The organism is Tamlana flava (assembly GCF_041287255.1).
In the GTDB taxonomy this organism is placed as follows: domain Bacteria; phylum Bacteroidota; class Bacteroidia; order Flavobacteriales; family Flavobacteriaceae; genus Tamlana; species Tamlana flava.
On sequence record NZ_JBGGTX010000003.1, the window covers coordinates 173,015 to 403,700 of the forward strand.

A 230,686-nucleotide genomic window follows, 5' to 3' on the forward strand; every position below is an offset into this window, starting at 1 on the left:
TCCAAGCCATAATCAATTTAATTCAAGGGGCACAAATTTCAACCTCTTGGATTATCTTGGTCATCATAGTTACTGTGGGCGTTGCTTTTTCAGGCTCTCTACAATTGATGCAATTAAGAATCATTGAAACCATCCAGCAACGTATTTTTACACGCTCGTCTTTCGAATTGGCTTACCGTTTCCCGAAAATAAAAATGTCGGAGCTTCGAAATTACTATCCACCAGAATTGGCAAACCGCTTTTTTGATACTTTGACCATTCAAAAAAGTTTGTCCAAAATTTTAATCGATGTTCCAACAGCAGTATTGCAAATTTTGTTTGCCCTTACATTACTTTCATTTTACCATCCTTTTTTTATTGTATTTGGTATATTGTTACTAGGTCTCATTTTCGTGGTATTCAAATTCACTGCCCAAAGAGGACTGGAAACCAGCTTAAAAGAATCTAAAAACAAATACAAGGTAGCCCACTGGATTCAAGAAATAGCAAGGTCCGTTATTAGTTTTAAGCTCTCCGGAAGCACTCAATTAGGCATGAATAAAAATGATGCTTTGGTGGATGAGTATTTAAAATCCAGAGAAAGTCACTTTAAGGTACTGATGCAGCAATTCATTCAAATGATAAGCTTTAAAGTTATTGTTACGGCCAGCTTATTATTGATTGGTGGTGCTTTGGTGCTGAACCAAGAAATGAACATTGGACAATTTGTTGCAGCTGAAATTATTATTCTTTTGGTTATTGCTTCAGTTGAAAAATTAATATTAGGATTGGAATCGTTCTATGACACATTGACTTCACTTGAAAAAATCGGACAGATTGTTGATATGGAAATGGAAATGCAAAACGGAGATAGCTCTTCATTTTCAAAGGGCATGAACATAGAATTAGACCATGTTTGTTACGAGGTATCCAATAGGGAAAAGCCTATTTTAAAGGATATTTCATTCACCATAAATGCTAAAAGCAGAATTTTAATTCAAGGTGAAAGCGGGGCAGGAAAATCCACATTGCTTCAATTAATTGCGGGAGTGATGAAATCAACATCCGGCCATATTTACATTAATGACATGTCTATTGACAGCCTGCAACTCAACTTTTACAGATCCCAACTAGGCCTTTCCTTATCCGACGAAACTCCTTTTGAAGGTACGATAAGGGAAAACTTAACCTTCGGAAACCCTCAAATTTCTGATGAAAAAATCTATGAAATCCTCGATATTGTTGGATTAAAACCATTCATAAAAGACCAAGCAAAAGGTCTAAATACGGTTCTTTATCCTGATGGTAAACAAATGTCTTTTACCATATCCAAAAAACTGGTGTTGGCACGAGCCATTTTGAAATCCCCAAAACTTCTCATTCTCGAGGATGCTTTGGACAGATTCAACCAAGCCGAAACAAACACTATAATAGACTACTTAACCCACAAGGATAGACCATGGGGGCTTATTGTAGTGAGCAGTAGCAGTGCATGGATTGACAAATGCAGCGAACTTATCAATTTAGATAGAGGTGTAATAAAATTTAAACGAGGTTAGTCATGCTGAATATATCCCACAATCAACTAAATAAAAAAATTGACTTAACTACGTTTAAGTCTGGAAAAAGTATAATTGATAAAAAATACTATAAACACTTCAATAGATTTTTATTGGCAGCTGCCATTATTGGAGTGATTGTGCTTTTTCTTCCTTGGACCCAAAACATTACCGGACAAGGTCTGGTTACCACCTTAAAACCGAATCAGCGTCCGCAAACCATCCAATCGCAAATACCTGGGCGTATTGAAGAATGGTTTGTACAGGAAGGTGATTTTGTAAAAAAAGGCGATACCATTTTAAGGATTTCAGAAGTGAAAAGCGACTATTTTGACGACCAGCTTGTTGAACGTACAAATGAACAGATTCAAGCCAAATCATCCTCAGTTATGGCCTATGAAGGAAAAGTTGAAGCATTGAACAGACAGATTTTGGCTTTAAAAACAGAGCAAAAGCTTAAACTAGAACAAGCCAAAAATAAATTGATGCAAGCACAGCTCAAAGTAAAAAGTGACAGCATAGACCTGGAAGCGGCAAAAACCAATATAGCCATTGCGGAACGTCAGTTTAACAGAACACAAACATTACAAACCGAAGGCTTGATGGCCGTAAAGGATGTTGAAGAAAAACGCCTTAAGCTTCAAGAAACTCAGGCCAAATTAATTTCTCAAGAAAATAAATATTTGACTAGCCAAAATGAAGCCATAAATGCCAAATTGGAACTATCAAGGACAAACGCTGAATTTGCTGATAAAATATCCAAGGCAGAAAGTGATATGTTTACGGCAAAATCCAGCCAGTTCGACACGAAAGCCCAAGTAACAAAACTTGAAAACGCTTTTAGCAATTACAAAAAAAGAAATAGTTTGCTGTATGTAACCGCCCCCCAAGATGGTTATATCAACAGAGCAGTAACCGGTGGTGTTGGCGTGACCTTTAAAGAAGGTACAGACCTTGTTGGCATTATGCCCGCCCAATACGATTTGGCTGTTGAAACTTTTGTAAGACCCATAGATTTGCCCTTGCTACATATTGGCGAAAAAGTAAGAGTGCAATTTGATGGATGGCCCGCCATAGTATTTAGCGGTTGGCCAAATGCGTCCTATGGAACGTACGGTGCAAAAATTGTAGCCATTGAGCGTTTTATAAGTGATAATGGAAAATACAGAGTACTATTAGCCCCAGATGAGGCAGACTATAAATGGCCAGAAGACATTAGGGTTGGCTCCGGAGCAAGAACCATTGCACTTCTTGAAGATGTGCCTATATGGTTTGAATTGTGGAGGCAAATAAACAGCTTCCCTCCTAACTACTACCAACCAAAAACGAATAAAACAGCTTCAAAAGAAGATAAAAAATGAAACATCCATGGTAAAGAACATAATCAAACATAGAAATTATTACATGGATGTTACATGTGACATATGAAAAACAATAATTATAAGCACATGAAACATTTAATTTTGGGCATCATATTATTCGTTAGTGGCTTTGCTAAGGCACAAGAAAACACTTCAGTTATTACCTTGGAAGAATATTTAGGGTACGTAAAGGCCTATCATCCCATTGTGAAACAGGCCAATTTGGTTATTTCTGAAAGTGAAGCCAAATTGTTAAAAGCCCGAGGTGCCTTCGACCCAAAAATTGAAGTTGACTATAACCAAAAGACTTTTAAAAACACGGACTATTACGACAAACTCAATGCCACGTTTAAAATCCCAACATGGTTCGGCATAGAGTTTAAGGGCAGTTTCGAGGACAATTCAGGTGCATACCTAAACCCCGAAGCAACTGTTCCAACTGATGGGCTTTACAGCGCCGGTGTTTCCATTCCCGTAGCTCGGGGTTTACTGACCAACAAACGCATGGCCATGCTTCGTCAATCTAAACTGTATGTAAACCAAGCAAGGGCAGACCGACAGTTGCTAGTCAACCAGATTTTATATGATGCCACCTTAGTTTACTTCAATTGGTTAAAAGCTTATAATGAAAAACTGGTATATGAAGCCTTTTTAAACAATGCCGAAATAAGATTTAACGGGATTAAACAGAGTTATGAAATGGGAGACAAACCTGCCATTGACACTATAGAAGCAAGAATCACCTTGAACACCCGAAAGTTGAATCTGGAGAAATCGCGGATTAAGTTTATTAAATCATCCTTGGAACTATCAAACTATTTATGGTTAAACAACAATACACCTGTTGAAATTAAGGAAGGCATTGTACCAGACACAAATACATACATTACCATTGACACCACCCTTAATACATCTGATCTGGACATTGAAACTTTTGACATTGAAAATCACCCCAAGTTGAAATCCTTGGACTATAAATTCAAAAGTTTAACCATTGAAAAACGTTTGCAGCGCAATAATCTACTGCCACAAATCGATTTACAGTACAATTTTTTGTCCCAAACCCCAGATATAGCTAGGTCTTTCAATACATCTACATACAAAAGTGGTGTAAACATTAACATTCCTCTATTTTTAAGAAAAGAGCGGGGCGATTTGAAATTGGCCAATATAAAACTTCAGAATACAGAATTTGAAATTCAAAACACCAAAATTAGTCTGGAAAATAAAATTGATGCCATAAACCAGGAATTGAATTCTTATGCTTTGCAAAACGACTATACAAACACCATAATTGAAGACTACGGTAAAATGCTTACTGCCGAAGAACGGAAATTCTTTTTGGGCGAAAGCTCATTGTTTTTGGTGAATTCGAGAGAATCAAAACTCATTGACGCCAAACTTAAGGCCATAGAATTGGAAAACAGCTTTTTCAACACAAAAGCCTCCTTATTTAATGTATTGGCGAGTTTTGACATAGAAGCTGCTGAATAAAAAAGTAGCTTAAAAGCCCATAAATTCATTGGACATTTTAAACTACTTTTTCCAAAGTTTGGCTAACCAATTAAACCAACAAAACATTTTACATTTTAAAGGTGATGACAGGCAGACTTGCGTGGTTGGCAATGTCTTCACCAACACTACCTTCAAAGAAATGTGCCAATCCTTTCTTGCCATGGGTTGGTACGGCAATAATATCTGCCCCAATTTTATTGGCAAAGTTTAAAACGCCATCTTCAATGGTATAGTCTGAAACATAATGCACATCTTCCATTTTATCTAAATTTCGTTCAGCCTTAGTGAAGAAGTTCACCACACTTTTTTCAATTTCAATTGAGCTTTTAAAACGTTCATTGGGCAAATTCACATAAACCAAATAAACTTTAGATTTCATTTTTTTGAACAAACTGGTCGCCTTTAAATAAGATTCAATGGCTTCCTCAGAAAAATCACAGGCAAAAGCTACCACATCAAAATTAATATCTGTCAAGCTATTTTTCACAACAAGCACTGGAATATCAGAAGAACGTACCACACGCTCGGTATTGGAACCTACAAAGAATTCTTTAAGCCCCGTAGCCCCATGTGAGCCCATGACAATTAAATCGGCATGATTTTTCATGGCCACATCGTTAACCTCACTAAACACTTTAAAATGCTTGATAATGGGTTTTACTTTTACATCTTTTAGATAATCTCTCTTCAAAAATTCTTCAAATTTTTGCTCTGCAAGTTGAAGAAAATACATGGCCTTTTCGTTTTGCAATCCGTCTGAAGCAGAAAGCATAATATCAGACATTTCAAGCATATGTAGGGCCAACACCTCAGCATCATTTCTTCTAGCTAGATTGGCGGCTGTTCTTAATGCATATTCTGAATGTTCAGAAAAATCTATAGGTACAATAATGGTTTTCATTTTTTTTGGGTTTTTAAGTGAGACAAATGTTATACAGTCATTGAAAACAACTGTGTATCTGGCTGTTTTCGTTGCAACAACAAATCAAAAGCCATACAAATGTTTCGAACATAGGGCTGGCCTTGTTTGGTAACCTCAATGGCACTGGCGTTAATATTGAGCAATCCGTCTTTTTCCATTTCCTTTAACTTGATGAGCGCATCTGGAATTTCTTTGAACCACAAATGTTCGTCACCCCAAGAGGTTTTAAATTGACACATCAAGTTAAGAATATGTTTTCGAATAATTAAATCTTCTTCGTTTAAAATATGCCCCCTATATACTGGCAAAGTATTTTTATCCAACAATTGGTAATAATCTTCAATGGTTTTTACATTTTGGGCAAAACCATACCAACTGTCACTAATGGCCGAAACGCCAAGCCCAATCATGGCTTGTGTTTTTGATGCCGTATACCCCATAAAATTCCTATGCAATTTGCCATTGACCATAGACTGATATAGACTATCCTTTTTAAGGGCAAAATGGTCCATACCAACTTCGGTGTAGCCAACTTCGGCCAGAAGTTCTTTACCCGTTTCATATTGCTCGCGTTTTAATTTCGCTGAAGGTAAATCATCATCATTAAAACCACGTTGACCATTTCCTTTTATCCAAGGCACATGGGCGTAACTGTAAAAAGCCAATCGGTCTGGCAACAGTTCCTTTGTTTTTAAAATAGTCTCCCGAACATGCACTAAAGTTTGAAATGGAAGCCCGAAAATAATATCATGACCAACTGAGGTGTACCCAATCTCCCGTGAAGTTTCGGTTGCTTTCTTTACATTTTCAAATGGTTGAATTCTGTGTATGGCCTTTTGCACAGTTTCGTTATAATCCTGCACGCCATAGCTTACTCGCCTAAAGCCAACGTCATACAAAGCCTGAAGATGTTCGCGGGTAGTATTGTTTGGGTGACCTTCAAAACTAAATTCATAATTCTCAGCAAGTACGGCATGATTTAATATGCCGGATATTAATTGCTTTAAGTTTTGCGGACTGAAAAAAGTAGGTGTACCGCCTCCAAGATGGAGTTCTTTAATAATTGGTTTTTCATCAAATAAGCTCAAGTACAGCTTCCATTCCTTTATAACAGCATTGATGTATGGCGATTCTACACTGTGTTGTTTTGTAATGCGCTTATTGCATCCACAAAAGGTACACAGGCTCTCGCAAAAGGGTAAATGAATATAAAGACTGATGCCCTCCTCGGCATTACTTTCACCAAATGATTTTATCAAAGAATTTTTCCAATTCTCCAGAGAAAAGGTAGTTTGATCCCAATAGGGCACAGTTGGGTAACTCGTATAGCGAGGCCCAGCAATATTATATTTATTGACCAAAGATTTTAACATACCTAACATTTATAATTCAAAAGTAAACGAACACACAATTTAAAAATATGACATATGTCAGTTAAGATATTTGCAATTGTTTCATTATTGTTTTAACTTTCCAAGAATCAAAAAAACCTGAATAAAATGAAGAATTTAAGCTATTTAATATTGATATTGGCCCTTAGTTTGACCGCTTGTAAAAAAGTTAAAAAAGAAGTCGAAACCACTACAGAGGATATGGAAGCTGTTAAAGCTGTCGTATCTGAAGCAAAAAAATTAAAAATAGAGTTAGCACCAAAAAGCGAGAGTGATGTAACTGGCACTGTTTTCTTTAAAGAAGAAGACGGCACGGTAAGTATGACGGTCATGCTAAGTGGTTTGGAACCTGGCGAACATGCTATTCATATTCACGCATCGTCCGATTGCTCTTCACCCGATGGAACGTCCGCTGGTGGACATTGGAACCCAACGGCACAACCTCATGGAAAATGGGGCATGGCAGAAGGCTATCATAAAGGTGATATTGGCAATTTTACTGCCGATGAAAATGGCAATGCCACCGTTTCTTTTTCTACTGACGAATGGTGCATTGGCTGTGACGACGAAACCAAAAACATTATTGGAAAAGGCGTTATTGTGCATGCTGGTGCCGATGATTTTACATCTCAACCTTCAGGAGCCGCCGGTGCTCGGGTAAGCTGCGCAGGCATTATTGAATAAATATTTTTCAATCAGCCTACCTGTTCGATACTTTTCTTTAAGACCTAACTTATGCCCAAAACCCAGTATGGTGTTTATGTGGTAGAATTGTCAAAACGTGTTTTTACCGAACACGCCAAATTCCGAAACGCAAACCCCCAATTTAATGGTGTGCTGCAATGCCTTTATGTGGGTATGACAAGCATAACCCCAAAGGAACGTTTTATTCAGCATAAAACAGGTTATACAAACAAGAAAGGCCATAAAATATCATCCAATATCGTTCAAAAGTATGGCATGTATTTGCGCCCTTGCTTATACAACCACCTTAACCCCATTGAAACAAGGGAAGAAGCTATGGATATTGAAGAAAAACTGGTGTTGTATTTAAGACGACAACGCTACGCCGTCTGGTATAATTAAAACCAAAACCCTTTTGACGTTGGAATGAAATTAGCTAATTGGCGCGTTAGGGATTGGAATGGTTAGCTTTTGGCGAGGCGCGCATGAAGCCAAAACTATGAGTGCAAAGCCCGACCTTGGGGAATGCCCCAAATATTTAAACCTCCAATCTTTTTAACTCCGCGTAATTTTTATTAAGTCGTTTCAGCAAAAAACCATAAATAAGCTTGTAGAACAACCATATGATGAGAATAAACAAACCTATGGCCAAAACAACTATAATGGTAAATATAATATACTGCTTATCACTAAAATGCGAAATTTGATCGGCTAATTCTGGGTCGTGATTAAAGGCAAAATAAAAACCAATAACGACAGAAACCCCAGCCATAATTAGATTATATAGGACATAATACTTGACTATTTTTCGAGTCCGTAAAATGCTTTCCATTAATTTTTTTGAACTATCGGTTACCGAAATAGATTTATAGGACTTATAAAGTAGGTAGATAAACAAAATAATGACGACATAACTAAAAATGGTAAGCCAATTAAACAGCAAATCATTGCCATAAACTTCATCAAGCTTTTTTCTATAGGAATCTGAAGTGAGATATGGGATGGAATTGACTAAAATCCAAAAAACAAGTTCGGCCACGCTTATATAAAACAAGGTCTTTACAATGGAAGATGATTTTTTGCGCAGCATTGGGTAAATATCGGCAACAGAAAGTTTATTGCGCTCTCCTTGTTTATTCCAATCTCTTTTTAATATCTCTAGTTCATCCATAGTTCTACGGATTTAAAATGGTTTTTAGCTTTGTTTTAATTCTGTTCATTTTCACTCGGGCATTCACTTCACTAATACCTAAAGTTTCACTAATTTCTCGGTAATCCTTATCTTCAAGATAAAGAAAAACCAACGCCTTTTCAATATCATTTAGTTGGTGCACGGCTTGATAAAGCACTTTTAACTGCTGCTCTTCGGTGTCGTCATACGCCTCAGTTTTTATTTTGAATTCCACACCGTCAAAATCCTGTGTTTTAATACTGCGTTTTGATTTTCTATAAAGCGTAATAGCGGTATTCAACGCCACACGATACATCCATGTACTGAACTTAGAATCGCCACGAAACTTGGGATAGGCTTTCCAAAGTTGAATGGTAATCTCCTGAAATAAATCATTGTGGGCATCATAATTATTGGTATACAAACGGCAAACTTTGTGTGCAATATTCTGGTGCTTTTCTAGCAATTCAACAAAACTATGTTCTAGTTCTTTATTCAATGATGATGGATTAGTTATTCTGTAAGTAGCTCTTTTTTTTGAAATGTTACAATGGTTTTTAAATAATGTTTTCTAAGACGCATTGTAAGTTTAAAATCTGGTAAAATATCCATACTTAATTTTAGATTTTTTTAGAATTGAAACCAAGATGAAAGAAAAAAAGCAGGATTCACGAAAGTTCTGAACAAAAAGTTTAAATAATATTTATAACATTCTGGTTATTAGATTTTAAACTTCACACCATAGGCAAAATCTATCAATAGTATTTTGATTAAAAATCAAGGTTCTTAAACTTTTGCTTGGCTAATATATAAAAAATAAATGGCTAATGATTTGTTATTAACTTTATTAAAAATGGATACTTTTTGCTGGATATTATAGGATGATTCTTAGAGCGAAGAACGGCAAACCCAAACTTCCCAAGCAACAAAATCATCCCCTGTTTTTGTAAGGATTAATTATTTAAAAACACAAAGAATAACAAAACTGAAATGCTTATCTTTGCAAATTAAAATTCGGCTTTTAGCCATCGCATCTTATGAACATTAAACCATTGAAAACAAAGGCTTAACCAAAAAGAAAAAAGTGGCAGGTTGAACACAATAAATTGAACACATGAAATTCAATAATAACTTAGACGATTTTGATGCTTTAGGTAACGAGCACATAGGAACTTCTGAAAATACCCCAATGCGCCGTGATGCCTTTAAACTTTCCAATGAAGAAAAAATAGACATCATCAAGGACGATGTTCGCCACATTATGGAAACACTTGGCTTGGATTTAACCGACGACAGTTTAAAAGGCACACCAAACCGCGTGGCCAAAATGTTTGTTAAAGAAATTTTTGGTGGGTTAGATCCCGATAAAAAACCAAGTGCTTCAACGTTTGAAAATAAATACAAATACGGTGAAATGCTGGTTGAAAAAAACATCACGGTTTACTCAACTTGCGAACACCATTTATTGCCCATAGTTGGTAAGGCACATATTGCCTACATTTCAAATGGCACTGTAGTGGGGCTTTCAAAAATGAACCGTGTGGTTGATTATTTTGCCAAACGTCCACAAGTACAAGAACGTTTGACCATTCAAATTGTAAGGGAACTTCAAGAAGTATTGAGGACCAAAGACGTGGCTTGTGTTATTGACGCCAAACACTTATGTGTAAATTCACGAGGCATTCGAGATATTGAAAGCAGTACGGTGACTTCAGAATTTGGTGGTAAATTTAAGGATATGGCCACACGTCGCGAATTTCTTGATTACATAAAATTAGACACACAATTTTAGTTTACCAAACCCCAACAGCCAAGCATAAACTAACCAAAAAATGCAATTATACCAGAATCAAACCTTAAAAATATACAACTCACTAAGCGGACAAAAAGAAACCTTCAAACCCATTAACGAGGGCTATGTGGGCATGTATGTTTGTGGCCCAACGGTTTACAGCAATGTTCATTTAGGTAATGTTAGAACCTTTATGTCGTTCGATATGATTTTTAGGTATTTGAGGCATTTGGGGTATAAAGTACGCTACGTTAGAAATATTACCGATGCGGGACATTTGGAAAATGATGCAGATTTAGGCGAGGATAAAATCACCAAAAAAGCACGGTTGGAACAAATTGAACCTATGGAAGTTGTGCAACGCTACACCGTTGATTTCCATAATATTTTAAATACGTTCAACTTTTTACCACCCAGTATCGAACCAACGGCTACAGGGCATATTATTGAGCAAATTGAACTGATAAACACCATTATTGAAAATGGTTTTGCATATGTGGTTAATGGCTCGGTTTATTTTGATGTCCACAAATTCAACGAAACCAACGAATACGGAAAATTAAGCAAGCGTAAACTTGAAGATTTAACACACAACACTAGAGAGTTGGATGGACAAAGCGACAAAAAGAACCCACAGGATTTTGCGCTTTGGAAAAAGGCCGAACCTCAGCACATCATGCGTTGGTCTTCACCATGGAGTGATGGTTTCCCTGGTTGGCATTTGGAGTGTACGGCTATGAGCACGAAATATTTGGGTGACCAATTTGATATTCACGGGGGTGGCATGGATTTAAAATTTCCACATCACGAATGTGAAATAGCCCAAAATGAAGCGGCAAAAGGAAAGTCGCCTGTTAACTATTGGATGCACGCCAATATGTTGCAATTAAACGGGCAACGTATGTCTAAATCTACGGGGAACACGGTAAACCCTGATGAACTTTTATCGGGCAACAACTCGTTTTTCAGCAAAGCTTATTCACCAAGCGTTATTCGCTTTTTCAATGCCCAATCCTCATACAGAAGTGTTTTGGATTTAACGGATAACGGCCTATTGGCAAGCGAAAAAGGGTTTTATAGATTAATGGATGCCATCAACTTAATGGCTTCACTAAAGCCTTCTAAAACGTCTTCTATTGATATGAAGGCGTGGAAACAGAAATGTTACGATGCCATGAATGACGATTTTAATTCACCTATCTTAATTGCGCATTTATTTGAGGCCTGCAAATACATCAATCAAATTAAAGAAGGTTCTGAAACCATTTCTGAAGACGATTTAAACATTCTAAAAGAAACCATGAACAGTTTTGTTTTTGATGTTTTGGGACTTGTAAATAGCGCTAAAAACGAAACTGGCACCGATAAATTGGCCGGTGCCGTTGATGTTTTGATAAAATTAAGACAGGAAGCTCGAGCCAATAAAGATTTTGTCTTATCTGATAAAATTAGGGATGAACTTGCTGAAGTTGGCATTCAACTTAAAGATGGCAAGGACGGAACGACGTTTTCCATAAATTAGTTTGTCGTTAAGTTGTTGGTTGTTTATTCGGATTTGCAGCTTAACAACTGAACAACAAACAACGAAACATCTAAATGAAAAAACTCCTCATTGCACCGTTTCTTTTTTTAATAAAGTTGTATCAAGTTTTGATATCACCTTTATTGCCCGCAACGTGTAGATATACCCCAACCTGTTCACACTACAGTAAAGAAGCCCTACAAAAATATGGGTTGTTCAAAGGTGGTTGGTTAGCTATAAAACGTATTTTTAGTTGTCACCCCTGGGGCGGAAGCGGTTACGACCCTGTACCGTAGAATATCATAAAGGCCAATAGATTTGGCTTCCAGTTAACCAAAAAAGCAATAAACAAGTAAAAAGCATCAATTAAGTGTTTCTTTTTAGAGGCAAATTTGGGTGCTTACTTTTTGTTTCACTTAAAAAATGCTTTTAACAAGTTTTATTTGATTGAACCAAATATATAAATTTTATCGATAAAATGCAAATAATGTCGATAAAAAGCATTAATCTTTATCAACCTCTGGAATATTCTTCAAAATCTCCAAGACAAATTTCCAATATTTTTGAACCGATGAAATTTGCGCGCGCTCGTCAGGTGAATGTGCCCCTTTAATGTTTGGGCCAAAACTAATCATATCCATATCGGGGTAATTTTGTCCCAGAATACCACATTCCAAACCGGCATGACAGGCTGCCACATGTGGTTTTTTACCATTTAAATCTAGGTATATTTTTTCCATGACCTTTAATATGGCCGAATTCATGTTTGGTTCCCAACCTGGATAGTCTCCAGAAAATTCTATATCACAACCTATCAATTCAAAAGTAGCCAATATCGAATTCGACAAATCTATTTTAGAGCTTTCAATCGACGAACGCGTAAGGCACTCCACTCCTAGATTTCCGTCTTTAACAAGAACCTTAGCAATGTTATTTGACGTTTCAACCAAATCTGGTATATCAGCACTCATTCGGTACACACCATTGTGAGCGGCGTACATAGCTCGTGTAAATGCTTCCTGAACATCTAAATCCATAACCATTTTTGGCCTTCTGGTTTTAGAAAGCAAGATTTCTAATTTAGGTTCAGTAGTTTTTAATTCAGATTTAATGGTTTGTATATGCAAACTCATTTCCAACAAAAAGGTTTCTTCCTGAGCCGCATCAATAGCAACTATAGCATTGCTCTCTCGCGGTATGGCATTGCGTAAACCGCCACCTTCAATTTCAGAAATTCGTAAACCAAAAAACTCATAGCTATCAAACAATAAACGGTTCATTATTTTATTGGCATTGCCCAATCCTTCATGAATCTGCATACCAGAATGCCCACCTTGAAGTCCTTTTACACCTATTTTAAAGCCAATTTTACCTTCTGGTGTTTCTTCTTGATTATATTCTCTAGTGGCCAAAACATCAATACCACCAGCACAGCCCACGCCAATTTCATCGTCTTCCTCAGTATCTAAATTCAAAAGTATTTTACCTGTAAGCAACCCAGCTTCCAAACCCATAGCCCCCGTCATGCCCGTTTCCTCATCAACAGTAAATAAGGCCTCAATTGCTGGGTGCGAAATATCGGTGCTTTCAAGAATGGCCATAATGGTTGCCACACCTAACCCATTGTCTGCCCCCAAGGTTGTTCCTTTGGCTCGAACCCAATCGCCATCAACATACATTTCAATACCTTGGGAATCAAAATCAAACTTGGTATCGCTATTTTTTTGGTGCACCATATCGAGATGCGATTGCAAAACAATGGTAGCGCGATTTTCCATGCCAGCAGTGGCCGGCTTTTTAATAATAACATTTCCCACTTCGTCCACAATAGTCACCAATCCTAAGTTTTCAGCAAAGTTTTCCATAAATTCGATAACGCGCTCCTCCTTTTTTGAAGGTCGTGGCACGGCATTTAAATCGGCAAATTTATTCCAGAGTCGTTGCGGTTCAAGTTGTCTTATTTCTGAGCTCATAGTGTTTAAAATAGTGTTTCACAAAGGTACAAAGTGAGATTATAAATATTTAATTTATTATGATTTCTTTAATAGAAATGGATTTGAATGAGACACAGAATAACAGGTTTTTTACTTATTTTTGAACATGCTGAAAAAGAAAAAAACCATACTTGCCCTGTCGTTAATTCCGCAGTATTTATTGATAAAATTACTACAGAATTCCCCTGAATTTGTAGAGCGTTTTTACAGCAATGGCATTTATTCTTTTATATCGAAAATTTCTAGATACGTTTTGGGATGGTTGCCATTTTCATTTGGTGATTTGGTTTATACCTTTGGTTCTATTTACATCATACGATGGTTTTATAAAAACAGAAAACGACTTCGAACAGATACCAGAAATTGGCTAGCTGACGTGGGAGCTGCCGTGGCTGTGATTTATTTTGCCTTTCATTTATTTTGGGGTTATAATTACTATCGGCCACCCCTACACAAAAACCTAAATTTAAATTCAGTTTATACCACCGAAGAACTTATTGAGATTACCGAAAAATTAATAGACAAGTCGAACGAACTACATTTGGAAATCACCAAAAACGACACGCTAAAAATTGACATTCCATATAGCAAAACGGATATTTTAAGTATGGCAACTATGGGTTATGACAACCTAAAAACCATTTTTCCCGATTTGGAATACCACCCAAAAAGCATAAAAAAATCCATTTATAGTTACCCATTAACCTACATGGGTTTTAGTGGGTATCTAAACCCATTAACAAACGAAGCTCAAGTTGATGGCATTATTCCAATATTTAAATTCCCTACCACAGCATCACACGAAATTGCGCACCAATTGGGTTATGCGGCAGAAAATGAGGCTAACTTTATTGGCTGTTTGGCATCCATAAAACATGATGATATTTACTTTAAATACTCTGGATACACTTTTGCACTTCGCTTTTGTTTGAATGAAATATACAACCGCGATGAATGTCTTTTTGAGGATTTAAAAGCCGACATCAACCAAGGCATTTTAAAAAATTACCAAGAAACCCGAGAGTTTTGGGAAGCTCATGAAAATCCTTTGGAACCCTTTTTTAAGCTATTTTATGGCAACTTTTTAAAGGTCAACAATCAAAGCAAAGGCATGGAAAGCTACAGTTACGTTGTGGCACTTTTGGTCAATTATTTTGGAAAAAACGCACTGTAAATAAAGTATATTTGCAAATCATGATAAAACAAATTTCCAGCGCACAAAACCCTTTTATTAAAGAACTTGTTCAATTAAAGGACAAATCCAGGGAGCGTAAAAAATCGGGCACATTTTTAATTGAGGGCGTTCGAGAAATTGAACTTGCCATAAAAGGTGGTTTTCAATTGGAAACAGTCTTATTTTTCCCTGAATTATTTACAGAAGAACAACTCAACAGCTTAACAACTAATGTCAGGTTGAGCGGAGTCGAAACCCAAATTAACAAAATAGAAGTTTCAAAAGAGGTTTACGAAAAACTGGCTTATCGCTCCACAACCGAAGGCGTTTTAGCTCTTACAAAAAGCAAAAGCCATTTGGTTGAAAATTTAGTATTTAACACAAAAAGCCCTTTAATTTTGGTGGCCGAGGAACCAGAAAAACCAGGTAACATTGGTGCATTATTACGCACCGCCGATGCCGCGCATGTTGATGCGGTAATTATTGCCAACCCCAAAACTGATTTATACAATCCTAATATCATCCGCTCCAGTGTAGGCTGCCTTTTTACCAATCAAATCGCCACGGGAACGACCGAAGAAATCATCACTTTTTTAAAGGCAAAGAACATAAATATTTTTTGTGCCGCTTTGCAGGCTTCGGTAGGTTATCACACGCAAGATTTCACAAACCCCACCGCAATAGTTGTGGGCACGGAAGCTACAGGGTTAAGTGATGTTTGGATAGAAAACGCAACCCAAAATATCATTATTCCCATGCAGGGTGAAATTGATTCTATGAATGTTTCGGTTGCTGCAGGAATTCTTATTTTTGAGGCGAAAAGACAGAGAAACTTCAAATAAACAATGACAGCCAACACCCTTTTTTACATCATCATTGCCATAATTGCTTTAAACTTTATTATCGATAAAATTTTGGACGCGTTAAACGCCAAACATTTTAAGGATGACCTTCCAAAAGAGCTGAAAGATGTTTATGACCATGATGAATACAAAAAATCACAGGAGTACAAAACAATCAAATATAAATTTGGCATTTTAACCTCAACGTTTTCAATAGTATTAACCCTTGCGTTTCTCATCCTTGATGGGTTTGAATTCGTTGATAACATGGCTAGAAGTTATAGCAATAACCCAATAATTGTTGCTTTAATGTTTTTCGGAATTATCATGATTGGGAGCGATATTCTAACCACCCCTTTTTCATATTATAGCACTTTTGTGATTGAAGAAAAATTTGGCTTTAACAAAACCACTTTAAACACTTTTATACTCGACAAAATAAAAGGTTGGTTGATGATGATCATAATTGGCGGTGGCATTTTAGCACTCATCATTTGGTTTTACCAAGTTACGGGCACCAGTTTTTGGCTTTATGCATGGGGCTTGGTTGCTGTATTTACGTTATTTATGAACATGTTTTATTCTAAACTAGTTGTGCCATTGTTCAACAAACAAACGCCTTTGGAAGAAGGAACTTTGCGCGATAAAATTTCGGCCTATGCCAAAACGGTTGGGTTTAAACTCGATAAAATTTTTGTGATTGATGGCTCTAAAAGAAGCACCAAGGCCAATGCCTATTTTTCGGGATTTGGCAGTGAAAAACGGGTAACCCTTTATGATACATTAATAAATGATTTAGACGATGAAGAAATTGTTGCGGTATTGGCGCATGAAGTTGGACATTATAAAAAGAAACACATTATTTTTAACCTAATCGTCTCAATTTTGATGACAGGGTTTATGCTTTATGTGTTGTCACTTTTTATTTCCAACCCTATGTTATCTAATGCCTTGGGCGTTGATCAACCAAGTTTCCATATTGGGTTGGTTGCTTTTGCTTTGCTGTACGCACCAATTTCTGAAATTACCGGGTTAATTATGAATCTATTTTCCAGAAAATTTGAATACCAAGCAGACGATTATGCCAAAAACACTTATAAAGGCGAGCCACTTATCACCTCATTAAAAAAGCTGTCCAAAAATAGTTTGAGCAATTTAACGCCACATCCTGCTTATGTTTTTATGCATTATTCGCACCCTACTTTATTGCAGCGAATCAAGAATTTACGGAAGTAATTCTTTTAAAACGAATATCCATTCCAACTTGTAGAGAAATAACTACTCGTTATTTAATTGATACTTATAGGTTTCAATATTAGCCTTTGTTTCGTCATCCAATTCAGGCTCTTTTATATCAGCATAGGCCATTAAGGCATCATGCATGATTTTCGCCACCAAGTAACGGGCCGTGGGTTTATCGTCAGCCGGAATGACGTACCAGGGAGCATGCGGTTTGGATGTTCTATTAATGGCATCTTCGTAACAGTCTTGATACTTGCTCCAAAGTTTACGCTCCTTTAAATCACCCGCCGAAAACTTCCAGTTCTTTTCCTGTTTTCTTAAACGACGTAGCAATCGGTTTTTTTGCTCTTCTTTTGAAAGGTTTAAAAAGAACTTAAAGATAACAGTGCCATTTTCGGCCAAATGTTTCTCAAAGCTATTGATTTGCTCAAAACGTTTATCCCAAAATGCGTCATCAATATCCTCCACTGAATTGACCGTAGGAATGCCTTCACCCAAAATATAATTAGGATGCACCCGCGTTACCAACACATTTTCGTAATGCGTTCGGTTAAATACACCAAACTTACCCCGTTCGGGCAGGGCAAGGTAATGTCGCCACAAATAATCATGCCCAAGTTCTTGCTCAGTGGGCACTTTAAAACTATGTACTTGAACGCCTCTAACGTTAAAATCCTTAAAAACCTCACGTATTAAGCTATCCTTTCCTGCGGTGTCCATACCTTGTAAACAAACCAAAACCGAATATTTATCATGCGCATACATGATATTTTGCCAATCTCCCAACTTTTTTCTGATGGACTTTAATTCCTTCTTAGCATCATCAATGACCTCGTTGGTTTCCGTGTTTTTTAGCTTAATTGGAGAGGTGACTTTATACGTGTTCATGTTTAAAATTTTATATGGATTTAAAGATAAAAAATGCTATTGATTATAAAATGAAAATTCTTGTTTTCATCGATAAACGGTTGGGCATTAACCAGATTTCGATGAACAGCACACTATTTTCTTCTGTTTTTTATACATTCGCCATACCTATTTATGTAATCAACCCTAAAACCATGAAACATTTTAGCCTTATTTTATGCTTAATTACGTCTTTATTCATTAATGCACAAAACAGTTGTGACCAAGCCAGCGCCTATTTGGTGAATGCTTATTCGCACGTTAAAGATGCCTACGATTCAAACAACATTAGCCACTTGCAATATTATACAAACCGCTCAATGGAGTCTTTTAAACTTTCCAAAGAAAACCTTGTGAACTGTGGCTGCCTGAAGTCATTAGACTTAGCTAATAAAGGCATAGATCTATTGGCGAAAGTTGAACACGTTAAAACTTATGAAGATGGGCGTTTTTACGTGAAGCGTGCCAAAGAAATTGCAAAAGAAAGTATTATTGAACTCGATAAGTTCACAGCTTCTTCATATAAAAACGAACCACTTACTTCATTGGAACTTGAACAAGAACAGTTAAGACAACAACAATTGGCTTTGAAACAAAAAGAAGAAGAAATAAAGCGAAAACTTGCAGACCAAGAATTAAAATCTGCTCAGTTAAAAAGGGTAAAGCTTATTAATGACTATAAAACGGCTTTAGCTTCCAACATTAAGTCTTACAACGATGTTTTGGATATTTGCAACTGTAGCCATAACCAATTAAGCTACAGTGAAGCTGAAAATGAAATATCATCCAAAAGCATTGAGGAAATTAAAACCCACTACATAGCCAATATAAGGGAAATTACGGCTACATATTTAAGCACATTAAGTTCCTGCACAAGCAATTAAAAGGCTAAGATTTAATTCGAATAACGGAAAAAGAATAAGCTGGCATTTTATATTCAAAAGTATCAGATATACTTATTTTTGAAACTTTTGGCTTTTGGTTTTCGTCATTGGGTTCTCCTCTTAGAACACTCAAAACGGCATCCTGATTATCAAGGCCCAAATCTTTTAAATTTATGGTTGAGTTCACTTCAACAGGAAGCACATTCACCAATTTTATAATCAAATCGCCACTTGCCGCATCTATTACAACCGAAGATGCTACACGTTGCTTCACTTTTTTATCTTGGTTAGATATTTTTATTTTACTTGGAATATAGGTTTCGCCCGAGTTATTTCCGTAAAGCTGTTGCACATAATAATCAACCGTAAGATTAACATCGGTGTTAGTAAAATAAATCAAATCTGGAGTCCATTGAGTATACCCTTTTTTTGCCAATAGCGGTGCAAACGATGTCATACTAACCACATCGGCATTTCGCTCAATAGATGTTAAATATAGGGCTTCACAAAGTGCTGTTTGTATATTCATTCTTCTGTTTGGAACATGAGTAGCGTATTCCCCTAAATAAACTTTGGATTTGCTTCTATCGTACAAATCATAAAAATCCTGATTATTGATAAACCATCCCGGTGTTTGGTAATAATGCTCATCTACCATTGGAATTTGCAATCTTTCAGCCAAATCCCAACCTTCTTCGTAATCGGTTCCCATGTAAAACGGGCCAACCGTTCCAATTACCGTTATTTCTGGGTGCTTTTCCTTAACGGCATTAAAAATCATCGTAAAGCGTTCTTCAAAAACATCGGTAATCAAATCTTCGTTACCAATGCCCACATATTTTAAATTGAAGGGTTCTGGGTGCCCAGCTTTAGCACGAACTTTTCCCCATTTGGTGTTTTTATCACCATTTGCCCATTCAATTAAATCCAAAACATCTTGCACATAATCGTCCATATCTTCCATAGGAATACCGCATTGTTGACCATGGCCTCCCGTTGATGAATTTTGACAAGGCACACCTGCTGCCAGAACGGGGACAGGTTCTGCATTGATGTCTTCACAAAACTGAAAATACTCGAAATACCCCAAGCCAACGGTTTGATGGTATCACCAAATATTGGGCTGCGGTACACGTTCTTCCAAATCGCCAATGGTATTTTTCCATTTGTATATATTGTCAATCCCGTCGCCATGGGCCACACAACCACCCGGAAAACGCACAAATTTCGGGTTTAAATCGGCAATGGTTTGCGCCAAATCTGCACGCAAGCCATTCTTTCTTTTTTTAAATGTGCTTTGAGGAAAAAGAGAAATCATATCCAAGGCCAGCTTTCCTCTAGCACTAGGAACAACTTCCAATTGAGCATTTATTGCTGTTGATTTAACTTTGATAACAGATTGGTATTTTTTCCAATCTTTGTCAATATTTTTAATTGAAGTTTCGCCGATAACTTTTCCGCTTTCATCTTTTATTTTAACTAACAAATTTTGTTTTGAATCGCCGAAGTTTTTGGCAAAAAGTGAAACATCATATTTCTCACCTTGTTTAACAGGAATACCTTCATATCCTTCGTTTATCAACCCACTTCCCGTTTTTTTGACATCGAGTATAGCGTAGTGTGGATTATTTTTATGAATTGGCGATGTCGTTTCAATGGATAATTCTACAGCTTCCGAATTTACCGACCATGCTTTAGTGCTCGTCCAAGTAGAATCCCTAAATTTTGTATCGGAAACATGATACTCAAAATCACGATTTTGGATTAATTCGGCATATAGACCTCCATCTGCAGCATAGTTAATGTCTTCAAAGAAAACACCAATCAAAAGATTGCTTATTTCTTTACCATTTTCTGGCCGTAAAGTTATGTCGGCATCTAAAGGTTTTAAATCCTTAAAACGTTGAGGGTCGTCGTTTAAACTTTCGTTCCTTTCATTGTTATGGAATTGTACCCATTCTTCATGTTTTATAAGCTGGGCAACCAAATTCCATGCAACTTTGTAAACAACCCCTTTTTCCTCTTTTCCGTTTAAAATGATTTCAACTCGTTCATTTTTTCTATCTGATAATGCAATTTTTTTGGTTTCTGAGTAATTCTTAAAATCGGTAGTGGTGGTTTGATATGCTTCTTGGGTTGAATTTTCAACTGTGTTGCTCAACCATGAAATCACAAAATTTTCTTCTGAAGCATCGTAATAAACTTCAGGCTCCTTAAAGTTTCCAAAATCCATAACTTGCGGATAAGATTGTCGTTCCCACTCATATAAATTCTTCGATGCCGCATGTGCAAAAACATTAACCTCATCATTTAAACTCCATATGCAGTGCCATGCGTCTTCATTGTCCTGAAACAAATATGGGTCGTACATCCTCTTTTGTGAGCCCCAACTTCCAAAATCCGAAAATAAAAAGGTATGGTTTGTTCCAATTTCATGCCAGTTCTCCTTATCTACGCTCCAAGCTAGGTTTAATCCACTTCTACCATCATTGGTTGAATAAGCAAAAAGATACACTCCGCCCGGGTCTTCATTTAAATTATTAGCTGAAGCGAAGGTTGCTTGAATCAGAAAAAGCAATAGGTAAATATGACTTTTAATTTTCATAATGTTATGGATTATAAGGTTTGACGAGAACCAATTTGTCGCCAGATAAATCAACTTCAAAGAAATGCGGAATTCTAATGGTTCTGCCATCAACTTTTTTATGGCTATGAACACCCATTAACTGCTTACCGTCAAAGGTTTTAAACAACATACCATGACCGAAATTCGGAGGTGTTATGGGTTCTTTTTCCTGAATCCATGGACCATCTAAAGTACCACTTTCAGAATACGCTACGCCCTGGGTGTAAACATCATAAACCCAACTTGTCCATAACATCCCTAGTCGGCCCGTTCCTGTTTTAAACAAAAATGGGCCATCGGTAACCTTATTGGGTTTAACATTTCCATCGGCATCCTTTTCTTTGCTCCAAGGCGAATCGCTAGCTTTAAAAAGTAATTCTCCTTTACCAAAGGAGCCACTTAAATCAGGTTTCAGCTCAATTTTTTCGATGGTACCGTTTCCATTTTGCAACCACTCATAACAGTAAACCATGTAAGGTTTTCCGTTGGTGTCTATCCAAAATGTGCCATCAAGTGTTGGCATATCAGCAGGCAAATAAGTTTTATCCTCCATAGGTACATAAGGGCCATAAGGGTTTTTAGAAACCAAGACATGGCTTGCCCGTCGCTCTATAATATTCCCAGCTACGGTATCAATTTTCACTTTTCTGTTCGTGAATGTGGCAAAATAGTAGTATTTGCTTTTGAAATGATGAAGTTCGGCAGCCCAAATCATTGGCTTTGGTCCCATCCAAGAATTTGGGTCGGTTTCCGCAACTGTGTAAGGACCCTCCCAAAGTTTTAAATCTTTACTTTTCCAAAGTTTTCCGCCTGTACCCGTCATGTAGTACGTTTGTGTTGCTTTGTCTGCTAAAATATAGGGATCGCTAAGGCGAATGGAATCTAGTGCAATGTTCTTTTTAACTTGGCCTTCACCTTGTGATTTACAAGACATGAAACAAAACACAGAAACAAGCATCAATAAGGTTCTCATAGCTTTTAGTTTAATTTGACAGAAGGAAAGGAATTTCCACTACTTATTCTAAATTAGTTAGTTTGTTGATATTTTTAATACTTAAAACCCTCACTTTCGAGGATTCATTTTCTGCCAATCCTTCTCCATCAACTTGGGTGACGTTTTGAAGAAAGATGTTTAATTCCTTTTTGGAATTCCAAAGTAAAATATCATAATTTGGTTCCCATTGACCAACGGAATCGTCAGTTAAATCTATTACGTTCCACAGTTCATTTTTTAATGATGCATATGCCAAAGACACCCTGTTTTGGCGCTCTTCATCTCTAAATACTATTGAAACTAATTTATCATCTTTAACATCACTAACCAAAATGGAAGGACGTGAAATAGGGATTCTTTTAGTCCCTCCACCGCCCAAAACAAAGGAGGTTTTTCTGAAAGCGGTGTTTAATCTTTTCCAAACACCTTGCCCTAAATAGACTATTTGAAATTGTGGAATTTTGTTTTCATCATTCCAGTAATTCACAATATACGGTTTTCCAAAATCATCAGCAGTGATCGAGGTTTGATTGATAAGATTTGTATTTTGAGGAATTTTCCATGCATATTCGGCAGAAGCCAAAGTTATTGGCAAATTATATTTTTCACCAGTAGATTTTTCCCAGGTTACACCAGCATCTTTAGACCGTGCATAGGCCAAATCATGGTTCGTTTCCACACCCCAAGTTTCTCGCCAAACCCACGACAAATGAATTACACCCGTTCTATCTATGCAAGCCTGCCAATAGGCACTTCGCTTATCTTCACCATCAATTAAATTATTTTGAAGCTGTGTCCACTTTTTTGATGAAATATCATACGAATTAATGACCAAATTACCCCTGCCAGATTCACCAGAGCGATAAAAAAACAACAGATTGCCATTGGGCAAATTATAAAATTCTGGATAAGTTACCCTATCTTCCTGTTCACCTGTCATGATCAATTCTTCACCCAGGCCCAAGCTCAAAGGCTTCTTGCTTTTGGCATAACGTAATTTGGTGTTGTGATGGTCCCAACTTACATGTAAAAATCCGTCGCCATCAACGGCAATGCTGACGCTGTTGTGGGCATCTTTCGTGTTACCTTTATATTGTGTTTTATAAGTTTCCCAGATGTTTGAATCAAGCTTACGCTTTCCCAAAACCACATAACCATGAGCATCATAATACGCAATGAACTGATGCTTATTAAAGGTGGTAATAGCGTTTTTTCGAAACTTAACCGTATTTATAGAATTACTGCTCCAACCGTCACCAACTTCTGAAATAATTACATTGCTTCTACACGAGCTCAGGCTCATGCAAACAAAAACAAACATTAAAACGTTTTTGAGAAAGCTTATGGGTTGAAGTTTTGAATGGATTTTTAATTTCACAGAGAACTTTAGATTTACCTTATTTTGAAGCAAAAAGTTTAACATCTTGCTCACTTACTTCTGCACCACCCAAAATAATTAAGCGTTCAACCACGTTTCGGAGTTCTCTAATATTTCCCGTCCAGTCGTACTCCTGAAGCAATTTTATGGCCTTCTCGGAAAATACTTTTTTGGAATTTCCTTGTTCTGAAGCTATTTTTTCAGCAAAATGGTCGACCAACAACGGAATATCATCACGTCTTTCATTCAATGAAGGCACCTGCACCAAAATAACCGCAAGCCTATGGTACAAATCTTCACGGAATTTACCGTCTTCTATTTCCTTTTTTAAATTTTTGTTGGTGGCGGCAATAATCCGTACATCAACCTTAATATCTTTATCGCTCCCAACACGTTGAATTTTGTTTTCCTGTAACGCACGGAGCACTTTAGCTTGTGCCGAAAGACTCATATCACCAATTTCATCCAGAAAAATAGTGCCGCCATTGGCTGCTTCAAATTTTCCTGCTCTATCTTTTGCCGCACTGGTAAACGCCCCTTTTACATGACCAAACAATTCACTTTCAATCAATTCTGATGGGATGGCTGCACAGTTCACCTCAATTAAATTGGCTTTGGCACGCTCGCTCTTTTCGTGCAACCAATGCGCTACCAATTCTTTTCCTGTTCCGTTTGGTCCTGTAATCAAAACTCGGGCATCGGTTGGCGCCACTTTATCAATAATATCCTTGATTTGTGAAATGGCATCGCTTTCACCAATCATCTCATATTTCTTACTGACCTTTTTTTTGAGAATCTTGTTTTCAACAACCAATTCCTTTCTGTCCAAAGCATTGCGAACAGTGTTTAAAAGTCGGTTTAAATCTGGTGGTTTTGAAATGTAGTCAAAAGCCCCAATACGCATAGTATTAACAGCGGTATCCAAATCGCCATGACCAGAAATCATAACAATTGGGATTTCGGGTTTCAGTTTTTTAACGGCTTCCAATACCTCAACGCCATCCATTTTTGGCATTTTTATATCGCAGAGTACCAAGTCATAGTCTTCATTTTTAATTTTTTCTAAACCTTGCAAGCCATCTTCAGCTTCTTCAACTTGGTAGGCATCATTTTCTTCTGAAAGGATTTTTAAAAGTACTCTTCTAATGGCTGCCTCGTCTTCTATTACTAGTATTTTTGACATAGTTATATTTTAAATTTAAGTCCCGTTCTTAAATAAAACGCATTCACGTCGTCTAATTTAAAAATTTCATTACGATCTTTATTTCTTAACACGTTGTTTAGCCTAAACGTATAACCAGAATATAAATAGGCTACTAAATGTTTGGTAAAGCAATATTCATACCCAAATCCTGCGACCGCTACAGAAAGTGAAATATGGTCTACATTTTGACCGTTTATTATTATAGGTTCTTGCAGATGGGCCAAATAACCATCTAACGCTATAAAGGTCTGAACATTATTTTTTTCATTAAACGTATATTTTAAATTCGATTTGGGTACACCGGCGTTAAAACTCCAGTTTTCATTTATCTTTCTAAAATAGCTCACAAAAGGCAATGGGAACGGCACACCTGTTGTGGCATTATATGTTAGACCCAATACTAAACGATATGGCTTATTTATATTTTCATCTTTAGTTCCGTCTGTAATAAAGAACATTCCACCATTCATAAAATAATCATCGGAATTTAACTGAGACGTGAGCGTGGATGCTATTCTTGGATTAAATTTTACACCAAATCTCCATCTTTCATTCCATTTAAACGTATAACCCAAACTTAAATCTATAACATGAATCTTATCCAAACTGGAAGTATTAAAAGGATATTGGTCTTCTAAATTCAACAAAATACGGTTGTACTCCCCGCCAACAACAAGGTAAGCATCATTTTTAACCTTAATGGGATAATTTAAAATAGCTCGAAGTCGCGTGTATTGGTCTTCGGAGTTGCTTTTTGGAATAAAGGAATACTCGAATCGGGCTAAATCGGTGAGTTGCGCTTGAGCAAATTGGCACATTAAAACAATGCATACCGATAGGCCAAAAAACCTCTTTTTCTTTATGACACGACGTTCTTTGATAAGCCTTTTAAAGTTTATTTTTGAATAATATGAATATCTCTCTGTGGGAATGGAATGGTTACATTGTTCTCCCTGAATAAACGGTCAATTTCAAACCTAATATCACTTTTAGGAAATTGAGCTTTAAAACTATCATTTAAGGTAAAGGCAATTTTAAAATTTAGCGAACTATCACCAAAATCCATAAAAACCACTGTTGGTTCCGGCTCACTAAGCACATTAGGATGGGTGCTCGCCGCTTGAATCAATAATCTCTTAACCAATTGAACGTCGCTTCCGTAGGCAACACCAACCTCAACGCTTTCTCGTGTTGTTGTGCCATTTTGTGTCCAGTTGTACAAACTATTTTCCAAATATAAATGATTTGGTATAACGAGCACTTTATTATCAATGGTCACTGCTCTTGTGGTTCTCAGCTTAATTTCCTCAACTCGTCCAACCTTACCATCTATTTCAATAATATCGCCCACATGAACCGTTTGGTCTATCAATATAAAAATACCGGATATTATATCTTGAAACAAGGTTTGAAGTGCCAAACCAATACCAATCAATAAGGCCGCAGATGCTGCAAAAATAGCCGTAACATTAAACCCAATGGCATCGAGAACGATGAGCATGACGACTAGGTAAATTATCCACCGCGCAAATGAAAAAACGGTATTGAATTTTACCTTATCGTCTTTGGGCATATTTTTGGTGATCAGCTTCTTTATCCACCGCAACAAATAGGTAGTGACAATCATCACCATGGCTACTAGTAAAATATATTTTACCTTGAGCACAATATGGTGCGCATCATCAATTGTTCCGTATGTAAAGTCAATAATTTTGAATTCTAAAAATTCACCCAATTTTTCCCAGATCGAACTTTCTTTAATGGTGTCTTCTATTTTTTCCAAATCCTGAATCATATTAATACTTTATCCATTTAATAATTTCTTTATAGCTCGGCTTTTTGCCATACATTAAAATACCTACTCTATAAATTTTTGCGGCAAACCAAACCGTAAACATAAACGAACCAATCAAAATCAACAATGATAAGAATTGCTGCCACAACGGCACGCCAAAAGGAATACGCATTAACATAACCACTGGCGATGTTAATGGTATAAACGAAAAAATGGTTGATATCGTACCATGGGGATCTTCAATAACTGTAAAGATACCAATATAAACGGCCAAAATTAAAGGCATTATTATGGGCATCATAAATTGTTGCGTATCGGTTTCGCTATCTACTGCGGCTCCAATGGCTACATAAAGTGAACTGTAAAGCAGATAACCGCTAACAAAAAATAATATAAACGCAAAAATAATATTCATCAATGGTAAATTGGTAAGTGCCGTTTTAAACGATTCAAAATAAAAAGTAAAATCTGGTTTTTGAGCAGCCATTTCCATAATCTCTTGTTGTGGCATTGGAGATTCGGAAAAACTTATTCCCAACACCAGGGATACTATGGTCATTAATAAACCACCGAAAACCAACCAAATGGCAAATTGGGTAATACCCGCCAAAGAGGTTCCAATTATTTTGCCAAGCATTAATTGTACTGGTTTTACAGATGAAATTATAACTTCTATAATTCGGCTTGTTTTTTCCTCAATAACGCTACGCATAATCATATTGCCATAAATTATAATGAACATGAAAAGCAAATAACCAACGGCTATGCCGAAAATGAGCTTGACCAAACTATCTGTCTTTGATGTTTTTTCACCCTCAAAACTCTCCTGAAAAACTTCTACGTATGCTCTAGAGGCTTCAATCATATCAATATTAACCCCATTGTTTTGCATGTTTACATGGGTGAGTTCATTTTCTATTTTACGCTCTATATCTGATATTACGGTTAATGAAGGCACATCTTCTGAATAGAACATGATATGTTTTGAAACGTCTTCAACCGAATCAAAATCTTCAACATACAATAAGCCATATGCTTCTGACTCTTTTGATAAGGCCTTAGCGTCTTGCAAATCCATACTTGGCAGCATATTATAGGTTGTATGGTCGGTGCTTTTAAAAATTTCACCGACCAACCCAGACTCATCCAATATATTGATTGTACGAACTTTTTCGTTATTCAGCTGCGACAAATAAGCAACAACAGAGATTAGGGCTATCATTATAATCGGACTCAAAATAGTCATGACTATAAAAGATTTATTTCTAACCTTGGTTAAATATTCCCTTTTTATGATAAGTGGTAAGTGGTTCATAAAAATTAATTATTCTTTACTGTTTGAATAAAAATATCGTTTACACTTGGGATAAGTTCAATAAAATGGGAAACCTCTCCTTTTGAAGTCAGGTAGCTCAACAAATCATTTGGTGTTTCGTTTTCCTTAAGCTTAATATTTAGTTTCAGTTCATCCTCTAAAGTTTTGAATTTTGCCTCTGAAACCGCAAACTTTTGTTCCAATTCCTTTCTCAATATATCTTTATCACTAGCTCTAATACCCACCTCAAAAGTATTTATTTTGTATTGCCTTTTTACATCGGCCAATTTACCATCCAATATTTTATTAGATTTATTGATAAGGGCAATATCATCACACAATTCTTCAACCGATTCCATTCTGTGTGTCGAAAAAATAACTGTTGCACCTTCATCGCGTAATCGTAAAATTTCATCTTTAATTAGATTGGCATTTATGGGGTCAAACCCAGAAAAAGGTTCGTCAAAAATCAATAATTTGGGTTGGTGCAATACAGTAACCACAAATTGTATTTTTTGTGCCATACCTTTTGAAAGCTCTTGGATTTTCTTGTTCCACCAATCGCCAATCTCCAATCGTTCAAACCAATATTTGAGCCTTGTTTTGGCTTCAGTTTTGCTCAATCCTTTTAATTGTGCCAAATATAAAGCCTGCTCCCCTACCTTCATGGATTTGTACAAACCGCGTTCTTCTGGCAAGTAACCAATATCTTTAATATGGTGTTCCTTTAACGGTTCACCATCTAAATGTACATATCCAGAATCTGGAATTGTAATTTGATTAATAATACGTATCAGTGTTGTTTTTCCAGCCCCATTGGGCCCTAATAAACCAAAAATGCTTCCTTTAGGAACTGAAATTGAAACGTTGTTTAGCGCCTTAAAATCTCCAAATTTCTTTGAAACTTTATTAACTTCCAATAAGTTACTCATTTATAATTTTTTATTGACAAGTGGCTGGTAAAGATATTAAATGTAAGATGAGAAGTTCAAAGGAATTTAGCTAAATAACCCATAAAATTTAAAAATAGACTTCCTTAAAAACAAAACCCACCCTTAATAAAATTAAGGATGGGAAAAAAATTGCTATGAAAAAGAAAAATTACCACTAAAGTTAATTAGTGATAGTCAAATATAGTTTTTTTTTCAATACCAAGAGCAAAACTATTGGATATCTTGCAATTTTAAACAAAAAAAAATCGCAATTATAGCAGATTTTTCTTGTTAATTAACATATGTTATGTAAACATATCTTTCACCTTTTCGAAGAAAGATTTGTCTGTACTTTCGGGTTTTGGCGAGAAATGGTCATCTTCTTGCATCGCTTCAAAAAACTCTCTTTGTTGCTTACTCAATGTTTTTGGGGTCCATACATTTACGTGTACCAAAAGATCTCCTTTTCCGTAACCATTTATGCTTGGTATGCCCTTTCCGCGCAAGCGTAAAATTTTTCCCGATTGTACACCAGCTTCAACTTTTATGCGCACTTTGCCCGAAACGGTATCTATTTCCTTTGAGGTTCCTAAAACAGCTTCTGGAAAACTTACGTACAAATCGTAGTGCAAATTATCTCCTTCGCGTTGCAATTTTTCGTGTTGCTCTTCTTCAATAAGCACGATTAAATCCCCCGAAGTACCATTACCTGGAGCTTCATTTCCTTTACCGGAAACTTTTAGTTGCATACCGTCAACAACCCCAGCAGGTATTTTTATGGAAACTGTTTCTTCAGAAACTTTAAGCCCTTGGGCATCTGCACCGCTACCAACCTTATCGATGGTTTCTCCTGCCCCACCACAAACATTACATGGCGCTGAAGTTTGCATTCTTCCTAAAATTGTATTAGCAATGCGGGTAACCTGACCTGTACCGTTACACGTAGAACAGGTTTTATATGTTGTGCCTGGCGCTTGAACTTTGCGCTTTACTTTTATCTTTTTCTCAACGCCATTGGCTATTTCCTCTAAGGTGAGTTTTACACGGATTCGTAAATTACTTCCTTTAACACGACGCTGGCCTCCACCTCCGCCAAAACCAGAGAAACCTCCTCCACCAAATGCACCACCAAAAATATCACCGAACTGACTGAATATATCATCCATATTCATGCCGCCACCGCCAAAACCACCGCCATTTTCAAAGGCTTGGTGACCAAACTGATCGTAACGGGCTTTTTTATCTGCATTGCTGAGTACCTCGTAGGCCTCAGCTGCTTCCTTAAATTTTGTTTCGGCTTCTTTATCATCTGGGTTTTTATCGGGATGAAATTCTATAGCTTTTTTGCGGTAAGCTTTTTTAATTTCCGCAGCACTCGCGCCTTTGCTAATACCCAATACTTCGTAATAATCTCTTTTAGCCATATTCCTTTATTAACTTCTTCTCTTGTTAAAGAATTCTTCCACTATTCTTATTGCCCAATAACCACCTTAGGGAAACGAATAATCTTTTCGCCAAGCGTATATCCTTTTTCAACGATGTCAATGATTTTACCTTTAAGGTCATTGCTAGGAGCAGGTATTTGTGTAATGGCCTCGTGGTTATCGGCATTAAAAGCATCGCCCTTTTCAACCTTCATAGCTTTGAGCCCTTTTTGCTCTAAAGTATTTACCAGTTTTTGATAAATTAAAAGCACCCCTTTGCGCAATTCTTCGGCTTCTTTGTCTTCCTCGATGTGCGTTAATGCACGTTCAAAATCATCCAAAACCGGCAATAAGGTTTTCATCACATCTTCGCTGGCGGTTGAAAATAATTCAATACGCTCTTTTGCCGTACGTCTTTTGTAGTTTTCAAATTCGGCAAACAAGCGTAAAAACTTATCTTTTTCTTGTTTTAATTCACCTTGGAGTTTTTCCTCAACAGTTTGTTCTTCAACAACTTGTTCTTCTACGCCAACAGCTTCGTTTTGCACATCGGCATTAGCTTGGCTATTTTCTATATCGTTAGCTTTATCTTTTTTGCTCATTGCTTATCTTATTTAAACAAATTCTAAAATGAGTTGGCAAAAGTACTGCCATTATTGTAAAAATGCCATAATGTCACTAAAATAATTTTAGTTTTTTCTTAACATATGTTTATGTAGTTTTATGAAAATAACATAAAAACCATTTACTATGAAAACGAAATTTGCAACACTATTATTTATTACCGCCCTTGCAACGGTATTTATTAGCTGTAAGGACAAGGCTAAGGAGGCCAAAACCACGTCAGCTGAAACACCTGAAACTACAGAAGAAATTACCGAAAACTATAAAGCCAAGCTAGAGGCTTCATATATTGACTGGAAAGGCTTTAAGCCAACCGGAGAGCATTTTGGGACCATTGAATTGGAGCGTGGTTCATTTGAAGTAGCTGATGGTAAAATTGTTGGAGGTTCTTTTGTTATCGACATGCATTCTATTACCGTGAAGGATTTGCCAGCAGATGATAAAAAAAATGCAAGACTTGCCGGACATTTAAAAAGTCCAGACTTTTTTGATGTTGACACCCACCCAAGTGCTGGTTTTACCATAACTGGTTTAGAAGAAGTTGATGGTAAAATGATGCTTTCTGGAAATTTATCATTAAAAGATACCAAAAACAACGTAACATTCCCCGTTTCAATTTCACATGAAGGTGAACAGTTGGTCCTTGAAAGTGAAACGTTCACCATTGACCGTTCTAAATGGAATGTAAAACATGGTTCTAAGTCGTTTTTTGACAATCTCGGTGACAAATTCATTAATGATGATATTGAGTTGAAAATTATGGTTAAAGCTGCAAAGTCTTAATTGATAAACTTCAAAAATCAAAAAAACCACCTTGATTATTCAGGGTGGGTTTTTTATTTCTTATTGTTACAATTAATTCCGTTTGCAATTGAAAAAGTTCTCTTAACCCAAAAATTATTTCAACATTAAGAAACAATGCTACCTTTACCTTGACAACAACTAAAAAAGACGATGAAAAAAATAAGTTTAGTGATTATATTTTCAATACTTACCGTTAACCTCTTTGGACAAAACTAAAGAATGATTCTCTTCCTGCTACGAAAACCAACAAGTTTAATTATAAAGCTCTAATCATTCCATCTGCATTAATTAGCTATGGATTAATTGGAATAGAAAGTGACGGCTTAAAATTATTTAACGCTGAAATCAAAGAAGAAATTAATGAGCACATTGATGAAAAATTCACCATAGATGATATTTCTCAATACACTCCATTTCTGTCCGTTTATGCCCTAAATGCATTAGGCGTTAAAGGCAAACACAATTTTAAAGACCGAACTATTATTTTAGGAACAGCCTATTTAATTATGGCAACCTCAGTTCATTTTGCCAAGAGCTCAGGCAACGTGCTTAGGCCAGATGCATCTACCAATAATTCATTCCCCTCTGGCCACACGGCTACAGCATTTATGGGCGCTGAATTTTTACTACAGGAATATAAGGACATCTCAGTTTGGTAAGGCATTTCTGGGTATTTGGTTGCCACGGGAACTGGCTTTTTTAGAATGTATAATAACAGGCATTGGCTTACCGATATTGCAGCAGGCGCCGGTATTGGCATATTAAGCACCAAAATTGCTTATTGGACCTACCCATTTTTGAAGCGAACCATTTTTAAAGACAGAAAAAACACAAACGGAATGGTTATGCCCTTTTATGACGGAAAAGACTATGGTCTGGGTATATCTATGAGCTTTTAAAAAATATTTTCTTTAGTCAATTTCTACTCAGTTTTGTCTCTGAAAATTATACTTCAAAAGCATTTAACTCTAATGCCTATAGACCTTCGTAAATCTTAAATTTAACAAATCCCTTAAAGCTGGTTCCAAATAATTAAACTTAAAGTCAAAACCTTTGTCCTGTATTTTTTTGGAGCTTACTCGTTGACTTTCAAACAACAAAATATGCATCTCTCCCAAAATAAGCTTCATAAATAACTTAGGGATGTTGGGCAAAACCAATGGTTTTTTTAAAACTCCCGCAACTGTTTTGGTCAACTCTGTATTGCTCACTGGGTTTGGTGCCACACCATTATAAACACCGGTTAATTGATGCTGTAAAACATACAAAAAGATATTGGACAAATCAGTTATGTGTATCCATGATTGCCACTGTTTGCCACTACCAAAAGCCGCCCCAAGACCATATTTAATTGGTTTTACCAACTCCACCAAAGCACCTCCTTTATTTGAAAGCACCAAACCAATTCTAATTTTGGCAACACTAACGCCAACTTCGGCAAACCCGTCAACAACGGCTTCCCATACCTTAACAACCTGTCCCAAAAAGGAATCACTAGTTTGGTTGAACGATTGGTCGTAATAATTGGTCAAGGAATCAGGATAAATACCAATGGCACTTGCAGAAACCACTTGCTTTATTTGGTGGGTTTCCCCTTTTAAATTGTCAATTAAAAGTTGTGTGGATTCTGTTCTACTATTTAAAATTTCCTTTTTGTATGCTGGCGTCCATCGTTTTGAAACGGAAGCTCCTACCAAATGAATTATGGCATCTACGCCTTTAAAACAGGCCGTGTCAATTTCCTTTTTATCAGGATTCCAGTAAAAGCCTTGGTAGTTTTCGGTGTTTTCAATTTTGGGTTTGCTTGTGGTGAGATAGTTTACCTTAATCTCATTTTCGTGGCAAAGCTTTACAATTTCCTTTCCAATCAATCCCGTAGCCCCTGTAATTAAAACGCGCATGCTCTTTTTTTATAAAGTTACAAAACACAAAGGCTCGCTTTTAAGATTTATGCTAGGTTTAACAATTCTGTCGCACGTAACATTTAACTCATTACTTTCGTTGAATGCTTTGTTGCCCTCAGCATTTCCCTTTTTCCAGGTGGGCCAGGTAGTTTTTCAACTAAAAAGCCAACGCTTTGCATGGCACGTCGCACACTGCCTTTAGCCGAATAGGTTACCAAAATGCCATTTGGTTTTAATGCCTTAATCATTATTTGAAAAATATCCTCCGTCCATAATTCGGGTTGAACACGAGCACCAAAAGCATCAAAATAGATTAAATTAAAAGCTTGCTCGTCTTTTATTTCAGAAAAAAGCTGTTTCCGCTTTGTCAACTTAAAATTATCAGTAATGGCATAGCTTTCTTCCCAACTTACATTATGAAGTTTTTTAAAAAAAGAATCCTTGTTAGTCACATTCAAAGTTGTAGCATAATTTAATTGTTTAATTTCTTCTAGAGAGACCGGGTACGCTTCAACGCCAACATAATTGACTTTTTGATTTATTTTTTCAGCTTCCAAAAGGGTGATAAAAGCATTTAAACCTGTGCCAAAACCTATTTCTAGGATTGATATTTTTGAGCCATCTGTGTTTCGAATGTCTTCAACATGACACGATTGATGTAAACCATGCTTAATGAACACATGGTAAGCCTCTTGAATGGCACCATGTTTTGAGTGGTATTGTTCGTTCCATTCTGGAATGTGAATTGTACTTGAACCATCGGCCGTAATTATGATTTCTCTTTTCAATTCAATTTATCCTGTTAATATTTGAATTTTAAACGATTTAATGTAAATATACCGCTTTTTTAAAAACGTTTTTCTGTAAATTTGTTGCTTAAAATATCCGGACTATGAATACGATAATCAATGATATAGAAGTCATAAAAGCCAAAACTTCTAAAATCAACGAGGTAGATTTTGACAATTTAAAATTTGGAAGCGTTTTTTCCGACCACATGTTGGTTTGCGATTATAAAGATGGCAAATGGCAGGCACCAAAAGTTGAGCCTTACCAACCCATTACTTTAGACCCGTCGGCCAAAATTTTCCACTACGGGCAATCTGTATTTGAAGGAATGAAAGCTTATAAGGATACTGATGAAAACGTCTGGTTATTTCGTCCATTGGAAAACTTTAAACGTTTGAATATTTCATCTAAACGATTGGCTATTCCAGAATTGCCTGAAAGCTATTTTATGGATGGGCTAAAAACCCTTTTGGAAGTTGACAAAGATTGGATTCCGAAAAAAGAAGGTAGCTCACTGTATATCCGTCCGTTTGTATTCGCCTCTGGAAAAGGATTTCATGCCTCACCGGCCGATGAATATAAATTCATTATTTGTACAGCACCGTCTGGAGCTTATTTTGCGGGTGAAGTTCGCGTTTTAATTGAAGAAAAATATTCCCGTTCTGCCAATGGTGGCGTAGGTTTCGCTAAAGCTGGAGGTAATTACGCTGGGCAGTTTTACCCAACGCAATTGGCTGTTGATAAAGGCTACCAACAAGTTATTTGGACCGACGATACCAATCATGAATTTATTGAAGAAGCAGGTGCCATGAACATTTTTGTTCGTATTAACGACACGTTAATTACAGCACCTACAAGTGATAGAATCCTTGATGGTATTACCAGAAAAAGTATTATTGAGCTGGCAACAACAGAGAACATTCCTGTTGAAGTTAGAAAGATTTCTGTTAGCGAAGTTGTTGAAGCTGCTGAAAATGGTACGCTTAAAGAAATGTTTGGGGCAGGCACTGCTGCGGTCATTTCACCAATTTCTGGTTTTGGGTACAAAGACAAGGACTACGAGTTACCAAAACTTGACGACACCTATGCGAGTTATTTAAAAAAGCGCATAACAGACATACAGACCAATAAAGTTGAAGATCCATTTGGTTGGCGAATGGAGGTGAAATAGAAAGCCCATCCTAACCTTCCCAAAGTAAAAGAAAATTAATATACAGAAAAAGCAACCTAGCTTAGGTTGTTTTTTTATTTTTTAAGCTTTAAAATATCACACAGGGTAGAGTTGGAATGCAGGCCAGTTATTAGTACCAAATAAGATGTGATGCTGAAGGGAGTTCCGACTAACGTCATTACGAGGGAAGAATGACCGAAGTAATCTCATGATTAAAGCTAAAATTAAACAGATTGCCACGTCATTCGTACCTCATTCCTCGCAATGACAACTTCTTATTTTTCCAAAACAGATTGAATATTCGGTTTAAAATAGTTTGGCCCTTTTAACACTTTACCATCTTCACGGTAAATGGGCTGGCCATTCTCTCCTAATTTGCTCATGTTACTGCGTTGAATTTCTTCAAACACTTCTTCAATTTTGTGCTGTAAACCATGTTCAATGATCGTACCACATAATATGTAAAGCATATCGCCAAGTGCATCGGCCACTTCAACCAAATCGTTATTATTGGCCGCTTCAAGATATTCTTCATTTTCCTCGCGCATAAGTTTGTAACGCAATAAATTTTTGGCCAAACCAAGATCAGCGTGTGGTGTTTCCTTATGCCCTAATTTAAATGCTTTATGAAATGCCTTAACGGCCTTTATTTTATTTTGCATAAATAATCTATATTTGTTTGCGCATAAAATTAACCATATGTTCAGTAAAGGTCAAATCATTTTTGGGGTTTTATTTTTTATAGTGTTCACTATTATTATTGCTTATACGTACCGCAAGGATTTAAAACTTCACAAACGATTTTATGCCGGAAGCATATGGATACTTATAGCCTTTATAGCTTTCATACTTTTTATTTCTGCGATTAAATTCTTCTTTAAATAAGCTTAGTTAAAATATTGATTAATTTTTTTATCTTTCCACGCAACCTTTTCAAAAAGTTTGCATCTATTGAGTACTAAACCAACTAAAGATGAAAATACTATTAATTCTCAGCGTTCTTATTGTTATTAATATTATACTTTTAGTTTTTAGCGTAAACAAAAAAACAGAACCTTAATCAAGATTCTGTCTTCTCAAATTTCATTTATTTGAATTTTTAATTCACATCGGGCAAAAAGTTATATTGATCACTATAATTTAGCATTTGTTCTGCAAACGTTTTTGGCTGTGTTATTTTAATTGAAACAATCTCGCCAGAGTCATCTTTCTCAGCCACTAAAATAGGATTAACATAACCAGTATAAGGTGCCGATTTGTATTGTTTGTTACGTTCCAAAACCTCGGTATGAATAGCCTGATCTACTTTAACACCATAACCCTCTACCAAGGCTTCAACAGCCGCATAATCACCTTCAGATTTTATGCGTTGGGCTTCTCGTAAAAGCTGTCCAAATAAATCTCTTAGCTTGGCGTAGTCATTAATATTGTAATAGGTTTTGCCTTCTTTGGTCACTTTTTCGATTATATTCTCCTTTTGTCCTTTTTCAAAAACCCAAGCCGAAATCCATTGCCTATTGCGCATATGTGCTTCTTCAACATCATCGCCTAAATTCAATCTGACCAATTGAACCAAAAGTCCGTTACGGATATAAGCATCATACGAAGCTCGCCCAACGGCCTCCCAATCATCAACCAAACCTAATTCTTGTAACTTAGGATGGTACATATAATAAAGCGCCACCAAATCCGCACGACCTTCTTCTAAAGTTGAAGCATAGTTTTTAAGTGTTTCTTTGGTTTCTGGTACACCAGGATTTAATTGACCCGAAGCATGCCCTATTACTTCATGCAAGGCGGTTTCCAATTTATCGGCCAACTCGCCATATTGCTCATGGTTTTTAAATTCTTCCTCATCGTGAACAAATTCTTTTGTGCGTCCAGCGCTACTGGCTTTATTTGATGCATTTATAATATTTCCGAGTGACACAGATTTGCTACCCACAGCAGCACGAATCCAACTAGAGTTTGGCAAATTCACCCCAATTGGCGTGCTTGGTGAAGCATCGCCAGCTTCGCCTGCAACATTTACCACTTTATAAGTAACTCCGACTACATTTTCCTTTTTATGTGCTTCAATGAGGGTAGAATTATCTTCAAACCATTGGGCGTTATCTGACAGTACCTTCATTTTTTGCGACATATCAAAATCATTGATTTGTACAATCATTTCATAAGACCCTGTATAACCGAGAGGGTCGTTGTACACTTCAACAAATCCATTTATATAATCTACATTTCCTTCCGTTGCGTTTGTCCAAGCTACATTATAATCATCCCAAGTTTGCAAATCACCAGTTTTATAATAGTCAATCAGCAAGCCTAATGCATTCGCTTGTGCTTCATTTTCTGCAACACCTTTGGCTAGTTCCAACCACTTTATTATCTCATCAATAGCTTCTCCATAAAGGCCGCCAGATTTATAAATACGCTCTTTTACTTCGCCATTCTCCTTAACCAATTGGGAGTTTATTCCGAACGCCAAAGGCTTTTCTGGGTTAGGCGATGTTTTGGTTTTATAATAATTTGCCACATCTTCATTGGTAACATCTGGACCATAAAAATTCACGGCTGAAAGTGATGCGTTGTCAACCCCTTTACCTTGATTTACTTTTTTGGTATCAACCTCATTGAAAAGGATTTCAAGAATATCTGAATCCAAATCCGTATTGGTTTCGGTGAGCAACATTTTTAAATAATCGGCAGAAAACTCAGGTTTTAACTTATCATTGGAGTAATGATGATGAATACCATTGCTAAACCATACACGTTTCAAATAGATTTCAAAAGCCTTCCAATCTTCTGAAGATTTATCGCCAGAATAATTAGTGTAAACATGCTCAAGCTCCTTTCTTATTTTGAGATTGTGCTTGTAGTTTTGGTCCCACATAATATCCCTTCCGGCTAAACCAGCTTGAGTTAAATAGTACACCAATTTTTGTTCATTTAAAGTTAGCACATCCCATCCCGGAACTTCGTACCTCAACACTTTAACATCTGCAAATTGCTCTACAAAAAAATCAAATTCTGCAGTTTCGTTGTAGGCCATGGCGCCCTCAATTTTTTTGGAATTTTCATTGCCACACGAAAATAAAATAGTGAAAACCAGTGCTAAATTTAAGATTGATTTAAGGTTCATTTTTTGAAATTTTTTATTTTAATATTGTTAAAAAAGTCAACTGAATTTCTATTTTAATTATTGATAAACTTAAAAATCATCCTTTTGACTAAAAAATATTTATTTTTAAGACAACAAATGTAATAATTTATTAAACAAAAATTAAAATTGTCTATCTTTGATTTGTCTAATTTTTCAAAACTTTAACAATGAAGACACTCAAATACATTCTTTTCCTCTTACTCATTGTTATTATTGGTTTTTCCATTTATGTAGCCGTTCAACCGAACGAATTTAATTTTTCAAGAAGCAAGGTTATTCAAGCGCCAGCTTCGGTGGTCTTTAACAAAGTAAACGACTTTAAAAATTGGCCTAGTTTTTCACCATGGTTGGAGCAAGAACCAAATGCTAAATTAACCTATGGCGAAAAAACTGCTGGGGTTGATGGTTCTTATGCTTGGAGCGGTGAAGTTTTAGGCGAAGGCAGTATGAAAACTTTAGATGTGATAGAAAATGAATTGATTGCCCAGCACATTAACTTTATAAAACCTTTTGAATCGGAATCGGATATCAATTGGATATTCGAACCAACAGATGAAGGCACAAGGGTAACCTGGCAAATGTCAGGCAAGCAAGATTTTATGACCAAAATGTTCACCACATTTGCAGGATCTATTGAACAGATGACAGGCCCTGATTTTGAACGTGGCCTGTTTAAATTAGACAGCATAATTACAACGGACATACAAAAATATAGCGTAACTGTTGATGGCATTACTGAGCACGGTGGCGGGTTTTACGTATATAATACCGCATCATGTAAGATAACCGACATTGAAAGCAAAATGCAGGAAATGATGCCCAAAGTAATCAACTACGCCATGAGCAACAATATTAAAATGGCTGGAGCACCTTTTACTTATTACCATAAATGGGACCTTGAAAATAACGCTACCATGTTTTCGTCCTGTGTTCCCACTACGGCAAAAGTTATTTCTTCAGTAAGCGATATTTTAACTGGCCAATTAGCACCTTTTAAAGCTCTTAAAACCACATTAAGAGGAGATTACTCTAATTTAGAGGAAGCTTGGGAAACCGCCATGAAATATGTAACAGACAATAGCTTGGAGTTTGTTGATGACGGCCCCATGTTGGAAGTTTATGTTAACGACCCCATGACCAGCCCAAACCCAGCAGATTGGATTACCGAAATTTACATTGCCATTAAATAAAATGAAGCAGGTTTTATTAGTTTTTATTGGTGGTGGATTTGGCAGTGCGTTGCGTTTTTTAATTGGAAAATATTTAAACAAACCCGAAACCTTCATGCCTTACGGCACATTTACAGCCAATGTATTAGGCTGTTTGCTTATAGGTATCGTTTTAGGCCTGGCCGGAAAAAACACGTCACTTTCGCAAAACCATATTTTACTCTTGGCTTCGGGATTTTGTGGTGGATTTACCACCTTTTCAACTTTTGCTTACGAAAACCATGTCCTCTTAAAATCGGGTGATTTTATGGGCTTTGTGGTTTATACCATTGCCAGCTTTATTGCCGGGTTTTTAGCGGTGTTTTTTGGAATGTTTTTGGTGAAATAAACTTGACTTAACAAAATATTATAGTCCAAAATCTCCAAATTAGTCATAATTAGGTAAATGAAAATATTAAAAGGTCTTTTAAAAATTGTAAGTATTCTTTTAGGACTGCTAGTATTAACTGCTCTAATCTCACTTTGGATTGATTTAGAAAAAACCAGCTACCTAAACATCAAAGAAAACGAATTGGCAAACAAAGATTCTTTTCTTATAAAAGATGCCAATGTCATACCAATGAACCGAGATACTGTTTTGGTTAACCAAATGGTATACATAAAAGAGGGCGTAATTCAGAAGATTGCCGACACTATTGAAGTCAATGGCATTGAAATTATTGACGCTAAAAATAAATTTTTAACACCTGGCCTTATTGATATGCATGTTCATGTTTGGGACAGATATGAACTCGGTTTATACCTATCAAATGGCATTACAACGGTTAGAAATTTATGGGGCATGCCCATGCATTTAAGAATTAAAGAAGATGTTAAAAATGACAAAATTTTTTCGCCCACGTTTATTACAACAGGACCAAAGCTCACAGGCTTGAAATTTATTGGTGACGATAATTTAAATCTGACTAGTCCCAATGAAGGTAGAAATAAAGTGATTTCATACAAGGAAAGAGGTTACGACTTGATTAAAACTTATTACGGGCTGGATAAAGAAATATTTGATGCCATCATTGAGCAAGCCGAAATTTCAGAAATTGATATTGTTGCCCATCCCTCTCAAAAAGTGCCTTTTTCATATCATTTAAATCCAAAAATCAAATCCATTGAACATGCCGAAGAAATTGTTCAGCAACCTTTGCAGTTCGATTTAGATACCATTAAACTAGAACCTATTATTGATTCCATATCGCGCTCCAACCATACAAGTTATTGCCCAACAATAACGGTATTCAACAATATCTACCAAATGATGATTAATGATTCCATTTTAGATTCTGAGCCTTTAGCGTATATGAATCCGCTAATCAAAAAAACAGACAGTAAAAATCAATTTGAGCGCTGGTTTTATACAGAGCAAGATGACCCTTCCGCAACAGACCATATAAAAAAACAACATGATTTTCATATTACAATAGTTAATAAACTTCACGAAGCAGGCGTAAATATAATTTGTGGCACCGACGCTGGCATTGGAGTTACCCTTCCTGGTTTTTCAATTCACCAAGAACTGGCATTCTATAAAGAAGCTGGCCTTTCTAATTACGAGGCCTTGAAAACAGCTACGGCAAACCCTTCCAAAACACATAATTTCATGAACTCGTTGGGAACCATTGAAGAAGGCAAAATAGCCAATTTATTAATTGTTGACAAAAATCCCCTTTTGGAATTATCTTCACTTGAAAAACCTTCATTTGTTTTTATTAAGGGAAGAAAATTAAATAGGGAGACACTGGATTATTTTGACGAAAAAGCTAAAAACAGAAACAATTTAATCGCTACGGCGCTTAGGTATTTGGAAAACTTAATAATTGAAAAGTAAGCTACTTTAATAAGAATTACTTGAAGCAATTATACCTAGAAAGTTAACCAAATTCAATATTAATGCTTCCCAAAAGCCTTTACCCCAGCTTCAATTCTGGTTTTTAAATAATTTTTTCGGGGTACGATTGGGCAAGAATATCTGTCGTTATAAGCGCAATAAGGGTTATACGCCGTATTAAAATCAATTATAATGGTTTCACTTTCAGGTATTTGAACGTCGATATAACGACCACCACCGTAGCTTTCTAGACCGTTAGTTTCATCCAAAAAAGGTAAAAACAAGTGGTTTTCGTAACCTTCCTTCTCCATCATATCTTGGTTTTGGTAAATATCCAAAGTAAAAGTTTCACCTTTTAAAGTAAATGATAACTCAGCGTATTTTATATAAACTGGCAGCCTGTCTGTTGTAGTTTTCATTTTGAACGCTTTTTCATTTGGCGTTCTTGTAAACTTTGCCTTTACCACATAGGTAGAATCGAACTCGAAAAAATCCAAACCTTCAAAATGCTTTCTATCCTCATCCTTGAGAGGTGACCTAGAAGCATCCTTAAATTGTGCATTAATTTCTTTTTGAAACTCAGTTTCACCCAACACAGGTCGCTTTTTCTGTTCACAACTTTTTAAATACAAAACACATACAAAAAGGAAAACAAATTTCTTCATCTGATTAAAATTTCATTTCAAAAATACAATTTCAAAATATTTTATATAAGTTTGTAGCTCAATAATAAAAATCAAAATGCGTAATAACGTCACAATTTGTAGAAAGCAATGGACCTCTTCTTATACCGGAAGACGTTGGGCTTGTTATATATTGTGGTGATATAAATATAAAATATTGCAATATTTAAAAGTCCGACTTCACCGTCGGACTTTTTGTTTTTTAGTAAAACCATTAATTTAATTAAGTCCCTATTTAAAAGGGATAAAAGAGGAATGAAAACTTTATTCAACAATTATTTAAACACCTTTAAAGGCTTATCTGTAGAGGTGTGGTGGTTGGCGTTAATATCACTTATTAACAGGGCGGGCACGATGGTTATTCCATTTTTGTCACTTTACTTAACCGAAAGTCTTAGTTTTTCGTTAAGTGAAGTGGGCTGGATAATGAGTGCCTTTGGGCTGGGTTCTGTGGTCGGCTCATGGGTTGGTGGAAAGTTAACCGATAAAATTGGCTATTATAAAGTTATGACCATAAGTCTATTGGCAACTGGATTTCTATTTATTGCTCTACAGTTTTTAAAAACATTTGAAACACTTTGTATCGGTATCCTGATTGTTATGTTAGTAGCCGATATGTTTCGACCAGCCATGTTTGTAGCCTTGAGCGCACATAGCATACCTGAAAACAAAACACGGTCTGTCACGCTGATACGCCTCGCCATAAATTTGGGGTTTTCGGCAGGGCCAGCAATTGGTGGGCTTATTATTACAACATTAAGTTATGGCGGCCTGTTTTGGGTCGATGGCATAACGTGCATTCTAGCTACTTTGGTATTGATTACAGTTCTAGATCCGAAAAAATCCAAAGTATTGGATGATGTTACCGTTGAAAACCCTAAATCGGCTTATCAAGACAGAGCATTTTTGATTTTTCTTGTAGCCATGATGCTTTTCGGTATTGTGTTTTTACAGTATTTTTCAACCATGCCTTTGTATTATAGAGAAGGACATTTTTTAACGGAGTTTGAGATAGGCATCTTGTTAGGAGCAAATGGTTTTTTAATCTTTGTTTTTGAAATGCCTTTAATAAAATGGCTGGAAAATACTAGTTTTTCCAAAATAGGTTTAATGCTTTTTGGTGGCATTTTAACCGGGGGAAGCTTTATTATTCTAAACTTAACCTCTTGGTCTGGAATATTGATTTTGGGCATGTTGCTCATGACCTTTGGTGAAATGATTGCATTCCCGTTCTCCAACGCATTTGCTTTGGAAAGAGCCAAAAAAGGCAATCAAGGTGAATACATGGCTCTCTATTCCATAGCATTTTCATTTGCCCATATTTTTGGCCACAATGCTGGCATGCGCTTGGTTGACCAACTGGGGTTTGACAACACTTGGTATATCATTACCCTACTGGCTGCGATTTGTGTATTTTTGTTATTTGGTTTGAGGCAGTATTTAAATGCAACGAAAGCAAATAGAGAAAAAGCCAACCTGACCCCTTGGATTTAAAAATTATCTAGTTCAATAAAAATAGATGAAAGAAAAAACAAAAAAAGAAGTCATAATCATTGGAGGAGGTCCCATTGGTATTGCCTGTGCCTTAGAATGTAAAAAAAGAAATTGGGATTATTTAGTCATTGAAAAGGGAGCACTTACGAACTCACTTTTCAATTACCCAAAAAACATGACTTTTTTCTCAACTTCAGAAAAGTTGGAAATAGACGAAATTCCGTTTATTAGTAACAATCCCAAACCTAACAGGGATGAAGCATTGGAGTATTACAGACGTGTTACCAACTCGAACCAGTTGAATATTAAATTATACGAAACTGTGGTTTCTATTAAAAAGGAAACAGACCATTTTAAAATTGCTACTAGCAAATCGAGTTACACGTCAAAATATGTCATCATCTGTACCGGGTTTTACGACATACCAAAACTATTGAACGTGCCCGGTGAAAACCTCCCAAAAGTTACCCACTATTATAAAGAAGCCCATAGCTACAGCATGCAAGAAATTGTTGTTGTTGGCGCCAGCAATTCTGCCGTTGATGCCGCTTTGGAAATATGGCGTAAGGGCGGACGGGTTACGATGGTGGTTCGAGGTGAAACCATAGGCGAACGCGTCAAATATTGGGTACGGCCAGATATCATAAATCGTATTGAGGAAGGTAGTATAAAAGCCTACTACAATTCCGAAATAACGGAAATAAAAGAAGAAGAAGTAACAATTAAAACGCCAGATGGGATGATAAATATTCCTAATGACTATATAGTGGCCCTTACTGGTTATTTACCTAATTTCGAATTATTGATTGGTAGCGGAATTTTGTTGTCGGATGACGAAAAACATATTCCCCAGTACAACAAAGAAACCATGGAAACCAATGTTGAAGGACTTTATTTAGCTGGGGTAATTTGTGGCGGTAAAGAAACCCATAAGTGGTTTATTGAAAATTCAAGAATTCATGCAAAACTAATTGCCGAACATTTAGAGATTAAAATAAAAGAATGAATTTAAACCAAATAACCATACCGTCATTAAATGTTGAACACGCCACTGAATTTTACAAAACTTTAGGGTTAAAACTTATTGTTGATGCCATTCCGAAATACGTGAGGTTTGTATGTCCTGATGGCGATTCCACGTTTTCAATCCATCATGTGAATGAATTACCAAAAGGCGACGGTATTACCATTTATTTTGAAGATGAACATTTAGACGAATGTGTTGCTAAACTTCAGCAAAAGGAAGTGATTTTCAACCAATTGCCGGAAGACAAGCCTTGGCTTTGGCGAGAAGCTCATTTGCAAGATCCCGATGGCAACAAAATCATTCTTTACTATGCAGGCAAAAACAGAAAAAATCCACCTTGGCGCATTGATTTGAAAGAATAATTACTTTATAGGAATTACCTCTTTTTGTTTCACCACTCGCGATAAAACAATTTGTGTTTTAGACTCTCCGTAGGTAATGAGCTGGTCAATAAACGACTCCAAATGTTTATTGTTTTTTAAGACCACTTCCATCACAATATTTTCATCACCCGTAATCCGGTAACAGTTAATTACCTCCTCATAGGTTTTTACTTTTTCCAAAAAGGGCTTTAATTTTCCCATAAAGGCCCTTAAGGTGATAATTGCTTTTAATTGATAACCAATTTCAAAAGGCGAAACAATCGTCTTATAACCTTCAATAATTCCCAAATCTTCCATCTTTTTAATGCGTTCTGAAACTGCAGGAGAACTTATGCCAACTTGGCGTCCAATTTCAGCATTGGAAAGCCTAGCATTTTGCTGTAAACATCTTAAAATCTTACTGTTAATCGAATCAATGCTCATTCAAAAGAAAACTAAACCTAAATAATTAAAATCTAAAGCAAATATACAATTTTACTTTAAAAACTAAAGTTGAATCTCACTTCTTGTGACTAATTTTGATAAAATTGCTTGAAAGTTTAGAATATGTTACATAATACCCCATCAAACCTATCGGAATTACCGATTTACCAAAAAGCCCTAGAGATTTTTGCTCTGTCGCAAAATATATCGACCTACTTAAATCACGACTTATCTAGCTTGCAACCAGATGGTTCAGAGGACAATAATATTTATTTCTCTGGTGATATTGTGCAACAATCTGTTTCGTTGGCTCCTGAAATTTTAAATGTGGAGTTACAACGCCATTCCGACCAAAAGCATAAACATTTGGCAGCGTTAAGACGCCTTACCAATAAACTCTACAAAAATTCTTATAGACTAGAGCGCTCTAACAGTAATGGGAAAGATTTCCTGCCAATTTTGAGAAGTGAACTTAAAAAGTTCAAAAAACTTCAGCGCTCTTGGATGCTTAGCTTATAAGAACATTTAGACTCTCCTTTAAGACTCTTAAAATATTCTTTGATTACGTTTCTATTAAACAAAAAGCCTCAAGATTTACATCTCAAGGCCTTTATATCATTATTATTTTCTTAAACATTATCTAGTTAGCATCGAATTTTTTAAATCTACTATACTGGCTTCCAATAGATAGTACTTTTCAGATTTAACGATGTTTATCAACCAATCTAAATGGTTTTTTGACCGTCTTTTAAATTTGTATTTCAGTGTTGTTTCCATAGGTAAAAATTTTTAATTCTTGGGTTAATCAATAATTTTTAATAGCATCTGTAATACCAAGTTACACCTCGGGTTTGCAATCCAGAAAAAACAGAAAACAAATTAGTTAAACGGCTATTATTGAACCATAACGGGATTTTATTTGTAAAAAAAAACGATGAAATAAGGGTTTAAGCAGTATAGAATTGCTCATATTTACCTAAAAGCATTAATCAATAAAAAACACCTCAAAAACTTGATTATAAACAAATTAAAGCGAAATCCTGCAATTCATTGTAAGAACAGAAACCCTACTTACATGTTTCGGCGATACTGTCCTCCCACTTCAAAAAGCGCCTGGGTTATCTGCCCTAAAGAACACACTTTACAAACTTCCATTAAGGCTTCAAAAGTATTTTCATTTTTAATGGCCGTTTCCCGAAGGTCGTTTAACACTGATTCTGTATCGTTATTTTCGTGAAGATTTTGTAGCGTTTGTATTTGAAATTGCTTTTCTTCCTCGGTAGCCCTAATAACTTCCGCTGGCAAAATGGTTGGTGACCCTTTACTGCTTAAAAATGTATTCACGCCTATAATCGGGAATTTCCCACTATGCTTCAATGTTTCATAATACAAACTTTCTTCTTGTATTTTACTGCGTTGGTACATGGTTTCCATGGCGCCCAAAACGCCTCCCCGTTCGGTAATTCGATCAAACTCTAAAAGCACCGCTTCCTCTACCAAATCGGTCAATTCTTCAATAATGAACGACCCTTGAATGGGGTTTTCATTTTTGGCAAGTCCCAATTCCTTATTAATGATTAGCTGAATAGCCATGGCTCTTCGAACGGACTCCTCGGTTGGTGTTGTTATAGCCTCGTCGTAGGCGTTGGTGTGCAACGAATTGCAATTATCATAAATGGCATACAAGGCTTGAAGCGTTGTGCGGATGTCATTAAAATCGATTTCTTGGGCATGCAAACTTCTTCCCGAAGTTTGGATATGATATTTAAGCATTTGGGCCCTCGGGTTTGCACCGTACTTGTGCTTCATGGCTTTTGCCCATATTTTTCGAGCCACACGACCAATAACCGCATATTCGGGATCTATTCCATTGGAGAAAAAGAACGAAAGATTAGGACCGAACTTGTTGATGTCCATACCACGACTCAAATAATACTCCACGTATGTAAATCCATTGGAAAGCGTTAATGCCAATTGCGTAATTGGGTTTGCCCCAGCCTCGGCAATATGATAACCAGAAATGGAAACCGAATAGAAATTCCTAACATTGTTTTCGATAAAATACTCTTGGATGTCTCCCATCAACCTGAGTGCAAATTCCGTTGAAAAAATACATGTATTTTGCGCTTGGTCTTCTTTTAAAATATCGGCCTGAACTGTACCCCGCACTTGGGCAATGGTTTTTTTCTTTATTTCAGCATAAACTGCCTTTGGCAGCACTTGGTCACCGGTAACCCCTAAAAGCATTAACCCTAAGCCATTGTTTCCTTCGGGCAATTGCCCGTTATATTTGGGGCGTTCTTTGCCTTTGTAAAGTTTGGATATTTTTGATTCAACTTCTTTTTCCAGTCCCTTTTCCTTAATGTAAATTTCACATTGTTGGTCAATGGCCGCATTCATAAAAAAGCCCAAAAGCATGGGCGCTGGCCCATTAATGGTCATGCTTACCGAGGTCAATTCATTTGCCAAATTAAATCCTGAATATAATTTTTTGGCATCATCCAAACAACATATTGAAACGCCAGCATTACCAATTTTTCCGTAAATATCGGGGCGATATCCCGGGTCGTTTCCATAAAGGGTAACGCTATCAAAAGCCGTAGACAAACGTTTGGCCGGTAAACCTGAACTCACATAATGAAAACGTTTATTTGTGCGCTCTGGGCCGCCCTCTCCAGCAAACATTCTTGCGGGGTCTTCGCCCATTCTTTTAAATGGGTACAACCCAGCAGTATAAGGAAATGCACCGGGTACATTTTCTTGTAGACACCACCTTAAAACATCACCCCAAGCTTGATATTTGGGCAACGCCACTTTTGGAATTTGGAGGTGTGAAAGTGACTCCGTATGCGTTTCAACTTTTATTTCTTTGTCGCGAACCTTAAATGTATAAATTGGTTCTTTATACATATTAACTTGTTCATCCCAACCCAAAATTAGTTCCCAATTTCTAAGGTCAAGGTTTAATTTTACGCGATCGAACTCTTTAAAAAGCAAACTCAAAAACTCTTTGGAACTGTCATTCTGAACTTGATTCAGAATCTCATTTTGATTTATTCCTTTTTTGGTTAAAAAAGACATCTCTACTGCGCTCGATGTAACATCACCCACTGAACAAATGGTTTTGTAAATACCATAAAGCTTTTGGGCGACTTCAACTTGTTCTAAAACCTTTTTATTGTAATTGCGATTGTTTCCCGCTATTTCAGATAAATACCGTGTTCTTGATGGTGGAATGACATAAATCTTTTCACTCATTTCATTTGAAATGGCAGAAGTTGATTTTATATTAGATTTTGTTTTTTCATTTAATTTTGAAATGACTGCCTGGTAAAGCGCATTCATTCCCGGGTCGTTAAATTGGGAGGCTATGGTTCCAAAAACAGGTAAATCATCTTGCGAAACATCCCAAAGGTTATGGTTCCGCATGTACTGCTTTTTCACATCGCGTAAAGCATCCTGTGCACCCCGTTTATCAAATTTGTTGATGGCCACCAAATCGGCAAAATCTAGCATATCAATCTTTTCCAATTGTGTTGCTGCCCCAAATTCTGGGGTCATGACATAAAGTGAAACATTTGAATGTTCTATGATTTCGGTATCAGATTGACCAATACCGGAAGTTTCCAAAATTATAAAATCAAATTCGGCAGCTTTTAAAACCTGAATAGCCTCACTAACATATTTTGACAATGCCAAATTAGACTGGCGTGTAGCCAAACTGCGCATATAAACCCGTGGATTGTTAATGGCATTCATCCGGATTCTATCCCCCAAAAGGGCTCCTCCTGTTTTACGCTTTGAGGGGTCAACGGAAATAATACCAACCGTTTTTTCAGGGAAATCATTTAAAAAACGTCTTACCAATTCATCAACCAAACTCGACTTACCAGCACCACCAGTGCCCGTTATACCAAGAACCAAAGCCCCTCCCAAACTACCCGATGGGAAGGAATCCTTACTTAAGCTTGAAAATATATCCTTAAATTCTTCGGGTCTGTTTTCTGCCAGGGAAATTAATCTAGCTATGGTATTTACGTCTTTATCTCTTAAAGATTCTCCAATTCCCTTACCTTCGGGAAGTGTCAGGGATGGGCTTTGGTTATCCGACTGCTCCACCAAATCATTAATCATGCCTTGCAAACCCATTTCTCGACCATCGTCAGGCGAATAAATTCGGGAAATACCATAATCCATCAAATCCTTAATTTCAGATGGCAAAATAACACCGCCACCACCACCAAAAATTTTAATATGCCCTGCTCCTTTTTCCTGCAAAAGGTCGAACATATACTTAAAATATTCGTTATGCCCTCCTTGATAACTGGTCAAACAAATGGCATTAACATCTTCCTGTATAGCCGTATTTACAACTTCCTCCACACTTCTGTCATGCCCTAAATGGATTACCTCAACGCCAGTAGCCTGAATAATGCGTCGCATAATGTTAATGGAGGCATCATGCCCATCAAAAAGTGAAGCCGCAGTAACTATTCGGATATGGTTTTTTGGTTTATAAGGCGAAGGTTGGTTCATTCTTAAAAAAAATTGATTTTCTCTTATGCAATTTAATAAATATTCAAAAAAATAAGGCGTTTACGTGAAATTATCTAAAATCTTTCCTCCAATTCCATGGTAAATTATTTTTATGCTATTTTTAGCCTCTAAATATGAGGAGTTTCATGAATAAAATCACCATTTTAATACATTGTAAAGACCGACCAAACATCATTGCTTCCGTTACTAATTTTATCGCCCATAATGGTGGCAATATTGTTTATATAGATCAGCATGTAGACCGAGAGCAAAATATCTTCTTTATGAGGTTGGAAAGCGAATTTGGATCAAATTCTTTTGATACGGTTGAATTTAAATCTGCTTTCAAAAATGATATAGCTGAAAAGTTTAAAATGAAATGGCGTATTTATTCGTCTGAAAAAAAGCCAAAAATGGCTCTATTTATTTCAAAATACGACCATTGCCTTTACGATTTATTAGGGCGTTATAATTCGGGCGAACTTAATTTAGAAATCCCTTTTATAATTAGCAACCATATGGATTTGAAGCCAATTGCCGATAGCTTCAAAATTCCTTTTTACCATATTCCCGTGACCAAGGACACCAAGGAAAAAGCTGAAAACTCCCAATTAGAACTTTTGGACAAATACAATATCGACTTTATCGTGCTTGCAAGATATATGCAAATCGTTTCTGAAAAGTTAATTAGTAAATACCCCAATAAAATCATCAATATTCACCATTCCTTTTTACCTGCCTTTGTTGGCGCCAAGCCTTACCACTCTGCCTATAAACGAGGTGTTAAGATTATAGGTGCGACCAGCCATTACGTAACCGAAGAATTGGATGCAGGCCCTATTATTGAGCAAGATGTTACGCGTGTTACACATGCGCATTCCATTTCAGATTTAATTACCAAGGGGCGCGATTTAGAGAAAATAGTACTGGCAAATGCCGTTAAACTGCATGCTAACAGAAAAGTTATGGTATACAATAACAAGACGGTTATTTTTTCATAAAATTCTGCCTATTTTTACACAAATAAAAGCCCAAAATCATGATCCGTAAATTCTTAGCCGTATTTTTTATACTCAACCTAACTGCCTGTGCGGAACTTCAGCAAGTTGTTAATCAATTGCCTCAGGGAGAAACTATTGGAAACGACCAAATAGCATCTGGTTTGCGTCAAGCTTTAGATTTTGGCATTGACAAACAAGTTACCAAACTCACACAGCAGGATGGGTTTTACAAAAATGAATTGGTAAAAATCCTTCTTCCCGAGGAACTTCAAAAAGTTGACAAAGGACTAAGAGACATTGGTTTAAGCAATTTAGCTGACGAAGGACTAAAATTACTGAATAGAGCAGCTGAAGATGCCGTTAAGGAAGCCACCCCTATTTTTGTTGATGCCGTAAAGGGCATAACCTTTGCAGATGCAAAAAACATTCTTTTAGGAAACGATGATGCTGCAACACAATACTTAACTTCCAAAACCCAAACGGCATTGTACAACAAGTTTAACCCTGTGATTAAAAACTCATTTAGTAAGGTTGGTGCGGACGAAATTTGGAACAACCTAATTAATAAATACAACAGCATCCCATTTACAAATGATGTAAATCCAGACCTGACAGACTATGTTACAGGTGAAGCATTAAAAGGTGTTTATACCATGATTGCCGTTGAAGAAAAGGAAATACGGACAAAGCTATCTTCGCGAACCACAGATTTGCTTAGGAAAGTTTTTGCTCTTCAAGATTAAATTCTGAAAAAATCAATTTGAAAAAATCGAATAGAAATTATTCGGTTTTTTTATTCATCTCATCAATAGCTATTGCAATGTCATTTTCATTTTCAATAGTTTTCCCGTCAACAGCAACCCTCATACTTGGTTTTTTTGAAGAAAAATAAGCTATCCAACCATTTATTTTTAAGAAAAAAAATGTATCTTTAAATACTTGCTATTCAACCACTAATGAAAAGATTGGACCAAATAAAATCTCATCAGGCCAAATTGTACGCGCAGTACCGGTCGTTGGTTGAACAGGCTTATAATTTTAGGCAAACAGATTCAGCCTTAAGTGACATTTCTGAATATAAGGCCATAAAATTGCTCAACAAGCTAAACAGGTTAAAATATCTGTACAGAGACCAGCAGGAGCCCGTAATTTAATTTTTCACAATTACTTAACATTGCAATAACGTCTAAACCAAGAGTTTAAACGTATTTTATTTATATAAAAAAGAACGTTATGAATACACATTTTTGCAAAGTGGGCAGAATTAAGCCCAATCACAACAAGTTGACTAGTTTAAGAGATTTTGAAAAAAGAATTGCAAACTTTGTAGACGATACTACAAAAGTTGATTATTCAAAAGATTTGCACGGAAGGCTTAAAATTGTTTAGGTGTGAACAAATCATTGATTACATCACATTCGAAAAAAACACAAATAAAATCTAAATCTTCATTTGGACAAATGGGTTGTGCCCTATTTTAACACGCCAACTCTAAAGCCATTTCTTTTTGAAGTTCTTCAGCTTTTTTTGCTGCTGCCTCAGCGAAATCCAAACCATCGGATGCGTAAATTATACCTCTCGATGAGTTTATAAGTAACCCAATATTGCTACTCATTCCATATTTGCAAACATCATGTAAATTACCACCTTGGGCACCGACACCCGGCACCAATAGAAAACTTTCAGGAATAATTCTCCGAATTTCAGCCAAGTATTCTGCTTTTGTTGCTCCCACAACATACATCAAATTTTCGGCATTTTTCCATGATTTTGACGTTTCCAAAACATGCTTGTAAAGTTCTTTTCCCTCTATTGTTTTAGTCTGAAAATCAAAAGCCCCTTGATTGGATGTCAAGGCCAAAAGTATGGTATGCTTGTTTTTGAAATCTAAAAATGGTTCCACTGAATCCTTGCCCATATAAGGTGCCACGGTAACTGAATCGAAAGCCAAATCTTCAAAAAAAGCTTTGGCGTACATACTGCTTGTATTACCAATATCACCTCTTTTAGCATCTGCTATAGTAAATATTTCGGGATGATTTTCGTTTAAATAATTAATGGTTTTTTCAAGTGACTTCCAGCCTTTTAAACCATAAGCTTCATAAAATGCGGTATTGGGCTTATAAGCTACGCACAGATGATGCGTGGTATCAATAATGGCTTTGTTGAACGCAAAAATGGGGTCTTCTTCTTTTAAAAGATGCTTTGGGATTTTGGTCAAATCTACATCCAATCCGATACAAAGAAAAGATTTCTTTTTTTTGATTTGATCAATTAATTGGCTTTTGGTCATTTATAAAGATTAAATCAAATCACCGTCAGCCTTCAACTTCTCAGTATTTTCAGCTAGTTGCAATTCGTCAATTATTTTTTGGATATCACCGTTTACAATGTTTTGCAAATCATAAAGCGTTAGACCAATTCTATGATCAGTGACCCTTCCTTGCGGATAATTGTAGGTTCTAATTTTTGCACTTCTATCACCCGTAGACACCATGCTTTTACGCTTTGCTGAATCTGCTGCTTCCTTTTTTGCCAACTCCATTTCATATAATCGAGATCGCAATACCTTTAACGCTTTTTCAAGATTTTTGTGCGACGATTTTTGGTCTTGGCAGCTTACAATCATTCCTGTTGGTTCATGGTGCAGCTTAATGGCCGAATAGGTTGTATTTACCGACTGCCCTCCTGGACCTGTAGAAGTTGTTCTTTCAATCCTAACTTCACTCATGTCCAGTTCCACATCAAATTCTTCGGCTTCTGGAAGCACAATTACCGATGCGGCACTAGTATGCACACGGCCTTGTGTTTCTGTTTGTGGCACACGTTGTACACGATGCACACCCGCTTCAAATTTCAGGGTTCCATAAACATCTTCACCGGAGACTTCAAAAATAATTTCCTTAAAACCGCCTGATGTACCTTCATTAAAGTCCATTAATTCCACTTTCCAACCTCTACCTTCACAATATTTGGTGTACATTCTATATAAATCACCCGCAAAAATACTGGCTTCATCACCACCGGTTCCAGCTCGTACTTCTACAACCGCATTTTTGGAATCTTCAGGATCTTTGGGAATCAAAAGAAAACGGATTTCCTCTTCTAACAACGGAATTTTTTCTTTGACTTCCTCATACTGCATTTTAGCCATTTCAACCATTTCCCCATCACTGCCTTCTTCAATAATTTCCTCCGCCTCAGCCAAATTATTGCTAAGCTCAATATATTGGTCACGCTTGTCCATCAACACGCGCAAGTCTTTGTATTCTTTATTTAATGCAATATATCGTTGCTGATCTGAAATAATAGCAGGCTGAATGATTAAATCGCTAACCTCATCAAACCGCTGTTTTACTATTTGTAATTTCTCTAACATCTGCCTTTTTATTGGGATTCAAAAATACGATAATTTATGAATTTTCAATGCTTGAATAAAGGGTTATAAAGCATTGATTAAAAATATTCTGGATTGCGCAACGTTATTATAATTAGCTATGCAACAACTGTTTTACATATTCGGTTTTTAGAGGCCGCTTATCATTTGGTCGTTTGTACTTAATATGCTCTTATGTTTTTTAAACTTGAATGCCATCAATATTCTGTTTATAAAATTTCTTTGGCTGATTACGTTATGGCACTTATTGGATGAAACACCTGTAAAAAGAAATTTGAATTCCTTTCAAAATCAGAAATCCCGTCTTTAAAACTATTTGGCTTGATGTTTATTATAGATACTTGTTTAAGCTTACCTTTTGTTCTATTGCTTTTAGAGTTTGTATAAAAAAGGGAAGCATGTAGCTTCCCTTTTTTATTTTATGTTAGTATTTCTAACCACATTTAGAAGACCCACAATCTTTACAGGTTAAACAACCTTCTTGATAAATTAAATTTTGGGATTTACAGTTATCACACTTCTGGCCTTTTGCTTGCGTGCCATCGGCCACATAACGTTTTAATGCCCGCACCACACCATTTTTCCAAGTGTTTATTGACTCGCTATCCAACTGCAAACTGTTAATCAAATCTACAATTTTATCAATTGGCATACCATGTCGCAATGTACTGGAAATCAGCTTAGCATAATTCCAAAACTCCGGATTGAACTTATGTGAAAGCCCCTCTATCGTGGTTTTATAACCTCTTTTATTTTTATACTGAAAATCGTAACGTGAGATTCCGTCTTCGTTTCTGTTTTTAATGATCAACCCCGTATTTGCCCATCTCGGAATGAGGATACCATCCTCATCATCGGCAAGCCCTGTAAAAACTTCGTATGGTTTTCCATCAATTAACCCTATAAATGCAATCCATTTTTCCTTGTTGTTTTGAAAACGAACCACGTCGGCCTCCAAAACCTGTGGACGTTTAATCGGGAATGTAGTCAATTTATCATCACCAGCCTCTTCCTTTTTTTCATCATTAGAAATAAGCACGCCCGAACGGGACCCATCTCTATAAACCGTAACTCCTTTGCAGCCAACTTCCCAAGCTTTTAAGTACAAATCACCAACCAATTCTTCAGAAACATCGTTGGGCAAATTAATGGTTACGCTTATGGAATGATCCACCCATTTTTGAATAGCTCCTTGCATGCTTACTTTGCTCAACCAATCCACATCATTGGATGTGGCTTTGTAATATGGTGACTTTTTGATGAGTTTATCAATTTCCTCTTGCGAATAGTTGATTGAAGTATCTATATTATTCACCTCCATCCATTGTTTAAAACGATGGTGGAACACAACATATTCCTCCCAAGAATCGCCAACTTCATCAACAAAATCTATTCGAACATCTTTGTCGTTTGGGTTTACCTTTCTTCTTCGTTTGTAGACAGGCATAAACACGGGTTCAATACCCGATGTGGTTTGTGTCATTAAACTAGTGGTGCCTGTTGGGGCAATAGTCAATAGTGCAATATTACGTCTGCCATATTCCAACATTTCATAGTACAACTTGCTATCGGCTTCTTTTAATCTAATGATAAACGGATTATTTTTTTCGCGCTCAGCTTCATAAATTGAAAATGAGCCCCGTTCCTTGGCCAAATGAACCGAAGAACGGTAGGCTTCAATGGCGATGGTTTTATGAACTTCCAACGAAAATTCATTTCCTTTTTTACTGCCATATTGAATACCCAAAGCTGCCAACATATCGCCTTCTCCTGTAATACCAACACCTGTTCTGCGCCCTTCTTGGGCTTTTCTTTGGATATTGAGCCATAAATTTTTCTCAGTTGATTTAACCTCATCCAACTCAGGGTCTTCATCAATCTTTTTTAGGATTTTATCAATTTTTTCTAATTCCAAATCAATAATATCATCCATGAAACGCTGTGCAGCAGCCACATGTTTTTTGAACAAATCAAAATTGAAAGAAGCCTTTTTTGCAAACGGGTTTTCTACATAGGAAAATAAATTAATGGCCAACAACCTGCAGGAATCGTAAGGACATAAAGGAATCTCACCACATGGGTTTGTAGACACGGTTTTGTACCCCAAATTGGCATAGCAATCTGGAATAGATTCATTTATAATAGTATCCCAAAATAAAATCCCAGGTTCGGCGGATTTCCATGCGTTGTGCACAATTTTTTTCCATAGTGCCGTAGCTTCAATAGATTTTGAAACCTTCGGGTTATCACTAAAAATGGGATATTTTTGAACATACTTGCCGCCATTTTTAACGGCCTTCATAAATTCATCATCAATACGAACCGAAACATTTGCACCAGTAACCTTCCCCTGTTCTAGCTTGGCATTAATAAAATCCTCTGAATCGGGATGATTTATGGAAACCGACAACATTAAAGCTCCACGACGCCCGTCTTGAGCCACCTCTCTGGTTGAATTGGAATAGCGCTCCATAAAAGGCACAATACCCGTTGACGTTAATGCTGAATTTTTAACCGGAGAACCTTTGGGGCGTATATGCGACAAATCATGTCCAACACCACCACGACGTTTCATAAGTTGTACTTGTTCTTGGTCAATTTTCATGATGCCACCATAAGAATCCGATTCACCAGAATTACCAATAACAAAACAGTTTGAGAGCGATGCAATTTGAAAAGGATTGCCAATTCCAGCCATGGGGCTACCTTGTGGAACGATGTATTTGAAATCTTTAATCAAATCAAAAATTTCATCCTCAGTAAACGGATTTGCATATTTAGTTTCTATTCGAGCAATTTCCTTTGCGATACGCCTATGCATATCGTTTGGGGTAAGTTCATAAATATTTCCGTGGGAATCTTTTAGGGCATATTTATTTAACCATACACGAGCGGCTAAATCGTCATTCTTAAAATATTTCAGGGTAGCTTCAAAAGCTTGTTCTTGAGTGAAGGTTTTGAGGGAAGTTTGGGCTAGTTCTGCATTCATGAGTCAGTTAGTATATTTTTAGTTAATTATGGATATAAATAAACCATAAATATACAATTTAAAATATGACAAAAATCATAAAGTTTGCAGCTTAAATAGTTTATATATTTGATTTACAGTTATTTAAAAATTTATCAACATCAAAAAGTTAACAAATTTTTCTAACAGAAGTAATCTTCTAAAAATCTACGGCAACACCAACACCAAGCATTTGTTTCCACTGCAATTTGGCTCCAGCTTCATCAAACTCCCCTTCAATTTCAGATGGCTTTTTGGTCTTGATATCGTCATCATATCTTATGTGGGAACCAAAACTAGCTCTTACAAATTGATTCACTTTAAAATCGAAATCCAATCGCCAATCCACATCAACATTTCCAAAATTATTTATATAATCCGAATACAGGCTTAATTGATTTTTTACATTGATATTTTCAGCTACCTCCATTTCATAACTATTGGTAAGCAAAATACCTACTTCCCTCCTAACACGCTCGCCCGGTATTATTATATTTCCGTACAAATCCAAAACTGCAGGTTTAACACCAAACGCACCTGCATTCGCCAAATCTTTGTCTAAAACAAAAGTGGCCTTTAAAGTCAAAGGTGAAAAATACAAGGATACGCGCTCGATATCCTTACCATATTCCATTCCACCACCAAAAAACAAATAACCGGGAGCCATTAATCGCGAAATTGGCTCATCAGTATTTGGATACTTATAACCATTTGTTAATTGCGTTCTAAAATTAAGCCGGGCAGAATAAAACCAATTGGACTTGGCTTCAGGTTTATATCCGAGGTTTGAATTTACTTCCAGTAAATCATCAGTCTTTCGAATTTCCTTGTCTTGTTGCTTGTTAACGCCATACTGAATAGTTGCATTGTTTCTCCAAGCAAAAAATTTATCCGAGTAATTTGCAGAAGTCTCAAAACCTAAAAGTCCAGAAATCGAATTTGTACCACCTGAATTCCAATTAACAAAGGCAACTTCACTTAAATCCAGAGAGACCTTGTTTTTTTGGATCCATTGAGGCCCTTCATATTTTTCCTGAACCTTTTTAATGAAGAGCGAGTCGGGCTGCGCAAAAGCGACATTACAAATAAAGTAAGCAAAGAACAAAATAGGATATCTCATAACATGTTGGTTTGTATAAAAAATTACGTTTTTATCAATAATCGTTCCACTTTATCGAAAAACACAAATAATTAGTAACTAAACTCACCAAACTCCGATTTTATTGTAAGCTTTTTGATTTTTGATGCTTCAACCCTACCAATAATTTTTGCACCTACGTTAAAGGACTTAGATATTTCGATTATTTTCTCAGCAATTTCTGGTTTCACATAAAGCTCCATTCTGTGCCCGCAATTAAACACTTGGTACATTTCTTTCCAATCGGTTTTGCTTTGTTTTTGTATTAGTTTGAACAGCGGGGGAATTGGAAGCATATTGTCCTTTATAATGTGAAATTCATCTACAAAGTGAAGAATTTTAGTTTGCGCTCCACCTGAACAATGCACCATACCATGAATGGTTTCACTATCAAATTCTGACAAGATTTTCTTGATAATGGGCGCATAAGTTCTAGTTGGTGACAGCACCAATTTCCCAGCGTCTATTGGCGAGCCATCAACAGCATCAGTCAATTTTACACCTCCTGAATACACCAATTCCTCTGGTACAGAAGCATCAAAACTTTCTGGATATTTTTCGGCCAAATATTTACTGAACACATCGTGCCGGGCGGAAGTCAATCCATTACTGCCCATACCACCGTTGTATTCCTTTTCATAAGAAGCTTGCCCAAAACTTTCAAGTCCAACTATAACATCGCCTGCTTGAATATTGGCATTGTCAATTACATCGCTGCGTTTCATTCTGGCCGTTACAGTGGAATCAACAATAATGGTTCTTACCAAATCGCCAACATCAGCTGTTTCGCCACCGGTGGAATGAATGGTTACACCATAATTTTTTAACTCTGAAATCAACTCTTCCGTTCCGTTGATAATCGCCGAAATAACTTCACCAGGAATTAAATTTTTGTTTCTACCAATTGTTGATGACAGCATAATATTATCGGTTGCACCAACACAAAGCAAATCATCTATATTCATTATCAAAGCATCCTGTGCAATGCCTTTCCATACCGAAACATCTCCGGTTTCTTTCCAATACATGTAGGCCAAAGAAGACTTTGTTCCAGCACCGTCGGCATGCATCACCAAACAATAATCCTCGTTATTTGTTAAATAATCCGGAACAATTTTGCAGAATGCATTTGGAAACAATCCTTTATCAATGTTCTTAATGGCATTGTGAACATCCTCTTTTGATGCCGAAACCCCACGTTGGGCATATCGTTTTGAAACTTCTTGACTCATAATATTTTATTCTGCCGCAAATTTACTCCTTTGAAACAAAAAATCCCGCATTTTTTAAAGCAGGATTTTTAGAAGTTTTAAACACTATCGTGTAAATAACAGTTCTCTGTATTTTGTTAATGGCCAAAGTTCATCGTCTACCAAAAGCTCAAGCTTGTCGCAATGATAACGGATATCACCAAACAAGGTTTTCACTTTATTGCAATAAGCAACCGCCCTTTTCTCTAAATCTTCAATAGTATTTGCTTTTCGTCTTTCGTCAATCATTTTGGTAACATTGGCATTGATGCCCTCTATGTGGTTTGAAATTTCCTCAATCAATTTTACCTGTTCTTTAGAAACAGCATCGAATTTTTTATCGAATATTTCCTTTAACCCTCTAACGTTTTCAATTAACACATTTTGATATTTAACGGCCGTTGGCACAATGTGATTTCTTGCAATATCGCCCAACACCCTACTTTCTATTTGAATATGCATGCTATAGGCTTCAATCTCAATTTCGTAACGCGCCTTGGTTTCAATTTTGCTCATAACGTTCATTTCCTCGAACAGCTTTATGGTTTGCTCTGAAACCCTAGCTTTTAGTGCTTCGGGCGTTGTTTTATTATTACTCAAACCTCTTTTTTTTGCTTCATCCTCCCATTCTTTTCCATAACCATTGCCCTCAAACAAAATATCTTTGGTAGATTTAATGTATTCGCGCAAAACATTAAACACGGCTTCATCTTTCTTAAGACCTTTTTTATCTATTAAGACATCAACTTCAACCTTAAAATCTTTTAATTGTTTGGCCACGATGGTGTTTAAAACCGTCATAGGATTTCCACAATTAGCCATGGAGCCCACTGCCCTAAATTCAAATTTATTACCTGTAAATGCAAATGGAGAAGTTCGGTTTCTATCTGTATTATCCAACAACACGTCTGGAATTTTACCAACAACATTAAGCTTTAATTCTGTCTTTTCTTGAGGTGATAATTTACCTTTTGTAACACCTTCCAACTCCTCTAAAACCTTGGTAAGTTGCTCACCTATAAAAACCGAAATTATTCCTGGAGGCGCTTCATTGGCGCCCAACCTGTGGTCGTTACTCGCAGATGCAATGGCCGCCCTTAAAAGCGCTTCATGCTGATGAACCGCCTTAATGGTATTTATAAAAAAAGTCAAAAACTGAAGGTTGCTCATTGGTGTTTTTCCTGGCGCCAAAAGGTTGACACCAGTGTCTGTTGAAAGCGACCAGTTGTTGTGTTTACCAGAACCATTTATACCGGCAAAAGGTTTTTCGTGAAGCAGCACCTTAAAATTATGCCGTGATGCCACACGTCCCATAATGTCCATCAGTAAAGAGTTATGGTCTACAGCCAAATTGGCCTCTTCAAAAATTGGAGCCACTTCAAACTGGTTTGGAGCCACCTCATTATGCCTAGTCTTAACAGGAATACCTAAGAGCATACATTCAGTTTCCAAATCACGCATAAAATTTAATGCCCTACTCGGAATTGAACCAAAATAATGATCGTCCAATTGTTGTCCCTTGGCTGCAGAATGGCCCAACAACGTTCTACCTGTTAACGTAATATCTGGACGACTGGCCGCCAACAATTTGTCAACCAAAAAATATTCCTGCTCCCAGCCCAAAGATGAAGTTACTTTTTTTACATTTTTATCAAAATACCTACAAACCTCGGTTGCCGCATCGTCAACGGCATGCAATGCTCTTAACAATGGTGTTTTATAATCTAAAGCTTCCCCTGTATATGCAACGAAAATAGTTGGAATACAAAGCGTAGTACCATAAATAAATGCTGGAGATGTTGGGTCCCAAGCCGTGTAACCTCTGGCTTCAAAGGTATTACGAATACCTCCACTAGGGAAACTTGATGCATCGGGTTCTTGCTGCACCAATTGACCCCCTCCAAATTTCTCAATAGCCATGCCCTCCGATAAGGTCTCAAAAAAGGCATCATGCTTTTCTGCCGTTGCTCCTGTAAGAGGCTGAAACCAATGTGTATAATGGGTCACACCCTTTGAAAGCGCCCAGTCTTTCATTGACGATGCCACTTGGTCAGCAATGGTCCTATCAATCTTCTTCCCATATTGAACAGCACTCATCACGCCTACAAAAGCATCTTTAGTCAAATATTGGCGCATAGCGTTTTCATTGAAAACATTTTTTCCAAATAAATCGGAGCGTCTTTCCTTTTCCTCAATAAAACCGGGCTTGTAAGCAAGTGATTCTTTTATGGCATGAAATCTTAATGTGGACATTCTTAAAATCTTATTAAAACGTTTGAAAATGAATTACTAGGCAAAAATAATTAGCAAAATCAAAAAAACCATTATTCGGTAAAATTTGTTGTTAACATTTTTTCAGTTTTTATATAAAATAATCATCTTTTTTTAAAATAATCCTTAAAAAAATAGGGTATAAATAAAAATAACTTAGACATTTATCAAAACACCCCCATAAAATTCATAGTACATCTGAGAAATTATATATTTGTTACGCAAAAATTATTATTCAATTAAAATTAAATATTCATTATGGCAAAAATTAAATTAGAATATCTTTGGTTAGATGGTTATTACCCAACGCAAAACCTTAGAAGTAAAACTAAAGTTGAGGAGCATGAAAACTTTAAAGGCACTTTAGAAGAAATTGGAAACTGGTCTTTTGATGGATCTTCAACAAGACAAGCTGAAGGTGGTTCTTCTGACTGCTTATTAGTTCCTGTTGCTATTTATCCTGATCCAGAGCGTATCAATGGATACTTGGTAATGACTGAAGTTATGAATGCAGATGGAACTCCGCACGTTTCTAACGGAAGAGCAACTATTGATGATGAGGATGATGATTTCTGGTTTGGTTTTGAGCAAGAATATTTCATCATGGATACTGCTACTCAATTACCTTTAGGTTTCCCAGTTGGCGGATATCCTGCTCCACAAGGTATGTACTACTGCTCTGTTGGTGGAAAAAATACTCACGGTCGTGATTTAGTTGAGGAGCATGCTGATTTATGTATACAAGCTGGTTTAAACTTTGAAGGTATTAACCAAGAGGTTGCTTGTGGACAGTGGGAATTCCAATTATTCGCAAAAGGTGCAAAATTAGCCGGTGACGAATTATGGGTTGCTAGATATTTATTGGATAGATTAACCGAAAAATATGGATACTATATTGAGTATCACCCAAAACCGCTTGGTAAAGATATGGACTGGAATGGTTCTGGTATGCACGCTAACTTCTCCAACACAACTTTGAGAACTTGTGGTTCAAAAGAGGTTTACGAGAAAATATGTGAAGCTTTCCGTCCAGTTGTAGATGAACACATTGCAGTATACGGCGAGTTTAACGATCAACGTTTAACTGGATTACACGAAACTGCAGCTATCACTGATTTCTCATACGGAGTTTCAGACCGTGGAGCTTCTATTCGTATTCCACTAATCACTGTTAAGAAAGGATGGAAAGGCTGGTTAGAAGACAGACGCCCTGCTTCAAATGGTGACCCATACAAAATTGCTGCGGTGATTGTAAAAACGGTTAAATCTGCTAAGATTTAATTATTAAAAAATAAAGTTTTGTTCATACAAAAGGCTAACATTTAAAAGTGTTGGCCTTTTGTTCTTTTGGAATACCTAACTAAAAGCTTACTTATAAACTTGAAAGAACATTTTTTTGGAAGTGGAACAACGTAAATCATTTAGCCGTAAAAACAATAAACATAAAAACAGCATAGCCCAAAACCAAAAAGAACCCTTTTAGCCTACTAATCTGTAATCTGTTCGGCAAAAATATTAACGGAATTAAAACGGCCGCAAAACCAAGCATCCAGAATATATCATTAGAAAGTATTTGGGGCTCTGTTACCGGAATCGGTTTTATAATGGCAGTCAAGCCCAAAACCGAGCCTATATTAAAAATATTGGAACCTATTAAGTTACCCAAAGAAATGGCCTTTTCCTGCTTCGCTGCCGCAATTACCGAAGCCGCCAATTCTGGAACACTGGTGCCAACAGCTATTAAGGATACCCCTATCACAGCCTCACTCACCCCAATTGTCCTGGCGATGTCCTTGGAACCTTCAACTAACCATTCACTCCCAAAATAAAGGGCAGAAGCACCTATTAGTAACCATAAAATGATTTTAAAATTTGAAACTATGGCAAGGGCTTCGTTTACTACTTCCGAAATAGTATCTTTTTTTGCACTTTTTATAAGCAAAAACAAAAATGCCAAAAGCCCTAGAAACAAAATCCCACCTTCAATAGCTGAAAGCACATTATTATTCTCCAAAAAATAATATAACGCCATTGAAAACAGCATCATTACCGGCCAATTCAGTCTGTAAAACGATCTATCCACACTAATGGAACCGACAATTGCGGTGAGCCCCAAAACCAAGCCAATATTGGCAATGTTTGACCCTACAACATTATTTATAGCAATGGCTGGTGAACCCGATAGCGCGGCCTGTAAACTAACCAACAATTCTGGAGCAGAGGTGGCAAAAGAGACAACCGTCATACCTATTACCATCTTGGATATTTTAAATTTAAATGACAATGCAACGGAAGACCTAACCAAAAACTCACCGCCAACAACCAACAAAATAAATCCCAGAATAACCCAAAGTATGCTCATGCTAATAAATATTTTATGCGAAGATAAACGAAAGTTGAAAGTAAAAAATTGAAAGTTGAAAGTTTTTGAGTAACACATTAATCGCTGCAACTTACTCCTGTCAAAGAGACAAATTTCTAAAAATCCACCTTTTCAAGAATGAAAGTCCCCTTGGTTTTCAAAATAGAATACAAAAAGAGCCTTTAATTATTTAAATTTTAAACAAAAAAGAGCTTTTTAAATTTCAATTTATTATTTAATTGAAGTTACTCACATAATTTCAGAAATAAATTATATTTTTTTACTTACAATTTAGTATTCAAATTCATCAATTTTCACAAAATTCCTTGGCGGTCATATTAGTAAATATATATCTTGAAAAAACATTAGCACAACTAGGCCATTACTAACCTTTAAAACCTTGAAATTATGATCACGCTTGTAAAACTTATAATTGGTGTAATTCTCTTTATTATTTCAATTATTTAAGCCTACAAAATGTAAAACTTAGTCTAGAATAAGTTTTACTATTTTTGTATTATGAAAAAGCAAGCTTTCAAATTTATTGCTAAGGTTAATAAAATCATCTTCCCAAGCTTATCGAAACAGAAAGTTGATTTATCAAAAGCCAACAAATTACAGATGGCCATAATTGCCTGGCGATGGTATGTTACCAAAAATGCATTAGATTGATTAAATTTCCATACTTAAAAAGCATTAACTGTTAAAAAGTAACGCAAACTAGACCGCCCTAACCCTACTATATTGCTTGTTTATGAACAAAGTTTTTCTCCTTTTCATATCCACTTTAATTTTGGTGTCTACGTTGCATGCCAAGAAATCCCCAATACGCACAACGGTTTTCTAAAATGGTGTTTTGCACAAAGACCAGAATATCTTCTCTGAATCCATTGGAGAATTTAAAGAAAATGACCAATGCACAGTACTTGAATATGACAGCAAGGATGTTTATAGGATTAAATATAAAAGTATCATAGGCTTTGCGGCCTGTGACGACTAGGAAGTTACCTAAGAAATGATGGATTGTATTATGACTTTCAAGAGAGAGAACGAATTAAGGCCATTGAAAATCGGAAAAAAAGGGAAAAGGAACTTGAGGAAGCATCAAAGGGGCAGGAATATTTAGAAACAAAAAGAAAAGACTCAAAATTGTTGAGCAAAAATGTTGGGATTTCATCGCAAAAGTCGATAATGAACTGAGACTGGCACTTTTGGAAAAACAACGAAAAGACTCTATCGCCAAAATCCAGAAAGAAAAGCGTTTGTCACTCATTGCTCAACTGAAAATGGATTCCATTGCTAAAATTAGAGAACTGGAAAGACTAAAATTGTCGAGAAAAAAAGACTGGATTCCATTACTAAAGCCTTGGAGCAGCATAAGAAATTGCAAGAATTAAAAAGCAACAATACCTTGTCAAAGTAAAAGCTGAACGAGAAAAACAATCAGGAGAAGAACAAAATAATAATTCTCAAAACCAAACCTCAGTATCTGAGAGCAAAAAAGAGACAAAACCAGAAAAAATCACTTCTGATAATTCCTGCAAATATCTAATTAATGAATATGATGATTTTTATAAAATAAAAACCTTACAAACAAACCTGTATGTTTTAAGCGAAAAGCTCACTATTGAGCTATATAGGCATGGAAAAAACTAAATGTATTCTTTAATTTATCTGAAAATTTGGGTTGTGCCAGTTACATGACGCACAATCGTTTAAGCGTAAAAGTACAGCTTGAAAACAATCAAATGGTAACTCTTATCATTCATGGGGTATTGAGTGCGGCGATTTTTATTTTAAAGAGAGGTATCAGGTTTTCAAATTAAACAATTGCACAGCTCTCCCATTGAGTCCATGCTTCTTCAAGGAACAAAATCCTCTTTAGAAATCACCACTATTGTCTACAAATGCTTTTTTATAGATAAGCAACAGTGCTTGGAATTGGATGATTAAACACCTTCTATTCTAAAACAAAAAAGACCTTCAATATCTTGAAAGTCTTTTAAATTAAGTGACCACGGCAGGATTCAAACCTGCAACCTCTTGAGCCGTAATCAAGTGCGCTATTCAGTTGCGCCACGTGGCCTTTTAAAGTGGGTGCAAATATACATTTTTTATTAAAATACAACCAAATTATTTATTTCAAAATTCTAATTCATTATTTTTGGATATGGAAAAACTATTACTGCAACAAAAGTTTAGCGGTGCCTTTGATGAAGACCTTATAAAAGAAATTGAAAAAATTGGCATTGTACGCACTTATCAGAAGGACGATATCATAATTGACATCAACCAAACCCTAAAATACATCCCGCTTTTACTAACTGGGAACATAAAAATACTTCGTGAAGATGCCGATGGAAACGAATTGCTGATATATTTTCTTGAAGCCGGAGAAACTTGCACTATGTCGCTTACTTGTTGCCTAGGAACATCAAAAAGTAAAATCAGGGCTGTTGCCGAAATGGATTCAGAACTTGTTATGATTCCTGTTGAGTACATGCAAAAATGGTTTCAGACCAATGCCAGTTGGCGCAATTTTATTCTTGAAAGCTACCAAATCCGTTTTGATGAAATGCTTGAGGCTATTGATAATTTGGCCTTTATGAAAATGGATGAACGGCTGTATAAGTACCTTTTGAACAAAACGGAACTGCACGAATCAAAAACCATTAATGTAAAGCATCAAGATATTGCGGAAGACCTTCATACCTCACGAGTTGTAATTTCTAGACTTTTGAAACAGTTGGAGAACGAAAACAAAATAAAACTTAGCCGTAATAAAATTGATGTATTATAGCGCCATAACTTTTTGGGCGCTACCACAAGGGTCGGGCTTTACGTTGCAAGTCCTCGCTCGTTCCTCGCTATAGGCTTTCCAATGCAATCCTTAGCGCAGAAATACATCACTTTATTTGGAGCTTTTACGTAACAATTGTTACATAACGCAAAAACTAACCATATAATTTTACACTAACCAATTAATCTCATGGAATATATTTTAAACCCTTGGCCTTGGTACGTTTCGGGCCCTTTAATCGCCATCGTCATGGCCATACTACTTTATTTCGGAAAAACTTTTGGCATGTCCTCTAATTTAAAAACGCTATGTGCCATTGGGGGTGCAGGGAAATTTTCTGAATTCTTCAAATTCGATTGGAAAGAACAGGTATGGAATTTAATCGTAGTGTTAGGCGCCATTATTGGCGGATTTATTGGAACTCATTATTTGTCAAACGATAGCGGCACTGACTTAAACCCCGTAACTATTTCTGAACTCAAACAAATGGGCTTTCAAAACTCAGGAGAAACATTGGTTCCCGATGAATTATATGGCGTAGATGCCATTAGCAGCCCTATGGGATTAACTTTATTAATTGTTGGCGGACTGTTAGTTGGCTTCGGCACACGCTACGCTGGTGGTTGCACATCTGGGCATGCTATTGCAGGATTAAGTAGCCTACAAAAGCCTTCATTAATAGCTGTAATAGGCTTTTTTGTTGGTGGATTGATTATGGCCAATTTTATTTTACCCCTAATATTTTAATTATGAAGTTTATTAAGTTTTTACTCGTTGGCATATTTTTCGGTATTGTTTTGGTTAAATCTGAGGCTGTATCATGGTACCGTATTTACGAAATGTTTCGTTTTCAATCTTTCCATATGTATGGCATCATCGGAACTGCCATAGCATCAGGTATTTTATTCCTTCAAATTTCAAAAAAAGTAAATATCAAAAGTATACAAGGTGTTCACATTTTTGTTCCAAAAAAGGAAGATGGATTCGCTAGATACATTATAGGAGGGGCTATTTTTGGTTTAGGCTGGGCACTTGTTGGCTCATGCCCAGGCCCTATGTACATCTTGTTGGGCACTGGTGTTTATAGCATGATAATCGTAATTGCGGCAGCTGTAGTTGGTACTTTCATTTATGGTGTTTTAAAAAACAAACTCCCCCACTAAATGGATTTAGCCCACCTTACCGGTTATATAGCAGCTCTAATTATAGGTTTAGTTTTAGGCCTTGTAGGTGGTGGTGGCTCCATATTAACGGTACCAGTAATGGTTTATCTTTTGGGCTACAACCCGGTAATAGCAACTGCATATTCTTTATTTGTAGTGGGCACTTCCTCTATGGTTGGTACTTTCCAAAAGCACAAAAAACGATTGGTTGATTTTAAAACCGGGCTTGCGTTTTCATTTCCATCCTTTTTATCAGTCTACCTAACGCGACGTTATTTGGTTCCAGGAATTCCCGATACGTTATTAAAAATTGGAGATTACAATTTAACCAAAGAAGTTGGTATTATGGTGTTTTTTGCAATCGTCATGCTTTTCGCTTCATTTTCGATGATTAAGAAAGACAACCCCGAAACCCTCGCTACAGTAAAGCAGCCCTATTATATTACATTTGCGCAAGGTCTAGTTATTGGCACCATAACCGGGGTTATTGGCGCAGGTGGAGGATTTTTATATGTCCCAGCTTTAGTGCTCTGGGCAAAACTTCCAATGAAAAAAGCTGTTGGCACTTCATTGGTTATAGTAACCATAAATTCGCTTATAGGATTTTTAGGGGACGTCCAAACTCTAGATATAGAATGGATTTTTCTTCTTTCATTCACTTTTGTTGCCGTTTTCGGCATTATTCTAGGAGTCTTTCTCTCAAAGTTCATCAGCGGAAAAAGACTTAAAAAGAGTTTTGGTTTTTTCATCTTGATCATGGCCGTTTACATTCTTTATAAAGAACTACAGTAGGCTATTTGTAATATTGGTTACAAACAAAAATGAAGATTTTCGTATCTTTATTTAATTGTTTAAAATTTAATGAATTTGAAAAATATAAATGAAAATTGAACAAATTTATACAGGATGTTTAGCTCAGGGAGCCTACTATATAGAATCTGAAGGTGAAGTTGCTATTATAGACCCCTTACGTGAAACACAGCAATATGTTGATAAGGCCAATAAAGAAAATGCAAAGATTAAGTACATTTTTGAAACGCATTTTCACGCAGATTTTGTTTCTGGTCATATAGATTTAGCCAAAAAGACAGGGGCAACCATAGTCTATGGGCCTGGCGCTGAAACCACTTACGATATTCATACCGCAAAAGATAATGAGAAATTTAAGTTAGGAAAAGTCACCATAAAAGTACTGCACACTCCTGGACATACTTTGGAATCCTCAACTTTTTTGTTAATAGATGAAAACGGAAAAGAACATGCCATCTTTTCAGGTGACACACTTTTTTTAGGCGATGTAGGTAGGCCGGATTTAGCAATTAAGTCAAATCTTACTAAAGAAGATTTAGCAGGAATGCTCTATGATTCCTTACGAAACAAAATTATGACTTTGCCAGATGACGTCATTGTCTATCCAGCACATGGAGCAGGTTCTGCTTGTGGTAAAAACCTAAGCAAGGAAACCGTAGGGATTTTGGGTGAACAGAAAAAAACAAACTACGCCTTAAGGGCCAATATGACCCGAGACGAGTTTATAAAAGAAGTTTTAACCGGCATAGCTCCACCTCCTCAATATTTTGCGAAAAATGCCATGATGAATAAATCTGGTTATGATGCCTTTGAAACCGTTTTAAAGAAAGGCGACACGCCCTTAAACCCAGAAGAATTTGAAGCTTTAGCGAATAATGAAAATGCTTTGGTTCTTGATGTAAGAAAAGAAAAGGATTTTGTTAACGGACATATACCAAACTCTATCTTCATAGGCTTAAACGGTTCTTTTGCTCCATGGGTTGGCGCATTAATTACTGACATAAAACAGCCCATTTTATTAATTACCCCAGAGGGCAAGGAAAAAGAAACCGTAACAAGGCTATCGCGAGTTGGCTACGATAATACCCTTGGATACTTAAAAGGTGGTCTAGATGCATGGAAAGCTGCTGGAAAGGATATTGAAACCATATCCTCCATTTCCGCGGATAAATTTTCTGAAAAATTTAAAAATAAAGATGTCAATGTATTGGATGTAAGAAAGGATGGTGAATATAAATCTGAGCATTTGGTGGGTGATCACGTTCAGCATTTCGCCTTGGACTACATTAATGACAACATGAATACCATCGATAAAAACAAAACCTATTACTTACATTGCGCTGGAGGGTACCGTTCGGTAATCGCTGCTTCAATTTTAAAAGCTAGGGGTTTTAATAATTTAGTTGATATTGCAGGTGGTTTTGGTGCCTTAAAAAATACTGATTTACCAACTACAGATTATGTTTGCCCGTCGACATTATAAACCATTTAAAACCATTTTGATATGAAAAAAAATATGGGAACCGCAGACAAGTCCATTAGAATATTGGTGGCTATTGTCATAGCATTGCTTTACTATTTTGATGCAATATCAGGCACGTTGGCCTACATTTTAATGGCATTAGCTATTATTTTCCTAATTACCAGTTTTATCAATTTTTGCCCATTGTATAAGGTATTCGGCATCAAAACATCTAAAAAGTAAATGACTACAACTTTAGAAGTTCAGAATTTAAAGTGCGGAGGTTGTGCCAATAGTATAAAAGAGAAGCTTTCCCTTTTACCAAATGTAAAAGACATTTCTGTTGATGTTGAGCATAGCTTGGTTTCTTTTTCCTTAGACGAAGAATCAACGGTTGCTACAGTAAAAACATTATTAAGTAAAATTGGCTACCCAGTTACGGGGAATGAAAACCCATTGGCTACAAAAGCAAAATCTTTTGTGAGCTGCGCTGTTGGAAGAATGAAAAGTTAGACGATTTCGGCACTCAAACCAGCTTGAAGCAATTTCGAACAGCGTGGTTTTAAGTCGTCATATGCCCCCGTTTTCACGGTGCACTTACCTTTATAATGCACAATAAGTGAACATTGTTCTGCCTGTTCTGATGTATGTTCGCAGGCATAAATGAGTGTTTCAATAACATGGTCAAAAGTGTTAACATCGTCATTGTACAACACAATTTCGTTCTGTGTTATCATCTCTTCGTCTAGCAGTAATTCCTCTGATGTTTTTTCTTTGGAACTCATAATACAATCTATTTTTTGGGGATTTAACTCTACTAATTTAAAAATTTTAGCGAAACCCAATTGTTTCTTTCCAGTTTTTCCTCAAATTTTAACATATGTTTCTCACATTCAGCCTTTATAACAGGCACATCATCATCATAAAATCCACTTAAAAACAAAATTCCTTTTTGGTTTAAACAAGACACGTAAACGGCCATATCTTGCAATAAAATATTGCGATTGATATTGGCTATTATAACATCGTATTTCTTATTATTTAAAACTGAAGCGTCTCCTTCAATAACTGTAATGTACTTACAATCGTTTCGTTCTACATTCTCAATACTATTTAAATAGCACCAATTATCGTAATCTACAGCATCAATCGGGTTGCCCCCCTTCATTTCGGCAAGAATGGCCAAAACACCCGTACCACAACCCATATCCAATACTGATTTATTTATAAAATCGTTCTTTAAGATATGCTGAATCATCATATGTGTGGTTTCATGATGACCTGTGCCAAAACTCATTTTTGGCTCAATAACAATATCGTATTCTGTATCAAACTTTTCATGGAATGGTGCTCGTACGGCACAAACTCCATCAACCACAATAGGATTAAAATTCTTTTCCCATTCTTCATTCCAATTGGTTTGCTCAATTTCTTCAAAAGTGAATGAAATCTCAAACTCCTCAGAACTTAAAATTTGAATATCCTCTAAAACATGCTCATTCCATTCGTCCTTTTGAATGTAAGCTGCAACACCTTCCTCTGTTTCAACAAAACTTTCAAAACCAGCGTAACCGAGTTCTGCTATTAAAATCTCGACAGCAGGTTGTAGTGGTTCAACCTTAAAATAATACCCTAAATAAATTGTGTTTGACATACCCTTGTTTAAGGCTGCAAAGATACTAAGATAAACCCTATAACAGATGCTTCTCAATAGCGATTTTAATCATGCCGACACTGTTTTTTGCCCCTAGTTTACAATGATGTTCATTCGGTGGGTTTCAAAAGTTTTAGGGCTAATAAATAGTTTTTCGGAAATTTCTTGTGTGGTAAGTTCTTCTGAAATGGTGACAAGCACTTCATGCTCTCGGCAAGTTAAATTGGGCTTCAAATCACTTTCAGCGGTCTTATTTGCGTTTGATTCAATAAACGCGCATGGATGATATCAGGTAAAAACAACTATTGTATTTTATTATTATTTTTTAAAAATAAGGCATTCCTTGATTTGTAAAAAACCAGGAAATGCCTTCATTTAGACTCCCATCTTCGCGGGAATGACAAATATATGTTACTTAAAAAGCGTTTACAATAGCGAAGAAATCTTCAGCATTTAGTGAAGCTCCTCCTATTAAGCCTCCATCAACATCCGGCTTTGAAAAAATCTCTTCGGCATTTGATGGTTTTACACTGCCTCCATAAAGTATTGAAACAGAATCTGCCACGTCATTACCGTATTTATCGGCCAAAGTCCTTCTAATAAATGCGTGCATATCTTGCGCCTGTTCTGGGCTAGCAGTTTCACCTGTTCCGATGGCCCAAACCGGCTCATAAGCCAAAATAATATTTTGGAACGCCGAAGCCCCCAAATGGAACAACCCATTTTTAATTTGGTCGCCTACTACTTTTTCTTGTTTTCCAGCTTTTCTATCTGCCAACTCTTCACCAAAGCAAAAAATAACTTTCATCCCTTTACCTAAAGCAGCATCAACTTTTTTTGCCAACATTTCATCAGTTTCGTTAAAATATTCACGACGTTCGCTGTGCCCTAAAATCACCGTATTTACACCAATACTTTTTAACATGCTTGCGCTAATCTCTCCTGTATAGGCACCACTTTCTGCAAAGTGCATATTTTGTGCTATAACTTCTATTTTAGAACCTTTTAAGCTATTGTATGCTTGCCACAAGTTAGTTGCAGTAGGCGCAATCATAACCTCAGCATCTGAAGTTTTCTGTTGTGATTTCAAATTAGCGATTAACATTTCAGTTTGTGCCAAATCGTTGTTCATTTTCCAGTTTCCGGCTACTATTTGTTTTCTCATTGCTATCTTAACCTTTTCAAAGAAAAGGGATTTTTATTTTAGTTAATTAATTATTGTAAAGTTTGTTTTATTCTCTTATCATCGGCTTCTACAGCCTTGAATAATTTAATTTTTCCTTTGGTATCTACCACCATATAACGAGGTATCCAATCTATTTGAACAAAATCTGCAAAAGTACCTTTCTTGCCTTTGTCCATGTAATAATGTTCCCCTTGAACATCATGCTTTTTTATGCCTCGTTTCCAGGCCTCCTGCCCTCTATCTAAAGACAAAAATACAAAAACCACATCGTCATGAACCTTTTGCAAAGCCTTTACTTTTGGCATTCCTCTTAAACAATCACCGCACCATGATGCCCAAATATCAATAAAAACGGTTTTTCCTTTATGAGCTTCCAAAATTGTTTTTAATGCTATTAGATTTCCATCAAGGGCTATAAAAGTATCCTCCAGAGCATCTTTGGGAAATTCTTTGGGCACTTGTGTGTTGCAATTTAAAAATGCCAACATTAACGTAAATACCACAATTCTTTTCAATTCAATTTTTTTTAACTTGTTAAACCGTCATTTACTCCAGCTTTACCTTTGGATCTAGCCAAACATAAATGATATCTACAAAAATATTGATTATTATAAACAATAACGCAATAATTAATACCGAACCCATAATAACAGGCAAATCCAGTGTGTTGAGGGCATTTACAATTTCTTTTCCCAAGCCGTTCCAACCGAAAATATACTCCACAAAAACGGCACCTGCAAGCATAGAAGCAAACCAACCCGAAATGGCAGTAACAACTGGATTTAATGCATTTTTAACAGCATGCCTTTTTATGATTTGAAATTCCCTTAGTCCCTTTGCCCTAGCTGTTCTAATGTAATCTTGATTAAAAACTTCCAATAAAGAGTTTCGCATAAGTTGAACAACAATAGCTAATGGACGAATACCTAAAACCATGGTTGGCAATATCAAATTCTTCCATTTTATGTGCATGGCCTCTCCAAAGTCGTCCAACTCATAAAGACTACCTGTCATTTCTAAATTGGTGTATCTATGCAAAATATACCCGAAAAACCAAGCGAACAGGATAGCACTGAAAAAAGAAGGCACACTCATACCCAATGTACTTAAAACCTGAATGGCCTTATCGAGCCATTTATCTTTATATAATGCCGAAACAATACCTAGAAAAACACCAGTTAACATGGCAATTGTGATGGCCGAAACGGCCAAAACAAATGTGTTTGGCAAGGTTTCACCCAAAACCTGACTTACTTTTTTACCTTGTTTGGTAAAAGATTCGCGTAAATAAGGGAATTTTAAAACCGTGGTTGTGTTTCCTATTGAAAATAATTTTACGCCATTATATTTTCCTTCTTTTAAAAAGGTGTAATCTTCTGATTTATTAGAGTGGAATGAAATGGGCAGTAAATCATTTAGATAATAAAAATACTGCTTGGAAATTGGTTTATCAAAACCATATTTTTGTTTTACAATAGCCAATTGCTCACTGTCCTCGTTCTGGCCCATCATCATTTGTGCAGGGTCTCCCGGAAGTACACTAAACAAAAAGAATATAATGGTAACTACCCCAAATAAAGTGAGTAAGGCATAGAAGATCTTATTTAACAGGTAGCTAATCAGTTTTCAGGTTTTAGAATTATTTCAATTATCCCTGTATAAAACGTGTTGTTTTGGTTATTGAAATCTTTTAATTGAATTGAATCCTTTATAACATTGATACTTTCAATTTTTGCAGAATCTAAAGCCTCAACCACTTCTTTAGTGGATGCCTCACCGTCAACAAAATAGGCAATAACCTCACTTGATTTTTTAAATTTGGCTTTTCTTTCAACTTTTGGCAGTTTTAAATCTTCAATATCGTTCCAATGTACCTTTTGCATTATTGTGCCATTGTCCAATTCTAAAATTCCAGGGTTTGAACGCACTACTGTTTTTATTGCTTTTTCGTCACATAAATACCAAGCAAAATCTAGTCCGTAAGTTTTATTGATGTTTTGTTTTGCAGTTTCACCAGATGCAGTCAATCCGATAATAAAATATCCATTTTCAATAGCTTTATCTTGCAAAGCTTTCAATTTTGAAGCTCCATCTTGCTCAATCTTTTCCAAACTGTAAGACACCACCACAATTAAATTTTCTTGGTTTAAAAAGTATTCGGTCAAGTTTTCTTCTTCACTTTCTATGGAGAAATCTACAACAGGTGGTTGGTAACCTTCTTCAATCACTTTGGTTTCCACACCAACAAAGTCGCCGTCAACTGAAGGATAAGACCCATTGGTTGTGATTAGTTTTTCCTCACCATTAATATTGAATTTCCATGAATATTCAATTATGGGCTTTGGGGCATCTTCTGGAATAGACATGCCTTCGGTAATATTGTTTCCAATTTTATATGCACGAAAATCAATAAGCGGTAAATGCATTAAAACATGATAGGCAAACCACAAACTAAGGATAAAGCTGAGTAATGCAAAAACAGTGGTTTGCAACTTACCAAATACGGGCTTGATGTGCTTTTTCCCAAAAAACAAAATAAGCACAAGCACCAGTAAAACAACATCTTTGGTGAAGCTTTCCCACGGGGTCAACTTTAAGGCATCACCAAAACAGCCGCAATCCCTGACCTTATCAAAATAGGCCGAATAAAAGGTTAAAAACGTGAAGAACACAATCATGGCCAAAAGACTCCAAACCGTGAACTTAGGCTTGTAGCCAATAATCAAAAATACACCAAGCACAACCTCAAAAACCACAACAAAAACAGAGATAATTAAGGCATAGGGCTCAAAAAACGGCATGTTTAAAACATCAGCACTGAAGTATTCCTGTAACTTATACGAAAACCCAAGTGGATCGTTAAGCTTTATAAAGCCTGAAATGATGAAAAGGATACCAACTAATATTCTTGAAATGCTAACGAGTATTTTCATTTTTCTTGTTCATTTAAATGTATCATCGCAAAAACAGCATAATTAATCATATCTTGGTAATTGGCATCAATACCTTCGCTAACCAAAGTTTTTCCTCGGTTATTTTCAATTTGTTTCACACGTAATAACTTCTGCAAAATCAAATCGGTTAAACTGCTCACCCGCATATCGCGCCATGCCTCACCATAATCATGATTTTTATCTTCCATTAATTTTTTGGTCAAGGCCACTTTTTCTTCGTATAATTTTGTAGCTTCTTCAGTAGTCATATCTGGTTGTTCAACAACACCTTTTTCCAATTGAATAAGTGCCATGATGCAATAATTTATAATGCCAATAAACTCGCTAGTTTCGCCTTCATCCACCTTTCGCACTGAATTTTTCTGAAGGCTTCTAATACGCTGAGCTTTAATAAAAATTTGGTCGGTTAAAGATGGCAATCTTAAAATTCGCCAAGCGCTACCGTAATCACTCATTTTTTTTATAAATAAACTTTTGCAGGTATCAATTACGGCATCGTATTGTTTTGAAGTATCTTGCATCAATAATTTGAATTTTGCGTAAATTTCGCATAAATAATCAGAAAGTTCAAAGTTTGAGGTTTAAAGTTTTAACATTTAACAAACAATTAGAATTATCCAATAAATGACCATTAACTGCAAAGGAAAACTCATCGATTTGTCTACGCCGAAAGTGATGGGGATTTTAAATATTACCCCCGATTCGTTCTACGATGGCGGCATGCATAAAAATGAAAAAGCGATTTTGAATCACGTGGAAAGCATGTTATTCGAAGGCACAACCTTTATTGATGTTGGGGCCTACAGTTCGCGACCTAATGCCGAACATGTAAGCGAAACCGAAGAGCTAAAACGCATTGTACCTATTGTTAATTTCATTTTGAAGGAATTTCCAGAAACTCTCCTCTCCATTGACACCTTTAGAAGTAAAGTGGCCAAACAATGCATTGAAGCAGGGGCAGCATTAATTAACGATATTTCAGCAGGTAAAATGGATGAGCATATGCTTCCCACGATAGCTGATTTGCGCGTGCTATATATTATGATGCACATGCGCGGAACACCACAAACCATGCAGCAACAAACTGATTATGATAATTTGGCAAAGGACATCCTTTTTTATTTTTCTGAACGAATTGCCGCTGCCAAAGCTTTGGGCATTGTTGATGTTATTGTTGACCCCGGTTTTGGGTTCGCTAAAACCAGGAAACAAAATTTTGAGCTTTTAAATAAGTTGGAACTTTTTAATATAATTGAAAAACCTCTACTAGTTGGCATTTCAAGAAAATCGATGATTTATAAAACCTTACAAACCTCAGCAAACGAAGCCCTAAATGGCACTTCTGTTTTAAACACCATAGCCTTACAAAAAGGGGCTTCCATATTGCGCGTGCACGATGTAAAGGAAGCTGTTGAATGTATAAAACTTGTGGAATCGTTGAGTTGTTAGCCGATAAGCCTATGAAGCGTACTATTTTATTAATAATCCTTTGTTTAGCCTTATCCTGTGGCAAGGAAAAATCCATTCAATTACCGGAAATAGACCATTCTGAAATCATTGAAATTCACGACGTTTCTGCAGCCTATTTGTTTTATGATAAAACCCAAAAAGACAGTATGGAGCTAAACCAAAAAAACCTAATCAGCACCACTAATTGGTTGGTGAATGTTGATAAACGCTTAACGCTAAAACAGGTTATTCCACACATTAAGTTTTTACAGGAAAAAAAAGCAAACTCAAGCCACAAAAACGAAAACGCCAAAAACTATTTTACCTGCCATGATTTAAGCAGGAATAATTTAGGATTTATTGAGTTTACGGATGTAGTTTATGAAAACGAAATGACAAATTATTCAATTGATATTGAAAAATTGACAACTTTTATAAGAGTTGAAAATTTAAAAACTATCAAAATTCAAAGTAGTGATATGGAGGATATTTTAACAAATTCCAATAAATTGGATAATTCTTTTAAAAAGTATCTGGTTAACAGATTTGATAATAGAATTATAGTTCTAGTATTTGATAAGAATATTTATTTTCAAGATTACATCACTATAAAATCTAGACTCAAAGAATTAAATTCAGAAAATATAACCATATCAAAAACCGAATTCATTTATTAACCCATTTTTACTAAATTTACCAAAACCCATTGCCCTTGGAAATCTTTAAAGACATTCTTGATCTTTCCGTAGTTGATATCATCGATGTCATTCTTGTAGCACTCCTTCTCTATTACATTTACAAACTTGTAAAAGGTACCGTAGCCATTAATATTTTTATTGGCATCATCATTATTTACTTGGTTTGGAAGCTTACTGAGTTTTTAAATATGGAGCTGCTCACGGGCATTTTTGGAGGTTTTATGAAGGTTGGTATTATTGCGCTGATTGTGGTTTTTCAGCCCGAAATCAGGAAGTTTTTACTCATGGTGGGCTCCACAAATTTTAATAGACGACGCAAATTCCTAAAACAATTTAAGTTTTTAAAAACTGAAGGCGCCAACGAAACCGATGTTGATGCCATTATTTCGGCATGCAATAAAATGGCCATGTCTAAAACTGGTGCGCTGATTGTTTTTGAACGGAATAATAATTTAGATTTCCTTTCAGAATCGGGTGATGAAATGAATATTAAAGTCACTCAACCCATTATTGAAAGCATCTTTTTTAAAAATAGTCCACTTCATGATGGCGCAATAATAATAAGCAACAATATTGTAAAGGCCACTCGCGTAATCCTTCCTGTTAATAATGAAAAAACCATTCCGCAACGTTTTGGTTTAAGGCATAGGGCCGCCATCGGGGTAACCGAAAAAACAGATGCACTGGCATTAGTGGTAAGTGAAGAAACAGGCCATATTTCCTATTTTAAGGATGGTGAATTTGTTATGTTTGAGGATACGTCTGAACTCAGCTCATTAATAAAAACTGATTTAACCTGATGACTTGTAAAAATTGCAATACGCCAATTTTAGTCGAACAAAATTACTGTCCGGAGTGCGGTGCAAAAGTCATCAGGAACCGATTGACGCTTAAAAATCTGTTTCAACATTTTACCGAAACCTTTTTTAATTATGATAATAAGCTTCTTCAAACGTTTATAAACCTATTCAAAAAGCCTGAAGACGTTATTGGAAGTTATATTGAAGGTGTTAGAAAAAAATACGCCAACCCCATTAGTTATTTTGGCATAGCCATCACAGTCTCGGGGCTATATCTTTTAATCGCCAATAAGTTCTTTCCGGAAGTTATGGATTACACAATATTTACATCACCTGGGCAAGAAGAATTTCAAAGGAGAAATGTTAGCTTCGTACAAGAGTATCAGTCCCTTTTTATGATGCTCTATGTACCAATTTATGCCATTATGGCCAGGATTTCTTTTATAGGCTATAATAAATTTAACTATACCGAATTGGTGGTTGTTTTTTTATATATACAAGGGCAAATGTCCATTGTATCTGGTATTTTGGGTATTCTAGCCGCGGCCATACGAATTAATCAAGGGATTTTTGGTTTGTGCGCCATTCCTGTAATGATTTTATATTCAGCTTATTCCCTAAAGCGCTTATACAACCTCAACTTTACAAATATTGTTTTAAGAACTATTTTGTTTTTTGTGATACTATTAATTGCATTGATGATTTATTCAATTTTCTTGGCAATCTTTATGTTTTTAAACGGCGATCTACAAACAGCAATTGAAGCCAAAAAAGCAGCAACGGGAAAGTGATATACTAAACTTCTTGTTCCTTTAAAAACTGCACCTCATACAGATTTTTGTAATACCCATTTTCATTTTTAAGAAGTTGGGTATGTGTGCCCTGCTCTACAATTTTACCGGCATCCATTACGATAATATTATCGGCTTTTTTTACAGTAGCCAATCGGTGAGCAATGACGATTGAAGTTCTTCCTTTGGTAATCTTATCGGTAGCATTTTGAATAAGTTGTTCGGAATACGAATCAACAGAAGAGGTTGCTTCGTCCAAAACCAGGATACTCGGATTGGTCACATATGCTCTTAAGAATGAAATAAGTTGGCGCTGACCCGAAGACAACATGGCACCACGTTCTTTTACATTATACTGGTAGCCATTTGGCAACGACATGATAAATTCATGTATACCAATATCCTTGGCAGCTTGGCAAACCTGTTCTTCTGTAATTTCAGGGTTATCTAACGTAATGTTATTCATTATGGTATCAGCAAATAAAAACACATCTTGAAGCACCACGGCAATTTGTGTTCTTAATGAAGATAAGGTCACATCCCTAATATCAATCCCATCAATGGAAATAGCACCATCTTTAATTTCATAAAACCGATTCAGCAAATTAATAATGGTCGATTTTCCTGCACCTGTAGCACCAACAATAGCCACAGTATCGCCCACATCGACATCAAAAGAAATGCCTTTTAAAACAGGTTCATCTTCCACATAATTAAAAAAGACTTTATCAAATTTAATTTGTCCTTTAAAAGATTCGGCCACATGTGTACCGTTATCATCAATTTGTGAGGTGGTATCCAATATTTTAAAAACCCTGGTTGCAGCAACCATCCCCATTTGTAACGTATTGAATTTATCTGCAATTTGGCGTAAAGGTCTGAACAACATCGGAATAAACATTATGAACGCCACTAAATCACCTTGAGTAACCTCGGCGCCTTCAAAAACGACATTTAACCCACCGTACCAAGCCACTAAACCAACTGTAACAGACGATGCCAAATCTGCTATTGGAAAAAAAATGGAGTTATACCAAACGGTTTTTAACCAAGCTTTTTTATGGCGTTCGTTAATTGCCTTAAACTTTTCATATTCCACATCTTCGCGTGTAAACAACTGCAAAATTTTCATACCCGTTAGACGTTCTTGCACGAAGGAATTCAAATTCGACACCTCGTTTCTCACTTCCTCAAAAGCCTTTTTCATGTACTTTTGAAATAATCGTGTGGCGTAAAGCAAAATGGGAAGCATGGCAAAAACGATAAGCGAAAGTTTTACATTTATGTAAACCATTACGCCGAAAACAACGGCCATAGTAAGCAAATCGCGCACAATCATAAACAAACCTTCACCAAAAATATCGGCAATACGTTCCATATCGGTTACTGAACGGGTTATGAGCACCCCAACGGAAGAATTATCGTAATATTTCATTTTGAATTTCAGTAAATGATCGAATAGTTTTACGCGCACATCCATGACCAAATTCTGCCCCAACCAAGCCGCATAGTAAATGAACAACAACTGAAAAACCGTTTGCAAAACCAAAACCACCAACATTAAAACAACATAAAACAAAAAGTGCTTTTCAGCTTTATTAGTAATGCTGTCGTCTATGGCATCTTTAGTGATGTAAGGCGTTGCCGTACTAAAAATAGCAAGCAAAATAACCAAAATCACAAGCCCAATAAAAATACCTTTGTATGGTTTTATATATTGAAAAAGCCTTTTAAAAAGCTTAAAGTCGAAAATATTTTCTTTTGGTTTACTCATTTATAATTTAATATGTTCTGGATATTCAATTCCGGTTAAATACAACCCATGCGCAGGCACAGAAAACCCTGCCTCGCTTCTTTTTTTAGATTGAATTATAGTATGCAAATCATCCACTCTTAGCTTACCCAAACCAATTTCAACCATAGTGCCAACAATGGCGCGTACCATATTCCTTAAGAATCGGTTGGCTTTAATAACAAAATGAAGCTCATCATCCTGAAAAAACCATTCGGCTTTCATAATATCACAATAATAAGTTTTTACATCGGTGTTACTTTTAGAAAAGCATTGAAAATCGTTATACCCAAATAAAATTTTTGCAGCAGCATTCATTTTTTCAACATCCAAAGGCTGTTTTACGTAATAGATATTGTCAAATTCAAATACATTCTTTTGCAGTGTTATGCGATACAAATATGTTCTGCTTAAGGCATCAAAACGGGCATGGGCATCATGTTTTACCTTAAAAACAGAATGGATAGCCAAATCTATTGGTAAAAACGAATTCAGTTTATACGCTAAATTATCAGCATCAAAATCTACTTCGGTATCAAAATGAGCAAACATTTGTTTGGCATGCACCCCGGCATCGGTACGTCCTGCTCCTACAATGTCTATGTGTTCACCCAATAAAGTTGATAAACTCTTTTCAATAACCTCTTGCAGCGAAATGGCATTGGGCTGGTTTTGCCAGCCATGGTATGCTTTACCATTGTATGAAAGTTCTAAAAAATACCTCAAGGTGTTTTAATACTTTTGCAAAGACACAAAGATAATATATTGACCGAAGCTGAAAGACCGAAGTTAAAAGTTTTAAGAATAGTTTAATTATAATGAAAAAAATCCTGTTACTTTCTGATACCCACGGATATATTGACACCGACATTTTAAAGTACGTAAAGCAAGCTGATGAAGTTTGGCATGCAGGCGATATTGGTGATTTGCAAGTAACTGATGCCATTAAAAAACTAAAACCATTAAGAGCTGTTTATGGCAATATTGACAATGCTAAAATTAGAGTTGAATTCCCTGAAAACAACCGTTTTTTTTGTGAAGATGTTGACGTTTGGATAACACATATTGGTGGTTACCCACCAAAATACAATGGTCGAGTTTTTAAAGCCATTAAAGAAAATCCGCCGCGATTGTTTATCTGCGGTCATTCGCACATTTTAAAGGTCATGCCCGATAAAAATCTAAACCTTATCCATATGAATCCTGGAGCTGTTGGCAAACATGGGTTTCATAAAGTACGTACCATGCTTAGATTCACTATTGATGGGCAAAAAATAGATAATTTGGAAGTCATTGAGTTTGATAAAAGATATTAAGAAATATAACTTTTAGTTCTGGCATGTTCTGGCATAATAAATAAAAAACCCAAAGCTTTCACTTTGGGTTTTTTCGCACTAATACTACTAAGATGTTAGGTTTATCGCAATCGATCAACAGATTTTACAAGATCTTCATCCTTCTTGATGGCTTTATTGGCCAAAGCCAATAACACGATAGAAACAATAGGGAGAAGCATCCCAATACCTTTCTCAGAAACCGCCGTTTCTCCAGATATAGTTAGCGATTGATACACGAAAAATCCTAGTAAAAAAAAGTTTAATATGATGTTAAGTCGACCCAAAACAAACTGGGACTTCCTATTTTTATATCTAAATATTGCTACTAATGAAAAAAATGCCGAGGCTAAAAAGGCTGCAAACACATAATTAGTGTCATTTGCAAACACTGTAACACCCGCTTCTGTTTTCCATAATTCAAACACAAAAATCAAACCCCCAGAAACCCCTGTGGCCAATAAAAGATAGATGGTTTGAATGCGCTGTATCATGCTTTTTTCAAAAACTAGACCGCAAAAATAATAGAATTAACGCTAAAAAATAAAATAAAGTTGTATTATTGCAGTAATAATTCTCAACAACCGCAGAGACAGGCGGTTATTTCTTCAGAATAAAAAATCAATTTTTTTCAGAAATACCCAAGGGTATATCAAAACAAAATATCCAATTAAACATCAATGTTTGAAATTTCACAGTTAAAAGAAAAGAAACTCTCTGATTTACAAGAGATTGCAAAAAAATTGAACGTTCCAAAGTATCGTTCTCTTAAAAAATTAGATCTGGTTTATCAAATCCTAGATCAACAAGCTGCAGACCCAAAAGCAGTAAAGGCTGTCGTAGCACCCGATGAATCTTCGGAAACAACAGACAATAAGCCAGCCAGACAACCAAGACAGCGTGTACAAAGAAACCAACCTCAGAAAAGTGATAACAATTCCTCTTCTGAAAACAAACAAGAGGCTTCGCAAAAAACAGAAGCCCCGCAACAACAATCAAAAGGCGATAATAGTTCTGGCCATAAAAACCAGAATGACAATCAGCAAAAATCTAACCAAGGCAACAAAAACCAACATAAAAGCCAAAACAAAAACCCAAAAAACAATATAGACAAAGGGAATAAAGACAATAGAAACCGGTACCGTGAGCCCGATTATGAATTTGATGCCATCATACAGAGTGAAGGCGTTTTGGACATTATGCAGGATGGTTATGGTTTTTTACGTTCATCGGATTACAACTATTTGTCATCCCCAGACGATATTTATGTGTCGCAATCCCAGATTAGACTGTTTGGACTAAAAAAAGGCGATACCGTGCTTGGGCATGTAAGACCGCCTAAAGAGGGAGAAAAATATTTCCCTTTAATTAAGGTGAGTAAAATTAATGGTCAATTGCCTAATGTGGTTAGAGACCGTGTGGCTTTTGAGCATTTAACACCTTTGTTCCCACAGGAAAAATTCAATATCGCAGAAAAGCAAAGTACCATTTCAACCCGAATTATGGATTTGTTTTCTCCTATTGGAAAAGGGCAACGTGGTATGATTGTATCTCAACCTAAAACGGGCAAAACCATGTTACTTAAGGATGTGGCGAATGCCATTGCAGCAAACCACCCTGAAGTTTATCAAATGATTTTATTGATTGATGAGCGTCCAGAAGAGGTAACCGATATGCAGCGTAATGTTCGTGGCGAAGTAATCGCCTCAACTTTTGATAAAGAAGCGCACGAACATGTAAAAATCGCAGATATCGTTCTTGAGAAGGCAAAACGTTTGGTAGAATGTGGCCATGATGTTGTTATTCTTCTAGATTCCATTACACGTTTGGCAAGGGCCTACAACACGGTTCAGCCTGCATCGGGTAAAATATTGAGTGGTGGTGTTGATGCCAATGCATTGCACAAGCCGAAACGTTTCTTTGGTGCTGCAAGAAATATAGAAAACGGTGGTTCTTTAACCATCATTGCTACGGCTCTTACCGAAACAGGCTCAAAAATGGATGAAGTGATTTTTGAGGAATTTAAAGGAACCGGTAATATGGAACTTCAATTGGATAGAAAAATTTCCAACCGTAGAATTTTCCCTGCTATCGATCTTACATCTTCAAGTACGCGTCGTGATGACCTATTGTTAGACGACAATACCATTCAACGTATGTGGGTGATGCGCAAATATCTTGCCGACATGAACCCTGTTGAAGCTATGGAATTCATTAATGACCGATTCAAACAAACCAGAAATAATGAGGAGTTTTTAATATCCATGAATGGATAAAAAAAGTAATTAATATAGACTTAAAAAGCCTCAACAATATTGTTGAGGCTTTTTGTATGCTCTTCATTCAACAACAGCATGGTTAATTTTGACATAAAAAAAACTCCCCATTACTGAGAAGCCTTTATATATTTTAAACTTTAATCTTAATTAAAGCGCAGCAACGTGTTTTGCCAAACCAGATTTTAAGTTAGAAGCTTTGTTAGCGTGAATGATGTTTTTCTTAGCTAATTTATCTAACATAGAAACTACAGCAGGGAATAATTCTTCTGCTTCTTTCTTATCAGTTAACTCACGTAATTTTTTAATAGCATTACGAGTCGTTTTGTGTTGGTACTTATTTACCACACGTCTTGATTCGTTTCTTCTAATTCTTTTTAATGCTGACTTATGATTTGCCATAATGCTTTTTTATTTGTAAAATAATTGTAGCCCGTAGGGGAATCGAACCCCTCTTACCAGGATGAAAACCTGGCGTCCTAGCCGATAGACGAACGGGCCATTTGATTAGAGTGCGCAAATATAAATTAAAACCTACGACACTTTTCAAATAACTTACAATGTTTCCATTGCGGATGCAAAAATACAACTATTTTTAAATGTTGCAAGACCTGAATAATCTTTTTTTAAAAATTTTTATTTTGCAATCTTTTTATTCAAAAATCAGTACGCCTTTGCGAACAATACCCTGCGTTTTGAGGGCTTTCCGGAATACACACATGTTCCTTCTTCTTCCTTTCCTTCAAGTGGGATACACCTAATTGTTGCTTTTGTGAGCTCCTTAATTTTATCCTCGGTTTCGGCAGTACCGTCCCAATGGGCAGAAATAAACCCTGTTTTAGTTTCTAAAACGTTTTTGAATTCCTCAAAAGCATCAACTTCAGTGATATGCTCGTTTCTAAAATTCAAAGCATTTGTAAATAGCGCTGTTTGAATTTCATCTAACAAGCCTTCCACCTTATCCTTCAAATTATCAAGAGCAACGACCTCTTTGGTCAATGTATCTCTTCTTGCAATCTCAACCGTACCATTTTCCAGATCTCTTGGCCCGATGGCAATCCGCAACGGCACACCTTGCAATTCATGTTGTGCAAATTTCGCCCCTGGCCTGTGAGTTGTTCTATCATCATACTTAACCGTGATGTTTTTAGCACTTAAATCGCTCAGAATGGAATTGACTAATTCGGTTATGGCTTTTAAATCTTCTTCACTTTTATAAATCGGCACAACCACCACTTGATTTGGCGCCAAACTTGGTGGTAAAACCAAACCATTATCGTCGCTATGCGTCATAATTAATGCCCCCATCAAACGCGTTGACACGCCCCAAGAGGTTGCCCAAACGTAATCTTGTTTACCATCTTTGTTGGCAAACTTCACGTCAAAAGCTTTGGCAAAATTTTGCCCTAAGAAATGAGAAGTTCCAGCCTGCAAAGCTTTTCCATCCTGCATCAAAGCTTCAATACAAAAAGTTTCATCGGCTCCAGCAAAACGTTCACTTTCTGTTTTCAAACCTTGAATAACAGGAATAGCCATGAATTTTTCCACAAAAGTGGCATAGACATTATTCATGAGTTCTGCTTCGGCCATGGCTTCTTCTTTGGTTGCGTGGGCTGTGTGACCTTCTTGCCACAAAAATTCAGCCGTACGCAAAAATAATCGAGTCCGCATTTCCCAACGCACCACATTGGCCCATTGGTTTATCAATAAGGGTAAATCCCTGTACGATTGAATCCAATTTCTATAGGTACTCCAAATAATGGCTTCACTGGTTGGCCGTACAACCAACTCCTCTTCTAGCCTAGCTTCAGGATCTACACGTAACTTTCCTGGTTTATCGGGATCGTTTTGCAATCTGTAATGGGTTACTACAGCACATTCCTTGGCAAAACCTTCGGCATTTTTTTCCTCAGCCTCAAAAAGACTTTTTGGAACAAACAATGGAAAATAAGCGTTTTGATGACCCGTTTCCTTAAACATCCTATCTAATTCAACCTGCATTTTTTCCCAAATTGCATAACCGTAAGGTTTGATTACCATACAGCCCCGAACCGCCGAGTTCTCCGCCAAGTCTGCCTTTACAACCAATTCGTTATACCACTTGGAATAATCCTCTGCCCTACTAGTAAGTTTTTTACTCATATTAATGTTTGGCACAAATATTGTGACTTATTAAATAAAAAAATAGTTTGGCAAAACTAACTATTTTTGTGATGTTCAACAATAAAATTAAAAAGATATGCAATTTAACAACTACATAAAAAGAAAAGCGCCAATGGTAGCCCTATTGGGTCTCTTTATTGGTTTAGCGTCTTGTGGTTCATACCAATATGTTGGCGTAGATGATGATGGTATTTATGGTGAACCCGAGAGACATGCAGTATATGAAAAGGCAGTTGTTGAAGTGCCAAACGAATCTAACAGCAGTTACTATAAAAACTACTTCAAGACCAAGTCTATTGAAGCAGAAAGTTATAATGCTGAAGACGCTATTTTTACCGATATAGATGAATATGAAAGTAATGCCTATGTGGAGAACGATACTATTATTGATAATGACTACCAAGGCTATGCCGGCTGGGGTCAAAACAGCAATAGCGTAACTATTAACTATATTGATAATGGCTGGAACAACTGGGGTTGGAATGCTGGTTTCGGTTGGGGCTGGAATAGTTGGAGGTACAATAGATGGGGCGGCTATTGGGGCTGGAATAACTGGGGTTGGAATAATTGGGGCTTTTATGATCCGTTTTGGAGTCCGTACTATGGAGGCTTCTATGGGGGCTGGGCCTACAATCCTTGGTATGGTGGCTTTTACGGATACCCATATAGATATGGCAGATATTACGGCTACAACAATTACTATGGAAATAGATATTACAACCGTCGAGGCCTATCTTATAGCGCTACCAGAAGAGGCAGCTATGCTAACAATTATTTAAGAGACAACTCTATCAGCAGACGTAGCTCAGTAAGCACCCAAAGTAGAACAAGTTCAAAATATAATACAACAGCCAGAAGAAGTAGCGTAAACAGAAATTCTTCGGTTGCAACAAACAATAGAAGCTATAACCCTAACGGAACCCGTGTTCAATCGAATACAGTTAGAAGGAGTACTACTGTTAGAACGCCTTCAACAAACTCAACCCAAAGAGCGTCATCTTCAACATCAAGAAGAAGTTCAAGTTCAGTTTATAGACAGCCATCAAGAAGCAGTTCTAGTTCTGGAAATACATATAACAGAAGGTCATCTTCTTCATCCTCAAGAGGCTCCACCTACACACCAAGTAGAAGTTCAAGTTCAGGATCTAGCGGATCAGTATCTAGGTCTTCTGGTAGCAGTAGCCGAGGCAGTAGTGGCGGAAGTTCAAGTTCATCAAGTGGTGGTGGAAGAAGACGTTAATCCTATATTTTAAAGAAATAAACAAATGAAAAAGTTACAGTTACTATTCATAAGTATGCTTTCTATGTCTACAGTTTATGCTCAGGACATAAGTGATGCTATAAGATATTCACAAGATAATATTCAAGGAACCGCACGTTTTAGGGCACTTAGTGGAGCCTTTGGTGCACTTGGCGGAGACATGAGTGCCGTAAGTTTAAACCCTGCGGGTTCTGCAGTATTTAGCAAAAGTCACGCGTCCATTTCAGGTTCAAATGTAGATGTCGAGAACAGTACTGGTTACTTTGGAGATTATACCAATAACAATGTTTCCAATTTCGACATTAATCAGGCCGGGGCTGCTTTTGTATTTGCCAACCGAAATACTGATTCTCCTTGGCGAAAATTTACACTGGCTGTTGCTTACGACAGAACCAATAATTATGACAATAGTTGGAATGCAGTAGGCCTAAACACCAATAATTTTGTTGTTGTAGACCCCAATGATGAAAATATTGAAATTGTCCCCGTTAATTCAATAGCTAATTATTTTTATCAGTATGCAACCGGTGTTCGATTGGGTGACATTTCGCTTATAGGCGATGAATTTATAGAAGAAGCTTATCAAGACATTGGCGATGTTTTTGGCTTTGCCCACCAACAAGCCTTTTTGGGCTTTCAATCCTACATTCTTGATCCTGATGTAGATGATGACAATAACATGATGTACAATGCCACCAATACGGTACACGGAGGAAACTTCTTCCACGATTATTTTTACACTGCAACAGGATATAATGGAAAAGTATCATTTAATGTAGCAGCACAATATGATGACAACTTATATTTGGGCTTAAACTTAAATTCACATTTTATAGATTACCAACGCACAACTTCTTTATTGGAAGACAATTCTAATGGCGGATTGATTACAGCCATTGACTTTGACAATACTTTATCAACAACTGGTAACGGATTTTCATTTCAACTTGGAGGCATTATGAAGCTTAGCCAAGAATTTAGATTGGGAGTAACTTACGACTCCCCCACTTGGTACACCATAGAAGAGGAAACTACGCAGTACATAAATTCCAACTTGGCCAGTTCTGATATAGTTTACATTGAGGACATTATAAACATATATCCTCGCTATAAACTACAAACTCCTTCAAAAATAATGGGAAGTTTAGCCTATGTATTCAGTAATCAAGGGTTAATAAGTTTTGATTATTCCAAAAAGGATTATAGCAAAACCAAATTCACACCCGAAAATGATTATATGGATTTGAATAACGGTATTTCCAACGTTCTAACAAGTGCCGCGACTTATAGACTGGGCGCAGAGTACAAACATGAACAATTTAGTTTTAGAGGTGGCTATCGCTTTGAAGAAAGTCCATATAAAAATGGAGTAACCGTTGGTGATTTAAATGGATATTCCTTGGGTCTAGGCTATAACTTTGGAAATACCAAATTGGATGTTACTTATGATAAATCTGAACGTACTGACGAAACACCTCTTTACAATGTTGGTTTAATTGATACGGCAAGGGTAAACAGAACAAACTCTAACATCACATTGACATTAAGTTTTAATATTTAGCCTACTTTATACCTAGCTAAAAGGGGTTGAATTGTTGAATTCGAGCCCTTTTGTTTTTACGGTTAGTTGATGCTCGTAAAAAGGATAATTAAATCTTGACTATCGGATTTCAAGAATCCCGAAATTTTGGCATTATCAAAACGCAAAAAAATGAAAATTTGTCAGAATCAGGTCAAAAAAAGCAGTTAAAAATGCCAAACTATCCCATTTTATGTTCTGGCATTTTATTTGCCTCTAGTAGAATGAAAAATAAATGTTTAACTTAAATTTTTTAATTATGAGCAATTTAGCAACATTACCGAAAAATGGAGGTTTAGCACATAAAAAAACATTGTCAAACTTCCCATCACTATCAAACTGGTTTGATGATTTTTCAATAGGCGAATTTCCATCATTATTTTCGTCAAATTTCAATACAGGAATGACCGTTCCAAAAGTAAATATTAAAGAAGAGGCCGATGCCTTTGTTGTAGAAATGGCAGTACCAGGATTGAAAAAATCCGATTTCAACATAAACTTAGAAAACAATACGTTGTCCATTTCTGCTGAACTTAACGAAAATAATGAACATAAAGAGGAAGGCTATACCCGAAAAGAGTTTGGATACTCTTCATTCAAAAGACTTTTCACTTTACCCGAAACAGTTGAGGACAACAAGATAAATGCTACCTACAATGAAGGTATTTTAAGCATTCATCTTCCTAAAAAAGAAGAGGCCAAACAAAAACCTCCAAGAAATATTAAAATTTCTTAAGCCAAAGAAAATTTTTAATGCTTTTAATAACCTGCTTAATAAGCAGGTTTTTTTTATTACCTTTTATTCCATAAAACCTTTATTGACAATATTTTAACCTATTATTTAGCCGCACTCAACATGACAAATATCATAGTTATTCCGTTAGGTAAATAATAACTTTAATATATCTAAAAATACAATTAGATAACTATTAAATCTAGTATCATGGAAGCTAAAAAGAACCCACAAACTGAAATAGGTAGAAATAGCAGCATCTATTTTGCTATTGGGCTAAACATCATGTTATTCCTTTCATGGCAAGCTTTAGAGTATAGAACCTACGAAGAGAGCGATGTAGAAATTGATATTTTAAACGTTGAAGCTGAGGAAGAGGAAGAGGAAATTCCTATATTAAACATTAATATGCCCCCGCCACCACCACCACCGCCAGCAGTAATCCAACAAAATATACAAATTGTTGAAGATGTTGTTGACATTGAAGAAACTGTAATTGAAAGTACCGAAACAAACCAAGATGATGCCATTGAAGAACGCGTTGTAAGCGTAAGTGATGTTTACGTCGAAGATTATGAAGAGGACGTTGAAGTAGCCTTTGCGGTTATTGAAAGTGTACCTGTTTTCCCTGGTTGTGAGGGAAAATCGAGAGCAGAAACCAAGGAATGTTTCCAAAACAAAATTCAAAAGCATGTTATGGATAATTTCGAATATCCGAAAACAGCTTTAGAGATGGGTATTCAAGGCAGGGTATCTGTTGTTTTTGTAATTGACACCAAAGGGCACACCATCAATGTGCGCTCCCGAGGTCCTGATAGACTTTTGGAGGAAGAGGCCGAACGCATTATTAACTTACTGCCCCAAATGAAACCGGGAATGCAAAGAGGTAGACCTGTAAAAGTATCTTATGCTGTTCCTATTTACTTTAAGTTTAGACCGAGTTAAATAGGTATCATGTTGGTTTTTAATCTAATGCTAGTAGTGGTAATTTGACTATTTTTTCACCAATTTGCGCATGGCCACCCATTGTTTGAGCATATCCCGTGAATCTTGCGCGGGGTACCCCAAAACGGTTTGACCTGGGCCAACATCATTGATAACACCTGAACCACCACCTATTGTAGCACCTGAACCAATGGTCGTGTGATCTTTTATAACTGCCCCTCCTCCAACAATTACTCCGTCTCCTAAGGTAACAGAGCCAGCAAGCCCACTTTGCCCTGCCATTATGCAAGAACGTCCTAATATACAGTTATGTGCTATTTGCACCAGATTATCTATTTTACAGCCATCGCCAATAATCGTCGAACTAAACTTTGCCCTATCAACGCAAGAATTGGCTCCTATTTCAACATAATGCCCAATAACAACGTTTCCTATTTGTGGAATTTTAACCATGCCCCTTCCATCATCACTGGGGCGATATCCAAAACCATCTGCACCAATACTCACATTGGTATGAAAAATACAATGACTGCCAATATCACTACGTTCGCGAATAACAGTTCCAGACCATACAACCGTATTATCACCAATTGTAGTGTGATCAAAAATGCTGACATTAGGGTATAGAACAACGCCATTACCCAAAACAACATTTTTTCCCACGTAACAATTTGCTCCAATTTTACAGCCATCTCCCATTTTGGCAGTTTCGTGAATCACCGCCGTGGCGTGGATTTCAGTTTCAAATTCAGGAGCTGGAGGATTAAACAGTTCCAAGATTTTAGCCATGGCCAAGTCGGCATTTTTTAATTTAATAATAGCTCTATTCTCACCAGGCTCTACCGACAAGGTATCATTTACCAAAGCAGCACATGCTTGAGAAGTTTCCCAATATTTAATGTATTTTGTACTGCCTATAAAGGTTATATGGTTGTTTTTGGCATTTTGTAATTGTTCAGGACCTTCAATTTGTTGTGTGGTGTTGCCAACTAATTCACCTTTTAAAAGATCATTAATTTCTTGAATGGAGTAGGATGCCATGTAGTTTATTTAAGTTAGAAGTGTTTGTAAAACTACTGGAAAAAAATAGAAAAACAGGTTTTTAATCCTCAATTCTGTTTTCATCAAAAGCAGAAGGCAACAATTTGGGAATAAATTTAATCACCAAAGGCAACAATATTGCACCACCAGGCAACAAAAAAATGGCCAAACTCGGTATGGATTTAAAAATATCCAATAGCTGTTCTTGCACCTTTTTTTGCTCCTCGGAAGTTAAATCCCGAACTGTAGATTGGGTCAACAAAACCATGAGTTCTTTACTGTCCTTTAACTCTTGATACAAACGTTTGCTATTTCTTGTAATCAATTTATGCACCATTTTGCTGGAGTTATTATAAAAACTCTGCACCACGTTTTTAGAGCTTAAAAGCGCAATATTGTTTTTATGCGTGGTATAAAAATGGTTGACCGTTTTAATGGATTGAAGAACTCTAGAAATATCAAGTTTTAAATCCCTACCCAATTTTTCCAAGAACTGTTCTTCTTTAACATCAATCATTTGATCGCTCCAAGTAGCCATGCAGGATATGTCTAAAACATAGTATTTTTCTTGTGGCGCTTTTATATGTTTTAATGCCTTGTTATAAGAAAGTTGCGCGTTGTCTTGATAACGGAGCGAAGACTCAAACAATCTGATTAAACTGTAGTCATATTGATTTTTCTCGGCTTTTGAATTGAGCACATCCAAAGAAATTGCCACTATAGACGCCTCAAGATTCTTGATATATTTAACATCTATGCTTTCTTTCTTCAAGTACTCCATGTAGGCCAAAACATCAATATACAAAAGGGCATTGATGATAAAATAGTTGAAGTTTTTGGTCAGTACATTAGCATCTATTTGAACACGCTTGTGAATAATCTTCTCTAACTGCTCGTTAGATTTCTTTCCTCCCAAAAGCCCATCAAAAAAAGAGGTTTTAATTTCATTAATGGCCGTGTAGAAGTTTATAATACTGGCTACAAATGGTGTTTCACAATTAGAATGGGAATGAGCGTAGAGAAATGAAAGGCACAAATTTGTTTTACAGAGTTCCTCTTCAGTGAGGTCTTTTTTTGGAAACACCTGGGCAACCACGTCCAAATTACTGCCATAAATAAATCCGCAAGACCTTAAGGAATCATAAAACTCTTCTTCTCCATACTTTAAAAAGCGGTTGTTTTTTTCAACCTCCTTTACCAGTTTTTTTATCCAACCTGCCGAAGATGGGTTCATGGTTTATTTGCTGATTTATTGAGGGGTAAATTTAATGTTTTAAGCATTTAACATGCAAATTTTGTTATCAAAACCCTTTACTTAAGCAATAATTTGAAAGTTGGCATTTATCCATCTACCCGTGAATAATGTTTTAAGGGTAAAGTAGGTACTTTTGGCGTGTTTTTTTAAATTGACTTAAACCCTCTGTCCAAGTGGCTTTAATTCGTTCTTCAGTTAAACCTTGCTCAATTTGTTGTTGCAGTTTTTCTGTGCCAGCCAATTTCACGAAGAAGTTATTGAAAAATTCAGATTTCTTATCGGTATTATTGTAAGCTTCAATTAACCACTCCAAGTTCAATGCACTTAAATTTTTGGATTGGGTTAAATCCTTTCCATAACATACTTTACCTTCATGCTTGGGGTATTTGGCTCCTTCATTGGGTTTTGGTGTAAACTCAGAATTAAATTGGTCAGGATTTAAAAAGGGACTTCCAAAAATTTGAAACTGCTTATTTGTGCCACGTCCAGCACTAACATTAGTCCCCTCAAAAAAACACAAACTAGGATAAAGATTAATGGCTTTATCATTTGGCAAATTGGGGCTTGGCTTAATAGGCAAGCTATAACTTGAATTATGACTGTAATTTTCAACAGGAATAACAGTAAGATTGCACTGCACTCCATTGGCCAGCCATTTTTCCCCATTTAACATTTGGGCATATTCACCAATGGTCATGCCATGCACTACTGGAACAGGATGCATGCCAACAAAGCTTTTGTGTTCCAATTCCAAAACAGAGCCATCAACGTAATGTCCATTAGGATTTGGCCTATCCAAAACCAAAAGCGGAATGTTGTTTTCGGCACAGGCTTCCATAACATAGTGGAGCGTAGAAATATAGGTATAAAAACGAGCCCCCACATCTTGGATATCAAAAACTATAATATCCAAATCCTGCAATTGCCCATTTGAAGGTTTTTTGTTGTTTCCGTAAAGCGAAATGATAGGTAATTGAGTTTTGGTGTCTATACCGTCTTTTACCTTTTCCCCCGCATCTGCCGTTCCTCTAAAACCGTGTTCTGGAGCAAATACCCTAACCATATTCACTTTCAATGACAGCAACGAATCTACCAAATGCGTACAAGTTCCATCATTAAAAATCACCGAAGTTTGATTCGCCACCACCCCAACTCGTTTTCCTTTCAAAATTGGCAAATACTTTTCAATTTGATTGGCACCCACAACAATGTTTGTGTCACCCTGAACTTGTTTCAGGGTCTCATCAAGATGGTTTGAATTTTCTTTTGAAGCCAGTCCTTCCGTCCTCCTCACGTTTCCGCAAGAAATCATTATCAAAACAAATAATAAAACTGTATTTTTGAACACAATAAACTTCATTTAAAGATTGAATTACGAGTTTTTTATAGCCAAACGCATTATTGGCAGTAAAGCGTATAAAAGTAGCATATCGGCACCAATAATAAAAATTGGTATTGTTGCTATTGCAATAGGCATTGTGGTGATGATGATAGCCATAGCAACGGGCATTGGTCTGCAACAAAAAATTCGTGATAAGGTGGTGGCTTTCAACGGACATATTACCATTTCAAATTACGATAGCAACAACTCGCAGGAAAGTCTTGTGCCCATTTCCAAAAACCAAGAGTTTTTCCCCGAATTTAAATCGGTTGTGGGTATTGACCATATTCAAGGAGTGATATCAAAATTTGGCGTAATACGCACCAAAACCGATTTTGAAGGCGTGTATTTAAAAGGTGTTGGGTCAGATTATAATTGGAAGTATTTTAAGGAATTTTTAATTGATGGAAGACTCCCAGATTTCACTGGAAAAAGAAACGAAGATGTGCTTATTTCAGAATATCTGGCCAACAGGTTAAAGTTTAAGGTGGGCGATAGCTTTCAAATGGTATTTGCAAAAGACGACCCCGAAAAACTCCCCAATATTATAACCTACAACGTAGTGGGCATTTACAGTTCTGGCTTTCAAGATTTGGATGCCCAATATATCATTGGTGATATTAGACATTTGCAACGCATAAACCGATGGGAAAACGACCAAATAGGAAATTTTGAGGTGTTTATAAATGACTACAGCGAACTGGAACAAAAAGGACGCGAAATTTACCAAAACACCCCATCAACATTCAACACACAAACCGTAACCGATAAATACTATTCCATTTTTGAATGGATAAAAATTTTCGATAAAAATATTTTTGGCATTATTGGTATCATGATATTGGTGGCTGGCATCAACATGATTACAGCACTCTTGGTTTTAATACTGGAGCGCACCCAAATGATTGGTATTTTAAAAGCCATGGGCAGCAGTAACTGGAGTATCCGAAAACTCTTTCTTTACAATGCGTCCTACCTTATTTTACTCGGTTTGTTTTGGGGAAATTTAATAGGCCTAGGTCTTCTGTTTGCACAAAAATATTTTAAACTTTTCCCGCTCGACCCCAGTGTTTATTATGTTACCGAAGCCCCAGTTTACATCAATTTAGGCTATGTTTTAGCCCTAAATATTGGCACACTCGTTTTATGCCTGCTCATGCTTTTAATCCCCTCTTACATCATCACCAAAATATCGCCTGTTAAAGCCATTAGGTTTCAATAATTAATACCTTTTTTTGCGTTACCGCACCCTTCGACTCCGCTCAGGGCAAGCGGTCGGGCTTTACGTTTATATTTTTGGCTCGATGCAAACCTCGCCAAAAGCTAACCACTTCAATCCCTAACGCGCAAATCAGCCAACTCAATAACATCACCTGCCAACATATATTCTATTTTGTAAGAGCCAATTCTAACACGTACCAAGCGTAAGGTTGAAAACCCAACTGCCGAGGTCATTTTTCTAACTTGCCTAAACTTGCCTTCGGTTAACGTTATCGATACCCAACTTGTTGGCCCGTGCCTATCGTCACGTATTTTTTGTGTTGCATTGGGTAAATCAGGAATATATCCAAGCTTAAAAACGGCGCATGGCTTAGTCATGTATTTTCGACCTGCAAAACCAATTTCAACACCAGTTTTCAAGCTGTTTATGGCTTCATCTGTGATATCGCCATCAACTTGGGCATAATATTCCTTTTTAACTTTTTGGCTATTTATAAGGTTGCTTGTTTTACCGTTTGTTGTGAGCAATAACAAACCTTCTGATTTTTCATCCAACCTGCCAACGGGCATAATACCTTCTGGGAAATCATGCAGTTCGCCTAAAAACCTTTTGTTCTTTTGTTGTTTAGAGTTGCTATAAAACTGACTTAGATAGCCGTAGGGTTTGTAGATTAAAAAATGCCTGTGATTTTCTTTAAACACGTCCATTCAAAATTTGATATACAAGTTCCTTTGTTGGTTTTTGACCATTGATTTTGGCTTTTACAACCTCGAAAGTCATTTTAAAATCACAACCCGATTTGTATTCGCTACAGCCATAAGCCGTTTTACCCTTCAAAATGGTTCCTTTGTTACATTTTGGGCACTTTGGTTCGTCCGGTAAAACTTTTTTCGACGACTTCTTAGGCTCTAATTTTAGTTTAAAATCATCATCAAAACGGACAAACCCTTCAACGATCTCGCTTTCAATTTTAAAACCTTTTAAGTTTACCGTACTTCCTTTTTTAAGCAAGCGTATAAACTGTTTTTCCGATATTCTTTTCCCACTAAAATTAAAAGGCATTACAAAATCGCAACCTGATTTAAACGTACTGCAACCATAAGCCGCTTTTCCTTTTAAAATATGCCCTTGCCGACATTTTGGGCACTTTTCGGCACTTATGCCCGCCTTTTCTTTGGCTTTAGCTTTGGCCTCTCTATGCTTAATCACATTGGCTTGCGATATGTTGGCGCGCGTTGCTTCGCTTCGCACTTCGTAAACCAAGGCATCTACCATGTGCTTCATGTTTTTTATAAAAGCTGCTGCACTAAATTCGCCTTTTTCAATGTCTTTGAGTTGCTTTTCCCAAGAGCCTGTTAGTTGTGCCGATTTCAATAATTCATTTTGGATGGTATCAATAAGCTGAATCCCCGTAACGGTCGGCAAAACCTGTTTTTTATTACGTTTTATGTATTTGCGTTTAAAAAGTGTTTCAATAATATTGGCCCGGGTTGACGGTCGCCCAATACCATTTTCTTTCATTAAATCACGCAATTCTTCATCGTCCACCTGCTTTCCTGCAGTTTCCATGGCACGCAACAAAGAGGCTTCGGTAAATTGATTTGGTGGTTTGGTTTCCTTTTCTAAAAACGAAGGTTCGTGTGGTCCTTTTTCTCCCTTTTCAAAGGTTGGCAAAATATCCGATTCTTTTTCTTTGGTATTAGGCTCTTCAAAAACTATGCGCCAGCCTCTTTTCAAAATTTCTTTCCCATTGGTTTTAAAAGGCACTTTAGCAGCATGCCCTAAAACGGTGGTATTTGAAACCGTACAATTGTCAAAAAAAACCGCAATAAAATGTTTTACAATAATATCATATACCTGTTGCTGCGCCAGATTCAATTGAGTTTGCATACCCGTTGGAATAATGGCGTGGTGATCGGTTACCTTTTTATCATTAAAGACCCTTGACGATTTCTTTATTATCTTTCCAAGAAGTGGCTGGGTTAGTGTTGCATAATTAGTTAATTTTTGAAGAATTCCAAAAACTTTAGGGTAAATATCGCTAGGTAAAAATGTGGTATCAACTCTTGGATAGGTTACTACTTTTCGCTCATAAAGCGTCTGAACAATTTTCAAGGTTTCTTCTGCCGAAAACCCAAATTTGGTGTTACAATACACCTGCAAGCCTGTTAAATCGAATAACTTGGGCGCATATTCCGTTCCTTCTTTTTTGGTGATAGACTCAATTTCAAAATCGCTTTCCTTTACTTTTTCGGCTAAAGCTTCACCTTCTTCCTTCTTTAAAAAACGCCCCTCCTCATAACTAAAAAGGGTATCGCGATAGGTGGTCTGCAGTTCCCAATAGGGCTGTGGTTTAAAATTTTCAATTTCCTTAAACCGATTGACCACCATGGCCAAAGTGGGCGTTTGAACCCTTCCAATAGACAAAACCTGTTTGTAACCGCCATGTTTTAAGGTATATAGTCTGGTGGCGTTCATACCCAATAACCAGTCGCCGATGGCCCTCGAAAATCCAGCGTAATATAAATTGTCGTAATTAGTGGCAGGTTTTAGGTTTTCAAAACCTTCTTTTATCGCCTCAGTAGTCAATGATGAAATCCATAACCGCTTAACCTCACCTTTGTACTTGGCTTCGTTCATCACCCAACGTTGAATGAGCTCTCCTTCTTGACCGGCATCACCACAATTTATAACCACTTCGGCTTTTTCAAACAAGCTTTTTACAATTTTGAACTGTTTTTGAATACCCGAATTCTGCACCACTTTAGTTTCAAACTTTTCAGGTAACATGGGGAGATTGTTCAAATCCCAACTTTTCCAATAAGGTTTGTAATCGTTGGGTTCTTTTAAGGTGCATAAATGCCCAAAGGTATAGGTTACCGCATAGCCATTACCTTCAAAATAGCCATCACGTTTGGTGTTCGCCCCTAAAACAGAAGCAATCTCACGAGCAACACTTGGTTTTTCAGCTATACAGACTTTCACTTAAAAGTTTTAAAAAAGTCCTGCAAAATAGAAATTTTGATGTGTTTTTTGAAGTGAAGTTTTTATGAGTTATTAACCAGCTTGTGTAAACTAGTCACCTTCATTTTGCATAAAGTCTGGAAAGCCACTTTCGGTCCATTTTAAAACCCTTGCACGCGTAGCCCGATTGGGGTCGGAAAGTTCATGACCCTTAATTTCCTTATAATCGCGGGCATGGTAAATCATGACATCAGTTTTTCCATCTTTGGAAGTAGTAAAGGAATTATGCCCGGGGCCATAACGTTTTAAATCTTCGTTGGTGTAAAACACCGGTCCAGGCGATTTATGCCAATTATTGATATCCAACAAATCGGCATTTTCATCAATCCAAAGCAACCCTAAGCAGTAGTTGTGATTCGTGGCACTGGCCGAATAGCTAACGAAAATCTTCCCGCCATGTTTAATAACCGCTGGACCTTCATTAACATTATATTTCATGCGTTCCCAACTTAATTCAGGTTCGGTGATAACAACCTCGGAACCTTTTAATTTCGTTGGCGATTCCATTTCGGATAAGACCAAACCTGTGCCATGGGCTCCTCCTCTTACGTTTTGTGCCCAAATAAGGTATCTTTTGTCATGATGCTCAAAAGTTGTAGCGTCTAAGGAAAAAGATTCAATGCTGGTTTTAATCTGCCCTTCTTCTTTCCATTTGCCTTTCATTGGGTTTTTTGAGGTATTGGACAACACCCACATTCTGATGTTCCAAATATTTTCAGCCTCACCAGCAGCAAAATAAATGTACCAAGTGCCATCAATATTATGGAGTTCTGGTGCCCAAATATGATGTCCCATAACGCCTTTTTCGTGCTTGGTCCAAATTACTTTTTCTTCGGCATCTTTTAGACCGTTGATGGTTTCTGATTTTCTCAATACAATTTTATCGTATTCTGGAACGGTTGCGATCAAGTAATAAGTTCCGTCATCCGATTTATGCACCCATGGATCCGCGCGCTCTTCGGCTAAAGGGTTATCAAACTTAATTTCTTGGGAAAGTGATACCTGGTAAAAACCGATACTTAAAGCAAAAATCAAAAAATACTTCATTGAATTCATTTATATAATGTCAAAAATTTAAACGTTTGAGATTGTTTTCTAAAACCATACCATTCATGGCTTTACCATTCCCTTTGTTTGTTAAGTTCCTCGAGAGCTTCCAATTCTTTTTGCGGAATCACTTTTAAAAATGAATGATGCTGCTCAATGGCATATTCAATCTTTTTTACGATCTCATCGGTGGTTTCATTATTGTAATCTATCTCCAATGGCGCTTTGATTTCCATAGATTGCAAGATGTTCTTCTTCTTAACACGCAATCCCTTTTTGTCAAAAGACCTTCTAAAACCATCAATGACAATGGGAATTACAATCGGTTTATAACGTTTAATGATGTGTGCCGTCCCTTTCCTGATGGGTTTGAAAGGCGTAGTTGTACCCTGCGGAAAAGTGATGACCCAACCGTCTTCCAAAGCCCTTCCAATATTGGAGATATCGCTCATTCTAACTTGTCTGTTAACATCCTTTCCTTCAGAACGCCATGTACGTTCAATACTAATGGAACCCACATAGGCCAATACTTTTGGTAGCAAACCTGCCCTCATAGTTTCTTTGGCCGCCACATAATAAATATTGAGTTTGGGATTCCAAAGGTAACCCACATTTTTTATGGAGTCTACACGACCACTCAAACTTGCATTAAACACGTGGAACATGGCCACAACATCTGCAAAATAGGTTTGATGGTTAGAAATAAACAGCACGTTGGTATCCGGTAGGTCTTTTATAATTTCAGAGCCATCTATTTGCAACTCGTTAAACCCCCTAAAGCGCCTATGCGTCATGGCTCCCAAAATTCTTATGAGCCATTTTTTTATGATTAATATGTGTCCGAATGGATTTCTTTTAAACAATCCCATAAAACCACAAGTTCAAAATTTGGTTAGTCCTACAATTTAAACAAATTCCAGCAAAACCCATTTAAATTGAGCGTACAAAAGTAACAAACAAAATAAATTACCAAAGCTGTTTCAGGATATCTTTAATTTCGCTGAGCATCATGGCCGTTGCCCCCCAAACCACATGCCCGTTCAGTTTAAACGCAGGCACCTCAACCTCAATGCTATACGAGGTGGTCAAACTTTTTGTTATTAAAACTTGGTCATCCAAAAAATGGTCTAAATTAACCTCAATAATGTCTTCAACCTCATCTTCTTGTTTGATAAATTGTGGTGTGTTTTTGGTTATACCAACAAATGGCTGTACATAAAAGTTGCTGGGCGGAATGTAAACCCTGGTCAATTTTTTTACAATTTCCATGTGGTTGATGGACACACCAATCTCCTCATTGGTTTCCCTTAAGGCTGCTTCTTCTAATGACTTATCATGCTTTTCAAGCTTGCCTCCAGGAAATCCCACCTGTGCAGAATGTACGCCTTTATAGGTTTTTCTTAAAATGAATACCAGCTTGGTCTCTTCAAATTCATCTGGGTAAAATAATGCCAAAACGCCTGCATGTTTTGCCCTTTTTACAGCCTCTTCCTGCTTTTTTAGGAGTTCTTGACGAAATGGAGGCATCATTTTAAAATGAGATGTTTCGGCTGGAAGCGGTATATTTTTTATTTTTGGTAGCGATTGTAAAAATTTATCAAAATTCATCTGAAAAAGCCCAAAGGCATTAATTTATATGAGACTTTTTTTAATGTTATGCGTTTTTTTCATCTTTCTGAATTGTGAAGATAAAAAAACTAAAAACAATAGTGCAACCAAAACCGAAGTTGAACAAAAAGACGCCGAAAGCACCCCTGAAGTGCTTGTCGAAGAACCAGAGCGCGAGTTCCCATTACTGAACTCAAAAAATGCCATGGAGTTCTTCTTGCAGTACGATAAAAAACATAAGGAAAACAAAGTGCGCATTACTACCGATTTTGGTTCTTTTGATATCTTGCTTTATGATGAAACCAAATTCCACCGCTCCAATTTTATTTTCTTGACCAAGCTAAAATATTTTAACGGTACCCAATTTTACCGCGTTATTGACAACTTTATGGTTCAGGCGGGCCACAGCGACGATAAAAAAACCATAGAAAAACGGAACAGTATTGGCCAATACCTGTTGCCGCCCGACACCAAACGCGGTTTTAAGCATGACCGTGGTGTTATTTCCATGCCAAGTAGCGAAATTGAAAATCCACATAAATTGGCCTCGCCTTTTGAGTTTTTTATTGTGCAACAGCACGGTGGCGCCCATTATTTAGATGGCGATTATACCATTTTTGGCCACGTAACCCGAGGTATGGATGTAATTGACAAAATAGCCAAAGTGGAAACCGACGAAGCCGATTGGCCTTTGAGAAACATTTATATTCGTAATGTAGAAATTCTAGAATAGTTGCTGGATTTTTAGATTAGTAAACTATAAAAATCATTAATAAAAACATGTTATTGAGAATCAACAAAATAAAAATGACTGGACGCAGTTTTACCGAAGGTCATCGCGCTGCTACTCCATTAGAACTATTTTTTGATTTAATATTTGTTATCGCCATTGCTTCTGCGGCGAGCAACTTGCACCATGAATTGGCAGCACATCATACATTAAATGGAATTATAGCATTTTTTATGTCCTTTTTTTCCATTTGGTGGGCATGGATGAATTTTACGTGGTTTTCCTCGGCTTACGATACTGACGACACCCCTTTTAGGTTAACTACTTTTTTGCTCATGTTCGGCGCACTCATATTTGCCGTGGGCGTGAATGACATTAGTTTAGGAAATTCTCGTCCTTATGTGCCTGTTTTCGGATTTGTTATCATGCGAATTGCTATGTCCATCCATTGGCTAAGGGCAGCTAAAGAACACCCCGAAAACAAAAAAACAAACCTTCGTTACGCCTTTGGGATTATTTTCGCCCAGCTATGCTGGGTAGCTTGGTTGTTTATTCCAAAGGATTTGGCACTTTGGGCATTTTTGGTTTTTATGCTCATTGAATTATTGGTACCGCTGTATGCTGAGGGCAAAAAATTAGCAACCAATTGGCACCCGCATCACATTGCCGAACGCTATGGTTTATTGACCATTATTGTTTTAGGAGAAGGACTTCTTGGAACCGCCAATACCATTTCTGGCTTGTTGAAAGACGAAACGCATTGGTCGGTAGCGGCTTTCCCTTTGGGACTAGCAGCAGCTTCTCTGATTTTCGCTTTATGGTGGACCTATTTTGAATTGCCTTGGGGAAGAGTATTAGAGGAAAAAAGAAGCCGAAAAGTAGGTTTTCTTTTTGGTTATTCCCATTTTTTGGTTTTTGCTTCTTTAGCTGCCGTTGGCAGTAGTCTGGAATTGATTGCAGATGCAACACAACAACACATTATGCCCAACGAAGTTACCGAACACCCTGTAACACCTCTTTTTGCCATAACAGCACTTTCTTTAAGTATTGGCATTTACCTTATTACAACAAGTATTTTGAGAATTTTACTTATAGACCGTTCAAAATACAATTGGTTGGCCCTGTTAACCAGTATTTTAGTTGCAGCTATCCCTATTTTTATGGTTTCTTTAGGGTTAGAAATTATATGGGCACTGGTATTTTCCGTAATTGGTATTTTAATTTACATCACTTTTTGTAATTGGACGAAGTGCAATGTTTATAAATAAATACTTTGTGCGATTTGAGAAATGATGGCATAGAACAGTTATCACCTGCCAAACAACTTAAATTTTGTAAGTAAGTTTTGCATATATTTGAGTGGTATGCGAAATAGGAAAAAACACCATGGCTTTTAGCCAATTATTGCAAGCCATTTTAAAACGACCTCATATCATTGACAGGAATAACAACTAAAAGATCAATTAAATAAAAACTCAAATGAAAAAATCTTTCTTCTCAGTTTTGCTTCTTACAGCAAGTATTCTTTTTTACGGTTGTAGTTCAAATACACAACAAACCAACTTGAACGCAAATCGTGATGTTGTAAAAAAATATCATGAAGTGTGGAGTAACGGACAGGTGAATGAATTAGACAAAATATTAGCACCAGATTTTGTGTGCCATTTTATAGACGGAAATGAGTGGAAAGGAATTGAAGGAGCAAATAGCTCTATTACAGGTCATAGAAAATCCTTTCCCGACTGGAATGAAGAAATAGTTGATATGATAAGCGAAGGAGACAAGGTTGTAACAAGATTTAAATCTACAGGAACTCAACTGGGAGCGTTTAATGGACTTGACCCGACTGGAAAGAAAGTTACCATCTATGAAACTGCTATTTACAGAATAGCAAACGGTAGAATAGCAGAGCAATGGGGGTTTCCTGATGCACTAAGTTTGAATAATCAACTTGAAGCGAAAAACTAAAATTAAGAGATTGTAAACTTAAGCTGGCTATAACTCATGGTTTGTGAAGTACTTGTAAAAAACAATAAATTCATGAACCCAATCAAGCTTTTCATCTCCGTCGGATGCAGCATTAAAATTGCCCGACACGAGTTATGGCCAAATCGTTAATTAATATGAATAAAAAACTAATAAAACTCTTTTTACGATTGGCTATATCGATTGGATTTTTATCTGCGGTGGCAGACCGATTTGGGATTTGGAGCAAAGAAGTAGCTGTTTGGGGTAATTGGGATAGTTTTTTAAGCTACACCGAATTAATCAATCCGTGGTTTCCAAAAACATTAATCCCAACAGTTGCAATTTTAGCAACTGCAGCCGAAATTAGTTTAGCCATTTTCCTAATCATCGGATTTAAAACAGAGTTGTTTGCAAAACTAAGTGGATTTCTACTTTTAATATTTGCATTGTCCATGACCTTTTCAACTGGAATTAAAGGACCGCTAGACTTTTCTGTTTTTACTGCTTCTGCTGGAGCATTTGCCTTGAGTTTAATGAAAGAAAAATATTTGGAATCAGATAATCTGATTTTGAAAACAGAAAAATAAAAACCACAACTCAACAAGCCATTCAAAAACTTATAAAGACATGTTACTACATTCCATAGAAAACGATCCCGAGTTTATACAGCTGCAAACCGAAATGGTACGTATGCAAAATTGGTTGATTGAATCGGGAAAAAGACTCATCATTATCTGCGAAGGGAGAGACAGTGCTGGCAAAGGCGGTGCCATAATGCGCTTTATCCGATTCATTAACCCAAGGCACTACAGAGTTGTGGCATTAAATAAACCTACCGCTGAGGAAAAGGGACAATGGTATTTTCAAAGATATATTAATCATTTTCCAAGCCCGGGCGAGATTGTTTTTTTCGACAGAAGCTGGTATAATCGTGCGGTTGTAGAACCTGTAATGGGCTTCTGTTCCCAAGAACAATACGACCTGTTTATAAAGCAAGTGGTCAAGTTTGAAGAAATGCTTATTGAAGATGGACTAATCCTCATTAAATTGTGGTTTTCCATTGATAAAAAAGAACAAGAAAAGCGACTTGAAGAACGAAAAGTAAACCCGCTAATAAGTTGGAAATTAAGTACCGTTGATGCTCAGGCCCAACAAAAATGGGATGATTTTACCAAGTATAAGGAACTTATGTTTGAGAAAACGGGTACTGAAAATTCCCCTTGGATTGTTGTAAAAGGAAATGATAAAGACCTTGCACGCAAAGAATCCATGAGATATGTGCTCAATAAAATTGGATACAGTCAAAAAGGACTTACGGGGATAAACCTAGACTTCGACCCTGAAACTATTAGGGTGAACAATAAATAATTAAAAACTTCAATTTTTATACACTTTCCTATAAATATTGGGCAAAGCAATCTTAAATTTTACTGCCAATAATCGGGTGATGATAACCACAAGACCGGCTATGATAAAAACAAAGTCTTCTTTAATGGGAAATTCATGAAGTACAAAATAAACAATACCTCCCAAAATACATGCTGTGGCATAAATTTCCTTTCTGAAAATTACGGGTATTTCGTTGCATAAAATATCACGTATCACACCACCAAAACTAGCTGTTATCGTGCCCAAAGCAATACAAATTATAGGGTGTAAATCGGTGTTCAATCCTTTCTCAATGCCCACCAAAGTATAGAGACCAATACCAATGGTATCGAACAAAAATAGCGATGTTCTTAAGTAATTTATTTTATTCCGCACAAGAATGGCGAAAATGGCAGACCCGAGAATTGCATACGTATAGTTCATGTCTTGCATCCAACTTACTGGTGTATTTCCAATCAGTAAATCACGTAATGTACCACCACCAACAGCCGTTACAAAGGCGATGATTAAAACACCAAACAAGTCCATCTTTTTATCAAAAGCCACTAAAACTCCTGAAATGGCAAAGGCTATGGTTCCTAAAATATCGATGGTGTAGAGCATGGTTTTGTTTGTTTTATTTGAGATTCCGAGACAAGCTCGGAATGAGTGATTCGCACACTTTTTCGAAAAAGAAAAGTGGCTCACTACTCACATATCTTGGGTATAAAAATTATAATCCTTTAAAATCACATCAATAAACTCCATATCGGTTTTTTGTTGCACGTCTTTTACACCAACCACTTCAATAATTTTGTTTCTCAATTTTATTAGTGTTTTGTAATCTCGCGAAGCCCTAGCTGAATTAAACGTATCCTTAATAATTCGGGCATCGTTATCGGACAATTTAATGACATTAGGATAAGTTGGTTTGTAATCGTCTCGCAAATTTTCAAGAATGGTGTGGCTAATATTTACAGTCTCTTTCAAACCAATTACCGCTGTTCCTGCGGCCATATCACCAATACGTTGAGTTTTCTTGTTGAACAACATCACAAAAAAGCCCAATCCAAAAATATAAACATCAACAATCCTAAAAAACCAGCGCACCACATAATCTGAAAAAGAAGCTTGATAGCCATCTATTTTAACCACCTTAATCTTCATAATTCGCTTGCCAATGGTTTGCCCTTCCAACAATGATTCCAATGCCAAAGTATAAAACATCACCGGGAAACTCAACACCGTATTTATGGCTATTTGCGACCATTGGTCCATATTGTCATAAGCCCCAAAGGTCCAGCTCATTACCATCATATAACCAATCTTGATGGCCCAATCTATAATGAAAGCCAACAAGCGCTCACCCGCCCCAGCAGCGTTGAACGAAATTTTTACATTTTGTGTTGTGTTAATTTGTAACTCTGACATTTTATATCTTAATTTATCAACTATATGAGGGAAGTTTCATTCATCAAGCAAAATAAGGAAAAATGGTTAAGTTTTGAAAGGGCAGTCTTTAATAATGATTTTGAAGACACTGATGAATTGGCCTCACAATACATCCATTTGATAAACGATCTTGCCTATGCCCAAACCTACTACCCAAAGAGTAAGGTCATTATTTATTTAAACCAATTGGCCGCCAAGGCGTTTCAAAAGATTTATAAAACCAAACGACAAGACACAAATAGAATAGTTGGCTTTTGGAAAACCGAAATTCCTTTAATTTGCTACCAATACCGAAAATTTATTTATGTAGCCTTCATCATTTTTTTCGCGTTTACTTTTATTGGCGTGATTTCGGCAGCTAACGATGGTGAATTTGTACGTTCCATTTTGGGCGATAATTACGTAAACATGTCTTTGGAAAATATTGAAAAAGGCGACCCTGTTGCCGTTTACAAAAGCGGAAGCAATTGGGGTGGTTTTATTGCCATAACAATAAATAACCTAAAAGTGGGCATTATTGCTTTCGTACTTGGTGTTTTTTTGGGTATTGGCACTCTTTACATTATGTTTAACAATTGCATTATGCTGGGCTCGTTTCAGTATTTCTTTTACGAAAAAGGCGTGTTTTGGGAAAGCGTTCGCGGTATTTGGATCCACGGTTCTATGGAAATTTTTGCCATTGTGATTGAAGCCGCAGCGGGTTTAATTTTGGGTGCCAGCATTTTGTTTCCAGCAACACACTCACGATACACCTCACTTAAAATGGGTGCCAAAACGGGCATTAAAATTTTAATCAGCACCTTCCCATTTACATTTGCAGCTGGCTTTTTAGAAGGTTTTGTTACACGCTATTCCAATGTTATGCCGCATTGGTTGTCGGTGGGCATAATCCTCATCACTTTGTCCATTATCAGTTATTATTACTTGATTTACCCGTATGCCCTGCAAAGGCAAATCACAAAAACTCCATTTCCAGTCCCAAACCATTCTTGAAACTTTTCAATCCACATATTTGTATTTTTTTGTTTTTAATGGCTTTTAATATTCAGTCATTTTATGGATTTAATGCCACACAAGAACCTGAACAAATTCGACATTTTGATGACGATTTTAAAGAGCATTATTCAGGCAGCAAATTCAATTATGAAGGTGAAGACATTGTTACCCAAACAGCAACAGGTTCTGGAAATTACGAAGATTACAAAAATGCCAAAGACCGACGGAAAGAGCGAAATAATTCTGATGCATTTTCCTTAAACCTTGGCCCGATAGAATGGATATTTTATCTAGCTATTGCTTTGGCTGTAATCTACTTAGTCTATATTTTATTTAATGAAGGTGGGGCTGGTTTGTTCTCAGCCAACAGAAATAAAGCCATAAATTTGTATGAAGACATAACAGCCGAAAATATTGAGCATACGGATATTGATTCCTTTATTCTTAATGCCGAAAAGGAAGGCAATTACCGACTTGCCATCCGGTATTATTACCTACTGGTTTTAAAAACACTGAGTCTTAAGAACCACATTAAATTTGAGGATGATAAAACCAATAGCGAGTACCTCAACGAGATTTACAATAAGCCATTCAGTAAAGATTTTGAATACACCTCCTACCTCTACAATTACATTTGGTATGGTGAATTTCCGCTGAATGCCGACAAGTACCAGCTTGCAAAAACCAATTTCGCAACGCTTTTAAAACAGGTTAATACATGAAAAAAGTATTGCCTGTCGTCCTAATTTTAATTGCTCTAGTAATAACAGCGGCCATTGTTATTGGCATTAAACGAACCAAAACTGTGGATTGGGAAGAGTCTTTTGATGAAAAAAGCAACAGGCCTTACGGCGTTAGCATTCTGTATAAAGAGTTGCCAAAAATGTTTGAAGATTATAAAGTGAGGACGGTATACCATCAACCTTCCAGTTATTTAAGTGCCAATTCTGAAGATGGCTATGGCGAGCACGTGGCTGAAGGCAGTTATATCATTATTGGAAATTCTGATTATTTAACCGAAGATTCTGTTGATGAATTGCTGAAGTTTGTCAACAATGGGAATACGCTTTTCATTTCGGATTACTACTATCCACAAAAGCTACATGACACATTGAATCTTGATGTCGATTATGTTTTAAACGAAAAAGATAGTATTTCATATGAATCCTTAGCATATATCGACATTGAAGAAATTGCTATCGACAGAAACGAAGGCGATAATTACTTTGGAAAATTCGACTCCATAAACTACACCGTTTTGGGGCATTCTAAAATAGATTACAAACACGTTAATTTCCTTCAAATTCCTTTCGGAGCGGGCAATATTTTTCTTCACACCGAGCCAAAAGCCTTTACCAACTACAACCTTTTAAAAGAAGATAGGTACAAATATGCCGAGGGTATTTTATCATATTTGCCAGAAAACCATGTGTACTTTGATTCATATGTAAAAATACAAACGGGTTATGATGGTGATGTTGAAAAAGAATCTAACCTCAGCTGGTTTTTGGAGCAAATGTCGTTTCGGTGGGCATGGTACACGGCCCTTATTTTTACTGTTTTATTCATGATTTTTAATGCGAAACGCAGACAACGTATTATAAAAATAATTAACCCATTACAAAACACCACGGTTGGTTTTGTTAAAACCGTTTCGAACTTGTATTTTGAAACCCAAGACCACAAAAATTTAGTCCACAAAAAAATAACCTATTTTTTGGAAAAAATCAGAACCGATTGCAACATAGATACTTCAGTTTTAAACGAAGACTTCATTAAAAAACTGGCCTCAAAAACAGGAAAGAAAAAAGAAGACGTAAAAAAAATAATCGATTTTATAAATTGGCTTAAAACAAAAAATGAGTTTTTTGAAGACAACCTCATAAAACTCAACAGACATATTGAAGCATTTTACACCAAATAATTATGGAAGAGAACACACAGCCTCAAGACCCAAAAGACCAAACCCCAAAGGAAGATATCATATCATCAATTGATGACAGCGCTTTGCAAGACAACAACACTTTGGAGTTTAAAAACCGATTGGATTTATCGGAATTGCAACAAAGCGTCAACACCATAAAACAGGAAATTGGCAAAGTGATTGTTGGGCAAAAAGATATGGTAGACATGCTTATTGCTTCGCTTTTAGCAAAAGGGCATTCACTAATTGAAGGTGTTCCTGGCGTTGCCAAAACCATTACTGCTAAATTATTGGCAAAATCGCTGAGCGTTGGTTTTAGCCGTATTCAATTTACGCCAGATTTAATGCCCAGTGATATTTTAGGAACTTCAGTGTTCAATTTAAAGGACTCTGAATTTGAGTTTAAAAAAGGACCCATTTTCTCAAATATGATTTTAATTGACGAGATAAACCGTGCGCCCGCCAAAACACAGGCGGCGTTATTTGAAGTTATGGAAGAGCAACAAATCACCATTGACGGAAATAAATATTTATTGGATGCTCCGTTTATGGTTTTGGCTACCCAAAACCCGATTGAGCAGGAAGGAACTTACCGATTGCCTGAAGCCCAATTGGACCGCTTTTTATTTAAAATAGATGTGGATTACCCTAATTTGGAAGATGAAATTGAAATTCTTTCTAGAGAGCATCAACTAAAAGACAAGTTAAAAACCGATGAAATAGCTTCGTTCTTAACATCTAAACAAATTTCGGAATATCAACATTTGGTAACACAGGTTTTAGTGGAGGAACATTTACTGAATTATATTGCACAATTAATTGTAACCACCAGAAGCAATCCGTTTTTGTATTTAGGGGCTTCCCCAAGGGCATCGATTGCCATTTTAAAAGCCAGCAAAGCATTTGCGGCGATGGGCGGACGCGATTTCGTCACTCCTGAGGATATAAAACGTGCAGCCATTCCAGTATTGCATCATCGAGTTATCGTAACTCCGGAGCGCGAAATGGAAGGTGTTACCAGTAAGCAAATCATAAAACAGATTATTGAGACCGTTGAAATACCGCGATAGTTTCAGTAAAATCTATTAAACTTAAATTTAGAAATTATGTTCAAAAAACCTTTTTCATTTGAAGGCAGAATTAGAAGATTAGAGTATGGATTAAGCTATTTGGGATACATGTTACTGGCCAATTTAATGGATTTGATATACATTACTTTAGATGTTCAAGTTGACCCCGTACTGAATTTGGTCATTCTTTTACCTGCGGTTTACTTTGTTCTTGCCCAGGGAGCAAAACGTTGTCATGATAGAGGCAACAGTGGTTGGTATCAAATTATTCCATTTTATGTGTTTTGGATGATTTTTGCAGACGGCGACCATGGCCCAAATGAATATGGCGACAACCCAAAAGGCATTGGAAATTATGATGATATTGACGAAATCGGAAAACCATTTGAATTGGAATAAGCAATAGCTAACAACCTTTGAAGTTTGAAATTCCTTAAACCCTTTTACATACAACCCCGTTTCTTCTATGCCGGCATTGGTATTGTGATGCTGTTTGCTTTAAGTTATTTCATTCCGCCTTTATTCAATATTGCCCAACTTTCTATCCTCATTTTAATACTGTTTTTTGTATCGGATTTTCTCATCATCTTTATTGGAAAAAACAAAATTGAAGCGGCTAGGATATTGCCGGACAAATTTTCTAATGGTGATAAAAACCAAGTAAAATTAAGCATCACCAACAATTACCCTATTTTAATTCAGTTGGAAATCATTGACGAAATACCCGAACAATTTCAGGTGCGTGATTTCAAAATAAAAGAAACCATTTCTCCAAGAAAAAGCACGTCCATCAAATATCATTTAAATCCTACAGAACGCGGGGAATATCATTTTGGTAGTTTGAATCTTTATGCCTCATCGATTTTAAACCTCGTTGCAAAACGCTTCACTTTTGAAGATGGTGCGATGGTGCCAACTTATCCAAGTTTTAAGCAACTAAAAAAGTTTGAGCTTTTAAACATCAATCAAAACTCGTTGGAATATGGGTTGAAGAAAGTCCGAAGGCTTGGGCATTCCATGGAATTTGAGCAAATAAAAGAGTATGTTTTAGGTGATGATTTGCGAACCATAAACTGGAAAGCAACGGCCAAAAAAAACCAATTGATGGTTAACCAATTTCAGGACGAAAAATCACAACCTGTTTATTCCATTATCGATAAAGGGCGTATTATGAAAATGCCCTTTAACGAATTGAGTCTTTTGGACTACGCCATTAATGCGACTTTGGTTATCAGCAATGTGGTTTTAAAAAAACACGATAAAGCCGGGATAATGTCATTTTCAAAACGCATTGAAAACGTGGTTGCTGCTGAAAGACGAAGCTCACAAATGCATCTTATTTTAGAAGCCCTTTATAATATTAAGACCGATTTTTTTGAAAGTGATTTTAGCCGCTTGTACGCCAATATAAAACGCCACATTACGCACAGAAGCCTCATTTTAATGTACACCAATTTTGAGACTTTGGACGGTTTGGAAAGGCAACTCCCTTATTTAAAGGCCATATCAAAAGCCCATTTGTTGGTGGTTATTTTCTTTAAAAATACCGAATTAGACAATTTGATAAAAAATAAAGCCGAGACCATCCAACAGGTTTACGATAAAGTAATTGCAGAAAAATTTGAATTTGAAAAACGCCTGATTGTAAACGAACTAAAAAAGTACGGCATCCATTCCATCCTTACCATACCCGAAAATTTAACGATAGACACGATTAACAAATATCTGGAAATAAAAGCTAGGGGCTTACTTTAGGAAGTTGCAAAAAAAAAGCATCCTAAAAGATGCTCTTCTTGCTATTAATCTATCTTAATTTTAAATGGCCTCGCCTAGCCAAGCTTTCATCATCCAAACCGTTTTTTCTTGTTCAGTAATAAAATCACTCATCATAGAGTTTGTTCCTTCATCATTAGCATCATCAGATTTTTCTAAAATAATGCGTTCAATTTTCAACAACTCAGTCAAGGAATCCACAATTAATTTCACAGCTCTTTCATCCTGAGAAATGTTTTTTCCAACAGGCACCTGAGCTCTAGAAGAGTAATCTTCAAATGTATGAAGAGGCGTTTCGCCTAATGTTAAAATTCGTTCGGCAATTTCATCTACCTTAATGTTGGCATCCGTGTATAATTCTTCAAACTTCACATGTAAATCAAAGAAGCGCTTCCCTTTAATATTCCAGTGAATACCTCTTAAATTCTGATAATATATTTGAAAATTTGCCAATAAATGATTCAAATCTTTGGCTAAAACTTTTGTTTTTTCTGTATCTAATCCAATACTATTTAATGTCATTTCCATAATCTTTCTTATTTACCACAAATTTAATTTATAATTAACGCTTATTTCCATAAGTTTTATTGATAGTTTTTATATTTTTATAGCCTCAATTTATACTCATGACCATTACTCAATTATATTATGTTTTGGCAGTTGCCGAAAACCAAAATTTTACTAAAGCAGCCGAAAAATGTTTTGTGACGCAGCCCACGTTGAGCATGCAAATACAGAAGCTTGAGGACGAACTGGACATTCAAATATTCGACCGAAGCAAAAAGCCCATTGAATTGACAGATGTTGGCCGAAAAATTGTAACCCAGGCCAGAAACATTGTTAACGAATCCTATAGAATACAAGATATTGTTGACCAGCAGAAAGGCTTTATTGGCGGTGAATTTAGACTGGGCATCATTCCAACGGTTATGCCAACTCTGTTGCCCATGTTCCTTAAGAATTTTATAAGGAAGCATCCAAAAGTAAAGCTTAAAATAGAAGAGCTGACCACCGATGAAATCATTGCGAGAATTAACGAGGGGCATTTAGATGCAGCGATAGCAGCAACGCCTTTAGAAGACGAAAACATCAAGGAACGTGTACTGTATTACGAACCGTTCGTTAGCTATATTCCGAAAGGGCATAGGTTGCATACCAATAAGAAAATAGAGGTTTCAGATCTAGAGATCGATGATATGCTTCTTCTTGAAGACGGGCATTGCTTTAGAGATGGTGTAATTAACTTATGTAAGGTTTTTAAAGACCATTCTGAAGATAAATTTCAATTGGAAAGCGGAAGTATTGAAACCCTAGTGAAATTATCGAATGAAGGTTTGGGAATGACCCTTTTACCCTATTTGCATACATTGGATATTCACGACAAAGAAAAAGAAAACCTACATTATTTTAGTGAACCTTCACCAGCAAGAGAAGTTAGCATCATTTATCACAAGAGTGAACTGAAAATGCAGATTATTGAGGCCTTACAGGATGTCATTTCAGGAATCATCCGAGGAGCCATTAAATTTCAGGATGTAAAAATCATCAGTCCTTTACCTAAAAGGGCATAAAAAAGGCGACCGATAATCGGTCGCCTTTTTTTATGGTTTTAAATAAATTAAACACTGATTTAATTCTGGGTTTTGCTGAATCAGAGAATGAATAAAAATTTTAAGCTCTTCAATCTCATAAGGCAATAAACGGTTTAGCGCCTTTTGTACTTCTCTGCAAAACAAAGTTACATCAAAACTAACTTTATTAAGTACCGTTTTGGTGTACTCAAGCATTGCTCTCGCCATATCTTTGTTAAGGTTTAAGGTTTGAATAATTGTAGATCTTTATTAATAGGCTTTTGTTTTAATAACGTGGCAATTTACTAAAAAATTGGATAAACAGTCTTATTTTTTCGTTAATTAACATTTAAAATCTGTTATCCCCATCAAGCAAATCGCCTAAGCCCCCGAGAATACTGCCCTCTCCTTTATCTTTACCTCCACCTCTTGGTGCAGATGCCAAAACACGACCTGCCAATCTACTAAATGGTAAAGATTGGATATACACCGTACCAGGACCTTGCAGTTTAGCAAAGAACAATCCCTCGCCGCCAAAAATGGTGTTTCTTATACCGCCTATAAATTCGATATCATAATCAACGGAATGGTCAAAACCTACAATACAACCAGTATCTACCCTAAGTATTTCGCCAGCTTTAAGTTCTTTCATGGCCATGGTACCGCCAGCATGAACAAAGGCCATGCCATCACCTTCCAATTTTTGCATAATGAACCCTTCTCCACCGAAAAGCCCTCGGCCTAATTTTTTGGAAAACTCAATACCAATACTCACGCCTTAAGCCGCACAGAGAAAAGCATCTTTTTGGCAAATGAACTTACCTCCAAAACGGGTTAAATCTATTGGAATGATTTTTCCGGGATATGGCGATGCAAAAGACACATTGCGTTTCCCAACCACGTTGTTGTAAAAAGCTGTCATAAATAAACTTTCACCGGTTAGGATTCGTTTTCCTGCTCCCAATATTTTCCCTAAAAAACCTGTATCTTTTTGCGAACCATCACCAAAAATAGTCTCCATTTTTATGCCGTCGTCCATCATCATAAAACTGCCTGCCTCGGCAACAACCCCTTCTTGCGGGTCGAGTTCTATTTCTACATATTGCATTTCTTCCCCGTAGATTCTATAGTCAATTTCGTGTGCTGTCATTTTAATGTTTTTTGTTGATTCTTTTATTTGTTGGTTTGTTTTGGGTTTTGTTACAGTTCTTTGCTAGTTGTTTAGATGTTTGATGTTAAGTCTCCATACAACTGTACACCTTAACAACAAACAATTTAACTTTTAACCTTAATGCTCCATTCAAACTTAAAAGTGGAAACTTCGAGACCTTCTTCATTCACGCCAACCGAAGTCATCAATACTGTTTGCCCCTCACCTGTTTCGATTGTTTTTCTTAGGGCTTTATCAATTAGATGACCTTCATTACACGTAAAAGTGATTCTTCCTGTAGCCTTTTTGGTAAAAATAGAACTATTGGAAGTAACGAGCATGGAAATCTTTCTTCCAGATTCTTGGATTTTAGCCGTAACCAAAGCACCGGTTGAAAACTCTGCAGCCATACCCTGCACCGCCCAAAACATGGATTTAAATGGGTTTTGATTTATCCATCTGTGTTTTACGGTAACGACACATTTACTGTCATCAATATATTTGGTACGAACCCCACATAAGTAAGCAGAAGGCAACTTAAACATGGTAAAAGCATTTAATTTTCTGGGTGTTAGTTTCATTTTGAAGCTTTAAATTTTTCTCTAAGTTATGAAATTATACATCATCAAAATATGTTAAAAATATGTTAATTTTTAGTACTATGCGTAACAAAGTACCTTATTTTAGACATATATTTGCATAAGAAACTATTATATGTTCTAAATCAATCAAGAAATCATGTTAGATAATCATCAAAAAAACATTGCAACGTTCATTCATTTGTCCACCTTTACAAGGTTTTTTATCCCGTTTGGAAACTTTATTGGCCCAATCGTTTTATGGATTGCCAACAAAGACAAATCCGAATTTATTGATGCAAATGGTAAGCAGGCCATAAACTTTCAACTGAGTATTTTTTTATACGCTGTTATTTTAGGCACACTCACCATTCCATTTTTCATTTTTAAAGTTTTAAATGGTCTTGATTTTGTAGATTTTCATGGCTTTCATGATTTTCACATTAATATGAGCAAGCCATCTCCACTCCTTTATTTGGGCGGCTTTTTGGGGGCACTTGCCATAATTGCCTTTATCGTAGAATTAGTACTTATTGTTATTGCAAGCTTAAAAGCCCGAGAAGGCCAAGTTTATAAATATCCACTAACCATTAATTTTTTAAAATGACATGAATGAAGTTGCGCACCGCGTTAGGGATTGTAGTGGAAAGCCCACATGAAGGCACGACCGAGGACTTGTAACGGAAAGCCCGGCGACGACCCAAGGAGGCGCAACGCCCAGAACATAATTAGAATTAAAATTTCATCAAAATAATCATCAAATCAATCAAAAAATGAACAGTTTCACCATATTAAACGCATGATACTATGAAGATAGAAAACACAAAGGCACAAATGCGAAAAGGCGTTTTAGAATTCTGCATACTCTCGGTATTGAAAGATAACGACGCGTATGTTGCAGAAATCTTAGATACGCTAAAAGACGCAAAATTGCTCGTGGTTGAAGGCACCATTTACCCGTTACTTACGCGGCTAAAAAACGCTGGACTATTGAACTACAGATGGGAAGAAAGTACCTCTGGACCTCCAAGAAAGTATTACGGATTGACCGAAACAGGCAAATTATTTTTAAACGAATTAGATACTACTTGGAACGAATTACGTAACGCAGTAAACATTGTAACAAGCCAAAAAACAACAAAAAAATGAATAAAACAGTCAACATAAATTTAGCCGGTATATTTTTTCATATTGATGAAGACGCATACCAAAAATTACAACGCTATCTTGAGGCTATAAAACGTTCATTTACAGACTCTCAAGGTCGTTCTGAAATTATAGCAGATATTGAAGCACGTATTGCCGAGCTTTTTAACGAACGCGTTCAGAACAACAAACAAGTTATTCGCCTGAAGGAAGTAGACGAAATCATTTCCATAATGGGGCAACCTGAAGATTATTTGGTTGATGACGAAATTTTTGAGGACGAACCAAGCACCTCATACTCAAAAAAATCTTCCACATCCAGAAAATTATACAGAGACACCGACAACTCCTATATAGGTGGCGTTTCATCAGGTTTGGCCCATTACTTTGGCATTGATGCCATTTGGATTCGCTTAGCATGGATTTTATTGGTATTTGGCGCCGGAACAGGCGTATTACTTTATATTTTACTTTGGATTTTGGTTCCCGAAGCTAAAACAACTGCCGAAAAACTGATGATGACGGGAGAACCTGTTAACATTAGCAACATCGAAAAAAAAATTAAAGACGGTTTTGATTCGGTAACCGAAACGGTAAGCGATGTTGCTAAAAACGTTTCAGATTCAGTATCGAATGCGGCAAAAAAAGTAGATGTAAAAAAAAGTGCCAATTCAATTAAATCATCGTCTAGAACATTTTTTGACACACTTGCAGACATTATAATGTTCTTCCTTCATGTATTTGCAAAACTTGTTGGTGTATTATTAATTTTCATTGGAGCTTCAACGCTAATTGCTCTTATTATCGGCTTATTTTCCTTGGGAGTAGCAGACATTATACACATTCCAGGGTTGGACATTGTTGAGATAGCAAACTCCGGTAGTACGCCACTTTGGCTAATATCTTTATTAGCATTTTTTGCGGTTGGTATACCCTTCTTTTTCCTGTTTTACTTAGGGTTAAAAATTCTAATCAACCACCTAAAATCTATAGGTAATATTGCCAAATTCACTCTGTTGGGATTATGGTTTATGTCGATAATTGCCCTGATTGTGATTGGAATCCGCCAAGCCAGCGAGCATGCATTCACCGAAGTTCATATTGAAAAAGCAGAATTGCCGGTTATGGCCAACGATACACTAACCGTAAAAATGGTTAGCAATTCGAATTTGAGTTATGACTTTCAAAACAGAAGACATGACTTTAAAATAGCACATGACGAAAATGGAAATAAGGTTATTTATTTTCAAGATATTGATTTGCTTGTAAAATCTACAACCGATTCTGTTGCAAAAATTGTGATTGAAAAAAGTGCAGAAGGCAGAGATTACGAGACGGCTATTGAGCGGGCAAAAAACATAGATTACAACTATGCATTTCAAAACAACATATTATCACTAGATTCATATTTAACCACAAACCCTGAAAGTAAATTTAGCGACCAAAGTGTTAATGTTATTTTATATCTACCCGAAAACACCATATTATATCTGAATAACAGCACGAAACGCTACTTATATTACAGAAAATATGATGGTAATTTAGTTTCGTCAAAATACCTAAACCACCATGTTAAGATTCTTGATGAAGACAGCGAATGTTTGGACTGCCCAGAGGAAGAATTTAGCATAAAAGTAAATACGCCTGGTTTAAAACTAGACGACAACGGCCTTGAAGTACATGCAGATGATACCCATCTTAAAATTGACAAAGAAGGTTTTAAGGCAGAATCTGAAGAAGTAAAAGTAAACATCAATTCCGATGGTGTTAAAATAGAATCGGAATAACACCCCACCATCAATCAATATAAAAATCAAATCAAAAAACAAACAGTTATGACAACATTAATCAAAATCATCGTAGCATCCATATTAAGCTTATCGCTTTTTTCATGTAATTTCGATATCAACCTCAGCTCAGGTGTGCGCGGAAACGGAGAGGTTGTTACAACCGAAAGACCTGTTAATGAACCCTTTTCAACCATAAAAGCCAATGAAGGCCTGGATGTTTACCTAACACAAAGTGACATTGAAGCCATTAGGGTTGAGGCCGATGAAAACCTTCAAGACCTTATTCTTACTGAAATTGAAAATGGAGTATTAAAAATCCATTGCAAAAAACAAATTGGCAAAGCTACCTCCAAAAAAGTAAATGTGAGCTTCAAGGACATCTCTAGCATAGAATCAACAAGTGGAAGCGATGTTTATGCAACCAACACCATTACCGCTGAAAAACTAGATTTAAAATCAACAAGTGGAAGCGATATGAACCTTGATGTAAACACTTCTATCTTAAATTGTGAATCAACAAGCGGAAGTGATATGCGTTTATCTGGAAGAACCTCAAAACTTATTGCCGAAGCAACGAGCGGAAGTGACATTAAAGCGGCCGATTTAATAGCGGACTCCAGTGCAGTAAAAGCAACAAGCGGCGCAGATATTACGGTAAACACTAAAAATTCATTAACCGCAAAAACAAGCAGTGGCGGAGATATTTCATATTACGGAAACCCCAGCACGGTTGACAAAAACAAGGATGTATCTGGCGGACACATAAAGAGAAAATAACACAAAACCAACCATAAAAAAAGCTCCAAACATCTGTGTTTGGAGCCTTTTATTTTATTAGTGAGCAAAGTGTCTAACTCTCTTCTTCTTGCACTACCAATTTAAACTCTATTCCAATTTCGTTATCTACCGAAATGAGTCCGAAAAATTTCTTGGGCGCCGTGATATGAAAATCGGTCAAACAAATATCAACATGGCCATTTATGAACATATTGTCTTTTTCGTCCAAATTCACTGGGATAACATATGGTCTTTTTACCCCAGCAATTTCAATATCTACAAAAACTTCAACATTGGTGTTTTCCTCCAAGCTTTTAATCTCTTTTAAAACCAAATTAATTTCAGGATATTGATGAGATTTTAAAATATCTTGAAAGTCATTGTTTATTGCCTTTCCGCCACAATCAAAACAGTTGTTGTTTAAAACCAAAACAGTTTTGTTAAATACCATTTTACCGTTTTCCAAATGATAGTTTACCGGAATCGGGTTTTTAAATTTGGTAACATTATAAATACATTTAAAGGTATTAACATTGGTTGTTCCTTTTACAGATAAAGAACTTTCTGGCTCAATATTTACCTCTGTGCTTATAAAAAAAGCATCTTTGCTCGTAAAGGCCAGAGCCGCCATAATAAAGACCAAAAACAAAATCCGTTTCATCACCCAATATTTATAATGTTTTTATACTATAAAATTAAAAAAACAAGTCTCAAAGTGCAATTTTAGGGAATAATTTTTGACTTATTTGTGCACTAAGAGACTTGTTACAAAATTTAGTTTAACTAAAAGCTAATCGCTGCTTCTAGCATTATACCTTTAAATTTGCCACCTGCATGAATATCAGCAGCTGGATAATCTTTATAAGTTTGCTTTACATACTCAGCTTTCATTAAGACATTTTTGGTCATAAACCACCCAGCACCAAATTGATATCTGTTTACGCTAACGTCGTCACCACCTTGAAGTTCTCCGCTAACATTGTTGTAACGTGCGCCTATGTAAAGGTTTTCTTGGCTGCCAAATCTGTATAATAATTCACCAGCAACTTGAGTCCAGCTTCTATTATCGGTTTCAGCTATTTTTTTACCTTCTGCATACTCAAAAACACCGAAGAACTCTAAACCTTGATATTTTAAGAATGGGTTTATCATTATAGCTGTCATTTCATTTTTTAAATCAGGATTAATTCTACCTCCTCTAAAACCATCACCGTTGCCATCAACATCGGTCATTACTGAATAATAACGTGACCCAGCTCTATCCCCACTGTACAAATAGATGCCTCTGGCATTATTATGAGCACTGTGGAATAATGATCCTGTTAAACGGAATCTAAAGTCGTCATTGATTTGGCTATCATATCCAACTTTTGCTAAGAATGAAGGACTTGTTTGATCTTTGTCTGTTACGTTTTGATTAAGTTTACCATTGGTAATTCCAACCATTCCAAGCCAACCATCACAGAAATAATAAAACTCTGCACCAACTTCAGTTGTGAATGAATCCATTAAATAGTTTCCGACAAATGGGTTATACAAAGTCATGGCATTATCACTTCTTCTAAAGTGCGTATCACCATAGTTGTTTTCCATATGCCCAATTTTAATTCTGGCATGTTGCATAAAATTACCTAAAAAGCCTTCACTTACAAAGTCTAAATTATCAATTTGAAAATAACCACCTTTTACATAAGTTTCGGTATGGTGTTGTGATGACAAGTAGGTACGTAAGTGCATTCTAACTCCTTTTGCTATGGCTAAATCTAAATCTAAATTAGCAGTTGCCAAGTTAAAGTTGCTACCTAAATCTATTAGATCTGGAGTACCATCGTGATCTTGACTTAAACCTTGAAATTGAAGTGTTGATGCTCCTCCAATTCTAAGTTTCACACTTTCAAAGGTTGAAGCTGAATCTTTTTTAGCCTCAAAATCGTTTATGCCTCTTTGGTCAGGCTGCCTGAAATTATCCAAGTCTCTGTTCTGAGCATAAAAACTCAGACCAGTAAATAAAGCTATTGCTAAAATTGCATGTTTAAATATTTTTTTCATGATTTTTAATTTTAATTGTTTGTTAATTTGGTTTTTATTTAAGTACTGTTGAAAATTCAATTGTTATATCGTCTCCGGTTGTAATGGTACCGAATAGGGCCTTGGGTGGGTCTATATTAAAATCGGTCATTTTAATTTTTTTGTCTCCCGAAATTTTAATTTTTGATCCCACAACATTCATATCAAAATCTAGCGAAATGCTCTTTTTTGTGCCTGCTATAGTCAGGTTTCCCATTGTTTTTACCGAAAAAGTTCCACTTCCTTTGGCAACCACCTCTTTTACTTCGGTTAGTTGAAACGAAATGTTTTTGTGGTCATCAGTTTTTAAAGCTTTATAAGTGTTTTTGTCCATTGAGGATTTTCCACTTTTCAAGCTCTCTGCAACTATAGATACTGAAAGGCTCTCAATTCTTCCCGCCTCAATATCTGAAAAGTTAATTTTACCACTTTGCTGTTCTGCCGTAACATGCCAATCGTGCAAACTTGAAGTACCCAAAACCTTTAAGGAGGATTCTGGATTGTTCAATTTAAACTCCTGTGCTTGGGTTAAATTGACCGATATAGCCAAAAAAGCAAGTATGGTTAAAATTGGTTCGTTTATTTTTTTAATAAGGTTCATTTCAAAGTCATTTATTAATTATGGTACAAAGTTCGATACCAAACGTAATAAAGAATATGATTTTTGTCATAGATTAAATAATGTTTGAATGAAGTGATTGAATATAAGAAATTGTTTACTTTTTTGAAACTAAAATAGTACTTATCATTTGGTGTTTTGGTTGTAAAGTGACTATTTTTATGCAGAATGGGTCTAAATTTATTATGACCCTTGAATATAAAAATATGAAAAATTATTTAGTAAGTTTACTACTATTAGTGGTATTCAACTCCATTACCGCGCAAGAAAAGGTTAAAGGCAATAGAAATGTTACAACCGAAATAGCTGATATTAGCACATTTCACACCATTGCCCTTGATGAAGATTTTGAAATTGAAATTATTTTTAACCATAATCCTACTGTTGAAATTGAGACCGATGAAAACTTACATGAGTTTATTGAATTTCAAGTTATTGATAATGTCCTTACCTTTAACAATAAAGCACGAATAACTTCAAAAAAAGCATTGAACATTAAAGTCGCTTATAACAATACATTAAAATATATTAAAACCGCTGATGATGCTGAAATTCTGGCGTTGGCGACCATGGATTTACCTAGCTTGAAGGTAAACGCAATAGGTTCTTCAAAAATAGGCCTGACGGTACAAACACCCCATTTTGACTTTGAAGCAGACGATAAAGCCAGGTGTAAACTCAATGTAACGAGTGAAAATTGCAGCATTCATTTGAGTGGAACTAGCAAATTGGAAGCCCTAATAAATACCCCAAACTTTTTGGCAACGTTCTATCAACGTGGAAATGCCATAATAGAGGGCTCTTGCAATTTGGCCAAAATAGATTTAGATAACAGTTCGCAGTTTAACGGTAAGAACTTCACCATAAATTCTTGTGATGTTACCTGCAATATTGGTAGCGATGCCTACTTAGAAGTCATGGAAAACATAACTATTGAGGCTTCGGGAACCAGCAGTATTTACCTGTACGAAAACCCGAAAATTGTTATCAATAAAATGACGGATACATCGAAACTTCAGAAAAAAGTAAAATAAGTTGTTCGGTAAACTAAAAAACTACATTTTCCATAATTCTTGAACCCGATATAAACCATCGGTAGATTGCAAAAGTTTATTTTTAAGCACTGGGCTAAAATCTGGATTATCGTTCAAAAATTCTTTGAGCACTTGATTTGCCTCTCCGGAAGTATAATAACCAACCGTAACATCTAGCCAACCTTTCGGAAAAAAGATGTCTCCCGTTAGTTGTATTTCCTCAACCAAATCCAAATAAAACCTTAAATGTTTTTTAGCTGAATCTTGCCGTAATGGGTGGTTAATATTACTTAAGGCAGATAAAACCCAAGATTCCTTTTCCCTATTTTCTGGTTTTGAAAGTGATTTCACAAAATCATCGCGAACCAATTCATCGTTTGACAGTGATGGAAGCAAAAACTCAAAACGTTTTTTTCTGTCGGCGTTCGTTATATCTTCCTTGGCCTTACTTAAAATTTCCTCTGCTTTTTCGTGATTATAAATAGCCAAAGTACCTGCCAAACCCGTATAATCGCTTTCGTTTAGTTTTAGACTATCGATGGTCGAGGTTTTATTCCATATATTATACAGAAAATCTTTTCCTATTTCAGAATAGGCTATGCTTTGGTATAAATAAAACACCGTTTTCTTAATGCTCGGGCTCAGATTTTCATGTAAACGTTCCTTTAAAATACGTTCCAATGGTTGTTGCATTTTTTCGCGCTGTTCAGCCCATAAATACATCCAAAAAATGCTTCCTATTTTACTAGAAATTAAATTAACAATAAGTTCTTCATCTTCAACTTTAAATCCTTTGATGAATTCGTTGAGTGCCACCATAGGAGCGACATTTCCATTCAACATATTTTCGTATAAATTAATGTATGCGTAACCACGGGCCACATCATCTTTAATGTTAGAAATACTTGAATTGGAAAGATCAACAGGAAATACGCCATAACCTAACCCATCATAATTATAAACGATAGCCTCAGGTTTGGGCATGCCAACAAACTTGTTTAAAGTTGTTTTTTTATCTTTTATTTCAACGGAAATGGTATGCACTGAATCTGGATAAACAAACCCTAAACCGAAAGCCTGTCCCCATAGTTTAGCACTTCCGTCCTCAGACTTTTGAGCGATTTCGAAATTTGCGATTTTTCCATTCTCGTAAACAACTTTATCCGAAATTATAGGGCGCCCTGGTTGGTTTACCCAAACTTCACTCCATTGTTTTAAGTCAATGGGCGTTTCATTGTTCAGCAAGTCTACCAAATCATTCCAATCGGCATTATCATTGGCATAAGTTTTAATATAATTACGCATACCTTTTTTGAATGGCTCATCACCCATAATAGACTCCAGTTGGCGCATCATAATGGGTGCTTTATGGTATATAATGTTGCCGTAAAGTGTTCCAGCATTTTTTAAATTATCCAGTTTTTGACGGATTGGTGTTGCTCCCCGAGTTCGGTCTTCACTGTAAGCACTTGGGTAATGCGATGTTAAAAAACGTAATTCGTGATTTATTTCTGGGAAAGAACCATTTACTATTTTATCGGCCATAAAGTTGGCAAACACTTCTTTTAGCCAAACATCATCAAACCATTTCATGGTCACCAAATCTCCATACCACATATGTGAGGTTTCGTGGGCTATCAATTTTGCCCTATTCAAAAGACTTTCTTGCGTGGCACTTTCATCTAAAAAAAGTGAAGATTCCCGGTATTGAATTGCTCCCACATGCTCCATTCCCCCATATTGAAACCCCGGAATTGAGGCGAAATCCATCTTTTGGAACGGAAAATTATATCGGGTATAATCTTCTAAAAAATCGACCGACTCTTGATGCAACTTAAAAATTCCATCAATGCTTGCATCAATTTTAGCTTGGTCATTTTCCCTATATAATAAATTCATTTCCATGCTATCAGGCTTCTTGGCTACTTCTTGAAATTCACCCGCCACAAATGAAAATAGGTAGGTACTCATCTTGTCTGAAACGCCATAAACATACTTTGTAAAATCACCCAGCACTTCCTTTTGCGTTAAAGGTGCACCACTTAAAACCTTCCAAGACTTTGGAGCTATAATATCCAACACATACTTAGCCTTAATATCGGGCTGATCAAAACATGGAAACAGCGTGCTTGCCCTATCGGGAACCAACAAAGTATACAAATAATCTTCGTTTCTATTAAGCGATTTTTCCCCGGCATCAAATAAAACGTCAACTGTATTCTCTCCTTTTTTCAAATACTTTTTATCAACAATAAGATGCTCCTTTTGATGATTTATTGGAATGCTATCGCCATTGGCCTGTACATGTTTTATATGCGATTTGTCCTCGTTAAAATCTAAAATTAAAGGATACTCATTATTGGATAAATCCACATTTAACTCAAGTTTTGAAGCAATGGATTCTTCTTTTTTTAAGGGAATGTGGAATGATAAATGATAAACAACATCAGAAACTTGCTTTTTTCTAAAAGCCGCCAAATCTTGTGAAACGCCTTCAGCGAATAACGCATCATTTTTAGGTTTGGGATTACATGAAAACAGCGTACTAAAGATGAAAACAAAAAACAGTTTCTTCATGTCTATCATAAAACAACTATTTAAGAATTGCCTGAATTGAACCAACTCTGGGTAATTTCAGATTCAATGGATTTGTTACTGTTGTGCACAAACTCATTCTTGGCCGAATTATAAGTATAATCGTTTCCCCATTCTTTGAAGTTTTCGGCCACTTGATTAATGGCATCGCAAATAAATCGCACTTCGCTATTGGTCATCGTGGGGTGAATGGACATGCGTATCCAACCCGGACGCTCAATGAGGCAACCTTCCAATATTTTTTTCTCTATGGATTTTGAGGTTATTTGATCCACATTCAACAAATAATGTCCATAGGTACCAGCGCAGGAACAACCACCTCTGGTTTGTATGCCAAACCTGTCGTTTAGTAACTTCACCACCAAGTTGTAGTGCGCTTCATCAATGTAAAAAGAAATGACCCCTAACCTGTCTTTGTGGTCTGGAGCTAGAATCTTCAAGTTATTTATTTTTGATAATCTATCAAAAATAACAGAAACCAATTCGTGTTCCCTATCCAAAATATTCTGCACGCCCATTTCTTCTTTCAATTTAATGGAAAGTGCTATTCTAATAGCTTGTAAAAAGCCTGGCGTTCCTCCGTCTTCACGAGTTTCAATATCATCAATATAATCATGGTCACCCCAAGGATTGGTATAATTTACGGTGCCACCTCCCGGATTGTCCGGCACTAAGTTTTTATATAATTTTTTATTAAAAATCAATACGCCAGATGTACCCGGACCACCCAAAAATTTATGAGGTGAAAAGGTAATGGCATCCAAATATTCTTCTTCATTTTCTGGATGCATATTTATCTCCACGTACGGTGCTGAACATGCAAAATCAACAAAACACAAACCGTTGTTTTGATGCATGATTTTGGCAACCTCGTGATAATTTGTCCTAATTCCTGTAACATTGGAACAGCCCGTTATGGCGGCAATTTTTATAGGTATATGGTTATATTCCTCAAGCAAATTCCTTAGGCTATCCAAGCAGGGCAGACCTTCACTATTGGATGGAATGACTACAACTTTGGCGATAGTTTCAATCCATGACGTTTGGTTTGAATGGTGCTCCATGTGGGACACAAAAATTACCGGTCGCTTTTCAACAGGAACTTCGGTATGGTCTTTAAGGTTTTCATTAAGCTTAATGCCTAAAATACGCTGAAATTTATTTATAGCTCCCGTCATACCCGTTCCAACGGTAATCAATATATCATCCTTTGAAGCGTTAACATGCTTTTTGATGATGTTCCTAGCATCATGGTAAGCATGTGTCATCACACTGCCTGTAATAGACGTTTCAGTATGTGTATTCGCAACAAAGGGACCTATTTCATTTAAGAGCTTTTCTTCTATGGGACGGTATAAGCGGCCACTTGCTGTCCAATCAGCATATATGATTTTCTGTTTTCCGTAGGGCGATTCGAAAGTCAAATCCAACCCAACAACATTTTTTCGAAAAGGTTCAAAATAGGCTTCCAGATCAAAGTTGGAAGTTTTTGTTCCCCAAGGATTCGACTTTTTCAAAGAATTTTCAGTAACGCTCATCGTTCCTTGTTTTACTTAAATTTTGAAATACCTTCCTTCAGCCAATCATAATATTCATCAACATCAGGCGTGTAGGCTGCCGGATCTATCAAGTTTTCCTCATTATGGTCCATTAAAACGTAAAAAGGCTGGGAATTAGCATTATAACGAGATGCTTGCAAATCCCCCCATTTATCTCCATAGTCCTTCCAATACTTTCCAGGTTTTAGAGTATATTCCCTTATTTCGTCTTCTGGTAAAGCTTTAGGGTCATCAACATAAAGAGATATCAATACGACATCGTTCTTTAGAACGTCCAATATTTTTGGCTTCACCCAAACATTTTGTTCCATTTTTCTACAATTTACACACGTGTACCCTGTAAAATCTATCATAACCGGTTTATCCACTTTTTTAGCATAGGCCAAACCTGTTTCATAATCTCTGAAAGCCATTATGTTATGTGGCGCCATCAAATGTGCTCCTTCTGGCAAACCTTCGTGGGCATCGGAAGTAGATGCTCCCGCAGCCTTTATTGACCCAACCCCGTATGGTGACTCACTATAATCATGAGGAGGAGGAAAAGCACTAATCAGGTTGAGTGGCGCACCCCAAAGCCCTGGAATCATATAAATCGTAAAGGCTAATGTAAGCAAACCTAAACTCAACCTTCCTACCGAAATATGGCTCAAGGGTGAATCATGTGGCAATTGAATTTTACCAAAAAGGTAAAACGCCAACGCTCCAAAAATGGCAATCCAAATCGCAATGAAAACCTCTCTTTCAAGCAAATGTAATTGCAATACATAATCGGCATTTGATAAAAATTTAAATGCCAGTGCCAGTTCCAAAAATCCGAGCACAACTTTAACCGTGTTTAACCAACCACCTGATTTGGGAAGTGAATTTAACCATCCAGGGAATGCAGCAAATAAAGCAAATGGTAACGCTATTGCTAACGAAAAGCCAAACATACCGATGATGGGTGCCAACCCTCCTTTTGAAGCGGCTTCAACCAATAAAGTTCCAACAATAGGCCCTGTACATGAAAACGATACAATGGCTAGTGCCAATGCCATGAAGAAAATACCAATCAACCCACCTCTATCGGCCTGACGATCGACTTTATTTGCCCAAGAATTTGGCAACATTATTTCAAAAGCTCCTAAAAATGACACTGCAAAAACAACTAACAACAAGAAGAACACCAGATTAAACCAAGGGTTAGACGCCATGGCGTTAAGGGCATCTGCTCCAAAAATTGCTGTAACAGCCGTACCCAAAAGCACATAAATAACTATGATACAAATCCCATAAATAATGGCATTTTTTATACCTATAGCCTTATTTTTACTTTGTTTGGTAAAAAAGCTAACCGTCATCGGTATCATTGGAAAAACACAGGGCGTTAACAATGCCGCAAATCCTGATAAAAAAGCCACAATAAAAATAGACCACAAACCTCTTTTTGATTTTGGTTCTTTGGAATTCCCAGAATCCTCTGTCTTAATTACTGTTTCAGTTACATTCGCTCCTGAATTACTTGAAACTTTAAAAACCAAATCAACCTCCGTTGGGGGCAAGCATTTTGTATCATCACAAACCATAAACTCTACAAATCCGTTTATAGTTTCTACGGCTTCCTTAACTTTAATTTTTTGTTTGAAAACGGCAGTTCCTTCAAAGAATTTAATCTCCATTTCAAATACTGGGTCGTTGACGGTGTGCCCCTCATCTTCCGTTGTATTGCCAACGATTTTGAATGTGCCTTCACTGTCATCATAAATAAACGATGTTGGGATTGGGCCACCTTCTGGCACATCTTGAGAATATAAATGCCATCCTTTATCAATTGTGGCTTTAGAAATCAAGTTGTATTCTGTATCTGAGATTTTTTCAATATCGGTTGACCATTTTACGGGCTCAAATACTTGCGCAATTACGTTTACAGAAAATATGAATGCTGCGAGTGCAAAAAGAAACTTCTTCATTACGTGCTGTTATTTATTTTACGTTGAACTTCAAATCGACTTCCGTAGGCGGTAAACATCTACTGTTATCGCATACCATAAATTCCACTGATCCATTGACGACAAATGGCGCCTTTGATTTCAGTTTTATGCGTTGTTTGAAATCGGCTTTAGTTTCAAAATACTTGATTTTCATTTCAAAAATAGGGTCATCAATGGTATGTCCTTCTTCTTCTGAGGTATTTCCCTTTTTTAGATAATTGGTGTTACCTTGATAGCTAAAACTTGTTGGAATTGGCCCATCTTCAGGCACGTCTTGTGAATACAAGTGCCAGCCAGCATCAATCGTAGCTGTTGCAACAAGCTCGTACTCTGAATCTGAAATTTTATTTACAGACGTAGTCCACTTTACGGGTTCCAATATTTGTGCCTGCCCAACAAAAGTTGTGATTAAGGCTAGAACTAAAACTAATTTTTGCATTTTTTTGAAGTTATTTATTTTTTAAACTTTTTGTTTTGGCTTAAAGATTATTTCATACGACTTTCCTCCGTTAAGAACCTGCTTCGCTATATTTTGAATATCCTTTTTTGTCATTTCGTTTACAATATTCTCAAAGTTTTTGGGATCGTTCATGTTTTCACCAAACCTGAAATACCTTATAAGCAATTGCATATCAAACCCATTTTTATCTTCGGCTTGTTCGCGTTCCTTTAAAAAGTTTGTCCGTGTTTTATTTAAATCGTCTTCATTGATTATGCCATCAGCTATTTTTTTCAATTCGCCGTTTACAATATCTGCTAATTTATCAGCCATATCCGGATTACAATCAAACCTAAAAGCCACATAAGCCATCGATTTTGGCTCCCTGCTAAAACTTGCCCCTGCGTAAGGACTATAGGCTCCCCCTTCAGATTCCCTCACGGTTTCATTAATGCGCAACTGCAAAATATCTCCCAAAATACCTGTGTAAATTACATTTTTTCTAGAGAATGGCATCTCTTTTTTATAGGCAATATCCACTCGTGCTTTAGGATCCTCCATAGTTAGATAAATATCTTTATCCATATTGTTTGCAACCCATTCAGCACCATTGTCTTTATAATTTTCCTTTTTTGCATTTGTTGGAATACTCGCTATATATTGCTCTAACAGCGGTTTTAATTGCTCTTCTGATACATCACCAACAATGAAAAATTCAAAATCGGAAACATCGGTAAATCGGTCTTTATAAATGGTTTTTATTTTTTCAAATGAAATGTCATCAGCATAATCCTGATTGAAAATACGTTCCTTTGGATTGTTTTTACCATACAATGCAACAACCAAACTATCGCGCATTTGCTCATTGATGTTTTTACTTCTTCTGATTAAATAACTATCTATATTACTTTCCAAAACCTTGTAAGCATCGGCATCAAAACGTGGTTTTACAAAATATACATGTGCCATTTGCAACATAGTTTCAACATCTTTGGTGTTTGAACCTCCAAAAAGTGACTCTTCAATGTCATCCAAACCTATTCGAACGCTTGCAGTTTTTCCTGCTAAAACCTTTTTTAAATCCGTTGCACTAAAATCGCCTAAACCGGACATTTGCACCAAACTTCCAACCAAATTAGCTGATGGTAAATCATCATCACTTAAAAGTGATATACCTCCGTAACTCATGGCCTGCATGGCCACTTTATCCTTTTCTTTGTCCACAAATTTATAATGCACTTTCACACCATTGCTCAGTGTAAATGTGGTTGAACCAACCACCTTGTCGTCCACTGATTTTACGATTGAACCTGGTACAATGTTTAAATCTGACACTAAAGTTTTACCTGCCAAAGATTCTGTATAAGGTTGCAAGGCCTCATCGTTCTCTATAGCTTGAATGATTTCCTTTGCTTGTTCCTCGGTTAAATTATCTTGACCTTCAACTCCTGTAACATTTAAAAATCTGTTGTTTTCTGTGTAAAGCTTCAATAAAGTGCTGTGCAATTCCTCGAGGGTGATATTGGCGAAAATTTCTTTCGCAATCTCATATTCTTTTTCAATATCTGTTATGGTACTATTTTCCAAGAAATTGTTTTGAATCGCTCGTTCTATTTGCCCGTGATTTTTATCATCATTTTTGGCAATTTCGTTTTCATATGAAGTTTTCAAATTGGCAATGGCCCTATCGAGTTCAGCCTGGATAAAACCAAACTTAACGGCTCGTTGCACTTCGGTCATCACCTCTTTAAAGGCCTCCTTTTGCTGATTTGGTTTTGGATAAACCGAAACATACAAATAGTTGGATGCCCTAGACAAACCTGTGTACCCAATTCTAACTGCCAAAAAAGCAGCATCTGGTTTTAGGGCGATTTCTGAAACCCTTGATGATAACATGCTGGTTGCCATAGACTGTAATAAACTGCGTTTTAAATCCGCTACAGTTTCATTTTCCAAAGATTTTTTGTGGCGAATGCCAAAATTTATGGATGCTGAGGACACTTCGGGGTCTGTACCCAAACTGAAACCCATTTTGGTGTTTTCGGGTATGTCTACAATGTAACGTTCCTTAGGGTTTTCAACGGCTGGAATATTTGAGAATTTATCTTTTATTTTTTGTTCTACTTCTTCCTCATCTATATCACCAATTATAGCAATAGCCTGCAAATCGGTTCGGTACCAATCGTGATAAAAATCACGGAGCGCCTTATATTCAAAGCCTTCAACAACAGACATTAACCCAATGGGCATTCTGTTGGCATATTTAGAGTGGTTATACGAAATAGGCATTGAGATTTTCCATAACCTTTTTTGCCCGTTTTGCCCTGAACGCCATTCTTCCTTTATTACACCACGCTCTGCATCAATTTCTTCATCTGTCAGCAATAAATAATTGGACCAATCGCGCAAAACGGTTAAACAGGTATCAATCAAATTATCTTTTGTCGGAATATTGTTAAGGTTGTAAACCGTTTCATCAAAACTGGTGTAGGCATTAATGTCCTTTCCAAATACGGCCCCGTGCTTTTGAAGTGTGTTTAAAATACCTTTTCCAGGGAAACTTTCAGTACCGTTAAAAGCCATATGCTCTAGAAAATGCGCTAAACCCTGTTGGTCGTCGTTCTCTAAAATAGAGCCCACATTTTGAATGATATAATAACTTGCTGCCCCTTTAACCACATCGGTACTTTTAATATAATAGGTCATTCCGTTGGGCAATACACCCTTTTTTGTGGTTGTGTCTGTGGGCAATAAATCTTCATAATTAAGCTTTTGCCCCTGACCATTTAAGGCTATTGCGACAAAAAAAGAACATGTAAAAACAAGAATGCGTTTCATTGAATTAATTGTTTAATGGGTAAAAATAAATTTTTAACTGTCGGTATCATTTTATTTAAGATACTTTTAATAAAAGAGGACCGCTTTGTCCAGCCCTCTTCTTGATTTCTCTTCATATATAGAGTGACTAATTCAAATATGAATAAAACTAAAAGCATAGTCTTTACATATCTAGATGTTCTATTTAAACTTTACCCCTATTAATAAAATGTTAAAATTCAATTTTAAAATATATCACTAATGGAAAAGACAATCATTGTCATACATTTATAAGACGCCTTAACACAAGAGAAGAGGGACAAAATGCTAAATATGCCACAATTGTCTGGAAACATATTTCTTTGGCTAAGCCGTTTACTTTTATTTTCTACAAATAATTTCAACTTTTTAATTGCCTTCCTTAATTAATTTTAAAAGACTGGAAGCAGGAATTGTAGCCTTCAATACCATTTGGGTTTTTGAATCATCATCGGAGTGTTGTAAGGTTTTAGTGTAAGTAACCGTTCCCATGACATTACCAAACTGGTCAATAATAGCAGCGCCACTTGATCCCGCTGCAAAATCGGCTGAAATAGCCATGAGATTTCTATATTTCCCAGCATTAATTTCACTGAATTTATCGGTAACCATGCCAGAAGAAAAGGTATAGTAATATTGCTTGGGATGACTTACAATAAATACTGGGTCGCCAATCTCCGCATCCTTCTTAACCACAGGTAGCGAAGGAAGCTTTACTCCTTTTGGATCAATTTTTAAAATGGCCAAATCATTGGATTTATCAGCACTTAGAATTTCCTTTACTGGAAAGATAGTCCCGTCCTTAAGCATAACAACTAATACATCTCTGGATGTTTTATTATACTTGGTAACGTAGCCATTTGCAACGTGGTAATTGGTAACGATTATTCCTTCCGAGTCTATGATATAACCTGATGCCGGATAAGTATGTATTCTTTTGCATTCTACACCCTGTTCGTTTACTTCACCACATCTTCCAGCGGAGGAAACTATCACTGTCCCTTCGGAAACACTAGCATAAATTTGTGCAGGGGTTAATTTTTTATTTTTAATTTTCGCGAAATTAACGTCTAAAGGACCATAGCCATCATCTTTAAATGTAGCTGCCATCTCATCTGCCGACACTACGTTACCAGAATCTATTAATTTTTCTGCCTTAGTCGACAATTTCACTTTATACTGCAAAATGTTGTTTTTAAACCTTTGTCCTTGGGCCAAAAATGAGGTTAGTATCACGAGTACAAAAAGTGATTTAATTATATTTTTCATAAAATGAATTTAAAGTTTTATTGAAATACATTTGATACAATTACCTTAAAGTAAAATATCTTCGCCAGTTTTCATTAAGTCTAAATCTCTTTTAATGGTTGAAAGCCTTTTCAAGCCTTCCTTTTCGCCTAAATAATAGGCTTCTTCCTTAAGCTCAATAGCTTGGTTTTTGTCACCAATCAAATAAAGAATATTGGCATAATTGCTTGTGTTTTCAGCTGAATTTGGACGAATATAATAGGCCACTTCCATCCAAGACAACACTTCCTTTTTCTCCGCTTCAGAATTTACGAAAGTCACATAATCTTTAACCATACTGTATATTTCCTCACTATTTCGCACCGAGTTTGGCCTTATTAATCTCAACGCTTCTGGGTCTCCGTCCGCTCTTTTTTCCAACCAGTCCAAATAAAAACTTCTAAGATATTCTTTATCAATAGCCTCAACATACTTTGCAATATCATCATGTACCAAGGCTTTATATTTCTCACCCTGTCCTGTTTCTAAATAATAGTAAGTATAAGTTCTTTTAATTTGGGATTCGTTCACCTTAAAACCACCGATTTCAGCATTTTTTATAGCTAGGTCTATAAACGTAGAGTCCCTTTTTTCAATGGCATAAGTTGTAGTTGTTTCAACCATTTTTCTTGGAATTTTTTGGTAGATTTCACGTACATCTTTCCTGACGTACTTTTTCCATGGTTTGGTTTTTATGTTTTCATTGATGATGCGCTCTGCCTCGCCACCAAAAATAATTTGGTTGTGATGATTGGCCAACAACATGACCATAGCTTTACTTGAATCTGGAACAGATTTTTGAATGCTTAAATAATGCTCGAGCACATCGGTATAGTTTTCTTCGGTTTTAACCTCGTATAACTTGTTTAAATATTTTAAGACCAGACTTTCATCATCTTGGTTTTTAGTGTAAAGCTCTGCCAAACGCCCCAAACTATTGGGGTCGCTTGCCGAAGTAACGGCTTTTTCCCCTTCTTCTAAAAACTCTTCGGCGGGCATTGCTCTGGAAAACCTATAAACCACCTCATCATTCGCATCAACAAACACATACCCAGGAAGTCCTGTTATGCCATACTTTTCTTTAAGCTCTGGACCTTTACCTTTTTCTATATCTAATTTATAAGACACAAAATGCTCATTAAAATAGGCACCTACCTCTTCTTCCTTGAAAACCGTTTTTGCCATTTTTTTACATGGGCCGCACCAATCTGCATAGCCATCTACAAACAGCACTTTGTTTTCTTTTTTTGCTTTATTGAAGGCTTGCTGAAAACTACCACTTTCAAAATTGATGCCTTGGGATGCACCAAAAAAAGGTAAAATAGCAAACCAAAACCCGATTATTATTCTCTGTAACATGCACTTATTTTTAATTTTTAACACTTTAAATTTCTTCTCCATTCTTCATTTGTTCCATCTCGTACTCCTTGTTTATAAACTTCTTATCAGACCTTGGCCAGTTTTTAACGGCTCTTTCCTTTAGTGCTATTGCTTTTTTGGACTTTCCTTGTTTATAGTATACTTCGGCCTTAAGATCGTTCATAAAACAGTTATCAGCCTTCAAATTATAACCGTATTCAATCCAACCATTCAAGGTTTTAAATTCCTTTTTCGAAGTGATACGTTCCAAATATCCCTTGCCCTTTTCATTCAACTCTTTAAGAATTTTATCGGCCTTCAAACCGGCTTTTGATGCCATTAACATTCGTTCTCGTTCTGGCGCAGGATCTTTATCGTAGGCTTTTTTATAGAGCTGGTAAGTTTGCTCATCTGCTTCATAAACCTTGGCAATTGTGTTTTCGCTAATTAAACTGGCAACATAACTTTCAGTTTGTGCCTTAAAGGAAATATTGTCTTTAATCATATTATAATACATTAATTGCGCCTCTACAATTTCTTCTTCTTTAACCTTTACCGCTGTATTATTTTTGTATGCTTCAATGTACCTTTTCATTAACTGGGGGTCAGTATTCCTCTCGGCCACTTTTTTAGTGTTGTAAATGATTTGCATTTTTAATCTAGGCAACATTTTACCCTCGAATGGGGAAGCGTTTTCAAGATATGTTGCAATATTTTCATCTAAAATTCGGTCTCCTTTTCCTCCAACAACAAAGTTTCTTGCATTGTCCATCACATACTTCATCATTTCCGGGCTGGCTTCGTCCATTTCTGTTTGCACACTTAACCAAGCGTCTATACCTTCACTTAAAGTTTGGCCATAAAGTTTCATTTCTTCTATGTACATCTTAAGAAATTGTTCGTCTTTTAGTCTATTTGGAAATTCTTTCTGAAGATTTTCTAAACTATTTGCACTGTTTAATGACGCTAGAGCTTTTTGCGCAGATGCAATAAACTCATCAGTTGGATTAAAAGCCGTATCCCTAAGAAGTACATTGCCATCTGTATCTAAATACATTAAAGTTGGATAACCCGTTACATTGTATTGTTTAGCAACAGCTTCACCCTCTTTTTCAGCATCTAATTTTAAACTAACAAAGCTTTTATTGTAAACCTCACCTACTTCTGGAAGCGGAAAAACAGTTTTGGCCATCTTTTTACATGGTCCACACCAAACGGTGTAAAAATCGATAAAAACCAGTTTATTTTCGTTTTTGGCCTTTGACAAGGCTTCATCCAAACTTATATGGTCAAACTCTATACCTTGTGAAAACCCTAAAAAGGGCAGTACCAGCAAGACTAAGAATACTTTTTTTTTATTAATCATGTGTTTTTAGGTTTGCCATTAAATTTCTTCACCTTTTTGCATTTGCTCTAGCTCATAAACCCTACTTGCCCTTTTTTTATCATACTCTGGCCAATTACCCACAGCCTGTTCCTTTAAGGCAATTGCCTTTTTTGCTTTTCCTTTTTGGTAATACATATCTGCCAAGAGGTTATCCATATAATAGGTACTTGAGCCGAATTGATAACCGTAATCTATCCAATTTTCAAGAGTTTTGTATTCGTTTTTGCTGTTGCTGTTGATTCGATGAAGGTAAGCACTGCCTTTGTCATGTATGTCTTTTACAATTCTACCACCCGTTATTCCATTTTTATAGGCTTCCCTTAAGCGCTCGGCATCTGGGGAATTGTTACCTTCAAGAGCTTTAATACGCTGTTGATAAGACTTTTCATCATCCGATTTAATTTCACCTACAACGTTGGCAATTATTAAACTGTCAATATATTGCTCTACAACATTTTTATAGGCTTTATCGTCTTTTATCATGGAATAATAAATCATTTTATACTCCAGAAGGTTGCCCTTTTTCTGAACCTGCTCTGGCAAGGTTTTAAAGCGTTCTATAAAAGCGAGCCATAACTCCGCGTTTTTGGTGTCGTACGCTAAATTTTTAGTGTTTTGAACGGTTAAAATTTTAAACCGCTCTAAATCCTTTTCTTCCTTTTGGGTGGCAATATCCATATACTCATCAAAATTGGCCAAAAGGATTTCTTCACCTTTGGAGTCCATTAAAATATAATTTTGATGTTTTAACAAGAATTCCATCATATCTACATCGTCCTCCTCAATTTCGGTTTGCACTTTTAACCAAGCATCAATGCCATAGGCGGGGTTTTGTCCGTATTCCAACATTTTATTGAAGTAGATTTTAAGGAAATCGGCATCGTTTTGTTTGTTGGGAAAATCGGCCTGCAAACGCTCCAAGCTATATTCGCTGTCAACAGATTTTAAGGCATCTTTCCCCAATTGAATAAAATCTTCAGCCGGTTTCATACCCGTTTCTTTATAGACCACATTTCCATCAGCATTTAAATACAAATATGTGGGGTAGCTTGTTACTTGATATTGCTTTGCGTCGGCCAGCCCTTCTTTTTCCGCATCCAATTTGATGTTTATATAACCTTGATTGTAAACCTCACCAACTTCCGGTAATGGAAATATTTTCTTTGCCATAGCCTTGCAGGGCCCACACCAAACGGTATAGAAATCAATAAAAACCAATTTATTCTCGGCTTTGGCTTTAGCAAGTGCCTCATCAAGTGAAATATGTTGAAACTCGATTCCCTGAGCCGACACATTTAACACTCCAAAAAAGACAATGGTGAATAGAAATAAAAGATGTTTTTTCATGTTTTTTAATAAATTCTGAATTAAGCCGGAAATGACTTTATACTATTAAGACGCAAAATTTCGACTTTGGAGTGACATGATAACAAAAAAGCTGCCATCTTTAAAGATAACAGCTTTGATTTAAAAAATATTCCTTTTCAATTAATCCAAATAGAAAAATGCGTACGACCTTGTATTACCTTGCGTTTGGAATGTACCTTCAGTATTAAAAGCTGTAATAAGGGTGATTTTTCCATCTTCATCGGTTTCATAAGTATAGGCTGGCTTGGTTAAATATGTATCTGAATAACTGGGATCGGTGTTCACAGTTTTCGTCATCATATATTTATTATACAGAATGTCTTGGAAAACAGTAAACATTACACTACTTACCGCGTCTGTAAACGGAGGTAATCCTTCGTTATATGTAGAAATAAGTACTGGGTCGTAATCCTCTCTGTGCTGTCTTCTCACGGTATTGCTAGACATATAACTATTTATTTGGAAATATTCTCCATATATATCCTCACCTAACCCAAAGGGATCACTATAATAAATATTGCTGACAATTGAGCTTCTGCGGAAAGACAATACTTTATTGGTGTCTCCATCATAAACAAACTCCGATGCCTCTTTACTTATGGCACTTTCACCAGTAATATTGCCATTTTCATCGTAATTAAAAACTTGGTAATCTATGTCAATTAGCTGTTTTGTGCCTTCAACATAATTAAAGTAAAAATAGCTTTTTCTATCAAAACCTCCGCTAGAATCGAAACTGGTATATATATATTTTGACACCATTCCTATGTCGTTATATTCAAATTCAGCCTGATAAACAACTCCGGAAGCAAAGTTTATAGCAAATTTTATTAATTCCTGATTTTCGTTATATGTAGGAATGATCTCTGTTTGGGTACTTGTTGAAACACCCGTATTTGTATAGATAATTTTGGTTGGTTTAGCAATTGAAGTGCTTTTACGGACATGAACTATAGTTGTAGATTCTTGCCCAACATTATCTGTGATAATAATTTCAATAGGATAGGACTGGCCTTCTTCTAAGTTACCCAAAAATACTATAGCAGCTATATCCAATTCTGATACTTCTTCACCCGCCACAGCTTGGTAGTTATAATATTCCACACCTTCGAAAACTACTCTAATCGTTTCAATAGTATTCAACCCTGTTGAAACCAACCCCTTAACTGTATAGGCAGGTGCTGCCACAGCCACATTATTACCCCCAACTAGTTTTATTTCAGGAAAGGAAAAGCCTTTAACAGAAATTCTAATACCTTGGTTAAAACTGCGGCCATCTTGGTCAATTACCTTGATGATATAATTTAAAACAGAATCTTTTACTATTTCCCTTAAATCAACTAAATAATCAAAATCAAAATTTGCTTGACCATTATAGTCGTTTATGGTTTCCAATTCCTCATAATCCAAGCCATCCAATAAAAGGATTTCTTTTACCTTATTGGGTACTTTCATTGCCGTATGTATATTATAATAATCTGCCGTATCGCGCCTTACTTCCACCCGCTGGTCGGTAATTTCAAAACCTGGATCTGGAAATATGGGATCTTCCTCACATGCTTGAAACATTAAAAGCCCAAACGTTCCAAACAATAACATAAATAATAAGTTCTTTTTCACGGTTTTCATTTTTTTATGTTAAGCATTTAACACTTCCAAATCAGGATTGACCAATAGCATATCTACACCCCATTCTGTAAATAGATCCAATAATAATTTCATGTTATCTTGAATGTTCTGCGGATATGCTAAAATTTCATCACTACTTCCATGGATCATCTCATTTAAGTAACTACGTATATCTGTTTCTTTATCTGCTACAAATTCGTCATCTGGTGCTATGGCATCACGATGTGTAATACGACCTGCAACGCCAAGGTAGTTACCATCTTCATCGTAATTTTGAAAAATAGTGCCTATGCCAGATTCGTAAAAGTTTTTTGAATCGATGAAGCCTTTTGCAAAAAACCAATCTTTGTCAATGACAAAAACTAATTTTTCGTCAGCAATATTCATTTCATCTCTAAATATGGCTTCCATTTCGTTACCATAATATTCATTTTTATTGGCATGAAAGCTTTCTGGAATTAAATCGTAAAGATTGTGCATACCCATTATTCTAGAAAAAAGGATATAAAAATTATCTTTTGAAAATTCAACTATTTTAGCCTCGGTAGATGTAATATCATTAATATCTCCAGAAAAAACAATGGCATTGTCGTTATAAACAGTACGCAATTGACCAGTATTATCATCCGAATATCTTGATGTCGATTCTGTGACGACAGAACCAGCTTCTCCAGGTAAATTTCCAGGAAAATAGATAGAATGACTTACAATAATTTTATAAGGCATTAAACCAGAAATGAAACTATTTGCTTTAAAAAATTTAAAAATATTTTCATCAAACAACTTGACAACACTGTCTTTATATTGTTTATAGGTTTCTATATTATCTGGCAAAGTAGCTGTGCTACTATCTTCAAAAAGGGTGCTTATCTCTGGAATTTCAGCATCATCCCACCTGGATGCAGTTGCATCAGAACCAGCTACATAAGCTATGTCAAGGTTTTTATCGTATTCAAATAACACTCCCATATTTAGGTCTTTATACCATTGTGCTACCATAGGATTGGATAAATCTATTTGGGTAGCAACTCGATCCTCATCTTTGTTGGTTGCTGCAGCATACTCGTCTGTTTCACAAGCTGTAATTGCGAAAACAAATAGCAACAAATATTTTATAACATTATTTTTCATGCGTTCATTTTTTTAATGGGCAATGTTCATACTTATTGTAGTTAAGAATTCATTAATCCTCTAGTACAGGTATTTTCACATAACGCTCATTATTATAAATAAGCGGATTGTTCTCCCTTTCATCTAACGGAATGGGCAATGTATAATTAATATCGTTTGATAGTAACGTATAAATTTCTGTTCCTAATTTAGATCCATCATCTTCAATTAGTGTAAATCTATGCTCAATTTCGGGTCTGTTTTCCATACGTCGTAAATCGAACCATCTGTGATGGTCTTCAAAGCAAAATTCTTTTCGGCGCTCGTTCAATACATAGCCTAAAATCTCACTGTCATCACTTGGGTAAACGATATTTGAAACATTTGAATAACGATAAGCATGCAATGTTTTTACATCGTTTAAAGCATTATTGTATTCTCCTTTTTGCGCGTATGCCTCTGCCCTATTAAGGTAAGCTTCTGCCACCCTAAAATTGGCAAACCCTAACTCTGAAAATAATCCCAGTTCATATTTTTTGGTTCGATAAGTTATGTTCCCCGATATATCTGAAACAGGCAAAAAGAACGCATCTTTTCTAATATCAGCATCATCATATAAATTCACCAATTCTGTATTTACAAAATAGGATAACGACCGTAAATTAGTTCCGCTACTATACAACCTAAATAGAGGGCTTGTTCCGTAATAAGAGTATAAAACCTCGCTATTGCTTTCTGAAATTAGCGGCGAATTTGCAGATAGTTTACTTAAACTTTTTACATTAATAACCTCATTAGCATACCGAATAACTTCATCCCATTTTTTTTGATATAATTTAACTCGGGACATTAGCAAGTTACATGTTGCAACACTGGGATGCCAAATAGATTTTTCCGAGCCACTATTGGTAATTAAATCGATTGCCAATAACAAATCCTCCTCTATAGAAGTATAACCTGCTTCAACGGTATCTCTATTATAGGTTGCTTCTACACCGATATCCTTTCTTAAAGGCACGCCCAAATCGACACCAGAGGAAGTTTCATTGTATGGTTGTCCGTATAAATTAAGTAGGTTAAAGTAACTTAAAGCTCGAACAAAGTAAGCTTCTCCTTTTATATATGAAATGTCTTCAGGAGCACCAATAGCTTCATCAATAAGCTCAATAACATAGTTTGCAATAGCTATGTCTTCATACATCCGTCCCCAAGATCGATTTATAGAAGTTATTTCGTTACCATCTTCATCTATTTCAATTTCTTGTTGCCAAGTATAAGTCGTTTTGTTAGCAAACTTATCTGAAGTAAGCGCTTTACTGTCTTCTACTATATTGTCTGTCATATAGTCGATATCTCTAAAGATGGGATAGTCAAAATTAAATTCGTTAAGCAACAAGGCAGCAAAGTGGTCCGTCTTTTCAGGCACTAATTTATCTTGACTAACTTCATCCAAAAAATCACTGCATCCCAAAAGTGGCAGAAGCAATAGTATGTACATAAATCTTTTCATATCCCTTTTTTTAGAAACTCATATTTACACTTAAACTGTAGGTTGGTAATGTAGGCATACCAATACCTGAAACCTGCTCTGGGTCTTGCCCTTTTAAATCTTTATCGAAAGCAATAAAACCCAAGTTACTTCCTTGCAAACCAATATTCATAAACTTAATTCCAGTCGGGGCTAAAATATCCTCAGGTACATTATACGATAGAGTTAACGATTGAAAACGGATATGGTCTGCACTAACAATTCTTGCATCACTTCTGTCGTATACCCCCCATGCATTAGTAGCCCTGCTTGAAAATATATAATCGTTATTAGTAGCATAAATAAAATCCAACCCATCAGCTTGTGCTGCTGTATCGGTAAAAGTCTGATTATAGTTTGATAGACCAGGAATGTTGGTTATAAGTTCATCACCAGCCTGCCTCCATCTGTTATTAAAGGCTGCATGCATATTTTCGTAAGGCAATGGTAAGTTTTGGTTACCGTTATACAAACTCAATAATCTTGTTTTGTAACCTAGCTTATAGGTATAGTTAGCTGAAAGGTTGAAATTACCGGCACGCATTTGTATTCCAAAACCACCATAATATAAAGGCACTCTACTACCTTGATATTTTAATACGGCCTGAAGTTGTTGGTTTGGGGTTGCTCCCTCCATGACCAAATTTTTAAATGTTGGCAAGCCATTTTCGTTTAGCCCATCAAACTGATAAGCGAAGAAACCATTGGTTGGAAAACCTGTTCTGTAAATAGTACCATTTAAATAATCACCCACGGTTAAACCACTTAAATCTACACCTTCTTCAAAACCTTCTAACACACGGTCTTTACTGTAAGAGAAATTAAAGTTTGTACTTAAACCGAAATCTTCCTTTTTAAGCAATACTGCTCTAAGCGACAACTCGTAGTTACTTACGTCTTTACTACCTGAATTATATAGTTGGGTGCTTGAACCATTAACTAACGATATGGGTCGTATTTGCAATAAATCGACACTTTTTGAGTATGAAAAATCTAAGGCACCACTTAAACGACCGTCAAAAAAACTATAATTAAGGCCAATATCGGTAGTTGTTGTTTTTTCCCAACGTAAATTTGCATTAGGAAATTCACTTAATCGGGCAGTATTTTCCGGGTAATAGGCCACATTATTCCTTCCATAATCTGAAATAATTAAATACGGACTCGCATTTGGCATACTACCTCTTACGCCATAAGATGCTCTTAAAGCCAATTCGTTGACGGCGCTAGAATTATCCATGAAACCTTCGTTATGAATATTCCAACGGCCAGAAACAGAGTAGGTCGGTTTAAATTTATATCGCTCATATTGCCCAAAAGTATTGGACCCATCGCTTCGCATGTTAAAGTTTAACACATATCGCCCATCATAAACATAATTAAATATCCCAAAGAAAGACATGCTGTTTGCTACCCTATCAGTAATTGTTGGATATACATTAAGCCCTCCATCTTCTGTTAACCAATTAATCATGTTGTCGTAATCATAAGCTTCAAAATTTAAAATCGGCTGACCGTTGTCATTTGTCGTGCTTCCAACGTCAGGCAGTGCAATAAAGCCCCTACCTTGGTAATGGTTATATCCTGGCACGGTAAAACCAGTTGCCCCCCAATAATTAACAGAACGGGCCTCTTGCGCCAAATTAATGTTAAAGGTGTGTCTATTAATATTTAAATTATAGTTTAATTGATTGGTGATAGAGTATGTATCCTGACTTACCATACCACCATTATAAACACCACCAAATGGTAACGAACTATTCAAATCAACGCGTCTTTCTATTAACTCTTCAAAAGCATCATAAGTACGAAGGTTTGCAACATAATAGGTGTCTTCTGTAATCCACTCTTCAGTTAGGTTTGTGGTGTTTCTATAGCTCACCTGACTGTTAAACCTGAAATTCTTTAAAAATTTCCAGTTTATGGAAGCGGCAATGGTTAACTCTTTGTTAGTGATATTTCTTTCGGAATTATCCATTTCATTTAAAACATTATAACCCGCATAAGTAAGTTCACCACCAAACGAACCAATGCTCTGACTTTGCATGAAGTAACTACCATCTTGATTATAAATTGGGATTGTTCTACTTGCATAATATGCTGTGTTAAATAGGTTAACAGAACCATGGTTATACGTTGCATCTTGAACCGAGCCGTTAATCCTGAATGACAATTTTAAATTATCCCTTAAATCTAAATCTAAGTTTGAACGTGCTGTAATACGTGATAAATCAACATTTTGTTCCGCACCTTGCTGGTCGTCGTAACCTAAAGAAAAGTAGTATTTCGCATTTTCGCTGCCGCCTGAAGCACTTACAGAATGTCTTTGCGTAAACGAATTACGATATAACGCATCAAACCAATCGCTATTCAAGGTTTCCAAATAACTTACCTGATTTTGGAATTCTTGGAAAGTATAGGTACCATCCCATAAATTCAATAAAGCACCTTCATAGCCAATACGGTCTATATTTTCATAAGACTGACTATAACCTAAATTCTTTTCATACATTTCTCGAGATACGTCAATACGTTCTTGAGAGTTCATTAAGTTTAAATCTGAATACTGCGGTGCCTGTGAAAAACTTAAACCAGTAGAATATGTTAATTGCGGCCTTCCTTGTTTACCGCGTTTAGTTGTTATTACAATAACTCCGTTTGCAGCGCGTGTACCATAAATAGCTGTCGCTGATGCGTCTTTTAAAATATCTATTTTTGCTATATCGGTTGGGTTAATACCCGTTAAGGCGTTACCAATTAAGTTTACATTATCGAAACTATTAATTTCACTAGCCGATAAAGGCACGGGGTCTTCGTAAATCACACCATCTACTACCCAAAGCGGGCTTTGGTTTCCTGTAAATGTACTACCTCCTCGCACTCTTATTTTAGCTGCAGCACCTGGTGTTGAACTTAAGTTAGTAATAGATAGGCCCGTTGCCTTACCCTCTAACATTTTATCTACACTTATTGCACCTACGATATTTAAATCTTCAGCCTCTACGGATGAAACAGAGCTAGTCAACTCGGTTTTATCAATTTTGGTGTACCCTGTACTGATCACAACCTCATCTAAACCTTCAACTTCAACTTCCAATTTAATATTGAGTTCGGTTGACTCTGTTACTGTAATTTCCTGAGTTTTATAACCTAAGTAAGAAAAAATTAAAATAGCTTTATTTCCAGGAAGTTTAAAAGTAAAATTGCCATCAAAATCTGTAGTTGTACCTAACCTACTACCTTTAAGAACTACATTTACCCCAGGAATGGGTTCGTTGTTCACTGCATCAACCACGCTACCTGTAACAACCAAAGTTTGGGTTTCAACAACCTTACCATCTTCTACTATAACCACAACACCGTCAACTAATTTATAGGATAAATTGGTTCCGGCCAGAACTTCATCCAACAAATCTTTTACGGTGACCCTTTCCTTGTTTACAGAGATTTTATCCAGTTCGGCTATTTTTTCATCATTGAAAAAAAAACTATAATCCGTTTGTTGCCTGATAACTTCAAACAACTCTGAAAAGCTCACATTGGTTAAATTTATTTTTACAAATTTAGATTGAGAATACGCTTTTGCATTAAAACTTAGCATAGCGGTCATCATAAAAATAATAGACAATCTCATATTTATTTTATTCTTATGTGTCTTTTCAATTAACAGAAAAGAGGTTAGTAACTTTTTTTGATATATCATTTAATCTGGCGGTTGGCAAGATTATTTAAACACATGTATTTTCTTGTTATCCTCTACTTTTATGTTCACAGACATTTCTGCTTCAATAATTTTTAAAATACTGGTCATATCATTATATCTTGGAAGATCCCCAGAGAACTTGATACTTTTTAAGCCTTCATCATTAAAAACAACTTCAACATTGTACCATCTGGACATTTTAGACAGAAAATCTTCCAACGTTACGTTATTTAGTACGAAACGCCCATCTTTCCAAGCTATGTAAGGATAAACATCAACAGTACGTTTATTAATATTCCCGGAAGTTTTATTAAAGATAGATTGCTCGTTTGGTAATAACAATTCCAATTGACCGGCTTGTGTACTACGAACCTGAACTTTTCCTTCCACCAAGGTAGACACCACATTGGCGTCACTTGGGTATGCTGATACATTAAATTCAGTACCCAACACTTGTATTTCTTGATTTTCTGAGGCTACTACAAAGGGCATATCTTTATTTGGAGCAACATCAAAATAGGCTTCACCTTTTAAGCTTACCCTTCTTTCCTTACCAACAAAAGGAACAGAATAGGTTAATTCGGTTTCAGAATTTAACCACACTTTTGTGCCATCTGAAAGCACCAATTGATACTCACCACCTCTAGGTACTTTTAGTGTATTTGTTTTGCTGACTATTGCCTGTTGTTCTTTTGAATTGGAATATTGAAGAACACCATCGTTATTTTCAGCAAGGACCTCACCTTCATTAATTTTATTTTTTGAAGCTTGTGCTAAGTTCACAATTGCTCCATCAGACAATACCAATTCTGCATTTGAAGAACCAGGCGCAATAGTTGAGGCCTCAACGGTTTGATAATTATTTTCTAGACTTGAAAATTCATATAAAGAGAACACTGCAATACCCAATATGAATATTGCTGCTACTGACACCGCCCATTTTACGACTTTTAATCTTATAACTTTAGCGCGGTTATCAGTAGAGCCCTCCATATGCGCTAAAAAAGATTTCCATTCCTTTTCGGTATCAACCTGCCTGAGCTTGTATTTCCAGGCAGTAAAAGCCTCTGGGTTCAGAATATCTTCGGCGAGCTCCCTGTTACCAGGCATTTGCTCCCATTCATGCAACGTTTTTTGCTCGGCTTCGTTTAAAGAGCCCAAGACTTTGCCGGCTAAAAGTTCTGAATTTTTTATTTGATTGTTTATTTCTTCCATTTTACCTTTAAATTACAACAAACTAGAACGTTGTACATAATAAGGACGCAACTTTTACTACAAAGGGTGACAGGTTTGTTAAAAATCTCTAAAAAAATTGAATGAAATTTGTTAGCAATATGGTAACAAATTGGCTTCCAAGCGTTTTTCTAAGTTTTGAATACGCACGCTTTTTTACTGTTTTTACTGAATTGACAGTAATATCCAGTTCGTCCGCAATGTTTTGATTGGTATAGCCCTTAAGCGCTAAATTAACAACTTCTTCTGCCTGTGGAGATAGTTCCTTAATTGCTTCGTACAATAGCTTGTATGTTTCTTCTCTTAATATTTCGTTTAAAACGGACTGTTGGCTTACGGTAAGTCCTTCGTCCAAAGTTGTGCTATTGTATTTTTTTTCTTTTCGAAGCTGACTAATGCAGGCATTTTTCACTAAAACGTAAAGATAAGCTTGAAGTGCCCTTTCACTATTAAAATCTTCGTTATCCCTTTGCCATAATTTAACAAAGGCTTCTTGGGCCACATCTTTTCCTTTGTCATCGCTTCCTAAAATCCGGGAACCAAGTACACACATATGAGGAAAAAGACGCTCAAAAATGCCCTTGAACTCTAAGCTATTATATTGAATGGTTTTACCAGATACTTTCATTATCACACAATCCCCAGGGAGTTTGCTTAATTTGATTTTAAGCCAACTGAGTATTCAACAAAGTTATAGAGAATATAACATATTTTGTAAACTTTTGAACAAAAACCATTATTTAATGAATTATTAAAAGAAAATTTTAAAATTCACCATTATACGCTATGTTATTTTTTGAATATAAAAATTTAGAATATTAAAAATTAGGATAATCATATAAAAAAAGCCACCTAGAATTCTAGGTGGCTTTTTTAAAAATTTATAATAAGTTAACTTATTTCACGATAAGTTTTTGTGTATAGAAACCAGAATCTGTTTGGGCTTTAAAAATATAGAACCCAGTATTCAAGTTTAAATTAATTTTTTGGGATTGAAGCACCCCTTGTTTAACAGCTTTTCCTGTAACATCGTAAATACTATAAGCACCGTTTACCAATGATTTATCTACAGTTATATAGTCTTTTGCAGGGTTAGGATATGCTGCGGCAATACCTTTAAGTCTCACATCAGAAGCCGAAAGCGTTGTTGGATCCAACTCATATAATTCAGTACCATAAGCAGCTGCAGAACCATCATCATCACCTTCAAAATACAACTTACCATTTAACTCGAACAAATATTCGCAATCAAGATCATCAGTAGCATCAATGTATTCCCAATCTGTACCATTTTTCAATCTGTAAATATGCCAATCAGTGTTATTAACACCATTTCTACCTACATAAAATAAATCGGCACCAACACCAGCGTAATATCTTGGGTCGTGTGAACTGTAACCTGTAACATTACTAACTTGAGTTACAGTATCTGCAACAGGGTCAAAAACCCAAAGTTGGTCACTTCCATCAGCATCGCCTTCAAAATAAATTTTATCGTTCCAAACATAAAAAGACAAACAACCATCTACACCTGCAGTCGTAGCTGCTGCAACAGGCACAGTCCCAACTTCGGTGCCATCGGTTTCATATAAATACCCTGATGTATCTGCTTCAAAATAAAGTTTACCATTAACCACATTAAGGTTACTCACACCGCTGTTACCTGGGCCTGTACCCGTAGTATTTAAGCCGTCGTCAATATCTTTCACCAATTCAAACAAACCGGCAGCAGGGTCATAACTATAAAGTTCGTAACCAATTCGAGTTGGATCAGTATCTGCGAGAGCAGCATCTACAGACATTTGCCCATAAAAATACACTTTACCGTTATATGCAGTTAGGTAAGAAGATGAAATTGCCGATGTATTACTAAGTATATCTTCAGTACCAAGTGTTCCGACACTATTATTTGTTACTGGGCCAGCAGTGGTACCATCAAAAACATATAATAGGTTATCCAAACCAGGACCTGGCTCATAAACAAAATAGATTAAACCACCTAGTTCGCAAGAATTATTAAACCCTGGAACACCTGTTACTTCATCTAAATCATCTTCAGTGGCATTAAGTTTGAATAATTGACTACCAGCATCAGTATTTGCACTTAGATACAAGGAGCCATTATATTCAAAAAAACCTTCCGGTTGAGAGCTTGTTGATCCACCACCTGTATCCTCAGTTCCTCTTATATTTTTAAACAGCATAGTTCCACCTGTTGTACCATCGGTAACCCAAAGTTCGTCACCGTAATCTATACCACCAGTGTTAACTCCTGAGCTATCATCAGCCTGAAAGTAAGTTTTACCGTTAAAAGTATATGAGTCGTTTGGGTTTGAATCTGAAGACCCATCGTTAATATCCTTTACTAGGGTAATTTGCGCGCCAGCAGTAAGAGCTAAAGCCAATGCCAAGCATGAAAGTAATTGTTTTTTCATAATTGAAGTTTTAGTTAATTAATATGTTTTAATCTGTTTCTTATTACAGATTGATTAGAACGTTATACTAACAGGACGTATAAATTTAATAAGTGGGTGACAACTCCTAGAAAAAAAATTAAATATTTTTTTAAACTGAAGTTTTTCTGGGTATTCTTTTGTAGTTAGTCTTAATTAAAATCTATAAAATGCTTGGTAAAAATGCATTACCGAAAAGACTTTTTTAAAATAAGAAAGCTTATTAAATGAAATCAGTAAAAATTTTACTGTTACGATTCATTCAATAAGCTTTTAGAAGGTATCTTACGATACAGATGTCGGGATGACAGGATTTGAACCTGCGACCACACGGCCCCCAGCCGTGTACGCTAACCGGACTGCGCCACATCCCGTTTAAAACAGGGGTTCAAAGAAAACAATTTTAAACATATTTTAAAAATATATTCCGAAAAAATAAAACCGAAGCTTGCACTTCGGTTTTATTAAACTCGATTATCTATTTCATTAGTTATAAGTAGATGTTGATACCTCAAAACTAGAGTCTTTGGCCGCTAAATAACGTTCTGCATCCAATGCAGCCATACAACCTGTTCCCGCAGCCGTAACCGCTTGACGGTAAACATGGTCGGCAGCATCACCAGAAACAAAAACGCCTTCAACATTAGTCTTTGATGTGCCTGGTACATTTATAATGTAACCCGTTTCGTCCATATCTAAATAACCTTTGAAGATATCAGTATTTGGCTTATGCCCTATGGCCACAAAAAATCCTGTTGCGGGAATTTCGTGCTTTTCATTGGTTTTATTGTTAAACACCCTTACACCGGTTACGACCTGTCCGTCTCCTAAAACCTCATCGGTTTCCGCGTTGAACAAAATCTCAATATTTTTGGTGTTTCTAACCCGCGCTTCCATAATTTTTGATGCCCGAAACACATCTCGCCTCACTATAATCGTAACTTTTTTGCACAGTTTAGATAAATAGTGTGCCTCTTCACAAGCAGAATCTCCAGCCCCAACTATAACTACTTCCTGGTTTCTGTAGAAGAACCCGTCACAGACAGCACATGCAGAAACACCTCCACCCAATTTCAAATATTTTTGCTCAGAATCCAAGCCTAAATACTTTGCGGAAGCACCAGTTGAAATTATCACTGTATCAGCATGAATTTCCTTTTCGCCATTAACCCAAACTTTGTGTACCTCACCAGAAAAATCAACTTTGGTAATCCATCCGTCTCGCACATCTGTCTCAAAACGTTGCGCTTGGGCTTGTAATTGCATCATCATTTCTGGACCAGTAATACCATCAGGGTAACCTGGGAAATTTTCAACCTCATTAGTCGTGGTTAATTGTCCGCCCGGCTGTGTGCCCTGGTACAAAACAGGACTCATATTGGCTCTTGCTGCATAAATTGCAGCTGTATAACCCGCAGGCCCTGATCCTATAATGAGGCATTTTACTCTTTCAATATCATTAGACATAATCATTTCATTTTAGAACAACAAAAGTAGAATTTTTGATGAAAACCTTACCTATAAGTTATTAACACTTTCCTATGACCAAATATTTAAAATCTATGGAGCGAAATTTAATGTTGTTTTTTTTTGTAAATTTATTTGATGTAATCAACAAACTAAATATGTCATGAGAAAAAATCTATTCTTTGTTCTGGTATTATCATTATTTTTTATTGGTTGTAAAAACGACGCTAAATCTACTACTCCAGAAGTGATGGACGAGCTAACCGAAGTGCACTCATTAGAAGGAGCTTGGGAATTGGTGAGCTTCTTAAACTATAGAGATGATGGCCAGGTAGACAGCATTAAATCCAGCAACGATTTTAAGCAGATGAAAATGTTTTCTGAAACAAAAATTATGTGGAGCAGGCTGCGAACCTGGGATTCATTAGATTGGTTTGGCGTGGGTGATTACACTTATAAGGATGGCATTTTAACCGAGAATTTAGAATATGGCTCAAAAGCCATGATGGAACGCATAAATGCAGATAAAGCTTGGGATTGGGAAATAACCATAGATGAAAACTCCTTTACACAAATAACACGCGATAGTTTGGGGCAACCCGTTTATGCTGAAATCTATAATAGGGTTAAATAGTATTTTCACTCGCAAATTTTTATTTATAAACCGGCACTCTACTTATGAAAATAGTCGTACTGGATGGCTACACGCTTAACCCGGGCGATTTAAATTGGGAAGGCATAAAACAATACGGAGACTTAACCGTTTTTGACAGAACGGCATATAACGATTCGGATATAATCAATAACATTGGAGATGCCGAAATAGTTTTCACCAACAAAACACCTATTAACAGTTCAATTTTAAAAAAAACACCAAATCTGAAATATATTGGCGTTCTGGCCACAGGCTTTAACGTTGTTGATATTGAATTTGCAAAAAAAAACAACATCACTGTAACCAATGTACCTAATTATAGCTCAACTGCCGTTGCTCAATTTACCTTGGCTTTATTATTAGAAATGTGCCACCATGTTGGGGCGCACAACTCTGCTGTAAAAATAGGAGAGTGGATAAACAGCAAAGATTTTTCCTTTTGGAATTATCCGCTTATCGAACTTTCTGGAAAAACTTTGGGGATTATTGGTTTTGGAAAAATTGGCAAAGCTACGGCTAAAATTGCCCAAGCTTTTGGTCTGAAGATTAAGGTTTACAACAGAACAGTTTTCACGGAATTTGAAAACGAAACTTTGAAATTTGTCTCCCTTGAAGAATTATTAAAATCTTCAGACATTATAAGTCTTCATTGCCCATTGACGAAAGAAACTGAAGGCCTTATAAATAGCAGAAGCATTACAAAAATGAAAGATGGCGCTATGATAATTAACACTTCCCGTGGCCCATTAATTAACGAAACAGATCTTGCTAAAGCACTTAATGAAGGTAAATTGTCTGGAGCAGCAATTGATGTTATTTCAAAAGAGCCTATGAAAAAAGACAATCCGTTATTAAATGCCAAGAATTGCATCATCACGCCGCACATTGCTTGGGCACCGAAAGAAGCACGTATGCGCTTAATGCAAACAACCGTTGAAAACTTAGAAGCATTTTTAAGCGGAAAACCCAAAAATGTAGTAAATCCTTAACTTATTTATGAACTACGCAAAATACCCATAGCCAAGCCACGTATTTCAGCCAAGCCACGTAAACGACCAATGGCGGTATAACCCGCATAAGCACTGTTAGAATCTAAATCTTGCAACATTTGATGTCCATGGTCTGGACGCATAGGCAATTGCACACCACGTTCTTTTTCAATATCCAAAACTGCCTTAACCACCTCGTACATATCTGACGAACCTTCCAAATGATTGTCTTCAAAGAAGCTACCGTCGTCTTCACGTTTCACATTTCGCAGATGCAAAAAATGAATACGGTCGCTAAACTTTCTAATCATTTTAGGCAAATCATTATCTGGATTTGCTCCTAGAGATCCCGTGCAAAACGTAATGCCGTTTGATGGACTGTCAACAAAACTGACCAGATCATCCAAATCCTTTTCCGACTTTATAATTCTGGGCAACCCCATTATATCGATTGGTGGGTCATCTGGATGAATGGCCATAACAATGTCATGCTCCTCACAAACGGGAATAACCTCATTTAAGAAATATGATAAATTGGCCTTTAAATCGGTATGCGATAAATTATCGTATTGGGAAATCATGTCTTTGAAAACCGGAATGGTTAAATCGTCAACCGTTCCTGGCAAACCTTTTAAAACATTATCTTCCAATTGTTGTTTTTCTCCTGAAGTCATTTCAGAAAAACGAACTTTGGCTTGCTCTAAAATCTCAGCAGTATAAGCTTTTTCAACTCCCTCTCGTTTCATAATGAACTTTTCAAAAACGGCCATTTCAACTTTATCGAAACGCAGCGCAGTGCTTCCGTCATTTAATTTCCAAAACAATTGGGTACGCGTCCAATCCAAAACAGGCATAAAATTGTAGCACACATTTTTTACTCTACAAGTGGCCACATTTTTGAGGCTTTGCTTGTAATTTTCAATACGCTGTAAATAATCGCCTTTGCGGAGTTTTATATTTTCGTGGATGGGAATACTTTCAATAAAGGTCCATTCCAAACCATTGGATTCAATCGCTTCCTTTACTTTCAAAATCTCTTCAACTTCCCAAATTTCACCATTTGCAACATGATGCAAAGCCGTTACCACCCCAGTTGCACCAGCTTGTTTTATATGCGATAATTTCACCGAATCGTTAACCCCAAACCACCTAAATGTTTCCTTCATCTTTATTCTAATAAAAATTAAACGCCACTAAAAGCACTAAAACCTCCATCTACAGGAATGGCAATACCCGTTACAAATTTTGAAGCATCAGAACACAAATAATGCAAGGCTCCGTGCAACTCATGGGCATGACCAAAGCGTTGCATGGGTGTATTGGCTATAATTGTATTCCCTCTATCTGTATAACTTCCATCTTCTTTTAGCAACAAAGCCCTGTTTTGATTCCCAATAAAAAACCCAGGAATTATAGCATTAACGCGCAATCCGTCACCATACTTAGTTGCTAACTCTACCGATAACCATTTTGTGAAATTAGTAATAGCTGCTTTTGAAGAAGAATAACCAGCAACTCGCGTTAAAGCTCTATCTGCAGCTACTGAAGATATATTAATAATATTGCCTTTTTTATTTTTTGCCATTTCTTTACCAAAAACAATAGTCGGGATAACGCTTCCAAAAAGATTTAAATCAACAACTTTTCGGTAGTCATTTAAATCGACATCAAAAAAAGATTGATCTGGTCCAATGGTTGCTCCAGGCATATTTCCACCGGCCGCATTAATCAAAATATCTATTCTTCCATACTTAGCCATTATAGCATTTGAAACTTCTTGAACACTTTCTTTATCAGTAACATCGCAGACATAACCGTCTACTTTTTTACTAATAGCAGACACTCTTTTAACAGTTTCATCAACCGTTTTTTGTTTGTAGTGCAGAATAATTGCAATAGCACCGTTTTCCAGTAAATATTCTGCCATACTTCCTCCAAGCACACCACCGCCACCGGTAACCAATGCTACTTTATCGGATATGTCAAATAAATTCATTTTAATGATTTTTTAAACAAAATTAGAATTTCAACAGCTCACAAATGTAGGCATAAACTATAATAATGTTGCTCTAAACTCCTTCCTATTTTTTTAGCCTTTTACAATTCTGAAATTACCCTAAACAAAAAACACTGCAACTCCGAAGACTTGCAGTGTTTTAAATTTTTATTTGTCGGGGTGGCAGGATTCGAACCTGCGACCTCCTGCTCCCAAAGCAGGCGCGATAACCGGGCTACGCTACACCCCGATTTTGGTTATCTCTAACGGGTTGCAAATATACTTCTTTTATTCATTTGGCAAATCATAATTTTAAAAATATTTATAGTCTTACATTCCCTAGTTATTATTAATATCATATATTCGCTTTTCATCAATTATCAAGAATTTGTGTTTTCAATAAAAACCTGTCTATCCTTTCTATGCCTTGCCCTTATCAGCACTTTTTCCATTGGGCAAAACCCATTAACCGGTAAAGTAATTGACAAAGAAAATAAATTATCTATCCCAGAGGTTTTAATTATTAATTTGAAAAGCAACGATTCTGTTTTTTCAAATTTAAATGGAATTTTTGAAGTCGTCCCTGGAACATTTTTATTCAAAAAAGAAGGGTATTCCCCAAAACAAATTGAGTTTAAAGGAAATACTTTTTCGCTTGTTGAATTGCAAATCAATACGTCACAATTAAACGAGATTGTCATTAAAGTTGACCAAATTCCAACTAAACTAAAAAAATCTGCAACGGCAATAAGTATTATTTCCACAAAAGATATTGAGCGCTCCAACCATATAAATTTCAACTCTGTTTTGAACAGAGTACCAGGTGTTTTTATGCAAAGCGGCGCGCTTAACACCAACAGAATTACCATTCGCGGTATTGGCTCTAGAAACCTTTTTGGTACATCAAAAATAAGGGCATATTTTAAAGATATTCCGTTAACAAACGGTAGTGGTGAAACCAATATTGAAGATTTTGAATTGACATCCATTTCTCGAATGGAAATAACCAAAGGAGCCGTTTCAAGTATTTATGGCGCTGGACTTGGCGGCACCATAAACATATCTCCAAAACTGGCATTTTTAAACGAATCGCAGGTGAATTCTGAATTTTCAATAGGTTCATTTGGTTTGAGGAAAGGCGTTTTAAATGGAAGCTATGGTTCATCAAAAAACAGTTTGGGTTTTGTATACAGCAATACCAATAGCGATGGATTTCGAGAAAACAACAACTATAACAGACAAACAATTACCTTCAATTCAAATCATTTTTTAAATGCAAAAAACAGCTTAAACTTTTTGGCCAGTTATGTTGATTTAAGGGCTTTTATACCGAGTTCAATAAACGAAACAACTTATCTAAATAGCCCAAAATCTGCTGACATAAACTGGAAGGCTGCCCAAGGTTATGAAGACTCTCAACGTGGTATTGTTGGTCTATCATGGAACCATGATTTCAACAATAAAACAAAACAAATAACCAGTGTCTTTATATCTTTTAGAAATGCTTACGAACCAAGACCTTTCAATATTTTAAAAGAAGAAACTTTGGCTTTTGGAATCCGGACTCGGCTGCTTGGGAACATAGATATCTTGAACAAAAACCTCAATTACACGTTCGGTGGGGAAATTTTTAAAGATAATTATGATTACGAAACTTTCGAAAATCTGTATTCAGATTTTCCACCAGATACCGGAAGCGTTGCCGGCAATAAATTGTCTAGCTATTCAGAAAACAGGCATTATTTCAATCTTTTTTTTGATGGCAATTATGAGATTTCGGAAAAAACCACATTTTCCCTGGGGCTTAATCTGAATAAAACGGGGTATGTTTTAGATGACCAATTTCCGGCATCCAACTCAAATCCCGACCAATCAGGAAGTTTCAAGTTCAAAACCATCGTGTCTCCAAAACTGGGCATTTCACATATTATTTGTAAAAGTACAACTGTTTTTGCCAATGCCAGCCATGGCTTCTCACCCATTTCTTTAAATGAAACATTATTGCCAGATGGTCAAATAAACACCAACCTAAAACCAGAAACTGGCTGGAATTTTGAGCTGGGTACTCGTGGCGCTACACTTAAAAACCGAATGCAATATAGTTTGTCTTTTTACCGCTTGGATATCAAAAATCTGTTGGTTCCCAGAAGAACTGCTCAAGATGAATTCATTGGCATAAACGCAGGTAAAACCCAACATGACGGACTTGAAGTAAGTTTGGATTATCAAATTAGAACTCAAGAGAATTTTTCAATCGGCACTTTAATTAGCTACACCTTAAATCATTTTACGTTTAAGGAATTTGTAGACGACACGACCGATTACTCTGGAAACGATTTAACAGGCGTGCCTTCAGAAATCTTCAATATGGGCATTGACTTTAATTCTAAAATTGGGTTTTACGGAAACATCAATTTTCAGCACGTCGGAAAAATGCCCATGACAGATAGCAACAGCATTTATTCTGAAAGCTACAACCTCACAAACCTAAAATTTGGCTTCAAAACAAATCTTAATAAAAAGCTAAAGTCCAATGTATTCTTTGGTGTAAACAATATCTTTGATGAAGCATATGCCTCCCAAATTCTAATAAATGCGCCAAGTTTTGGAGGTAATGCACCACGATATTATTATCCTGGCAACCCTGCTAATTTTTATACGGGAATTAATGTAAATTATAGTTTTTAATGTAACTTTAAATCAAAAAAAATCGTGTTATGAAACACATTGATACTTTTCTTGCCATCGTATTTATGGCACTTTCAGCCTGCGGGCAACAAAAAGAATCTGAAGTTAAAGCTGAAAACCCTCAAAACTTAAATTACACTACCGAATTGGTTGTTCCTGATTTATACATCCCTTGGGGAATGACTTTTTTACCTGATGGCAGCATGCTAATTACGGAAAAAACAGGTGAAATCATCCATTTTAAGGATGGGAAGAAAACAACTGTTGAAGACGGCCCAGAAGTTTATGTTCGCGGTCAAGGTGGTTTAATGGATATAAAAACACATCCCAATTACACAAACAACGGATGGATTTACATGACCTATAGTTCCTCTGAAGGTGAAGGCGATGGTGGAAACACGGCTTTGATGCGAGCCAAATTAAAAGACAACAAATTTGTTGAAAAACAAGTACTCTATAAAGCTGAACCAAATACTAGAAAAGGCCAGCACTTTGGCTCAAGAATTGAGTTTGACAACAGAGGTTATCTATATTTTTCAATTGGAGAACGTGGCGAACGCGATGTGAATCCACAAGACATTACAAGAGATTGTGGTAAAATTTACCGTTTGAATAGCGATGGGAGCATTCCAAAAGACAATCCTTTTTACAAATATAAAGATGCCAAAAAAGCCATTTATAGTTATGGGCATCGAAACCCACAGGGTATGACAAAAAACCCCTTTACCGGAGCCATTTGGATCAATGAACATGGCCCCAGAGGAGGTGATGAAATAAATGTTATTAAAAGAGGGAGGAATTATGGCTGGCCTGTAATTTCGTATGGCATTAACTACAGCGGCACCACTTTTACAGACATTACCGAAAAACAGGGCATGGAACAACCCCTATTTTATTGGGTCCCCTCAATTGCACCAAGTGGCATGGCCATAGTATCATCTATAAATTATCCAGAATGGAAAGGCGATGTGTTGGTTGGTTCCTTAAAATTCGAATATTTAGAGCGCTTAATTTTAAAATACAACAAAGTTGTAAAACGCGAAAAATTATTTGAAGGAATTGGCAGGCTGCGTAATGTTATTCAAGCCCCAGATGGAATTATATACATTGCGGTGGAAGGAAAAGGTATCTATAAAATTGTCCCTAAAAACTAGAGTTATGAAATCACTAGTTATTTTTTTAATTGTTTTAATAACATCAGCATTACAATTCTTTTCCAATAATGATGACTACACCCAGACCACTCCCTTGGAAGAGAGCATAAAACGAGGTAGCAAAATATACCAAGATTTTTGCGTTTCTTGTCATTTACCTACTGGTGAAGGCATCAGAAAAACCTATCCTCCATTGGCAAAATCAGATTATTTAATGAACAACAGAACTGCTTCCATAAAAGGTATTAAATATGGCCAACAAGGAGAAATTGTTGTAAACGGTCAAAAATACAACGGTCTTATGGCACCGATGGGATTGGGGGATGATGAAGTGGCCGATGTGATGAACTACATTACCAACAGTTGGGGCAATAAAAATGACAACATGGTTACAGAAGCAGAAGTTTCAAAAATTGAAAAATAATAGCATTTCTACCTTGCTGATTTTTTCATTTATTTAACTTTGTAAAAAGCCAAATTCATGTTAGTTATAGGAATTGCAGGTGGAACTGGCTGTGGCAAAACCACAGTGGTCAATCAATTGTTAAATGAGCTTCCGGAAGGCGAAGTGGGTATTCTGTCTCAAGATTCCTATTACAAAGACACTTCTCATTTAAGTTACGACGAACGCGTAAAAATAAATTTTGACCACCCTAGATCTATTGATTTTGAACTCTTGGCAATGCATTTACTTGAGCTAAAAAATGAACGGCCCATACACCAACCCGTGTATTCTTTCGTTAAACATAATAGAACGGGCGACACCATTTTAACCCATCCCAGAAAGGTAATGATTGTTGAAGGCATATTGGTTTTATCCAATCCGGAGTTGCGAGATATGTTCGATATAAAAATCTTTGTGCATGCCGATAGTGATGAGCGCTTAATCAGAAGATTAAAACGTGATATTTCTGAACGGGGAAGGGATTTAGATGAAGTTTTGAGCCGATACCAAACTACCCTGAAACCCATGCACGACCAGTTTATTGAGCCTATGAAAGAGTACGCAGACATCATAATACCAAATAACAAATATAATACCGTGGCCATTGATATTGTTCGTACCATCATAACCCAAAAACTATAACTATGGGCTTTTCAAAAAAGAAACTTTTAAAACCATTCAAGAATATATTCCTGCTCATTTTGGCAGTTTTTGCGGTTTGGATGATATTTTTTGATGCCAACTCATGGCTTATACATCATGAGCTAAATACCGAAATTGACGACCTCGAAAATGAAAAGGAATACTATAAAAAAGAGATAGAAAAGGACAAGAAAGACCTAAAAAAACTAAGTTCTGAAGAAGGCATGGAAAAATTTGCCCGTGAAGCGTATTATATGAAGCGCGACAACGAAGAAATTTACATCATTGAATACGAAGACAGTTTAAAAACAAAGGATAATGAGTAAAACGTTATTCAGCGAATTTGATGCCGTTTCTTCAAAACAGTGGAAGCAAAAAATACAGTTCGATTTAAAAGGTGCTGATTACAATGATACCCTGATTTGGAAATCGAATGAAGACATTTCCGTAAAGCCTTTTTATCATGCTGATGATTTTGATGATCTACCAGAAATATCAGACACCCGAGCCACCCAATGGAAAATTTGCCAATCTATTTTTGTGGCGCATGTAGAAAAATCAAACCTTCATGCCATTGATGTTATTGAACGCGGTGCAGAAAGCATTGAATTTATTATTCCTTCTGAAAACGCTTCAATTGATGATTTACTAAAGAACATAGATTTAAATTCGGTTTCCCTTCATTTTAAATTGCTCTTTCTTTCGGAAAGATTCATTCAAAATCTTTCAAAATTCCAATCAAAAGCGGAAATCTATGTTCACATAGATATCATTGGCAACTTGGCCAAAACAGGAAATTGGTATAAAAACCTAAATGATGATTTTCAAAAATTTGAAAACATTGTAAAAACAGCAAATTCATTTTCAATTGACACTTCCCTTTACCAAAATGCTGGGTCCAATATGGTTCAGCAATTGGCCTACGGGTTGAGCCATGCCAACGAATATTTAAATCATTTAGACAACGACATTGCGAGTGAAGCGAAGAAATCTTTAAAAGTAAACTTTAAAGTTTCAGTTGGCAGCAACTACTTTTTTGAAATAGCCAAACTCAGGGCGTTGCGCTTACTTTGGAAAACGTTGGCCACTGAATATAACATAAATCAGAATTGCCAAATTTTTGCAGTTCCATCAAAACGCAACAAAACCATTTACGATTTTAATACGAACATGTTGCGCACCACCACGGAATGCATGAGCGCCATACTTGGCGGTGCCAATACTATTTGCAATCTGGCTTATGATTCCATTTATCATAAAAACAATGAATTTGGAGAACGTATAACCAGAAATCAGCTTTTGATTTTAAAACATGAAAGCTATTTTGATGCAGTTGACAATCCATCCGACGGCTCTTATTATATTGAAAGTTTAACCCATCAGCTTGCTGAAAAAGCTTTGCTCCTCTTTAAGAATATTGAACCCCAAGGTGGCTTTTTAAAACAACTTAAAAGCGGCACCATCCAAAGAAAAATTAAAGAAAGCGCTTCCAAAGAACAGCAACAGTTTGATAATGGTGAATCTATTTTGCTTGGAACCAACAAACACACGAACCCCAAGGACAGGATGAAAGATGAATTGGAACTTTATCCATTCACAAAAAACAACCCAAGAAAAACACTAATTGAACCAATCATAGAAAAAAGATTGGCAGAATACACAGAACAAGAACGATTAAAAAATGAACTTTAAAATGAACCCAAAAATTACACTTACCGCATTTTTATTAGCACTTATTTTATTCAGTTGTAAGAATAAAAACTCGTTTACAGATTATAAATATGCCGTCCAACCTACGCTGATAAATTGCGACGGTTTAAATTCAAAATTATATAATGAAGCCTTGTATAGTTTTGAAAACGACATGATAAATTATTACAGGAGAGCAAGGCCTAACACCACATTGTTTCAAGCCTATTCACAATACTTAAGATCGGCGTTATACTCAACTGTAAAATATGAAGATATCATTTCCAAACACACGCTTGATGTTTTTGAGGCCTTAAAAAATGAAACAGACCTATGGAACACCAATAACCCTAAAAGTAATTTGAATTATAACAGCTCGGCGGTCAGTTGCATTTCAAAAAACATTCAAGATGAAGCTTTAAAAACAACTTTCAATGCTCTTTTAACAACAAATAGCATGGCTCCCAAACTTTTTGGTGCGCCGCTTAGCTCAAAACTAAGAGATGCACAAAATGACAAATATTTAGCTCTATATACTGCCTTAGATTTATTTTATGCCAACCTATTTGGGATAGATTTTTCAATGGTAGATTTGAACAAACCCATCCAAAATGTTGATTTTAACAACCTACCAAAGCCATAATAAAAACAAAGTTTGAGAAGAAATCTTCAACATATAGAATTAAAAACAGAGGACGGAAGACGGAAGACAGAAGTTTTAACCTTTCAGACTGCTGAAGGGATTGATGTTAAATCTATGTATTCCAAAGAAGATGTTGAAGGTTTAGAACATTTAAACTTTGTAGCTGGCATTGCGCCAAACCTTCGTGGACCATACAGCACAATGTATGTGCAAAGGCCTTGGACAATTAGGCAATATTCCGGTTTTAGTACTGCTGAAGAAAGCAACGCTTTTTACAGACGCAACTTGGCAGCAGGTCAAAAAGGACTTTCCGTGGCATTTGATTTAGCCACCCATCGTGGCTATGATTCAGACCATGAGCGGGTTGTTGGTGATGTTGGCAAAGCCGGTGTAGCCATCGATTCGGTTGAGGATATGAAAATACTATTCAATCAAATCCCACTTGATGAAATGTCCGTTTCCATGACCATGAATGGTGCGGTTTTACCCATAATGGCCTTTTATATTGTGGCTGCCAAAGAGCAAGGCGTAAAACCTGAACAATTGGCAGGAACCATTCAAAATGATATACTAAAAGAGTTCATGGTGCGGAACACCTATATTTATCCACCATCACCTTCCATGAAAATCATTTCAGATATCTTTGAATATACCAGCAAAAACATGCCAAAATTCAATAGCATTAGCATATCTGGCTATCATATGCAAGAAGCCGGTGCAACATGCGATATTGAATTGGCTTACACATTGGCTGATGGTATGGAATACATAAGAAAAGGGCTTGAGGCGGGCATGGACATTGATTCTTTTGCACCTCGTCTATCGTTCTTTTGGGCCATTGGCATGAATCATTTTATGGAAATTGCCAAAATGCGGGCTGCAAGAATGCTTTGGGCAAAACTGGTGAAACAATTCAACCCTAAAAATGAAAAATCGTTGTCATTGCGCACGCACTGCCAAACTAGCGGTTGGAGTTTAACAGAACAAGACCCTTTTAATAACGTGGCCAGAACAACTATTGAAGCTGCCGCAGCTGCGTTTGGTGGCACGCAAAGTTTGCATACCAATGCCTTGGATGAAGCCATTGCACTACCAACAGACTTCTCCGCAAGAATAGCCAGAAACACGCAAATATTTTTGCAAGAAGAAACCAAAATAACCAAAACTGTCGACCCATGGGGTGGCAGTTTTTATATGGAAAAGTTAACCCACGATATTGCTGAAAAAGCTTGGAAACTCATACAAGAAGTAGAAGAACTGGGCGGAATGACCAAAGCCATTGAAGCCGGAATTCCTAAAATGAGAATTGAGGAAGCCGCAGCCAAGAAACAAGCCAGAATTGATTCTGGGCGAGACATTATTGTTGGCGTAAACAGACACAGGCTTAAAAAAGAAGAACCTATTGCAACACTGGAAGTTGACAATCAAACCGTAAGAAATGCACAGATAGAGCAATTAAAAAGCATTAAGGCCACGAGGAACTCTGAAAAATTAAAAATGGCTTTGGTAAAATTAACCGAAGCAGCAAAGTCAGGACAAGAAAATTTATTAGCTTTAGCTGTAGAAGCGGCTCGTGAGCGGGCAACACTTGGCGAAATCAGTGATGCACTTGAAGCCGCTTTTGGAAGATACAAAGCACAAATAAAATCATTCTCAGGCGTGTATAGAAAAGAAATTAAAGACGACCAAAGTTTCAAAAAAGCCCAAGAACTGGCCGATGTTTTTGCCGAGCAAGACGGCAGACGCCCAAGAATTATGATTGCAAAAATGGGACAAGATGGGCATGACCGCGGCGCAAAGGTAGTTGCTACAGGTTACGCAGATGTTGGATTTGATGTCGATATTGGCCCATTGTTCCAAACACCGAAGGAAGTAGCCAAACAAGCTGTTGAAAACGACGTGCATGTTTTAGGGATTTCTTCATTGGCTGCTGGACATAAAACATTGGTGCCGCAAGTTATTGAGGAATTAAAAAAATACGGACGCGATGATATCATGGTTATTGTTGGTGGTGTTATTCCAAAACAAGATTACCAATTTTTATTTGATGCTGGCGTCGTGGCTGTTTTTGGACCAGGTACAAAAATTAGTGATGCCGCAGTTAAAATTTTAGAAATCCTAATAGATTAACCAAATAATTATCAATAATATAATTGATTTCTCTTTACCGATTTATTAACTTCTTCCATTTTTATTCCAACTAAATAATCGTATTTTTGCGACTCATCAAACCATAATAATTAATGGGTAAAATAATTGCAATTGCTAACCAAAAAGGTGGTGTTGGAAAAACCACAACTTCAGTTAATTTAGCAGCTTCACTCGGTGTTCTAGAAAAAAAAGTGTTACTTATAGATGCTGACCCTCAAGCAAATGCAACTTCTGGAATTGGTATAGATGTAGAGTCCGTTGAAATAGGAACCTACCAACTTTTAGAGCATTCCAATGTAGCTAGGGAAGCCATTGTTAAAACAGAAACGCCGAATCTAGATATTATCCCTGCCCATATCGATTTAGTGGCCATTGAAATAGAACTTGTTGATAAGGATGAACGTGAATACATGCTGAAAAAAGCATTGGGTGATATTAAAGGTGATTACGATTATATTTTGATAGATTGCGCACCTTCTTTGGGATTATTAACATTGAATGCCTTAACTGCTTCCGATGCCGTGATTATCCCCATTCAGTGTGAATATTTCGCTCTAGAAGGCCTAGGAAAATTATTGAACACGATTAAAAGTGTTCAAAAAATACACAATTCAGAATTGGATATTGAGGGTTTATTGTTAACCATGTACGATTCGCGTTTACGTCTGTCAAACCAAGTGGTTGAAGAGGTCCAAAAACACTTTAACGATATGGTTTTCCAAACCATCATTCAACGTAACGTGCGTTTAAGCGAGGCGCCGAGCTATGGCGAAAGCATAATTAATTACGATGCCAGTAGTAAAGGTGCCGATAATTACTTAAGTTTGGCTAAAGAAATTATCAATAAAAATGCTTAATTATGGCTAAGGCAACTAAAAAACAAGCTTTAGGTAGAGGTTTATCGGCACTGTTGAAAGACCCAGATAATGACATCCAATCAGTAAACGATAAGAATGCCGATAAAGTTGTTGGGAATATAGTTGAATTAGACATTGATTTTATTGAGGTAAACCCGTTTCAACCCAGAACTAATTTTAGTGAGGAATCGCTCCGTGAGTTGGCATCATCCATAAAAGAATTAGGCATCATCCAGCCCATTACGGTTAGAAAAGTTGGTCAAAACAAATACCAATTGGTGTCTGGTGAACGTCGTTACAGAGCATCCAAATTAATTGATTTAGAAACAATTCCGGCTTACGTTAGGATTGCCAACGACCAAGAATCATTAGAGATGGCCTTGGTTGAGAACATTCAACGACAAGATTTAGACCCCATTGAGATTGCTCTATCTTATCAGAGATTAATTGACGAAATTAACCTGACCCAAGAGCAAATGAGCGAGCGTGTGGGTAAAAAACGCTCTACAATTACCAATTATTTGCGCTTGTTAAAGTTAGACCCCATTATTCAAACAGGCATGCGTGATGGCTTTATTTCTATGGGACATGGACGTGCTTTAATTGCGGTTGAAGACCAATCCATCCAACTGGATATTTACGAAAAAATACTTTCAAATAAACTTTCGGTTAGGGAAACTGAAAATTTGATACGCGACTTTAATGCTTCAGAAGACCTTAAAGTTCCTGCTAAAAAATCAGAAAATGAAGAACTGCCAAAGTTTGTCAAAAAAGGCATTGCGGCATTTTCAGAATACTTTGGACATAAAATTGACGTTAAAGTTTCTAAAAACGGAAAAGGAAAAATTACCATTCCGTTTCATTCAGAAGAAGACTTTAATCGCATAAAAAAATTAGTTCAAGGTGATTCCAAATAAATCCTTATTGGCATTAGCTTTAACCTTTTTGAGTTGTTTTACGTTAATAGCCCAAGATAAAAAGCCTGAAGAAGAGATTATTCCGGAACCGCTTATTGCAGTTGATACTATTTCATTAGCTCGAGAACGAATAAATCCTTTGTCCCCTGCAAAAGCAGCTTTTTATTCTGCTATTTTACCAGGTTTAGGTCAGGCTTACAACAAAAAATATTGGAAAATACCTATTGTTTATGGGGCTATTGGTACCGGTATTTATTTTTACCTTAACAACAGTAAAGAATACGACCGCTACAGGGATGCCTACAAAAGCAGATTGGCTGGTTTTAAAAATGATGAATTTTACTTTGATGCAAATGGCAATCAACTTACAACACCAAGAATCACCACAAGTAGGCTTGAGGACGCACAAAAATTTTATCGAAGAAACAAGGAAATATCTTTGTTGGTAACTTTTGGCCTATATGCCTTAAATATTATTGATGCCAATGTTGATGCCCATTTAATGCAATATAATGTAGATGAAAACTTATCTTTGGCACCGCATTACAGATTCAACGAAATTGATGCAACCGGTAACCTAGGACTGACATTAAATTTTAAATTCTAGGCTAAAATTAAAAAAACAAACAGATGAAAATAGCTTTACTTGGATACGGAAAAATGGGAAAAACCATCGAACAAATTGCTCTTAAACGTGGGCACGATGTAGTATTGACCATTGACAAGGACGACCATGATTACGATATTACAAAAGCAGATGTTGCCATAGATTTTAGTATTCCAACAGTTGCTTTTAACAACATATCAAATTGTTTGACCAACAACGTTCCCGTTGTTTCTGGAACTACAGGTTGGTTGAATAAATATGACGATGCCGTGGCACTTTGTAAAGAAAACAAAGGTGCTTTTATCTACGCTTCAAACTATAGCCTAGGTGTAAACATCTTTTTTGAGCTTAATAAAACTTTGGCAAAAATGATGAGCTCATTGAAACAGTACAATGTTTCTATGGAAGAAATACACCACACCCAAAAGCTAGATGCACCAAGCGGAACAGCTATTTCTTTGGCCAATGACATTATTTCAAATAATGAAAATTTTAACGAATGGAAATTGGACCAAAACGGAGAATCTGCAATTCCAATTGTGGCTAAACGCATTGCAGATGTTCCAGGAACACATACTGTAACCTACCAAAGTGAGGTGGACACTATAACCATTGAACACGAAGCCCATAACAGACAAGGCTTTGCTTTAGGGGCAGTTATTGCCGCAGAATGGATTGTGGGCAAAACAGGTGTGTTCAGTATGAAGGACGTGTTAAATATTGGTTAATATTGATTAAAAAACTAACGTTAGAAAGGCAGTTGCGACCAACAAAAAATTAAAATTTCAAGATTATGACGTGGACACAGTGGTTTATTTTCATCTTAATCATTCAAGTTATTCATGGTTTAGGAACTTGGAAACTCTATATAAAGGCTGGAAGACAAGCTTGGGAGGCTTTTGTTCCCGTTTATAATGCGGTTATTCTATTGAAAATAATCAACCGTCCTTGGTGGTGGGTAATTCTACTGTTCTTGCCCATTGTCAACCTCATCATGTTTCCTGTGGTTTGGGTTGAAACTGCCAGAAGTTTTGGAAAAAACAAAACCTCGGATACGTTGTTGGCTGTTGTTTCCCTTGGATTCTACAATTTCTACTTAAACTATGTGGCCGATGTAAGCTATATTTCAGACAGAAGTATTCATCCAAAATCTAGCTCAGGAGAATGGACAAGCTCCATTTTGTTTGCCATTGTAGCAGCCACTATTGTACATACTTATTTCATCCAACCATTCACCATTCCATCATCATCGTTGGAAAAATCATTGTTGGTTGGCGATTTCCTTTTTGTAAGTAAGTTTCATTATGGCGCTAGAGTGCCCATGACCACGGTTGGAGCACCCATGGTTCACGATACCATTCCCGTATTAAAAAACAAATCCTATTTATTTGACGACCATAAAGGCAGCAGTTCATGGAAAAATAAATTACAGCTTCCTTATTTACGTTTGCCAGGTTTTGAAGATATTGAAAGAAATGATATCGTAGTATTCAATCAGCCCGCAGATACGCTTTTGGATATGAACGATTTTCATCCAGACCGAAACTACTACAAGCCTATAGACAAAAAAACAAACCTTGTAAAACGCTGCGTTGGCATTGCTGGAGACACTTTAGAAGTTCGTGATGGCTTTGTTTATATCAATGGACAGAAAAACGAATTGCCCGATAGAGCGCACTTACAATTCAGTTATTACGTGCAACCTAAAACACATCAGTTCAACCCGAAGTTCCTTAAAGAACGATATGATATAACGGATGGTTTTGGAATAATCAATGCGCAAAATACTTATTATTTTTCAGCTATTTCAGATGAGGCTTTGGCCAAATTTAAAGACCATCCAAACGTAGTTAGTATAACACCAAACATCAAAGAAAAAGGGGCAAGAGACCCAAATATTTTCCCGCACGACCCCAATTATAATTGGAATGTGGATCAATTTGGACCACTATATATTCCTGAAAAAGGGAAAACCATTGGTATTAATTTAGAAAACTTACCGCTTTACAAACGTGTTATTACAGAATACGAGGGTAACAACTTGCAGGTAAAAGGGAACCAAATTTTAATCAATGGTGAAGTAACCAACAACTATACCTTCAAACAAAACTACTATTGGATGATGGGTGATAACCGTCATAACTCCATTGATGCTCGTGCTTGGGGCTTTGTACCCTTTAACCATGTGGTTGGAAAACCTGTGTTCATCTGGATGAGCTGGGATGGAAAATCTCCGCGTTGGGAACGTTTTTTTACTACCGTTAGCGGAAAAGGAAAAGCGACATCGTACTTAATTCCGTTTTTAATTTTGTTGGCAGGTTGGATTGGCTTCAGCAAATGGAGAAAACGTAAAAAGGCGAATAGTTAGAGTTGAAGTCGTTAAGTTGTTTAGCCAATTTCAACTTAACAACAAACAATTTAACAGATGAACGTAATTGTCCACCCCACATATTTCCCGAACATCGCACATTTTGTGGCTATGATTAAAGCTTCGCAAGTAGTTTTTGAAATGGAGGACAACTTCCTTAAACAAACCTACCGAAACAGAGCCTACATTTACGGAGCAAACGGCAAATTGGCTTTAAACATTCCTGTGGTACATTCGCAAAAAAACAGACGGAAGTATCGAGAAGTGAAGATTTTCAACGAAGAAAAATGGCAAGATATTCACTTAAAATCTTTGATTTCGGCATATAGAACCTCACCTTTTTTTGAGTATTATGAGGATGACATCCGACCGTTGTTTGAGCAAAAAGTAGATTACATCTTAGATTTTAATTTGAAGTGCTTGGAGGTTATTTGCGACTGTTTGCAATTGGATTTGAATATTTCAAAAACCGACACCTACGAAAAAGACCCAGAAGGCAAAACCGATTTTCGTTTTTTGGCACAGGCAAAAAAGGAAACACCGAAAGACTTTGAACCATACACACAGGTTTTTAGCAACAAGTACGGTTTTATTCCCAACTTGAGTATATTGGATTTGCTGTTCAATGAAGGCCCAAACACCTTAAATTACTTGGAATCTCAAACCATAAAAACACCCTAATGCTCCAGCTGTTTGCCCATTATGGATGCCATGTTCTGCTGCCATTGGCCATTGCTCTAATTTGGTATAAGCCCCAATGGAAAATAGTCTTTTTGATTATATTTTCCGGTATGTGGATAGACGTTGACCACCTTTTAGCCAATCCAATTTTTGCTCCTGACAGATGCAGCATTAATTTTCATCCTTTGCATTCATATTACGCCATAGCCATTTATGTTGCATTGCTTTTTCCGAAGAAAACTCGATTGATAGCTTTAGGGTTGGTGGCACATATTATCTCAGATCTTGTGGACTGTAGTTTTATGTAGTTCATTCCTGCGGAGGCAAGAATCTTAATGTCTTTCCTTGTTTTTATTATGGATCCTACCTCCGCAGGAATGACAAAATAAGCCTATTCTAAACTTAACGTGGCATAAATAGGATAATGGTCTGAATACAATTCCTTATATGTCTTAAAACCATTTACTTCAAAATCTTCATCGGCAAAAATAAAGTCGATGCGAACCGGGAAAGAATTAAAGTCATACGTACGCCCAAAACCATGGCCAGCCTTTTTAAAGGTATCATTTAAATCGCCCTTAATCCTACGGTATACGTACGAAAAGGCCGTATTATTGAAGTCGCCACAAATAATCATTTTATAATGGCATTTTGCTTTATGGGCCAAAAATAATTCGGTTTGCAAGTGTTGCATTTTAAAGGAATTGCCAACCCGCTTTAAAAGCATTTCAGAGTCTTCATGCTGCAGGCTTTCGGCATTTGGGTTAATCCTTAAAGACTCCAAATGAATATTATAGACCCTTAAGGTATCACTTCCTTTTACCATATCGGCAAAAATGGCATTATTTGAGGTATTTGGAAATTCAACAGACCCCGAATTCACAATGGGAAAATTTGAAAATATAGCTTGCCCGTATTTATCCCTTTTCCCAGAAAGCTTTTCGAACTTATATGGAAAGAAGGACAAATCGATGTTCTTATGCGGATGGTATTCTTGAAGACATAAAATATCTGGAGATTCCAATTTTATAAAATCCCTGATTTTCATTTCTATGCCCTTTTCAGGAATCCATTCATATAGATTAAAAAGTCTCACATTATAGTTCATCACCTTAAAGTTATTTGGGGCTCCAACATTTTTAGATGATGAAAATTTATATAATGAACCAAACCAAAAATACCCAAAAATGAGCACGACAAGCGAGAGCATAAACTGTTTCTTGAACTTAATCAGCCAATAAAGGAAGAATAATATATTAAGCAGGATTAGAAAAGAAACGCCCAAATTAACCACGGCTAATATAGCAAACGTTTTTGGCGGCAAATAAGGCAAAATAAAAGACAGTAAAAGCAGTACCGCAGCAACCACATTTATAAAATAAATGATTTTATTGACTAGCCCTAAATTTTTCATTGCACTACTTCCCTGCCCTGAATAAAAATTCCTTTTCTTCAGAAGTTAAACTATCGTATCCACTTTTACTGATTTTATCAAGAATAACATCAATTTTCTTTTGGTTATTAAACTCATTAAAATCGGCTTTAGTATAGCCACCAACCTTTCTTTTATTTTTATGCACTGTTTTAAGTGGTCCTTTTTTTGAAAGCTTAAACCAACTTGATAAAGTATCCATTATTTTCTCAAAACCCTTACCTATATCCTGTCCTTTTAATAATTGTTTGACATAAACGTAACCTAACAATGCACCCCCTAAATGGGCCAAATTTCCTCCAGCATTTGTCCCAAACAAACCAATTACATCAAACACAACAATGGCTACACCTATATACCACAGCTTTAAATTAAATTTAAAAAAACGTAGTTCTTGATTGGGCATATAAGCGCATAAAAATATCAACAGGGCCCTAACCGCGGCCGAAGCACCGACTAACTTGGAATAGTTACCAAAAAAACTTGGTAACAACGTATAACCAAGCATAAACAGCAAACCACCGAAAATGGCCCCTAAAAAATAGACATTTAATGCCATCTTAGGACTAAAAAGATTCAAAAACATACGCCCTAAAAAATATAGCCAAAGCATATTGAATAGGATATGCCAAACATCAAAATGAAGAAAAGCATAAGTTATGATGCTCCACGGTTTCAGAATAAAATCACCAAAATCACTGGGTAGCTTAAACCAATCCATGTATGGTCTTAACAACAATCCTATGATAAAAACAAGAACATTGACGGCAATTATTTTTTCTAGCACGTTAAGCCTAGAAAACTTGTACTGAATATCTTGAGAAAACGAACCCATTAATACCAACGGTTAATATTAAACTGATTTTTTTTCCAATACCACATAATAATAAAGCCAATCAGCGCGCCACCTACATGCGCCATGTATGCCGTATTGCTTGGACTGAAAAATGACTGACCAGTTAAGCCAGAAATCAAATCTAAAATAATAATTCCAGGAATAAAATATTTGGCTTTTATAGGAATTGGTAAAAATATCAGCATTAGCCTTGCTTCCGGATTCATCATACCAAAGGCGGCCAAAACACCCATAATGCAACCTGAAGCTCCAACCATTGAGGCATTAAATGCTGGAAAGATATCTTTTAATATAGAAACCTGTGCATTAGTGGTTCCAGAAATCACCTCATTAGTCGTAAGCATTTGTTTAATTTTTTCTGGAGACAGGCCAGATTCGATTAAAACATTATAATTTGGCACATATTGAATATAATAGTAAGCCAATTGAAATAAAACCGCACCCAAACCAGCCGAAAAGTAAATGAATAAAAAGCGCTTGCTTCCTAAAACTTGTTCTACTGGCGTACCAAACATCCAAAGAGCAAACATATTAAAGAATATATGCATAAACCCACCGTGCATAAACATATGGGTTATTATTTGCCAAGGTTGAAAGGCGTCATTTTTTGGAAAGTATAGTGCAAACCATTCATAAAACAAAGTGCCATTTCCTATGGCCATTGTTCCAACAAATATAATCACATTAATGATTATTATATGTTTAACGGTTTCTGAAATTTGCATCATAATATAAATTCTTCTTTTCCTTTGACGACCTCAAGGGTACATCAAATAAATTTTTTATCCAGTTCATCAACACTCATCGTAACAAATGTTGTTCTGTTTGTGGGCGACATGTTAGGCTCTTTACAGGCAAACAGTTTATTTACCAAATGCTCCTGCTCGTCTTTTTTTAATGACTGCCCAGTTTTAATGGCCAAACTCTTTGCCATTGATTTTGCCAACAAATCGGTGGCACTAAAGTTACTGTCCGGCACCTCGTTTTCTACATCAGATATAAGTTGCTCCAAAATAATGGATACTTCACTTTCTGGAACACCAACGGGCACACCAGTAATTTCAACCGTGCCATCCTCAATATTTGAAAACACAAAACCGGTATGCTCCAAATCGTCTTTTAATTGATTGACAATAGAGATATCCTGAGATGAAAAATGAAGTTGAAGTGGAAACAACAGTTGCTGGCTCGTGACTGCATGAATGGTTAAATTCTGAAGAAATTCTTCATACAAAACACGTTCATGAGCGCGATGTTGGTCAATGACCAACATACCTGATTTTATCGTGCTAACAATATACTTGTTATGCAGTTGATAGGTAGTATTTGCAGTTTCTACCTCATTATCATTTTGAAACATGGAAGCGGCCTTTTCTTCACTCTCAAAATGAACTTCACTAAAATCTTGTTCGGAACCATTTTCTTTTGACTCTATTCCAACGTATAGACTGTCCCAGTTATTTGGAGTAGATTTAAAGGCAGCCATTTGTCGGTCAGAAAATTTAGGTTCACTTTTAAAAGGATTAAAACTTCTATCCACCTCAATCTTAGGCGCATTGGCAGTGCTACTTTTATAGCTGTAAGGTGTATCCAAATTTGGATCGCGTTCAAAATCAAGTACGGGTGCAATATTAAATTGTCCCAAACTATGTTTTACAGCAGAACGCAGCAGAGCATACAGGGTATGTTCATCATCAAACTTAATCTCCGTTTTTGTTGGATGGATATTAATATCTATGGTTTGCGGGTTAACAGAAAGATTCAAAAAATAGCTCGCATGCGTGCCGTTTTTTAACAGTCCTTCAAAAGCCGAAGCCACGGCATGATTTAAATACGCACTTTTTATAAAGCGGTTATTGACAAAAAAATACTGCTCGCCTCGGGTTTTTTTGGCGTATTCGGGTTTACCAATAAAGCCATAAATTTTAACCACCTCAGTATCTTCTTCAACCGGGACCAATTTTTCATTGGTTTTAATCCCAAATATGTTTACAATGCGCTGACGATAATTGCTAATAGGCAAATTAAACGTTTCGCTGCCATTGTTGTACATGGCAAAGGCAGTGTTTGGATGCGCCAAAGCTACACGATGGAGCTCATCAATAACATGACGCAACTCTACCGCTTCCGATTTTAAAAAATTACGTCGTGCTGGAATGTTGAAAAACAGATTCTTCACGGAAACCGATGTTCCTGTTGGCGTTACCACCACATCTTGGGAAACCACATTACTGCCTTCAATAACCAAACAATTGCCAACTTCGTCTTCTGGCTGTTTGGTTTTTAATTCAACATGGGCAATGGCGGCAATACTCGCCAAGGCCTCACCGCGAAAGCCTTTGGTGTGCAATTGAAATAAATCTTCGGCATTTCTAATTTTGGAGGTAGCGTGACGCTCAAAACTTAAACGGGCATCGGTATGGCTCATGCCCTTTCCATTGTCAATCACCTGAACCAGGGTCTTGCCCGCATCTTTTATAATGAGTTTTATGGAATCTGCGCCAGCATCAATGGCATTTTCAAGGAGCTCCTTAACTACCGAGGCGGGACGTTGTACAACTTCTCCAGCGGCAATTTGATTTGCTACATGATCGGGTAAAAGCTGTATGATGTCTGCCATATATTATTTGGGTAAGAAAATGGATAAATCGAAATCGATGATAAATAAAAAAATTAAAACTAGAATGGCAACAATAATCAAAATACGTCTATTGGCAGCTTTGTCTGGGTTTTTATAGTCGTCTAAAGCATCATTGAACTTTGCCTTTAAACCCTTATTTGCTCCAACCGTTTTTCGATATTCATCAAATTTGTGTTTTATTTCAAACGGATTGCCTTCCCCTTTATCATCATAATAACGGGGTGTGTAACTAAATTTTTTGTTTTTTCGCAATTTTAAAAGTCCCATGATTTCCAGTTTTTCGTTACATGTATTTTTTTTCTAACAAATACATACAAATCAATAATAATACCAAAGCCAAAATCAGGATCCTCATAGACATCATGCCATGAACTTTGGTTTTACTATCTCTGCCCGCTCTCCATTTCGAAATAAAATCTTTGCTTTTGGCATCTTCATCCAAACCAGAATCTGCTTTATTTTCCTCAGAAAATCTAGGCTGATAATTAAAGGTTCTATGTTTGCGTTGCTTAAACAAAGTCTAATCTGTTACCCCTCAAAAGTACTTAAAAATAGGCAGAAAGCATGGCGTGTAATGCTAAAATATGTTAACAAATAAAACCTGTTTGAAGCAGGAAGTTGGCAGCGAGAAGTATAAAAACCTAACTGTTTTTTCGAAGCTCGGCCATTTTAATGGCAGCAATGGCTGCCTCTGTACCTTTGTTACCGTGTTTTCCGCCAGAACGCTCAATGGCCTGCTGCATGGTATTATCGGTAAGCACGCAAAAAATAACTGGTGTATTATGCAATACGTTTAGGTCTTTTATGCCTTGAGTGACGCCTTCACAAACAAAATCGAAATGCTTGGTTTCACCTTGAATAACACTACCTATAGCAATAACGGCATCAACATATTGCTCTTGCATTTTTTTGCTTCCGTAAATAAGTTCGAAGCTTCCTGGTACATTCCAACGTATAATATTTTCGGGCAAAACACCATTTTCAATAAAGGCGTCATAGGCCCCTTTAAAGAGCCCTTCCGTAATATTATCATTCCATTCTGAAACAACAATCCCAAACCGAAAACCTTTCGCATTTGGGATTGTATTTTTATCGTAGTCGGATAAATTTTTATTTGCCGTAGCCATATTATTTATTTGCCAACACCTGTGCTTTTCCTATAAACACTTCTACTTTTGAAGCTTCCGTAGAATTGGAATAATCGTCTTTAATTCTTTTAAAGTAATTTAAAGCTTTATCAGCTTGTCCCAAGTCTAGAGCTGTTGTACCTGCTTTAAATAAGTACATGGGTGTTGTGTATTCGTTGTTGCGCATTTCGGCAGCTTGTTCATAGTAGCCCAATGCATCTTCAGGTTGGTTTAATTGCACAAAGGCATCGCCAATATTTCCTTTGGCCAAAGGTGCCATAATTTCATCATCACTTTTAAAATCACTTAAAAACTCAATCGCATTTTTGTAATCCTTCAACCTTAAATAGGCAGTACCAGCATAGTAGTTAGCAAGGTTGGCAGATGGCGTACCACTATATTCTTCAATAATGTCTAGCATACCAAATTTACCTTCACCACCATTAAGAGCTAAATTGTATAACGAATCCTTTTCTACACCGTTTACAGCATCGTTAAAATACTTTTGTGCCTGGAACATATCGTTCATTGCTGCTTCTTGTTTTGGCTTTGAAATAAATTCTTTATACCCCAAAGAGCCAAGAACCACAAGCGCTACAAGACCTATGACTATGAAAATATATTTTTGGTTTTTCGCTACAAAATCCTCTGTTTTTGAAGCCGTTTCATCAAGTGTGTTAAAAACTTCAGCTGTTGTAGACCCCTCTTCAATACTATGCTCTTTCTCTATTTTCGTTTTTGGTTTATAACCTTTCTTCTTGTAAGTTGCCATTTATTTGTCTCAATTAATGTGGCGCAAAAATATAATTTTTCTTCATAACTAAAAGGGTATTTATTTGATATTTTTCAATAATTTGCAGTTCTTTTTAGGAGTTTACACTCTAACGCCCCTATAAGTTGCTTTTTTATGATTTTAAAATCACTTTCGTTACTTAACTATAAAAATTTTGATAGTAAGTCGTTCATTTTCAACGATAAAATAAATTGTATTGTTGGCAATAACGGTATTGGAAAAACCAATATACTCGATGCCATTTACCATTTATCCTTCGGAAAAAGTTATTTTAACCCCGTGGCACTGCAAAATATTAAACACGAAGAGGACTTTTTTGTGATTAACGGTGATTATGAAAAGGAAGATAAAACCGAAAAAGTAGCCGTTAGCCTAAAACGCGGGCAAAAAAAAGTAATCAAGCGAAACGGTAAAGCCTACGAAAAATTTAGCGACCACATTGGTTTTTTGCCTTTGGTTATTATTTCGCCGGCTGACAGGGACTTAATTATTGAGGGCAGTGATACGCGGAGAAAGTTTATTGATAGTGTCATTTCACAAAGCGACAAAAACTATCTTGGGCATTTAATCAATTATAACAAAGTACTGGCACAGCGCAACGCCCTGCTAAAATATTTTGCTTTAAACCACACGTTTAACCAAGACACCCTAGATGTTTACAATGCCCAACTAACAGATTATGGCAACCAAATTTTTACTAAACGCAATGAATTTTTAAAGGAATTTATTCCAATTTTCAAGTTGCGCTATGAGGCCATTAGCAATGGCAAGGAAGATGTTGATTTGGTTTATAAAAGCGATTTGTTTGATGGTCAGCTAAACCAGCTTTTAAAGGAAGCCATAAACAAGGATAAAGCTTTACAATATACAAGTGTCGGTATTCACAAAGACGATTTGCTTTTTAACATTGAAAACCACCCTATTAAAAAATTTGGTAGCCAAGGGCAGCAAAAATCGTTTTTAATTGCGCTGAAATTGGCACAATTCGATTTTATAAAAGCACAAAGTGGCGTAAACCCCATTTTATTGTTGGATGATATTTTTGATAAGCTTGATGAAAACCGTGTGGCACAAATCATTAAATTAGTGGATAACGAAAACTTTGGTCAACTTTTTATCAGCGACACCCATGCCGAACGCACTGAAAATGCCGTAAAACAGGTGCATCAAAGTTATGAGATTTTTAAGTTGTAATAATCAATTTATTATTTGACTTTATAAAAAAATTCAACTATAGTTGTTTAACACTAGATATAAAACACTTGTGCCGAACTTGTTTCAGTGTTCAAATGATTTCATATCGAGTCGTTAAAACAACATCCCGCAGTATCTAACTTTGCCCATGATTCACTGCGTTGACGTTAAATCGCCCAATTGGTTGTTTGAGGCCATTCTGGGCATGATAAGCATTTTCATTTACTTTTTAAGTTCCAATTTTTCGGCAAAGTAATCGCAAAAATCTTTCATTGTTGCGGTCATTTTTTCGTCTTGTGTGGCGCGGTTAAAAGTATCGCTCATGGCCACTAGGGTTTGGTGAAAAAACACCTTCATTTCATCTACCGGCATATCTTTAGTCCATAAATCTATGCGCAAGGTTTCTTGTGCCTTGGCATCCCAAACGGCCAACATCATGGCCTTGGCCTCTTCATTGGTTATACCCCCGTCCTCGGCTGTCCAATGTAATTTTTCAGGCACACGGTTTTCATCCAATTCTACGCTAAGCTCTATTTTTGAAGTTGTATTTTTCACCATTATTTACGGGGTTTAAATTTTGAGTTGTTAAAAATGTCTTCGCTGCTTTTAATCAGCATATCCTTAAAGGACACATCGTTGTTTTCCATGTAAGCACGTACTATTTGCCAACCTATGTATTGCCCCAATCGCCCTGGGGAATCGGTATCAATTTCTTCCAAATAAAACTTGGTAAATGGTGCAGGGTTAATAAAACGGCTTGGAAGTTGTGCATCTGTGCTGTACAACATTTCGCGCTCAACAAAATAACGCCAAATATAGCTTTCGTTGGCTATGGCCCAATCCATTTCGGCATTGCTGTAGCCTATTTTTTCGGCATCGGTTTTAAACGGAATCAACTTATCTTTAAAATACAGCAGTTTTCCGGTGTAAATCATTTCATCAAGCAAGGTTTTTCTTTTAGGTTGAAAAGTGGATTTCTCGGCATAGGCATTGGCCAAATCAACAACAATTTGCTCCTTTTTTAAATCTGTTCTTAAATATTTTGGAATGGCACCGTAAAACTCATGGTCGCTTCCCAAATACGAATCTAGGGCAATTACCACAATGGTATCGGTTACTATAACCCTGTTTCTATAATCTACATCGTTGGTTACCGTAATAACCCTTGGCGTACCAAACTCTGGGAAATAATATTTTAAATGGTTGAACAACGATTCAATTTCAACCTTGGTATCTTCAAAATCAGCAAAAGCCTTTTTAGTCTCATTGAATAACTGCATTTGTAAGGTATCGGCCTTTTTTGCCAACCAAAACGAATCGGTATATTTTTCGGAAAACATGAACGGGTAGTCCAATTTTAATTTGGGAAGGCTTTGTGCATCTACTTCGTCAAAAAGTCTATCGAAACGTTCTATATTAACTTGGGTGTTTATTTTGGCTATTTCATGTTCTGTGGCACTATCATTTTTACAGGAATTTAAGACTAGCCCGAATAACAGAACATATAAAACAGATTTCATGCAAAACTTAAACGTCATAAATTTTTATAAATTGAGCGTATAGGTTATTTTTGTTTGCAAAGGTACTATTCTTAGAATTAAATTCATTCAACATGCAAACAGAAAAAGTTGTAGATTTTATTGTAAAATGGCTTAAAGATTATGCCACAAATGCAGGTGTAAATGGTTTTGTAATTGGTGTTTCTGGTGGTATTGATTCCGCTGTTACTTCTGCCCTGTGTGCCAAAACGGGAATGCCTCTTTTATGTTTGGAAATGCCCATTCACCAAGCGCCTACTCAGGTTAGTAGAGCCATGAACCATATTGACTGGTTAAAATCCAACTTTGAAAAAGTAAGCATGGCACAGGTGAATTTAACCCCTGTGTTTGACAGTTTAATTGATGCTTTACCTGATGTTGACAACGAAGAAGACCGTTTTATGTCGTTAGCAAATACACGTGCGAGATTACGTATGACCTCACTATATTATTTTGCTGCGCTGGAAGGACTTTTGGTTGCGGGAACAGGAAATAAAGTTGAAGATTTTGGTATTGGTTTTTACACGAAATATGGTGATGGTGGTGTGGATTTGAGTCCGATTGCCGATTTGCTTAAAACTGAAGTTTATGAAGTGGCAAAATTTTTGGGAATTAGCCAAGAAATAATAGACGCGGCCCCAACCGATGGCCTTTGGGGCGACGACAGAACTGATGAAGACCAAATTGGGGCATCTTATCCAGAACTTGAGTGGGCCATGAAAATGGATAGTGAAGGCAAATCTGCAGAAGATTTTGAAAGTAGACAACAAGAAATCTTCAAAATTTACAAGCGTTTCAATAATGCTAATAAACACAAGATGATTCCCATACCTGTTTGCGAAATTCCCAACAAATTTAAGTAATTGTTGTAGGATGCTTAAAAAAGTATTACATTTATATCAAGCTTATTCTCTCAACCCAACTATCTCTCAATATAGTGTTTAAAAAAGCTTTTCATTATGATTAAATTATTAATAGCAGACAACCACCCAATTACGAGGAAAGGACTGGAGGTTCTTTTTTCGGCGACTCCCGACATAAAAATTGTTGGAAGTCTTGACAATGGCGAAGCCATTTTAGAATTTTTAAAGAAAAACCAGGTAGACATTGTTTTAACCGAAGCTGATTTGCCAAAACTTAACGGCTTAACATTGCTTCGTTATTTAAAGAATGACTTTCCAGATGTTAAAACCGTCATTTTAAGTGCACAACCGGAGGAAGTTTATGCCATTAACGCCATTAAAGCTGGTGCCAATGGATACATAAACAAATCGGAAAACGTAATTACCATTAGCGAGGCCATCAATAAGGTAAACGACGGTGGCATTTACTTAAGTAACGATTTAACTCAACAGTTGGCTTTTGGAACAAGAGTTAATAAAGGGGGCACTTTTTACAAGAAACTTTCTACCCGTGAGGCCGAAGTTTTAAAACTTCTTACTATTGGTAAAAAGAACAAGGAAATTTCAAAAGAACTAGATATTAACGAAAAAACCGTTAGTACCTACAAAGCACGCTTAATGCGCAAATTAAAGGTTACTAACTTAGTAGATTTAGTAAATCAGGCTAAATTAAGCAAAGAGATATCATAATACCCTATTTAATTTTCTAGAGAGTAGCATTTTAAGACCCGAATAGTCTTTTACTTCTTCAAGTAAATTTCTATTCGAGTCTTTTTTATTTTGAAGTGTTTCTTCCTGAAACTCCTTTACCTTTTGATCTATTAAGAAGCAGCGCAAACTCAAAATGGTTTCACTAACCAATTGGGCTACGGTGTTTGTTTTTTCCTTTGGGAAAATATTCATCCTGTTCCAATTGTCTAGAGAATAACGCTCATCTTCCATTAAAATAGTGGTTATCTCGTTAGCCATATCTTGATCAACGGAATTCACAAAGGTTTTTAAATCGAACTCCGTATCTTGGTTTAATCGGTCTATAACCGTGTAATACAAAGTTTTAAACCGCGGATTTGAAAATTCCATTTCATCGTCTTGCAAATCCAGATATATTTTTTCAAATACCTTAGCCTGATGGATTACTGGTTCTAAAACCAGTTCGCTCTTTTCATTTTCCTTAAAAACAAAATCTTCAAAATCCTCTGTTCTATTTCCATAAAGCAATAAGACTTCAATAATTTTTCTTTCCAGCACATATTGCACGTCTACTTTCTTTACGGGCTGTTGGTGTTTGATGACTTCAAAAGCTTTTTGTTCGCTTTGGTACTTTTTATTTTCTTCTTGAAATTCCTTTTTATTGATTTGCGCCAAAGTACTGAACAAGACATCTTCACTTATATCCATGATTCTGGCACATTCCTGCACATAAATTTCTTTTTTAATGCGATCTGGAATTTTAGAAATACTATTCACCATATCCCTAACCGTCTCCGCCTTTTTTATAGGGTCGTTCTTTGATTCCTCATACAATACTGAAGCCTTAAACTGAATGAAGTCTTTGGCATTTTCAGTTAAATACATAGTGAGTTCTTCAAGTGTGTTTTGCTTTGCAAAGCTATCGGGGTCTTCACCTTCAGGGAACGAACAGACCTTAACGTTCATACCTTGCTCCAAAATCAAATCAACACCACGCAATGATGCCCGTATACCTGCAGCGTCGCCATCGAAAAGCACAGTAATGTTTTTGGTCAGTCTGTTTATTAATCGAATTTGCTCTGATGTCAAGGCCGTACCAGAAGACGATACCACATTTTTTATTCCTGTTTGGTGAAACTGCATAACATCGGTATACCCTTCAACCAAATAGCAATTATCTTCTTTGGCAATGCTCTGCTTGGCATGATAAATACCGTAAAGTACCTTGCTTTTGTGGTAAATATCACTTTCAGGGGAATTTACATACTTGGCCGCCTTTTTATCATTAATCAAAATACGCCCACCAAAACCCAAAACACGGCCGCTCATACTTTTTATAGGGAACATAACACGCCCCTTAAAGCGGTCAAAACGCTTATCGTCCTTTACAATAGTAAGTCCTGTTTTTTCTAAATAATCAATATTGTACCCTTGCTTTAATGCTTCGTCAGTAAAAGCCTGCCATTCGTTTAACGAATAACCTAAATCAAACTTTTTAATGGTTTCATCAGTAAAACCGCGTTCTTTAAAATAACTCAAACCAATGGATTTACCCTGATCGGTTTTATGCAATATCTTTTGAAAATAGCTATTGGCAAATTCACTGACCAAATATAGACTTTCGCGTTCGTCGGCTTTCTCCTTTTGCTCTGAGGTTTGCTCCGTTTCCTCCAATTCAATATTGTACTTCTTGGCCAAATACCTAATTGCTTCAGGATACGTAAAATGCTCGTGTTCCATTAAAAAAGAAACCGAAGTACCCCCCTTGCCTGTTGAGAAGTCTTTCCAAATCTGCTTCACCGGAGACACCATAAAGCTAGGCGTACGTTCGTCGCTAAACGGACTTAAACCTTTAAAGTTGCTACCGGCTTTTTTAAGTTGGACAAAATCACCAATAACCTCCTCAACCCTGGCGGTTTCAAATACTTGGTCTATGGATGATTGTGATATCAAAATTATTTGTTTTGGTAAAAAAGAAGTTTGATTATTCAAATTTAATCCCCCTCATTATTATGAAAAGAAATGCACGTAAAAGTAATATATTTTATAAATTTATAAAGCCCTCTATGAATAAACGTAGAATTTAGTTGAAAATCTTCTACATGACATTAATCATGTTTTTTCTTGACCGCTTAAAGTAACTTATGCCTGTTTTTAAAACCAACTTACAGTTAACTTAAAATTAAAACATTCATGGAAGCACAAGCTAAAACATCCAACTGGTTGAGAATTATATTGGGATTATTTCTAATTATATATGCGTTAAACCAATTTGTTCATTTTATACCATTCACTTACGGCGACATGCCAGAGAATACCAGACATTTTATTGATGCCGTTGCGCACTATTTACCCTTTTTGTACATCTTTGAAATATTAATAGGATTATTATTGATTATTAACAAATGGACACCTTTTATTTTAATTGTGTTGTTTCCGTTAACTATTTCATTCTTAGTCTTTAATATATCTAATAACGACTTAACTAAAATTTGGCCAGCAGTGATTGTAGCCTTTTTAAATGTATTGTTATTGTTGAATTACAAGAAAAAATACCAGCCTTTGTTTAGCTAAAAAGTTAAAATTAAGCAAAAACCCTCTTTTTTTAAGAACTAAATGGCCTCTTCCATATTTGGGAGTGGCCATTTTATTTTGTTATGAATGCCGGCTCATTTACTTCTTTGGAAAATTATAATTATTGATATAATAAGTCAATAATAGTGTCTATCAATTTTGAATCATTTATAATTATCCTTGAAAAATCCACTCCTAAAATTAATTTATAATAGAATTTTTATTATATTTTATGGATTAATGAATTTTATTCAAGTAAAAGACGAATTGATTGAGTTTGCATTAGCAATTTATTAAATTTGATAAGATATTATTAGTCTATGGAAAACAACACTCTTTTCTCATCTTATGACAAGCTCCCCAAAACATGGGATGAAATGTATAACGACGAAGCCAAATGCAGAACTCAATACGAAGGCTTTGTAAAATATCTTGAAGGCACCACCGCCGAAAAACTCACCAAAAAGGAAGATTTATCTAAACAGCTATTTATGAACCAAGGGGTAACCTTTACGGTTTACAGTGATAATGAGGGCATTGAAAAAATATTCCCTTTCGATATTGTTCCAAGAATCATCACTGCCAAAGAGTGGACTAAAATTGAAATGGGCATCAAACAACGATTAAAAGCGTTAAACCTGTTTATAAAAGACATATACCACGATCAATTCATTATAAACGATGGCATTATTCCTGCCGATTTAATATACTCTTGTCCTTATTTTTTAAGGGAGATGAAAGGCATTAAGGTTCCTTACGATGTTTACGTCCATATTTCTGGAGTTGATCTTATCCGCAACAACGATGGTGAGTTCTATGTGCTTGAAGATAATTTAAGAACACCTTCTGGGGTAAGCTACATGCTAGAAAACCGCGAAATTTCAAAACGTTTGTTCCCTGGCATTTTACCAAAAAGTAGGGTTCGCTCGGTTTCGGAATATCCAAATATGTTGTACAAAAAGTTAAAGGAACTTTCCGATAAAGCCAACCCAAACATTGTTCTTTTAACCCCTGGTATTTATAATTCCGCATATTACGAACACACCACTTTGGCGCGATTAATGGGTATTGAATTGGTAGAAGGCACAGACTTAGTTGTAAAAAACCATATTGTTTACATGAAAACCACTAATGGTTTGCAACAGGTAGATGTTATTTACAGACGCGTTGATGACGATTTCTTAGATCCACTGGAATTTAATGCGAAAAGTGTTCTAGGTGTTGCTGGTATTATGGCGGCTTACAGAAAAGGAAATGTCAATATTGTAAACGCACCGGGCACTGGTATAGCCGACGATAAAGCCATTTATACGTTTGTACCCGATATGATTAAATATTACCTTCAGGAAGAACCCATTCTAAAAAATATTGAGACGTACCAGCTGGGAAAACCTGAAGATCTAGAATATGTTACCAAGAACGTTAGAGATATGGTAATCAAAAAAACCGATGGTAGTGGTGGTTACGGTATGTTAATGGGCCATGAAGCTTCAGATAAAGAAATAAAAGAGTATCTTGATAACGTAAAAAAGAAACCTGAAAACTTTATTGCCCAACCTATTTTAAAACTTTCTACAGCCCCATGTTATATTGATGGCAAACTATCTCCCAGATGTATTGACTTAAGGCCTTTTGCCCTATCTGGAAGGGATGGAATTGACATTTGCCCCGGTGGCTTAACAAGGGTCGCTCTTAAAAAGGGATCTTTGGTGGTTAACAGTTCACAAGGTGGTGGCAGTAAAGATACTTGGGTAATAGATTAAAACGTAACAAGTAATAAGTAAAATAATATATGTTAAGTAGAGTAGCAAATAACCTAATTTGGTTAGAAAGGTACATGGAACGCGGAAATGGAATTTTAGGTTTACTCAAGGTAAATTTTTATGCCAACCAAGACTCACCAGAGTTATTCTCTTGGTCTCCGATTATTAGAAGTTTTACACCCTATGACAATGAGTTTTACACCGAAGACCCTCTAGAATGCATAGAATTTATGGTGTTCAATACCGAAAACTCAAACTCTATTTTAAACATCGTAACCAGGGCTAGAGAAAATGCCAGAAGTGTACAAGAACATATTTCAAGGGAACTTTGGCTATGCATAAACAGCTATTATTTGTACCTTACAAATAAAGATTTACCAAAAAAATTAAGGGAAGAAGACCCAGTACAATTTCTTGAAGACTTAAGAAGGTTTCATTTAATTTTTAATGGCACTAGCGATATTACGCAAGAGCGAGGCCCCTCGTACTATTTTATGAACGTTGGCAAGTTCTTGGAAAGAGTTATGTTAATTTCAGATTTTACAGCTTTAAAACTTCAGGAAATTGCCAATACTTCTGATAGTTTAGAAAAAAGCTTTTATTGGAAAAATTTGCTTTTATCTATTGGCGGATATCAACTTTATTTAAAAACGCACAAATCGTCCTTTAATGAAGATCAGGTCATCCAAATGGTCTTTCAAGACAGGTTGTTTCCAAGATCCGTTTATTACTGTATTGAAAAATTAAACAGACATATCAACAAGCTCATTGAATCGGGACAACTTGAAAGGAATAATTTAGAATTTTTATTGGGGAAATTAGAGAGCCAAATAAAATACACCACTATTGAAAATATAAATAACATTGGATTGGGCAATTTTATTGATGGCATAAAAGAAGACATCAGAAACATATCGCAAAACATTAACGCGGTGTACTTTTCCCAAACATAATTAAATACCGTCATGGCTACTTTTTTTATAAAACACATTACAAAATACACCTATTCCGATAAGGTTATAGATGGTGCTACATTTATAAGATTGCACCCAGTTAACGATGCCTTTCAAAAGGTGAACTCGCACTTTCTCTCCATTACCAATAACCCATTTATTGAAACATTTTATGATTTTTTCAATAATAGGGTAGGCACCTTTATGGTTACTGAACCTCATTATGAACTTAATATAATTTCTGAAATTGAAGTAGAAACAAGAGGCAGGTTATTCCCTGATGGTTCTGTTGATAATGAAAGTCAATGGGAAAATTTAGAATCCATCAAAAAAAATGTAGAATTCATTGATTTTTTAAGACATAGACCATTTGAGGGAAGTCAAGAAGTTTCTGAACTTATTAAATCGAAAAAACCGAAATCCAAATCACCTTTCAAGGCAGTATTGGAACTCTGTGAATATGTTTACGAAAACTTCACTTATAAAAAAGGGATAACAAATGTAAAGAGTGAACTAGATGAAATTTGGAAATTGAAGGCAGGTGTTTGTCAAGACTTCACCAACATATTGCTGCAAATGGTGAGGATGTTGGGCATCCCAGCAAGATACGTTAGTGGATACATTTGTACCACTGATGAAATGACTAGAGGGGATGGTGCCACTCATGCTTGGATTGAAGCCTATATTCCGTTTTATGGTTGGTTGGGTATAGATCCAACAAATAATGCCATTGCTGATGAAAACCACGTAAAATTGGCCATTGGTAGAAACTACAATGATTGCTCGCCAGTAAAGGGTGTATTTAAAGGTAATGCCGAATCAAAACTAGAGGTTTCCGTTGAAGTTAGAACCGAGAAATACCAAACCACCAAGACACCGCATGTAAATACTAGTTTAGATAGTAGCAACAGTTTTCAGCGTAATTTGGAATTGAGGCAAAAACATCAACACCAACAGCAACAGCAACAGCAGCAATAGATTCGACTACTTTTTTCTATCAATTACATAATTCACCATAAGTTTTAGTGAATTTTTGTTGGCTGAATCTGGGTAATTTTCGAGAATTCTTAGTGCCTCTTCTTGAAATTGCTTCATCTTGGCAATGGCATAATCCAAACCGCCATTCTTTTTAACAAAGGTAATCACTTCTTTTACCCGCTTCGAATCCTTATTATGGTTTTTAATAGAGTTAATTAGCCAACTTTTCTCCTTTTTTGAAACTTGGTTGAGCACATAGATCAACGGCAAAGTCATTTTTTGCTCTTTAATGTCTATGCCCGTGGGCTTTCCTATTTGTGTATCTCCATAATCAAATAAATCATCCTTAATTTGAAAAGCCATGCCTATAAGCTCTCCAAATTTGCGCATGGTCTCTACATGGTTAGAATCTGGCTTTACCGAAGCAGCGCCCAAACTACAACAAGCAGCTATTAACGTTGCCGTTTTCTGGCGGATGATTTCATAATAAACATCCTCAGTGATATCAAGTTTTCTGGCTTTTTCAATTTGTAGCAATTCGCCCTCGCTCATTTCCCGAACGGCAATTGATATAATTTTAAGCAAGTCGAAATCATTGTTGTCAATGGACAGCAACAAGCCTTTAGACAACAAATAATCACCAATTAAAACCGCAATTTTATTTTTCCAAAGGGCATTTACAGAAAAGAAACCTCTACGTCTGTTACTATCGTCAACCACATCATCATGCACCAAAGTAGCCGTGTGTATCAACTCAATAACTGAAGCACCGCGGTAGGTACGCTCGCTTACCTCGCCATTGGATACCATTTTGGCCACCAAAAACACAAACATAGGGCGCATTTGCTTGCCCTTTCGGTTAACAATATAATGGGTAATTCTATTGAGTAAAGCCACTTTACTGGACATTGAAAGTTGGAACTTTTGTTCAAAAAGATCCATCTCAAAGGCTATGGGCTGTTTTATTTGCTCTACTATTTTCATCGGAAACCCAAAGATAATATTTCAGATGAAACCATCATCTTTAGAAATAAAAATCTAATTAACTTTTGTTGGCCAACTGGCCGCATGCAGCATCAATGTCCTTACCCCGGCTTCGACGTACAGTAACCGTAATGTTATTGGCTTCAAGAATACTTATATACATATCCAATGCTTCGGAATTGGCCTGTTGAAACTCACCATTATCAATAGGGTTATATTCAATAAGATTGACTTTACTCGGTGCAAACTTGCAGAATTCAACCAAGGCATCTACATCCTTTTTTTTGTCGTTTATGCCATCCCATACAACATATTCGTAGGTTATCCTATTTTTGGTTTTGGCATACCAATAATGTAAAGCTTCGCGTAAGTCACTTAATGGAAAAGTTGCATTGAACGGCATGATGGATGTACGTACCTCATCAATAGCCGAATGAAGTGAAACGGCCAACTTAAATTTAACCTCATCGTCGGCCATTTTTTTAATCATTTTAGGCACACCTGAAGTGGAGACTACAATACGCTTTGGCGACATACCCAAACCTTCGGGTGACGTAATTTTATCGATAGCCTTTATAACGTTGTTGTAATTCATCAGCGGTTCGCCCATGCCCATAAATACAATATTGCTCAACGGCCTATTATGATACAGCCTACTTTCGTTATCTATCGCAACAACTTGATCATATATTTCGTCAGGATTTAGATTGCGCATACGTTTTAACCGCGCAGTGGCACAAAACTTACAATCTAAACTACAGCCAACCTGACTCGATACACACGCCGTTGTTCTGGCAGGAGTAGGTATTAAAACAGATTCCACAATTAAATCGTCGTGCAAACGCACCGCATTTTTTATGGTCCCATCATGGCTACGCTGCACGGTATCAACCTTAATATGATTGATTACAAAATTATCCTCCAACATTTGGCGTGTTTCTTTTGAAATATTGGTCATATCCTCAAAAGTGTGAGCAGATTTTTGCCACAGCCACTCGTAAACCTGATTGCCTCGAAATGCCTTATCACCTTGCTTTACAAAAAAATCGCGTAACTGATCTTTGGTAAGTGCCCTTATGTCTTTTTTGTTGGTTTCCATAGATGTGCAAAAATAATGAATCGATTTACGATTTACGCTTTTTGGATTACGAATTATGATTCACTTAAATGCTGATGCTTAATTAGACCATCTCAATTTAAATATGGCAACGGAAAGCCCGCTTTAGGGATTGGAGCGGGCTACCGTGTAGCGTGGAAAGCCCTACCCGCAGGGTAACGCCCAAGAAAAAAGCCTTGAATTAACAAGGCCTTAAACTTTTACAAAATCAACATGGCGTCGCCATAACTGTAAAATTTATACTTTTCCTTGATAGCCTCTTCGTAGGCACGCTTTATAAAATCGTGCCCCGCAAAAGCAGACACCATCATTAAAAGCGTGGATTTAGGCGTATGGAAATTGGTAATCATGCAATTAGCAATGCTGAAATCGTATGGAGGGAAAATAAATTTATTGGTCCAACCATCAATTTCATTTAGCATTCCGTCTGAAGATACTGCACTTTCAATGGCACGCATCGCTGTTGTACCTACGGCACAAACACGTTTCTTGTTTTTGATTCCTTTGTTAACTATTTCTACCGCCTTTGCATCAATTTTCAGCTCTTCGCTATCCATTTTATGCTTAGACAAATCTTCAACTTCAACTGGGTTAAAGGTACCTAAACCAACATGCAAGGTCACCTCCGCAAAGTTTACACCTTTAATCTCTAAACGCTTTAAAAGGTGTTTTGAAAAATGGAGCCCAGCTGTTGGTGCAGCTACAGCTCCTTCGTGTTTTGCGAAAATGGTTTGGTAGCGATCCTCATCCTCTGGTTCAACATTTCGTTTAATGTATTTTGGAAGCGGTGTTTCACCAAGTTCATTTAGTTTTAAACGGAACTCTCGGTATGAACCATCATATAAAAAACGTAAGGTACGTCCACGTGATGTCGTGTTATCAATAACCTCTGCAACTAATGTATCGTCATCACCAAAATACAGCTTGTTGCCAATTCTAATTTTACGAGCGGGATCTACCAAAACATCCCAAAGACGTTGCTCTTGATTGAGCTCCCTTAACAAAAACACTTCTATTCTTGCACCTGTTTTTTCTTTGTTACCATACAATCTGGCAGGAAAAACCTTGGTATTGTTCAAGATTAAAACATCGTCTTCATTAAAGTAGTCAATTAAATCTTTAAACATTTTGTGCTCAATGGTCTGTTTTTTTCTGTCCAATACCATTAAACGAGATTCATCTCTGTTTTCCGCTGGATATTCTGCTAATAATTCGTTCGGTAAATCGAATCCGAAGTGTGATAATTTCATCTATTTATTTTTATTTAATTTTTGGAAAGTTGCAAATATACAATCTCAAAACAGGGGATGTCAAGTAAATGTGGGATTATTATTTGGTTAATTGAAATCCGATAGATTCTAAATCATCCCAAAACGTTGGATAAGATTTTGAAACCACCATGGCATCTTCAATCACAATGCTGGTTTTTAATGCCAATGGCGCAAATGCCATTGCCATTCTGTGGTCGTTATAAGTAGCTATTGAGACCATTTCCTTGATATTTGTTGCAGCTGAAAGGTGCAATGATTTATCGGTAATTTCTACTTGACCACCTAACTTTTCAAGTTCGGTTTTTAGGGCAACCAATCTGTCCGTTTCCTTAATTTTTAAGGTGTGAAGACCCGTTAAATCACAGCTTATTCCTAAGGTGAAACAGGTCACCGCGATGGTTTGCGCAATATCAGGTGCATTTTTTAGGTTTAAAGTTAAAAGTTCGAGTTTTTTGTCCTGCTTTTTTAAGGTCATTGAATTTCCTTTAAATACCGTTGACACGCCAAAATGTTTGTAAATATCAACTAAACAAGAATCTCCCTGCAACGAATTTTCTTTGTAGGACGATAAAGTTATTTCCGTTCCAACATCGCATAATGCCACAATGCTGAAGTAATATGATGCTGATGACCAATCGGATTCAACTGTTAAGGTTTTTGGTTCATGGTTTCCAATGGATGGTTTTACAGTTATTTTATTATTTTGAAAATAATTTTCAACACCAATTTCATCCAACAAACTTAAGGTCATTTTAATATAGGGTACTGAGGTGATATCACCTTCAAGGGTCAGTTCCAATCCGTTTTCAAGTCTTGAAGCAATCAACAATAAAGCCGAAATATATTGACTGCTCACATTTGCCTTTAAGGATACTCTATGTTTGGTCAATTTTTTCCCCTTAATTCTTATTGGTGGAAAGCCTTCATTTTCTTCGTAACTAATATCTGCGCCAAGATCGGTTAATGCATCAACTAAAATTTTTATTGGGCGTTCCTTCATCCGATTCGAACCGGTAAGTATGGTTTCCATGCCTTCTTGAATAGAAAAATAAGCCGTTAAAAAACGCATGGCCGTACCCGCATGGTGGATGTCAACCACTTTTTCTGTAGATGCCAAAGCCTTGGTCATTAATTCACTATCATCTGAATTAGAAACGTTTTCAAGTTTAAATTCCGGATAGAGTGCCTGCAACAGCAATAACCTGTTGGATTCACTTTTTGAACCCGTTATTGTAATTTCAGATTGACGATTGGTGATTTGCGATTTATGAAGCGTAAAATTCATTATAAAAAATTAAAATGTTTGATACCCAACCCCGTTGAGCACAAAAAAAGCGCTTCTTAAAAAGAAGCGCCCAAAGATACTTATAATTTATTTTAATTTTTCGTTATTGTGGTGCCTATCGTGGTCTCGTTTTGCTTTCTTGTCCATTCTTTTATCAAAAGCTTCCTGCAAATCTACATTGGTCTGGTTGGCCAAGCACAAAACCACAAAAAGGACATCTGCCAATTCTTCACCAAGGTCTTTGTTTTTATCACTTTCCTTCTCACTTTGCTCGCCATATCTTCGAGCAATAATTCGAGCAACCTCACCGACCTCTTCGGTTAATTGTGCCATATTAGTGAGCTCGTTAAAATAACGAACACCGTGATTTTTTATCCAATCGTCAACTATTTTTTGGGCGTTTTTTATGTCCATTATACTTTTGTTAAAACTATTTGTTCTGATTCCTTTTCTACGAGTTTGCTAAAATAAGCTTTTAAAGCATCATAATAAATAGGGGATATAATGGCTTCATTAATTTCAGTATCTACTATAATTTGAATATTAGTCCCTCTAGCCTCCAAATTATATTTAAAGCTCCCTAAGTTTTCAGGCAATACCATAGCAGCGGGCTCGGGGATTGATTCTACTTTGTATCCCTCAGGCAAATTCACAATTACCATGTATTTAGTGCTGGACGGGTAACTAAAATCAATAGGAAATTCGCGCTTTTCTAACTTAAAGGGGTTCTCTTTTGACCTTAAAAAGAACAGTGGTGAAAAATATATTTTGTCGTCTATGACGTCTGCCTGACTTTCCATTGAAAATTTGTAGGACTCCATAACTGGTTTTGACAAATCATTTTCATTTTTAACCGAGAACTCTTCAATTTCCATACCACCATACTTATTTTCAAGATTTTCAAGATACTGATCATGGTCAGTTTCAACATACCTTTTCCTGTAAATCATAGCATCATGATTGGTCTTTATAGACCTTAAACTCCCCTGTAACCCGCCATTACTGCTTAAGTTGACCATCATTGTCAATTTATCCTGTGATTTCTGCTTGGGGTATAAATCCATGGTTGACGAAGATTTATCCTCTCTAATAATTCTACCTTCCCAATTTAAGGTTCTTAAAGGCAATACATTGGGTGTTCCATACTCATTTGTGGCATCCAATAAAATTACGCCTTCTGGGGACTCAATGGCTGCAATAACATAATTATAGCCATCCAATGTTGGAAACAACGGTATTCCATTATTTCGTGTACTTATTAAAACAGGATTGGCATTTAAGCCAACATAGCGCAACATAGCTGTTAGCATTAGGTTTATTTCAGCTACATTGCCAGTTTTTGTTTGATAGGCTTTCTTTACACCATCATCAGTATATTTTCCATAATACCTGTTCCATTTTACCGTCGATTTTACAAAATCATAAATCAATGCCGCTTTCTCCATAGGACTCGAGGCTCCAGTCACGAGAGCATCTATTTCGTCTTCGAAATATCCTGTTTTTTCCAATTCGTTCCCAAAGGCAGAACTATCATAAATGGTTTTAACCACGTCTTCCCATGTGGTTGAATAATATTTGTACGGGGACTGAGGAAAATTAGTAAAAGACAATTCATAGTTCACAGCGGAACGATAATTATTAATATTATTTACAAATGGTTCATCTTTTAAAGCAGGAATATCTGATAAATTGTAGTATGTAGTGTACTTTACAAAATCAACACTGATGTTAGAATATGTCGTTCTAGTCGCGCCACCCAGTCCACCTCCACTTCTTACTTTATTACTGAAAAGAATTTTACCCGAACCTCTTTCCTGTTTTGGAGTTACCCTGAGGAAGCCTTTTGGATTTATCTTAAAATTGAAATATTCTGGTGTTTCAAACACAGCATAAAGCTCTTTTATTGGAATGGCGTGTTGAAATTCAAAATCTTCTACATTCCAATAAAATGGCGAGTTAATCGTGTATTTATACTCAATAACACTTCCCTCCTTCAAATTGGGCATGGTAAACTTTTGTTGATTTCTATATTTGGACTCTTGTGTTTCAAATATACCGTCCTTTTCTAACTTAGTTTCAACAATTTTGTCATTCTCTAAATTATAGGTGTAAGCTCTCAAACCAATAACCTCTTCATCTTCATTATTGCTTACGTGCAAATTGATGCTCTTTGTAGCGTAATCAAAGCCTTCTTTAGTATATAATTTTATACGCTCATACACATCTGTTACTATGTAAAATCCTTGACCCCGTCTGTACTCAATATGCGTTCGACGATATTTGTACAAATAAGCTGCAGAGGCAGAAGAGTCCAACGGACTAAGCTTTTCCATAAGTTCTTCCTCTGAAACCTTGCCGAATTTATAGTTTTGACCATTTGAAATAAACGAATTTGAAAGCAAAAACAATAAAATTTTAAATTTCATATGAAGTATTTTTATAATTGGGTTTTTATAAGAGCAATCTTTGAATTATCATATCGTGATACATCTTTGAAAAAGGACCTGAAGTCATCATAGTCTTCCTTTGGAAATTCACCATCATTAACAACCCATTTTCTTTTATAAACCACCATACTGTCATTTTGTTTGATAAATTCAGCTTTGTAGCTACCAAATTTATTTTCAACCAAAATATTATTAGGCAAGGATTCGACCTCATAATCTTCCGGTAAGGTGATTTTTACATCATCTTCGTCGATAAAACCTCTTTTAATTTTTAGCGGATATTTTCTGGTTTTATATCGGTCTGGCACGTGCGTATTTCTATTTAGGGCATTAACAGTTAACAACATTCTGTCTCCTGCCTTTTTTGTATAATTTGAAGCATGGAAATCTATATTTTCCTCAAAGGCAATGCTTGATTTATCATTCTTTAGGGCTATTTTATCTATTGTTACCGTATTAATATATTTCCACCTCTTTTTATAATTCAGGTCTAAATCCCGTTCCACCTCAGTTTCCAACCAATATTTGTCATCATATTGAATACCTTTTGAAATTATATTTGCTTTAGCTTCAATCCCTCCATCACTTGAAATGACATACTCCCCTTTAATATGTTGTGTATTTTCTTCTGCCGCATATTTTTTTGTATGTTCAATTTTACCTCCCTCTGGGGTTATAACCAAAACATCCCTATCGTCAGTAAAATCTCCAATAAACCCAAAAGGCAACTTTTGACTGGTACACTCCAACCAGATATTTTCTTCTAGGCTCGGTATATTTAGAATAACATGGTTTCCTTGCATTGCAGCAAAGTCACTCTCCAAACTTCTTTGAGAACTTCCTGCATAAACCACCGTATAGTTGGACTCTACGCCTACCGCCATTAATAGGGCACGTGTATAATTAGTTAAAGCCTTGCAGTCACCATAACCTAACCTGTCAACTTCAGAGGCATTAAAAGGCTTCCATCCACCAATACCGACCTGAACGCTGATATACCTAACTTTATCCTGAACATACTGATAGATTTTTTTTGCCTTATCGATATCGTTTGTTTCATTCTTTACTAAGTCCTTCACTAAATTTATTGTGCTTTCGGGCAAATCATAAGTGTTCGCAATCAAATCGCGGTACATCCAATGTCCAAAACTGTTCCAATCCAAGACTTCAGCTGCAACACCTTCTAAAGTAAATTGCTGCGATGCAAATAATACTTTTGGGGCAATATCAAAAACTGGCGGGCTGTAATCTTCAGGTTTAAAAGCTTCAATGTTTTTAACCTTGTAATTTATTTGTCCATGGCCTTCTTCCTTTTGTATGTCGCAACCTTCCAAATTCTTTTCCTTTTTTCTTATAGTTATAGACTCTGGATAACTAATGCTGTATGAGCTGCTTTCAACTCCAACATATGAATCTGTTAAAGGGTTAAATGGGGGAATAAAGGCCGTGTTTTTTGTAGATATTTCACAAACAAATTCAATGGTATATGGATACGAAATTGGGGTATATTCTAGGTACTTAACCCTAGAATCAGAATACAATGTTCCACCGTCAACAGCACTTTCATCTTTAAAATCCTTCTTTTTAATTTTTTTTATGAGTGCACCATAATGATTGTAAACCAAAGCCTCAAGTGATATTATTTTTACATTATTATCATAATGCACGTAGGCATCAACATTGCTATTTCCCTTTTTATTTAAAATGGTAACTATACGTTTTCTTTTAATGTGCATTTCGTCGGTAGACGTTAAACTGATTTCCGTATCATAAGATCTTACAACCGCATTTGCATATTCATCCAGTTTTGCTGGAATGGTTAAACTCGAATAATAATTATTTTGGGAAAATCCCTCAAGAAGAACAAAAAGAAGTAAAAACTTAAGTAGGTATTTTGCTTGCATAAGTTGGCTTTAGAGCATATTAAATAAAGGTAAACAAGAATTTCCTTTACAAAGATGAGATTTGTCATGTTTGTAACTTACACTTATTTCTTCATTTTTAAGTAAAAAAATCTTACGATAAATATAAGAAAACAAGGAAATAAAATATACTTAATTTCGCTAAAAAGCACTTTTAACCCCCAACTTGAAAAAAATCGGCTCACCCCAAGCGGCGAAACCTTGATTTCACGGAAAGGGAAAAAGTAACGCTCGTTCTTGAATGGAATAAAAAACCCAACACCTCGCCCACCTGAAGTCATGGCATCCAAAAGTCCATGCGATAAAGTCGATAAAAAAATGACCAAAAACCAAATGGTCTTGTGCTTTCGTCCAACAGTAAACATTAATAACAGTGCCCATAAAATTGCAAAAAGGATGGAATGTGTAAACCCACGATGCCCAAATGGGTGTTCATAAGGCACACCTAACTTAAAAGCCAAAACATCAATATCTGGAAGGATAGTTGAAATAATAGCAGCAATGAGCAACCACTTAGTATTTTTTGAATCTAGTACTTTTGTAAGTGTAAACCCAACGGCAGCATGACTAAAAATTGATGCCATTATTGCTTGTTTTTCGAGTCAATTATTATGGTAACTGGGCCATCATTGAGCAACTCCACTTTCATGTCGGCACCGAATTCTCCAGTTTGTACTTTCTTGTTTAAATCTGCCTCAAGTTGTTCAACAAAACATTCGTACAAAGGAATGGCAATATCTGGCTTGGCCGCTTTAATATAACTTGGCCTGTTTCCTTTTTTTGTGGATGCATGGAGCGTAAACTGGCTTACCACAATGGCATCGCCACCAACATCTTTTATGGAATTGTTCATTACCCCATTATTATCACCAAAAACACGCAAGTTTGCAATTTTATTTGAAAGCCATTTGATATCTTCTTGGGTATCGTCATCAACTATACCCAACAAAATTAAAAGGCCCTTTTCAATGGAAGCTAATTTTGAACCATCAATTGTGACACTTGCATTTGAGACTCTTTGAATGACCACTTTCATTTACTTAAATTTCCAAGGTAATTCCTCTAATTGAATACTGTTACCTCAAGCTGATTAAGGGTTATCCCAATTATCTGTTCTGTAATTTTCATCCTCGCCTTCTAAAATTTGCAGGTAACTTCGGTATCTTGAATATTCAACTTCGCCTTCGTCCAAGGCCTGTTTTACAGCGCATTTTGGCTCATTAACATGCAGGCAATTATTGAACTTGCAATCTTGTTTTAATGCAAAAAACTCAGGAAAATAATCGCCCACCTCTTCCTTATCCATGTCTACAATACCAAAACCTTTTATTCCCGGGGTGTCTATTATTTTAGCCCCAAAACTTAAATCGAACATTTCAGCAAAGGTAGTGGTATGTTGCCCTTGCATATGAAGTGATGAAATTTCCTTTGTTTTTAGGTTTAAATCGGGTTCAATGGCATTTACCAAAGTTGATTTTCCAACGCCGGAATGACCAGAAAACATGCTCACCTTATCATGCATTAACGCTTTAACCTTGTCTACATTTTTTCCCGTTTTGGCTGAAACTCCAATACATTCATACCCAATTTTACGGTATACATGTGCCAAATAGCGCACTTCATTTAAGGCATCCTCATCATAAGCATCTATTTTATTGAACAGAAGAATGGTTTTAACGGAATATGCTTCGGCTGTTACCAAAAACCGGTCAATAAAACTGGTTAGTGTTGGTGGATTATTTATGGTAATCATCAAAAAAACCTGATCTAAATTCGCGGCAATTATATGTGTTTGCTTAGAAAGGTTTACTGATTTACGGACAATGTAATTGGCACGATCGTGAATGTTATAAATGATGCCAGACTCTTGATTATTGTCGGTTTCAATTTCAAAATCAACCACATCACCAACGGCTATCGGGTTTGTACTTTTTATACCTTTGATCCTAAACCTTCCTTTTATACGGCATTCGTAAGTATGCCCCAAATCGGTTTTTACCGTGTACCAACTTCCTGTAGATTTATAAACGCTTCCTGTCATTTAAAACAATAATAATGCAAATTAACAACATTTCAGTATAAGAAAAAGTTTATCTTAGGTGCTTAATCTTAAAAAAAGTCAACAACATGAAAAAAATTTTAATCGTTTTAAGCATTACTTTGTTTGCCTTTATTGAAACCAACGCACAAGTGGAATATAAGGTTGTAACTAGTGTAGAATCGATCGTTCCAAATGGACTTGGACGTTCAAGACTAATTAGCGCCAATGAGAAAAAAGATTACAAAGAATTTACCACCACACAAACTGAAGATGATAATACCAGAAATAAATCGGATAGAAGTGAGATAAGGGTTAAAGATTTTGATGAGACCAAATTGCTTAATTTTTATAACCTTGGTGGTATTCGTTTTCAAAACATTGCTGCTAACGATGCTTTAATAGAATCAAAAATCAATACCATGATAGAAGAAGGATGGGAACTGGCCTTTGTTACCAGTGCTGTTGAAAGTGAGGCCGGAAAAGGTGACGGTCAAGGCATCTTCATTACGCGTTTCATTTTTAAAAGAAACAAGCAATAACCTCAAAGTAATTTCATAAAAAAAAGCCTCGAGATTCGAGGCTTTTTTTTATGAAATTAACCATTGATAATCTTTTCTTGATGGTTAATGGATTCTTGGTGAATAGCTTTGAACATTTTTAAAATAAACTCTTCACTTAACCCGTGTTGCTCACCCTCTAAAACCATTTTCCCTAAAATCTCGTTCCAACGTTTTGATTGCAAAACAGCCACGTTCTTTTTCTTTTTAAGTTCACCTATTCCGTCTGCTGCTTTCATTCGTTTTCCTAGTAAATCGATAATTTGATTATCGACTACATCAATCTGTGCCCTTAAAGTACCCAACGCTTTGTTGTAAGCATCTTCAGAATCGGTTTCTTTTCTAATTTTTAAATCTTTCATAATTTGCACCAATGTTTTTGGTGTTACTTGTTGTGCAGCATCACTCCATGCATTATCTGGGTCGTAATGGGTCTCAATCATCAAGCCATCAAAATTAAGGTCTAAAGCAGCCTGCGACACATCAAAAATCATATCTCTTTTACCCGTAATGTGGGATGGGTCATTGATTAAAGGTATGTCTGGAAATTTATTTTGAAACTCAATAGCCAATTGCCACTCTGGGTTGTTTCTATATTTAGTCTTTTCGTAAGTTGAAAATCCTCTGTGGATAGCACCTATGTTTTTTACACCTGAAGAGTATATTCTTTCAATACCTCCCAACCACAAAGAAAGGTCTGGGTTTACTGGGTTTTTAATCAAAACAGGCTTTTCTGTAGCCTCAAGTGCATCTGCTATTTCTTGCATAATAAATGGGCTTACAGTAGAACGCGCCCCAATCCATAACATATCAATATCATGCTCTAAAGCCAATTTTACATGGGCAGCATTGGCAACTTCGGTACATACTTTCATACCGGTTTCTGCTTTTACTTTTTGCAACCATTTTAATCCTAAAGCACCAACGCCTTCAAACATTCCTGGACGTGTTCTTGGTTTCCAAATACCCGCTCTGAAGTAATTTACATCGGTGTCTTTTAGCTCGTGGGCTATTTTTAAAACTTGCTCTTCGGTTTCCGCACTACATGGTCCTGCAACAACCAACGGGTGATCTAAATTTAAATCATCCAACCATGCTCTCATTTCTTTTTTGTTTTCCATAATTTTACTCTTAACTAATTCCTTTTAAAATATCTTTTATGTAATTGGTATCTTTCATTTCATTGTAAATACCTTCAAAATCATCTCTTTTCATCATGTCTTTAAAATGAGTGAGGTTTGAAATGTATTCTTCAAGCGTTTCAATGACGTTGCTTTTATTTTGTTTGAAAATGGGCGTCCACATTTCGGGCGAACTTTTTGCCAAACGTACTGTTGAGGCAAATCCACTACCAGCCATGTCAAAAATATCACGCTCATTTTTTTCCTTTTCAATGACCGTTTTGCCCAACATGAACGAACTTATATGCGATAAATGCGACACATATGCAATGTGCTTATCGTGTGCTTCTGGATTCATGTAACGAATGCGCATACCAATATCGGCAAACAATTTCAATGCTTTTTCTTGAAGTTTGAAGGTTGTTTTCTCCACTTCACAAACAATATTGGTTTTACCAACAAACAAACCGCTCATAGCAGCACTCGGTCCAGAATGTTCTGTACCGGCTATAGGATGCATGGCCAGAAAGTTTCTTCGTTTCGGGTGGTTTTCAACGGCTTTGCAGATATCCAGTTTTGTGGAGCCTGCGTCAACAACCAATGCGGTGTCAGGTATTTTATCTAAAATAGTGGGCAATAGCTTTACAGTGGCATCAACTGGAATGGAAACAATAACCAAATCGGCATGGGCAATATCATCCAAGGTAGCCTTTTTGTCAATTAAATTGAGCGCCAAAGCTTCATCAAGTGTGGTTTCCTTTCTACTTATACCATGAATTACAACCTCAGGGTTGTTATTTTTGATATCAATAGCCAAGCTCCCGCCAATCAATCCAACTCCTATTGCATATATATTTTTCATCTTTACTTTACTCGTTCAATGGCTTCCTCTAAAGCCTCGGTTGATGCACATAACGAAAACCTGATATAACCCTCACCTTTACTGCCAAAAATGGTCCCTGGTGTGATAAAAATATGGTTCTCCTGCAATACTAAATCTATAAACTCTTCAGACTTAATGAATTCAGGCAATTTAGCCCAAACAAAAAGTCCAGAAGCATTTTTATCATAGGTACAGTTTAAAGCATCAGCCAACTGCCAAACCAATTGGCGGCGTTCTTGGTACACATTGTTTAGGGTTGCAAACCACATGGTGGAGCAATTTAAGGCTTCAACGGCACCTTTTTGAATGCCGAAAAACATACCCGAGTCCATATTACTTTTTACTTTTAAAATATTGCTGATATGGGTGCTGTCTCCAACAACCATACCCACCCGCCAACCAGCCATATTGAAGGTTTTACTCAAGGAATTAAGTTCCAAACACACTTCTTTTGCGCCTTCAACACTTAAAATGCTTTTTGGTTCATTGTTTAAAATGAAGCTATACGGGTTATCATTAACAATTAAAATGTTGTGTTTTTTGCCAAAGGCCACAAGTTCTTCAAAAACATACTTTGTTGGCTTTGCTCCTGTTGGCATATGTGGATAATTTACCCACATAAGCTTGACTTTGCTTAAATCCAATTTTTCAAGCTCGGCGAAATTTGGCACCCAATTATTGGCTTCATCCAATTCATATAAAACACTTTTTGCGCCTACCAATTTAGTAACCGATTGGTATGTTGGATACCCCGGATTTGGTATTAAAACCTCATCGCCTTCATTAAGGTAAGCCATAGAAATGTGCATTATGCCCTCCTTACTTCCCATTAACGGCAATATTTCTGATGCTGGACTCAAACTCACAGAAAAATGGGCTTTATAAAACTTGGCTATGGCCTCCCTAAGCTCTGGTAACCCCTGATAGCTTTGGTACTTGTGCGCATTTGGGTTTTGAAAGCTGGCGGATATAGCATCCAACACTTTTTGCGGTGGCTGCAAATCTGGGCTACCAATACCTAAATTGATAACAGGCTTGCCATCGGCAATCATCGAATTAACCTCTCTCAATTTTTTTGAGAAATAGTATTCTTCAACGGTATTTAATCGGTTTGCCACTTGAATCATAGCTTTGCATTTTTATATTCCCCTAAAACCTTAAAGCCATCGGCCATAATATCAATCAACGATTTGGCTTTTTTAAAATCGCTGTATTCTTCAAAAGTCACATCCACAAAAAAGGCATATTTCCAAGGTTTTTCAATAATCGGTAAAGATTGAATTTTCGTTAAATTCAATTTACAATCGCTCATTACATTTAAAATAGCCGCCAAGCTACCACGTTTGTGGTTTGCCTCAAATTTTACCGAAGCCTTGTTTATTTGGTCTTCAGGCACCTCAGAATTCACCCGTTTTACAATCACAAATCGGGTTTCATTATGCTTGATGGTTTGTATGCTGTGCGCCAAAATATCCAATTCAAAAATTTCAGCCGCTCTAGCACTGGCAATTGCTCCAACCCCTTTTAGCTTTTTTAGATGTATACGTTCTGCAACCTCAGCAGTATCCTTATCTTCAACCAATTTTATATGCGGAAAGTCCCTAAAAAACTCCTTACACTGCAAAAGTGCCATAGGGTGTGAATAAACTTCCTTTATATCTTCTATGGTCTGGTTTGTCCATGCCATTAAATTATGCTGAATATCTAAATAATGCTCGCCCACAATGTGCAAACCGTATTTATCGATTAAAGCATAATTTGGAATTATAGAACCTGCAATAGAATTTTCTAAAGCCATTACAGCCGCATCACATTCTTTGGTAATTAAGGCATCAACCACCCTATCAAATGTTAGGCAATCGATACAATCAACCGGTTTTTCAAAAAATTGCTGCGACACAATATGATGAAAAGACCCCTTAATACCTTGTATGGCTACTGTTTTAATCAAAGTTTTACTTTAGTTTTCTTTAAATCCTTTTTTTATTGGCTTCAACCACTTGTTGACAAAAAAAAGTCCCGATTTTCATCGAGACCCATACTTTTAATTTATGTTTATAAATTATACATACAACGTCTCGTTTCTTCCGCTAAAAAAGAAATAGTTGTTAAAATATGTATAATAAACTGTCGTTGTCATAATTACGGCGCTAAAGTAAATATTATTTTAAGAAATAAAAACACAATAAAATCTTTTTTTCACTTTTTTTAAAAGTTTTAAAGATTTTCAAGTAAATACAACTTTACATTAGATAATCATTATTTTTGAAGAAAGTATTTTAAATATGTCCATAGAAGTAACAAGTGTTTCAAAGCTTTACGGAAAACAAAAAGCGCTAAACAATGTTTCCTTTAAGGTTGAAAAACCCGAAATTGTTGGCTTTTTAGGGCCTAATGGTGCTGGAAAGTCCACAATGATGAAAATTTTAACCACCTATTTGAATGCCGATAACGGCAATGCCAAGGTAAATGGATTTGACGTAACCAACTGCACCAAAGAGGTACAGCAAAGTGTTGGCTATTTGCCTGAACACAACCCACTTTATTTAGACATGTACATTAAAGAATATCTGTCGTTCAACGCAAATATTTACAATGTAAATAAACACCGAATTGACGAAGTTATTGAACTTACGGGCTTAACACCTGAGGCCCACAAAAAAATAGGGCAACTTTCTAAAGGATACAGACAGCGTGTTGGTTTGGCCAATGCCCTTTTGCACGATCCTGAGGTTTTAATTTTGGATGAACCTACAACGGGTTTAGACCCCAACCAATTAATAGACATTAGAAATCTGATAAAAAATATTGGCAAAACCAAAACTGTTTTTCTTTCAACCCATATTATGCAAGAAGTTGAAGCCATGTGCGACCGCGTTATTATCATCAACAAAGGTGAAGTTGTTGCAGACAAAAAACTTAAAGACCTTAGGGATGAAAAAGAACAAGTGGTGGTAGTTGAGTTCGATTATCGTGTTGAAGATGCCTTTCTTTTAAAATTGCCCAAAGCTAAAAGTGTTGTTAACACTTATGGTTTTTATTATGAAATAACGTTTAAAACCTCGGAAGACATGCGCTCCTATGTCTTTGATTTTGCGCATGACAATAAGTTGAAAATACTTCAACTCAATCAAAAAAATGCAAGTTTAGAATCACTTTTTAGAGATTTAACATCTATTTAAAATCTAATTTTTTAAAGATGATAATTGTCATCTTTATAACAGATATATGACCGTAATTTTGCCCAAAATATTTAAAAAATCAAGAAAGGTTTTCGCTTTATAATTAGCTTGCAATCGATTACCTTTGTAGCAAAATAAAATTAAAAATGAGTAAGGGAATTTACGTCGCCACACTAGAACCAAACAGCGGAAAATCTATTGTTGTGCTTGGTTTAATGCGTATGCTTTTGGGTAAAACTGCCAAAGTGGGTTATTTTAGACCCATAATTGAAGACACCGTAGATGGAGAGATGGACAACCACATAAATACGGTTGTTACCCATTTTGAAATCGATATTAATTATAAAAAAACATTCGCTTTCACAAGAAATGAAGTTTTAGACCTTTATAATAAAGGCAAGTCTGGGGATGTTATAGACCATATCATCAAGAAATATAAATACCTAGAGGAGCGCTTTGATATTGTTTTGGTTGAAGGAACCGATTTTTCGCATGAAAACTCAAGTTTAGAATTGGATATAAACATCCTTATTTCCAAAAACTTAGGGCTTCCTGTTATTATAGTTACCCAAGGCGATGGCAAAGAGCTTTCAGAAGTTGTTGACAATGTTCAATTGGCCCACGATACGTACAAAGGTGAGGTAGATGTACTTTCCATCATGACCAATAAGATTAATCCTGAAAATATTGAAACATTGAAACCAATGTTGAAATCTCGAATCCAGGACGGAACAGATATCACCGTAATTCCAAAAATCAAAAGTTTGGCAAACCCCACTTTTAAAGAAATTGTAAAAGCACTTGATGCCACTATTCTATTTGGAAAAGACCTGATTAATAACCAAACTGAAAATTTTAGTGTGGGTGCTATGCAACTGCGTAATTACCTAACACACCTTAAGGAAAATGCTTTGGTCATTACCCCGGGAGACAGGGCAGATATTATTTTAGGGGCACTACAAGCCCATATTTCAAAAAATTACCCAAAAGTATCGGGCATTGTTTTAACTGGTGGACTCATTCCAGAAGACCCTATATTGAAGTTAATTGAAGGTTTATCTAATATCGTGCCTATTATAAGTGTGAAAGGAGGAACATTTTCCGTGACCAACGATATAGGCAAAATAAAATCTAAAATTTATGCTGAAAATACGGAGAAGATTACCACCTCAATAGCCACATTTGAAAAACATGTTAATACAGAGAAATTAGCGAACGATTTAATCACTTTTAAATCAGAAATATTCACACCAAGAATGTTTCAATACAACCTGTTGCAACGTGCCTTAAAAAACAAAAAGCATATTGTATTGCCCGAAGGTTATGACGAGCGAGTTTTAAGAGCGGCAGCCCGATTAATTGATGCCCATGTGGTTGATCTAACGTTAATTGGTGAGGAAGAAAAAATTAAAGAACAAATAGCCAAGTTTGATATTCCTTTAAACCTTGATGAGGTAAATGTTGTTTTCCCAACCAAGTCACCTTATTTTGAAGACTATGTGAATACGTTTTATGAGCTACGCAAACACAAAAACGTGAATTTGGATATGGCTAGAGATGCAATGGCAGATGTATCATACTTTGCAACTATGATGATTTATAAAGGGCATGCCGATGGTATGGTTTCAGGTGCTCTGCATACTACCGCACATACCTTAAGACCCGCTTTACAGTTTATTAAAACCAAACCTGGTGTAAATATTGTGTCTTCGGTATTTTTCATGTGCTTAGAAGACCGCGTTTCTATTTTTGGCGACTGCGCTATAAACCCGAACCCAAATGCAGAACAATTGGCAGAAATCGCCATTTCATCAGCGCAAACAGCTAAAAACTTTGGTGTTGAACCTAAAGTAGCTATGTTATCATATTCTTCAGGCGCTTCAGGAAAAGGCGAGGATGTAGACAAGGTTAGAAAAGCAACAGAAATTGCGAAAACCATGGCTCCGGATTTAAAAATTGAAGGGCCTATCCAATATGATGCTGCCGTTGATAAGCGAATTGGAAAAAGCAAACTTCCAGATTCTGAGGTTGCCGGACAAGCCAGTGTATTGATTTTCCCAGACCTAAATACAGGAAACAATACCTACAAAGCTGTACAACGTGAAACGGGTGCCTTAGCCATTGGCCCTATGCTTCAAGGACTGAACAAACCCGTAAACGATTTAAGCCGTGGCTGCACCGCAGACGATATTTATAGCACCGTAATTATAACCGCTATTCAAGCTCAAGAACTTTAATATGCAAGTACTCGTTTTAAATTCAGGAAGTTCATCCTTAAAATTTCAATTATTTTCTATGCCAGACCAAACCATTCTTTGTTCTGGGCAAATAGAACGAATTGGTTTTAACGATTCCATATTCAAATTTAAAAACCAAAAAGAAACCATTGAGTTTGAAACTCCAATTTTAAACCATAAAGCTGGATTAAAATTGGTATCACAGCACTTATTGAACAAAAATATTGGTGTTATTACAACCCCTGAAGAAATAAATATAGTTGGGCATCGTGTGGTTCATGGTGGAAGCTCTTTTAGCAACACAACCGAAATAACAAAAACTGTAAAGGAAAAAATTAAAGCTTTAATACCCTTGGCACCATTGCACAATCCTGCCAATTTAGAAGGTATTGAAGTGGCTGAAGATATTTTCCCCAGTGCAAAACAAGTGGCTGTTTTTGATACGGCTTTTCACCAATCTATTCCAGAGCACGCCTATAAATATGCTATTCCCAACGAATTTTTAACCGAGAACAAAATTCGTTTATATGGTTTTCATGGCACCAGCCACAAATATGTTTCGGAAAAAGCTATTGAGTTTTTAGGAAAAACGGAATCGAAAATCATTACCATTCACTTGGGCAATGGTTGTAGTATGACCGCGATAAAAAACGGTGAAAGTATAGACCACTCCCTTGGTTTTTCGCCACTTGCAGGACTTATTATGGGTACGCGCTCTGGGGATATTGACCCTTCCATTATCTTTCATTTAAAAGACAAATTGGGCTATTCGCTAAAAGAAATCAATAATATATTGAACAAAAAAAGCGGTATGCTTGGGCTAACAGGCTACAGCGATTTAAGGGATATTGAAATTATGGCTGCCAAAGGAAACAAAGATTGCCAACTTGCACTGCACATGAATGCATATAGAATTAAAAAATATATTGGAAGTTATGCTGCCATTTTAAACGGATTGGATGCGATTGTATTTACCGCAGGCATTGGTGAAAATTCAACTTTAATGCGCCAATTGGTTTGCGAAAACATGGACTTCCTGGGCATTGATTTAGATATTGAAGAAAACAAAATACGCTCAAAAGGCTTGCATGAAATTAACACCAAGGAATCTAAAGTAAAAATATTGGTGATACCTACTAATGAAGAATTGGAAATTGCCAAGCAATCGGTGGCCTTATTCAAAAATTAACTGACCCCTATAAACTTCTTCAACATTTACTAAAGGCGGCTCGTTGATGGAAATAACATTGCCCAATCCTAAAATTTTGCCTTTAATTTCTTGTTGCGGATTAACAATCATATCATTGGAACTCCTGTTCCAAATGTTCACTTTTTGCGCAATTAAACCACGCCCTTCAAACCTACAATTCCCATTGGAAAAGGTTATATTTAGATTATTGGTTTGTCCTTCAATATGGGCTATTGAAAGATTATTGAAAGTCACGCTTAACGTTTCATTATTTATTTTCAACCTAAAATCGCCGACCGTATAGGCTTCAGGCATATTAAAATCTTCGGATAAAATAGTTAGGCTTGGAAAGGTTAATATTCCATCCGAGCTAACATCATACTGCGTGGAACTTCTTATTTCAACAAGATTAGCAGCAGTGACATACACTTTTGTTAATCCGTAATCTCTAACATAATTACAGGTGTTATTATCTGTTAGCACCAACCTGCCACCAATAACTTCAACCAAAACATCATTCATTAAATTCTCACCGGTCTGCACCACTACCTTCTGTTCTGCCCCCTCTTTAATGATTAACTCAATGTCTCTATTCACCAATATTTTATCAAAGGCATCAACAGAGATTTCTTGTTGAACTATATCTCCTGTATTTTGAAAGCAGTCATTGGCCTTTTCACTATCGCAAGCAAAAAACAAAACGCATGATATCGTGATAATAATTTTCCTCATAACCTTACTCCTATTCCAAATTCAACACCTTCCGCCCTTGCACCATGAGATTTAAGGGTCAGCGCCCCAAACCATTTTTCAGAAAAATAGCGCTTAAGTCCAATTCTGATATAAGTTCTTCCCTCAAACTCAAAAGGATAGTATACATAGTACCCGTATTGGGTAATAAGGGATGTTTTGCTAATAAACAATTCATGCCCGGCAAAAATCCCTACACGCTTATAATCTTCATTTCCGGAAACGCCTTTTTCGGGAAAGGCAACACTTTCATAATAAATCAATTCCTTTAAAAAATTGGAAAAGAATACATCTACACCAATTTGCAAAGCACTTGTTTTGCTGATGCGTTTATCGGCATAAGCCGACGCAACATACATGGCAAACTGGCCACTATCAATATAATCACTTTCGTTAATCCCACCTCTGAAAACCAGATTATATTTTATCGGCTCAGAGAACCGCTGATCTGCTTTTTTATACAGCGTATGTTGGTATTCAATATTGTTGTTATCTAAATTATAATTCAGTCCAACATTAAAGGTAATTGAATTGGTTCCATTGTTGGGCGATTTAACATTGGCATTGGAATAATGAATAAGCGAAAAGCCTGTTTGCAAACCAATTCTATCAAAAATATGCTCCTTTTTAAAATTGAGCATAACATAGGTGCTGCTCATAAACTTAGTGCCAAAAGCGACATTTTTTACATTGGTGTCACGATTGAACGGATGCGTATTATAGGCCAAACCTTGACCAATACGAAACATTAGGTTCCGCTTTAAAAAGTAAAAATTATAATGGGCATATAGACCGTAATTATTGCCCAAAACGTCATTCTTTAAATTTTGAAAAGCAAATGAAACTCCGTAATCAGGATAATTAAAACGCTGTTCCCAATCCTTAAAACCATAGGTTTTTTTGTTCCAACTAATAATAGTTCCCTCAGGATGCCCTTGTATTAAATGTAAAATCTCTGTGTTGTGAAGCGCGATATTTCCACGGAAGTAATTAACGTCAACATAAGACGAATGCGTTTTATCTTGAGCTAATATAAAATTGAAGCAGAACAATAAAACACAACTATAAAGTAACTTCATGATGGGGATTTCTATCCGCAAATGTAACGTAATATTTAAAACAACTTTGATGCTATTGCTTTAATATTATCGCTTTTGCCCATAGAATAATAATGTAAAAAGGGCACTCCTGCCTCTTTTAACTCCTTCGATTGTTGAATGGCAAACTCAATGCCCACTTCCCTAACGGCTTTGTTATCCTTACAATCTTCAACGGCATCAATAAGGTCTTGGGGCAAATCTATTTTAAAAACTTGGGGCAAAATTTGTAAATGACGCTTTACCGCAATAGGCTTAATTCCGGGAATAATCGGAACTGTAATACCAATTTTCCGTGCTTGGTCTACAAAGTCAAAATATTTTTTATTGTCAAAAAACATTTGGGTAACCACATAATCTGCACCAGCATCAACCTTGGCCTTTAGTCTTCTTAAATCCGTAACCAAAGATGGAGCTTCCATGTGCTTTTCAGGATACCCAGCAACACCAATACAAAAATCGTAATTGTGTTCTATTTCTACATCATCGTGCAAATACTTACCATTGTTTAAATTCACTATTTGCTCCACCAATTCACTGGCATAGGCATTTCCGCCCTTTGTTGGCACAAAATAAGGTTCATCTTTTCGAGCATCACCGCGTAATGCAACGACGTTGTCTATGCCCAGATAGTGGCAATCTACCAAAACATACTCCGTTTCCTCTTTGGTAAAACCACCACAAAGCAAATGCGGAATGGCGTCAACCTTATACTTATGCATAATAGAAGCACAAATACCAACCGTTCCAGGTCTCATTCTAGTAATGCGCTTATCTAAAAGACCATTGCCCTTATCAACATAAACATATTCTTCCCTAGATGTGGTTACATCAATGAAAGGCGGGTTAAACTCCATTAACGGATCGATGTTATCGTATAAATCCTGAATATTTTTCCCTTTTTGAGGCGGTATTACCTCAAAAGAAAACAATGTTTTTCCTTTAGCCTGTTTTATATGGTCTGTTACTTTCATTCCCCTAAATCCCCAAAGGGGACTTTAAATTAATTACTATTTTTATTCTTTGGGCGTTACCACAAGGGTCGCGCTTTTCATTACAAGTCCTCGCTCGCACCTAGCTGTGGGCTTTCCGTTAAAATCGCTAACGCAAATTAAAACAATAACTTTTTAACAGCATCATAGTCTTCCTCATACTCCCAATAAATCCATCTGCCATCCGTATAATCTGTTAAAATATATTTTTCACTAACCGATTTAATTCTAGAAACAGCAACTAGTTTTTTAGAAAAAGTCTCAGAATACACATGCTCCAACTTTTCTTTGCCTTTATTGTCGTATCCATGAGATATCACATAACTGCCTAATGTTAATTCTATAAATTTTTGCCTCATTTTATGAATCTGCAATTACCGGATGCAACCACTTTTTAGCTTTTTCTTTATCAATACCTTTACGATTTGCGTAATCCGATACTTGGTCATCTTTGATTTTGCCCAACCCAAAATATTTCGCTTCTGGGTTTGCAAAATAATACCCCGAAACAGCCGCTGCAGGCCACATGGCCAAACTTTCCGTTAAGGTTACCCCGATTATTTTTTCAACATCAAGCAATTCCCAAATGGTTTCCTTCTCCAAATGATCCGGACAAGCAGGATAACCCGGTGCTGGACGAATGCCCTTATAACTTTCTTTTATCAGTTCGTCGTTACTCAAATCTTCACTTTCAGCATAGCCCCAATGCTTCGTTCTTATCTGTTTGTGCAAATATTCAGCAAAGGCTTCGGCAAATCTATCGGCAATGGCTTGAGCCATAATGGCGTTATAATCGTCATGTTGCTCTTTGAAACTTTCGGCCAATTCTTGCGCTCCAAATATGGAGACACAAAAAGCCCCAATGTAATCTGTTTTTCCTGTTTCCTGTGGTGCAATAAAATCGGCCAGAGCTATATTTGGAATGCCTTCACGCTTACTTAATTGCTGACGTAAGGTTCTAAAAACGGCAATTTCTTCATCTTTTCTCTTTACAGAAATATCATCTTCATTAATGCTATTGGCTTCAAACAGACCAAAAACCGCCTTTGGTTTCAAAGACTGTTTTGCAACAATGTCTTTAACCATGTCTTGGGCATCAGCATACAATTGGGCGGCGTGTTCACCAACCTTTTCATCTTTTAAAATGTCTGGAAATTTACCGTGTAAATCCCAACTTCTAAAAAACGGACTCCAGTCAATGTAAGGTTCCAATTCCTTTAAGCTTAGTTGCTTGAGCATTTGAACTCCCATTTCTTTTGGCTTAACAATTTCGCTCTTTTCCCAGTCAATATTATATTTTCTTTTTCGGGCTTCCTCCAATGAAATATATGATTTCTCCTTGCCTCTTTTTAAAAACTTGGTTCGGAATTCATCATAATCCCTTTTTAAATCAGCCACATATTCTTTTGATGTTTTCTTGTTGAGTAAATCACCAACAACCGTAACCGCTCTGGACGCATCGTTAACATGAACCACTGCATTTTTATATTGAGTATCAATTTTAACCGCGGTATGCGCTTTTGACGTTGTGGCCCCACCAATGAGCAACGGGATTTCGAAATTTTGACGCTGCATTTCTTTGGCCAAATAAACCATTTCATCAAGTGAGGGCGTAATTAACCCAGATAAACCAATAGCATCAACTCTTTCTTTTATCGCCGTTTCGATGATTTTTTCTGGTGGCACCATTACACCTAAATCTACAATTTCGTAATTGTTACAAGCCAAAACCACACTCACAATATTTTTACCAATATCGTGCACATCACCCTTAACGGTCGCCATTAATATTTTACCAACAGGTTCAGCATCTTCCGATTTTTCAGCTTCAATAAATGGATTCAGGTATGCTACAGCCTTCTTCATAACACGAGCTGATTTCACCACTTGTGGCAAAAACATTTTTCCTGCACCGAATAAATCGCCTACAACGTTCATACCTATCATTAAATGACCTTCAATAACTTCTATTGGAGCTTCAGCTTGTTGTCTGGCCTCCTCAACATCTTCAATAATAAACGCATCAATCCCTTTAACCAATGCATGGGTGATTCTATCTTGAAGGGCGTTTTCACGCCAAGATAAATCGACCGTTTTTTCAACTTTTGTGCCTTTAACAGTTTCGGCAAATTCCAATAGCCGTTCGGTGGCATCTTCACGCCTATCTAAAATCACATCCTCAACATATTCTAATAAATCCTTTGGAATATCATCGTAAACCTCCAACATGGTTGGATTCACAATACCCATGTTCATACCCGCTTGAATAGCGTGGTATAAAAACACCGAATGCATGGCTTCACGAACGGTATTGTTGCCTCTAAACGAAAACGACACATTACTCACCCCACCACTAACACTGGCATTCTCCAAATTTTGGCGCACCCAACGGGTAGCTTCAATAAAATCGATAGCATTTCTGCGGTGTTCCTCCATACCTGTGGCTACTGGAAAAACATTCAAATCGAAAATAATATCTTCCGAAGGAAATCCAACTTTGTTGACCAAAATATCATATGAACGTTTTGCAATTTCAATACGGCGTTCGTAATTATCGGCTTGACCAACCTCATCAAAAGCCATGACTATTACCGCTGCACCATATCGTTTTATCTTTTTGCCTTCCAAAATAAATTTTTCTTCACCTTCTTTAAGCGAAATGGAATTAACCACACATTTTCCTTGCACCACTTGAAGACCTGCTTCAATAATGTCCCATTTTGAACTATCAATCATGATGGGCACACGACAAATATCGGGTTCGGCTGCTATTAAATTCAAAAAACGAACCATAGCTTCCTTTCCATCAATAAGCCCATCGTCCATATTGATGTCTATAATCTGTGCACCACCATCTACCTGATGACGTGCAATGTCTAGAGCTTCATCAAACTTTTCTTCTTTAATGAGTCGAAGAAACATTCGAGAGCCCGCAACATTGGTGCGTTCACCAATATTAATGAAGTTACTGTTTTCATTCAGAATTAGTGGTTCTAACCCTGATAGTTTCATGTATTTGGTTTGCTTTACTTTCATTCAAATATTTCAATATCACCTTTTGACTGCACTCAGGGTAACAGCTTGTCTTGGTTTATATTTTGCTGCAATATTGGCAATGACCTTTATATGCTTTGGTGTAGTGCCACAGCAACCACCAATAATGTTTATTAAATTCTTTTTTAGATATTCCTCTATTTGCTCTCCCATTTCTTCAGGAGATTCATCGTACTCACCAAATGCATTTGGTAAACCGGCATTTGGATGTGCAGAAATGGCAAAATCCGTTTTGTTGGCAATAGCTTCCAAGTGCGGTTGCAATAAATTGGCACCCAAAGCACAATTAAACCCAACTGATAACAACGGAATGTGCGAAACAGAAATTAAAAAGGCTTCCGCCGTTTGCCCTGACAAGGTTCTGCCCGAGGCATCCGTAATGGTCCCACTTAACATGATAGGAATATCAATGTTTCGCTCTTCTTTTACCTCTTCAATGGCGAACAAAGCTGCTTTGGCATTTAATGTATCGAACACGGTTTCGACCAACAAAATATCTACACCACCATCTACCAATGCCTCTACTTGTTGTTTATAAGCTATTCGTAATTCGTCAAAAGTCACTGCTCTGTAACCAGGGTCATTTACATCGGGCGACATACTTGCCGTGCGGTTTGTTGGCCCAATAGAACCGGCCACAAAACGTGGTTTGTTAGGTTCCTTTTTGGTGAATTCATCGGCAACCTCTCTTGCCAATTTCGCCGATTGGAAATTGAGTTCATACACCAAATCTTCCATTTGATAATCGGCCATGGCTATGGTTGTTCCAGAAAATGTATTGGTCTCCACAATATCTGCACCAGCCTCAAAATATTTGGCATGAACCGCTTTAATGGCTTCCGGTTGCGTGATGGACAACAAATCGTTATTGCCCTGCAGTGGCGTTGGATAATCTTTAAAACGCTCGCCTCTAAAATCTTCTTCGGTGAATTTATATCGCTGAAGCATGGTTCCCATGGCTCCATCCAATACCAAAATCCGGTCTTTTAAAGCTTCTTTAATATTTGCCATTTTTATTTCTTTTAAAATCTTGCAGCATAAATCTGCGGTGCAGCTCTAAAAATCTGCATGTTACATATTATCAAGAAAAGTTGGGAAACACTTTTCGTTATCTTTCCTAAACTTTTAGCGTTTTTACTAAAAAATCCTGAAACAAGTTCAGGACTAGGTAGAATTTAGCACCTTCTTTAAAGCTAAAGGGTTGCCAAGGTTTCAACGGGTCTATTCCCTCTGCCTTTCTTGATAACATTTGGTACATTAATGAACATATTTGCGCTTTCGCGGAAATAAAGCACAAAAGTAGTGACTATATTTTTGTTTTCCTATTTAATTTGAAAACTCTCCAGTTGAGAAATTCTATTCAAACAAAGTTGATGATAAATACCTGTCGCCACGGTCGCAAATAATGGCCACAATTACACCTTCATCAATTTGGTTTGCTATTTGTAAGGCGCAATATACAGAGCCACCACTACTCATACCTGCAAAAACACCTTCTTCTTTTGCAAGTCTTATTGTTGTGGCTTTGGCATCGGCTTCGGTAACTTCTATAACTTGGTCTACTTTTTTTCTGTTGAAAAACTTAGGAACATATTCTTCAGGCCACTTTCTAATGCCCGGGATTCTAGAATCATCGTCGGGTTGTGCCCCTACAATAGTTACGTCTTTATTTTGTTCTTTCAAATAGGTTGAAACGCCCATTATGGTTCCTGTGGTTCCCATGGCAGATACAAAGTGCGTTATCTTTCCTTTGGTAGCCTTCCAAATTTCTGGCCCCGTGGTTTTGTAATGGGCTTTCCAGTTATCGTCGTTTTCAAATTGGTTCAACAATGTATAGCCTTTTTCATCACGAAGCTTAAATGCCAAATCGCGAGAGCCTTCAATACCAACATTAGCTGGTGTTAAAATAACCTCAGCGCCATAAGCACGCATTGTTTTTACGCGTTCTTCGGTGGAATTCTCCGGCATAATCAATACCATATTCAAGCCTAAAAGTTTAGATATAAAAGCCAACGCTATACCCGTATTTCCACTGGTTGCTTCCACCAATGTACCACCTTTCTTAATATCACCTCGTTTCAGGGCTTCATAAATCATATTAAAAGCTGGGCGGTCTTTTACGCTCCCACCAGGATTATTGCCTTCTAATTTTAAAAACAACCTTACCCCTCTTTTATTTATAAGATGCGTTGCTTCAACTAATGGCGTATTGCCTATTTGTCCAAGGATGCTATTTTCGAATTCCATTCTTTTTGGGTCTGATTTTTATTTCGGTTTGATAGGTTACCAATGAATTTTCAGGAACAGATTGCGTTATCCAAACGTTCGCACCAATTACACTGTTTGCACCAATGGAAATATCACCTCCTAAAATTGTTGCATTGGCGTAAATGCATACATTATCCTCAATAGTTGGGTGGCGTTTGGTTGACGCCAAGCTTTTTGCCACTGAAATACCTCCCAAGGTAACCCCTTGATAAATTTTTACGTTTTCTCCAATGATTGAGGTTTCCCCAATTACAATACCCGTGCCGTGGTCAATGTAAAACGAGTCACCAATGGTTGCTCCCGGGTGAATATCAATTCCTGTAATTCCGTGAATATATTCACTCATCATCCTTGGTAAAATATAGACTCCCAATAGATGAAGCGCATGGCTCAACCTGTAAATTGAAATGGCATAAAACCCTGGATAAGCCAAATAAATTTCTTCTAAACTATGCGAAGCTGGGTCATTTTTTTCAAAAGCTATGGCATCTAAATCCAATTTCTTCCTAATATTGGGTAAATCGGCTTTAAATTGCTTCCAAATGCTTTCACTATTTTCTATTTGAAGTTTTGAAAGTATCTGGTAAAAGGTATTTTCTAAATATTCTTCTTGTTCTAATTCCTGTTGGCAATCGAACAAGGAATAAAACAACCGTTTAGTAAATGTCTTAACGGTATCCTTTAAACAAACATTATAACTTTTCATGTCCTAATGACTAAAATTTTGATTTCATAAAAGTAAAATTTATCCGTTTAAATCCTACTTATTTAAACATTAAATCCTGTAAGGTTTCCTAAGAAATCCTACAGGATCGATTATATATAAAAGCTAAGTTTAGTTAATAGCCTGTACAACCGCTTTAGGGGCTTCTTTTCTTGACCCATCAAAACCATCAATACCACTAACTGTTGTATATTTTAACACATACTTTTTACCTGGGTTAATGATTCTGTAGGCTGCTTGGCACATTAAAGTGGCCTCGTGGAATCCACAAAGAATCAGTTTTAGTTTTTCAGGATATGTATTTACATCGCCAATGGCAAAAATACCAGGTATATTGGTTTGATAGTTTAATGAGTTATCCACTTTAATGGCGTTTTTCTCAATTTCCAGTCCCCAATTGGCAATAGGTCCTAACTTTGGAGACAACCCAAATAACGGAATAAAGTGGTCTGTTTCAACTCTAGCAGCTTCGCCGTCCCTAACATAGGTTACAGCTTCCAATTTACCTTCACCATGTAGTTCGGTTACCTCAGCAGGCGTAATTAAATTGATTTTGCCTTCTTGGGTCAAGTCCCTTACTTTCTCTACAGAATCCAGAGCACCTCTAAATTCATTCCTTCTGTGTATCAACGTAACTTCGGAAGCGACATCAGCCAAAAAGATACTCCAATCCAATGCAGAGTCACCACCTCCAGAAATAACGACACGCTTGTTTCTGTAAAATTCTGGATCTTTAATAATGTATTCCACACCATTATCTTCAAAATCTTGAATTCCGTCAATCCCCGGTTTTCTTGGTTCAAAGGAGCCCAATCCACCTGCAATAGCAACTACTGGCGCATGATGTTTTGTGCCTTTGTTGGTAGTAACAATAAAAGAACCATCGTCCTGTTTTTCAATAGTTTCGGCACGTTCACCCAACGTAAAACCAGGCTCGAACTGTTTGCCCTGCTCCAACAAGTTTCTGGTTAAATCTCCTGCCAATATTTCTGGAAATCCAGGAATATCATAAATTGGTTTTTTAGGATAAATCTCGGAACATTGCCCCCCAGGTTGTGGCAGTGCATCAATTAAATGACACTTTAGTTTTAACAAACCCGCCTCGAAAACTGCAAATAATCCTGTCGGTCCTGCTCCTATTATTAATATATCTGTTTTAATCATTTTTAAGATTCTTTTTCTCAATTAATCCTTTGGTGAATTCGTTCAGTGTTTCCACTTTTTCCTCGAAATCTCCTTTTATTATTTTTCTATATTCATTTAAATTTTTTACTAAATCGTCGACATTTTCAGGAATTACATCCTCAAAAAACTGGCGTAAACGTTTAGCCGTTGTTGGCGATTTTCCATTGGTTGAAATAGCCACTTTTACGTTGCCTTTGGTTACGATACCACCCATATAAAAATCGCAATATGGTGGATTATCGGCCACATTAACCAAAATGCTCTTTTTTCGGCAATGCCTGTGAACCTTGATATTAACCTCTGGAATATCGGTCGTTGCAACAACAATATGCTTTCCTTTTAAGTACTTTTTTTTGTACTTCTTTTTTATCAGCTTGACATTTCCTTGTTTAGCCAACGACACTGTACCTTCCCGAAACATAGGAGCTACCATGGTTACGTGCGCATCTGGACTTGACTTTAAAAGGAATGTCAATTTTTCCTCAGCCACATTGCCGCCACCAACTATAAGAAAGTTTAAGTTTCTAACTTTTAAAAAAATGGGATATAAATTATTACGTTCCATAATTTACTCCTTGGTCACTTCAGCACAAATGGAACTTAATACAGCTCTCTCCTTAACCACATCGCCAATAACGATGATTGCTGGCGATGACAGCTGTTTTTCAACCACAATGTTTTGAATTGTGCTAATGGTACCAATACCAACATTTTCATCGTTTCTGGTTCCATTTTGGATGATTGCAATTGGTTTATCTTGTTTGTTTTCTTCGGAAAAAATCCTAACAATATCATCCAATTTATGCATGCCCATTAAAATGACAATCGTTGCAGTTGATTTTGCCGCCAAAGCAATATCATTGGACAGTTGATGTGCTTTGGTAGTTGCCGTAACCACCCAAAAGCTCTCGGAAATACCTCGTTTAGTCAACGGAATACCTTGGTATGCTGGCACTGCCACAGATGATGATATACCAGGAACCACAAATGTTTCCAGACCAAATGGCCGTACATAATCAATTTCCTCGGCGCCTCGTCCAAAAATAAATGGGTCACCACCTTTTAATCGAACAACGTGTCCTTTTTCCTTGGCTTTGGAAACAATCAATTCATTAATTTGCTCTTGCTGAAATGCATAGCACCCCTTGCGCTTCCCAACAAAAATAAGCTCAGCGTCTTCTGAAGCATATTTTAAGAGAGATTCGTTTATAAGTGCATCGTACAGGATAACATCTGCCGAGTCAATAGCCTTAATCGCCTTAAGGGTTATTAAATCTTCATCACCTGGACCAGCGCCTACAACGGTTAATTTTGGGGTTTTAATACTCATACATTATTAATTAAACAGCTTGTCTTTTTACAGTTTGGGCTTCTCTATACGCCTTAACTTCTTCTAAAAACTGGTTTGCTGCTTTTATATATTTTGTTGCAAAATCTTCCGTAGGTGCAAATTTATTAATTTGATATATCAATTCAGAAAAAGAACTCCCTAAATCAATCTTACCGGACTTCACAAACAGCTCATCAAACTGGCTAATAATTCCCGCATGCGTGTTTGTTGATTTGTTTTCGGCCAACAATAGCGCTTTCGCGGAATTTACTAAAGAGCTGTACGCATGGTAAATAGCACTTGAATATACTTTATTTTCTAGTGATTCTTTAGCATTTTCAATTTTTTCTTCACTTTCAAAAAATAGTGTCGCAATCAAATCTATAACTACACCAGCACATTCGCCAATACCAATTTCCTTTACATATTCTTCTTTAGCACCCCAATCGATAAAATCATCTTGGGTTAAATTGGTAACATCTTGAAGGTCATTCAGCAAATCGTAGAAATAGCGTTCCCCTGTCACCTTGTAATATTCGATAAATGATTTTCCGCTCGCATTTGCTTCAAAATCATTTAAAATTCTTCGTAAAGCTTCTGGTCCACGCTTACTTGGCACTTTCACAACTTTATCGGCAAACTGGCCGTTACCGTTCTTTAGGTTACCTCCACCTAGCAATACTTGCAGAGCAGGAGCAACTAATTTGTCTGGTGTTCGAACGGACATGCCTTGAAAACCAATATTGGCCATGTTATGTTGGCCGCAGGCATTCATACAGCCACTGATTTTTATCACCACATCGTCGTTCTTTAAATATTGTGGGTATTCAGCTTTAATAACGCGTTCCAACTCATCTGCAATACCTGTACTACTGGCGATACCCAAATTACAGGTATCTGTACCTGGACATGCTGTAATATCAACGGCTTTGTTATAACCAGCTTCAACAAAACCTAATTTTTTCAATTCGGTGTAGAAAAATGGCACCAATTCCTCCTTAACAAAAGGAATGACAATATTTTGACGCAGAGACAAACGTATCTCTCCAGCGGCATATTTCTCAACCAAATCGGCCAACAACCTAGCTTTATCTGTATAAAAATCTCCTAAAAGCACTTTTATACCTATAGCTACATAACCTTCCTGTTTTTGGGGAATCAAATTGGTTGACTTCCAAGTTTCAAAGGCCTTTACGTCTTTAATTTTAACTGAAGGAATGCTTTTAAGGTTTATTGGTTTAGAGGCCTCATATGAATCTGCATCAATAGCTACAGACTTAAACTCAACAGCATGCTGTTCAGCGGTGACTAACTCTTTAAAAGCCTCTAAACCAATATCCTTAATCAAGAATTTCATACGTGCTTTGGCGCGACTTTTACGTTCGCCATGACGATCAAAAATCCTCAAAACACCTTCCATTATTGGGATGATTTTATCAGTTTCAATAAAATCATAAAGCACATCGGCATGTCGTGGTTGGGAACCCAAACCACCGCCAATCATTACTTTAAATCCGCGTACACCATCTTTAATTTTGGCTATAAAACCAAGGTCGTGCATGTATGACAACCCAGTATCTTCATCCGAAGACGAAAAAGACACCTTAAACTTTCGTCCCATTTCTTGACAAATAGGATTTCTTAGAAAAAACTTGTAAAGTGCATCAGCGTATGGAGATACATCAAAGGGTTCGTTAACATCGATACCAGCCGTCTCACTTGCCGTTACGTTTCTAACCGTGTTACCACAAGCTTCTCGCAAGGTTACATCATCACGCTCCAATTCTGCCCACAATTCTGGGGTTCTGTTTAATTCCACATAGTGGATTTGGATATCTTGACGTGTTGTGATGTGCAAACGTCCACGGGAATATTCATCCGAAACATCAGAAATTCTTCGTAATTGATTGCTCTTTACTTTTCCGTACGGCAATTTTATACGAATCATTTGTACGCCTTCTTGACGCTGACCGTAAACCCCGCGCGCTAAACGTAGACTCCTGAATTTTTCTTCATCTATACTGCCGTTGTTGAAAAGCTCAATTTTTTTAGCTAATTCAATGATGTCCCTTTCAACAACTGGATTTTCTATTTCTGTTCTAAAACTCTGCATTTTCTTTTTTTATTGGATGAATCCTGCACCAACCGTATTGTTGGATTGAGGATCGATTATGATAAACGACCCATTAGTTCTATGGTTTTTAAATTGATCATAGAAAATAGGTTTGTTTAATTTAAAGGTTACCGAAGCAATATCGTTAACACCTAAACTGGTTACGCCTTTTTCAAAACCAGAATAATCTGGATGAATTTTGTGATTGATTCTATCAACTTTTGCCAACACCTTATTAATTCCATGCTGAACAATATACTTCCCACCAGTTGTTAATTCATCTGAATCCATCCAGCAAACATTGGCCGTAAACTGCTTGTCGATTGTAGGCAAATCATTTTCCTTAACAATCATATCACCACGGCTTACGTTGATATCATTTTCTAGAGTAATGGTAACTGAAGAACGTCTTGATGCCGTTTCGTACTTTTCATCATAGAAATAAATCTCCTTTATCTTAGATCTGGTTTTAGATGGCAACACAATAATATCGTCACCAACACTTAAATTTCCACCATATACTTTTCCTGCATAGCCTCTAAAATCATGAAACTCTTCAGTTTTTGGGCGAATAACATATTGTACTGGAAACCGAGGTGTACCGACATTAAAAATGTCCGCTTTGTCTAATTTCTCTAAGTGTTCCAATAAAGCCTCGCCTTTGTACCAAGGCATTTTATTAGAAAGGTGAACAACATTATCTCCTTTTAAGGCACTTACAGGAATAAAGGTGATTTTTTGGTCTTGGTAATCGCGTTTGCTCATCAACTCCTCAAAATCGGCTTTAATTTTATTGTAAACTTCTTCCGAATAATCCACCAAATCCATTTTGTTGATGGCTACTACAACATCTTTAATCCTCAATAAATTATTGATAAAGAAATGACGGTTGGTTTGCTCAATTACGCCTTTACGTGCATCAATCAAAATGATAGATGCTTGCGACGTTGAAGCTCCTGTCACCATGTTTCTGGTATACTCCACATGGCCTGGAGTATCTGCTATAATATAGCTTTTCTTTCCGGTTGAAAAATAAATATGGGCCACATCAATAGTGATTCCTTGTTCTCTTTCGGCTACTAAACCATCAGTTGCCAATGAGAAATCCAAATAATCGTAACCACGTTGTTTACTTGTTTTTTCAATAGCTTCCAATTTATCCGTAGTCAATGATTTTGTATCGTAGAGAATACGCCCAATCAACGTACTTTTTCCATCATCTACACTTCCTGCTGTTGCAATTTTTAATACTTCCATTTATTTTTTTGCTTTATACTTTAAGCTTCTCGCTCAAGCAATCTAACTTTATCTTATTTGATTAGCTTTTGGCTAAAAATACCCTTGTTGTTTACGTTTCTCCATGGCTGCCTCAGAGCGTTTGTCATCAATTCGGGCACCGCGTTCTGAAATTGTTGAATCTCTGATTTCCTCTACAACTTTAGAGATTGTTGAAGCTTCAGACAATACAGCCGCTGTACAGCTCATATCACCAACGGTTCTAAAACGTACCATTTCCTCAATAACTTCTTCATGGTCATCTCTGTAAACCACCTCATCGTCTACAGACCAAATCAAGCCATCTCTTAAGAATACCTTACGCTTATGCGCGAAATAAATAGATGGTATTTCAATATTTTCTTTTTCTATATAAGACCAAACATCCAACTCCGTCCAGTTTGAAATTGGGAACACGCGTACATTTTGTCCGTGCTCTATTTGACCGTTCAACATATCGAACAATTCTGGGCGTTGGTTTTTTTCATCCCATTGGCCAAAATCATCTCGTACTGAAAAGATTCGTTCCTTGGCCCTTGCTTTTTCTTCATCACGACGTGCGCCTCCAATACATGCATCAAATTTGAATTCTTCAATGGCATCCAAAAGTGTCGTAGTTTGCAATTGGTTTCTACTAGCGTATCTACCTGATTCTTCTTTTACTTTTCCTTGGTCTATGGAATCTTGAACGTTACGAACAATTAACTCCAATCCTAATTCTTCAACCAATCGATCCCTGAACTCTATGGTTTCAGGAAAGTTATGTCCCGTATCAATGTGCATTAAAGGAAACGGCACCTTTGCAGGGTAAAATGCCTTTACGGCCAATCTTACCAAGGTGATGGAATCTTTTCCTCCTGAAAATAGCAACACTGGCTTTTCAAACTGTGCCGCCACTTCTCTCATAATATAAATCGCTTCGTTTTCTAGCGAGTTGATATGTGATGTATCTTTCTTCATAATCTTATTTTTAAGCGTGTAAACCACACTCTCTATTCTCTAATGCTTTAGTTGGATCGAAATATTTAAATTCATTTGGCAAATTATTTTCTACTAAATAGCCATCTAGTTTTTCGTCAGACCAATAGTAAAACGGACTCACTTTTAGAACACCATCTTTACTTAAACTGAAAATACCAATGCTATCTCTAAAAGCCGTTTGACCTTGGCGTAAATTGGTAAACCATACTTTTGGTTTATGCTCTTCCATGGCTCTTTTGAACGGTTCGAGTTTCACTTGCTGCGTGAATAAGGCATGTTCTGGAGCATCAATGCTCGGAATGCCCATAACCACATCTCGATGTGCAGATGTTTGTTTAGGAACATATAAAAAGATATTTAAATCCAAATCCTTAATTACCTGCTCTGCATGTCTGTATGTTTGTGGTGTGTTATAGCCTGTATCGCACCAAACTACAGGAATTTTAGATTCAACCGAACTTACGGCATGCAAAATTGCCGCCTCGTAAGGCCTGAAATTGGTGGTAACAACAGCCTCATCATTAAGCTCAAATCCTTTTTTTATGATATCGGCAGGTGCAGCATCTTTAAATGCTTCGTTTAATTCTATTATTTGATTTTCTGTAAACATCTTAATCTCTATTTATTTTCCCCATTTAATGGTATTCCAAACACGCTCATGGAAAAAATACAATACCATTTTTGTTATTAATTCAATGCCTCCAATTGAAAACGCCAAATCCAATTTCCCAGTAATAACCCATGAAATCAGTATGGTATCCAAGGTTCCAATGGTCCTCCAACTTAAAGATTTCACTACACTTCTAATTGGTTTTTCGCTAGTGCGGTCTTCTTTATAAGAGGCCTTTTCTTTATCTTTTAATAACATTTGTCCAATCATTTGTCTCTAAATTAGATTAATCCTATCAGTTTAATAGGAATTACAAAAGTAATACTTTTTTTTAGATGACAAATAGTATTTACCACTTTTTAGAATAATGGAATATTTTTAAGATAAACGCAAGAAAATCAGCAGTAATTGCAAAATATTTTATGAAATCTTTATCAGTTTTCTTTTGATAAATCTTCTAAAGTAGTGTTTCTGAACACATTTAGTGTGCTATCGCGCACTTCAATCATTAACTTGTGCACACTACATGCGTTCTCATCTGGGCAGTCATCACATTTTTCGTAATAATTTAAACTCACGCAAGGCACCATGGCAATTGGGCCCTCAAGAACACGCATGACCTCGGTCATTAAAATTGCAGACGGTTCTTTTCGTAGATAGTAACCCCCGTGCTTTCCTTTTTTAGAACCTAAAATACCAGCCTTTCGCAAGGTCAATAAGATGCTTTCCAAAAACTTTTGGGGTATTCTTTCGTTTTGGGCAATTTCTCCCACTTGCACCGGGTCTTCCCCTTCTTGCCTCGCAATAAAGGTTAGCGCTTTTAGGCCGTATTTAGTTTTTTTAGATAGCATGGTGCTAATATAGGTAATTTATATTTTCAGTTTAGCTTCAAAAACAGTAATCGCTTTTCCTTTAATTTCCACTTGATTACCTAAACTGGAAACACTTACCTGCCCTTGCCTTTTTGAAACTTGCAGTGAAAACATATCCTTTTTACCCAATTTGTTGGACCACAATGGCGTTAAGGCACAATATGCAGAGCCCGTAACAGGGTCTTCGTTTATACCCAATGAAGGCGCAAAACACCGAACTACAAAATCAACGTTTTCAAGTTTGCTTTTAGAAGTTATCATTAAATGCCCCAATCCATTGATTTTCATCAACTCAAAATTTGGATTAGCTTTTTCAATATCACTTTCATCTTCAGAAAGGGCAACAATCCAATTATAGTCACTTGCATAGACTTCAACAGGCTCAAAACCCACAATATTCTTAAAATTATCAGGCATGGCTACTTTGTTTAATGAATACCTTGGGAACAGCATAGCCATTAAATCGCTATTCTTTGTAATCGTTAAATCGCCACCTTTAGCTTTAAAGTTTATGGACTCATCTTCACCCTTTATACCCAATTGATAAATGACATGTGCAGAAGCCAATGTAGCATGGCCGCAAAGCGGCATTTCGGTTGTTGGTGTAAAATACCGAATGTTAAAACCTTTATTGCTTGGTGTAACAAATGCTGTTTCAGACAAATTCATTTCGGCTGCCACATATTGCATTAGCTCATCCGAAAACGAATCGTCAACAATCATAACCCCTGCTGGATTTCCTTTAAATGCTTCATCTGTAAAAGCATCTACCTGATATATGGCTTTGTTATCAACCACCTTTTAATGTTTTTAGTTTAAAGCCTGCTTCAAATCGGAAATAATATCATCTACATGCTCCAAACCTACAGAAATACGCACCATACCGTCCGTAATACCTACTGCTGCTTTTACTTCGTCTTCAACCTTAGCATGTGTTGTACTGGCGGGATGGGTTACAATAGTTCTGGTATCTCCTAAGTTAGCAGACAATGAGCACATTTTTATGCTATCAAAAAAAGACCTTCCTCCTTCTAAACCACCTTCAACCTCAAAAGCTACAATATTTCCACCAAGACGCATCTGCTTCTTGGCAACATCGTACTTGGGATGTGATTTTAAAAATGGATATTTAACCCATGTTACTTTTGGATGGGCTTCTAAATAGGTTGCAATCTTTAAGGCATTTTCACAGTGTTTTTCAACCCTAACTGCCAAAGTTTCCAGAGATTTTGATAATACCCAAGCGTTAAAAGGACTCATAGCCGGACCCGTAAGTCTTGAAAACAAGTAAATTTCTCTAATCAATTCCCTATTACCAACCGTAATACCACCGAGTACACGGCCTTGACCGTCCATTAATTTTGTTGCTGAATGAATCACCAAATCGGCACCATGTTTAATCGGATTTTGTAAATACGGTGTTGCAAAGCAATTATCAATTACCAACAACAAACCATGCTTTTTACAAATGGCACTTAAATATTCCAAATCCAAAACATCTACCCCAGGATTTGTTGGGGTTTCCGCATAAATAAACTTGGTATTGGGTTGAATTAAATCCTCAACAGTTTCAGCTTCATTTACATTAAAATAGGAACACTCAATATTCCATTTTGGAAAATACTTAGTGAACAAACCATGGGTTGCACCAAAAACAGAACTGCATGAAACCACATGATTGCCAGCATCCAACAAGGTGGCAAACGTTGAAAACACCGCAGCCATACCACTAGAAAAGGCGAAACCCGCTTCAGCCCCTTCCATAGCGCATACTTTGTCTACAAATTCGTTAACATTAGGGTTGCTATAACGGCTGTACAAATCGCGCTGTTTTTCTTCAGCAAACGACGCCCTCATTTCTTCGGCATCATCAAAAACAAAACCTGATGTTAAATATAAGGGTACGGAATGTTCTGAAAACTGAGTCGTTTCGCTTTGTGTACGTATTGCTTCTGTTTCGAAATGTTTTTTCTCTTCTTTCATTTTATCTTCTTTAGGTTTCGACTGCGCTCAACCTGACATTAATTTATATGTTTAGACAACCTTAAAATATCCCCAAAAACTCCTCTTGCGGTTACCTCAGCTCCAGCTCCAGCTCCTTGAATGACAATGGGCTGTTCACCATAACTTTCTGTGAATATTTCAAAAATGGCGTCGCTACCTTTTACATGGCCAAGGGTGCTATCTTCTGGAATAGATACCAATTTTACCTCAAGATTTCCCTTATCTTGCGATAAATCGCCCGATAAATCACCAACATATCTTAAAACATGACCAGGTTTTTGGTTATTCTTTATTTTTTGATATTGCTCATCCAAAACATCTAGCTGGCTTAAAAAGGACTCCACTGAAATATCCCGATAAACTTCAGGAATTAAATTTAATACCTTAACATCCTCAAATTCATTTTGTAAATCTAACTCTCTGGCCAAAATTAAAAGCTTTCTGGCCACATCATTTCCTGAAAAATCTTCACGTGGATCGGGCTCTGTAAGCCCTTTATCAATGGTTTCCTGAATAATTTCACTGAACGGCTTATTTCTAACAGAAAAATTATTGAACAAATAACTTAAAGTTCCTGAGAAAACCCCTCGAATTCTGGTGATATTTTCACCCGATTCGTGCAATAATTTAATAGTGTCAATCAACGGCAAACCTGCACCGACCGTAGTTTCATACAAATATTGCTTGTTATGTTCTTTTAATTGTACCCTTAAATCTTGATAAAAATCATGTGAAATGGTATTGGCAATTTTGTTGGACGACACCAAATCAAAACCAGCTTCAACCAACGGCACATAATTTTGATAGAATGTTGCACTTGCCGTATTATCTACGGCTATTAAGTTTTCTAAATGATGGTTTTTGGCAAAGGTTATGATATCGTTAATAGAAAGATTGTTGCTAACCTCGGCAATATCTCTTTTCCAATTTTTGGTGATTCCATTTTTGTTTAAAAGCACCCGTTTTGAGTTGGCAATGGCAAAAATATTTAAATTGATGCCTCGGCGTTTTTCTATATCATCTTTTGATTTTAAAAGCTGATTTATCAGGGCACCGCCTACACCGCCATGACCAAATATGGCTATGTTAATCTTTTTTGAAATTCCAAAAACTTCCCCATGAATAACATTAACGGCTTTGTGCAGTTGAGCCTTTTTAACCACCAAACTCACATTTTTACCTGTAACCGTGTTGTTGAAAAGCAACGGTGTTATTTGGTTTTTAATAAGGGCATTGAATGGTTTATGGAACGAGCTCAGCTCAATTCCAACGATTGAAATGACTGCAACATCATCAACTACGTCAATTTTATTGACATCTTGGGAATAAAAATCACGTTCAAATTCACGTTCCAAAGCAATAACAGCTTGGGTAGCCTGGTCGGCATTGATAATCAAACCAATACCGCGTTCTGAAGAACCTTGAGATACAATGCTCACGCTAATACCGTGGTTACTCAAGGCACCAAAAATTCTGGCATCCACACCAATTTTTCCAAGTAATCCGCGTCCTTCCAAATTCAATAAGGCCACGTTGTTTAAAACCGATAACGAGGTCACTTCCTTTGTACTGGATTTGGCAGTAATCAAAGTACCTTCATCATTAGGATTAAAAGTATTTAAAATACGAAGGTTGATGTTTTTTTCAACTAGCGGAATTATGGTTTTTGCGTGCAATACCGAAGTACCAAAGTTTGCCAATTCGTTAGCTTCACTGTAGGACAGTTCTCTTATTTGTTGTGCATCGGCAACCAAATCTGGGTCGGCCGTATAAATCCCATTCACATGGGTATAATTCTGCAATTCTTCGG

215 protein-coding genes, 4 tRNA genes, 2 pseudogenes and 1 riboswitch (2 of these 222 cut by a window edge) are annotated in these 230,686 nt (G+C 36.5%); of the genes and pseudogenes, 91 read left to right on the plus strand and 130 right to left on the minus strand.

Annotation, left to right across the window (positions count from 1 at the left end; translation table 11 throughout):
- From ACB104_RS09820 to ACB104_RS09830, 3 genes are all read left to right on the plus strand, one after another.
- Positions 1-1,538, plus strand: partial view of a peptidase domain-containing ABC transporter gene (locus ACB104_RS09820; RefSeq protein WP_370478312.1) — the 3' portion only. The gene continues 130 nt to the left of window position 1, outside the view; only the last 1,538 of its 1,668 coding nucleotides appear in the window; the start codon falls outside the window, past its left edge; the stop codon is at positions 1,536-1,538.
- Positions 1,539-1,540: 2 nt separating this feature from the next.
- Positions 1,541-2,899 carry an HlyD family secretion protein gene (locus ACB104_RS09825; protein ID WP_370478314.1) on the plus strand — a complete coding sequence of 453 codons (1,359 nt, stop codon included), beginning with the start codon at positions 1,541-1,543 and terminating at the stop codon, positions 2,897-2,899.
- A gap of 87 nt (positions 2,900-2,986) precedes the next feature.
- The gene (locus ACB104_RS09830; RefSeq protein ID WP_370478315.1) at positions 2,987-4,393 is read left to right on the plus strand and encodes a TolC family protein; all 1,407 of its coding nucleotides are present in this window, start codon (positions 2,987-2,989) and stop codon (positions 4,391-4,393) included.
- 88 nt (positions 4,394-4,481) lie between these two features.
- Here the strand turns inward: ACB104_RS09830 and ACB104_RS09835 are convergent, their stop codons facing one another.
- Together ACB104_RS09835 and hemN are read right to left on the minus strand one after the other, a co-directional pair.
- On the minus strand, positions 4,482-5,315 hold the full coding sequence (locus ACB104_RS09835) for a universal stress protein (RefSeq protein ID WP_370478317.1): 834 nt from the start codon (positions 5,313-5,315) through the stop codon (positions 4,482-4,484).
- Positions 5,316-5,344: 29 nt separating this feature from the next.
- Positions 5,345-6,709 (minus strand): oxygen-independent coproporphyrinogen III oxidase, encoded by a 1,365-nt coding sequence (hemN, locus tag ACB104_RS09840; RefSeq protein ID WP_370478318.1) that lies wholly within the window; start codon positions 6,707-6,709, stop codon positions 5,345-5,347.
- 126 nt (positions 6,710-6,835) lie between these two features.
- Between hemN and ACB104_RS09845 the strand changes: the two genes are divergently transcribed.
- Both ACB104_RS09845 and ACB104_RS09850 read left to right on the plus strand, forming a co-directional pair.
- Positions 6,836-7,411 carry a superoxide dismutase family protein gene (locus ACB104_RS09845; protein ID WP_370478319.1) on the plus strand — a complete coding sequence of 192 codons (576 nt, stop codon included), beginning with the start codon at positions 6,836-6,838 and terminating at the stop codon, positions 7,409-7,411.
- A 51-nt stretch (positions 7,412-7,462) separates the two neighbouring features.
- A complete protein-coding gene (locus tag ACB104_RS09850) occupies positions 7,463-7,813 on the plus strand; it encodes a ribose-5-phosphate isomerase (RefSeq protein ID WP_370478320.1) in 351 nt (116 codons plus the stop codon).
- Positions 7,814-7,949: 136 nt separating this feature from the next.
- Here the strand turns inward: ACB104_RS09850 and ACB104_RS09855 are convergent, their stop codons facing one another.
- A complete protein-coding gene (locus ACB104_RS09855) occupies positions 7,950-8,582 on the minus strand; it encodes a DUF8845 family protein (RefSeq protein WP_370478321.1) in 633 nt (210 codons plus the stop codon).
- Positions 8,583-8,586: 4 nt separating this feature from the next.
- A complete protein-coding gene (locus tag ACB104_RS09860) occupies positions 8,587-9,081 on the minus strand; it encodes an RNA polymerase sigma factor (RefSeq protein ID WP_370478322.1) in 495 nt (164 codons plus the stop codon).
- Between the two features lie 615 nt (positions 9,082-9,696).
- Between ACB104_RS09860 and folE the strand changes: the two genes are divergently transcribed.
- The 3 genes from folE to yidD all read left to right on the plus strand — a co-directional run bounded on the left by folE (position 9,697) and on the right by yidD (position 12,192).
- Positions 9,697-10,374: a GTP cyclohydrolase I FolE gene (gene folE, locus ACB104_RS09865; protein ID WP_370478324.1), complete on the plus strand. Its 678-nt coding sequence runs from the start codon at positions 9,697-9,699 to the stop codon at positions 10,372-10,374.
- A 40-nt stretch (positions 10,375-10,414) separates the two neighbouring features.
- Positions 10,415-11,896 carry a cysteine--tRNA ligase gene (gene cysS, locus ACB104_RS09870; RefSeq protein ID WP_370478325.1) on the plus strand — a complete coding sequence of 494 codons (1,482 nt, stop codon included), beginning with the start codon at positions 10,415-10,417 and terminating at the stop codon, positions 11,894-11,896.
- 74 nt (positions 11,897-11,970) lie between these two features.
- On the plus strand, positions 11,971-12,192 hold the full coding sequence (gene yidD, locus ACB104_RS09875; RefSeq protein ID WP_370478327.1) for a membrane protein insertion efficiency factor YidD: 222 nt from the start codon (positions 11,971-11,973) through the stop codon (positions 12,190-12,192).
- Between the two features lie 207 nt (positions 12,193-12,399).
- Here the strand turns inward: yidD and ACB104_RS09880 are convergent, their stop codons facing one another.
- Positions 12,400-13,869 (minus strand): aminoacyl-histidine dipeptidase, encoded by a 1,470-nt coding sequence (locus ACB104_RS09880; protein ID WP_370478328.1) that lies wholly within the window; start codon positions 13,867-13,869, stop codon positions 12,400-12,402.
- Between the two features lie 127 nt (positions 13,870-13,996).
- Here ACB104_RS09880 and ACB104_RS09885 point away from each other — a divergent pair, with 127 nt between their 5' ends.
- Genes ACB104_RS09885 through ACB104_RS09895 form a run of 3 tightly spaced genes read left to right on the plus strand, consistent with a single transcriptional unit; the run spans position 13,997 to position 17,142 of the window.
- The gene (locus ACB104_RS09885; RefSeq protein WP_370478330.1) at positions 13,997-15,064 is read left to right on the plus strand and encodes a DUF3810 domain-containing protein; all 1,068 of its coding nucleotides are present in this window, start codon (positions 13,997-13,999) and stop codon (positions 15,062-15,064) included.
- A 23-nt stretch (positions 15,065-15,087) separates the two neighbouring features.
- Positions 15,088-15,906, plus strand: coding sequence for a TrmH family RNA methyltransferase (locus ACB104_RS09890; RefSeq protein ID WP_370479088.1), 819 nt, complete (start codon positions 15,088-15,090; stop codon positions 15,904-15,906).
- Positions 15,907-15,909: 3 nt separating this feature from the next.
- Positions 15,910-17,142, plus strand: coding sequence for a M48 family metallopeptidase (locus tag ACB104_RS09895; protein ID WP_370478332.1), 1,233 nt, complete (start codon positions 15,910-15,912; stop codon positions 17,140-17,142).
- A 42-nt stretch (positions 17,143-17,184) separates the two neighbouring features.
- On the opposite strand, the gene ACB104_RS09900 is transcribed toward ACB104_RS09895, so the two are convergent.
- Positions 17,185-18,036, minus strand: coding sequence for a PPK2 family polyphosphate kinase (locus ACB104_RS09900; protein ID WP_370478334.1), 852 nt, complete (start codon positions 18,034-18,036; stop codon positions 17,185-17,187).
- A 14-nt stretch (positions 18,037-18,050) separates the two neighbouring features.
- On the opposite strand from ACB104_RS09900, the gene ACB104_RS09905 reads away from it, so the two are divergent.
- The gene (locus ACB104_RS09905; protein WP_370478336.1) at positions 18,051-18,938 is read left to right on the plus strand and encodes a hypothetical protein; all 888 of its coding nucleotides are present in this window, start codon (positions 18,051-18,053) and stop codon (positions 18,936-18,938) included.
- Between the two features lie 4 nt (positions 18,939-18,942).
- Here the strand turns inward: ACB104_RS09905 and ACB104_RS16080 are convergent, their stop codons facing one another.
- The 11 genes and pseudogenes from ACB104_RS16080 to ACB104_RS09960 form a co-directional block, all read right to left on the minus strand.
- Positions 18,943-19,533 (minus strand): alpha-L-arabinofuranosidase C-terminal domain-containing protein, encoded by a 591-nt coding sequence (locus ACB104_RS16080; RefSeq protein WP_502267023.1) that lies wholly within the window; start codon positions 19,531-19,533, stop codon positions 18,943-18,945.
- Positions 19,534-21,633: pseudogene (locus ACB104_RS16075) on the minus strand (alpha-L-arabinofuranosidase family protein); the annotation flags it as partial. It lies immediately after the preceding gene.
- Positions 21,548-22,537: a glycoside hydrolase family 43 protein gene (locus ACB104_RS09920; RefSeq protein WP_370478341.1), complete on the minus strand. Its 990-nt coding sequence runs from the start codon at positions 22,535-22,537 to the stop codon at positions 21,548-21,550. The pseudogene ACB104_RS16075 and the gene ACB104_RS09920, both read right to left, overlap by 86 nt.
- Positions 22,538-22,580: 43 nt before the next feature.
- Positions 22,581-23,879 (minus strand): BNR repeat-containing protein, encoded by a 1,299-nt coding sequence (locus ACB104_RS09925; protein ID WP_370478342.1) that lies wholly within the window; start codon positions 23,877-23,879, stop codon positions 22,581-22,583.
- 76 nt (positions 23,880-23,955) lie between these two features.
- Entirely contained in the window at positions 23,956-25,119 is a 1,164-nt protein-coding gene (locus tag ACB104_RS09930) for a sigma-54-dependent transcriptional regulator (protein WP_370478344.1), read from the minus strand.
- 2 nt (positions 25,120-25,121) lie between these two features.
- Positions 25,122-25,958 carry a DUF6268 family outer membrane beta-barrel protein gene (locus tag ACB104_RS09935; RefSeq protein ID WP_370478346.1) on the minus strand — a complete coding sequence of 279 codons (837 nt, stop codon included), beginning with the start codon at positions 25,956-25,958 and terminating at the stop codon, positions 25,122-25,124.
- A 77-nt stretch (positions 25,959-26,035) separates the two neighbouring features.
- Positions 26,036-26,935 carry a mechanosensitive ion channel family protein gene (locus tag ACB104_RS09940; protein ID WP_370478348.1) on the minus strand — a complete coding sequence of 300 codons (900 nt, stop codon included), beginning with the start codon at positions 26,933-26,935 and terminating at the stop codon, positions 26,036-26,038.
- 1 nt (position 26,936) lies between these two features.
- On the minus strand, positions 26,937-28,250 hold the full coding sequence (locus ACB104_RS09945; RefSeq protein ID WP_370478349.1) for an ABC transporter permease: 1,314 nt from the start codon (positions 28,248-28,250) through the stop codon (positions 26,937-26,939).
- A gap of 5 nt (positions 28,251-28,255) precedes the next feature.
- Positions 28,256-29,182 (minus strand): ABC transporter ATP-binding protein, encoded by a 927-nt coding sequence (locus ACB104_RS09950; RefSeq protein ID WP_370478351.1) that lies wholly within the window; start codon positions 29,180-29,182, stop codon positions 28,256-28,258.
- A 305-nt stretch (positions 29,183-29,487) separates the two neighbouring features.
- The gene (gene dnaJ / locus ACB104_RS09955) at positions 29,488-30,606 is read right to left on the minus strand and encodes a molecular chaperone DnaJ (RefSeq protein ID WP_370478353.1); all 1,119 of its coding nucleotides are present in this window, start codon (positions 30,604-30,606) and stop codon (positions 29,488-29,490) included.
- Between the two features lie 47 nt (positions 30,607-30,653).
- Positions 30,654-31,208, minus strand: coding sequence for a nucleotide exchange factor GrpE (locus ACB104_RS09960; protein WP_370478354.1), 555 nt, complete (start codon positions 31,206-31,208; stop codon positions 30,654-30,656).
- 148 nt (positions 31,209-31,356) lie between these two features.
- On the opposite strand from ACB104_RS09960, the gene ACB104_RS09965 reads away from it, so the two are divergent.
- Positions 31,357-32,013 carry a YceI family protein gene (locus ACB104_RS09965; protein ID WP_370478356.1) on the plus strand — a complete coding sequence of 219 codons (657 nt, stop codon included), beginning with the start codon at positions 31,357-31,359 and terminating at the stop codon, positions 32,011-32,013.
- Between the two features lie 541 nt (positions 32,014-32,554).
- On the opposite strand, the gene ACB104_RS09970 is transcribed toward ACB104_RS09965, so the two are convergent.
- Positions 32,555-32,719, minus strand: coding sequence for a hypothetical protein (locus ACB104_RS09970; protein WP_370478358.1), 165 nt, complete (start codon positions 32,717-32,719; stop codon positions 32,555-32,557).
- Between the two features lie 19 nt (positions 32,720-32,738).
- Between ACB104_RS09970 and ACB104_RS09975 the strand changes: the two genes are divergently transcribed.
- On the plus strand, positions 32,739-32,933 hold the full coding sequence (locus tag ACB104_RS09975; protein ID WP_370478359.1) for a phosphatase PAP2 family protein: 195 nt from the start codon (positions 32,739-32,741) through the stop codon (positions 32,931-32,933).
- Between the two features lie 69 nt (positions 32,934-33,002).
- On the opposite strand, the gene ACB104_RS09980 is transcribed toward ACB104_RS09975, so the two are convergent.
- Both ACB104_RS09980 and mnmC2 read right to left on the minus strand, forming a co-directional pair.
- Positions 33,003-33,935, minus strand: a complete 933-nt coding sequence (locus tag ACB104_RS09980; RefSeq protein WP_370478361.1) for a TIGR01777 family oxidoreductase — start codon at positions 33,933-33,935, stop codon at positions 33,003-33,005.
- A gap of 83 nt (positions 33,936-34,018) precedes the next feature.
- Entirely contained in the window at positions 34,019-34,726 is a 708-nt protein-coding gene (gene mnmC2, locus ACB104_RS09985; RefSeq protein WP_370478362.1) for a tRNA (5-methylaminomethyl-2-thiouridine)(34)-methyltransferase MnmC2, read from the minus strand.
- A 104-nt stretch (positions 34,727-34,830) separates the two neighbouring features.
- Here mnmC2 and ACB104_RS09990 point away from each other — a divergent pair, with 104 nt between their 5' ends.
- Positions 34,831-35,898 carry a branched-chain amino acid aminotransferase gene (locus ACB104_RS09990; protein ID WP_370478364.1) on the plus strand — a complete coding sequence of 356 codons (1,068 nt, stop codon included), beginning with the start codon at positions 34,831-34,833 and terminating at the stop codon, positions 35,896-35,898.
- Between the two features lie 275 nt (positions 35,899-36,173).
- Here ACB104_RS09990 and ACB104_RS09995 read toward each other — a convergent pair whose 3' ends face one another.
- Together ACB104_RS09995 and ACB104_RS10000 are read right to left on the minus strand one after the other, a co-directional pair.
- Positions 36,174-36,560, minus strand: a complete 387-nt coding sequence (locus tag ACB104_RS09995; RefSeq protein ID WP_370478366.1) for a pyrophosphohydrolase domain-containing protein — start codon at positions 36,558-36,560, stop codon at positions 36,174-36,176.
- A 437-nt stretch (positions 36,561-36,997) separates the two neighbouring features.
- Positions 36,998-39,037, minus strand: coding sequence for a dipeptidyl-peptidase 3 family protein (locus ACB104_RS10000; protein ID WP_370478367.1), 2,040 nt, complete (start codon positions 39,035-39,037; stop codon positions 36,998-37,000).
- A gap of 188 nt (positions 39,038-39,225) precedes the next feature.
- Between ACB104_RS10000 and ACB104_RS10005 the strand changes: the two genes are divergently transcribed.
- From ACB104_RS10005 to ACB104_RS10015, 3 genes are read left to right on the plus strand one after another with little or no spacing between them, the layout of a single operon-like run.
- Positions 39,226-40,248 (plus strand): SRPBCC family protein, encoded by a 1,023-nt coding sequence (locus ACB104_RS10005; protein WP_370478369.1) that lies wholly within the window; start codon positions 39,226-39,228, stop codon positions 40,246-40,248.
- A gap of 1 nt (position 40,249) precedes the next feature.
- Positions 40,250-40,615, plus strand: coding sequence for a fluoride efflux transporter CrcB (gene crcB, locus ACB104_RS10010; RefSeq protein WP_370478370.1), 366 nt, complete (start codon positions 40,250-40,252; stop codon positions 40,613-40,615).
- 57 nt (positions 40,616-40,672) lie between these two features.
- Positions 40,673-42,106 (plus strand): amidohydrolase family protein, encoded by a 1,434-nt coding sequence (locus ACB104_RS10015; RefSeq protein ID WP_370478372.1) that lies wholly within the window; start codon positions 40,673-40,675, stop codon positions 42,104-42,106.
- Positions 42,107-42,165: 59 nt separating this feature from the next.
- On the opposite strand, the gene ACB104_RS10020 is transcribed toward ACB104_RS10015, so the two are convergent.
- On the minus strand, positions 42,166-42,771 hold the full coding sequence (locus ACB104_RS10020; protein WP_370478374.1) for a DUF1684 domain-containing protein: 606 nt from the start codon (positions 42,769-42,771) through the stop codon (positions 42,166-42,168).
- A gap of 273 nt (positions 42,772-43,044) precedes the next feature.
- Here ACB104_RS10020 and ACB104_RS10025 point away from each other — a divergent pair, with 273 nt between their 5' ends.
- Genes ACB104_RS10025 through ACB104_RS10035 form a run of 3 tightly spaced genes read left to right on the plus strand, consistent with a single transcriptional unit; the run spans position 43,045 to position 45,672 of the window.
- On the plus strand, positions 43,045-44,283 hold the full coding sequence (locus ACB104_RS10025; protein ID WP_370478376.1) for an MDR family MFS transporter: 1,239 nt from the start codon (positions 43,045-43,047) through the stop codon (positions 44,281-44,283).
- A 25-nt stretch (positions 44,284-44,308) separates the two neighbouring features.
- Entirely contained in the window at positions 44,309-45,289 is a 981-nt protein-coding gene (locus tag ACB104_RS10030; protein ID WP_370478378.1) for a YpdA family putative bacillithiol disulfide reductase, read from the plus strand.
- On the plus strand, positions 45,286-45,672 hold the full coding sequence (locus ACB104_RS10035) for a VOC family protein (protein WP_370478380.1): 387 nt from the start codon (positions 45,286-45,288) through the stop codon (positions 45,670-45,672). The genes ACB104_RS10030 and ACB104_RS10035 overlap by 4 nt, the downstream gene beginning before the upstream one ends.
- Here the strand turns inward: ACB104_RS10035 and ACB104_RS10040 are convergent, their stop codons facing one another.
- Positions 45,673-46,116 (minus strand): Lrp/AsnC family transcriptional regulator, encoded by a 444-nt coding sequence (locus ACB104_RS10040; protein WP_370478382.1) that lies wholly within the window; start codon positions 46,114-46,116, stop codon positions 45,673-45,675.
- A gap of 123 nt (positions 46,117-46,239) precedes the next feature.
- On the opposite strand from ACB104_RS10040, the gene ACB104_RS10045 reads away from it, so the two are divergent.
- Complete coding sequence (locus ACB104_RS10045) at positions 46,240-46,635, plus strand: hypothetical protein (protein WP_370478384.1); 396 nt, start codon at positions 46,240-46,242, stop codon at positions 46,633-46,635.
- Between the two features lie 552 nt (positions 46,636-47,187).
- On the opposite strand, the gene ACB104_RS10050 is transcribed toward ACB104_RS10045, so the two are convergent.
- Positions 47,188-50,652 (minus strand): methylmalonyl-CoA mutase family protein, encoded by a 3,465-nt coding sequence (locus ACB104_RS10050; protein ID WP_370478386.1) that lies wholly within the window; start codon positions 50,650-50,652, stop codon positions 47,188-47,190.
- A gap of 146 nt (positions 50,653-50,798) precedes the next feature.
- On the opposite strand from ACB104_RS10050, the gene purU reads away from it, so the two are divergent.
- The 4 genes from purU (at position 50,799) to ACB104_RS10070 (ending at position 53,042) form a co-directional block, all read left to right on the plus strand.
- A complete protein-coding gene (purU, locus tag ACB104_RS10055; RefSeq protein ID WP_370478388.1) occupies positions 50,799-51,653 on the plus strand; it encodes a formyltetrahydrofolate deformylase in 855 nt (284 codons plus the stop codon).
- Positions 51,654-51,691: 38 nt separating this feature from the next.
- The gene (locus ACB104_RS10060; RefSeq protein ID WP_370478390.1) at positions 51,692-52,396 is read left to right on the plus strand and encodes a DUF4197 domain-containing protein; all 705 of its coding nucleotides are present in this window, start codon (positions 51,692-51,694) and stop codon (positions 52,394-52,396) included.
- A gap of 213 nt (positions 52,397-52,609) precedes the next feature.
- A complete protein-coding gene (locus ACB104_RS10065) occupies positions 52,610-52,807 on the plus strand; it encodes a Lacal_2735 family protein (protein ID WP_370478392.1) in 198 nt (65 codons plus the stop codon).
- A 79-nt stretch (positions 52,808-52,886) separates the two neighbouring features.
- A complete protein-coding gene (locus ACB104_RS10070; RefSeq protein ID WP_370478393.1) occupies positions 52,887-53,042 on the plus strand; it encodes a hypothetical protein in 156 nt (51 codons plus the stop codon).
- An 88-nt stretch (positions 53,043-53,130) separates the two neighbouring features.
- On the opposite strand, the gene pyrF is transcribed toward ACB104_RS10070, so the two are convergent.
- From pyrF to ACB104_RS10100, 6 genes are all read right to left on the minus strand, one after another.
- Positions 53,131-53,946 carry an orotidine-5'-phosphate decarboxylase gene (gene pyrF, locus ACB104_RS10075; protein ID WP_370478394.1) on the minus strand — a complete coding sequence of 272 codons (816 nt, stop codon included), beginning with the start codon at positions 53,944-53,946 and terminating at the stop codon, positions 53,131-53,133.
- Between the two features lie 9 nt (positions 53,947-53,955).
- Positions 53,956-55,032 (minus strand): peptide chain release factor 1, encoded by a 1,077-nt coding sequence (gene prfA / locus ACB104_RS10080; RefSeq protein ID WP_370478396.1) that lies wholly within the window; start codon positions 55,030-55,032, stop codon positions 53,956-53,958.
- Between the two features lie 451 nt (positions 55,033-55,483).
- Positions 55,484-58,039, minus strand: a complete 2,556-nt coding sequence (locus ACB104_RS10085) for an adenosylcobalamin-dependent ribonucleoside-diphosphate reductase (RefSeq protein ID WP_370478398.1) — start codon at positions 58,037-58,039, stop codon at positions 55,484-55,486.
- A 178-nt stretch (positions 58,040-58,217) separates the two neighbouring features.
- Positions 58,218-59,177, minus strand: coding sequence for a DUF3078 domain-containing protein (locus ACB104_RS10090; RefSeq protein WP_370478400.1), 960 nt, complete (start codon positions 59,175-59,177; stop codon positions 58,218-58,220).
- A 71-nt stretch (positions 59,178-59,248) separates the two neighbouring features.
- Positions 59,249-60,427 carry an AIR synthase related protein gene (locus tag ACB104_RS10095; protein ID WP_370478402.1) on the minus strand — a complete coding sequence of 393 codons (1,179 nt, stop codon included), beginning with the start codon at positions 60,425-60,427 and terminating at the stop codon, positions 59,249-59,251.
- Between the two features lie 84 nt (positions 60,428-60,511).
- Positions 60,512-62,698: a glutamine synthetase III family protein gene (locus tag ACB104_RS10100; RefSeq protein ID WP_370478404.1), complete on the minus strand. Its 2,187-nt coding sequence runs from the start codon at positions 62,696-62,698 to the stop codon at positions 60,512-60,514.
- A gap of 276 nt (positions 62,699-62,974) precedes the next feature.
- Between ACB104_RS10100 and ACB104_RS10105 the strand changes: the two genes are divergently transcribed.
- A complete protein-coding gene (locus tag ACB104_RS10105; RefSeq protein ID WP_370478406.1) occupies positions 62,975-63,997 on the plus strand; it encodes a glutamine synthetase beta-grasp domain-containing protein in 1,023 nt (340 codons plus the stop codon).
- A 136-nt stretch (positions 63,998-64,133) separates the two neighbouring features.
- Here ACB104_RS10105 and ACB104_RS10110 read toward each other — a convergent pair whose 3' ends face one another.
- Complete coding sequence (locus ACB104_RS10110) at positions 64,134-65,078, minus strand: calcium/sodium antiporter (RefSeq protein ID WP_370478408.1); 945 nt, start codon at positions 65,076-65,078, stop codon at positions 64,134-64,136.
- 856 nt (positions 65,079-65,934) lie between these two features.
- On the opposite strand from ACB104_RS10110, the gene ACB104_RS10115 reads away from it, so the two are divergent.
- The gene (locus tag ACB104_RS10115) at positions 65,935-66,078 is read left to right on the plus strand and encodes a hypothetical protein (protein ID WP_370478409.1); all 144 of its coding nucleotides are present in this window, start codon (positions 65,935-65,937) and stop codon (positions 66,076-66,078) included.
- A 1,012-nt stretch (positions 66,079-67,090) separates the two neighbouring features.
- On the opposite strand, the gene ACB104_RS10120 is transcribed toward ACB104_RS10115, so the two are convergent.
- A tRNA-Arg gene (locus ACB104_RS10120) sits at positions 67,091-67,164 on the minus strand.
- 84 nt (positions 67,165-67,248) lie between these two features.
- On the opposite strand from ACB104_RS10120, the gene ACB104_RS10125 reads away from it, so the two are divergent.
- The 7 genes from ACB104_RS10125 to ACB104_RS10155 all read left to right on the plus strand — a co-directional run bounded on the left by ACB104_RS10125 (position 67,249) and on the right by ACB104_RS10155 (position 71,826).
- Positions 67,249-67,878 carry a Crp/Fnr family transcriptional regulator gene (locus tag ACB104_RS10125; RefSeq protein WP_370478411.1) on the plus strand — a complete coding sequence of 210 codons (630 nt, stop codon included), beginning with the start codon at positions 67,249-67,251 and terminating at the stop codon, positions 67,876-67,878.
- 189 nt (positions 67,879-68,067) lie between these two features.
- Positions 68,068-68,625: a YeeE/YedE family protein gene (locus ACB104_RS10130; protein WP_370478413.1), complete on the plus strand. Its 558-nt coding sequence runs from the start codon at positions 68,068-68,070 to the stop codon at positions 68,623-68,625.
- 2 nt (positions 68,626-68,627) lie between these two features.
- Positions 68,628-69,041, plus strand: coding sequence for a DUF6691 family protein (locus ACB104_RS10135; RefSeq protein ID WP_370478415.1), 414 nt, complete (start codon positions 68,628-68,630; stop codon positions 69,039-69,041).
- A complete protein-coding gene (locus ACB104_RS10140; protein ID WP_370478417.1) occupies positions 69,042-69,833 on the plus strand; it encodes a sulfite exporter TauE/SafE family protein in 792 nt (263 codons plus the stop codon).
- 88 nt (positions 69,834-69,921) lie between these two features.
- Entirely contained in the window at positions 69,922-71,334 is a 1,413-nt protein-coding gene (locus ACB104_RS10145; protein ID WP_370478419.1) for an MBL fold metallo-hydrolase, read from the plus strand.
- Between the two features lie 21 nt (positions 71,335-71,355).
- Positions 71,356-71,556: a YgaP family membrane protein gene (locus tag ACB104_RS10150; RefSeq protein ID WP_370478421.1), complete on the plus strand. Its 201-nt coding sequence runs from the start codon at positions 71,356-71,358 to the stop codon at positions 71,554-71,556.
- Positions 71,557-71,826 carry a heavy-metal-associated domain-containing protein gene (locus ACB104_RS10155; RefSeq protein ID WP_370478422.1) on the plus strand — a complete coding sequence of 90 codons (270 nt, stop codon included), beginning with the start codon at positions 71,557-71,559 and terminating at the stop codon, positions 71,824-71,826.
- Here ACB104_RS10155 and ACB104_RS10160 read toward each other — a convergent pair.
- The 8 genes from ACB104_RS10160 to ACB104_RS10195 all read right to left on the minus strand — a co-directional run bounded on the left by ACB104_RS10160 (position 71,823) and on the right by ACB104_RS10195 (position 77,628).
- On the minus strand, positions 71,823-72,098 hold the full coding sequence (locus tag ACB104_RS10160) for an ATP-dependent Clp protease adaptor ClpS (RefSeq protein ID WP_370478424.1): 276 nt from the start codon (positions 72,096-72,098) through the stop codon (positions 71,823-71,825). The two genes, ACB104_RS10155 and ACB104_RS10160, sit on opposite strands and share 4 nt — an antisense overlap.
- A 32-nt stretch (positions 72,099-72,130) precedes the next feature.
- Positions 72,131-72,967, minus strand: coding sequence for a 50S ribosomal protein L11 methyltransferase (gene prmA / locus ACB104_RS10165; RefSeq protein ID WP_370478425.1), 837 nt, complete (start codon positions 72,965-72,967; stop codon positions 72,131-72,133).
- 93 nt (positions 72,968-73,060) lie between these two features.
- Positions 73,061-73,201 (minus strand): helix-turn-helix domain-containing protein, encoded by a 141-nt coding sequence (locus ACB104_RS10170; RefSeq protein WP_370478427.1) that lies wholly within the window; start codon positions 73,199-73,201, stop codon positions 73,061-73,063.
- A 181-nt stretch (positions 73,202-73,382) separates the two neighbouring features.
- Entirely contained in the window at positions 73,383-74,132 is a 750-nt protein-coding gene (tpiA, locus tag ACB104_RS10175; RefSeq protein ID WP_370478429.1) for a triose-phosphate isomerase, read from the minus strand.
- Between the two features lie 50 nt (positions 74,133-74,182).
- Positions 74,183-74,668 (minus strand): TlpA family protein disulfide reductase, encoded by a 486-nt coding sequence (locus ACB104_RS10180; protein WP_370478430.1) that lies wholly within the window; start codon positions 74,666-74,668, stop codon positions 74,183-74,185.
- Between the two features lie 31 nt (positions 74,669-74,699).
- A complete protein-coding gene (locus tag ACB104_RS10185) occupies positions 74,700-75,776 on the minus strand; it encodes an ABC transporter permease (RefSeq protein ID WP_370479090.1) in 1,077 nt (358 codons plus the stop codon).
- The gene (locus ACB104_RS10190) at positions 75,773-77,086 is read right to left on the minus strand and encodes a BT_3928 family protein (protein WP_370478432.1); all 1,314 of its coding nucleotides are present in this window, start codon (positions 77,084-77,086) and stop codon (positions 75,773-75,775) included. The genes ACB104_RS10185 and ACB104_RS10190 overlap by 4 nt, the downstream gene beginning before the upstream one ends.
- The gene (locus tag ACB104_RS10195) at positions 77,083-77,628 is read right to left on the minus strand and encodes a DUF1599 domain-containing protein (protein ID WP_370478434.1); all 546 of its coding nucleotides are present in this window, start codon (positions 77,626-77,628) and stop codon (positions 77,083-77,085) included. The genes ACB104_RS10190 and ACB104_RS10195 overlap by 4 nt, the downstream gene beginning before the upstream one ends.
- A gap of 103 nt (positions 77,629-77,731) precedes the next feature.
- Between ACB104_RS10195 and folP the strand changes: the two genes are divergently transcribed.
- The 4 genes from folP to ACB104_RS10215 are packed head-to-tail and all read left to right on the plus strand — an operon-like array spanning position 77,732 to position 80,845.
- Entirely contained in the window at positions 77,732-78,556 is an 825-nt protein-coding gene (gene folP, locus ACB104_RS10200; protein ID WP_370478435.1) for a dihydropteroate synthase, read from the plus strand.
- A gap of 11 nt (positions 78,557-78,567) precedes the next feature.
- Positions 78,568-79,233 (plus strand): hypothetical protein, encoded by a 666-nt coding sequence (locus ACB104_RS10205; RefSeq protein ID WP_370478437.1) that lies wholly within the window; start codon positions 78,568-78,570, stop codon positions 79,231-79,233.
- A 35-nt stretch (positions 79,234-79,268) separates the two neighbouring features.
- Entirely contained in the window at positions 79,269-80,054 is a 786-nt protein-coding gene (locus ACB104_RS10210) for a diadenylate cyclase (protein ID WP_370478439.1), read from the plus strand.
- Positions 80,054-80,845, plus strand: a complete 792-nt coding sequence (locus ACB104_RS10215) for a DUF3667 domain-containing protein (RefSeq protein ID WP_370478440.1) — start codon at positions 80,054-80,056, stop codon at positions 80,843-80,845. The genes ACB104_RS10210 and ACB104_RS10215 overlap by 1 nt, the downstream gene beginning before the upstream one ends.
- A 4-nt stretch (positions 80,846-80,849) precedes the next feature.
- Here ACB104_RS10215 and ACB104_RS10220 read toward each other — a convergent pair whose 3' ends face one another.
- The gene (locus ACB104_RS10220; protein ID WP_370478442.1) at positions 80,850-82,619 is read right to left on the minus strand and encodes an ABC transporter ATP-binding protein; all 1,770 of its coding nucleotides are present in this window, start codon (positions 82,617-82,619) and stop codon (positions 80,850-80,852) included.
- Entirely contained in the window at positions 82,620-83,363 is a 744-nt protein-coding gene (gene truA / locus ACB104_RS10225; RefSeq protein ID WP_370478443.1) for a tRNA pseudouridine(38-40) synthase TruA, read from the minus strand.
- 92 nt (positions 83,364-83,455) lie between these two features.
- Between truA and ACB104_RS10230 the strand changes: the two genes are divergently transcribed.
- The gene (locus tag ACB104_RS10230; RefSeq protein ID WP_370478445.1) at positions 83,456-83,953 is read left to right on the plus strand and encodes a metallophosphoesterase family protein; all 498 of its coding nucleotides are present in this window, start codon (positions 83,456-83,458) and stop codon (positions 83,951-83,953) included.
- Between the two features lie 101 nt (positions 83,954-84,054).
- On the opposite strand, the gene ACB104_RS10235 is transcribed toward ACB104_RS10230, so the two are convergent.
- Positions 84,055-84,465 (minus strand): DUF4293 domain-containing protein, encoded by a 411-nt coding sequence (locus ACB104_RS10235; protein ID WP_370478447.1) that lies wholly within the window; start codon positions 84,463-84,465, stop codon positions 84,055-84,057.
- Between the two features lie 186 nt (positions 84,466-84,651).
- On the opposite strand from ACB104_RS10235, the gene rho reads away from it, so the two are divergent.
- Positions 84,652-86,247: a transcription termination factor Rho gene (rho, locus tag ACB104_RS10240; RefSeq protein ID WP_370478448.1), complete on the plus strand. Its 1,596-nt coding sequence runs from the start codon at positions 84,652-84,654 to the stop codon at positions 86,245-86,247.
- Positions 86,248-86,397: 150 nt separating this feature from the next.
- Here rho and rpsT read toward each other — a convergent pair whose 3' ends face one another.
- The 3 genes from rpsT to proS all read right to left on the minus strand — a co-directional run bounded on the left by rpsT (position 86,398) and on the right by proS (position 88,389).
- Complete coding sequence (rpsT, locus tag ACB104_RS10245; protein ID WP_370478450.1) at positions 86,398-86,649, minus strand: 30S ribosomal protein S20; 252 nt, start codon at positions 86,647-86,649, stop codon at positions 86,398-86,400.
- 27 nt (positions 86,650-86,676) lie between these two features.
- Positions 86,677-86,748: transfer RNA gene (locus ACB104_RS10250), tRNA-Glu, on the minus strand.
- Positions 86,749-86,910: 162 nt separating this feature from the next.
- On the minus strand, positions 86,911-88,389 hold the full coding sequence (proS, locus tag ACB104_RS10255; RefSeq protein WP_370478452.1) for a proline--tRNA ligase: 1,479 nt from the start codon (positions 88,387-88,389) through the stop codon (positions 86,911-86,913).
- Positions 88,390-88,486: 97 nt separating this feature from the next.
- On the opposite strand from proS, the gene ACB104_RS10260 reads away from it, so the two are divergent.
- From ACB104_RS10260 to ACB104_RS10275, 4 genes are all read left to right on the plus strand, one after another.
- The gene (locus ACB104_RS10260; protein WP_370478453.1) at positions 88,487-89,650 is read left to right on the plus strand and encodes a hypothetical protein; all 1,164 of its coding nucleotides are present in this window, start codon (positions 88,487-88,489) and stop codon (positions 89,648-89,650) included.
- Positions 89,651-89,675: 25 nt separating this feature from the next.
- Positions 89,676-91,232 carry an OmpP1/FadL family transporter gene (locus ACB104_RS10265; RefSeq protein ID WP_370478455.1) on the plus strand — a complete coding sequence of 519 codons (1,557 nt, stop codon included), beginning with the start codon at positions 89,676-89,678 and terminating at the stop codon, positions 91,230-91,232.
- Positions 91,233-91,509: 277 nt separating this feature from the next.
- The gene (locus tag ACB104_RS10270; RefSeq protein WP_370478457.1) at positions 91,510-91,986 is read left to right on the plus strand and encodes an Hsp20/alpha crystallin family protein; all 477 of its coding nucleotides are present in this window, start codon (positions 91,510-91,512) and stop codon (positions 91,984-91,986) included.
- Between the two features lie 207 nt (positions 91,987-92,193).
- On the plus strand, positions 92,194-92,928 hold the full coding sequence (locus ACB104_RS10275; protein WP_370478458.1) for an energy transducer TonB: 735 nt from the start codon (positions 92,194-92,196) through the stop codon (positions 92,926-92,928).
- A 48-nt stretch (positions 92,929-92,976) separates the two neighbouring features.
- Here ACB104_RS10275 and lpxD read toward each other — a convergent pair whose 3' ends face one another.
- The 3 genes from lpxD to ACB104_RS10290 form a co-directional block, all read right to left on the minus strand.
- Positions 92,977-93,969 (minus strand): UDP-3-O-(3-hydroxymyristoyl)glucosamine N-acyltransferase, encoded by a 993-nt coding sequence (lpxD, locus tag ACB104_RS10280; RefSeq protein WP_370478460.1) that lies wholly within the window; start codon positions 93,967-93,969, stop codon positions 92,977-92,979.
- A 61-nt stretch (positions 93,970-94,030) separates the two neighbouring features.
- A complete protein-coding gene (locus ACB104_RS10285) occupies positions 94,031-95,203 on the minus strand; it encodes an LETM1-related biofilm-associated protein (RefSeq protein ID WP_370478462.1) in 1,173 nt (390 codons plus the stop codon).
- Positions 95,204-95,336: 133 nt separating this feature from the next.
- The gene (locus ACB104_RS10290; RefSeq protein WP_370478464.1) at positions 95,337-96,584 is read right to left on the minus strand and encodes an exo-beta-N-acetylmuramidase NamZ family protein; all 1,248 of its coding nucleotides are present in this window, start codon (positions 96,582-96,584) and stop codon (positions 95,337-95,339) included.
- Positions 96,585-96,591: 7 nt separating this feature from the next.
- Between ACB104_RS10290 and ACB104_RS10295 the strand changes: the two genes are divergently transcribed.
- On the plus strand, positions 96,592-97,827 hold the full coding sequence (locus ACB104_RS10295; protein ID WP_370478465.1) for an ABC transporter permease: 1,236 nt from the start codon (positions 96,592-96,594) through the stop codon (positions 97,825-97,827).
- 110 nt (positions 97,828-97,937) lie between these two features.
- Here the strand turns inward: ACB104_RS10295 and ACB104_RS10300 are convergent, their stop codons facing one another.
- The 5 genes from ACB104_RS10300 to ACB104_RS10320 form a co-directional block, all read right to left on the minus strand.
- Positions 97,938-98,534: a pseudouridine synthase gene (locus ACB104_RS10300; protein ID WP_370478467.1), complete on the minus strand. Its 597-nt coding sequence runs from the start codon at positions 98,532-98,534 to the stop codon at positions 97,938-97,940.
- Entirely contained in the window at positions 98,521-100,812 is a 2,292-nt protein-coding gene (locus tag ACB104_RS10305; RefSeq protein ID WP_370478469.1) for a type IA DNA topoisomerase, read from the minus strand. The genes ACB104_RS10300 and ACB104_RS10305 overlap by 14 nt, the downstream gene beginning before the upstream one ends.
- A gap of 90 nt (positions 100,813-100,902) precedes the next feature.
- On the minus strand, positions 100,903-101,898 hold the full coding sequence (locus ACB104_RS10310; RefSeq protein WP_370478470.1) for a glycoside hydrolase family 43 protein: 996 nt from the start codon (positions 101,896-101,898) through the stop codon (positions 100,903-100,905).
- Between the two features lie 71 nt (positions 101,899-101,969).
- Complete coding sequence (locus ACB104_RS10315; RefSeq protein ID WP_370478472.1) at positions 101,970-102,767, minus strand: lysophospholipid acyltransferase family protein; 798 nt, start codon at positions 102,765-102,767, stop codon at positions 101,970-101,972.
- Positions 102,768-102,864: 97 nt separating this feature from the next.
- The gene (locus ACB104_RS10320; protein WP_370478474.1) at positions 102,865-103,506 is read right to left on the minus strand and encodes an NUDIX hydrolase; all 642 of its coding nucleotides are present in this window, start codon (positions 103,504-103,506) and stop codon (positions 102,865-102,867) included.
- Between the two features lie 28 nt (positions 103,507-103,534).
- Here ACB104_RS10320 and ACB104_RS10325 point away from each other — a divergent pair, with 28 nt between their 5' ends.
- The 5 genes from ACB104_RS10325 to ppk2 all read left to right on the plus strand — a co-directional run bounded on the left by ACB104_RS10325 (position 103,535) and on the right by ppk2 (position 107,572).
- Positions 103,535-104,239 carry a peptidylprolyl isomerase gene (locus tag ACB104_RS10325; RefSeq protein ID WP_370478475.1) on the plus strand — a complete coding sequence of 235 codons (705 nt, stop codon included), beginning with the start codon at positions 103,535-103,537 and terminating at the stop codon, positions 104,237-104,239.
- Positions 104,240-104,292: 53 nt separating this feature from the next.
- On the plus strand, positions 104,293-105,504 hold the full coding sequence (locus ACB104_RS10330) for a low temperature requirement protein A (RefSeq protein WP_370478477.1): 1,212 nt from the start codon (positions 104,293-104,295) through the stop codon (positions 105,502-105,504).
- A gap of 211 nt (positions 105,505-105,715) precedes the next feature.
- Positions 105,716-106,204 (plus strand): ester cyclase, encoded by a 489-nt coding sequence (locus tag ACB104_RS10335; RefSeq protein ID WP_370478479.1) that lies wholly within the window; start codon positions 105,716-105,718, stop codon positions 106,202-106,204.
- 155 nt (positions 106,205-106,359) lie between these two features.
- Positions 106,360-106,791, plus strand: coding sequence for a DoxX family protein (locus ACB104_RS10340; protein ID WP_370478480.1), 432 nt, complete (start codon positions 106,360-106,362; stop codon positions 106,789-106,791).
- Positions 106,792-106,831: 40 nt separating this feature from the next.
- Positions 106,832-107,572, plus strand: a complete 741-nt coding sequence (gene ppk2, locus ACB104_RS10345; RefSeq protein WP_370478482.1) for a polyphosphate kinase 2 — start codon at positions 106,832-106,834, stop codon at positions 107,570-107,572.
- A 9-nt stretch (positions 107,573-107,581) separates the two neighbouring features.
- Here the strand turns inward: ppk2 and ACB104_RS10350 are convergent, their stop codons facing one another.
- Positions 107,582-108,196 carry a trimeric intracellular cation channel family protein gene (locus ACB104_RS10350; protein WP_370478484.1) on the minus strand — a complete coding sequence of 205 codons (615 nt, stop codon included), beginning with the start codon at positions 108,194-108,196 and terminating at the stop codon, positions 107,582-107,584.
- 87 nt (positions 108,197-108,283) lie between these two features.
- Positions 108,284-109,003, minus strand: coding sequence for an RDD family protein (locus ACB104_RS10355; protein WP_370478486.1), 720 nt, complete (start codon positions 109,001-109,003; stop codon positions 108,284-108,286).
- Between the two features lie 24 nt (positions 109,004-109,027).
- On the opposite strand from ACB104_RS10355, the gene ACB104_RS10360 reads away from it, so the two are divergent.
- From ACB104_RS10360 to ACB104_RS10385, 6 genes are read left to right on the plus strand one after another with little or no spacing between them, the layout of a single operon-like run.
- Positions 109,028-110,017 carry a stage II sporulation protein M gene (locus ACB104_RS10360; protein WP_370478487.1) on the plus strand — a complete coding sequence of 330 codons (990 nt, stop codon included), beginning with the start codon at positions 109,028-109,030 and terminating at the stop codon, positions 110,015-110,017.
- A 38-nt stretch (positions 110,018-110,055) separates the two neighbouring features.
- Positions 110,056-110,742, plus strand: coding sequence for a hypothetical protein (locus tag ACB104_RS10365; RefSeq protein WP_370478488.1), 687 nt, complete (start codon positions 110,056-110,058; stop codon positions 110,740-110,742).
- Complete coding sequence (locus ACB104_RS10370; protein WP_370478490.1) at positions 110,739-111,944, plus strand: DUF4350 domain-containing protein; 1,206 nt, start codon at positions 110,739-110,741, stop codon at positions 111,942-111,944. The genes ACB104_RS10365 and ACB104_RS10370 overlap by 4 nt, the downstream gene beginning before the upstream one ends.
- Positions 111,945-111,946: 2 nt before the next feature.
- Positions 111,947-113,014 carry an AAA family ATPase gene (locus tag ACB104_RS10375; RefSeq protein WP_370478492.1) on the plus strand — a complete coding sequence of 356 codons (1,068 nt, stop codon included), beginning with the start codon at positions 111,947-111,949 and terminating at the stop codon, positions 113,012-113,014.
- A 36-nt stretch (positions 113,015-113,050) separates the two neighbouring features.
- Positions 113,051-113,413: a DUF805 domain-containing protein gene (locus tag ACB104_RS10380; RefSeq protein ID WP_370478493.1), complete on the plus strand. Its 363-nt coding sequence runs from the start codon at positions 113,051-113,053 to the stop codon at positions 113,411-113,413.
- Between the two features lie 24 nt (positions 113,414-113,437).
- Positions 113,438-114,769 carry a DUF58 domain-containing protein gene (locus tag ACB104_RS10385; protein ID WP_370478495.1) on the plus strand — a complete coding sequence of 444 codons (1,332 nt, stop codon included), beginning with the start codon at positions 113,438-113,440 and terminating at the stop codon, positions 114,767-114,769.
- Between the two features lie 60 nt (positions 114,770-114,829).
- Here ACB104_RS10385 and ACB104_RS10390 read toward each other — a convergent pair whose 3' ends face one another.
- Positions 114,830-115,309 carry a Dps family protein gene (locus tag ACB104_RS10390; protein WP_370479091.1) on the minus strand — a complete coding sequence of 160 codons (480 nt, stop codon included), beginning with the start codon at positions 115,307-115,309 and terminating at the stop codon, positions 114,830-114,832.
- Between the two features lie 104 nt (positions 115,310-115,413).
- On the opposite strand from ACB104_RS10390, the gene ACB104_RS10395 reads away from it, so the two are divergent.
- A complete protein-coding gene (locus tag ACB104_RS10395; protein ID WP_370478497.1) occupies positions 115,414-116,358 on the plus strand; it encodes a hydrogen peroxide-inducible genes activator in 945 nt (314 codons plus the stop codon).
- A 30-nt stretch (positions 116,359-116,388) separates the two neighbouring features.
- On the opposite strand, the gene ACB104_RS10400 is transcribed toward ACB104_RS10395, so the two are convergent.
- The 3 genes and pseudogenes from ACB104_RS10400 to ACB104_RS10410 all read right to left on the minus strand — a co-directional run bounded on the left by ACB104_RS10400 (position 116,389) and on the right by ACB104_RS10410 (position 118,089).
- A complete protein-coding gene (locus ACB104_RS10400) occupies positions 116,389-116,586 on the minus strand; it encodes a hypothetical protein (RefSeq protein WP_370478498.1) in 198 nt (65 codons plus the stop codon).
- A 121-nt stretch (positions 116,587-116,707) separates the two neighbouring features.
- Positions 116,708-117,508, minus strand: a pseudogene (locus ACB104_RS10405) (TIGR00266 family protein).
- Positions 117,509-117,633: 125 nt separating this feature from the next.
- The gene (locus ACB104_RS10410; RefSeq protein WP_370478500.1) at positions 117,634-118,089 is read right to left on the minus strand and encodes a DUF4442 domain-containing protein; all 456 of its coding nucleotides are present in this window, start codon (positions 118,087-118,089) and stop codon (positions 117,634-117,636) included.
- A 157-nt stretch (positions 118,090-118,246) separates the two neighbouring features.
- Here ACB104_RS10410 and ACB104_RS10415 point away from each other — a divergent pair, with 157 nt between their 5' ends.
- From ACB104_RS10415 to ACB104_RS10430, 4 genes are all read left to right on the plus strand, one after another.
- Complete coding sequence (locus tag ACB104_RS10415) at positions 118,247-118,693, plus strand: DUF4870 domain-containing protein (RefSeq protein ID WP_370478502.1); 447 nt, start codon at positions 118,247-118,249, stop codon at positions 118,691-118,693.
- A gap of 200 nt (positions 118,694-118,893) precedes the next feature.
- Entirely contained in the window at positions 118,894-119,235 is a 342-nt protein-coding gene (locus ACB104_RS10420) for a PadR family transcriptional regulator (RefSeq protein WP_370478504.1), read from the plus strand.
- On the plus strand, positions 119,232-121,019 hold the full coding sequence (locus ACB104_RS10425; protein WP_370478506.1) for a PspC domain-containing protein: 1,788 nt from the start codon (positions 119,232-119,234) through the stop codon (positions 121,017-121,019). The genes ACB104_RS10420 and ACB104_RS10425 overlap by 4 nt, the downstream gene beginning before the upstream one ends.
- Before the next feature lie 48 nt (positions 121,020-121,067).
- Positions 121,068-121,799 carry a head GIN domain-containing protein gene (locus tag ACB104_RS10430; RefSeq protein ID WP_370478508.1) on the plus strand — a complete coding sequence of 244 codons (732 nt, stop codon included), beginning with the start codon at positions 121,068-121,070 and terminating at the stop codon, positions 121,797-121,799.
- Between the two features lie 73 nt (positions 121,800-121,872).
- Here ACB104_RS10430 and ACB104_RS10435 read toward each other — a convergent pair whose 3' ends face one another.
- The 3 genes from ACB104_RS10435 to ACB104_RS10445 form a co-directional block, all read right to left on the minus strand.
- On the minus strand, positions 121,873-122,460 hold the full coding sequence (locus ACB104_RS10435) for a YceI family protein (protein ID WP_370478510.1): 588 nt from the start codon (positions 122,458-122,460) through the stop codon (positions 121,873-121,875).
- A 122-nt stretch (positions 122,461-122,582) separates the two neighbouring features.
- Entirely contained in the window at positions 122,583-123,848 is a 1,266-nt protein-coding gene (locus tag ACB104_RS10440) for a hypothetical protein (RefSeq protein WP_370478512.1), read from the minus strand.
- 34 nt (positions 123,849-123,882) lie between these two features.
- A complete protein-coding gene (locus ACB104_RS10445) occupies positions 123,883-124,467 on the minus strand; it encodes a YceI family protein (RefSeq protein ID WP_370478513.1) in 585 nt (194 codons plus the stop codon).
- 224 nt (positions 124,468-124,691) lie between these two features.
- Here ACB104_RS10445 and ACB104_RS10450 point away from each other — a divergent pair, with 224 nt between their 5' ends.
- Entirely contained in the window at positions 124,692-125,519 is an 828-nt protein-coding gene (locus tag ACB104_RS10450) for a GIN domain-containing protein (protein WP_370478515.1), read from the plus strand.
- Between the two features lie 21 nt (positions 125,520-125,540).
- On the opposite strand, the gene ACB104_RS10455 is transcribed toward ACB104_RS10450, so the two are convergent.
- The 18 genes from ACB104_RS10455 to trxB form a co-directional block, all read right to left on the minus strand.
- Entirely contained in the window at positions 125,541-128,105 is a 2,565-nt protein-coding gene (locus ACB104_RS10455; RefSeq protein WP_370478516.1) for a M1 family metallopeptidase, read from the minus strand.
- 11 nt (positions 128,106-128,116) lie between these two features.
- Positions 128,117-129,652, minus strand: coding sequence for an aminotransferase class V-fold PLP-dependent enzyme (locus tag ACB104_RS10460; protein ID WP_370478518.1), 1,536 nt, complete (start codon positions 129,650-129,652; stop codon positions 128,117-128,119).
- An 11-nt stretch (positions 129,653-129,663) separates the two neighbouring features.
- Positions 129,664-131,622 (minus strand): protein-disulfide reductase DsbD family protein, encoded by a 1,959-nt coding sequence (locus ACB104_RS10465; RefSeq protein ID WP_370478520.1) that lies wholly within the window; start codon positions 131,620-131,622, stop codon positions 129,664-129,666.
- Positions 131,623-131,635: 13 nt separating this feature from the next.
- Complete coding sequence (locus ACB104_RS10470; protein WP_370478522.1) at positions 131,636-132,082, minus strand: protein-disulfide reductase DsbD domain-containing protein; 447 nt, start codon at positions 132,080-132,082, stop codon at positions 131,636-131,638.
- A 21-nt stretch (positions 132,083-132,103) separates the two neighbouring features.
- The gene (locus ACB104_RS10475; protein ID WP_370478524.1) at positions 132,104-134,920 is read right to left on the minus strand and encodes a M16 family metallopeptidase; all 2,817 of its coding nucleotides are present in this window, start codon (positions 134,918-134,920) and stop codon (positions 132,104-132,106) included.
- Positions 134,921-135,307: 387 nt separating this feature from the next.
- Positions 135,308-136,207: a S1 family peptidase gene (locus tag ACB104_RS10480; RefSeq protein ID WP_370478526.1), complete on the minus strand. Its 900-nt coding sequence runs from the start codon at positions 136,205-136,207 to the stop codon at positions 135,308-135,310.
- 45 nt (positions 136,208-136,252) lie between these two features.
- Positions 136,253-137,584 (minus strand): thioredoxin family protein, encoded by a 1,332-nt coding sequence (locus ACB104_RS10485; RefSeq protein WP_370478528.1) that lies wholly within the window; start codon positions 137,582-137,584, stop codon positions 136,253-136,255.
- A gap of 25 nt (positions 137,585-137,609) precedes the next feature.
- Positions 137,610-138,950, minus strand: coding sequence for a thioredoxin family protein (locus ACB104_RS10490; protein ID WP_370478529.1), 1,341 nt, complete (start codon positions 138,948-138,950; stop codon positions 137,610-137,612).
- A gap of 18 nt (positions 138,951-138,968) precedes the next feature.
- The gene (locus ACB104_RS10495; RefSeq protein WP_370478531.1) at positions 138,969-140,318 is read right to left on the minus strand and encodes a thioredoxin family protein; all 1,350 of its coding nucleotides are present in this window, start codon (positions 140,316-140,318) and stop codon (positions 138,969-138,971) included.
- 141 nt (positions 140,319-140,459) lie between these two features.
- Positions 140,460-141,968: a hypothetical protein gene (locus tag ACB104_RS10500; RefSeq protein WP_370478533.1), complete on the minus strand. Its 1,509-nt coding sequence runs from the start codon at positions 141,966-141,968 to the stop codon at positions 140,460-140,462.
- Positions 141,969-141,977: 9 nt separating this feature from the next.
- Positions 141,978-143,099, minus strand: a complete 1,122-nt coding sequence (locus ACB104_RS10505; protein WP_370478534.1) for a hypothetical protein — start codon at positions 143,097-143,099, stop codon at positions 141,978-141,980.
- A gap of 52 nt (positions 143,100-143,151) precedes the next feature.
- A complete protein-coding gene (locus ACB104_RS10510; RefSeq protein WP_370478536.1) occupies positions 143,152-144,588 on the minus strand; it encodes a RagB/SusD family nutrient uptake outer membrane protein in 1,437 nt (478 codons plus the stop codon).
- A 10-nt stretch (positions 144,589-144,598) separates the two neighbouring features.
- Positions 144,599-148,240 carry a SusC/RagA family TonB-linked outer membrane protein gene (locus ACB104_RS10515; RefSeq protein WP_370478538.1) on the minus strand — a complete coding sequence of 1,214 codons (3,642 nt, stop codon included), beginning with the start codon at positions 148,238-148,240 and terminating at the stop codon, positions 144,599-144,601.
- 90 nt (positions 148,241-148,330) lie between these two features.
- Entirely contained in the window at positions 148,331-149,524 is a 1,194-nt protein-coding gene (locus ACB104_RS10520; RefSeq protein WP_370478540.1) for a FecR family protein, read from the minus strand.
- An 88-nt stretch (positions 149,525-149,612) separates the two neighbouring features.
- Complete coding sequence (locus ACB104_RS10525; RefSeq protein ID WP_370479093.1) at positions 149,613-150,170, minus strand: RNA polymerase sigma factor; 558 nt, start codon at positions 150,168-150,170, stop codon at positions 149,613-149,615.
- A gap of 268 nt (positions 150,171-150,438) precedes the next feature.
- Positions 150,439-151,977, minus strand: coding sequence for a T9SS type A sorting domain-containing protein (locus tag ACB104_RS10530; protein WP_370478542.1), 1,539 nt, complete (start codon positions 151,975-151,977; stop codon positions 150,439-150,441).
- Between the two features lie 317 nt (positions 151,978-152,294).
- Positions 152,295-152,369: transfer RNA gene (locus ACB104_RS10535), tRNA-Pro, on the minus strand.
- 112 nt (positions 152,370-152,481) lie between these two features.
- Positions 152,482-153,462 (minus strand): thioredoxin-disulfide reductase, encoded by a 981-nt coding sequence (gene trxB / locus ACB104_RS10540; RefSeq protein ID WP_370478544.1) that lies wholly within the window; start codon positions 153,460-153,462, stop codon positions 152,482-152,484.
- Positions 153,463-153,625: 163 nt separating this feature from the next.
- Between trxB and ACB104_RS10545 the strand changes: the two genes are divergently transcribed.
- Positions 153,626-154,096, plus strand: a complete 471-nt coding sequence (locus ACB104_RS10545; protein ID WP_370478546.1) for a hypothetical protein — start codon at positions 153,626-153,628, stop codon at positions 154,094-154,096.
- Between the two features lie 44 nt (positions 154,097-154,140).
- Positions 154,141-155,106, plus strand: coding sequence for a D-2-hydroxyacid dehydrogenase (locus ACB104_RS10550; RefSeq protein ID WP_370478547.1), 966 nt, complete (start codon positions 154,141-154,143; stop codon positions 155,104-155,106).
- Positions 155,107-155,111: 5 nt separating this feature from the next.
- Here ACB104_RS10550 and uxuA read toward each other — a convergent pair whose 3' ends face one another.
- The 3 genes from uxuA to ACB104_RS10565 all read right to left on the minus strand — a co-directional run bounded on the left by uxuA (position 155,112) and on the right by ACB104_RS10565 (position 157,352).
- Positions 155,112-156,272 carry a mannonate dehydratase gene (gene uxuA / locus ACB104_RS10555; protein WP_370478549.1) on the minus strand — a complete coding sequence of 387 codons (1,161 nt, stop codon included), beginning with the start codon at positions 156,270-156,272 and terminating at the stop codon, positions 155,112-155,114.
- 17 nt (positions 156,273-156,289) lie between these two features.
- On the minus strand, positions 156,290-157,102 hold the full coding sequence (locus ACB104_RS10560; protein ID WP_370478551.1) for an SDR family NAD(P)-dependent oxidoreductase: 813 nt from the start codon (positions 157,100-157,102) through the stop codon (positions 156,290-156,292).
- A gap of 175 nt (positions 157,103-157,277) precedes the next feature.
- A tRNA-Pro gene (locus ACB104_RS10565) sits at positions 157,278-157,352 on the minus strand.
- Positions 157,353-157,492: 140 nt separating this feature from the next.
- Here ACB104_RS10565 and ACB104_RS10570 point away from each other — a divergent pair.
- The 15 genes from ACB104_RS10570 to ACB104_RS10640 all read left to right on the plus strand — a co-directional run bounded on the left by ACB104_RS10570 (position 157,493) and on the right by ACB104_RS10640 (position 172,252).
- Entirely contained in the window at positions 157,493-159,790 is a 2,298-nt protein-coding gene (locus ACB104_RS10570) for a TonB-dependent receptor family protein (RefSeq protein ID WP_370478553.1), read from the plus strand.
- Between the two features lie 29 nt (positions 159,791-159,819).
- The gene (locus ACB104_RS10575; RefSeq protein ID WP_370478555.1) at positions 159,820-160,944 is read left to right on the plus strand and encodes a PQQ-dependent sugar dehydrogenase; all 1,125 of its coding nucleotides are present in this window, start codon (positions 159,820-159,822) and stop codon (positions 160,942-160,944) included.
- A 4-nt stretch (positions 160,945-160,948) separates the two neighbouring features.
- A complete protein-coding gene (locus ACB104_RS10580; protein ID WP_370478557.1) occupies positions 160,949-161,368 on the plus strand; it encodes a c-type cytochrome in 420 nt (139 codons plus the stop codon).
- Between the two features lie 57 nt (positions 161,369-161,425).
- Positions 161,426-162,031: a uridine kinase gene (udk, locus tag ACB104_RS10585; protein WP_370478559.1), complete on the plus strand. Its 606-nt coding sequence runs from the start codon at positions 161,426-161,428 to the stop codon at positions 162,029-162,031.
- Between the two features lie 2 nt (positions 162,032-162,033).
- Positions 162,034-162,357, plus strand: a complete 324-nt coding sequence (locus ACB104_RS10590) for an FtsB family cell division protein (protein WP_370478561.1) — start codon at positions 162,034-162,036, stop codon at positions 162,355-162,357.
- Complete coding sequence (locus ACB104_RS10595) at positions 162,350-163,723, plus strand: methylmalonyl-CoA mutase subunit beta (protein WP_370478563.1); 1,374 nt, start codon at positions 162,350-162,352, stop codon at positions 163,721-163,723. The genes ACB104_RS10590 and ACB104_RS10595 overlap by 8 nt, the downstream gene beginning before the upstream one ends.
- Position 163,724: 1 nt before the next feature.
- Positions 163,725-164,363 (plus strand): hypothetical protein, encoded by a 639-nt coding sequence (locus ACB104_RS10600; RefSeq protein WP_370478564.1) that lies wholly within the window; start codon positions 163,725-163,727, stop codon positions 164,361-164,363.
- Between the two features lie 12 nt (positions 164,364-164,375).
- Positions 164,376-166,493, plus strand: a complete 2,118-nt coding sequence (gene scpA / locus ACB104_RS10605; RefSeq protein WP_370478565.1) for a methylmalonyl-CoA mutase — start codon at positions 164,376-164,378, stop codon at positions 166,491-166,493.
- Positions 166,494-166,606: 113 nt separating this feature from the next.
- Positions 166,607-167,371 (plus strand): ParA family protein, encoded by a 765-nt coding sequence (locus ACB104_RS10610; protein WP_370478566.1) that lies wholly within the window; start codon positions 166,607-166,609, stop codon positions 167,369-167,371.
- A gap of 2 nt (positions 167,372-167,373) precedes the next feature.
- Positions 167,374-168,288, plus strand: coding sequence for a ParB/RepB/Spo0J family partition protein (locus ACB104_RS10615; RefSeq protein ID WP_370478568.1), 915 nt, complete (start codon positions 167,374-167,376; stop codon positions 168,286-168,288).
- Positions 168,278-168,895, plus strand: a complete 618-nt coding sequence (locus ACB104_RS10620) for a DUF5683 domain-containing protein (protein WP_370479094.1) — start codon at positions 168,278-168,280, stop codon at positions 168,893-168,895. Before ACB104_RS10615 ends, ACB104_RS10620 begins: the two co-directional genes overlap by 11 nt.
- A 23-nt stretch (positions 168,896-168,918) precedes the next feature.
- Positions 168,919-169,623 carry a 4-hydroxy-tetrahydrodipicolinate reductase gene (gene dapB, locus ACB104_RS10625; protein ID WP_370478570.1) on the plus strand — a complete coding sequence of 235 codons (705 nt, stop codon included), beginning with the start codon at positions 168,919-168,921 and terminating at the stop codon, positions 169,621-169,623.
- A gap of 65 nt (positions 169,624-169,688) precedes the next feature.
- Positions 169,689-171,263 (plus strand): signal peptidase I, encoded by a 1,575-nt coding sequence (lepB, locus tag ACB104_RS10630; protein WP_370478572.1) that lies wholly within the window; start codon positions 169,689-169,691, stop codon positions 171,261-171,263.
- A 57-nt stretch (positions 171,264-171,320) separates the two neighbouring features.
- Entirely contained in the window at positions 171,321-171,944 is a 624-nt protein-coding gene (locus ACB104_RS10635) for a WbqC family protein (protein WP_370478573.1), read from the plus strand.
- A complete protein-coding gene (locus tag ACB104_RS10640) occupies positions 171,944-172,252 on the plus strand; it encodes a DUF6122 family protein (RefSeq protein WP_370478575.1) in 309 nt (102 codons plus the stop codon). Before ACB104_RS10635 ends, ACB104_RS10640 begins: the two co-directional genes overlap by 1 nt.
- Before the next feature lie 83 nt (positions 172,253-172,335).
- Here the strand turns inward: ACB104_RS10640 and ACB104_RS10645 are convergent, their stop codons facing one another.
- The 8 genes from ACB104_RS10645 to ACB104_RS10680 all read right to left on the minus strand — a co-directional run bounded on the left by ACB104_RS10645 (position 172,336) and on the right by ACB104_RS10680 (position 178,772).
- Complete coding sequence (locus ACB104_RS10645) at positions 172,336-173,358, minus strand: endonuclease/exonuclease/phosphatase family protein (RefSeq protein ID WP_502267021.1); 1,023 nt, start codon at positions 173,356-173,358, stop codon at positions 172,336-172,338.
- A 4-nt stretch (positions 173,359-173,362) separates the two neighbouring features.
- A complete protein-coding gene (locus tag ACB104_RS10650; RefSeq protein ID WP_370478578.1) occupies positions 173,363-174,211 on the minus strand; it encodes a rhomboid family intramembrane serine protease in 849 nt (282 codons plus the stop codon).
- A complete protein-coding gene (locus ACB104_RS10655) occupies positions 174,211-174,960 on the minus strand; it encodes a rhomboid family intramembrane serine protease (protein ID WP_370478580.1) in 750 nt (249 codons plus the stop codon). The genes ACB104_RS10650 and ACB104_RS10655 overlap by 1 nt, the downstream gene beginning before the upstream one ends.
- A 41-nt stretch (positions 174,961-175,001) precedes the next feature.
- Positions 175,002-176,852: a DNA mismatch repair endonuclease MutL gene (gene mutL / locus ACB104_RS10660; RefSeq protein WP_370478581.1), complete on the minus strand. Its 1,851-nt coding sequence runs from the start codon at positions 176,850-176,852 to the stop codon at positions 175,002-175,004.
- A gap of 3 nt (positions 176,853-176,855) precedes the next feature.
- A complete protein-coding gene (locus ACB104_RS10665; RefSeq protein ID WP_370478583.1) occupies positions 176,856-177,140 on the minus strand; it encodes a riboflavin synthase subunit beta in 285 nt (94 codons plus the stop codon).
- A gap of 16 nt (positions 177,141-177,156) precedes the next feature.
- Entirely contained in the window at positions 177,157-177,390 is a 234-nt protein-coding gene (locus ACB104_RS10670; protein WP_370478585.1) for a hypothetical protein, read from the minus strand.
- Between the two features lie 124 nt (positions 177,391-177,514).
- Complete coding sequence (ribH, locus tag ACB104_RS10675; RefSeq protein ID WP_370478587.1) at positions 177,515-178,000, minus strand: 6,7-dimethyl-8-ribityllumazine synthase; 486 nt, start codon at positions 177,998-178,000, stop codon at positions 177,515-177,517.
- A 1-nt stretch (position 178,001) separates the two neighbouring features.
- Positions 178,002-178,772 (minus strand): tetratricopeptide repeat protein, encoded by a 771-nt coding sequence (locus ACB104_RS10680; RefSeq protein ID WP_370478588.1) that lies wholly within the window; start codon positions 178,770-178,772, stop codon positions 178,002-178,004.
- A gap of 135 nt (positions 178,773-178,907) precedes the next feature.
- Here ACB104_RS10680 and recF point away from each other — a divergent pair, with 135 nt between their 5' ends.
- On the plus strand, positions 178,908-179,987 hold the full coding sequence (gene recF, locus ACB104_RS10685; RefSeq protein WP_370478590.1) for a DNA replication/repair protein RecF: 1,080 nt from the start codon (positions 178,908-178,910) through the stop codon (positions 179,985-179,987).
- A 222-nt stretch (positions 179,988-180,209) separates the two neighbouring features.
- Here recF and gldC read toward each other — a convergent pair whose 3' ends face one another.
- Positions 180,210-180,545: a gliding motility protein GldC gene (gene gldC, locus ACB104_RS10690; RefSeq protein WP_370478592.1), complete on the minus strand. Its 336-nt coding sequence runs from the start codon at positions 180,543-180,545 to the stop codon at positions 180,210-180,212.
- Positions 180,545-181,507: a gliding motility lipoprotein GldB gene (gene gldB / locus ACB104_RS10695; protein WP_502267024.1), complete on the minus strand. Its 963-nt coding sequence runs from the start codon at positions 181,505-181,507 to the stop codon at positions 180,545-180,547. Before gldB ends, gldC begins: the two co-directional genes overlap by 1 nt.
- Positions 181,508-181,599: 92 nt before the next feature.
- On the opposite strand from gldB, the gene nadE reads away from it, so the two are divergent.
- Together nadE and ACB104_RS10705 are read left to right on the plus strand one after the other, a co-directional pair.
- A complete protein-coding gene (nadE, locus tag ACB104_RS10700; RefSeq protein ID WP_370478595.1) occupies positions 181,600-182,388 on the plus strand; it encodes an NAD(+) synthase in 789 nt (262 codons plus the stop codon).
- 96 nt (positions 182,389-182,484) lie between these two features.
- The gene (locus ACB104_RS10705) at positions 182,485-183,117 is read left to right on the plus strand and encodes a response regulator (protein ID WP_370478597.1); all 633 of its coding nucleotides are present in this window, start codon (positions 182,485-182,487) and stop codon (positions 183,115-183,117) included.
- Here the strand turns inward: ACB104_RS10705 and dnaG are convergent.
- Positions 183,112-185,070 carry a DNA primase gene (gene dnaG / locus ACB104_RS10710; protein WP_370478599.1) on the minus strand — a complete coding sequence of 653 codons (1,959 nt, stop codon included), beginning with the start codon at positions 185,068-185,070 and terminating at the stop codon, positions 183,112-183,114. The two genes, ACB104_RS10705 and dnaG, sit on opposite strands and share 6 nt — an antisense overlap.
- 240 nt (positions 185,071-185,310) lie before the next feature.
- Between dnaG and ACB104_RS10715 the strand changes: the two genes are divergently transcribed.
- From ACB104_RS10715 to ACB104_RS10730, 4 genes are all read left to right on the plus strand, one after another.
- Entirely contained in the window at positions 185,311-185,691 is a 381-nt protein-coding gene (locus tag ACB104_RS10715; protein ID WP_370478600.1) for a hypothetical protein, read from the plus strand.
- A 320-nt stretch (positions 185,692-186,011) separates the two neighbouring features.
- Positions 186,012-187,454, plus strand: coding sequence for a circularly permuted type 2 ATP-grasp protein (locus ACB104_RS10720; RefSeq protein WP_370478602.1), 1,443 nt, complete (start codon positions 186,012-186,014; stop codon positions 187,452-187,454).
- A 29-nt stretch (positions 187,455-187,483) separates the two neighbouring features.
- On the plus strand, positions 187,484-188,407 hold the full coding sequence (locus ACB104_RS10725) for an alpha-E domain-containing protein (protein ID WP_370478603.1): 924 nt from the start codon (positions 187,484-187,486) through the stop codon (positions 188,405-188,407).
- 12 nt (positions 188,408-188,419) lie between these two features.
- A complete protein-coding gene (locus ACB104_RS10730) occupies positions 188,420-189,385 on the plus strand; it encodes a transglutaminase family protein (protein ID WP_370478605.1) in 966 nt (321 codons plus the stop codon).
- A gap of 6 nt (positions 189,386-189,391) precedes the next feature.
- On the opposite strand, the gene ACB104_RS10735 is transcribed toward ACB104_RS10730, so the two are convergent.
- The 10 genes from ACB104_RS10735 to rsgA all read right to left on the minus strand — a co-directional run bounded on the left by ACB104_RS10735 (position 189,392) and on the right by rsgA (position 200,452).
- Complete coding sequence (locus ACB104_RS10735) at positions 189,392-190,369, minus strand: polyprenyl synthetase family protein (RefSeq protein ID WP_370478607.1); 978 nt, start codon at positions 190,367-190,369, stop codon at positions 189,392-189,394.
- A 58-nt stretch (positions 190,370-190,427) separates the two neighbouring features.
- Positions 190,428-191,468 carry a dual-specificity RNA methyltransferase RlmN gene (rlmN, locus tag ACB104_RS10740; RefSeq protein ID WP_370478608.1) on the minus strand — a complete coding sequence of 347 codons (1,041 nt, stop codon included), beginning with the start codon at positions 191,466-191,468 and terminating at the stop codon, positions 190,428-190,430.
- A 218-nt stretch (positions 191,469-191,686) separates the two neighbouring features.
- Positions 191,687-192,736: a tRNA preQ1(34) S-adenosylmethionine ribosyltransferase-isomerase QueA gene (queA, locus tag ACB104_RS10745; RefSeq protein WP_370478610.1), complete on the minus strand. Its 1,050-nt coding sequence runs from the start codon at positions 192,734-192,736 to the stop codon at positions 191,687-191,689.
- A 79-nt stretch (positions 192,737-192,815) separates the two neighbouring features.
- The gene (locus tag ACB104_RS10750; protein ID WP_370478612.1) at positions 192,816-194,042 is read right to left on the minus strand and encodes a 3-phosphoshikimate 1-carboxyvinyltransferase; all 1,227 of its coding nucleotides are present in this window, start codon (positions 194,040-194,042) and stop codon (positions 192,816-192,818) included.
- Between the two features lie 87 nt (positions 194,043-194,129).
- Complete coding sequence (locus ACB104_RS10755) at positions 194,130-194,456, minus strand: nucleotide pyrophosphohydrolase (RefSeq protein WP_370478613.1); 327 nt, start codon at positions 194,454-194,456, stop codon at positions 194,130-194,132.
- Complete coding sequence (locus tag ACB104_RS10760) at positions 194,456-196,468, minus strand: transglutaminase family protein (protein ID WP_370478615.1); 2,013 nt, start codon at positions 196,466-196,468, stop codon at positions 194,456-194,458. The genes ACB104_RS10755 and ACB104_RS10760 overlap by 1 nt, the downstream gene beginning before the upstream one ends.
- Positions 196,469-196,479: 11 nt before the next feature.
- Positions 196,480-198,393 (minus strand): DUF3858 domain-containing protein, encoded by a 1,914-nt coding sequence (locus ACB104_RS10765; protein ID WP_370478617.1) that lies wholly within the window; start codon positions 198,391-198,393, stop codon positions 196,480-196,482.
- A gap of 83 nt (positions 198,394-198,476) precedes the next feature.
- Complete coding sequence (locus tag ACB104_RS10770; protein ID WP_370478618.1) at positions 198,477-198,995, minus strand: metal-dependent hydrolase; 519 nt, start codon at positions 198,993-198,995, stop codon at positions 198,477-198,479.
- Positions 198,995-199,447, minus strand: a complete 453-nt coding sequence (gene dtd, locus ACB104_RS10775; RefSeq protein ID WP_370478620.1) for a D-aminoacyl-tRNA deacylase — start codon at positions 199,445-199,447, stop codon at positions 198,995-198,997. The genes ACB104_RS10770 and dtd overlap by 1 nt, the downstream gene beginning before the upstream one ends.
- 54 nt (positions 199,448-199,501) lie before the next feature.
- Complete coding sequence (gene rsgA / locus ACB104_RS10780; RefSeq protein WP_370478622.1) at positions 199,502-200,452, minus strand: ribosome small subunit-dependent GTPase A; 951 nt, start codon at positions 200,450-200,452, stop codon at positions 199,502-199,504.
- An 86-nt stretch (positions 200,453-200,538) separates the two neighbouring features.
- On the opposite strand from rsgA, the gene ACB104_RS10785 reads away from it, so the two are divergent.
- The gene (locus ACB104_RS10785) at positions 200,539-200,991 is read left to right on the plus strand and encodes a hypothetical protein (protein WP_370478623.1); all 453 of its coding nucleotides are present in this window, start codon (positions 200,539-200,541) and stop codon (positions 200,989-200,991) included.
- 56 nt (positions 200,992-201,047) lie between these two features.
- Here the strand turns inward: ACB104_RS10785 and ACB104_RS10790 are convergent, their stop codons facing one another.
- Genes ACB104_RS10790 through ACB104_RS10805 form a run of 4 tightly spaced genes read right to left on the minus strand, consistent with a single transcriptional unit; the run spans position 201,048 to position 204,964 of the window.
- Positions 201,048-202,130, minus strand: a complete 1,083-nt coding sequence (locus tag ACB104_RS10790; RefSeq protein ID WP_370478625.1) for a chorismate mutase — start codon at positions 202,128-202,130, stop codon at positions 201,048-201,050.
- A gap of 10 nt (positions 202,131-202,140) precedes the next feature.
- Entirely contained in the window at positions 202,141-202,992 is an 852-nt protein-coding gene (locus ACB104_RS10795) for a prephenate dehydrogenase (protein ID WP_370478627.1), read from the minus strand.
- 2 nt (positions 202,993-202,994) lie between these two features.
- Positions 202,995-204,140 carry a pyridoxal phosphate-dependent aminotransferase gene (locus tag ACB104_RS10800; protein WP_370478628.1) on the minus strand — a complete coding sequence of 382 codons (1,146 nt, stop codon included), beginning with the start codon at positions 204,138-204,140 and terminating at the stop codon, positions 202,995-202,997.
- A complete protein-coding gene (locus tag ACB104_RS10805; RefSeq protein WP_370478630.1) occupies positions 204,137-204,964 on the minus strand; it encodes a prephenate dehydratase in 828 nt (275 codons plus the stop codon). Before ACB104_RS10805 ends, ACB104_RS10800 begins: the two co-directional genes overlap by 4 nt.
- A 334-nt stretch (positions 204,965-205,298) precedes the next feature.
- On the opposite strand from ACB104_RS10805, the gene gldA reads away from it, so the two are divergent.
- From gldA to ACB104_RS10820, 3 genes are all read left to right on the plus strand, one after another.
- Positions 205,299-206,195 carry a gliding motility-associated ABC transporter ATP-binding subunit GldA gene (gene gldA / locus ACB104_RS10810; protein WP_370478631.1) on the plus strand — a complete coding sequence of 299 codons (897 nt, stop codon included), beginning with the start codon at positions 205,299-205,301 and terminating at the stop codon, positions 206,193-206,195.
- A gap of 146 nt (positions 206,196-206,341) precedes the next feature.
- Positions 206,342-208,432, plus strand: coding sequence for a phosphate acetyltransferase (gene pta / locus ACB104_RS10815; protein WP_370478633.1), 2,091 nt, complete (start codon positions 206,342-206,344; stop codon positions 208,430-208,432).
- Between the two features lies 1 nt (position 208,433).
- Positions 208,434-209,621, plus strand: a complete 1,188-nt coding sequence (locus tag ACB104_RS10820) for an acetate/propionate family kinase (RefSeq protein ID WP_370478635.1) — start codon at positions 208,434-208,436, stop codon at positions 209,619-209,621.
- Here the strand turns inward: ACB104_RS10820 and ACB104_RS10825 are convergent.
- The 20 genes from ACB104_RS10825 to thrA form a co-directional block, all read right to left on the minus strand.
- Positions 209,607-210,353, minus strand: coding sequence for a head GIN domain-containing protein (locus ACB104_RS10825; protein ID WP_370478636.1), 747 nt, complete (start codon positions 210,351-210,353; stop codon positions 209,607-209,609). The genes ACB104_RS10820 and ACB104_RS10825 overlap by 15 nt on opposite strands.
- Positions 210,350-211,450, minus strand: a complete 1,101-nt coding sequence (locus ACB104_RS10830; protein ID WP_370478638.1) for an acyloxyacyl hydrolase — start codon at positions 211,448-211,450, stop codon at positions 210,350-210,352. Before ACB104_RS10830 ends, ACB104_RS10825 begins: the two co-directional genes overlap by 4 nt.
- Positions 211,451-211,485: 35 nt before the next feature.
- On the minus strand, positions 211,486-212,442 hold the full coding sequence (metF, locus tag ACB104_RS10835; RefSeq protein WP_370478640.1) for a methylenetetrahydrofolate reductase [NAD(P)H]: 957 nt from the start codon (positions 212,440-212,442) through the stop codon (positions 211,486-211,488).
- A gap of 137 nt (positions 212,443-212,579) precedes the next feature.
- On the minus strand, positions 212,580-212,819 hold the full coding sequence (locus tag ACB104_RS10840) for a hypothetical protein (RefSeq protein WP_370478641.1): 240 nt from the start codon (positions 212,817-212,819) through the stop codon (positions 212,580-212,582).
- Between the two features lies 1 nt (position 212,820).
- Positions 212,821-215,496 carry a methionine synthase gene (gene metH / locus ACB104_RS10845; protein WP_370478643.1) on the minus strand — a complete coding sequence of 892 codons (2,676 nt, stop codon included), beginning with the start codon at positions 215,494-215,496 and terminating at the stop codon, positions 212,821-212,823.
- A 15-nt stretch (positions 215,497-215,511) separates the two neighbouring features.
- Positions 215,512-216,525, minus strand: coding sequence for a homocysteine S-methyltransferase family protein (locus ACB104_RS10850; protein ID WP_370478645.1), 1,014 nt, complete (start codon positions 216,523-216,525; stop codon positions 215,512-215,514).
- Positions 216,526-216,619: 94 nt separating this feature from the next.
- Positions 216,620-216,763: riboswitch (SAM riboswitch) on the minus strand.
- Between the two features lie 107 nt (positions 216,764-216,870).
- Complete coding sequence (gene cysM / locus ACB104_RS10855; protein ID WP_370478646.1) at positions 216,871-217,761, minus strand: cysteine synthase CysM; 891 nt, start codon at positions 217,759-217,761, stop codon at positions 216,871-216,873.
- Positions 217,745-218,488, minus strand: a complete 744-nt coding sequence (gene epsC, locus ACB104_RS10860; protein WP_370478648.1) for a serine O-acetyltransferase EpsC — start codon at positions 218,486-218,488, stop codon at positions 217,745-217,747. Before epsC ends, cysM begins: the two co-directional genes overlap by 17 nt.
- A 129-nt stretch (positions 218,489-218,617) precedes the next feature.
- Positions 218,618-219,670, minus strand: coding sequence for an NAD(P)/FAD-dependent oxidoreductase (locus ACB104_RS10865; RefSeq protein ID WP_370478650.1), 1,053 nt, complete (start codon positions 219,668-219,670; stop codon positions 218,618-218,620).
- The gene (locus ACB104_RS10870) at positions 219,663-220,256 is read right to left on the minus strand and encodes a precorrin-2 dehydrogenase/sirohydrochlorin ferrochelatase family protein (protein WP_370478651.1); all 594 of its coding nucleotides are present in this window, start codon (positions 220,254-220,256) and stop codon (positions 219,663-219,665) included. The genes ACB104_RS10865 and ACB104_RS10870 overlap by 8 nt, the downstream gene beginning before the upstream one ends.
- Before the next feature lie 3 nt (positions 220,257-220,259).
- On the minus strand, positions 220,260-221,021 hold the full coding sequence (cobA, locus tag ACB104_RS10875; RefSeq protein ID WP_370478653.1) for a uroporphyrinogen-III C-methyltransferase: 762 nt from the start codon (positions 221,019-221,021) through the stop codon (positions 220,260-220,262).
- 10 nt (positions 221,022-221,031) lie between these two features.
- Positions 221,032-223,134 carry a ferredoxin-like domain-containing protein gene (locus ACB104_RS10880; RefSeq protein WP_370478655.1) on the minus strand — a complete coding sequence of 701 codons (2,103 nt, stop codon included), beginning with the start codon at positions 223,132-223,134 and terminating at the stop codon, positions 221,032-221,034.
- A gap of 9 nt (positions 223,135-223,143) precedes the next feature.
- Positions 223,144-224,391 (minus strand): sulfate adenylyltransferase subunit 1, encoded by a 1,248-nt coding sequence (locus ACB104_RS10885; RefSeq protein ID WP_370478656.1) that lies wholly within the window; start codon positions 224,389-224,391, stop codon positions 223,144-223,146.
- A 72-nt stretch (positions 224,392-224,463) separates the two neighbouring features.
- Positions 224,464-225,369: a sulfate adenylyltransferase subunit CysD gene (cysD, locus tag ACB104_RS10890; RefSeq protein ID WP_370478658.1), complete on the minus strand. Its 906-nt coding sequence runs from the start codon at positions 225,367-225,369 to the stop codon at positions 224,464-224,466.
- A 10-nt stretch (positions 225,370-225,379) separates the two neighbouring features.
- Positions 225,380-226,000, minus strand: a complete 621-nt coding sequence (locus ACB104_RS10895; RefSeq protein ID WP_370478660.1) for a phosphoadenosine phosphosulfate reductase domain-containing protein — start codon at positions 225,998-226,000, stop codon at positions 225,380-225,382.
- A gap of 12 nt (positions 226,001-226,012) precedes the next feature.
- The gene (locus tag ACB104_RS10900) at positions 226,013-226,270 is read right to left on the minus strand and encodes a DUF2061 domain-containing protein (RefSeq protein WP_370478661.1); all 258 of its coding nucleotides are present in this window, start codon (positions 226,268-226,270) and stop codon (positions 226,013-226,015) included.
- Positions 226,271-226,434: 164 nt separating this feature from the next.
- Entirely contained in the window at positions 226,435-226,851 is a 417-nt protein-coding gene (locus ACB104_RS10905; RefSeq protein ID WP_370478662.1) for an RrF2 family transcriptional regulator, read from the minus strand.
- Between the two features lie 18 nt (positions 226,852-226,869).
- On the minus strand, positions 226,870-227,670 hold the full coding sequence (locus tag ACB104_RS10910) for a PhzF family phenazine biosynthesis protein (RefSeq protein WP_370478664.1): 801 nt from the start codon (positions 227,668-227,670) through the stop codon (positions 226,870-226,872).
- Positions 227,671-227,682: 12 nt separating this feature from the next.
- Entirely contained in the window at positions 227,683-228,855 is a 1,173-nt protein-coding gene (locus ACB104_RS10915) for a trans-sulfuration enzyme family protein (protein ID WP_370478666.1), read from the minus strand.
- A 38-nt stretch (positions 228,856-228,893) separates the two neighbouring features.
- Positions 228,894-230,686: the 3' portion of a bifunctional aspartate kinase/homoserine dehydrogenase I gene (thrA, locus tag ACB104_RS10920; protein WP_370478668.1), read on the minus strand. 1,606 nt of this gene lie beyond the right edge of the window; the window shows 1,793 of its 3,399 coding nt (coding positions 1,607-3,399); its start codon lies off the right edge, out of view; it ends in the stop codon at positions 228,894-228,896.

Excerpts from the sequence above, each read along its gene's own strand:
- ACB104_RS09825 (WP_370478314.1), top strand. The coding sequence starts at position 1,541 with ATGCTGAATATATCCCACAATCAACTAAATAAAAAAATTGACTTAACT.
- ACB104_RS09830 (WP_370478315.1), top strand. The coding sequence starts at position 2,987 with ATGAAACATTTAATTTTGGGCATCATATTATTCGTTAGTGGCTTTGCT.
- ACB104_RS09835 (WP_370478317.1), bottom strand. The coding sequence starts at position 5,315 with ATGAAAACCATTATTGTACCTATAGATTTTTCTGAACATTCAGAATAT.
- hemN (WP_370478318.1), bottom strand. The coding sequence starts at position 6,709 with ATGTTAAAATCTTTGGTCAATAAATATAATATTGCTGGGCCTCGCTAT.
- ACB104_RS09845 (WP_370478319.1), top strand. The coding sequence starts at position 6,836 with ATGAAGAATTTAAGCTATTTAATATTGATATTGGCCCTTAGTTTGACC.
- ACB104_RS09850 (WP_370478320.1), top strand. The coding sequence starts at position 7,463 with ATGCCCAAAACCCAGTATGGTGTTTATGTGGTAGAATTGTCAAAACGT.
- ACB104_RS09855 (WP_370478321.1), bottom strand. The coding sequence starts at position 8,582 with ATGGATGAACTAGAGATATTAAAAAGAGATTGGAATAAACAAGGAGAG.
- folE (WP_370478324.1), top strand. The coding sequence starts at position 9,697 with ATGAAATTCAATAATAACTTAGACGATTTTGATGCTTTAGGTAACGAG.
- cysS (WP_370478325.1), top strand. The coding sequence starts at position 10,415 with ATGCAATTATACCAGAATCAAACCTTAAAAATATACAACTCACTAAGC.
- yidD (WP_370478327.1), top strand. The coding sequence starts at position 11,971 with ATGAAAAAACTCCTCATTGCACCGTTTCTTTTTTTAATAAAGTTGTAT.
- ACB104_RS09880 (WP_370478328.1), bottom strand. The coding sequence starts at position 13,869 with ATGAGCTCAGAAATAAGACAACTTGAACCGCAACGACTCTGGAATAAA.
- ACB104_RS09885 (WP_370478330.1), top strand. The coding sequence starts at position 13,997 with ATGCTGAAAAAGAAAAAAACCATACTTGCCCTGTCGTTAATTCCGCAG.
- ACB104_RS09895 (WP_370478332.1), top strand. The coding sequence starts at position 15,910 with ATGACAGCCAACACCCTTTTTTACATCATCATTGCCATAATTGCTTTA.
- ACB104_RS09900 (WP_370478334.1), bottom strand. The coding sequence starts at position 18,036 with ATGAACACGTATAAAGTCACCTCTCCAATTAAGCTAAAAAACACGGAA.
- ACB104_RS09905 (WP_370478336.1), top strand. The coding sequence starts at position 18,051 with ATGGATTTAAAGATAAAAAATGCTATTGATTATAAAATGAAAATTCTT.
- ACB104_RS09920 (WP_370478341.1), bottom strand. The coding sequence starts at position 22,537 with ATGAGAACCTTATTGATGCTTGTTTCTGTGTTTTGTTTCATGTCTTGT.
- ACB104_RS09925 (WP_370478342.1), bottom strand. The coding sequence starts at position 23,879 with ATGTTTGTTTTTGTTTGCATGAGCCTGAGCTCGTGTAGAAGCAATGTA.
- ACB104_RS09930 (WP_370478344.1), bottom strand. The coding sequence starts at position 25,119 with ATGTCAAAAATACTAGTAATAGAAGACGAGGCAGCCATTAGAAGAGTA.
- ACB104_RS09935 (WP_370478346.1), bottom strand. The coding sequence starts at position 25,958 with ATGTGCCAATTTGCTCAAGCGCAACTCACCGATTTAGCCCGATTCGAG.
- ACB104_RS09940 (WP_370478348.1), bottom strand. The coding sequence starts at position 26,935 with ATGATTCAGGATTTGGAAAAAATAGAAGACACCATTAAAGAAAGTTCG.
- ACB104_RS09945 (WP_370478349.1), bottom strand. The coding sequence starts at position 28,250 with ATGAACCACTTACCACTTATCATAAAAAGGGAATATTTAACCAAGGTT.
- ACB104_RS09950 (WP_370478351.1), bottom strand. The coding sequence starts at position 29,182 with ATGAGTAACTTATTGGAAGTTAATAAAGTTTCAAAGAAATTTGGAGAT.
- dnaJ (WP_370478353.1), bottom strand. The coding sequence starts at position 30,606 with ATGGCTAAAAGAGATTATTACGAAGTATTGGGTATTAGCAAAGGCGCG.
- ACB104_RS09960 (WP_370478354.1), bottom strand. The coding sequence starts at position 31,208 with ATGAGCAAAAAAGATAAAGCTAACGATATAGAAAATAGCCAAGCTAAT.
- ACB104_RS09965 (WP_370478356.1), top strand. The coding sequence starts at position 31,357 with ATGAAAACGAAATTTGCAACACTATTATTTATTACCGCCCTTGCAACG.
- ACB104_RS09975 (WP_370478359.1), top strand. The coding sequence starts at position 32,739 with ATGTATAATAACAGGCATTGGCTTACCGATATTGCAGCAGGCGCCGGT.
- ACB104_RS09980 (WP_370478361.1), bottom strand. The coding sequence starts at position 33,935 with ATGCGCGTTTTAATTACAGGGGCTACGGGATTGATTGGAAAGGAAATT.
- ACB104_RS09990 (WP_370478364.1), top strand. The coding sequence starts at position 34,831 with ATGAATACGATAATCAATGATATAGAAGTCATAAAAGCCAAAACTTCT.
- ACB104_RS09995 (WP_370478366.1), bottom strand. The coding sequence starts at position 36,560 with ATGCAAAATAAAATAAAGGCCGTTAAGGCATTTCATAAAGCATTTAAA.
- ACB104_RS10000 (WP_370478367.1), bottom strand. The coding sequence starts at position 39,037 with ATGAACCTTAAATCAATCTTAAATTTAGCACTGGTTTTCACTATTTTA.
- ACB104_RS10005 (WP_370478369.1), top strand. The coding sequence starts at position 39,226 with ATGAAGACACTCAAATACATTCTTTTCCTCTTACTCATTGTTATTATT.
- crcB (WP_370478370.1), top strand. The coding sequence starts at position 40,250 with ATGAAGCAGGTTTTATTAGTTTTTATTGGTGGTGGATTTGGCAGTGCG.
- ACB104_RS10015 (WP_370478372.1), top strand. The coding sequence starts at position 40,673 with ATGAAAATATTAAAAGGTCTTTTAAAAATTGTAAGTATTCTTTTAGGA.
- ACB104_RS10020 (WP_370478374.1), bottom strand. The coding sequence starts at position 42,771 with ATGAAGAAATTTGTTTTCCTTTTTGTATGTGTTTTGTATTTAAAAAGT.
- ACB104_RS10025 (WP_370478376.1), top strand. The coding sequence starts at position 43,045 with ATGAAAACTTTATTCAACAATTATTTAAACACCTTTAAAGGCTTATCT.
- ACB104_RS10030 (WP_370478378.1), top strand. The coding sequence starts at position 44,309 with ATGAAAGAAAAAACAAAAAAAGAAGTCATAATCATTGGAGGAGGTCCC.
- ACB104_RS10035 (WP_370478380.1), top strand. The coding sequence starts at position 45,286 with ATGAATTTAAACCAAATAACCATACCGTCATTAAATGTTGAACACGCC.
- ACB104_RS10040 (WP_370478382.1), bottom strand. The coding sequence starts at position 46,116 with ATGAGCATTGATTCGATTAACAGTAAGATTTTAAGATGTTTACAGCAA.
- ACB104_RS10045 (WP_370478384.1), top strand. The coding sequence starts at position 46,240 with ATGTTACATAATACCCCATCAAACCTATCGGAATTACCGATTTACCAA.
- ACB104_RS10050 (WP_370478386.1), bottom strand. The coding sequence starts at position 50,652 with ATGAACCAACCTTCGCCTTATAAACCAAAAAACCATATCCGAATAGTT.
- purU (WP_370478388.1), top strand. The coding sequence starts at position 50,799 with ATGAATAAAATCACCATTTTAATACATTGTAAAGACCGACCAAACATC.
- ACB104_RS10060 (WP_370478390.1), top strand. The coding sequence starts at position 51,692 with ATGATCCGTAAATTCTTAGCCGTATTTTTTATACTCAACCTAACTGCC.
- ACB104_RS10065 (WP_370478392.1), top strand. The coding sequence starts at position 52,610 with ATGAAAAGATTGGACCAAATAAAATCTCATCAGGCCAAATTGTACGCG.
- ACB104_RS10070 (WP_370478393.1), top strand. The coding sequence starts at position 52,887 with ATGAATACACATTTTTGCAAAGTGGGCAGAATTAAGCCCAATCACAAC.
- pyrF (WP_370478394.1), bottom strand. The coding sequence starts at position 53,946 with ATGACCAAAAGCCAATTAATTGATCAAATCAAAAAAAAGAAATCTTTT.
- prfA (WP_370478396.1), bottom strand. The coding sequence starts at position 55,032 with ATGTTAGAGAAATTACAAATAGTAAAACAGCGGTTTGATGAGGTTAGC.
- ACB104_RS10085 (WP_370478398.1), bottom strand. The coding sequence starts at position 58,039 with ATGAATGCAGAACTAGCCCAAACTTCCCTCAAAACCTTCACTCAAGAA.
- ACB104_RS10090 (WP_370478400.1), bottom strand. The coding sequence starts at position 59,177 with ATGAGATATCCTATTTTGTTCTTTGCTTACTTTATTTGTAATGTCGCT.
- ACB104_RS10095 (WP_370478402.1), bottom strand. The coding sequence starts at position 60,427 with ATGAGTCAAGAAGTTTCAAAACGATATGCCCAACGTGGGGTTTCGGCA.
- ACB104_RS10100 (WP_370478404.1), bottom strand. The coding sequence starts at position 62,698 with ATGTCCACATTAAGATTTCATGCCATAAAAGAATCACTTGCTTACAAG.
- ACB104_RS10105 (WP_370478406.1), top strand. The coding sequence starts at position 62,975 with ATGGCAAAAATTAAATTAGAATATCTTTGGTTAGATGGTTATTACCCA.
- ACB104_RS10110 (WP_370478408.1), bottom strand. The coding sequence starts at position 65,078 with ATGAGCATACTTTGGGTTATTCTGGGATTTATTTTGTTGGTTGTTGGC.
- ACB104_RS10125 (WP_370478411.1), top strand. The coding sequence starts at position 67,249 with ATGGAAAAACTATTACTGCAACAAAAGTTTAGCGGTGCCTTTGATGAA.
- ACB104_RS10130 (WP_370478413.1), top strand. The coding sequence starts at position 68,068 with ATGGAATATATTTTAAACCCTTGGCCTTGGTACGTTTCGGGCCCTTTA.
- ACB104_RS10135 (WP_370478415.1), top strand. The coding sequence starts at position 68,628 with ATGAAGTTTATTAAGTTTTTACTCGTTGGCATATTTTTCGGTATTGTT.
- ACB104_RS10140 (WP_370478417.1), top strand. The coding sequence starts at position 69,042 with ATGGATTTAGCCCACCTTACCGGTTATATAGCAGCTCTAATTATAGGT.
- ACB104_RS10145 (WP_370478419.1), top strand. The coding sequence starts at position 69,922 with ATGAAAATTGAACAAATTTATACAGGATGTTTAGCTCAGGGAGCCTAC.
- ACB104_RS10150 (WP_370478421.1), top strand. The coding sequence starts at position 71,356 with ATGAAAAAAAATATGGGAACCGCAGACAAGTCCATTAGAATATTGGTG.
- ACB104_RS10155 (WP_370478422.1), top strand. The coding sequence starts at position 71,557 with ATGACTACAACTTTAGAAGTTCAGAATTTAAAGTGCGGAGGTTGTGCC.
- ACB104_RS10160 (WP_370478424.1), bottom strand. The coding sequence starts at position 72,098 with ATGAGTTCCAAAGAAAAAACATCAGAGGAATTACTGCTAGACGAAGAG.
- prmA (WP_370478425.1), bottom strand. The coding sequence starts at position 72,967 with ATGTCAAACACAATTTATTTAGGGTATTATTTTAAGGTTGAACCACTA.
- tpiA (WP_370478429.1), bottom strand. The coding sequence starts at position 74,132 with ATGAGAAAACAAATAGTAGCCGGAAACTGGAAAATGAACAACGATTTG.
- ACB104_RS10190 (WP_370478432.1), bottom strand. The coding sequence starts at position 77,086 with ATGAAAATACTCGTTAGCATTTCAAGAATATTAGTTGGTATCCTTTTC.
- ACB104_RS10195 (WP_370478434.1), bottom strand. The coding sequence starts at position 77,628 with ATGCAAGATACTTCAAAACAATACGATGCCGTAATTGATACCTGCAAA.
- folP (WP_370478435.1), top strand. The coding sequence starts at position 77,732 with ATGACCATTAACTGCAAAGGAAAACTCATCGATTTGTCTACGCCGAAA.
- ACB104_RS10205 (WP_370478437.1), top strand. The coding sequence starts at position 78,568 with ATGAAGCGTACTATTTTATTAATAATCCTTTGTTTAGCCTTATCCTGT.
- ACB104_RS10215 (WP_370478440.1), top strand. The coding sequence starts at position 80,054 with ATGACTTGTAAAAATTGCAATACGCCAATTTTAGTCGAACAAAATTAC.
- ACB104_RS10220 (WP_370478442.1), bottom strand. The coding sequence starts at position 82,619 with ATGAGTAAACCAAAAGAAAATATTTTCGACTTTAAGCTTTTTAAAAGG.
- ACB104_RS10230 (WP_370478445.1), top strand. The coding sequence starts at position 83,456 with ATGAAAAAAATCCTGTTACTTTCTGATACCCACGGATATATTGACACC.
- ACB104_RS10235 (WP_370478447.1), bottom strand. The coding sequence starts at position 84,465 with ATGATACAGCGCATTCAAACCATCTATCTTTTATTGGCCACAGGGGTT.
- rho (WP_370478448.1), top strand. The coding sequence starts at position 84,652 with ATGTTTGAAATTTCACAGTTAAAAGAAAAGAAACTCTCTGATTTACAA.
- rpsT (WP_370478450.1), bottom strand. The coding sequence starts at position 86,649 with ATGGCAAATCATAAGTCAGCATTAAAAAGAATTAGAAGAAACGAATCA.
- proS (WP_370478452.1), bottom strand. The coding sequence starts at position 88,389 with ATGAGTAAAAAACTTACTAGTAGGGCAGAGGATTATTCCAAGTGGTAT.
- ACB104_RS10260 (WP_370478453.1), top strand. The coding sequence starts at position 88,487 with ATGCAATTTAACAACTACATAAAAAGAAAAGCGCCAATGGTAGCCCTA.
- ACB104_RS10265 (WP_370478455.1), top strand. The coding sequence starts at position 89,676 with ATGAAAAAGTTACAGTTACTATTCATAAGTATGCTTTCTATGTCTACA.
- ACB104_RS10270 (WP_370478457.1), top strand. The coding sequence starts at position 91,510 with ATGAGCAATTTAGCAACATTACCGAAAAATGGAGGTTTAGCACATAAA.
- ACB104_RS10275 (WP_370478458.1), top strand. The coding sequence starts at position 92,194 with ATGGAAGCTAAAAAGAACCCACAAACTGAAATAGGTAGAAATAGCAGC.
- lpxD (WP_370478460.1), bottom strand. The coding sequence starts at position 93,969 with ATGGCATCCTACTCCATTCAAGAAATTAATGATCTTTTAAAAGGTGAA.
- ACB104_RS10285 (WP_370478462.1), bottom strand. The coding sequence starts at position 95,203 with ATGAACCCATCTTCGGCAGGTTGGATAAAAAAACTGGTAAAGGAGGTT.
- ACB104_RS10290 (WP_370478464.1), bottom strand. The coding sequence starts at position 96,584 with ATGAAGTTTATTGTGTTCAAAAATACAGTTTTATTATTTGTTTTGATA.
- ACB104_RS10300 (WP_370478467.1), bottom strand. The coding sequence starts at position 98,534 with ATGGACGTGTTTAAAGAAAATCACAGGCATTTTTTAATCTACAAACCC.
- ACB104_RS10310 (WP_370478470.1), bottom strand. The coding sequence starts at position 101,898 with ATGAAGTATTTTTTGATTTTTGCTTTAAGTATCGGTTTTTACCAGGTA.
- ACB104_RS10315 (WP_370478472.1), bottom strand. The coding sequence starts at position 102,767 with ATGGGATTGTTTAAAAGAAATCCATTCGGACACATATTAATCATAAAA.
- ACB104_RS10320 (WP_370478474.1), bottom strand. The coding sequence starts at position 103,506 with ATGAATTTTGATAAATTTTTACAATCGCTACCAAAAATAAAAAATATA.
- ACB104_RS10325 (WP_370478475.1), top strand. The coding sequence starts at position 103,535 with ATGAGACTTTTTTTAATGTTATGCGTTTTTTTCATCTTTCTGAATTGT.
- ACB104_RS10335 (WP_370478479.1), top strand. The coding sequence starts at position 105,716 with ATGAAAAAATCTTTCTTCTCAGTTTTGCTTCTTACAGCAAGTATTCTT.
- ACB104_RS10340 (WP_370478480.1), top strand. The coding sequence starts at position 106,360 with ATGAATAAAAAACTAATAAAACTCTTTTTACGATTGGCTATATCGATT.
- ppk2 (WP_370478482.1), top strand. The coding sequence starts at position 106,832 with ATGTTACTACATTCCATAGAAAACGATCCCGAGTTTATACAGCTGCAA.
- ACB104_RS10350 (WP_370478484.1), bottom strand. The coding sequence starts at position 108,196 with ATGCTCTACACCATCGATATTTTAGGAACCATAGCCTTTGCCATTTCA.
- ACB104_RS10355 (WP_370478486.1), bottom strand. The coding sequence starts at position 109,003 with ATGTCAGAGTTACAAATTAACACAACACAAAATGTAAAAATTTCGTTC.
- ACB104_RS10360 (WP_370478487.1), top strand. The coding sequence starts at position 109,028 with ATGAGGGAAGTTTCATTCATCAAGCAAAATAAGGAAAAATGGTTAAGT.
- ACB104_RS10365 (WP_370478488.1), top strand. The coding sequence starts at position 110,056 with ATGGCTTTTAATATTCAGTCATTTTATGGATTTAATGCCACACAAGAA.
- ACB104_RS10370 (WP_370478490.1), top strand. The coding sequence starts at position 110,739 with ATGAAAAAAGTATTGCCTGTCGTCCTAATTTTAATTGCTCTAGTAATA.
- ACB104_RS10375 (WP_370478492.1), top strand. The coding sequence starts at position 111,947 with ATGGAAGAGAACACACAGCCTCAAGACCCAAAAGACCAAACCCCAAAG.
- ACB104_RS10380 (WP_370478493.1), top strand. The coding sequence starts at position 113,051 with ATGTTCAAAAAACCTTTTTCATTTGAAGGCAGAATTAGAAGATTAGAG.
- ACB104_RS10390 (WP_370479091.1), bottom strand. The coding sequence starts at position 115,309 with ATGACATTAAATAGTATTGGATTAGATACAGAAAAAACAAAAGTTTTA.
- ACB104_RS10395 (WP_370478497.1), top strand. The coding sequence starts at position 115,414 with ATGACCATTACTCAATTATATTATGTTTTGGCAGTTGCCGAAAACCAA.
- ACB104_RS10400 (WP_370478498.1), bottom strand. The coding sequence starts at position 116,586 with ATGGCGAGAGCAATGCTTGAGTACACCAAAACGGTACTTAATAAAGTT.
- ACB104_RS10410 (WP_370478500.1), bottom strand. The coding sequence starts at position 118,089 with ATGAAACTAACACCCAGAAAATTAAATGCTTTTACCATGTTTAAGTTG.
- ACB104_RS10415 (WP_370478502.1), top strand. The coding sequence starts at position 118,247 with ATGTTAGATAATCATCAAAAAAACATTGCAACGTTCATTCATTTGTCC.
- ACB104_RS10420 (WP_370478504.1), top strand. The coding sequence starts at position 118,894 with ATGAAGATAGAAAACACAAAGGCACAAATGCGAAAAGGCGTTTTAGAA.
- ACB104_RS10425 (WP_370478506.1), top strand. The coding sequence starts at position 119,232 with ATGAATAAAACAGTCAACATAAATTTAGCCGGTATATTTTTTCATATT.
- ACB104_RS10430 (WP_370478508.1), top strand. The coding sequence starts at position 121,068 with ATGACAACATTAATCAAAATCATCGTAGCATCCATATTAAGCTTATCG.
- ACB104_RS10435 (WP_370478510.1), bottom strand. The coding sequence starts at position 122,460 with ATGAAACGGATTTTGTTTTTGGTCTTTATTATGGCGGCTCTGGCCTTT.
- ACB104_RS10440 (WP_370478512.1), bottom strand. The coding sequence starts at position 123,848 with ATGAAAAAAATATTTAAACATGCAATTTTAGCAATAGCTTTATTTACT.
- ACB104_RS10445 (WP_370478513.1), bottom strand. The coding sequence starts at position 124,467 with ATGAACCTTATTAAAAAAATAAACGAACCAATTTTAACCATACTTGCT.
- ACB104_RS10450 (WP_370478515.1), top strand. The coding sequence starts at position 124,692 with ATGAAAAATTATTTAGTAAGTTTACTACTATTAGTGGTATTCAACTCC.
- ACB104_RS10455 (WP_370478516.1), bottom strand. The coding sequence starts at position 128,105 with ATGATAGACATGAAGAAACTGTTTTTTGTTTTCATCTTTAGTACGCTG.
- ACB104_RS10460 (WP_370478518.1), bottom strand. The coding sequence starts at position 129,652 with ATGAGCGTTACTGAAAATTCTTTGAAAAAGTCGAATCCTTGGGGAACA.
- ACB104_RS10465 (WP_370478520.1), bottom strand. The coding sequence starts at position 131,622 with ATGAAGAAGTTTCTTTTTGCACTCGCAGCATTCATATTTTCTGTAAAC.
- ACB104_RS10470 (WP_370478522.1), bottom strand. The coding sequence starts at position 132,082 with ATGCAAAAATTAGTTTTAGTTCTAGCCTTAATCACAACTTTTGTTGGG.
- ACB104_RS10475 (WP_370478524.1), bottom strand. The coding sequence starts at position 134,920 with ATGAAACGCATTCTTGTTTTTACATGTTCTTTTTTTGTCGCAATAGCC.
- ACB104_RS10480 (WP_370478526.1), bottom strand. The coding sequence starts at position 136,207 with ATGAAAAATATAATTAAATCACTTTTTGTACTCGTGATACTAACCTCA.
- ACB104_RS10485 (WP_370478528.1), bottom strand. The coding sequence starts at position 137,584 with ATGTTACAGAGAATAATAATCGGGTTTTGGTTTGCTATTTTACCTTTT.
- ACB104_RS10490 (WP_370478529.1), bottom strand. The coding sequence starts at position 138,950 with ATGATTAATAAAAAAAAAGTATTCTTAGTCTTGCTGGTACTGCCCTTT.
- ACB104_RS10495 (WP_370478531.1), bottom strand. The coding sequence starts at position 140,318 with ATGAAAAAACATCTTTTATTTCTATTCACCATTGTCTTTTTTGGAGTG.
- ACB104_RS10500 (WP_370478533.1), bottom strand. The coding sequence starts at position 141,968 with ATGAAAACCGTGAAAAAGAACTTATTATTTATGTTATTGTTTGGAACG.
- ACB104_RS10505 (WP_370478534.1), bottom strand. The coding sequence starts at position 143,099 with ATGAAAAATAATGTTATAAAATATTTGTTGCTATTTGTTTTCGCAATT.
- ACB104_RS10510 (WP_370478536.1), bottom strand. The coding sequence starts at position 144,588 with ATGAAAAGATTTATGTACATACTATTGCTTCTGCCACTTTTGGGATGC.
- ACB104_RS10515 (WP_370478538.1), bottom strand. The coding sequence starts at position 148,240 with ATGAGATTGTCTATTATTTTTATGATGACCGCTATGCTAAGTTTTAAT.
- ACB104_RS10520 (WP_370478540.1), bottom strand. The coding sequence starts at position 149,524 with ATGGAAGAAATAAACAATCAAATAAAAAATTCAGAACTTTTAGCCGGC.
- ACB104_RS10525 (WP_370479093.1), bottom strand. The coding sequence starts at position 150,170 with ATGAAAGTATCTGGTAAAACCATTCAATATAATAGCTTAGAGTTCAAG.
- ACB104_RS10530 (WP_370478542.1), bottom strand. The coding sequence starts at position 151,977 with ATGAAAAAACAATTACTTTCATGCTTGGCATTGGCTTTAGCTCTTACT.
- trxB (WP_370478544.1), bottom strand. The coding sequence starts at position 153,462 with ATGTCTAATGATATTGAAAGAGTAAAATGCCTCATTATAGGATCAGGG.
- ACB104_RS10545 (WP_370478546.1), top strand. The coding sequence starts at position 153,626 with ATGAGAAAAAATCTATTCTTTGTTCTGGTATTATCATTATTTTTTATT.
- ACB104_RS10550 (WP_370478547.1), top strand. The coding sequence starts at position 154,141 with ATGAAAATAGTCGTACTGGATGGCTACACGCTTAACCCGGGCGATTTA.
- uxuA (WP_370478549.1), bottom strand. The coding sequence starts at position 156,272 with ATGAAGGAAACATTTAGGTGGTTTGGGGTTAACGATTCGGTGAAATTA.
- ACB104_RS10560 (WP_370478551.1), bottom strand. The coding sequence starts at position 157,102 with ATGAATTTATTTGACATATCCGATAAAGTAGCATTGGTTACCGGTGGC.
- ACB104_RS10575 (WP_370478555.1), top strand. The coding sequence starts at position 159,820 with ATGAAACACATTGATACTTTTCTTGCCATCGTATTTATGGCACTTTCA.
- ACB104_RS10580 (WP_370478557.1), top strand. The coding sequence starts at position 160,949 with ATGAAATCACTAGTTATTTTTTTAATTGTTTTAATAACATCAGCATTA.
- udk (WP_370478559.1), top strand. The coding sequence starts at position 161,426 with ATGTTAGTTATAGGAATTGCAGGTGGAACTGGCTGTGGCAAAACCACA.
- ACB104_RS10590 (WP_370478561.1), top strand. The coding sequence starts at position 162,034 with ATGGGCTTTTCAAAAAAGAAACTTTTAAAACCATTCAAGAATATATTC.
- ACB104_RS10595 (WP_370478563.1), top strand. The coding sequence starts at position 162,350 with ATGAGTAAAACGTTATTCAGCGAATTTGATGCCGTTTCTTCAAAACAG.
- ACB104_RS10600 (WP_370478564.1), top strand. The coding sequence starts at position 163,725 with ATGAACCCAAAAATTACACTTACCGCATTTTTATTAGCACTTATTTTA.
- ACB104_RS10610 (WP_370478566.1), top strand. The coding sequence starts at position 166,607 with ATGGGTAAAATAATTGCAATTGCTAACCAAAAAGGTGGTGTTGGAAAA.
- ACB104_RS10615 (WP_370478568.1), top strand. The coding sequence starts at position 167,374 with ATGGCTAAGGCAACTAAAAAACAAGCTTTAGGTAGAGGTTTATCGGCA.
- dapB (WP_370478570.1), top strand. The coding sequence starts at position 168,919 with ATGAAAATAGCTTTACTTGGATACGGAAAAATGGGAAAAACCATCGAA.
- lepB (WP_370478572.1), top strand. The coding sequence starts at position 169,689 with ATGACGTGGACACAGTGGTTTATTTTCATCTTAATCATTCAAGTTATT.
- ACB104_RS10635 (WP_370478573.1), top strand. The coding sequence starts at position 171,321 with ATGAACGTAATTGTCCACCCCACATATTTCCCGAACATCGCACATTTT.
- ACB104_RS10640 (WP_370478575.1), top strand. The coding sequence starts at position 171,944 with ATGCTCCAGCTGTTTGCCCATTATGGATGCCATGTTCTGCTGCCATTG.
- ACB104_RS10645 (WP_502267021.1), bottom strand. The coding sequence starts at position 173,358 with ATGAAAAATTTAGGGCTAGTCAATAAAATCATTTATTTTATAAATGTG.
- ACB104_RS10650 (WP_370478578.1), bottom strand. The coding sequence starts at position 174,211 with ATGGGTTCGTTTTCTCAAGATATTCAGTACAAGTTTTCTAGGCTTAAC.
- ACB104_RS10655 (WP_370478580.1), bottom strand. The coding sequence starts at position 174,960 with ATGATGCAAATTTCAGAAACCGTTAAACATATAATAATCATTAATGTG.
- mutL (WP_370478581.1), bottom strand. The coding sequence starts at position 176,852 with ATGGCAGACATCATACAGCTTTTACCCGATCATGTAGCAAATCAAATT.
- ACB104_RS10665 (WP_370478583.1), bottom strand. The coding sequence starts at position 177,140 with ATGGGACTTTTAAAATTGCGAAAAAACAAAAAATTTAGTTACACACCC.
- ribH (WP_370478587.1), bottom strand. The coding sequence starts at position 178,000 with ATGGCTACGGCAAATAAAAATTTATCCGACTACGATAAAAATACAATC.
- ACB104_RS10680 (WP_370478588.1), bottom strand. The coding sequence starts at position 178,772 with ATGGCAACTTACAAGAAGAAAGGTTATAAACCAAAAACGAAAATAGAG.
- recF (WP_370478590.1), top strand. The coding sequence starts at position 178,908 with ATGATTTTAAAATCACTTTCGTTACTTAACTATAAAAATTTTGATAGT.
- gldC (WP_370478592.1), bottom strand. The coding sequence starts at position 180,545 with ATGGTGAAAAATACAACTTCAAAAATAGAGCTTAGCGTAGAATTGGAT.
- gldB (WP_502267024.1), bottom strand. The coding sequence starts at position 181,507 with ATGAAATCTGTTTTATATGTTCTGTTATTCGGGCTAGTCTTAAATTCC.
- nadE (WP_370478595.1), top strand. The coding sequence starts at position 181,600 with ATGCAAACAGAAAAAGTTGTAGATTTTATTGTAAAATGGCTTAAAGAT.
- ACB104_RS10705 (WP_370478597.1), top strand. The coding sequence starts at position 182,485 with ATGATTAAATTATTAATAGCAGACAACCACCCAATTACGAGGAAAGGA.
- ACB104_RS10715 (WP_370478600.1), top strand. The coding sequence starts at position 185,311 with ATGGAAGCACAAGCTAAAACATCCAACTGGTTGAGAATTATATTGGGA.
- ACB104_RS10720 (WP_370478602.1), top strand. The coding sequence starts at position 186,012 with ATGGAAAACAACACTCTTTTCTCATCTTATGACAAGCTCCCCAAAACA.
- ACB104_RS10725 (WP_370478603.1), top strand. The coding sequence starts at position 187,484 with ATGTTAAGTAGAGTAGCAAATAACCTAATTTGGTTAGAAAGGTACATG.
- ACB104_RS10730 (WP_370478605.1), top strand. The coding sequence starts at position 188,420 with ATGGCTACTTTTTTTATAAAACACATTACAAAATACACCTATTCCGAT.
- ACB104_RS10735 (WP_370478607.1), bottom strand. The coding sequence starts at position 190,369 with ATGAAAATAGTAGAGCAAATAAAACAGCCCATAGCCTTTGAGATGGAT.
- rlmN (WP_370478608.1), bottom strand. The coding sequence starts at position 191,468 with ATGGAAACCAACAAAAAAGACATAAGGGCACTTACCAAAGATCAGTTA.
- queA (WP_370478610.1), bottom strand. The coding sequence starts at position 192,736 with ATGAAATTATCACACTTCGGATTCGATTTACCGAACGAATTATTAGCA.
- ACB104_RS10750 (WP_370478612.1), bottom strand. The coding sequence starts at position 194,042 with ATGAATTTTACGCTTCATAAATCGCAAATCACCAATCGTCAATCTGAA.
- ACB104_RS10755 (WP_370478613.1), bottom strand. The coding sequence starts at position 194,456 with ATGGACATAAAAAACGCCCAAAAAATAGTTGACGATTGGATAAAAAAT.
- ACB104_RS10760 (WP_370478615.1), bottom strand. The coding sequence starts at position 196,468 with ATGAAATTTAAAATTTTATTGTTTTTGCTTTCAAATTCGTTTATTTCA.
- ACB104_RS10765 (WP_370478617.1), bottom strand. The coding sequence starts at position 198,393 with ATGCAAGCAAAATACCTACTTAAGTTTTTACTTCTTTTTGTTCTTCTT.
- ACB104_RS10770 (WP_370478618.1), bottom strand. The coding sequence starts at position 198,995 with ATGGCATCAATTTTTAGTCATGCTGCCGTTGGGTTTACACTTACAAAA.
- dtd (WP_370478620.1), bottom strand. The coding sequence starts at position 199,447 with ATGAAAGTGGTCATTCAAAGAGTCTCAAATGCAAGTGTCACAATTGAT.
- rsgA (WP_370478622.1), bottom strand. The coding sequence starts at position 200,452 with ATGACAGGAAGCGTTTATAAATCTACAGGAAGTTGGTACACGGTAAAA.
- ACB104_RS10785 (WP_370478623.1), top strand. The coding sequence starts at position 200,539 with ATGAAAAAAATTTTAATCGTTTTAAGCATTACTTTGTTTGCCTTTATT.
- ACB104_RS10790 (WP_370478625.1), bottom strand. The coding sequence starts at position 202,130 with ATGGAAAACAAAAAAGAAATGAGAGCATGGTTGGATGATTTAAATTTA.
- ACB104_RS10795 (WP_370478627.1), bottom strand. The coding sequence starts at position 202,992 with ATGAAAAATATATATGCAATAGGAGTTGGATTGATTGGCGGGAGCTTG.
- ACB104_RS10800 (WP_370478628.1), bottom strand. The coding sequence starts at position 204,140 with ATGATTCAAGTGGCAAACCGATTAAATACCGTTGAAGAATACTATTTC.
- gldA (WP_370478631.1), top strand. The coding sequence starts at position 205,299 with ATGTCCATAGAAGTAACAAGTGTTTCAAAGCTTTACGGAAAACAAAAA.
- pta (WP_370478633.1), top strand. The coding sequence starts at position 206,342 with ATGAGTAAGGGAATTTACGTCGCCACACTAGAACCAAACAGCGGAAAA.
- ACB104_RS10820 (WP_370478635.1), top strand. The coding sequence starts at position 208,434 with ATGCAAGTACTCGTTTTAAATTCAGGAAGTTCATCCTTAAAATTTCAA.
- ACB104_RS10825 (WP_370478636.1), bottom strand. The coding sequence starts at position 210,353 with ATGAGGAAAATTATTATCACGATATCATGCGTTTTGTTTTTTGCTTGC.
- ACB104_RS10830 (WP_370478638.1), bottom strand. The coding sequence starts at position 211,450 with ATGAAGTTACTTTATAGTTGTGTTTTATTGTTCTGCTTCAATTTTATA.
- metF (WP_370478640.1), bottom strand. The coding sequence starts at position 212,442 with ATGAAAGTAACAGACCATATAAAACAGGCTAAAGGAAAAACATTGTTT.
- ACB104_RS10840 (WP_370478641.1), bottom strand. The coding sequence starts at position 212,819 with ATGAGGCAAAAATTTATAGAATTAACATTAGGCAGTTATGTGATATCT.
- metH (WP_370478643.1), bottom strand. The coding sequence starts at position 215,496 with ATGAAAGTAAAGCAAACCAAATACATGAAACTATCAGGGTTAGAACCA.
- ACB104_RS10850 (WP_370478645.1), bottom strand. The coding sequence starts at position 216,525 with ATGGCAAATATTAAAGAAGCTTTAAAAGACCGGATTTTGGTATTGGAT.
- cysM (WP_370478646.1), bottom strand. The coding sequence starts at position 217,761 with ATGGAATTCGAAAATAGCATCCTTGGACAAATAGGCAATACGCCATTA.
- epsC (WP_370478648.1), bottom strand. The coding sequence starts at position 218,488 with ATGAAAAGTTATAATGTTTGTTTAAAGGATACCGTTAAGACATTTACT.
- ACB104_RS10865 (WP_370478650.1), bottom strand. The coding sequence starts at position 219,670 with ATGATTAAAACAGATATATTAATAATAGGAGCAGGACCGACAGGATTA.
- ACB104_RS10870 (WP_370478651.1), bottom strand. The coding sequence starts at position 220,256 with ATGGAACGTAATAATTTATATCCCATTTTTTTAAAAGTTAGAAACTTA.
- cobA (WP_370478653.1), bottom strand. The coding sequence starts at position 221,021 with ATGAGTATTAAAACCCCAAAATTAACCGTTGTAGGCGCTGGTCCAGGT.
- ACB104_RS10880 (WP_370478655.1), bottom strand. The coding sequence starts at position 223,134 with ATGCAGAGTTTTAGAACAGAAATAGAAAATCCAGTTGTTGAAAGGGAC.
- ACB104_RS10885 (WP_370478656.1), bottom strand. The coding sequence starts at position 224,391 with ATGGAAGTATTAAAAATTGCAACAGCAGGAAGTGTAGATGATGGAAAA.
- cysD (WP_370478658.1), bottom strand. The coding sequence starts at position 225,369 with ATGAAGAAAGATACATCACATATCAACTCGCTAGAAAACGAAGCGATT.
- ACB104_RS10895 (WP_370478660.1), bottom strand. The coding sequence starts at position 226,000 with ATGTTTACAGAAAATCAAATAATAGAATTAAACGAAGCATTTAAAGAT.
- ACB104_RS10900 (WP_370478661.1), bottom strand. The coding sequence starts at position 226,270 with ATGATTGGACAAATGTTATTAAAAGATAAAGAAAAGGCCTCTTATAAA.
- ACB104_RS10905 (WP_370478662.1), bottom strand. The coding sequence starts at position 226,851 with ATGCTATCTAAAAAAACTAAATACGGCCTAAAAGCGCTAACCTTTATT.
- ACB104_RS10915 (WP_370478666.1), bottom strand. The coding sequence starts at position 228,855 with ATGAAAGAAGAGAAAAAACATTTCGAAACAGAAGCAATACGTACACAA.